The sequence below is a fragment of the Vibrio comitans genome (genome assembly GCA_024346835.1).
Lineage (GTDB): Bacteria > Pseudomonadota > Gammaproteobacteria > Enterobacterales > Vibrionaceae > Vibrio > Vibrio comitans.
In genome coordinates this window covers 2,018,070-2,248,755 of sequence record AP024866.1, presented here as the reverse complement: position 1 = coordinate 2,248,755, position 230,686 = coordinate 2,018,070, and the positions used below count along the sequence as shown (strand labels likewise).

Genomic DNA, 230,686 nt, shown 5'->3' with positions numbered 1-230,686 from the left:
GTATGTCTGATGAGCATGCTGATATATTAAAAGAAGCGGCGCCAATGCATGATATTGGCAAGATAGGCATCCCTGATGGCATCCTACTGAAGCCAGGAAAATTAGATCCAGAAGAGTGGGAGGTGATGCGCACTCATGTGCAAATTGGCGTGGATATACTTGGTGACAGTGAAGACTCTAAGCTAATGGAAATGGCCCGCACAGTTGCCTTAACTCACCATGAGAAATGGGATGGGACTGGTTATCCAAATGGCTTGGAAGGAGAGTATATTCCTTTAGTCGGGCGCATTTGTGCTATTGCCGATGTGTTTGATGCTTTAACTTCTGCTCGCCCTTACAAACAGCCGTGGTCTGTAGAAGAGGCATTACGTTTCTTGGATGAGCAAAAGAATAAACATTTTGATGCAACGCTGGTGGATCTGTTTTTGAGGCAAGAGCCTAAAATACGAGAGATTATGCGCAAATATGCTGAGCCTGATTCGGCCTAATGGTTACTGTTTTTATCTAGCGCATTGATCGTCTCTATTTCTGCTCTACGTAGGCCCTTAAGTTGTCGCTTGAGGGCCTTGTTTTTGTACATATTAATGTCGGCTTCAGACAGCAAGTGATCAAAAGTAATGCTTTTATCATGGTACAGACTATAACCAATACTGACTTTGATATTGACGAAGGCGCCTTGCACCAGATATTGGCCTTGCTCAACTCTAGATTGGATAGACTGTACTAATTGCGCTAACTCTTCTTCATTCTTAATTCGAGAAACAATGATAAGAAATTCGTCACCACCGACTCGTGCAATCGTATCGTTAGCGCGGACACTTTTGCGTAATCGCTTGGCGACTTGCTTTAGTATGAGATCGCCACTGGCATGACCGTAGCTGTCATTGATCTGCTTAAAACCATCTAGATCTATATTTAACACGGAAAATCGTGTGCCTGAATGTTTAGCGTTACCTATGATGTTTTTTAGGGTGTAAATGAAGTAACGACGATTTGGCAGCCCTGTTAATTCATCTTGCATGGAGCGCTGTCTAGCTTGCAGATACAGCGTCGAGATGATGGCAAACATGGCGAGAATAATGCCGAGTATTAAATAACCGTACCACCTGACAGGATTTATGAGGTACCAAAAGGCGGGATTGGCGCCAGGCTTTTCGGCGATAAAAACCTCCCAATCCCCGTAGTTAATCTCTACATCATTCACCAGCAGTGGCTTTTCTAGCGCCTGAAGATCACCAAATACCTGTTCTGGGTTTTCCTTTTGCCTAACTGCAATAGAGTAAACGTTATCCAATAAGTGACTGTCCTCTACGACTTTTTGTATGTTCACTAACAGAAGAATGTGCCCTTGGTAGGTTCGACTGCCGATTTCTCCTGCGTAAATGGGGCTTCGCAATATGTACAATTCGGGTGCATCTTCCACTTTATGCACAGTACCTTGAGCCAAGGTCTGAGGGTTACTTTTTAGCTTTTGTATCTGAATTCTAACCGCAGGGGATTCTGTAGTGTCACGCCCAATTGCTGCAGCGTAAAGTAACTCGGGGTAGACATAGGTGATGATGTCATCGATAGCGACCCCAAGGCCCATTAGTTGACTGTCGTGATTAAGCAAGCTTTGACTGATTTTTTGCAGCTGTTGATTGGTGATATTAGGTTGAGTGCTAATGATGTTCGCTAACGTATAGGCTGAATAGATCTTTTTCTGCAAGGATAAAGATAGCTCTGCGGACACTTCGGCGACTTTATTTTGCGCGTCAGAAAAGCGGATGCTCTTTAACTGGTTTTGTTTAAGGGCGTACTGATTCTCTATGAAATAGGTTCCCGCTATTCCACAAAGCAGTATCGCAGAGGTGATAAGGGCTTTTTCTAGCCTTGACGTTAGTTGCACAAGATCCACCGATTCGCATTGCGAATGTATCAATAGGTATTACTTTTTGACAGAAGTATAAATAGCATAGTGAATTCTCAGCGGTAAGATAGGACAATTCTGTCCTGTAACAATACGACAATCTGTAAAGTAGATGAAACTTGAGCAAGATCTCGTTTTTTGTACTTATAGAGCATTTTTAAATTTAACCGTTGATTTTATCAATCCCGCCCCCATTGTATCTTTCAGTGAGATTTCTAAATTATCTCCCAATCATAATTGAAGAGTGTTTAGGGGCACATCTCGACACAGCTGGTCTATGTCGGTAGAATGTCGCGTCAATTTATTACTCTGAGGTTAATTGGAGATGTCTTGGCTTAAGATATCGCTAATTGATTCGTTGTTGCTTTGATAGCAACGGCACTCTCTTTTGTATTTAGGTGTCTCTTTGAGGCGCACACTAGGATGTTGTCACTCTCTATAAGAGCTGTGACGCCATGCTCAGGAAACTGAGCTTTTGTTGAGGTTTAAAAATAATGCAAGCTACTGTTGAAACTCTAGAAGGTCTTGAGCGCCGTCTAACTATCACTGTTCCTGCTGCTAACATTGAAGATGCAGTAACAGCTGAACTACGTAACATCGCTAAAAACCGTCGTTTTGACGGCTTCCGTAAAGGCAAAGTGCCTATGAAAATGGTAGCGAAAATGTACGGTAAAGCGGTACGTAACGACGTTATGGGTGAAGTGATGCAGCGTCACTACATCGAGGCAATCGTTAAAGAAAAGATCAACCCAGCAGGTGCACCAACTTTCGCACCAGTAGAAACTGCTGAAGGCCAAGATCTTGTATTTACTGCAACTCTAGAAGTTTTCCCAGAGATCGAACTTAAAGGTCTTGAGAACATCACTGTTGAGAAGCCAGTAGTAGAAGTTCAAGACGCTGACGTAGACAACATGATCGAAACTCTACGTAAGCAACAAGCAACTTGGACTGAAGTTGAAGCAGCTGCTGAAGAAGGCATGCGTGCAACTATCGACTTCTCTGGTTCTATCGACGGTGAAGAGTTTGAAGGCGGTAAAGCTGAGAACTTCCCACTAGAAATGGGCCAAGGTCGCATGATTCCTGGTTTTGAAGACGGTATCGCAGGTAAGACTGCTGGTATGGAATTCGAAATCGACGTGGCTTTCCCAGAAGACTACCACGCTGAAAACCTAAAAGGTAAAGACGCGAAGTTCTCTATCAAAGTGAACAAAGTAGAAGCTCGTGAACTTCCTGAGCTAACTGACGAGTTCGTTGCTAAGTTCGGTGTTGTAGAAGGCGGTGTTGACGCACTTAAAGCTGAAGTACGCAAGAACATGGAGCGTGAGCTTAAGCAAGCTGTTAAGACTCGCATCAAAGATCAAGCAATCGACGGTCTTGCTAAAGAAAACGACATCACTGTTCCTTCTGCTCTTATCGAGCAAGAGATCGGTGTTCTTCGCCAGCAAGCTGCACAACGTTTCGGTGGCAACACTGACGCTGCTGACCAGCTTCCTCGTGAACTATTCGAAGAGCAAGCTAAGAAGCGTGTAGTTGTTGGTCTTCTTCTAGGTGAAGTAATCAAAGCTGAAGAGCTAAAAGCAGATGATGAGAAAGTTAAAGCTCTTATCACTGAAATGGCTACAGCTTACGAAGATCCATCTGAAGTTATTGCTTACTACGAAAGCAACGAAGAAATGATGAACAACATGCGCAACGTTGCTCTAGAAGAGCAAGCGATTGACGCTATCATCGCTAAAGCACAAGTGACTGATAAAGAAGAGTCATTTGATGCAATTATGAACCAACAGCCTGCTTAATGGCGTTGAGTTTACGTAGAAGGTTGACTTTTAAATAACACTTCTACTAATAATGGTCCGTATGAGATAATCATTCGGGCCATTTATTTTAGGGATAGGGATATAACACTATGAGCTACCAAGAAAAAAATGTAATGTCGCCGATCGTTGATGCACTCGTACCTATGGTGGTAGAGCAGTCTTCGCGTGGCGAGCGTTCTTACGATATCTATTCTCGCTTGCTTAAAGAGCGAATCATTTTCTTGACTGGACAAGTCGAAGATCACATGGCCAATCTCGTAGTGGCCCAGCTGTTGTTCCTAGAATCAGAAAATCCAGAAAAAGATATTTTCCTATACATCAACTCTCCTGGTGGTAGTGTAACTGCAGGTATGTCTATTTATGACACAATGCAGTACATCAAGCCGAATGTGAGTACTGTATGTATGGGCCAAGCGTGCTCTATGGGCGCATTCCTGCTAGCAGGTGGTGCACCAGGTAAGCGTTTTGCTCTTCCTAACTCTCGTGTGATGATTCACCAACCGTTAGGTGGTTTCCAAGGCCAAGCGTCTGATATTCAAATTCATGCTCAAGAAATTTTGACTATCAAAAAGAAACTAAACACACTTCTTGCTGAACATACTGGTCAGCCAATGGAAGTAATCGAGCGCGATACCGATCGCGACAACTTTATGTCTGCAGACGAGTCAGTTGAATACGGCTTAGTAGACTCAGTGTTGTCTCGAGGCAAATAAGCCCGTCGGTTCAAGTTTTTTGATGTAAACTTTATTAGATTAAAGTTTAAAGCTAAGAGGTTAGCGAATGACAGATAAAAGCAAAGAGAGTGGCAAGCTTTTGTACTGCTCTTTCTGCGGTAAAAGTCAGCATGAAGTTCGCAAGTTGATCGCGGGCCCGTCCGTCTACATCTGTGACGAGTGCGTTGATCTTTGTAACGATATTATTCGTGAAGAGATCAAAGAGGCTCTGCCGAAGAAAGAGTCAGAAGCGTTGCCGACTCCACGAGATATTCGTGAACATCTTGACGATTATGTAATCGGTCAAGAATATGCGAAAAAAGTGCTTTCAGTAGCTGTATACAACCACTACAAGCGCCTACGTAACGGTGATAAAACCGCAGACGGTGTTGAGCTAGGTAAGAGTAACATCTTGCTGATTGGCCCAACGGGTAGTGGTAAGACACTGCTTGCAGAAACGCTAGCTCGTTTCCTAGACGTACCGTTTACTATGGCGGACGCTACAACACTAACTGAAGCCGGTTATGTGGGTGAGGATGTAGAAAACATCATCCAGAAACTGCTTCAAAAATGTGATTATGACGTAGCAAAAGCTGAGCGCGGCATCGTTTACATCGATGAGATTGATAAAATCTCTCGTAAGGCTGAAAACCCATCGATCACCCGTGATGTATCAGGTGAAGGTGTTCAGCAGGCACTACTTAAACTGGTTGAAGGTACAATCGCTTCTGTTCCACCTCAAGGTGGTCGTAAGCACCCTCAACAAGAGTTCTTGCAGGTTGATACCTCAAAGATCCTATTTATCTGTGGCGGTGCATTTGCCGGCCTAGATAAAGTGATTGAGCAACGAGTTGAAACTGGTTCTGGTATTGGCTTTGGCGCGGAAATCCACGCTAAAGACGAGAACAAGAGCATCAGCGACATGTTCAAGCAAGTAGAGCCTGAAGATTTGGTTAAATATGGCCTTATCCCAGAGTTTATCGGTCGTCTTCCGGTAACGACAACTCTTACTGAACTTGACGAAGCTGCCTTGATTCAAATTCTTAGCCAACCTAAGAATGCACTGACCAAGCAGTATGCAGCCTTGTTTGACATTGAAGATGTAGAACTTGAGTTCCGTGAAGATGCACTAAACGCGATTGCGAAGCGTGCAATGGAGCGTAAAACAGGTGCTCGTGGTCTTCGCTCAATTCTTGAGAACGTGCTTCTTGATACCATGTACGAACTGCCTTCAATGACAGACGTAAGCAAAGTGGTTATCGATGAGTCTGTTATCAATGGTGAGTCTGAGCCACTGATGATCTACAACGGCGGTGACAACCAAGCGGCTATTGCAGAATCGTAAGGTTGAGCCTTCGAAATTAAAAAGCGAGCAGTAGCTCGCTTTTTTTGTGCCTGTTGATCGAGTCAGTTCGTAAAAATTGGCATGTATTCCACTGTTTTACATTCAATTTCAGTCAAAACACCGAAAAACGAACACTATTTGAGTAAGTTAGCTGATTCTTATTGTTACAAGTATTGATTCTATTTAAAGTGACCTTATATAAAGACCATAAGCCGAAAACGGAAGAGAGAGAACTATGAACTTGGAGCGTTCCGAGCGTATTGAAATACCCGTTCTACCATTACGAGATGTGGTCGTTTACCCACATATGGTCATTCCTCTGTTTGTTGGTCGCGAAAAGTCGATCAACTGCCTTCAGTCTGCGATGGATAATGACAAGCAAGTATTGCTTGTTGCCCAAAAAGAAGCGGACACTGAAGAGCCGACCAAAGATGACTTATTCCAAGTAGGTACAGTCGCCACTATTCTACAGCTTCTCAAATTGCCAGATGGTACTGTTAAGGTGCTGGTTGAAGGTCAGCAACGTGCGCAAATTCACTCTGTTCGTGAAGACGAGTTCTTTATCGCGGACGCGGAGTTCTTAACCACGCCGGTTATGGACGATAAAGAAGAAGAAGTGGTTGTACGCAGTGCGTTGAACCAGTTCGAAGGCTTTATCAAATTGAATAAGAAGATCCCGCCAGAGGTATTAACCTCCCTGAACGGTATCGATGATGCACCGCGTCTTGCCGATTCAATTGCCGCTCATATGCCTCTTAAACTTGCTGAGAAGCAGCGAGTACTTGAAATCATTGACGTCAACGAGCGTCTTGAGTTCTTGATGGGCAGCATGGAGTCAGAGATTGACATCCTGCAGGTTGAAAAACGCATTCGTGGTCGCGTTAAAAAGCAGATGGAAAAATCCCAGCGCGAGTACTACCTGAATGAGCAAATGAAAGCGATTCAGAAAGAGCTCGGCGACATGGATGATGCGCCAGATGAGTTTGAAACACTGAAGGCGAAGATTGAAGAATCTAAGATGCCTACAGATGCTCGTGAAAAAACTGAGCAAGAGCTGCAAAAATTGAAGATGATGTCACCAATGTCAGCGGAAGCGACAGTGGTGCGTAGCTATATCGACTGGATGGTAGGTGTACCGTGGGCTAAGCGCTCTAAGGTGAAGAAAAACCTAGCGAAAGCCGAAGAAGTACTTAATGCCGATCACTACGGCTTAGAGCGCGTTAAAGAGCGTATCCTAGAGTATTTGGCGGTACAAAACCGTATCAACAAGCTGAAAGGACCAATCCTATGTCTTGTTGGTCCTCCTGGTGTGGGTAAAACCTCTCTAGGTCAATCTATTGCTGCGGCAACGGGTCGTAAATATACGCGTATGGCACTGGGTGGCGTACGTGATGAAGCGGAGATTCGCGGGCATCGTCGTACTTACATTGGCTCTATGCCGGGTAAGCTTATTCAAAAGATGTCGAAAGTTGGAGTAAAGAACCCTCTGTTCTTGCTTGATGAGATCGATAAGATGTCTTCGGATATGCGTGGCGATCCATCATCGGCTCTGTTGGAAGTACTGGATCCTGAGCAAAACAACGCCTTCAACGATCACTACCTAGAGGTTGATTATGACCTGTCTGATGTGATGTTTGTTGCAACGTCTAACTCAATGAATATCCCTGGTCCATTGCTCGATCGTATGGAAGTGATCCGCTTATCGGGTTATACGGAAGATGAGAAGCTGAACATTGCGAAGAACCACTTGCTTGATAAACAGATCAAGCGCAATGGTTTGAAACCGAATGAGATAGAAGTTGAAGACTCTGCCATTATCGGCATTATCCGTTACTACACTCGTGAAGCTGGCGTTCGTAGCCTTGAGCGCGAGATCTCGAAGATTTGCCGTAAAGCAGTGAAGAATATCCTGCTTGATAGCTCGTTGAAGAAAGTAGTAGTGAACCAAGACAACTTGAAAGAGTACTTGGGTGTACAGCGCTTCGACTATGGTAAAGCTGACGACAGCAACCGTATTGGTCAGGTGACGGGTCTTGCATGGACTGAAGTGGGTGGTGATCTACTTACCATCGAAACTGAGTCTATGGTGGGTAAAGGCAAGCTAACACAAACCGGTTCTCTGGGTGATGTTATGCAAGAGTCTATCCAAGCTGCAATGACGGTAGTGAGAAGTCGTGCAGAAAAGCTGGGTATCAACCCAGATTTCTATGAAAAGCGCGATATTCACGTTCATGTTCCTGAAGGTGCTACACCTAAAGATGGTCCAAGTGCTGGTACAGCTATGTGCACGGCGTTGGTTTCCAGTTTAACGGGTAACCCTGTAAGAGCAGACGTTGCCATGACAGGTGAAATCACTTTGCGTGGTGAAGTTCTGCCTATCGGTGGTTTGAAAGAGAAACTGCTAGCTGCGCATCGCGGTGGCATCAAAACGGTTCTAATCCCTAAAGATAACGAGCGTGATCTGGAAGAAATCCCTGAAAACGTTAAGAAAGATTTGGTGGTAAAACCAGTACAATGGATTGACGAAGTACTGACCGTTGCTCTGCAGAATGACCCAAGCGGAGTGTCCGTAGAAGGGTAAAAGAGTGATAAGTCGCAAATAATAGTACGTAAATTAAGCTGATGAGTACAAAAAACTTGTCAGCTTTTTTATTGGGCGCTACTTTAACTAATGAGGCTGTAGCCCTTTTACCATCAGGGTTACAAGCTAGATTCATAAAAACAATGGAATTGACCTACCTAAACTTTCACTCAGGTAGTAATAGGGGAATATATAGTGAATAAAACTCAACTTATCGAAAAAATCGCGGATAACGCAGATCTTTCTAAAGCTTCTGCTGGTCGTGCTCTAGATGCAGTGGTTGAATCAATCAGCGACTCTCTGCAAGGTGGCGATCAAGTGGCTCTAGTAGGCTTTGGTACATTCAGTGTCCGTACTCGTGCTGCTCGCACCGGTCGCAATCCAAAAACTGGTGAAGAAATTCAAATTGCAGAAGCTAAAGTACCTGCATTCAAGCCAGGTAAAGCACTTAAAGACGCAGTTAACTAATAAATTGCTCTCAAGTCACATCAGATAACAAATTATCGTTATCAAACCTTGTATTTATGCGCATCCTACTGGTGCGCATTTCTTTTTCTGATATCATCGAGAGAATGATTTTTAGAGCCTGAGTTCAATACAGGCCGCACTTCGGAGTTTCACACTATTATGATGGAAAGATTACGCGAAGGCGTAAATAGCATCGCAGTTAAGATCATTCTAGGTCTGATCATTCTCTCTTTCGTTTTTACCGGCGTAAGTGGCTATTTGGGTGGTGGTAACAGTACTGCTGCTAAAGTGGGAAATGCTGAAGTTTCTCGCGCCGAATTTGAAATGGCTTACCAGAATGAGCGCAATCGTGCTCAGCAACAAATGGGCGATTATTTTACTAGCCAACTAGGCGACCCTGCGTTTGTGCAGTCGTTCCGTCAGCGTGTGCTGGATCAAATGGTTAACCAGGTATTGCTTGAGCAGTACGCTGAATCAATGGGCCTTCGTATCAGCGACCAGCAGGTTCGTGACGTGCTTCTAAGCATGCCTCAGTTCCAAAGCAATGGTCAGTTTGATCAAGAGATTTACCAGGCATCTCTACGTCGCGGCGGTTACAACGCAGAAAGCTTCGCAGAGTACCTTCGTAGCGACCTTGTTCGTCAGCAAATCCTAGGTGCTATCGAGCAAAGTGAATTTGTGCTTCCACAAGAAGTGGCTCAAGCATCAATGCTACTGACTCAAAAACGCGATATTCGTACCATCACTATTGACCCTAATGAAATGGCGAAGAGTGTTGAACTAACGGATGAGCAGCTTCAAGACTTCTACAACAACAACCCTGAGCGCTTCACTCGCCCGCAGCAGTTTAAGGTTTCATACGTTGAGCTATCTGCTGAGAAAATGAATCAGAGTGATGCGGTGACGGATGAAGAAGCTAAAGATTTCTACGAGCAAAACATCGACCGTTACTCTACTCAAGAGCAACGTAGCCTGAGCCACATTCTAGTTCAAGATGAAGCAAAAGCCGATGAGCTATTGGCTGAACTAAAAGCGGGTGCCGACTTTGCTCAAGTAGCGAAAGACAGCTCTGAAGACTTTGGTTCTGCTGAAGAAGGTGGTGCACTAGGCTGGGTTGAAAAAGGCGTGATGGATCCGGCATTTGAAGACGCAGCATTTGCCCTTCAAAATACTGGCGATTACACCGACGTGGTTAAGTCTGATTTTGGCTACCACATCATCAAGCTAGACGACCTTAAAGCCGCTCAAGCTAAGCCGTTTGCTGAAGTAGCAACAGAAATTAAGACAGAAGTTGCAGAGCAGCAAGCTGTGGACCGTTTCTATGCACTACAAAACACACTAGAAACAGTAGCGTTTGAATACCCAGACTCACTGGATGATGCAGCAGAAGCTGTTGGTCAGAAGGTGATCACTACAGATTTCGTTTCTGTTGCAGATGCGCCAGAGGTGTTGAGATCTCCTGCGGTTATGCAAGAGCTGCAAACGCCTGAAGTTAGCGAAGATGGCCTGAACTCAGCGGTTGTTGAAGTTGACCCTGAGCACATTATTGTTGTTCGTATCGAAGACTCTCGTCCTCAAACGGTACTACCGTACGAAGAAGTAGCAGCTCAAGTTAAAGAGCAGCTTCAACAAGTGGAAGGCCGCAATCAAGCTAACGAACTTGCTACTCAAGTTGTTGATGCACTTGAAGCTGGCGATGATGCTCTGCTTGCAGACAACAACTTGAACTTCAGTGAAGTACAAAGCGTTGACCGTGGCTCAGATCTGTCTCGCACCGTGTTTGCTATGCCTCGCCCTAGCGAAGGTAACCTGCACTACGCGAAATCAATCGACGCTACAGGCAATATCGTTATTATTGAGCTAAACAAAGTTGTTAGTGAGATTGACGATCAGTTCAACGCTCAAATCAGTGAACAGTTGCAAACAGGACATGTACAACAAGATCTTATGGGTCTAGTACAGACGCTGCGTAACACGACTGATATCGAGTACTACATCTCTGGAGATGCGCAGTAATATTACCGCCGCATTTGCAGTATAGAACGGGCCGCTTTTAGCGGCCCGTTCTAGTTTCTGCTGGTGTTCATTTCATCTATAAGGTCTCTTTTCTAGCTTGAGTAGGGCACGTTTGTATCTAACTTACTTAAGGGAAGGAAATAGGAATGGGACTATCAATGATTAAACGTTTATGGCTTATTACGGTTTTAATGCTAGTACCGGTTATGGGGTATGCAGCAGACCAAATGAAGGGCGATAAATACGAAGGTATTGAGATTGAAGTCAATATCAATACTGCCTCTAGCGATGAGCTTGCGACACTGTTGCTTGGGGTAGGAGAAACCAAGGCAAAGCAAATCGTGGCCTATCGCGAGGTTCATGGTGAGTTTAAGCATGCGGATGAACTGCAGCAAGTGAAAGGAATAGGGCAGGCGACGGTAGACAAAAATCGAGCCCGTATCCGATTGTAATAAAAGAGAAAGAGCTAGATAACGATTTAATGCTTCAACAGCTTACGGGCTAGTAGCGCGATTGCTAGCCCGGATAAGGAGCCAATCAGGTGTGATTCGGTAGAGACCCTTGCATTGATAAGCTCAGCGGTAGATAAAGTAATTAATCCGCTATTTTCAGCCAGTAACTTCAACCCTAATCCCGCCAATAAGAACCAACTGCTACGCTTTCCTCTCGAGATCTCTTGATAGGCGTAAAGGGCAAACAGTCCGTGCAGTACTCCCGATAAACCATAATAGATTTGTGTCTGAGTAAACAGCAGTCCAACGCCGATAATAACGGAGATAAGGGCGATATAGACAATCAACTTTTTCCATCGAGCATGAAATAAGTAGCTAATAATCCACAGTCCGGCGAGATTCATCAGTAGGTGATACGCATTAGTATGGGTAAAGTTTCCTGTTAATAGTCGCCACCATTGGTGTGTTGCGATAAGATCGTGCTCCCAACGCAGTGCGATTGATAGCGTTGGAATCATAAACGTCGCTAATAGTAAGCTGAAGGCAATGAGGAATTTGTACACGTAACTATGTCCCGATACTGTGAAAGGTGTGGCCGCGCCAAGAAAGCCTGTTTGTGTCAATGGGTTCAGGCTGTTGAAAGCTCTATTGAGGTGGTTATTCTGCAGCACCCTAGTGAGGTGAATCAAGCGAAAGGTACCGCTAAAATTATAGAGTTGAGTGTTTCACCAAGCCATCTTTTAGTTGGAGAGGACTTTTCGACTCACCCTTTGGTCAATCAATGGTTATCTGAGCCAAATACGCTCAATCTAATTCTATTTCCTACTCAGGAATCTGTGGAATTAGAGTGTGTGTTTTCGACTCTACCTAATTATAGTAACACCCGTTTATTTCTGATTGATGGAACTTGGAAAAAAGCGTTCAAGATGTACCAATTATCAAGCAATCTCCATTCGCTGCAGCAGGTCCATTTACCGACGGAATTAAAAGGGCGCTACACCATACGTAAAGCGCCAAAAGAGAATGCGTTATCTACTGTTGAGGCGGCTTATCATGCCCTTACTTTAATGGATGCCTGTGATGCTAAGCCCTTAATTAATGCCTTCGATAAAATGGTAGAGTTTCAGATCTCTCAATTACCTGAAGGCTCTTATGAGAAATACTTTGGCGGCCGCAATCGTTGATCAACAGCGCTAGCTTGCAAACATCTTGGAGTGCATCTTTTGTGCATAACCGTCGGTCATGGCTGAAATATAGTCACAGATGACCCTAAAGCCTTGGTCTTGTTGATCTCTCGCTAACTTCCATTTGTTTTTGGTTGCCTCTGGAAGCAGTCTTTCTGGATCGCCACTCAGTGCTTCAAACAAGTCGATAACCACTTGCTGCCCCTTGTATTCAATTAGCTGAACCTCAGTGGCTTGAATGACATAGTGACTGACGAACCCTTTAAATACGTCCAATACATCAAGCATCGGAGCGTGAAGGGTAGCGTTTAACTGAATAAGAGGGTGGCTAAATTCACAGTCTGTCACCTCAGTGATTTCAGCGCTGGTCAGTAAGGCATTGACGATACTGCCAATGGCATCTTTGCGCAGGTAATGCTCCCCGGAAAATAACTGCTCGCTCAAACGATTTATCTCAGCCTCCATCCAAGGGTGGCCGCAATCGGCTAGCTTGCTGGCTGCAGATTCAAGCCATTGCTGTTTAGAGACTAAGCCTAAAACAATCGCATCTTCGAGATCATGCACGCCATAAGCAATGTCATCGGCGAGCTCCATGATGGAACAATCTAGGGATTTGAAGCGGGTCTTCTTGGTGGCATATCGATTACCAGTATGTACTTTAAGGCTACAGAATGGTTCGATGTCCTGTGAGGGTAACCCTTGTAGGACCCAGTCAAAATAGGTGTTATCAATATCAAACACCCCCTTCGCAGGTGTCCAGCGACTCGCCTTAAGCTGTCTTGGGTTATCTATACCATCGGGTATCGAATCGCGCTCTACTTTGCTCAGTAGTGATGGGTATTTGAGAAGCCCGAGTAAAGTGCGTCGGCACAGGTTCATGCCATGGTGCTGAGTATAGGGTTCAAGCTGGCTGACGATTCTGAAGGTTTGCGCATTGCCTTCAAATCCGCCGTGTTCACGCATCATATAATTGAGCGCCACTTCACCGCCGTGCCCATACGGGGGATGGCCAATGTCATGGGCAAGGCACAACGTTTCAATCAAGCTGGTAGTGGGAAGTATCGAAAGAAGCTCAGGGTGCTTTGATTGCAATTGAGCCAGAATCCCCGAGCCAATTTGTGCCGCTTCTAGAGAGTGTGTCAGTCGGGTGCGATGAAAGTCATTGCTACCCGTGCCATGGATTTGAGTTTTGGCTTGTAAGCGCCTAAAGGCGGCAGAATGCAGCACTCTTGCCCTGTCTCTTTGAAATGGGTCTCTGTGATCATTGAGCCGTGCTTTATGCTCTTCGTTTATACGCTGTTGCCAGAGGCTTTCTACTTCCATGTGATTCAACTACTTTGTTGGATTAACTGATCTCATCAAGGGTTAGCTCGAAGCTCGCCGAGAAGGTTTTCAAGAAATAACACATTTCCGGAGAATCTCTCTCTTGCAGTGTTTGCTCTAGACGTCGCTTGGCTGCTGCAAATTCATGGTTCCCAGCAGAGAGTTCTTCCAGACACTTTAGATAGGCGCAAATGCAGTCAGCTTGCTTCACCAACGAGTGTTCCTCGTCAGTGGCCTCCCCGCTAATAAGAAACGGCTTAAAGTCTTCCATTAGCTCTTCTGGAACCATAGACAGAAGCTTCTCTTCCGCTGCAGCCTCAATCTTTTTGTACTCTTTAGCGATATAGGGGTTGTAGTATTTCACCGGGGTAGGGAGATCACCTGTGAGAACCTCACTACTGTCGTGATACATACCCAGTACTGCAATACGTTCTGGATTGACATTACCATCGAATTTTTTGTTTTTGATGATGGCAAGTGCATGCGCAACAAATGCGACTTGAAGGCTGTGTTCTGAGATGTTTTCCTTGGAAACAGAACGCATCAATGGCCAGCGCTGAATAAGCTTCATTCTAGCTAAATGGGCAAAAAAGTGGCTTTCTTTGTGCATGCTAATCAACCTTGTAGTAATACCAATCGTAGTAAATAACTGTTCAGCCTAGCTGGCCGTTATACTTGATAACGGCGTTTTCCTTGCGCTATTTCTGACACTTACTTACTGTGATTGGTATAAGACAAAAAAAGAGGCACTAGGCCTCTTTAACGTAAGTTATTGTGTGTACTGAGTGATGAAGCGCTCGAAGCGTCCTATCGCCACTTCGAGGTCTTCGATATGTGGCAAGGTCACAATCCTAAAGTGGTCAGGCTTAGGCCAGTTAAACCCTGATCCCTGAACTAATAGCACTTTCTCTTGTTTCAAAAAGTCTAGCACCATTTTTTGGTCATCATGAATTTTGTAGATCTTAGGATCTAGCTTAGGGAACAGATACAGTGCACCTTTTGGTTTTACACATGACACTCCCGGAATTGAGGTGATCATGTCAAATGCTTTATCTCGTTGCTCCAACAGTCGTCCGCCTGGCAATATCAACTCGTTGATACTTTGGTATCCACCTAAAGCGGTTTGCACTGCATGTTGCATGGGTACGTTGGCACACAGTCGCATGGATGACAGCATATCTAAGCCATCGATATAGCCTTTTGCGAGGTGTTGTGGGCCCGTAATGAACATCCAGCCACTGCGGAAACCACAAATACGGTATGCTTTCGAAAGACCATTGAAGGTGACCATCACTACGTCGTCTGCCAGAGTGGCAATTGAGGTGTGAGTGGCTCCATCGTAAAGAATTTTGTCGTAGATTTCGTCGGCAAAAATAATGAGGTTGTGCTCGCGAGCGACCTCAATGATTTGCAGTAATAGATCGCGACTGTAGACCGCTCCGGTCGGGTTATTAGGATTGATAAGAACCAGTCCGCGCGTTTTCGGGGTGATCTTCGACTTGATATCGGCGATATCAGGGAACCAATCAGATTGCTCATCACATAGGTAATGAACTGGGTTACCACCCGATAATGAAACTGCTGCTGACCACAAAGGATAATCAGGCGCAGGTACCAGTAATTCGTCGCCATTATTTAGCAGGGCTTGCATCGCCATCACGATCAACTCGGAGACGCCATTACCCATGTAAACATCTTCAACGTCTAATGAACGCAACCCTTTTTTCTGATAATACTGAACCACAGCCTTACGAGCAGAGTAAATACCTTTAGAGTCACAGTATCCCTGAGAGGTTGGTAGGTTTCTCAGTACATCGACTAGAATTTCATCAGGGGTATCAAAACCAAATGGGGCAGGGTTGCCGATATTTAGTTTAAGAATTTTATGCCCTTCTTCTTCCATGCGTTTAGCATGTTTGAGTACGGGACCACGAATGTCGTAGCATACATTATCGAGTTTTGATGACATCTCGATATTTTTCATTGTTAACCCTTAGAGTTTATCGATGTTAATAGTGTCAAATTACACCAAATTGGTAATTTTGAGTAGAAAAATCTGTACCCAAACCATTGAGTTACGCCCATTTCAGAGCTTAAATTTATGTTTGCTCTACAATTGTAGTTGTCCTGCTTGATTTGGCTAATCAGTCGCCCTAGAGTATGCGCACGAACAGGGTAAATCTTAAGAGAAAATAGAGAGTTAGAGGTCACATTGTCTCATCTTGCAAATGCTATTAAACAACTCGCCCAACAAGTTGAATCCGCGCCTAGCGATGTCTGCCGTGTAGAGGTGGCCATCGAAGAATTGAGTGCTGATTCTGTCCTGCCATGGATGGGAAACCAATCTTTGTACCCAAAATTTTATTGGCAGTCTCGTGATACCACCGAAGAAGTGGTTGCCTTGGGTCAGGCTAGAACCTTTAACGAGATCAACCCTGCTTATTCGGTACTCAATCAGGGCCAGAGAATTTGGGGCGGGTATGCCTTTCCTTATAAAGAGATGAAAGGACGCTGCCTGAACTCATTCTTCTTTTTACCTCATATTGAGCTAGTCAGAAGAAAGCAGGATTGGTTTTTAGCCGCTAATTTGATGGAAGATAGAGATGCTGTGCGTCGCGCTGTTTATCGCCTCAATGGCGATTTGATGCAGCTTTCTGAACAACTGCCGGCAGTTCGTGATGTTCTGCATACTCCGAATAAAGAGTTATGGAATGACAATGTCGAATTGGCATTAGAGACTATTCATAATAGTGACTTGAAAAAAGTGGTTTTGGCTCGTCAAAGTACCATTAAACTAGACTCTGCACTGCAAGGCATCGAATTATTAGCGTTGAGTCGTAAGCAAAACCGCCACAGCTTTCATTTTTTATTCCAGCTTGAAGAGGGCCATTCGTTTATTGGTTCGACTCCCGAGCGATTATACAGTCGCCGCGGTCAACTGATTGAAACCGAGGCGCTAGCAGGCACCATAGGCCGACACAGTAATCCAGCGCAAGACTTACAATTGGCTAATTGGCTAATCAATGACAAAAAGAATCTGCAAGAGAATCAGTACGTGGTCGATGATATCGTCGAAAGCTTGGCTCCTTTTTGTTCCAATATTGAGGTGGAAAGTGAAGCTCGTTTGGTGCGCCTTCGCCGTGTTCAGCATCTAAAACGTCACATACAGGCTGAGCTAACCAAACATGCAGATAGAGGTCGGCTTCTGCAAGCCCTGCAACCGACTGCGGCAGTCGCAGGACTACCTAGACGTCTTGCTTTAGAGTTTATTGAGCGACATGAGCCGTTTTCACGAGCTTGGTATAGTGGTTCTGTAGGGTATATTAGCGAGCAGAGCGCAGAATTTTGCGTTGCTATCCGAAGCGCGCTAGTTCAAGAAGACAATCTGCATTTGTTTGCAGGGGCAGGCATCGTTCCTGGCTCGCAAGCTGAACATGAATGGCAGGAACTGGATAAGAAAATGTCGACACTATTAAGTCTCATCACAGAGCAAAGTGTATTGGAACAGGCTTCATGAGTAGGCTATCACTTGATAGCTTATCGCAAGCACAAACTAACAGAGTGTGGTCGGCAGTTCTACTTGAGGAAGCGACCCGCTTTGGCGCTAAGCATGTGTGTATTGCTCCGGGCTCTCGCTCGACACCGCTAGCGCTTGAATCCATAGAGCAGAGCCATCTCACTTTGCATACTCATTTTGATGAGCGTGGCTTGGGCTTCTTTGCTTTGGGTTTGGCGAAGGCAACACAAACACCCGTTATTGTTATTGTTACCTCAGGCACAGCAGTCGCTAACTTACTTCCTGCGGTTGTTGAGGCAAATCTTACTGGCGAAAAACTTATTTTTATGACAGCTGACCGGCCAATACAATTAGTTGGTGTTGGCGCGAACCAAGCCATTGTCCAACAAGGCCTATTTTCAAGTCATGTCGTTTCAGAGCTCAACCTTCCAAGCCCAAGTGTCTCTACAAATGTGCGTTGGTTACTCTCACAGTTTGATGAAGCACTGCATGTTCAGCGTGATAATGGCGGCCCAGTGCATATCAACTGCCCGTACCCTGAACCTCTTTATGTAGAAGGTTGTCCTTCGTTACCAGAGCTTGATGCTCTGCCTTTGAATTGGCTCAATTCGCGTGAAACCTTTGTGAAAAAGGAACGATATACTCACTCTGACGCCTTTGCTGAGTTTCTAGATGCTAACAAAGATAGCAAAGGGCTAATTATTGTTGGCCGACTTCCATTTGAGCAGTCAGTGAAGGTCAAGCAATTGGCACAGCAACTAGGCTGGCCAGTATTGTGCGATCCTCAGTCAGGTATAAGCTCTGAATGGCAAGGCTATGACGTATGGCTGCAAAATGACGAAGCTAAGGCTCAGTTGGCGCAATGTGAGGCGGTTATTCAGTTTGGTGCTAGGCTGGTTTCAAAGCGATTGTTGGCGTTTTTGAAGCAGCAGGTCATGGAACAGGACTTTAAGGCGTATGCGTTGCTTAGTGACGAGGCCGGGTCTTTAAATCCAGACTATTTACCAATGCAGCGATTTTCAGCAAAGTGGCATATCGATAGCCCGCTCTCCTCACAAAGTTACGGCTGGGCGAACGGCTTGAAGTCCTACTCTGAACAGGTTACCACTGAGACGCGTAAATTATGTCGTGATGATATTACTGAACTAGAGATCACGCATCGGCTTTGTGAGATCACCGATGGCTATCAGCTGTTCCTTGGCAACAGTCTTGGTGTTCGCTTGGTAGATATGGTGTCTGATAGCTTGAATGTCGAAGCCTATTCAAATAGGGGAGCGTCAGGGATCGATGGCATTATTGCAACTAGTGCAGGAGTGGCCGCAGGCTCAAATAAACCAACCCTAACGTTAATTGGCGATACCTCATTACTGCATGACCTTAACTCTCTCTCATTGATAGCGGATAAGGGCAGTATTGTGTTGGTATTGAACAATGACGGGGGGGCTATCTTTGATCTGCTGCCTGTGGATGAGAACTACAAACAGCGCCTGTACCAGATGCCTCATGGCTATCAATTCAAACACGCTGCGCAGCAATTTGGTATGCGTCATGAACAACCTGCAACTTGGCAACAGTTAAAACAAGTCGTTGCCGATTTTGAGTCATCAGGTTCTCGCTCGCTTTTGATTGAGGTTGTTACTCCACCTAATGAGGCATCCCATCACATAAAAGCGTTAGTTTCTGCTTTCAAAGGGCACTGATTGCCCTTGTCTGTTAGTACTTCATCACCTTTACTCCCTCTTAGAGCTTTAACAAGTGCTCCCACAGCACGTCTGGTCTTTGTGCATGGCTTTTTGGGAAGCCGTGCAGATTGGAAGTCAGTGGTTCAGTATCTTCCTGATAGTGTAGATGCGTATGCCTTAGATCTTCCCGGACACGGCAGCGTTAAGCAATTGCGTCCTAAAAACTTCAAGGGTTTTGTCGAGCACATAAAGGCACAACTGCAATACCTTCCTGACGATGGCACGCCATTGTTCTTGGTGGGGTATTCACTTGGCGCGCGGTTACTGATGCATTTGGCGGTTCAACTTGATGACGATGAACGTTCGATTGCCGGATTTGTGATCGAGGGTGGAAACTTTGGCCTGCAACAAGAGTCAGAGATAGAGTCCCGTTGGGAAAACGATTATCGCTGGATCGCTCGTTTTAGAGAGCACCCCCTAACTGAAGTACTTAATGACTGGTATCAACAGAGCATATTTACTTCACTGACTTCTGTGCAAAGAAAGAGGCTGATTGAAGAGCGAACACGCAACGATGGTGAGGCTTTGGCTGAGGTTATGTCAGTGACTTCATTGGCTAAACAAGACTACTTGTTACCATTGCTGCTAAGCACACAACACAAGATCTACTATATTGCAGGTGAGAATGACGAGAAGTTTTGTCGGTTGTATGAGTCTAGCAAGGTTGATTATGAGGTAGTTTCGGGGGCAGGACATAATGCTCATAAAGATCAACCTAACAAATATGCCAAAAAATTGACTCAACTCTTATCCCTAAGAGACACAGACTCGTTATGATGCCCCCCGATTGGTGCTTCCACCAATGTTGGCTTAGGAAACAATAACTATGAGAAAAGCTAATTTATATCGTTATCAGTTAGAGATGGATAGCGGTGTTATATTGCGTGAACAACGATTAACTCAGCGAGAAGGTTGGGTTGTAGAACTACTTGAAGATGGCCGTGTTGGCCGTGGTGAGGTTGCCCCCCTAGTTGGATTTAGCCATGAAAGCATGGACCAAGCATTTTTTGAGCTGGTCGCTCGACTTGAAAAATGGATTGCAGGTGAGGCTTTAAATAGTAACTGCCACTATCCTTCTGTCGCATTCGGTTTATCTATGGCTGAGTATGAATTGAAAGGCTTACTGAGCGAAGAAGGCAATTATCAAGCGGCACCCTTGTGCAATGGCGATCCTGATGACTTGATTCCGGCACTTGATGCGATGCAAGGTGATAAAGTTGCGAAGATCAAAGTAGGTCTGTATGAGCCTATACGTGATGGAATGCTGGTCAGCTTGTTTTTGGAATCAGTCCCTGATTTACAACTTAGACTTGATGCGAATCGTGCTTGGGATCTGGACAAAGCAAAGCTTTTTGCAAAAAAAATCAAGCCATCACAGCGCTCGCGAATTCAATATATTGAAGAGCCATGTCGTGCTCCTGGAGATAGCCTAACCTTTGCTATCGAAACCGGAATTGCCATCGGTTGGGATGAGACACTACAAAACGGTGTAATGAACCCTGACTTCAATCTAGAGTTTTTGACTGGTGCTAAAGCCATTGTGATCAAGCCGATGCTGATTGGTAATATTGATCGTTGCATTCAGTTAATTGAAAAGGCACAAGCTGCAGGTTTAATGGCAGTGATCAGTTCGAGCATCGAATCAAGTTTAGGCTTAGATCAGTTGGCTCGTTTTGCGCATCAGTTTACGCCAATGACCACTCCAGGTTTAGATACCTTACAGCTGTTTAAAGAACAGCTACACACGCCGTGGCCTGGTAGCGAATTACCAGTGAGAAGCCTTAGCTCTCAAACCCTAGTCTGGCACCAGAGCTCGGAATAGCCTTTGTTAGCGTCCATTTTTGAGCAGTGCTCACCTCTTTCCCATTGGAGTTATTTGCCTCATGGGGAAGGGGTAACAAAATCCATCCATCCAAACCGACCTGCGCTACAAGCTGCCTCTGTTGACTATTCATGGTGTGAGCTGTCTGGCTATGTTGCCAATGTTCAAAAGCAGCTTTTTTCTCAGGGCTTAGAGAGTGGCGATGTGTTGCTGGTGGTCACTGCACACAGTTCCTTTGAGTGCTTAATTGTTTATCTAGCAGCATTGCAAAGCGGCATCATTGTGGCTTTTGTACCTGTGCTTCCCCATGCGGAATTGATCAAGCGAAGTACTATTCTAAGTAGCTCGGCGAGCTTTGTCTGTCCCTCAGTGAAAGACCAATCTATTGAGTTTGCAAACACTCTTGTGATTGATTTCTTGGAAGTTAAAAATGAGAAGCAGCAGCGCTACGGGAAATTTCGTTCATCCAATATAGCGAGCTTGATTTTCACTTCGGGATCGACGGGAGAACCTAAGGCTGTAGCGCATACCGCGGAGAATCACCTTACTTCTGCTGGTGGATTAAAAGGCGAATTTAGTTTTGATCGCAGTAGCACTTGGCTTCTATCTTTGCCCCTGTTCCATGTTTCTGGCCTTGCCATAGTATGGCGCTGGCTACTGAGTGGTTGCTGCCTGCGTTTGAAACAGGGAAAAGGATTGGCGCTTGAAGGGGTGACTCACACCTCAATGGTGCCAACGCAATTGCTGAGAGTATTAGAAGAAAACAAAACGATTGAACTAGAGCGCGTTTTGCTTGGTGGAGCCATCATACCGCACCAGCTAGCCAGTTTGGCTAAAGAGCGTGGTGTCGATACTTGGGCAGGCTATGGCCTTACTGAGATGGCGTCTACGGTAACAGCCAAACGTGTGGATGAGATTGATACGGCAGGTAAGGCACTCCCTCACCGACAAGTTAGAGTGCAGGAGCAACGAATTTTTGTTCGCGGAGATACCTTAGCGGCAGGTTATTGGCGAAGAGGAACGTTACATCCACTGCAGTTGGTCGACGGTTGGTTTGATACTAAAGACCTTGGGCAGTGGTACAACGATGAATTGGTGATCCTTGGGCGAGCGGATAACCAATTTATTTCCGGTGGCGAGAATGTGCATTGTGAAGAGATAGAACGAGTATTACTTAAACACTCGCTTGTTCAGCAAGCGTTTATTGTGCCCGTCGCTGATAGGGTCTTTGGGCATCGACCTGTTGCTGCTCTATCACTAAATGAAACAAAGTTAGACACTGGCTTGGAGTCTGAACTGCAGGTGCTGTGTCAATCCCACTTGCAAGGCTTTAAACACCCCATTGCGTATTACACCATTCCCGAAGAATTACTTGGTCATGGGATTAAGATCTCTAGGGCTCAATTGAACGATTGGGTGTTGAATAAAAGGCAGTAATCACCACTTAAAATCATTTTGTTATGACTTAGAGCGAAAGGTGATTTTTTAATCTGTTCGCATGCAGTCATAATTCTATTCCAGTAAACAAGGAACCGAAGGAAGCATCTTCCTTCGCCAAATGGAATGAATTATGTATGCTCTTTGGGCTCTAGTGGCTTTATCCCTTGCTATCGCACTCTCTGATAATGGTCTGATAGGCTCTATTGCCGAAGCCGTTGGTTTTGTTTTGGTGTTATGCATAGCGATAAAATTTGGTCGCACTAACAGCAAAAAAAGCAGCCATCGTATGCTGTCTCGCGTTAAACCAAGTCACTATGACAAGGTGCTGTAGAGCAAAATCAAATTGCTAGAGTCGATAACCCCTTAGTAAAGCAGCCATACTAGTGTGCCAATAGAAATGGCTAGCCATAATCCGACACCAAATAATAAGGGCTTTAGCCCTGCTTCTTTAACTTGCTCTAATGAGATGGCGGAACCAATCAAGAACAAGCAGGCGACGAGTGTTTGCTTAGCCACAGAGAAGGTCATGTGGTACAGAGTCTCAAATTGAGGTAAAAGGTCACTAACGACTACCGCTGCAATATACAGAAAGATAAAGGTAGGGATCTGTAGCTTCTGTTTTCCTTTTCCAAAGTACCACGCACTACCCAGAGCAACAGGGATGATCCATAGCGCTCTCGCGAGCTTTAGGGTGGTCGCCGTTCTTAGAGCCTCTTCTCCATAGGCGCCTGCAGCACCCACTACCGATGAGGTATCGTGAATAGCAATAGCCGCCCAAACTCCAAAGGTATGCTGATCTAAATTCAGTGCATGGCCTATGACAGGAAATACGAACAGCGCCACAGAATTAAGAACAAAGACAACCGCGAGCGCTAAGCCAGTTTGATTGGCGTTGGCATTGATTGCAGGAGAGACTGCAGCAATGGCGCTACCACCACAAATAGCAGTGCCACTAGAGATCAGGTAGCCGGTCTTTTTATCTAAGCCTATCTTGATAGCGATCCAGGTTCCCAATATCAGCGTAACAAAGATAGTGGTAATGATAAGCCCAATCCCGCTTGAGGTTGCTTTAAATGCCTCAGAAAGGGAAATACCAAAACCCAGTCCAATAATTGAATAGCTCAGCAGTTTTTTGGTCCACTTGGCAAGAGGGACATTGGTTGGTACCCAACCGAGTTGCGAGAGAATTAATCCTAGAATTAGGGCTGAAGGCGATTGCAACCAAGGCGTGAAACAAAGGACTAATACCACGAAAAATGGAATATGGGACTTAGAGAAGTGCTGCATGGGTTCGATGTCTGGAAAATTCAGACCTTTATGATAACGAGCGTCACCACATTTCGCGAATTAATGTGCTTTTTAGCACTCAAAGTTCTATACAAAATAACGTATATTCCATCTGGTGATTAAAAAGAGTGTGATCCAGTGCGATATTGCAATAAACTTTAACAACTCAATGTCGAAACTAAGTTCAAATTCTGAACTCTAATAGGTAGTATTGAGCAGATTCTTAATAAAGAAAGAGAGAATATGAAACGCATTTTTTCGATTATGGCTGTATTGCTAGTAACAGTTTCCATGGTGTACGCACCGGTTTCTGAAGCTAAGCGATTTGGCGGCGGTAAGTCTTTTGGTAAGAGCTTTAAAACAGCACCTGCACCAAGGGCTCAACCTACAAACACGAATTCAGTGAATAACCAGGCCACACAAACTTCTCGTAAGGGCGGTTTAATGGGTGGCTTGATGGGAGGACTCCTAGCCGGTGGTCTTCTAGCTGCGTTCTTTGGTGGAGCATTTGAAGGTATCCAGTTCATGGATATCCTGATCATGGGTTTGATTGCATTCTTTGCATTCAAATTCTTGCGAGGCATGCTGGCGTCAAAAGCCGGTAGCATGAATCAGCAACGTGCGGCTTACTCAAACGGCCCTCAAAGTAACACTCAGTTCCGACAGGAAGCAGAGCCTCAACCTTTCTCGCAGCCTGCTCCTGGTGCTGGGTTTGGTAGCACTGCGCAATCTGACGTGCCACACAACTACCCGCCGGGTTTCGACCACGCAGCGTTTGTGAACGGTTCACGTGAGCACTACCGTATTCTGCAAGGTGCATGGAACCACAATGAGCTAGAGACGATTCGTGAATACGTGTCGGAAAGCTTGTTTGATGACCTGAAATCTGAGCGTGCTTCACTGCAAGGTGAGCAACACACAGACGTGATGTTCGTGGACGCTGAAATCGTTCGTGCAGATTACGATGCAAACAAAGCACAGCTTAGCTTGCAGTTCTCTGGTCGTTACCGTGACACTATTGAAGGTGTGGAAGAAGATATCAATGATATCTGGCACCTTGAGCGTGACCTGACAGTGCAAAACGCACCTTGGTTGATTGTTGGTATTCAAGCTAACTAACTCAACTGACGTTAACGTGTTATCAAAGGCCTGAGCTATGCTCAGGCTTTTTTTGTTTGGGGTGGTAGCAATCAGACCTGTGCGCTCTAAGGTTCCAGCTCAAGGCTGGAATGACGTTGTGTTTAGGTTGGGTTGGGAGCGACTTCAATCCACTTCTAAATCGCACCTATTTTCCATCCTGCCGATCGTCAACTAACCTTACAGTCTGATTACGTTGAGGGGGATGCACGTTATGGGCTTTATTCTGTTCTTGTTGATTGGTGCGTTAGGGGGTTGGCTCGCGGGCAACTTTATGAAGGGTGGCGGCTTTGGCTTGGTCGGCAACATTGTGGTCGGCATTCTTGGCGCAATCTTCGGTGGCTTTATCTTTAAAATCTTGGGGTTGACCGCTGGTGGCCTGGTGGGATCCTTAGTCATGGCAACAGTTGGTGCAGTATTACTACTGTACATCGTCGGATTAGTTAAAAAGGTGTAGGCGGGCACTTGTACTCGCTGCATAGGCAGAACACTTCGATATCACAGCGTAATTGGCGTATGATGCGGCAAGAATTTTAGAAGTAGAGCGCTATGGACACAATCCCTATTAAACAAGAGTCTGACCCAGAAGTAAGCTGCAATACTTGCCGCGCTTGTTGTTGTCGATTAGAGGTGATGATTATCACCGATACAGGCGTCCCCGAAGAGCATATAGCCCGGGATAAGTGGGGAGGGGAGACTATGCTTCGTTTAGATGATGGATGGTGCTCTGCAGTAGATAGAGAAACACTAATGTGTACTATCTATGAAAATCGCCCATGGATTTGCCGCGAATTCGAGATGGGTTCGTACGAGTGTCGCAACGAATGGCAACCTAGAGGTTAGCTTCCAATAAAAAGGGTCGGTATAAACCGACCCTTTTTCATTTCAGCAAACAGTAATAATTACTGAGTTGCTTGAATTGCTGTTAGAGCAACAGTGTAAACGATGTCGTCTACTAGTGCGCCACGAGACAAGTCATTTACTGGCTTACGCATGCCCTGAAGCATTGGACCAATAGAGACTAGGTCTGCTGAACGCTGTACCGCTTTGTAAGTTGTGTTACCAGTATTTAGGTCTGGGAATACAAATACAGTTGCTTTACCTGCTACAGGAGAGTTAGGTGCTTTAGAAGCCGCTACGTTCTCCATGATTGCTGCATCGTACTGTAGAGGACCATCGATCACTAGATCAGGACGCTTCTCTTGAGCAAGTTTAGTTGCTTCACGTACTTTATCTACGTCTGCACCTTTACCTGACTCTCCAGTAGAGTAAGAAATCATTGCAACGCGTGGGTCGATACCGAATGCTGCTGCAGAATCAGCAGATTGGATAGCGATCTCAGCAAGTTGCTCAGCTGTTGGATCTGGGTTGATTGCACAGTCACCGTATACCAATACTTGATCAGGCAGAAGCATGAAGAAGATTGAAGAAACGATAGACGCATCAGGTGCAGTCTTGATGATTTGGAACGGAGGTACGATAGTGTTGGCTGTGGTATGAACCGCACCAGATACTAGACCGTCTACTTCGTTTGCTTCCAGCATCATAGTGCCTAGGAATACTGAATCTTGTAGTTTCTCGCGAGCTACAACTTCAGTCATGCCTTTCTTAGAGCGAAGCTCTACTAGACGAGCAACGTAGTTTTCACGTACAGCATCAGAGTCGATGATCTCAACGCCAGCGCCTAGCTCAACACCTTGTTGTGCTGCAACGCGACGGATTTCGTCAGGGTTACCAAGAAGCACACAAGTTGCGATACCGCGCTCAGCACAGATAGCTGCAGCTTTAACAGTACGTGGCTCATCACCTTCAGGAAGAACGATACGCTTGTTAGCACGACGAGCAAATTCAGTTAGCTGGTAACGGAATGCTGGTGGGCTTAGGCGACGAGATGCAACTACACCTTCAGTTAGCGAGTCAATCCATTGGCCATCGATGTTGCCAGCTACGTGATCGTTGATGAACTCAATACGCTCTTTATCGTCAGCTGGAACTTCTAGGCTAAAGCTTTGTAGGTTAAGAGAAGTCTGCCAAGTGTTGCCCTGTGCCTTGAAGATAGGAAGGCCAGCATCAAATGCAGGTTGGCAAAGACTACGGATTTCTTCAGGGATGTCATAGCCACCCGTTAGAAGTACTGCACCAATATCTACGCCGTTCATAGCAGATAGAGCTGCTGCAACGATTACGTCTGGGCGATCAGCTGAAGTTACCAATAGAGAGCCTGGTTTGAAGTGCTCGATCATGTTTGGTAGAGAGCGTGCACAGAATGTGATGCTCTTAATACGACGCTTATCGATTTCGCCTTCATTGATGATGTCAGCATTAAGGTGCTTAGCCATATCAATTGCACGAGTTGCAATTAGATCAACTTTCCAAGGCACGCAACCTAGAACGCGCACAGGGCTAGAGTTGATGATTTCCATTGCTTTGACGTCAGCTTGTTTTGCAATGTCGCTTTCATCAAAGATCTCAGATAGATCAGGACGTGTGCGGCCAGCTTCGTCAACAGGAGCATTTACTTTGTTTACGATAACACCAGAGATGTTTTTGTTTTTCTTGCCGCCGTAGTTTGAAACTACGAATTCGATACGCTCAGCAAGTTGTGCTGCATTGTACGTGCCAGGGGTAGCAACAAATACGATTTCAGCACCTAGAGTTTTAGCAATCTCTGCGTTGATCTGGTGAGCAAATGTGTGCTTACGAGTAGGAACTAAACCTTCAATTAGAGTAACGTCTGAATCATTAATGCTGTTATAGCGCTCAACGATAGTCTCTAAAAGAATGTCAGTTTGTTCGTTACGGATAAGCGATTGTGTTTCATCCATTGGCATTGGGGTGCCAATCTTGATGTCATTGTTTGACTCAAGGATGGTTGATGTTAAATCAGGTTGGTTTCCGCCAGTACGTGGTTGAGCGATAGGCTTGTAAAACGATACGTTTACGCCTTTACGCTCCATTGCACGAATAATACCCATGCTAACACTAGTAAGACCAACACCAGCGCTAATCGGGACAAGCATAATGGTACGAGACATAGTCTGAAGACCTCGAAATGTAATAAAAAGTCTCAGCTGGGGGACAGCTGAACCGAAACAAAACGGGTGAGGAAGACCTCACCCGTTTTAAATATTAAAGACCAGCTAGACGAGCTGTGTCTTCTGCAATAACTAGCTCTTCGTTAGTAGAGATAACCATTGCTGGGATGCGGCTGTCAGCAGAAGTGATAGTACCTTCGCCACCGAAGCGAGCTTTAAGGTTTGCTTCACCGTCTACTTCAATACCGAATACGCCAAGACGGTTAAGAACCATCTCACGAATTGGAGCAGAGTTTTCACCGATACCACCAGTGAATACGATAGCGTCTAGACGACCTTCTAGAGTTGCAGTGTAGCCAGCAACGTACTTAGCTAGGCGGTGGCAGAATACGTCCATCGCACGAGTTGCTTCTTCTTTCTCACCGTAGTTGTCTTCAACGAAACGACAGTCAGAAGTCACTTCAGTTAGACCTTGTAGGCCAGACTCTTTAGTTAGCATAGTGTTGATTTGATCAACTGTGTAACCTAGAGAATCGTGCAGGTGGAAGATGATAGCTGGGTCGATGTCACCACAACGAGTACCCATCACTAGACCTTCAAGAGGAGTTAGACCCATAGAAGTGTCTACAGACTTACCGTTTTTGATTGCACAAACAGAAGCACCGTTACCTAGGTGACAGTTGATGATGTTTAGCTCATCAGCAGGTTTACCTAGTTGCTCAGCTGTTTCGCGAGCGATGAACAGGTGAGAAGTACCGTGCATACCGTAGCGACGGATACCGTGCTCTTTGTATAGGTTGTATGGAAGAGCGTACAGGTAAGCTTCTTCAGGCATAGTCTGGTGGTAAGCAGTATCGAATACAGCAGACATTGGAAGTGCAGGGAATGCTTTTTGAGCTGCCTTGATACCAACGATAGCTGCTGGGTTGTGTAGAGGTGCAAGAGCTGCACAGTCTTCGATACCCTTAACAACGTCTTCAGTGATAAGCGCTGATTCAGTGAATTTCTCACCACCGTGAACAACGCGGTGGCCGATAGCACCAAGTTGGTCAGAAAGTTCTGGTTTAGAAGCTAGGATAGTGTCTACGATAAAAGTTAGCGCTTCATCGTGTGCCGCACCGTTGCCAAGTGCTGCTTCGTGTTTGCCGTCCAGTTTCCACTTGATACGTGCTTCAGGAAGGTGCAGACACTCTGCAAGACCAGTAAGATGCTCTTCGCCGTTGTCCGCGTCAACGATAGCGAATTTAAGGGAAGAACTACCGCAGTTTAAAACTAAAACTAGCTTTGACATGTTTGTTTACCTGTATTTCATCTGATTATTCAGAAAGAATGAATTTAGTCTTCAAGAGTAGTCGAATTTCGCTGTTGAAATACTACTCTGGTTTTAATTGCAACAATTTCCCTTTGTTGACCGTATATACCTTTCAAGATACGTTTTACAATCCTTGCTAACACGCCTCGCTCTCGCCTAATATGTAGTTAGGCATGGTGCTATGGACGAGACGCTGACAAGGATAGCGATAATAGGCAAATATAACAAAAAAAATTGAAATTTCTTTATCTTTTATCAATTTTTTGTGGTTATTTTTTAAATCTTAAACTTTTTTTTAGCGGTTTTGGGTATGGTTGAGAAAGTAGGAATGCTTCACAGATTGAAAGACGGTCAGATATACATGGACCTTTGGCCCATGCGAAAAGAGCTTTCGCCGTTGTTTCCCGAGCATCGTGTGATTACAGCCACTCGATTTGGTGTAAGAGTTATGCCTGCAGTTGCAGCCATTAGCGTTCTAACACAACTCACCTTCCAGAATGGCGCTGGGCTATCGCAAGCGATTATCGTTGCTTTATTTGCTATCAGTTTGCCAGTTCAAGGTTTCTGGTGGTTAGGCACTCGCTCTAATACGCAATTACCACCTGCACTTGCCAATTGGTATCGAGAGATCCATCAAAAGATTTTGGACTCCGGGGCTGCGCTAGAGCCAGCAAAAGCAAAACCGCGCTACAAAGAATTAGCTCAGCTACTGAACCGAGCGTTCAGACAGCTTGATAAAACTGTTTTAGAGCGTTGGTTCTAACCCTTCTCGAATTTAATCCGCTAACACCTCATTACCTGAGCGCGCTTGTTTGAGTTTGGCGCGCTCACCTAGTTTCATATTCTTTTATTCAAACTGCCTTTTTGTGTGACATTTCCTTAACATTTCCACAAATAAGAGAGCTAAGTCACTTTGTTCGCTTTTGTTTTCTAACTCTTACTGGTAATAATAGATGCCTAGAGTGCTCTAATTTGATTAAAGAAACATCGATAAAAACCAATATTTGATGCTTGTTTGTTCAATGTGACCTCTAAAAGGACATTTAATTCAGCTCTGTTGGCTGATTCAAGGAGTGAAAATGAAGACAAATAAGATGATTGCCACCGCATGTTTAGTCGGTGCTGCCCTTCTATCTAGTACCAGTGTTATGGCAAAAACAGCTAAGGTGGCGGTCTCTCAGATAGTCGAGCACCCAGCATTGGATGCGACGCGACAAGGTTTGCTTGATGGTTTAAAAGCAAAGGGTTACGAAGAAGGTAAGAACCTAGAGTTCGATTATAAAACGGCTCAAGGCAACCCTGCCATTGCGGTGCAGATTGCTCGCCAGTTCGTGGGTGAAAATCCAGATGTATTAGTAGGTATTGCTACACCAACGGCTCAAGCGTTGGCGTCTGCGACTCGCGACATTCCTATTGTGTTTACGGCTGTTACTGATCCAGTAGGCGCTAAACTTGTTCCTCATCTAGATAAACCGGGCAAGAATGTCACAGGTCTATCTGATCTATCTCCAGTAGCTCAGCACGTTCAGTTAATCCAAGAAATACTTCCTGATGTACAAACCATTGGTGTGGTGTACAACCCAGGCGAGGCCAATGCGGTGAGCCTAGTTCAATTACTAAAAGCAGCGGCAAAAGAAAAAGGCCTAACGGTTATCGAATCTACGGCTCTGAAGAGTGCGGATGTATTGTCTGCCACTCAAGCCATTGTTGCAAAAGCTGATGTTATTTACGCCCCAACGGATAACACCGTAGCAAGTGCAATCGAAGGGATGATTGTTGCAGCTAACCAAGCCAACAAGCCTGTCTTTGGCGGAGCCACGTCATACGTTGAGAAGGGAGCAATTGCGAGCTTAGGCTTTGATTACTACCAAGTCGGTGTACAAACCGCAGACTATGTTGCTGCAATCCTAGACGGCAAAGACCCTGGCTCATTAGATGTGAAAATTGCTGAAGGTTCTGATATCGCAATCAGCGAAACAGCAGCTAAAAAGCTAGGCATTAGCATTCCTCAATCTGTTGTAGCGCGAGCTACCCAAGTTAAATAAGTAAGTTAGCCAGCCTAATGGCTGGCTTTTCCACTTTGTGGGGCTTAGAGCAGCGAAGGAGTATGTATGTCTGCTTTTGCATTTTTTGGGGCACTTGAACTTGGGCTGGTCTACGGACTTGTTGCATTAGGTGTTTATCTTACTTTTCGCGTTTTAGATTTTCCGGATCTTAGCGTAGATGGCTCTTTTCCAATGGGGGCTGCTGTTGCTGCCACCGCCATAGTCGCGGGTATTAACCCTTGGCTGGCAACAGGAATGGCCATTGTGGCAGGAGCAATGACCGGATGGGTAACGGCTTTTCTTGCGGTACGCTGCGGCATTTTACATTTGCTCGCGTCGATCCTTACCATGATCGCTGCCTTCTCAATCAACATTCGTATTATGGGCAGACCCAACGTTGCATTGTTGGGTGAAGAAACCATTCTTACTCCCTTTGAGAGTATCGGCGATCCCATGTTAATTCGCCCTTTAGTGGTGGGCATTCTCGTTCTTCTTGCAGCCGTGTTTATTATCCGACTGCTTAATAGTGATTTTGGCCTTGGCCTTAGAGCGACAGGTGTAAACGCGCGCATGGTGCGAGCGCAGGGTGGAAGTACCTCTTTCTATACCTACTTTGGCCTTGCTTTGTCTAATGGTTTTGTTGGCTTTGCGGGAGCACTATTTGCTCAAACTAACAGTTTTGCTGATGTAACATCTGGAGTAGGGACCATAGTTGTGGGCTTAGCTGCCGTGATTTTGGGACAGACTCTTATCCCTGGACGAAAAATCTGGGTAGCCGTAACAGCAGTTATTGTCGGCTCTGTCTTGTATCGTTTGGCGGTAGCCTTTGCGCTCAGTTCAGGTATGTTTGGCCTACAAGCCTCCGATCTTAACTTAGTCACGGCTGTTTTGGTCGCAGTGGCACTGATTGCACCTAAGATGAAAGCCAAATACAAAGCGAAACAGAAACTGCAACAAGCGCGCACTGGTAAGGAGGTGGCATGATTGAGTTAAGTAATATCCAGGTCACCTTTAACCCTGGAACTATTTTGGAAAACAGAGCGTTGCGAGGCGTCGACCTTGTCGTTCCTGAGCATGAGTTTTTAACTGTTATTGGTTCAAACGGTGCTGGGAAATCTACCTTGCTAGGGGCTGTAACTGGCGAAACTCCCATGGTAGGGGGCAGCGTAGTTATCGATGGCATTGATGTCACGCGCCGTACGGTTGATCAAAGAGCGAGTTTATGTGCTCGCGTGTTCCAAGATCCTTTGGCGGGGACGTGTGGCGACCTGACGATTGAAGAAAATATGGCACTTGCCTACCGCCGAGGCCACCGACGTGGTTGGAGCTTGGCATTGTCGAACAAGCGTAGAAAACTATTCCAAGATCGTATCTCTATTTTGGGGTTGGGATTAGAGGATAGGCTTGGCGATAGCATAGGACTTCTTTCTGGTGGTCAACGGCAAGCAGTGAGTTTGATCATGGCGACGCTATCAGACAGTAAGCTTTTATTATTGGATGAACACACAGCAGCACTTGACCCTCGTATGGCGGCATTTGTGATTGATCTTACCAAGAAGGTAGTGAAAGAGTTTGACCTGACTGCGATGATGGTAACGCACTCAATGAAGGACGCTTTGGCCTGTGGTGACCGCACTGTGATGCTGCACCAAGGCGAGATCGTATTGGATGTTGCCGGAGAGCAACGAGCAAATATGGGCGTTCCTGATTTGCTGGAAATGTTCAGCAAAGTTCGCGGTGAAGAACTCACTGATGATGGACTGCTACTTAGTTAATTGTTACTTAGTTAGCCGATAACACTATTTTATTATCTCTACAAAGCGTGATCTCGCCTTGATATGCGGTGGATTGCGCTTTTTTATCCCCTAATAATTCTCTAATTTGTGGGCAAATCGTTCCGTTTCGGAGTTTGTATGCAAAGCCCATTTCTGTTTCATCCTCAATCAAGTGATAGCCTTACCTTTGATGGTACCCATTTAATCGCAACGCTGTTTATTGAGCCAATGGATGATATTCAGCAAGTTGTTATCAGGCATGAGCCGGATAATGAACAGTTTTATATTCCAATGTCTCAGATTAAAGATGCTTCCAAGGGACGACTGCAGGTATGGCAGGCTCGCTTTCCTATTAATGAAGATAGAGATGTCACTCATTATGTGTTTAAGGTTCAGACTAGCACTGCTCAGTATTGGCTAGATGCGCGCGGTACGTCTAATCGTATTCCGCCAAAGGAGTATCACTTTAAATTCAACGCCCAGCACCGCCCAGCGGATTGGGTTCAGAGCCAAGTGTTTTATCAAATATTTCCAGACCGCTTTTGTAATGGTAACCCAGAGATTGGTGTTTCTAGTGGTGAGTACAGCATCAAAGATGGGGCTGTGCCTGCTGTTAAATCCGAATGGGGCTCGCCAATTAACAATGATGAATCAATGTCTGTTCAGTTCTTTAATGGGGATATTGCAGGTGTTTACTCTAAGCTGGATTACCTGCAGGATTTAGGCGTAACCACCTTATACCTCAACCCTGTATTTAGCTCTCTTAGCAACCATAAATACGATACAACAGACTACTTCAATGTGGATCCGCACATTGGTGATAACGAAGAACTTGCTGAGCTATGCCAAGAGGTTCACCGTCGTGGAATGAGAATCGTGTTGGACGCGGTGTTCAATCATACTTCTGCTGAGCACCCTTGGTTTGATAAGAGTGGCAAAGGCACCGGCGGAGCCTACCATAACCTTGATTCCAAATATCGAGACTATTACTTTTTTGATGGTGAGTCGCAAAACTATGAGGGGTGGAACGGCGTTCAAAATCTGCCAGTGCTTAACTTCGAGCACCCTGAAGTGCGCGATTATATTTATGACTCTGACTCGGCTGTTATTAAGCATTGGCTCCGCCCTCCGTATAGTATCGATGGCTGGCGTTTTGATGTTATTCATATGCTAGGCGAGGGCAAAGGTGCCTATAACAATGCACACTATGTGAAGGCATTTCGTGATGCCACCAAACAAGAAAATAGTGAGGCACTCGTTCTTGGTGAGCACTTTTTTGAGGCAACCTCATGGCTTCAAGGTGACCAAGAAGACGGTGCAATGAACTATTACGGGTTTGCTCACCCGGTACGCGCATTTTTTGCCAATCAAGATATCGCCTATGACCCGATTTCTTTGACCAGTCATGAATTCCAGCAATGGCTATTGGAAGCCAAAGCAAAGGTTCCTTGGCACAACCAGTTGGCACAGCTAAACCAATTAGACAGTCATGATACCGCGCGCTTTATTACCTTGTTGAAGGGGGATGAGGACAAAATGCGCCAAGCAGGTTTGTTCTTGATGGCTTACATTGGTGTGCCATGCCTTTACTACGGCACTGAAGTAGGCCTGGAAGGTGAGAACGATCCCGATAACCGCCGTACTTTCCCTTGGGAGCGTATTGAGCATTCTCAATGGGTACCATTCTTCAAGCAAATGTTGGCGTTGAGGCACAAGTATAAGTCGCTGCAAAGCGGGGATTTGCACTTCTTTGAAAGTCAAAATGGGCAACTTGCCTTTGCTCGAACCTATGGTGATGAACAGCTAGTGGCTCTGTTTAATAGCAGTGATAAACCGACTGAGTTTCGTGTGCCAGTGTGGCAATTAGGGTTAGAGGCTAGCTCAGCCGAAAGTGTGCTGTCTCAGGAAAAAGTATCAATTGAAAATGGTGAATTGGTGATGACCCTTAGCAGAAAAGGGTGTGATTTAATCAAGCTATAACCCTTTGACCGCGATAAAGAAAACGACCTTTACGTCACTATATCAATAGTGTTAAAGGTCGTTTAATGAATCTTTGGTCTTAGAATTAAGATATTAAGCGCTGGCTAACAACTCGTGATGATAGCGCTTGATATATTCCACGATAGGCTCTGCTTTGTTGTAAGTGCGAATGCTGTGGAATAACTCTTTCGCCTCAGGGTACTGCTGACGAAGATATGAAAACCACTGTTTTACACGGTTAGGGTAATACAGCCCTTTGTCGCCTTTCATCTCATATTCTGAGTATCTTAGTAACAGGGATACAACTTCACTCCACGGCATAACGGTTTGGTTGTGCTTAACGACATTGCCAAGATTTGGCACATTAAACGCACCGCGGCACACCATTAGAGAATCAATACCCGTTGTTTCAATACAGCGTTGCCCGTCTTGGTAATTCCAGATTTCGCCATTGGCAATGAGTGGCATCTTGGTGTGTTGGCGGATCTTATTGAGGTAATCCCAACGGATCTGATCGGCGCGATAACCGCCTTCTTTGGTTCTTGCGTGTATGGTTAACTCACTGGCACCGGCACTTTCTACTGCATCTACGATCTCGAAGCAATCATCTGGATTTTCCCAGCCAAGACGGATCTTGGCGGTCACAGGGATCTCACTCGGAACGGCCTCACGACACGCATTGATGATTTGATACATGAGCTCAGGCTCTTTTAATAGAACTGCACCACCTTTACTCTTATTAACTAGGCGAGCAGGGCAACCAAAGTTTAGGTCGATTCCCGCAGCCCCAAGATTAAAGGCTTTGTGAGCATTTTCTGCCATCCACTGTGGATGTTGACCAAGAAGCTGCAAGTGTACCGGTGTTCCAGACTTTGTCTTGGAGCCTTGCAAGAGCTCAGGGCAAAGTTTGTAAAATGAACGGTCCGGTAATAATTGGTCGCTGACACGCACAAACTCAGTGACGCATAAGTCAAAATCGTTGATGTCAGTGAGGATTTCTCGCATTAAGTGGTCGAGAACGCCCTCCATAGGGCCAAGTACGAGACGCATTTTATTTACCTTTGTTTGCAGGAGGGCGGATCTTAGTGGGTTTTGAGCAAAATGTCACCGACAAAGTGAACGAGTGGTTGGCACTGTAGCGAACTAGGCTATTTTCACTCATACTAGAGAAAATTTTTATAGAGTAGATTTCATGAGTGATTTGATTAGCTTGCCTGAGAGTGTTGCGGAGAGTTGTTACTTTTGGGAGGGCGCTATTTTAGCGGCTAACTTGACGGTGAAACCGCTAGAGCCAGAAGTGTGGGCGGCTGAGTTGTGTGGTGAAGACTTTGAAGCAGTAAAGCCGGGCATCATCGAGCATATCAATGCCCAATACGGCAAACTAAAAGCCAATCAATACTCTGTGCTTGAGCTAACCAATAATGACTCTGAACACTTGGCTGATTTAGCCGAAGGCTTTTTAGCAATATGGCCGATTGTGGAACAAGAATGGCAATCCACAGAGATTGCTGATGGCACGGCAAGAATGTTATCGGCTTTGCTAACGACATTATCGCTACTGGTTGATGAAGAGCAAACTCATCAACAGATGAAGCAAGTTGGCTATGAAGAGTTACCTCAAATCACCGATCTTCAGCCTCAACTTGATTTGATGATCAACGAGGTAGCACAGGCTGCCGATGAGCTTATGGTGGGAAATAAAAGCCAAACGCTTAACCCATTCAAAGGAGTAGGTCGCAATGACCTATGCCCTTGTGGTAGTGGTAAGAAATTTAAAAAGTGTTGCGGGGCTTAAAATCAGCAGACCCTAGTATCTAGATAAGCATAAAAAACGACTGCCAAAAGGCAGTCGTTTTTTTTAGTCTGTACGTCAAATTAAGCTGACTTTTTCTTTAGGCCAACAAATTGAAGTAGTGTAAATAGGATTGCAACACCTAAGCTCGCTCCAAAAATAACCACCAGCCATTGTGGCATTGAGAGATCTAAGAACTGCCACACAATTTTGCTGCAATCACCTGAAGGCTCGAACATCCAAGGTACCCATTGGTCTAGCGGTGCCCAGCTTGGAAAGTTGACAAAGATATCGCAAGTCTTAAACGGTGATGGATGAAATTGATAGTCAACGTGCTCAAGAGCCAGCATTAATCCTTTGTAGCTAGAGGCAATCCAGCCAACTAAGCCTAAGCCACGAATGATGGAATTTTGTGGTTTGCATAAGCCAACGGCTGCGGCAACTGCAATGCCTAGCATAGCGACTCTTTCATAAATGCACATAACGCAGGGTGCGAGTAACATTACGTGTTGAAAATAAAGAGCACATAGCTCAAAGGCGATCATTGCAAGTAGCAGAAGTAGCCACGACAGGCGTGAGCGAGAGAATTGATACAGGTTCTCGAGCATGAATTGATTTCCTTATACGCACATCTTCCATGCGCAAAAAAGCCGGCGATAACTGTCGATCACGCCGGCTGATAACAGTCTGTTAGTTTTACCCCTTTAAAGCAGGCAAATCAATAGACTACAAGTAATGATATAAGTTTCCTAGTGATGCCCAATAGTGCTAGCAGCTTCGACAGCACTTGATGGCGATATCCAGCCAAAATCATAGAACATTGCTGTCATAGGCTCTAACAAGAACATAATGCCAAACATCCCTACAAGTGCCAGTACAATGGTGTAAGGGAATGCCATGATGACCATACGACCATAAGAAAGACGAATCAGTGGAGCAAGCGTCGATGTTAGTAAGAATAAGAACGCTGCTTGGCCATTTGGTGTCGCTACAGAAGGTAAGTTAGTACCTGTGTTTATCGCTACAGCCAGAAGGTCAAACTGGTCTCGGCTAATCACACCTTGCAGTAGCGCTTCTTTTACTTCGTTGATGTAAACCGTACCTACGAATACATTATCTGAAATCATAGAGAGTAGGCCGTTTGCGATATAGAACAACACAAGCTGCGTACCTTGATCTTCAACAGCGAGAACACCATCAATGATTGGAGCAAATAGGTCTTGCTCGATGATGACAGCAACAATGGCAAAGAAAACAGCAAGTAGTGCGGTGAAAGGCAGTGCTTCCTCAAACGCTTTACCTAATGAGTGCTCCTCGATAATGCCAGTGAATGCGGTCGCTAGGATGATGACCGATAATCCAACTAAGCCTACTGCAGCTACGTGAAACGCTAGACCAAATATTAACCAAACTGCAATAGCACCTTGAACCCATAGCTTAGCTACATCTTGTTTTGTACGACGTTTCTTCTCTTCTGCGTTGTAGTCTTCCAAAATTTGACGCACGTGCGCTGGTAGTTCAGAACCGTAGCCAAAGACTTTAAATTTTTCGACCAAAACGGTAGTGATAAGACCCATCACAAGCACGGGCAAGGTAACCGGTAACATGCGCATGATGAACTCACCAAATAACCAACCTGCTTGATCGGCAATAATAAGGTTTTGAGGTTCACCTACCATGGTCATCACACCACCAAGCGCAGTACCAACACCAGCATGCATTAGTAATGAGCGCAAAAATGCACGGTATTCATCAAGATCGTCGCGGGTGAGTTCTGTTAAATGTCCATCCTGAGTATGGTCATGATTACTTGCATGTCCTTGGCCAGAAACCACTTTGTGGTAAATGGAGTAGAAACCTACAGCAACACTGATAACAACAGCGATAACCGTTAGAGCATCGAGAAATGCAGACAAAAACGCAGATGCAGCACAAAAGGCGAGGGACAGCATCGCTTTGGAGCGAATGCCTAGCAGTATCTTAGTGAAAATATAAAGTAGAAGCTGCTTCATGAAGTAGATACCAGCGACCATAAAGATCAGTAGTAATAATACTTCTATGTTGGCTACCAGCTCATGCTTAACCATTTCGGGGCTAGTCATGCCAATAGCGATAGCTTCAATAGCTAATAGACCGCCAGGTTGTAATGGGTAGCACTTTAGTGCCATAGCTAGAGTAAATATGAACTCAATGACCAGTAACCAACCCGCAGTGAAGGGGTTTATGAAGAAAAATACAAATGGGTTAATGATTAAAAAGGCAACGATAGCCAGCTTGTACCAGTCTGGGGCCTTGCCAAGAAAATTCTTGATGAAGGCGTTTCCTAGGCTTAAAGGCATAACACTTCTCTCTATAGTATTTAAATCTGGTTGAGTCGGTTTTATACGACCTATCCATGCAACAACCTGATTTAGCGATTGGATAAGCTTAGGATATAAGATATTGCGGTGAGATATAGTTCGTATATTTGCTAGTCGAGAGCGCCATTTTTACTGGTAACATCTCGTAACACTCATTTATCGGCGCATCTTTACTCGTATCAGGATATTAGTCAAATTTATAGTGTGATTTAGATCTTGTTTGCAATAAATACAACTCAAAATCTCTGTTTATATAATCTTATTATGCTTTTGGTGAGTACTTGGTTATATAAGGAGGGTCTATTTGTATGAGAAATAGTTTCTGTAATTAAGTGTCTGTTTTATAATAAATATTTTTTTTAATTAGGATAGAAAATTATATTTAAACTTTGCAATATTCTAATTTTCATTTTATCTGGTGTGATTTTCTGGGAGCATTTAACTGAAGATTGATTTTTAGTGTTTTTTTGCTTTTTATGGGATGGCATTTAGTTAAACTTAATGGTGTAAGGTCAAAGTTCACAACTTATTTCCTGCTGATTTTTGTAATTCAGGTTTAGGTGGTATGATGAGTAATATTTGAATGAATTTTGAGTTGGAATTTCCAATCTATGGTTATTAAGGCAAAAAGCCCGGCAGGCTTTGCAGAAAAGTACATTATTGAAAGCATTTGGAACGGGCGTTTTGCACCAGGTTCCATCCTACCCGCTGAGCGTGAGCTATCTGAACTCATTGGTGTAACAAGAACAACACTCAGAGAAGTGTTGCAACGACTTGCTCGTGATGGTTGGTTGACCATTCAGCATGGTAAACCGACTAAGGTGAATCAATTTATGGAAACCTCAGGTTTGCATATTCTTGATACGCTGATGACTCTAGATGCTGATAATGCAACCAGCATCGTTGAAGATTTATTGGCAGCTCGAACCAATATCAGCCCTATCTTTATGCGCTACGCATTTAAGGTAAACAAAGAGCAATCTGAAGAAACCATTAAGCGCGTTATTGAGTCTTGTGAGGCTTTGATGAAGGCAGACTCGTTTGCTAGCTTTATGGAAACCTTTCCTTATGCAGACAAGATTGCGCAGAACGTAAAAGAAGATAACGAGAAAGATGAGCAGAAACGCGACGAGATTTTGATTGCGAAGACGTTCAACTACTACGACTACATGTTGTTCCAGCATTTGGCGTTTCATTCAGGAAACCAGATCTACGGTTTAATTTTCAATGGTCTGAAGAAGCTTTATGATCGTGTTGGCGCTTTCTATTTCTCAAACTCAGTTTCGCGTGAGTTAGCATTGAATTTCTACAAAGACTTGCTATCAATATGCGAAGAGGGAAGACGAGATCGTTTACCAGGCGTTGTCCGTCAATACGGTATCGAAAGTGGTTTGCACTGGAATGAAATGAAGGTGAGTTTGCCGACTAACTTTACTGAAGATGATAGCTAATCTTTAGACTTCAATACTTTCTTTAGCCTCGCAGTTGCGGGGCTTTTTATTGCGTGTCTGTTAGGGCTCTAGTGTGAGCATGATGAAATTGCTGATGCTTTGTGCAGTGGTTCGAAAGGTTTTTTGATAACAAAGTGTCAGTCCGATCTTCTTAACTACATTGACTTTACGGCCTGTGAGTGAGGGTGCAGGAAGCGGCAGTAGTGTTAGTTGTATTCAGATGTTTCTGTCTTGCTTTATCCCGTAATCCATCTCTTTATTATGATTACTAATGATTATTATTATCAGTGTATTTATCACTAAAGTAGTACTAGAATTAAGGGGCGCTCACAGCTTTAACTGAGTTTAAGGAGGGCGTTCAAATGAACCTAAAAACTGGCTTTATTGCAACATGTATATTGGCGTTTTCACCCGCAGTACTTGCACAGCAAGAGGTGTTCAACGGTTTTATTGATGACAGCAACGCAGTTTTGATTGCAGAGAATCGAGGCGGTACCAGTAACGAAATGAGAGGTCCAAAATTTCAGTCTACTACGCTCGAAGATAAAGGCATGATCGATGCCTACGAGAATAAGGAAATGGAGCAAGACATGAAGGAAATGGTGGATGACAGCAATAATTACGACCGTGAGAGAGTTCATCACAAGCGTGCCTAAGTACGTGTAATGAAATTGCTACTACTTGAACCGCTTCGCTAACGAGGCGGTTTTTTTGTTTCTGGATGCCTTTAATTGCACTCTAGTGTTGGCTGAAGATCTTTGAAATACCTACCAGTGTCTTGTATCAAATACTATCTTTCCTACCGTTTTATCGAGTCTTATCTGATGGTGTTTGTGTGATTGCACATCGGCCTTAGATGAGTGCTTAACAGAACTACGTGTTAAATCTTTATTGGGGAATTGAAAGATTTTTCGAAAAGGTAAGGTCTATTGGATTAGCTTCACTTAATGATTTTGTTGTTTGGAGGTGGAGCACTCAGTAAACGTTACTGATCCTTTTTGAGATAGTCACGTAATTACTGTCAGTCCCTGTTGAGTAAATGAAGATAAAAGAGAGAATGATAATCATTAGTCTTTTATTTATCGTTAAGTGGTATCAAGACTAGGGGGCGCTCACTAATTTAACTATGTGTAATCGAGGGCGTTCAACATGAATATTAAAACCAGTTTAATCACAACTTGTATTATTGCGTTTTCACCAGCTGTTTTTGCTCAACAAGATTTTTCATTCGGCTTTGTTGATGAGACTAACTCAATTTTAATTACAGAGAATCGAGGCGGGACAAGTAACGAGATGAGAGGACCTCAATTCCGCTCTCACTCTATGGATGATAAGGGAATGATCGAGGCTTATGAAGACAGCAAGATGGACGAAGAAATGATGAATTCAGTGGATAGCGAAGGTTATGATCGTGACACAATACATAACAAACGCGCTTAGTCTAACTTCAATTAGTATGCTTCTGTAAACCGCTTCATATTTGAAGCGGTTTTTTATTGTTAATTGCAATTAATGAAAATCTCGAGAGTGACTAGATAAGCCAGACAACTCATCGCTAATATCGATTAATTGGCCTGCAATTATGTGAATGACATTCCCTTCTTTTTCTATTATCCCTTTAACTTTTAATATCTTAGCGGTCAGGTAGCTTTGTTTTTGTGCTCTGGCGGTTGCTTGCCACACCACAACATTAATATTGCCAGTGTCGTCTTCTAGGGTAAAAAAAGTCACTCCTCCTGCTGTGCCTGGAGATTGACGACCAGTGACCACTCCTACTACGGTGACCATAGATTGGTGAGGTTGATATGCCAGTTGGTTTTGTCGAGTAAACCGACCTAACTTGTTGGCTTTTTCTAATAAGGTAATAGGGTGCTGAGTGAGGGACACCCCTGTTGCTGAGTAGTCTTCAATTAAGGCCTCATACTCACTGGTATGAAAAGCATAATCTGCAGAGTTGCTCTCTTCAATTTGGCTAAATAAAGGAAGATCGTCGGCTGAGTCCATTAATTGCCAACGCGTCGAGTAGCGATCCCCAGCAAGGCTATATAGCGCATTGGCGGAGGTGATAGCGTGAAGTTGCTGTCGATTCATGCCTATATTTTTTATTTGTTGCAGGTGAGTAAAACCATCAGTTGGTCGTGCTGCCAATAGTTGTTGTCTGCTCGTCTCTGACAATCCTTTTATTAGTTTTAGCCCTAACTGCATCTCATTTTGATTATAGTTTTTCACTATTGTGTGTTCGTCGTTTGAGCGGTTAACGCACACTGGGCGAATGACAACGCCATGTCGCTTAGCATCTTGTAATAGTTGAGATGCGGAGTAGAAACCCATTGGTAAACTATTAAGTAGAGCGGTATAGAACTCGGCAGGATAATAGAATTTAAGCCATGCCGAGCAGTAAGCAAGAACAGCAAAGGAGGCGGAATGACTTTCAGGAAATCCGTACTCGCCAAAGCCACAAATTTGTTCGAATATTTTTTCTGCAAAACTGACTTCGTAACCACGCTGTCGCATGCCGGATATTAATTTGTCTCTAAATTTAAACAGGTCGCCATTTTTCTTCCAAGCAGCCATAGCTCGGCGTAACTTATCGGCTTCACCACCGCTAAATCCAGCCGCGACCATAGCCAGTTTAATTACCTGTTCTTGGAAGATAGGTACACCTAGTGTTCTTGAAAGTACCCCTTCGACCTCTTTAGAAGGGTAGGAGACTGCTTCCTCTCCGTTTCTTCGTTTCAAGTAAGGGTGAACCATGTCTCCTTGTATTGGACCAGGTCTTACAATCGCGATTTGGATAACCAGGTCGTAATAACAAGCGGGTTTCAGTCTAGGCAACATGCTCATTTGAGCTCGAGACTCAATTTGAAATACCCCAACGGTATCGGCTTTTTGTAGCATGCCATAGACATTCGGATCGTCTTGCAATCGAGTAATATCAGCGATGCTAAGGCGTCGATGGTGATGTTTTTCAATCAACTGAAAACAGCGCCGAATAGCACTTAGCATACCCAAGGCGAGGACGTCGACCTTGAGTAGCCCAAGGCTTTCTAAGTCATCTTTATCCCACTGTATAATGGTTCGTTCCGGCATTGCCGCATTTTCAACGGGAACCAATTCATATAAAGGGCCAGAAGAGATAACAAAGCCACCCACATGCTGGGATAAATGACGTGGAAATCCGATGATTTCATCGACCAGTTGTATAAACTGTTTACCTTTTAGGGATTCAGGTTTCAATCCCAACTCAAAGACCTGCGCCTGCCAATTGAGCCCACGATCGCGACGATTAATGTTTTTAATAAAGAAATCGAGCTGAGTTTCATCGATACCAAGGGCTTTACCCACTTCACGGATAGCGCTTTTTAGGCGATAGCTGATGACTGTAGCGGCTAGTGCGGCACGCTCTCGGCCGTATTTTTGATAGATATACTGAATGACCTCTTCACGGCGTTGATGCTCAAAATCAACGTCAATATCAGGCGGCTCATTACGCTCTTTACTAATAAAGCGCTCAAACAGTACTGATATTTGTCTTGGGTCTACCGATGTAATTTCTAAGCAATAACAGACGACAGAGTTAGCGGCAGAGCCTCGTCCTTGATAGAGGATTCCTTTTTGTTTGGCAAACATCACCACATCATGAATGGTTAAGAAAAAGTGCGCGTAATTGAGTTCATCAATTAGGGTTAGCTCTTTATCTATGAGTTGCTCAACGTCCTTAGAAAGTCCATTAGGGAATCGCAGACGCTTTCCTATATTCACCAATTGGCGAAGATATTGAATTGGAGTGAGGGAAGCAGGGACAATCTCTGCAGGGTATTGATACCCAAGGCTTCCTAGATCAAACTCACACAGATTTGCTATCGAGTACGCCTCATGTAGCCAGTCATTCTTGAATAATTTGTGTAGTTTCGCTTTATTGCGTAAAGCGCGCTCTGCATTAGTAAGTAGGTGCTCACTAATATTGTCGATAGTCGAGCCTAGCTTAATGGCGGTCAGTGTGTGCTGCAGGGAAAGGCGAGTAGCATTGTGCATCAATACACCGCCACAAGCCGTAATAGGCAGAGAATAACGGTGTGCTAATTGCTGGCAATGTTTTAGGTACTGTTGGTCATGGTTACTCAGATGCCTTTGAATGCCCAACCACAGTCGCGCACTATGGTGTTTGCTCAACCACTGCGCCCATTCATCGTCGTATTCCCTCATTTGAGGAATCCAAATGATCAAACAGTGCTTGATGGAAAGTAGATCCCACTCTGATAGTGAGTACTGACCTTTTTCACTGCGCCTGCGTGCATTGGTGATGATGCGAGCGAGTTCTGAGTAAGCCTTGTGATTTGGGCATAATAATACGATTTGGCATTCTTGGTTAAACCAGAACATGCTGCCAACGATGAGCTTAATGGTTAGCTTATTCTGTTTGATCGCCGTATGAGCGCGGACAACCCCCGCTAAGGAGCATTCGTCTGTGATGGCGAGTGCAGAATAACCAAGGAAATCCGCCTGCATGATCAATTCTTCAGGATGCGAAGCCCCCGTCAAAAAGGAGAAATTGCTCTGACAAAAGAGCTCTGCATATTTGAGTGTATTAATGTTCATCTTGATAGGAGCTACAGTAGAAGGCTATTCAGTTAACTGAATAAGCCTTGTATGAACCATTCCTTGGTTGGAGTCCGGTATATCCATAACCAGCGCCCGCCTTGCTCGCGTGCGACAAAATAGTCTCGATTGACTGAGTTTCCATCCCACCATCCGCTATGGATACGCTCTGGGCCTTGCACGATTTCCACCTTGCTCTCTAAAGGGCGAGGTGGAGAGTAAATAAAACTAGGGCGTGACAACGCAGTGGGAGTTTGTGTGCTTGCAGGTTTAGAGAATGGCTCGATGCAGCGGGTGCTAAGCTCAGGCCTTGGATCGGGGCTGACTTCAATCCCTTGAATCGCGTCTTTACCTAGCTTAGCTTGCAGTAGAGAGAGAAGCTCTAGTGGCGATATCTCACCGCTATGTTGGTCAAAAAGGTCACTCCTGTTGGCAGGTGTTTCCGCCATTCTTACTACCTGTAAACCAATGGAAATTACGGGGGCATTCAGCCGAATAGATTCCAAGGTGAGCTTGGAGAGTTGCAGCCATGTCTTCACGCTATAGTCACCAATAGCAGAATAAAAGCTAATTTGTTGCTGGGAATTATCTCTTTGATAGAGGGTTAGTTGCACTTCATAAGCGACCTTATCTCTGAGCTTAAGAAAACACTCCATTTGTTCAAGTAAGCGGGTTAAAGGCTTCTGTAACCAGTCGGTATTCTCAATCTCGTACAATAGATTCAGGTGCTGATTGAAATGAGTTGGTGGGTGATAGAAAGCAACGGGATGCTTAAACTGCCCTAATAGGCGACCCACATAATTGACCACTTGGATGTCGAAGCGACGGGCTATCTCCGTCATATTTAGGTCAGTAAGTTGCGTTAGGTTATTGACCCCAATACGAGCTAATTTCTCAATATTGGGCGAGCTGAGCTCAGTGGCAATCAAAGGGCGTGAAAAAATGGCGCTCTCAATCTTTGTAGTGTTATCAGAGACAATATTGTGCTGTGTTTCTGCTAGCAGCTTTGCACCGAGAGGTGAGTAGGCTGTGGCATAGTTATAGTGAAGATTTAACTGATCTAGATGCTGAGAGATCACTCTCCAATAACTGTCTAGGTCGCGATATAGAGTCAGCATATTTGAGACCTTAAGAAGCAGGCCTTGATGGGTGTACAGGGTGATATCTGAGGTATAGACATACAGCCACTGCGCAATTTGCTGAAGTTTATCTTCTTCTATTTTTTGTTGGTATGGGAATACCTGTAAATCTGCACACAGAGATGCCGCACTCCCTAAGCCCATGCCTAAGGCGATACCTTTCTCTAGAGCCGCTTGATTAGCTTGCGTGATTTTATGCTTTTCAACAATACAAATAGCAGGGGTTTCATTGCTCTCTGCGTGACACTTGGTAGGTGTCACCGCCTCTGAAAACAAGGTATCTAATTGTAGTCTTGGAAAGTGAATATACAGCCATAGATTCATGCTTGCTGTCTCTTGCGCGCAGGAAAAGGAATCACTTGATGCTGAGGCTTTTCAGTACAAAGTTGTGGCCAGCGCTGGCTGAGATCGACAGTAAAGGTTTGCTGATGCCAACCACCACGTCGCTTATTCACACTGACCTCAACACCATTCTCAGTAGCATGTAGATTGACACTAAGAGGAATAGGCAGTGAGCACCCATTATGTTGGTCGAGATTGAAATGAATATTGAGTGCTCGGCCTTTCTCTGCGGCTACTTGTAACCGGCGCGCTTGGTGCATTTCAAGTTGTGGATGCCATAAGCAGACACATGCACAACTACCACTCTTTAAACACTGCTCTGCAGCCCAAAGGTTATGCTTGGTATCTTGGATCACCAAAATATTGCTGGTGGGTATCCCCTCTTTCTCAAAGTAATGAGCGCAAGGAGCAGCAGGAGGGTTGATCAGCACTACAGTTCGGTTTTGAGCAACGGTTTGTAGCATAGGTGTCATCAGGCGCAGTTCACCAATACCAGCCTCTGATTGGATCTCCATCAGGCCAGTTTTTGGGAAGCCCTCTAGATGCTGATCCCACTCGCTGAAACAAGAAGCTTGGACTGTTATCGAGCTTTTTTGCTCAGAACCTTGCCAAATCAACTGCTTACGTTGTAATAAATCAATGATGTTTTGCATAATTAATACCTGTATATACATACAGTATATTTAACTTTTCATTAGACGCAAGGGCTAGAGTTAAGGGTTCATAAAGATCGTTATGAAATGATCGTGAAAATTTCCCGTAGGGCTTATACCAATCACAGTTAGTGACCAGAAATAGCGCAGGAGAAACGCTGGATAACAAGGCAGAGCTTTTTGATAAGTAGTTATCTACTACGATTGGTATTAGCTAAACTAACTACAGATGTTGGTATGAGAGGCAATATGGATAGAGCAGTAGTTGCTTGTAATCGATTTGGATTAGGGGCAAAAGAGGGGGAACTAGAGCTAGCCCAAAAGGATCCTGTCAGATGGCTTAAGAGTCAATATCAAGCCGACATTAGCCAAGAGTTTTCGGTCCGTCAGCCAACCGCAAATAAGATTATGGAAAAAACGGCGAGCTATCGAGAGCAGACCCAACAAGCGAAGAAAAACCAGGCATCAGCAGAAGATCTTCAGAAAATCAAAAAGGAGGGCTCTCAGTTTGCCAGGCAAACGTATCGTGATTACAGCGGTGACTCTTTGATGACCTCAATTAACTCTAGCAATAGTGCTAAGCATCGATTGCTGGAATTCTTTTCTAATCATTTCAGTGTTTCAGTGACCAACCCCTTGATGCGTGCCTTAGCACCAACTTTAGAAAGAGAAGCCATACTTCCACATCTTGATGGTTCTTTTGAGCAGATGTTACTTGCGGTTGAGCAGCACCCAGCCATGCTTATTTACCTCAATAATGAACGCTCGTTTGGTCCTAATTCTCGCATTGGACTTAAACGTAAGAAGGGGTTAAATGAGAACCTCGCAAGGGAGATATTGGAGCTTCATACATTAGGTGTGGATGGAGGGTACTCTCAGACTGATGTTACCGAGTTGGCTAAAGGCATCAGTGGTTGGAGCGTATCTGCTAAGAGTGATAACGGTTTTTTGTTTCGTAAGTATGGTCATGAGCCCGGCAAGCGACAGTTACTAGGGAAAACTTATTCTCAGCAAGGTGAAGAGCAGGGAAGACAGATGCTACGATATCTGGCTCATCATCCAAATACCGCTAGGCATTTGAGCTACAAGCTTGCGCGCCATTACATTAAAGACATACCATCCCCAGAGTTAGTGAAGTCTCTTTCAGAGGCTTGGTTAACCAGCGATGGAGATATTCACAAGGTGATGCTTACTTTAGTTTCTCACCCTGAGGCGTGGCAAAGCGCGTCTAAATTTAAGACTCCTCGAGAGTATATTGTCTCTACAGCTCGAGCGGTACCCAATAGCAAATTAACCGAGCGCAGAGCATTAGCAAGCCTGAGTCAGTTAGGTCAGATGCCCTTTACATCAGGCAGCCCAAAGGGTTTTAGTGATCTAGAAATGAATTGGATGGGAGGAAGCAGCTTGCTAACACGAGCTGATTGGGCGAACACCTATGCGAAACAAAGCAAAGCGAATGTCGATCAGGTGATGGTGGTGGCGCTTAACCAACAGCTTACGCCGGATAATAAGCAGCGTATTTTGCGAGCAGAAAGTCGCCAGCAAGCGCTCACCTTGCTATTGATGAGCCCAGAGTTTCAAAGGCGATAAGGGAAATTACATTATGGAATCATCGTCAAGAAGAGCTTTTTTAAAGGGAACGGCAGCCAGTTTATTGCTGTTTCATTCACCTTGGGCTTTGGCAAAAAAATCAACGCACTCCCCTAAGGTTGTTTGGGTCGTGCTACGTGGTGCCTTAGATGGAATGCATACCGTGATTCCAAGCTTTGACCCCATGTTAGCGGCTCACAGACCAAGTCTTTCTAAGGCAGCTAAAAGCTCCACTCTTGAATTAGAACAGGGGTATTTTCTGCACTCTGCATTACCTAATCTGCATCAGTGGTATAAAGATAAACAGCTAACAACTGTGGTTGCTGTTGGTACAGGGTATGGCTCTCGCTCTCATTTCGATGGACAAGATTACCTAGAGTGGGGAGGAGAAAGTAAAGACACAGGCTGGCTTGCTAGGGCCCTTGAAATGCAACATCGTTCAGCTATTGCCGTTTCACAATCCACACCACTTAGCCTTCAAGGCACAGAAAAAGTGACCTCCTGGTATCCATCTCGTCTCAAAGACAGTAGTGAAGATACTTATCGTTCCATTCTTGCTCTATATGATACTGACCCTGCCTTGCAGACAGCATTTAAGCAGGGAGTTGAGTTGAAGATGACCGCTACAATGGAAGGGATGGGTAAGCAAAGTGGCCAGTTTGTCTCTCTTGCTCAAAGTTGTGGTCGTTTATTAAAAGGCAATGAAGGTGCAGATTGTGGAATGTTGGAGCTAGGAGGATGGGATACACACAATAATCAAGAGTCACGCTTGAAGCGGCAGTTTACTCAGTTGGATAAAGGACTTGTTGCATTGCGCAATGAACTGGGTGAGGAGTGGAATGATACGTTAGTGATTATCGCCACAGAGTTTGGCCGCACAGTTAAGCAAAATGGAACCCAAGGCACTGATCATGGCACCGGAAGTGTATTGCTATTTGCTGGAGGAAGACTGCCACAAGGAGGGCAAGTGTTGGGTGAGTGGCCAGGGCTGAAAGAGGACCAACTTTATCAGGGAAGAGACCTAAAGCCGACCTCTAATACCTTTGATTGGATTTCTCAGCACCTAGCCCATCATTGGGATACTAACGCTAGCACGCTCAATCGTGCGATTAGAGGTACTTAACTAGTACGGCTATTTTGCTCTAGCAATAAAGCTTCAAATGCTTCTTTGGTGAGAGGACGACTGTAGTAAAAGCCCTGTGCAAACTCACAAGAGTGTTTTTGCAGATAATCCTTGTCCCACTGGGTTTCAACGCCTTCGGCAACCACTTTAAGCCCAAGTGCTTTGGCCATCGCGATGATCGCATTGACCAGCTCTTGTGAAGAGGGAGTCGTTTCCATTTCTTGCAGGAATGAGCGATCTATCTTGAGCTTGCTGAATGGGAATTTCTGTAAATAACTGAGTGCAGAATAACCGGTACCAAAGTCATCAATGGAGAGTTGAGCACCAAGTTGTTTAATTTCTTCCAGTAAGTGTACGGTTTCATTATTGTGGTTGAATAGCAGGCTCTCAGTGATCTCAATATCCAGTAAGTTTGGTTCCAATCCTGAGTTGCTTAGCGCGGTTAGGATATTCTCCATCAAGGTGTCTCTTTGCCTAAACTGCGCCGCCGAAAAGTTGACGGCAATAGATAACGGCTGAATGCTTTGCCATTGCTGAGCCTGATGACACGCGGTGTGCAGAGCTATCTCGCCAAGCTTATGGATAAGGCCATTTTTCTCAGCGATAGGAATGAATTCATCGGGAGAGACAAACCCAAGCTTGTCATCATTCCAACGCATTAAGGCCTCCGCACCTATGATTTGCTCTGTGCTAAGGTCAATAATAGGTTGGTAGTACATCTTTAATTCATCTTGACTAATTGCTTGGCGCAACCTGGCATCGATATCAAGGTTCCTCTGGACATCGGTGTTCATACTTGAGTCATAGAAGCTGAAGCCATTTCGTCCGTCTTTTTTAACCCTGTACATTGCGGTATCTGCATGAGCCATTAGCTCTTCAGCATTCTCTCCATCTTGAGGGTAGATAGACATGCCTATGCTGGTGGAGACAAAAAATTCGCTTGCCTCTAATTGGAATGGGTCTTCAAAGGTAGCTAATAGTTTTGAGGCTAATAACTGAGCCTGTTTCTCGGAACTTAGGTTTGGAATAACCAGTAGAAATTCATCTCCACCGATACGGGCGACAACATCGGTCTTCCGTACAGATTCGGTTAAACGCTTGGCAGTTTGCATCAAGATCTGATCACCCGCTAGATGGCCTAAGGTGTCATTGATTTGCTTAAAGTTGTCTAGATCGATGAACATAACGAGCACATTCATCTCTTCACGCTTGGCTTGGAGCAGGGCATGCCTAAGCTTCTCATCGCCAGACTTACGATTAGAAAGGCGAGTGAGAGTGTCGTGACTGGCCTGATAAGCTAGCTCTTGCTCGTACATCTTGCGCCGGTCTATTTCTGTCTTTAGGCGCTCGTTTTGCCGAGTTAGAGCGGCTTGCTGATTGTGTGTTTCTTCGATCTTGGTGGTCAAAACTAGATTAGTGTTATTGATACGCAGTGAGTAATAAAGGCCGAGTATTACTGGAACCGCTAAAAAGGAGAGACCGATGGTAAACCAGGTAGAGGTGATGATTTGGCTTTCAGAAACGGGCTCGAACCAAGCATGCAGTCTGATTGGCGTTTGTTTTACCTCTTTATCAAAATAGAGGGTGCTACCTTGTTCTAAAGCAACAGCGTTTCCTTCTGCATTAAAAGTATTCCATATTGGCAACAAGCCTTGTTGTGTTGCGAGAACTAATTTACTGCTGCTATTTTCGTATTCTTGTGTGGTTAGAAGGTGAACAACCACATCTAAATTGACATCACCTACGATCACACCAACGAGCTCGCCATTGAAATAGACGTTCTGGAGCACTCGAATGATTATTTGGTCATTTTTAGCCAGCACATCTATCTTGTGGTCGGTGGTGCGCATTTCGTCAAAAGGGACGCGGCTGACATCAAAGGGGAGTCTGGGATGAGAGTCAGCAATGACATTAGATTTAAAACCCACCAGTAACATGCGTTCAAAGAGGGCGCTGGTGTTGAGTTGGGTGTCGGGTTTCGTGAGACGGACGAGGTTTCGACGTAGTTGCAGCAAGCTTGACCCTAGGCCGTACTCCATAGACATCCCTGAAGCAAGGTTGGCAAAGAAGGTATAGGTGGTTTTGTGCTTAGCTACGCCTTTAACATCTTCGATGGTAGCGTCAAAAAAGTATCCTAGCGATTCAGAATAGCTATTGACCTTGAGGCTTAACTCGTTAAGTTGCGACTCTTTAAGGCGATTCTGTCCTGCATTAGTCACGGTAATCATAAGTAATAAGTAGGCGCCTAAGAGGAACCCACCCATTAGAATTGCATTTCGGCTATTAATTCTAAGCCTCATTTTCATATATTGTTGTTCTCGTAAGACTCAAAGTAATCACTGTAAAAGTAAAATACTGATGGGTAGTACTTTTCGACCAGTTGATTATAAGTGCCATCTCGCCTGATTTTTCTCAAGTAATCATTAAATGCTTTACGTAGATTTGGCGATGTTTTACGAAAGCCCGCAGCCATGAACTGCTCTTCAGAGACTGGACCGATAACCTTAATTTCTCCAGGCCACTTCTCTAGTGCGATTAGTGTATCAGGAACGTCAAGTAAGGTATTCTCAGCATCTTCATTTAAGATAGCAGGTACCATCTCATTTAGCTTACGCGCTTTTTCCGGGAGAATAACATTAGCGCCGGTGTCATAAAGATCGTATAGATTCGGGTCTAGACAGGTTTGTTCCATAGCCAATACATCTTGCCCGCTAAGCAATTGTTTGACCTGAAGTATATCTTTATCGATGGAGCCACTTGGGGTGATAGGTTTTAGCTTTGAATCTGAGCGGGAGATTAGCCAAACCGCTGATGGGAAATAGTCATCGGAAAAGTCGACCAGTTCTTCTCTCCATGGAAGGATGGTCGCTCCATTTGAAATAACATCACCAGTAACGGGAACAGTGTCACCATATTGTATGGTGTTATCTTTAAAGACCGCTTCTCTACCACTGAGCTGACCAAATGCGGTGCTCCAAGTGCTAGGAACAAATTCGTACTCTACGCCAATGTATTCGGCGAAGCCTTGGATGAGTTCAATATCGAGTCCTCGAGCAGAATAAAGCCCATCTCTATTGATATAACTGACGAAGTTAGCGTAAGGGATACCTAAGTGTCTGATGACGCCCGCTTCTTGAACCTCTTTTAAATCATAGGCATGGCTAGATTTGATACTAAAAAGCATAGCCAAGCATAGGCCACTGACGATAGTTAAAAGCCGAGTCTTTCTTATCATTATAGTCATCCTTGGATTAATCATTTAAGGGCTCGCCTAAGCCAAGCGAGCCCTGTTTTCCTTAGGCCATGCGCTTATATAACTGCGCCATAGCTTTTACTAGTCCCTTCACATCTTCTTCATCGTGAAATAGGTGTGTAGAGATACGTAAAGCATAAGTATCAGTAGTATCGCCGAGGTGCAACGGGAAGTTAGTAGTACGAATGATGTACCCGTAGTCTTCGCGAAGGCGATCACGGAACTCTGTTAATCTCTCACCGTTATATAGGTCATCAGCAAATGGGTTGAAAGTAGTCAAGCCACTTGATAAATCGCGTCCAGGCGGGCAGAAGAAAATCCCGTCAGGTAGCTTATTCGCAAGCTTACGCTTACAAAGTTCACTTAAGTCTAGAACACGATCTTCGATACGTTGACGACCAATTCTATCCCAAAGTTTGCAAGAGTCTGTTAGTGCTTGCTTAGCAGGGTAATGGTCATTACCTACATATTGCATAGCCATACTTGATCCATAAAGATGAGCGGACTCAGCAAGAGATGAATTAATATACCATAGTGGTTCACGATGTTTAGGCCAGATTTGCTCTATGCGTGAAGCATTGTCACGAACGTATAAGATACCTGTCGCGCCTGGTCCACATTGCCATTTGTGGCCAGAACCCGCATAAAAATCACAATCTATATCATGGAAATCTAGGTTAAACATACCGACAGTATGAGCACCGTCTATTAGTGTCGCAATATCGTGCTCGATTGCTAGCTTACAGATATCTTTTGCAGGTAGTGTAGTACCCGTTTTATAAGTGATATGAGAGAAGCAAATTAGACGAATTTTATTGCGGTTGTTAGAGTAAATGGCGTCGCGGAACGCGTTCACATAGTCTTCAGGAGTAATCTCTGCTCCGTTTGTGTATACAGGGATATCAACTTCAACGACCTTAACACCGTAGCGCTCTTCTAGAGTATGAAAAGCAGAGGTAGCTGCAATGTGTTCATGGTGAGTAGTAAGGACAATATCGCCTTTTTCAAAGTCTAGGCCGTGTAAAATGGTCATCATACCATCAGTGGTATTTCTATTTAGGATAAGCTCGTTTTCCTCAGCTCCGAACCCTGGAGCAATATCGGCGATCATATCGCTGACATATGGCCAACTACCAAACTTGTTTTGCATGTCCCACGGGTATTTAGCAACAATTTCATTGTTTTCGGTAAAGGTTTCAAGCACGCTCTTTGGCATCGAACCTGTTGTACCGACATTCATGTAAACGCTGTCTTCTGCTAGGATAAATTGCTCTTTTACCGCTTCCCAAAATCTTGAATCAGAAGAGTAATTAGAAGGGTCTGGTGCTGGAATGCTTGAGCTAGATGCCGCCGCACGGGTAGAAAAAAGAGAAGAGCCTAATCCTGCAACTGCAACGCCAGCGCCGCCTTTTAGAAAGTCCCTGCGATTAAACTTCGACTTGGTTTCACTCATTATTTAATTCCTTTAGTAGAGTTAATGAAATATGTAACAAAAAATAAACATCATCTTCATTTAAATAACAGCGCTGGACTTTAATTTATTAATTAACAATAGAACATTAATTAAGCACACTAAAAGAAATTAATGGCAACGGTAACCACTGGGCGTCGCTATATGATTGATATTTAGTGTTTTTATCGTATCCCATGCACTTTAAATGAATTTTTTATAATAGTAAAAAGCAACGAATCATATTATTTGTGCGATTTTTATCCAACGCAGAATGATATTTTCGTTATGTTTGATTCATTCGTCGCAATTATATTTACAAAATGAAACAATTGATATGCCTGAGGTTGCAGCTATTTTGGAAGTGTGATCTGAATGGTATTTAATCTCCCTTAACAAATTGGAGATCAGGTATTACGAAGCAAGAGCCAACTTCACGTCCAACCGATGCTCATTTTAAACAGCTAGGTCACATAGGAGGGGCTTGTTGCAAGGTAAAGCAGAGTAGTTAGAGAGCTTGTAATTGGATTGGCTAGACCTTTTTGAAGATTGACTCGTGGCTAGTCGTGTATAATGGCGCTTTTACTTCGAGAGAAAAATCTTGGCAAAGCGTACTCCCATCATCGAAACGACTTCTTATGGCATCTACTCTCACTGGGATGCGGACTCCAAAGACCTTCCAAAGATCACTCAGTTTACTAATACAGTGACAGCTGAAGAGGGGGTTGAGTTTGGTTTTATCGTCAATATCAAAAAAGCAAAGGGAACTCTGCTCAACTACTGCATCTATCACCCTGGTATCATCAATAAGAAGGGAAAGGTATTAGCGCCTTTTGATGGCGAGATCTATGTGCGTAGTAATGATTGGAATTTTTACCTAGGAGATACAATCCAATTGTTGCACCCTGTTGATGGCCTAGAGAGCAATCTAGGTGAGTGGCGAATGGTGTTAGAGATGCAAGGCAAGGTTATTGCTGAAAAGACGTTTCGTGTAGTGGGACGTGATGAAGCACAGTTTTGGAAGCAGCGCGGTTTTTAATACCAGTCGAAGTAAATAACGGCTCATCCTAGCTTGTGAAACACTCGATAACGGCGTTATTCCTGCGCTATCTCTGATCAATCACTTACTGTAATTGGTATCAGTTTCTGCTTCTGCTTAATGTCTTTTCAGCAGATACAAAAAAGCCTTACTATCGCAAAGCAACAGTAAGGCTCAATTCAAACCGTTAGGTTTATCTTCTAATTACTTCTTTAGGTTAGTGAAGTAGTCGAAGATTACTGGTACGTCGTTGTTACCCATGCCTGCATCAACAGCAGCTTGTAGGCTAGTAGAAGTACCTTGAGCGATTAGAGACTCAGTACCTAGCTCTTCACATAGTGCAAGGAAGTAGCCAAGGTCTTTGTTTGCGTTAGCAACAGAGAAACCTAGTTTTTCTTCGCCGTCTACAGCGTAGAACTTACAGAACTGCATGAACGGAGAGTTAGATGGACCAGCTGACATGATGTCAAATAGTTGCTGACCGTCAACGCCTGCTAGTTTAGCAACTGCGAACGCTTGAGACATAGTAGCAACAGTAGTCATACCCATGAAGTTGTTAACTAGCTTAGTAACGTGACCTGAACCTAGAGCACCTAGGTGGAATACGTTTTCGCCTTGCTCGTCAAGAACTGGCTTAACTTTGTTGAAAGTATCGATGTCGCCAGCAGCCATGATGTTTAGAAGACCATCTTTAGCGTGAGCAGGAGTACGACCTAGAGGAGCGTCGATCATGCCAGCGCCTTTAGCAGCTAGGTCAGCACCAATCTTCTTAGTAGAAGCTGGGATAGAAGTACCGAAGTCGATTAGAGTTTTGCCTTCAGACATACCCGCTAGGATACCAGTTTCGCCGTAAACAACTTTCTCAACAACTTCAGAAGTTGTTAGGCAAAGCATTACGATGTCTGATTTTTCAGCAAGTTCTTTACCAGAAGTTGCTTCAGATGCGTTGCCACGAGCTAGAACAGCTGCAACTGCATCTTTGTTTAGGTCCATTACGTTTACTTCGTAACCGCGGGTTTGTAGGTTTTCAACCATGTTGCCGCCCATAAGGCCAAGGCCGATGAAACCAATTACAGGTTTAGTCATGTCTAACTCCGAAAATATACTATTGTATGATTTATTTGTTGAGGCAAAGGATATACGCCCGTTAAGATTTAATCAATCGTAGATTTAAAAGAAATGTAGACCAAACTCAAACTTTTTGAATGACGAACAAAAACAAGGTAACAAAGTGTGTCTGAGACGTCAGGTTTGCAACAGAAAATGAGCATCAGATCACATATGTAAATGAGTCGGCTTTTTCTTTCGAGTGGTCGCTAAAGGTTAGGTCTTATTAAAACACTAGCTCACTGGTTGAGTACATTTGAAGATAGGATCTTCTGCTCAATGAGTTGTTCTAACAAAAGACGCGTCTCTTTTCTAAAATAATCACGAAGTAAGCGGACAGTAGGAGTGATAGATTGACGACTGGGGCAAACGAGCCATAGCTCGGTCGGTGTAGGCTGGTAATCAGTCATCACATTGACGGCACGCCCGGAGAGTAGGTCGTCTGCCATATCCAAGCAGGATTTAATCGCTAACCCTTGCCCAGAGATACACCAACGCCTCACAAGGTCACCATCATTAGAGGCTCGATTTCCCTTTAATTTAACTTTGAAAGAGTCCTCATCTTTTTTAAAGCGCCATTCATTTTGCACGATATCACCCAATTGATAGAACAAACCATTGTAATCTTTGAGTTCATCGGGATGGCTTGGAGTACCATGCCTCTTTATATAGTTTGGTGAGCCGCAGAGTAGGCGAGGGACATTGCAGATCTTAAAGCCATACATACTCGCGTCAGTTGGTGAGCCGTAGCGAAGTGCCATGTCTACTGAGTCACGATAGAAATCAATATTGCTATCACTGATATTACTGCGTAGCGCCACTTCAGGGTGATCATTGAGAAAGTCGTCAATCCAAGGGGTGATCACGTTGCGGCCAAGGTCCGATGACAGAGCAATTCGAATCTCCCCCCCAAGTACATCAAGGTCTTCTTGCACGTTGGACTGGGCGGCATCAAGCAATTGAAGAGCCTGTTCACATTGGGGCAGATAGCGCTCTCCTGCTGGCGATAAACGCAATTGGCGAGTGGTGCGAATAAATAACTCTACACCTACGGCTTTTTCGACACGCTTGATAGCTGCGCTCGCGGTTGCCATCTGCATATCTAGGCTATTTGCTGCTGCGGTGATGCTTCTAAACTCGGCCACTTTGAGCACGACCTTGAGGTCATTGAGTAACATGATATTCAATCTAAATTTGATAATATATCTATCAATATAGTGTTTTTCGTTGAGGTGGCAAGTCGTAGCATACGGGCTATTCGTAATTGACTGAGACAGTGCCAGCTATGCAACAACTTCATTTTCAGCAAGGGCCTATTCGTCCTCCATCAGAAGCCGATAGTTTATTGATCCGCACAACCCAAGGGTGTCCATGGAATAAATGCAGCTTTTGCACCCTATTTGATGATATGGAGTTCTCTATTCGTCCAGTAGAAGATATCAATCGTGATATCTGGGCAGCAAAAGCATTTTATAAAGATCGTAAGTTCACTCGATGCTTTCTGCAAGATGGTGATTCGTTTGCGATGGAAACTACAGATTTACTTGAGGTGCTACAGACACTTAAGCAAACATTTCCTGAGTTAGAACAAATTAGTTCTTATGGAAGAGCGCAGACCATGACCAAAAAGACGCCACAAGAAATGAAGGCTATCTGTGACGCGGGTTTGAATATGCTGTATTGCGGGATGGAGTCAGGTTCGATTGACGTACTAAAGAAAATGAAGAAGGGCATAACCCCTAAATCAATTCTTAAGTCTGCAGAATATGCAAAGCAAGCAGGTATGAAGATGATGACATTTATCATCATGGGTTTGGGTGGCAAAGAACTTTCTGAGAGTCATGTAACGGGTACGGCTGAGTTACTGAATCAAATCAACCCAGAAGAAATACGTGTACTAACCCTTGCGGTTAAAGCAGGAACAGATCTTGATGACATGGTTCAACAAGGTGCTTTTACGCCACTGACCGAAAAAGAAATGGTGGAGGAACAAAGAAAGCTAATCAGTTTGTTAGACGGCATTAGTAGCCAGTATGGGAATTACCACTCTATTAATCTTTTGATGGAGTTAAGCGGGCGATTGCCTGTAGCGAAGCACAACTTGCTATCTACGCTTGACCGATTTTTGAGCATGGATAGTGATGAGCAGAATAACTTCATACTAGGGCGTCGTATCCACTATTACACTAGGTTGCAAGATATGGAAAACCGCCTCTACTTTGATACAGTCCAGCAGCAACTTAGCAAGATTGGCAATACTAACCCCACAGCAATTGAAGAGGTCTTCTACCATCTTCGCCAAAGAATGATTTAGGAGAGTAACTATGCTTGAGCTACAAAAATGGCAATGTCCAAATCCACATCACAGCCCATGGGTTATTGAAGATAATATCCTAAAGGTTCAAGTAGCAGAGGGGAACATGTGGGGGTTTGGTGGCAGGGCTAGAAATAACCTGTTCTTTAAAGCTACAGATACGACAGAATACGCAGTGCAAGCCAGTATAAACCTTGTGCCAAATCGAGCTTTTGAACAAGCGGGTATAGGTATTTATTGGGATGATGATAATTACATCAAGATCAGTAAAGAGATGTTTGATGGTCGATTATCTCTAGTGTTTGTAACGGAGAGTAATGGTAGGCCTAGAGTTAATGCGTTGTTGGATTACTCTGGTGACGAGGTCACGTTAAGGCTTGAGAAGAGTCAAACTAGTGTTGCTGCGATGTTTTCCATTGATGGCGGTACTCATTGGCAGCTCATAGGGACTACTGAAGTACTGCAAAACAAAGAGCGAGGATTGATGCTTTACACTTTCAGTGGCTCCATGCTAGAGCCAAATACTGCGCATTTCTCGGAATTGCTGGTAGAGTCGCTGTAGAAGCGTGACATTGTTGAAAGAAACATCAGATAGCGGTGAATGGGAGTTGCAAACAGTGGCTGCGCAACAAAGTCTCATTGAAATTAAAGAATGCTTCTCAGCGCTTCGCCTAATTTAAAATAGAGCCTTTGTATCGAGCTTATTATATTGTTCGAATTCAAGCTTATATAGCGGGTTCATACCGATTCACCCAAGTAATATGTTTAACTAGTATATTTACCAACACAGCCTAGTAATTTCATCAGTTATATTAAGTGCTGAAAAAAGTCATTATTACTCCATCGAAACGAAGAGCACTAATAACAAGCAGCTCTAGTTTATTAATAACAGCAACATTTACTTTGGTGGATATTATGAAAAAATTAACAGCTATCTCTTCTCTTATTGTTTCAGCTCTAGTTTCTGCGCCTACTTTCGCATCTGACCTAGACGTAGATTGGTTTGCTGGTGGCGGTGTAGGTTACCAGTTTGATGACACAAGCGGTCCTGGTGCAACGAACGGTGAAGATGTCGCATTTGAGCTACGTGGTGGTGCAATATTGAATGACCATCACCGTGTTATGGGCACAGTCGGTTACATGGACAAGCTTGAGCAGTCTAAGTTTGTCGCTTCATACGATTACTTACTGCCAGTTTACGATAATATCAACCTATTTGCCGGCGCATCAATGGGTGTAGCAGACAGCGAAATGGGCAATGAAAGCTCAACAGAATTTGTTTGGGGTGGTCAGGTAGGTGCAATGTATGAGTTTAACGATTCATGGTCTGCAGAAGTTTCTTACCGCTACCTGGACCAAGACTTTGAAGAAAAAGGTCTTAAGATTGATAACTCTCAACAAGTTATGCTGTCAGTGGATTATCACTTCTAATTCAACGTAACTAATTATTTAAGTGGGCACTACCTAGTGCCCACTTTTTATTTGTTTAGCTTACTTACCTAATTACAATCACATTTCATAATCTATTGAAAATATATTTAGCTTGTTACTAGTTTTGCAAGTATTTAGGCTGGATGATGTTCAATCCAGTGTTTTGCAATATCTTCTCTGGTTGCTATCCATACATTTTCGTATGATTGAACGTAATCTAGGAACCGTTTCAGTGCCATAAAGCGGCTCGGTTTACCTATGATTCTGCAATGTAGTCCAATAGACATCATTTTCGGCTTAGTTTCCCCCTCAGCGTACAAGCAGTCGAAGTGATCCTTCAAATACTGAAAGAACTCATCACCATGACTGAACCCATACGGCGAAGAAAATCGCATATCGTTAGTATCTAGCGTGTAAGGGATAACGAGGTGAGGTCGAGTTGTCTCGGCGCCCTCATAGGCAGGAACTTGCGCCCAAAATGGAAGGTCATCGCCATAATAATCAGAGTCGTAAAGCAGCCCATCTTGCTGTGAAACGAGTTCTCGTGTGTTGGGAGAATCTCGACCTGTATACCAGCCGATAGGACGCTTTCCTGTTAGCTCTTGGATGATATCGAGCGCCTGTTGCATGTGTTGACGCTCTTCTTGTTTCGGCATGTGTTGATAATGAATCCATTTCAGGCCATGACAAACAATCTCGTGCCCATCTTGGATAATCGCTTTGGTGACTTCGGGATTACGTTGGAGTGCAGTTGCCACGCCAAACACGGTAAGAGGAAGTTGGCGCTGTTTAAACTCATTTAATATCCGCCAAACGCCGGTTCTAGAACCATATTCATACATAGACTCCATGCTCATATGTCGGTCGGCATAGGCTTCGGCGCCAGCGATTTCTGATAAAAAGGTCTCTGAGTGTTGGTCACCGTGCAGAACGCAATTCTCGCCACCCTCTTCATAATTGAGGACAAATTGGATGGCTATTTTTGCCTTATTTGGCCAGTTGGCGTGAGGGACATTGTCTCTGCCGTACCCGATGTAATCGCGAGGGTTGAATTCATCCATAATTAAAACCTTGTGCTGTTGTCGCTAATGAGAAAAATTGCCAAAAAAGGGGCTACAAAGAAGTGTTACTGACTCCAATGTTTGAATTGCCCATAAAATGCTTTAGGGAGGGGTTTTGCGTACTGCCCTTGCTTGGATGTGGTGAGCTTTAACTGATGCAGCGATTCTGCAAGTTTTACCGCAGCAACTACACCATCAATGACTGGAACTTCGAGTTGCTTTGAAAGCTCATCCGCTAAATCAGACATTCCGGCACAGCCAAGAACTATGGCTTCTGCGCCATCTTCATTTATGGCTCTTAGACATTCCCCTTTTAACGCTTGATAGGTATCGAGGTCGATGGACTCGAGATCGAGGACAGCGATATCCGTTGCTCGAACTCCGCTACATAAATGTTGGTAACCATAGCGCTGTAACAGGTGCTCACTGGCAGGTAAGGTTCTGGTCATTGTTGTCACCACGCCAAATCGATAGCTCACTAAACTCGCGAGTTGAAAGGCCGCACCAGCGATACCTATGACAGGCTTGGTGGCAATTTCTCTTGCTGCATCAAGGGCAGGATCCCCAAAGCAAGCAATAATATGCGCATCCACCCCTTGCTCTTCGCCTTGCTGAATCAAATCCAATAGAGCCGCCGCAGCGATAGTTTCGTCAAAAGCACTCTCAATACTCTCGGGACCATTGGTAGGTGAAGAAGCCATGATCATAGTATTCGGTAGGGCTACACTGTGTGCACTGATGGCTATTTTGTCTGTCATACCCTGACAAGTATTAGGGTTGATAAGGTTTATTTTCATTCATTAGTCCATATTGGAGAAAAGTTGTTGAAAGTTAATTGGTTGCGACTGGCTCGACTCAAGGTTGAGTGAAGACTTGATCATTTCTAGGTGATGAGTCATCCAATGGATAGCTTGTTCAGCCTGATTGTTATCCAGTAGATCCAGAAACTCAGAATGATCGCCACAATCACAGCTCACGCTGCTGCGCGAGCCATAGGCGGCGATGATGAGAGAAGAGCGATAACAGAGTTGTTCAATGAAATTTGCTAGGACTGAATTACCCGATTGCTTTGCTAGCTCAAAGTGAAAGCGGGCAGTCAGTTGTATAGAAGACGCTAAATCTTTTCGTTGCTCCGCTTTTTTCTCTTCACTGACCATTGCTCTGAAGCGGCACGAACTTTGCTCGTCCCAGTTCGCAAGAATATCGGTAATAAGTAGCGGTTCTAGCATGATCCGGCTACGCAATACGTCTTCAGCTTCTTGCTGGCTCGGGTTATTCACGTGCGCGCCTTTGTTTGGTTGTATAACCACAAAACTTTCTAGGGCAAGGCGTTGTAATACCTTGCGAATACCTGTGCGGCTAATCCCAAAGGCTTCAGAAAGCTTGTCTTCTGGAAGACGTACTCCTGGTTCAAGTTTGTGTTCGACGATTGCTTTTAAAATCTTCTGATAGACTTTTTCATCATTTGCCATTGTCTAGTCTTCCTTATTTGTTCTTTAGTATGGATGCAATATGTATACCATTTTTGCGATTTATCAAATTTATAATTGTATACAATATTTTTACTTATATAGGTAAAGGATAGTAAAGGGTTAGCGCGGTTTGTGCATCAATAGGGGGTGTATAGGCAGATAAATAAATTGGTCCAAATAAGCACCATAAAGGCGCGAAATGTTTAATTTTGGTGCGATAGATCACTAATTTAGATGGTTATTTACAAAAATACTTAGTGTTCATAAGGGATTCAAATGTTGGCACGCAAATTGTATTGAAGATTGTATACAACAATACATGGAGATGTGTCTATGAAAACGGAATTACCTGTTAGTCCAAGATTGAGCAATGAGGATCTAGCCCCAGAAGAAAAGAAAGAATGGGGTTGGTACAGTATCTTTGCTTTTTGGATGTCGGATGTTCACAGCGTTGGTGGTTATGTATTTGCTGCTAGTTTATTTGCCCTTGGTTTAAATGGTATTCAAGTCTTTATCAGCTTACTTGCTGGTATATCTATTGTTTTGCTATTTGCTAACTTAATGGGGAAACCTGGTCAAAAAGCGGGCATCCCTTTTCCGGTAGTAGCTAGGATGTCGTTTGGAGTATTTGGTGCCAACATTCCCGCGGTTATTCGCGGATTGATAGCGGTTGTTTGGTATGGCATTCAAACGTATTTGGCCTCTAGCTCGTTTATCATTTTATTACTCTACTTTTTCCCACAAACGGAAACATTGGCTAACAGTCACTTTTTAGGTCTTTCGTATCTTGGTTGGGTTGGCTTTAGTGCGATGTGGGTGTTGCAGGCGATCGTCTTTATGTTTGGAATGAACATGATTCGTAAGGTTATCGACTGGTCTGGGCCTGCGATCTATTTAGCGATGTTTGCTCTGTGTGGCTATATGATTAATTTGGCTGGGTGGGAAAACATTAGCTTTAACTTAGGCAAAGAGTCTTTAGTTGGAACAGAAGCGATAATGCAGATGATTGTCGCAACTGCGCTTGTTGCGGGTTATTTTGCTGGTCCAACACTTAATTTTAGCGACTTCTCACGTTACTGTGGTTCTTATAAGAAACTTAAAATAGGTAACATTTTGGGTTTGCCAGTGAACTTCATTTTGTTTTCGTTGTTCAGTGTGATTATTGTCTCTGCGTCTATCCCAGTGTTTGGCGAAATGATTGTTGATCCAGTTGAAACGGTGAAGCGTTTAGACTCCGGAATGATTACTGTTTTAGGTGCTTTGACCTTCATTTTTGCAACGGTAGGTATCAATATTGTGGCGAACTTTGTCGCGCCAGCCTTTGACTTCTCAAATGTATCCCCACAAAAAATCAGTTTTAAAACGGGTGGATTTATTGCGGCATTTGGCTCGATATTGCTTACGCCATGGAATCTATTTAATAACCCAGAAGTGATTCACTATACCGTAGACGTGTTGGCAGCAATGATTGGCCCGCTTTATGGCATTATTATCGTGGATTACTTCTTTATTAAGAAAGAGAAGATTGATGTGCCCTCACTGTACACCGAGTCTCCGCAAGGGCTGTATTGGTACAAAGATGGTATCAATATGAATAGTGTATACGCTCTTGTTATAGCAAGTATGGCCGCAATACTTTCGACTTTCTTTATCACTGAACTTGCGAATTACGCGCTGTTTATCGGTGGCTTTTTATCGGCCTTCGTCTATAAGTTTTTAATGCAGAAGCGTTTGTCTTGGGCCGGACAGTCGGCGCTTGCCAAACAATCTTAATGTAACTCATAAGCTAAAAGGGCTATCCATTTTATGGATAGCCCTTTTTAATATGTTCAGTATTGCTAACTAAGAGTCTTTAATTGGCTGGCAACACCACAGCCGAGGCTTCGCCGCTGGAGTCACTATCGATCTTTTTGGATAAGTATTCATAAGCATGAACTACATAGAGCTTATTGGTTTCTCGTTGACACCAACTTTTGGAAAGACCTCTTCGGTTGAATTCAGCACCTATCGCCGCATGCGTCTGATTGGTGCGTCGCCCGTAGTACAAGGTATCGCAAAGTTGCATATTGGACATGTACTGAGGATAGAGGTTAACCGCAGATGTGTTGGCATTTAGGTTTTTAGCTTGATTGTGTGTACACCCAGTTAAAATTAATAAAAACAAAGCGATAAAGCTCTTTTTCATTGTCTATGTGCCATCAATTAATGCGAGAAAGCGACATTATAAGCATTAGCTCAGAGTTTGTTTGTCAATTTTGCAACAGGCAGTAACAGCACTCTGAGTTGCTGTATATTAAGCGTTCTAATTTATGCCTTCTTGGAAATGAATATGCCTTCATCGTTCGACGACTCATGCTTGTCGATCCGCTTGAGTAGGGCAATCGCCAAAAACATCGCAATAAAGAGTGTTGTTCCGCCAAATACGACTGCAGACCACCCGCCATGCTGCCAGCAATAAAGCAGTAAGAACCCACCTAAACTGCCGCCGATGTAGTAATGAACCAGGTATAACGCAGTTGCTGTCGCTTTGGCGTGTATCGCTTTGCGGCCAACCCATCCATAGGCAAGGGTATGAGTGAAAAAAGCCCCAAAGCTAATTAAAAGCAGCCCTATCATCATGGCGCCAAGGTGCTCCAGTAGGGCAATCCACATTCCAAGCATACTGAGTAGCGAACCTAAAAACATGCCTTGAATCGGAGAGAAGTGGCGGGTCCAATGCCCTGCACATTTAGAACTAAAGGTGCCAGCTAGATAGCAGACAAAAATCAGTGAAGCCAAACCAACAGGAACATTGTGCGGAGCGCCGACTAGGCGAAACCCCATTACAGAGTATAGGTTCACAAACAACGAGAAATTGATGCCTCCAATGAGCATAGCAATCCACACTTTCTGGTTCTTGAAGTGGCCGACTATCGCTCTGTGTTGATGATGAAAGCTTGGAGAGGAGGGGGTGAAGCCTTGCTGTTTTGGCAATAAGTATCCTACGAGCAATGCCCCGATTAATGTAAACACTAGAGCGACTTGAATCGCGGTTGCGACGCTGTAGTGATCCGCAATTAATCCACCGCTGATCCGGCCTGCGATTCCACCTAGAGAGTTAGCTGCTATGTAGCTACCAATGGCCATTGAAAAGGCTTTGCTATCAAGTTCTTCTGCCATATACGCCACAGCAACAGCGGCAAAAGCAGCAAGCGCGACGCCAATAATAGCTCGGCAAATCACCAAAAATAAGAACGATTGACCCAATAGCATAAGCCCAGAGACTACTGGGATTGCCAGTAATCCAAACATCATCACTGGTCGTCTTCCAACAGACTCTGAGATCACCGCCATAGGAACCAAGCTGAATGACAGAGCCAATGTTGTTGAAGCAAACAGCCAATTAACTTGGGTTTCAGATACTGCAAACTGCACAGCAAAGGCTGGCAACATAGGTTGAAGTAAATACAGATTGGAAAATACTAAAAACGACCCTAGTGCGAGAGAGAGGGTAATACGTTTGTATTCTGGTGAACCAAAGCTGACCATGTTTACCTCATTTTATGGTGATACGCCAAAAGAATGTACAAAGTGTGATTAGGCTATCACCAGGTCTTTAATATAAGAAATATATTAAAAATATTGTTCCCATATATTTTTGATCTCATGGAATCCAAGCAGCTCAAGCACTTTTTGGCGGTAGCTAAACATGGCAACTTCACCCAAGCAGCCAAAGAAATTCACATAGCACAGCCGGCACTTAGCATATCGATTAAGAAGTTTGAGCAATCGTTAGGAGTGGTGTTATTTCGCCGCGAGGAAAAAAGGGTCAGTTTAACCAAAGAGGGCGAAGTATTACTGGTGCATGCTCAGCGTGTCATCCAGCAACTTCATGATGCCACCTTAGCAATCGATGAGCTGAAAGGTTTACAGAAAGGTGAGGTACGTTTGGGCGCGCCCTCAATGATGGGGAGCTATTTCTTTCCACGTGTGGTGATGGCGTTTAAGAGCCAATACCCCGATTTAAAGCTGACACTGGTTGAAGCGGGTACACGCTCCATTCGTAAAATGTTACTTGAGGGGGACTTGGACCTTGGGGTGATTAATTGTGATGATGTGCCAGATGATTTGCATGTTGACCACTTGTTCACAAGTCAGATGGTGGCGGTTGTGGGTTCTGAGCATGAGCTAGCTAATAAGAAAAATATCGGTTTTGAAGAGTTCTTTGAGTATGAGCTGGTGATGTTCAAACATGGCTACTTTCATCGGGACTTTCTCGATCAGGTGAGTGAAGAAAATGGCTTATCTATGAAATCATCTTTTGAAACCAATTTGCTTCCTATGATTTTAAGTATCGTTAAGCAAGAGTTTGCGATCACCGCCTTGCTTGATTTAGTTACGGAGTATGAAAGTGGGATCGTTGGGATCCCATTTACTCCGCCTGTTACCTTAGACCTCGGTTTAGCTTGGCGCAAACAAGGCTATTTATCCATTGCCGATAGAACCTTTATTGAGTTTGTAAAACGCTATGTGTAGTAACGTTGAATACTCGAACCCCACTATAACGTTAACGACTCGACTTTCTCTTTTATCTGCTTGAGTGAGCTATCAAAAAACATCACTTCACCAATAGACAGTAATTCTGATGAATCAACCTCAGTCATCGCGTGATGGTAATATTCTTCTGCTCCTATGGTGTCACCAGTTGCTTCACTGAGTTTTGCGAAAGTGAGGTAATAGAAAACAGTACGTTGGTTATAGGGTATCTCTTTAAGATATTTTCTCGCGTCCAAAGGTAAGTCTTTAGACAGTGAAAGCATTGCTAACGCCTCTAGAGTTCTAAAAGAGGTCACATCTTGCTCATAAAATTGCGTGAGCATTGTTTCATGATCCTGATTCAACTTGGCCACTTCTTGATCCATCGAGTGCTCATTCAAAAGATAGGTATTGATAAGCTTGAGCATATAGTTAGCGCTGTAGGTATATTGGTTATTAGGCTCAATCTGCAGCGATCTTGATAGATCCATCAAAGCATCATTATTACGAATAATGTCAGGTGAGGCTGAAAATGCGCTTAATGTGTATTGCAACGCGTCAGGGTTATGCGGAAGTTCATTGACTCTATTGGCAATCTCTTGTTTATCTACATCAATACTGAAAGCGTCGAGCATATCATCCAAAGCGACATTAAGAGTACGCTGTAGGCTGTCCGAATCTAAATTATAGTTTCGGCTCAAGTGCTGCGCTCCGCTAATCTTGTTGTTGAATTTGACAGTAAGATAGTCATCGCCATCATGATTGATGATATCGAGAACAATAACATTGGCCGCTTTTTTCGCCGTTTCGTTATTGCTAATGATTCTAAAGTCTTTATAAGTTTTTAGTTGGCGCAGTAGATACATGCTTAACCCTGTTCCCAATCTATGACCCTGTATATTTGATGCGTAGATCAACTGGATGTATCTAGGCTCATAGGAGAGATATGAAGGAGCCGGTAGTTGTTCTTTTGCCTGCGTTATTAGCTGTTCATGGCGATCGTTGAGATATCTTGCCCCTATGCTGATAGAGACAAGCAAGATAAAGGCAAATATTGACCCAAACTGAGAATACTTTTTAGAGATTTTAGGTATCAATATCCTTTTTGCTTTAGATGAAACCTCGGTTTTAGCTGGCTTTTCTTCGATATCACTAGGCAATACTTGCTCAGTAGTACGAGGCATAGCAATAGGCTTAGGATGATTTTCAAGCTCAATAAGCTCGACATCCGAATCCAGTTTGTAACCGCGTTTTGAGACCGTAACAATATAGCCAAATGGATGTTCACCATTTTGCTTTAGTATTTTTCGCAGCTCGAAGATCGCCTGTGTAATCACCTGATCCGTTAAGATCATGCCATGCCACACTTCGTTGATCAGTTCATCACGAGAGAAGATTTGATGAGGGTGCTGACAAAGGAAAACGAATAAGTTCGAAAGACGTTTCTCAATTAAGAAGTCTTTGCCGTCTAAGATGAACTTATCTTCATAAGGAATAAAGAGCCAGTCGCCTACCTTATAATGAACTTTATTCTCTTTCATATGCACTGTTAACCCTACTATTTTTCTTGAAATTATTGCTGAAAATGACGTGATTCAACGACATCAATGGTTAAATGGAAAATATCCACCCAAGTCACCCGTTAAGATGACTTGGGTGTGATTAGGCTTATGCCTCAGTTGCAAGATATTCTTGGTAGTATTCGTCAAACATCTTGTTGATTGCTGTAGAGATAAGTGAGTATTGCTCATCTTCTAAGTTGGCTAGAGAAACCCTTAGCGACCAGTTTGGAGCATCAAAACCAGCACCAGGCATAACCACGATGCCATACTCTGAAGCTAGGCGAACAATGAAGTCCAATGGCTCAAATTCATTTTCCATCCATTCAAAGAATGACGCCTCATAAGTGGTTTCAATGATGTCTTTTACATCAATCTCAGCGTAATAAAACGCTCCATCCATGTTAAATCCACTTACGATTGGATCTTTTTTGCTTTCTTTCATTAGAGCGTTGTAGCGGTTGCGAACGATCTGCTTGGCGTCTTTTTGATATTGCTTACCTTCTTCTAATAGTGAAGCTAGTGAGAACATCGTCATTTGAATTTGCTGTGGAGTAGAAAGACCAGCAGTGTGGTTAAGTGCTACTGCACGGCTATCAGCAACTAGACGGTCAATAAACTTCAAGTTAGCAGGATCCAAGCTAATGCCGCTGTAGCGAGCAGTAAGCTGCGCTCGAACATCCTCAGGAAGATCAGCAATCATGCGATCTAAAATGTTGTCTTCGCTTAAACCAACAACACCTAGACGCCAGCCTGTTGCACCAAAGTATTTTGAGTATGAATACACCAAAATAGTGTTTCGTGGCGCAATCATTGCTAGAGACGTAAAGTCGTCAGCAAACGTACCGTACACATCATCTGTTAAGATGATCAGCTCAGGGCGTTTTTTAGCAATATCGGCAATTTTGTATAGAGTCTCATCACTCAGCTTTACTGAGCCAGGGTTACTTGGGTTCACCAAGAAAAACGCTTTGATTGATGGGTCATTCAGTTTTTCTAGCTCTACATCAGGGATCTGCCATGCAGCTTCTTCAGTTGCCATGATCTCGATTTTATTGAGGTTGTAGTCTTCAAGCTCTGGCATCTCGATGTATGGAGTGAAAATAGGCGCACCAATAGCAATGTTGTCACCAGAATTAAGCAGGCGGTTGCTCTTAAGTGTATTGAAGATGTAAACCATCGCAGCAGTACCACCTTCAACAGCAAAAAGGTCCATTGGTGATTCTGGTAGTGCCGGGCCATGACACATTTCTTGCTCAAGATATTTACGTGCAATTTTTTCTGAGTATTTAAGCATGCGATCAGGAACAGGATAGTTGTCACCTAGGATGCCAGATACCCATTCATAGACAAGTTCATCGCCATTGAAGTCTTGTAGGCAAGTTAGGTAGTTGTAGGCATTAAGCAAGAACGCAACACCCTCAGCTTGTTCATTGTCTTCGCAGTAGCGCAGGAAACGACCTGAGATATTATCTTCTGAACCGATACCACCAAAGCCATCGTATTGTTGAAAAGAGGTGCTCGCTTCTTGAAGCGCAAATAAACCTAGCTGGAAGAATGCACTACGTGGCTCAGTTGCAACCCAGTTTGGGTTACCACGGCCAGCATTGACCATAGATTTTTGACTATGACTTGCTAACTCAATTAACGTATTTTTAATCTCAAATGGGCTTAGAGTTTCAAGTTGTTTTTCTTCATTACGGTTCATAATTTAGTTCTCAGTTTATTTTTTAAAGTATTTGTTTAAATAGATTGTTGCTTTTACTTATCCAGGAATAATGATGTTATTTCTGCGCTGTATAGGGAGCTAACAATATGATCTTTATTGGTTAGCCATATATGTTGATTTTTTATACAAACATATTGATTCTATTTGTTTGTAGTCGATGTTTTATGGTGGTTTCTCGTGTGTTTCTTATGATCATGCTTTTTATCATTATGATGACGATCATGCTGACCATCAGAATGATGATTGATTAAATGTTTATGGCCTTCATTACTACCACCATGTTTATTATGTGGATGAGACTTTTCTTTATCTTCATATTGCATGTGGTCTTTATTGTGCTTGTGTTCTACTTCAGTACCATACTTATGCTTCATTTTCTCTGCAGTCGTATGTGCATTGTGTTGTTGTTTCTCTGACATGTTTATCTCCAGGGTTATTGAATTAACTGGAGCCTATTCTACGGTGTTAGTTAAAAGAAAAAATAAGAATGAAATAACAAATACCTATTTGATTTATTGCTTATTTTTCTTTTAAGCAATTGATTTTTATGTGTTATAAAAATTTTATCTGACATTAGATATACATTATTTGGTTGTGATTAAATTATGTTCATAAAGGGAGAGTATACAGGCAACAACACAACCCATTTAGAAAGTAGAGAGCACCATGTCTAAGAAAGCTATTTTTATTGTAGGCGTATTAATACTGCTTATATTGTCATTTGTTTTTGGATTCAATTTTATCAAAAACAAAATAGTTAGTGAGAAAGTGAAGGAATTTAAACTTCCCCCAGTCTCAGTGACTACTGTAAAACCACAGCAATCGCCGTGGAAGAGTTATTTGAATATTATTGGTGAGGTTGAGTCAGAAGAATCAACAAATATCACCACTCAAATTTCAGGCCAAGTATTGACTGTACATTTTAAATCAGGACAGTTTGTCAATAAAGGTGATGTAGTCGTTACATTAGATGACTCGCTTCTAATGGCTCAATACAAAAGTCAAAAAGCAAAACTTGATCTAGCTAAAATAGAACTATCAAGGAAAAAGAAATTGCTTGTTGGTAATAACGTATCTCAAAATTCTGTGGACCAAGCTCGTACTCAATATAATGCAGAGCGAGCAAGTCTAGCTTATATCGCAACTCAAATTGAACACATGAAAATCCGAGCACCATTTAGCGGTAAAGTCGGTATTCGCACTATTGATGTAGGTGATTATCTAACGCCAGGTTCTTTTATTGTTGAACTAGAGAGCACTGACCATTATTTCGTTGATATGTACATTCCAGAAGAATACAAGGGCAAGGTGAGTGAGGGACAAAATGTCACTTTCACCAGCGGCGCATTTGAAGGAAAAACTTATCACGCAACAGTGACTGCGATTCAGCCTTCGTCTAATTCTCAATCACATAACATTGAGGTTCGTGCACTGATATCGGATGAGGTTAATTCGTTAGTATCTGGAATGTATGTGGATGCTGAGATTGATTTGAACCTTCCTGTAACCGTGATGCCTGTTCCCGATATTGCGGTAAATTACTCTTTGTATGGCGATACCGTTTTTGTAGTAGGTGAACCTACCAAAGCCTCTGAAAAGGGGGCTGCAACTTATAAGGTTGAGCAGCGCTTAATTAAAACGGGTCCTAAACATGATGACTACGTTGGTGTGGTATCGGGACTGAAAAATGGCGATCAAATTGTGACTTCTAATCAGCAACAGTTGAAGAAGGGTTCAATCATATTGATCAACAACTCAAAACCATTTCCTCCTGTAACTAAGTAAGGTCATAAGAATGAAATTTACTGATTTATTTATCAGGCGACCGGTGCTGGCCGTCGTTCTGAGCTTAGTGCTTCTGGTTCTTGGCCTTAAGGCGTTTACTGAGCTTCAAGTTCGCCAATACCCAGAAATTGAAACGGGAGTGATTACCGTTACTACCGTATATCCTGGAGCGAGTGCTCAAAGCGTGCAGGGGTATGTGACTCAGCCGCTTCAAGCGCAGATAGCGCAAGCAGAGGGCATCGACTATATGACCTCAAAGAGTACTCTGGGTCAGTCTTTGATTACTGTAAACCTGAAGTTGGATTTTCCAACAGACCGCGCCTTGACTGAAATATTATCATTGGTGCAGCAGGTGAAATACCGTCTGCCTTCGGGCACTCAGGATCCGAGTATTGTTAAATCGACCTCGCAGTCACCTATCTTATATGTCTCTTTTGAGAGCGATACGTTAAAAGCTGAACAGATCTCTGATTATGTTAGTCGTGTGGTAAAGCCAACGTTCTCGACTGTAGATGGAGTATCTAAGGTTGATATCCTAGGTAAGAGTGACTTTGCAATGCGCATTTGGCTAAAACCAAATCAATTAGCAGTGTATGGCCTGACGGCCTCTGATGTTCAAAATGCGATTAAGACTAGTAACACAGTAAGTGCAGCCGGAAAGGTGAAAAGTAGCTTCATTGAAGTCGACATCAATGCTCATACAGATGCAGCAACTGTTGAAGACTTTAAGAACATTGCGTTAAAAGCTCAAGATGGACAGATAGTTCATATTAAAGACATTGCGACGGTAGAGTTGGGGGCGGCGACCTACAACGAACAAGTTATGTTTAATGGTAATCATGCCATCGTAACCGCTATCAGCAATACATCGACATCTAACCCAATTTCAGTGGTGGAAGATACATACAAATTATTGCCTTCAGTAGAAGACAGCTTGCCTCCGGGCATCAATGCAAACGTTATTTATGACTCTACAAAGTTCATTAACAGCTCTATTGATGAAGTAACAAAGACACTAGCAGAAGCGGCATTGATTGTTGTTATCGTGATCTTTGCGTTCTTAGGTTCAATGCGCGCAATGTTGATCCCGCTGATCACCATACCACTATCATTGATAGGCTCTATGTTCTTTATGATGGCGCTTGGCTTTAGCATTAACTTGTTAACGCTATTGGCTATGGTATTAGCCATATCGCTGGTGGTGGATGATGCTATCGTTGTGGTAGAAAACACCTTTAGGCATTTAGAAACAGGCGCGAGCCCAGTAGAAGCAGCAATTAAGAGTGCACGCGAGATATGTGGCCCTGTTATTGCGATGACCATTACCTTGGCAGCGGTTTATGCTCCGATTGGTTTCATGGGTGGTCTAACGGGTAAACTGTTTACGGAATTTGCGTTTACTTTGGCGGGTTCGGTACTGATTTCAGGTTTCATTGCATTAACGCTGACACCAATGATGACCTCAAAGATGCTTAACAAGCAGATCTTAGAGGGCAAGATGGTTAAGAAGATTGACCATATTATTGAAGCTCTGGTTAATCGTTATATTCGAGTGCTTACCGTTGTGATTAACAACAGAAAGCTAGTTTGGCCTTTGGTGGCGACATTCTTGGTTTCTCTTGTGTTCATGTTCACTCATACATCTAATGAATTGGCGCCTCAAGAAGACCAGGGCGTTGTTATCATGATGGGTAATGGGCCACAGCAAGGCAATACGGATTATCTTGCGCACTTTACTGAGTCACTATCGAATAAAATGATGGACTATCCAGAAACGGATATGACACTAATGGTAAACGGTTATAACAATGATCAAACTTTCTTTGGCCTGGGTGTATTGAAAGATTGGGAAGAGCGTGATGCAACGGCGCAAGATATTATGGGCCGATTCACCAAAGACACAGCCACAGACCCTGGTCTTCAGCTGTTCACAATCTCACCGCCCGATTTACCAGGTACTGCGCAAGGCCTTCCGTTTCAGATGGTGATCAAGACGCCAACTGGATCTTATAAAGATTTGTATCAGTACGCTGAGAAACTGAAAGAGTACGCACTGAGTAGTGGTAAGTTTATCTATGTTCAAAACGATCTTAAGTTTGCGAAGCCGCAGTTAGAGATTTCTATCAACCGAGATAAAGCGGCGCTGATGAATGTGAATGCACAAGATGTAGGTAATGTGCTAACGCGCTATATCAGTGAGGGTTTTATTAACTATTTCGCACTAGATCAGCGCAGCTATCAGGTCATTACCCAGGTATCTCGTGATGATCGAAGTTCAGCGGATGATATTAGCAAGTATTACGTTCGCTCGAATAACGGTGACATGGTTCCACTGTCAGCGCTGGTGGATATTACTGAATCTGTTCAACCATCATCGGTGGATCAGTTCCAGCAGCTAAACAGCGCAACCATTGAAGGTAAGATGATGCCAGGCATCAGTGTTGGTGAAGCCTATGAAGTGATGCTTAAAGGCGCAGATGAAATCTTGCCAAAATCGTATTCAGTAGACTCATCAGGTCAGCTAAGACAGTTCGTTGAAGAGGGAAGCTCGTTGATTGGCACCTTCTTCTTAGCTTTGATTATTATCTACTTGGTATTGGCGGCTCAATTTGAAAGCTTCCGAGATCCACTAATAGTCTTGACCAGTGTGCCTCTTTCTATATTTGGCGCCATGATTCCATTATATCTTGGGTTAGATACCTTGAATATTTACACTGAGGTCGGTCTAGTTACGTTAATTGGTTTGATTAGTAAGCATGGTATTTTAATTGTAGAGTTTGCGAACCAAATTCAAAAAGAGTGCAATGGAGATAGACGCCAAGCCGCTATTAAAGCTGCAAGCGAGCGACTAAGACCAATACTCATGACCACTGCCGCTATGGTTATTGGGGTTGTACCACTACTAACTGCAGCGGGTGCGGGTGCTCAAAGCCGCTTTGCAATTGGTCTTGTGATTACGGTGGGTATGTCGATTGGCACGCTATTCACACTATTTGTTGTGCCAACTATTTACACCTTCTTAGCTGAGGACCATAGCAAAGAAGAGTAATCCAAGCTGATCAGTCTTGAGTAAAACATGTAAAAAGGATGGGCTTACTTGGCCCGTCCTTTTTTTGTTTTCAACGCGGAGTATGGTTCTACACATGTACTTCTTCGTTTGATTCTGTGATGAATCAAAATAGCCTCTCTTTCTTAGTCACACCTATAGTTCGTTGTCGTTTTCTTCCTGCAAAATGTGTCACTGTCATCTGCATTACTTACTATGTTGCCAACCAGTAGTTGCCAGTTTGTCCCTGATAGTATTACATCTTCCAGCATCAGTTTACCTGTGTAATAGATGCGAAAATTCACCGTTTAGTCAGACCACCATCACTGTTTAGCAGCCAAAGAACCTACGCCTGAAGTAACCATAACCAATGAAGGATACGGCTACAGAGCTTGCTTTTTCATCTTGGTAATTAGTTACCTAAACATAAGAACTTCCATTCGACAATTCCCCTTTGAATTTCATTGACCACAATAGCCTAATAGAGATAAACCAAATAAAGAAAAGATTAATCGATACTTTTAAGTCATTGTATTTATTTGATTATTTTAACTTTACAGTAAGCTGATTACTGCGTTATGGATTCATTCCTTTTTCCTCATAAACTCCTTCCCATCAACACAAGGTACCGCTAAAGGAATTTCTCTTTTTCGGCTACCCGATTATGAATGAGTAAGCCTCTTCTCGTAATTCGTGTCAGTGATGAAAGGTACTGCTTTAACGCCAATGAGCGCATGGCATCGACTTTTCAATCGAAACTATTAAATGAAGATATTGGAATTAAAAATGAAAAAATCACTAGGTTTGTCAGCTCTTGTGCTTTCTATCATGAGTGCATCAGCGTTTGCATCAACACAAGCGCAAGGCGATGTAGTTATTCAGGAAAACGTTGATCAAATCACTTGTGGCCAGTTTGTTGAACTGGATGAAGAAATCATGCCGATTACGGTTGGGTATCTGTATGCGGTGAATGCTGACGATACAGAAGTCGATGTTATTGAGGTTCAAGATCTAGTTGATGTTGAAATTGCCTCGATTGTTGAAGAGTGCACTGTGACACCCGAAGTAAAAGCAGTTGAAGTGGTTGATAGCCACGTTGCTGAAAAAGCAAAAATTGCAAATGACGTTGAAGTGGCAATGTAGAGGCTGAATATGAAAAAGAACAAAATTGTCGCGGTAGTCAATACCCACAAGAAGGCAGAAGACGCTGTTTCGACACTCGTTAATCAAGGGTTTGATATTAATCACTTGTCGATTATCGGTAAGGGCTATCAAACAGAGGAACACGCTACTGGCTTTTACAATATTACCGACCGCGTGAAGTCTTGGGGTAAAGCCGGAGCCTTATGGGGTGGTGTATGGGGAGCGCTTTTAGGATCAGGCATGTTCTGGATACCTACCTTTGGTGCGCTATTTGTAGCAGGACCTTTAGTGACGACTCTTGTTGGCGCTATAGAGGGGGCAGCGATCACGGGTGGGGCTGGAGCTCTTGGCGGAGCATTGGCAAGCATTGGCGTGCCAAAAGACAGCATCATTAAGTATGAAACTGCCATTAAAACAGATAACTACCTGATTGTATTAGACCTTGATGAGAAAGAAATTGCTTCAGCGAAAGAGATTCTTGCTCAGCATGACGTGCATGTGCACTAACAAGAGAGTAACCGTATGAAAGTAAAAGTATTGGTGGTTGCGCTATTGGCAAGTGCCACTTTGATGGGCTGTACCAGCACCCAAGAATTTCTTAATGACAACCAAGTTCAAGCAACCGAAGCTGCTTCAAATAGAGGTAAGTTTGAGTTTAGTTGTGATGCCGTATCGACAACTGTACTGAACCGAAAAACGATAGATTTATATCGCGCGCAGGTTCCACAGTATCAAGTAGGTGTTGCAGGTTGTGGCAAGAAAGAAGTGTATATCGTCAATTGCAACGCAGAGAGTGGCTGCATGGTATACGACAGCAAACATGATTTTCTAACTGACGCCAAAGAAAACGGCGACTCAGTGATTTCAAAAATTGAATAGATAGACCGTTTCTATCTATCAATCCATAAAACTTAAAGAGTACAAAAAATGAAACTGATTAAACAAGTTCTACCAATGATCGCAGTATGTTCAACCCTAGCATTTGCTCAAGGTGTTGCTGCTAAAAACATCACACACGAAACCAACTTTGAAAATCAAATGTCTCAGATTGAAGAAATTTCTGATGCAGAATTCTATATTGCTTCTGACTCAGAATTTACTCATTCAAGTGTTGTGTTGGATATTGAAAAAGACATGCGCGACATCTACATCACTAAAGAAGAGGCGAAAAACCTTGGGTTGACTAAAACCCTGTCATTTAATGTGTATAGCATTATCAATCAACAAAAAGTCAGTGACACTATCGCTAAGATGATCCATCGCGATAACCCGACTTATTTCTCTGTAGAGCTTTATGCTAACCAAATGGGCAACTCCGATATGGTTGAATACGTAGCTAAGGTGACAGAGTACGAGTAAACCCATTTCTAACGAGGTTGTTCAATCGACAGTTCAACCTTTAACTCCCAATACCAATTACACTAAGTAAGTGATCAGAAATAGCGTAGGAAAAATGCTCGAGAACAAGGCAGGATTTTTCGATAAGTAGTTATTTTACAGTCAAAAATTCTAACGGAGTTATCGAGCATTTTAACAAGCTAGAATGACCAGTTATTTAGTACGATTGGTATAAGTTAGTATGAACACAATGAAGCCCTAGCGTTATGCGCTAGGGCTTCATTGTTTGTGTATTGAGAAGATACTTATAGTGAAGAAACATTGGGTCAGCGATTCAAAATGTACAGATATGTAACTAAATATTTCAATTGATAGTAAAGGAGTGCGTTCTATCGCATGTAAAGAGGTAAAATTTTATGAGCGCATTCACTTTTTGCACTGTTCTGACTGAATTTTCTGAAATGTTGCTATCTAATACCATATGCAACCCAAATATAATGAAATGCCTCGATATGAGGCTAAAACTCTGGACTGGTTTCTACCAAAAAATATGAAAAGAACACTAAACGGATTGACTCTTACGCTGTTAGCATCCTTATCATTTTCTGTTGTGGCTGCGCCAATTGCGCTGCCAAATCCTCCGTCTCTTTCTGCAAAGGGTTACGTGCTTCTGGATTACCATTCAGGAGAGGTGATTGCTGAACACAATCCACACACTCAGCTTAAACCAGCGAGTTTGACCAAATTAATGACCAGCTATACCGCAGGTCAAGAGCTCAACCGCGGCAACATCTCTAAGACGGATAGCGTTACTATCAGTCGCGAAGCTTGGGCTAGAAATTTCCATGATTCATCAAAGATGTTTATTGAAGTGGGCACTAATGTTCAGTTTAGCGACTTACTCCGTGGTCTAATTGTCCAATCGGGTAACGATGCCTCTGTGGCTATCGCTGAGCACGTTGCCGGCTCTCAAGGCGCATTTGTCGACTTGATGAACAACTGGGCAAGACGCCTTGAATTGAATAACACGTATTTTGCGAATCCGCATGGCTTGGATGATCCAAACCAATCTACAACACCTTATGACATGGCAAAGCTAGGTCAGGCATTGATTCGTGACGTTCCAACGCTATTCCCGCTTTATAGTGAAACATCTTTTACTTACAACAACATCACTCAACACAACCGCAATGCCTTGTTGAGAGATAAAAGCATGAATGTGGACGGTATGAAAACCGGATACACCAAAGGTGCGGGTTATAGCCTAGTAAGTACGGCAACTCAGGGAGATATGCGTTTGATCTCTGTGGTTATGGGAACCTCTAGTGCCAATACTCGAACCTCTGAAAGTAAGAGCCTACTTAACTACGGCTTTAGGTTCTTTGAAACCATCAAGCCGCATGAAGCCAATGCTGAAGTGACCGCGACTCGTATCTGGATGGGACAAGATAATCATCTTAGTGTCGGTGTTGAAGAAGATGTCTTCATGTCAGTACGCCGAGGTGCAGGTAACAATATTCAGGCTGTAGTGGACTTACCTAATGAGCTAAAAGCACCAGTGTATCAAGGTGAAACTATTGGTACTCTGAACTATATGGGCTCCGATAACCAAGTCATTAAGAGTGTGCCACTAGTTGCTTTGCATAATGTAGAGCCAGGCAGTTTCTTCAAGCGATTGTTTGACCGCATTCGTATTTGGTTAGGTTGGGCTTAAACTCAAAAACCGCAACGCTGGTCGCTTGTAAATCAAGCTGATAGCCAAAAGTTAGTGATAGACCACTAGCATCTCTAATATCTTTAATGCAAAATACAATCATTATCATTTACTGGGTGTATTTATGCAAAAGATCGTGATTTGGGGAGCAGCTAGTGGTTTAGGCGCTGCTATGGTGGCTCATTTTGTTGAGCAAGGGTTTGATGTTACTGCAGTAGCGCGAAATCCAAACCGAAACCCTATGTTAGACACGGTATCTACCTTAACGTGTGATGCCACTGATAAAGGGCAAGTGGAAGCGGCAATCGATGGTATTGCTGAAGATACTTGGGTGATTTCCAGTATGGGGAGTTTCCAGTCTGATAATCCCGTTGATTATATTGGTCATCGCTATCTTATTGATGCATTGCAAGCAAAGGGAATTAAGCGTTTCCTTCTAGTGACTTCGCTAGGGTGTGGAGACAGTTGGCAGTACTTGTCGGATAGGGCTAAGCAGGTTTTTGGTAACTCTGTTCGAGAAAAGTCCTTAGCAGAATCTTGGCTGCAAACGAGTATTCTTGATTTCACTATCTTAAGACCTGGCGGTCTAAAAGACGGTGAGGCAACTCAGCGCGGAATGCTTTCACAACAAGGCGAAGTTCATGGCTCTATCAATCGCGGCGAGGTAGCTAGGTTGGTACATGAGCTTTTATTGAGCGAAGGAAGTGTAGGGCAGATCTACCATTGTGTAGAGGCCTGACTATAGATCGCTAAAAGTAAGCCGCTATGCAGACACAATAGAGCATCTTTTTAAAACACCACTCATCTGAGTGGTGTTTTCTTATCTGTACCTACCAACTTCAAATTTCGCAATTCATCACCAACATATGTTCTTACAATGTTCATCGAGTAAGCGAATTAGAAGGAAAATGTGATCTATGTTACTCTGTGTGCGCACAATTTCGTGCACAACTTAAACGGAGGACTGTTCTGTTGTTTTTCTCTATTGATAGAGATCTAGAAACGCAACCTAATATATTTATTTATGGATGATGAAAATAAGAAGTACAGTATAGAAACTACCGACTATGAGGTAGGCCAGGATAATATTCAAAAATGGGGCTTCGATATACATAACCCCGTGTTCGGAACTAGCGCAGTTCTCATCATAGTAACCCTCATAAGCTTGTTATTGGTTGGTCCTACAACCGCTCTCAACTCCCTCAACTCCCTTAAAAATGGCATCATCGAACAGTTTGACTCGTTCTTTATGTGGGCCACTAATTTTTTCCTTTTATTTGCGTTTGCACTGATACTCTCACCTTTGGGTAAGATTCGTATTGGCGGTAAAAGCGCAGAATCAGAACACAGCACCTTATCGTGGATAGCCATGCTATTTGCTGCCGGTATGGGTATCGGCTTATTATTCTGGGGTGTTGCAGAACCCGTTGCATACTTTACTGATTGGTATGGTACACCGCTGAATGTTGAGGCTTATAGTGAAGAAGCCAAAGCAATGGCGCTTGGTGCAACTATCTTTCACTGGGGCCTACACGGTTGGAGCATTTACGCGATAGTCGCGCTGTCATTGGCTTTCTTTGCCTACAACAAAGGCTTACCACTCTCTATCCGCTCTACGTTCTACCCAATATTTGGTGATCGAGCATGGGGATGGTTGGGGCATACCATTGATATTCTTGCTGTGTTGGCGACCTTATTTGGACTCGCAACCTCTCTAGGCCTTGGCGCGCAACAAGCGACCAGTGGTTTCAACCATGTATTTGGCCTTGATGGCGGCATTGGCACGCAATTGGTCATCATTACCTTAGTAACCTTTATTGCGTCACTGTCAGTAATGCGAGGCATCAATGGTGGTGTTAAGATTCTGAGTAATATCAACATGATCGCTGCGTTTGTACTGCTGGTATTTGTTACCATTGTCGGCTGGAATAGCGTATTGCCTTCTTTGTGGGCAACGATCTCAGGCTATGCGGCAAATATCATTGAGCTGAGCAATCCTCACGGTCGTGAAGATAGTGTATGGATGCATGGTTGGACCGTATTCTACTGGGCTTGGTGGATCTCATGGTCACCATTCGTAGGTATGTTTATTGCGCGTATTTCAAAGGGCCGAACGGTTCGCGAATTTTTGATTGCTGTTATCGTAATCCCAACAGCCGTTACCTTGGTTTGGATGTCAGTATTTGGCGGTATTGCCATTGATCAAGTGGCGAACAAAATTGGGCTACTTGGAGCCAATGGGTTAACAGATATCTCGTTAACCTTGTTCCACGTATACGATGCGATGCCACTTAGTTCGATCTTATCCATACTCTCTGTGGTACTGATTCTCGTATTCTTTGTAACTTCGGCTGACTCAGGCTCTCTAGTAATCGACAGCATAACTGCTGGTGGCAAGGTCGATGCACCGGTTCCACAGCGCGTATTTTGGACCTGCATGGGCGGTGCTATTGCTGCGGTAATGCTGTGGATTGGTGGTAAGGATGCGTTGCAAGCTCTGCAGTCAGGAGTGGTAACAACCGCGCTGCCATTTGCACTGGTGCTACTCATGATGTGCATTAGCTTGATAAAAGGCCTCAGAACTGAGGTGCATGAGTACAAATCCAATACGGTGACCGCTGAAGAAATGTAACTGTCTGAAAATACACGTGAAATGAAGAAACTAAGCCTGAGTATGTTTTGACTACTCAGGCTTTTTTATTGTCCAGTTATGCACGTATTGGCCACTAAAGTAGTACTTGAATCTTAAATCAACTAACTGACATGATCATCAGGTACATTTTTGGTGGATAACCTATTGAATTAGCGACTTAAATGACATTCACTGTTGTTAGTTTGATTGAGCGAAAGAAAAGTTACCCCACCTTTGTCTTACTGTTTTTCAGCAATAAAGGCAGGGTTACTAAGGGCATTGCGTTACTTGGTTATTGCATCTTTATAGATAACGCCGTCTTTCATAACCAATGCTAAGTTGGTCTCGGGTAGGGCTAAAATTGAGATGTCTTCAAGTGGATTCCCGTTAACTAGTAAAAGGTCGGCATAGGCGCCTTCTTGAATTACACCCAGTTTCCCCTCTTTATAAGGATGACGCTCTCCAGACAATTCAAATAACTCGGCATTTAACGAAGTCGCTTGCTTTAAAATTTCATAAGGCGTGAAGTACTTGCTACGAGCAACAAACTCTCGGTTCTGCATACGATGCAAAGTGAGTGAGCCTAAAATGTCTGTACCAAAGGTCATCTTTACTCCCATTTTTTTAGCGCGTTCATAACCGTGTTGAGCGCCTTGCTGAGCTTGAAGATACTTAGGCACAGCATCGCCTGTCATGCCTGCTGTTTCTGGCGATACACTAAATGCTAAAAACTGAGTTGAAAACCAAACATCATTTTTTTTCATCATTTTCATGGTTTCTTCTGATGCAAATAAACCATGCTCGATACTTTTTACGCCAGCTTTAATTGCGTTCTGAATACCTTCATCACTGTATGCATGAATAGCGGCATACGTACCCCACTTATCTGCTTCAGTCACAATAGCTTGAAGTTCTTCATAGGTGTACTCGACCACATCTAATGGGTCATGAGCGCCCGTGATACTGCCACTACCGAATATTTTCAGGTGAGTCGCGCCAGAGCGAAGTACATCTCGTGTTGCTTTTTGTACTTCTGGCACGCCGTCAGCAATGATTGCCCATCCTCTTATGTAGGCTTTGTCGATTTGACCAGTAAAGTGCGGAGATAGGTAAAACATGCGCTTGTCATAATCACCGTGTCCGGAAGTTTGAGAAATAAAAGCACCTGCTGGTAAGATTCGAGGGCCTGGAATTATGTTTTCATCGATAGCTTGCTTTAAGCCAAATGCAGGCCCACCGTTATCGCGGATAGTCGTGAAGCCTCGTTGTAGCATTTCGCCCGCGTTAACCGCAGCTAGAGTTCCTGACCAACCTTCTGGAGCGCCATAGATGAGGTGTTCAATGTCATCTGTCCACATAATATGAGTATGTGCATCTGATAGGCCTGGGACCATGGTACGCCCATCACCATTAATAACTTGTGCAGCATCATACGTAATATCTTGAGTTGAAATGGTCTTGATTAGGTTATCAACGATAAGCACATTTGCATTTTGAGTGAGTTCTTCATTAACACCATCAAAAATATTCACATTCTTAATGAGTATGGTGGATTCATCGGCCATGGCGGTAAGTGATATACAAGTGGAGAGTAGGGTGCTGATTATGCTCAATGAACTCAGTTTCATGTTGTGCCTCTTCGTTTTGGACAAAATAAGTGTGTTGATAGTTTGCGAATTAGAATTGAAAGTAGCTTTCACTCGCGGTATTCAGTGGTTTGAAATATTTATTCTTGATAGTCAGTGACGGCTACGGCATTGAGTAAATAACCAGTTTCAGCTAGGTCGGTTGATACTGTCTCTATCTCGATCTCTCCTGTGACATAAACGACATCCCATAGTTTGGTCATGGGAGCACCCGCTGGATATTTCACGTAGATGATTTGATTAGGTGGTGGTGGTGGAACATGGATGCACGCACCAAAGTAAGGAACAAGTAGAAACTCGGTGACGTTCATTTCGGTCCCTTCTAAAGGGATAACAAAACCCGGAATTGTTATCTTCTGACCGTCTAATTCTGTTCTTACTGTACCTACCGTGTTCTGTTCTAACGCTGGCCCAGTATGATCAATATTCATCTGCTGCCCGTCAAAAAAGCGTTGTCTCTCATGAAGAGGAATGAGGTCAATCCATTCAAAATTCTGTTCAGTTGAGGCTGATGCAGAATTAATGAACGCAAAACCAATAATCATGAAAGACAAATAAAAGCTGCGCATAAATGGGGTCCACCGGTAAATAGGTCAATGAGTCGATGGACTAAATAGTATGCGAGTATTAAATAAGTCGATAATTGCTTTTGTTGGACTGAACTGGACAAAGTGGTGTCGGTTGTATCAGCCAGATTAGCGAAATTGTCTTTTTGGGTGATTTTGAGTTGGAAAGGAAATCTATGGGTTCATTCAGTTGTGACGAGATGGGTTGGTACAAGAGAACGAAAATAGGTATGGGAGTCGAATGATTGATTTGCTTTGAGCCAGTCTATCTTTGACTGGCTCATTAAATCGAATTGGAACTATAAAAGTAACTAGGCCTCTAGTCTGCATTAGACTAATGAAAGTCATGTAACGCGACTATTTCGACAATCCATACTAAAACGCAAAACGTGCCTTAAGACCAAACACAACATCTGTTTTATCTTTGATCAATGCATTTATCATATCACCCGATTCAATGGCGTTAACATTGATGGCGGTATGGTTCATGACTTGTACACTTGGAGATAACTGTAACCAAGGAGTGATTTGCGCTCGATAATAAAGCTCTGCAGTATATTGGTCATCAAAATCAACCCCAGCAAATGTACTTGCCATTGGACTTGCCCAGTTCACTGCAAATCCCATCATATCTTGATTACGAAGACTTGGTATGTAACCAAAACCCGCGCTGACCGAGGCGTCGTACAGCGCTCCTGCATCTTTTGCCCAACCACCTCTTAAGAAAGGTAACCACTGGCCATCGATTAAGCCTGATATTGAGGCACTAACACCATAACCTTCTTTATCATCCTCTACCGCATCACGCTGCCACACAGTGACATGGGCATTATTGATAAATAACAACTCTTTTGATGGTGTGTAGCCTATCTCTAGGCTTTTCCAAGTGGCGTTGCTGTCAAATAGGTCTCGCACACCTTGGCCAAGATCTGAAGCATTACCTTTTGCATCCAGAATACTCGCAGATGCGTAAACGCTGTCCGTTATAAAGCCACCTAACATGACACCCAATGCGCCATCTGGAAGTCCACCAATGGTGCCATTGCCGGTAGTAAAGACGCTGTTATTAAAGTCTGTCCATGGATTCGCCAGTGCGTAAAAGTCGGTATAGTCTGTCATATCAAGAAAGCCTGCGTATGCAACCATACGGTCGTCCAACATAGATTGACGCCAGAACAGATGGGTGGTTCTAAAGCCTTGGTCACCATATAAAGAGTGGACAAAACCAATGTAACCCAGATCTTTTATACCAAATTCTTTCGGTGAAGAGTCTGTGTATTTATGGCGATGTTCAAACTTGAATACGATGCCACCAGTGGATCCTGATTGTGTATGAACCATATCCCATTGACCATAGACTCGCAGTGCTCCGGAGGCGGCTGATGATTCTCCAAGAGCATCTGTCGCAGTTAAACCTAGCATGTTGTAGTCCATGCCTAACTGTAATCCATGTTCTTCTTGCCAACGTTGTTTGGTTTCAGTCCAAGATTCAAAATGAGACGGCTCAGCAATGACTTCTCCACGCTCATCATGGTGCTCCATTGCCATGGCTTGACAAGAAAGTGACATCATCATGAAAGTCACAAGAGAAAATTTGGGTAGTATTTTCATGGGGTACTCTGTAAATCTATTCACCGCCACAAGACAGACTCTTAATGGCGGGGAATCAAAATATGCTGGGAAATTATGTCTGGTAAAGGCTTTTAGAAAAATGACTTGAACATAAACCAAGCGACTGTATCGTCAATATCCTGTTTTAGTGAAGCTGATTCCAAATGGCCGTAGGTATTCTCAAGTCTAAATTCACCCCAGTGATTTTTTGCTGAATTCATAGGTGTACCAATACGCAGGGAGGACTTTAGCGAGCTGGTTTCAATATCGCCATCTACGTAAGTGTACTCCGGAGTTAACGTGATATAAGTGCCATCTTTGCCTGTCTTAACGGTAAAGTAAGCTGCTGCCATACCACCTACTGCAGAGTCATCACTGACTCCAAATTGGCGGGTTGCCGCATCACTATATGCACCACCTAAAACAGCACCTCTGAAATACATTGAAAATTGCTCCGTTGGGGTAACGGCAATAACAGGACCTAGCGCCGCTGTTGTTAATGAAGCATTGTCAACCACATCAAGAGAGACGGCGACTTTCGGTACGGTAGGGTTGTCAAAGTTAAAGACATGGAAATATTGCACTCGAGAGTCGTTATATTTTCCTTCTTTATTCATATTCGCCTCTACAGCAACCATGCCTTGCTGGGTATCCGTAACTCCAAAGCCATAGGTTAAGAAGCCCTTAACATCACCTTGGTTTGTCGCCCCAACAGTAAAAGAGGTCGTTGCTCTCGCTACATCGGATGGGTCATGGTCTTCTTCGGCGTAAAGTGACGTGCTGGCTAAAATGAGCGTAGTTAGCGCAGTGAATGAAATAGTGTTCTTGATTGACATTGTCATCTCCAAAATGGCTCTTCGATTTATGGCGCCATGATAGGTTGGAGGTGATTTTTCTCTAACTTACATTTGTATGATCAAACTGGACAAATTCTGTTTTTGTTCTATCATTCTCTTGATTTCGTTTATTAATGCTTAAAGGTGCTTTGTAATGCAACTGCGAGTATCGAGCTAGCGGAGCGATTATAATTAATTGTGGTTATGCACCACTGGTAAGGGAATACATGAACTTTAGCCTAGAACAACTCAACACCTTTGTTGCGGTGTATGAACAGAAATCGTTTAGTAAAGCAGCAGTCAAATTGAATAAACATAGAAGCACGGTGGGGCAGGTTGTGGTTAATTTAGAAGATATTCTAATGGTCACACTGTTCGACCGAATCGGCCGTTCTGTTGAACCAACCACCGAGGCTAACTTACTCTATCGTTACGCCAAGCAGGCTATTGAACAAGTGAGATCCTTTAATAAGCTTGCAATTAGTCTTTCTCAAGGAGAACTAGAAGCGATAAATATTGGGTACTGTAGCTTTCTGCCACAACTAGGTATTGCCGATATTAGAATGCAGTTAGCCAAGGACTTCCCTAATTTATCGGTAAATTTATTTGTAAAAGGGAAAGAGGAGATTAAGAAAGGTATTGAATCCGGTGAACTTCACTTTGGTCTGGTGAATACCTATGACAGTAAAGCGATAAACAGTTTTCACACCACCTACCTAGAAACGTTATCCTTGATCCCATTTGCGTGCAAAGGTGGTGAACTTGCAAATACACCACCAAAGATGATGCTGTCTAAATTAAAAATGTCTAAGCAACTTGTCTTGCAATCACTTATTGACGAAGGGCTAGGAGATAAGGTGATATTATCACCTAACTTTGAAGCCATAGACCAGCTTTCGGTTGTGATTAAACTTGTTCAACTCGGGCACGGTTGGTCGTTATTACCTCGCTCGGTCATTTACTCTGAGTATGTCCAACAAAACTTAGTACCACTCGAGGTTGATGAGGTTAGAAAAAGCTTAGAAATTCCGATTTCTCTTTGGAGCCCTCACTCCAGCCAAGTTGTTCAAATAAGAGGATCTATCATGACGGCATTGGAAAACTATATTCATCATATCTTGGAAGATTTCTCACTCTAGGCTGTTTAGAGTTTATAGAGCAAAGTGAAAAGCCGCCTGTTTCTATTTCGATTAGAGACAGGTGGCTGTGTCTTTAAGGTTTTTAAACAGTAGTGCTTAATGCACTATCGTTATGTTTGTTGACCTCTGCAGTTTCATGAGTTTGGTGCGTTCCCAAAGGCTATTGGCATTCATGACTATCTCGACATCTTGATGTTGATCGCAAAAAGACCATGAAGGTTTATCACCAAAATCTGCAGCAATTTCAACTAGCTGGCTATCTGATAGCCTTGATACATCTAGCCCTACATCGTAAGCAAATTTAGATAATCCATCGGGCTTACTGTCCCTAATTACGGTTGATTTTGCTTTTGCTCCATAAGATGGAAGTGGCGTCACTTCATTTGCTAGCGCTTCAAGCGAAGCTGCATTGGCAGCGCTAGCAAAGATCAACGAACATGTTAGAAAACCCTTGAAGATACGCATATCTGTCTCGCTATTTCTGCTTAAATGTTGGGTTGCCATCAGCTCCAGACTGAGTAGCAGTAAAGGCCGGGACAGTTATGTTCTGTAGGTAACTTGCTTTATCAATGCCTTTAAAACGACCTTTATCTTCAGGGGTATAGCGAATAGGTTGGCCCGCCCAGACCTTTTTAAACTCGCCATTATCGACAACTTTTTGCCCATTTACGATAACGTAAGAGATGCCTGACGTTGGTTTACCTTGTTCACCCGCTTTGTAGATTGCGTTGTCTTTCACGTTCTCAGGATCAAAAATAGTAATATCAGCGACCATACCTTCTTGCATACGACCACGCTCTTGCATAGATTCAAGCCCAGCATCACCCAAATGTTTGGCTGGCCAATAGGCCATTTGTGCAAGTGTGAACATCAGTGGTACTCCTTCCTCGCGTGCCATCGCGAATACTTTACCTCGTGTTCCCGCAGTTCTCGGGTGTCCTTTGTATTCAGATGGGTCAACATCCCAAGAGTCGACACCTAAGCCTGAGTAAATTGAATCTGCCGCCACGGTCATATGTGGAATTTTCAGAAAGTACTTGAGCCAATCTTTACGTGGTGGGCTAAAGATAACAACCAAATGACCAGGATCTTTGGCCGCCATCTCTTGGTATTCTTCTTTGGTTAAGTATTTATCTTGTTGTGGATCGTACATGATGTCTTCGTATTTATAGCCAAACATCCCTTCGACGCTTTCTGGGATTAGGAAAGAAGATCCGATCGCCGTCGAAGCAGCGTCATAAGGGTAGTATTCTGACCACATATTCATGCCTTGCTCACGTGCTTTCTTCAGCTTGTCTTCAACTTCCCACCAACCAAACTCATTGTTGTGGAGCATTAATAGACCAGCGTTAAGAGCTACGGCATTGGCGAATACTTCATCAAAGCCTAACTGGCCCTCTGGATCGACAGGATTACCATGATAACGAGTATGTGATGCTGTAAAGCGTCCCCAGTTTGCAGCAACTTTTTGGGATTCATACATTTCAAACGACGTTAAGCCATTACGCATATAGGCCGTCGTTGATGCAAGATTAATAGCACCCTCTTTGAAGCCTTGATCAAGAATAGATAGGATCTGATTCATTTGTTCAGTGTTGGCTTTTGTGTCTGACCAGCCGCTAACACCATCTTTTGCTGCTTCAGTACGTAGCTTGCTTAAAATATCTGGAGCATCGTAAGCACGGTCTATTTTTACCTCTGGATCCAATACTTCTAAGCGTGCCGCTTCCTGACTGATACCAGTGCCATAGTTTAATGGCCAAGCCCCTGCCTTAGCGTCATACCATTCTGCAACTCGCGTGGCACCGATTTCAAGGTCCATACCCGTTGTAACCCCATCCATGGCTGCAAGCTTGATCGAAAGGCCATCGAGGGAATGAAAGTGAGTATCGATAAAACCAGGTGCAACGACATGATTGCTTGCATCTATGACCTTCTCACCTGTCAATTTGTCTGCGGTAATAATCGCAATACGCCCATCTTTTATACCAACGTTCAAAACTGCATCCAACATGGTCTCAGGGTCCATTACGCGACCGTTTTCAATGATCAGGTCATAATCAGAAGCTAGCACCCCTGCACTGGAGAGACTCAAAGTTACGGCGATCAATGTTCTGATGCTAGGATTTTTAAACGATTTCATTAGGTGTCTCAACGCTTAGTTAAAATAGTAGAAGTCAATATCCAAAGACCTTTGCCAATCAGAGAATCAGTGGCACAACTGCGTCTTTATCTATCAATATGCTTTCATTATAGACACTATATAGCTATACAAAACTTCCTTTCGTATGATTCAATGCGACGAATGGCCCTCGGAAAAATATCATATGCACTGCCTTTCATTTACAAATGATATGATATAACATAGCGCCCGTTTTGCAGTCGTAACATGAAAAAGAAGGAATACTTAGTGTTTGTAAATAAGAAATTGGCCACGTTAGCCATTGGTAGTGTTGTTATTACCCCAGTTTATGCCGATGTGCTTTCAAACCCTCAAATTGGAGTGGTATTGGATGGCTATTATCAAGACGGTCAACGCAACAACTCTGAGCGTGAAGAGGGCTTTGGCCTTGGTCATACTGAGTTGAACATGTCATCTAACATCGATGACAAATTTTACGGTGCTTTAACTGCTGTTCTTGAAAGCCACGGTGATGAAACAGAATTGATGCTAGAGGAAGCGTTTATCGAAACCTTGGCTTTACCTTACGGCTTTAATGTACGTGCAGGTCGATTCTTGTCTGATTTTGGTTACCTGAACAACCAACATATGCATACAGATAGTTTCGTTGAGAGACCTATTGCTTACCGCACTTTCCTAGGTTCCCATTATTACGATGATGGTGTGCGTGCGAACATTGTATTGCCAACAGATCTGTACGTGAAATTTGGTGTTGAGGCGCTTAGTGGCAGCAAAATGTCTTCGGTCGATGATGCCTCGACAGTTGGCGTGTATACCACGACCTTAAAACTTGGCCACGATTTTTCCGAGTCTTCGAGCTGGCAGTTTGGTTTGAGCTACTTACGTAACGAAAATGGCAAGGCGAGTGAGTTTGACGACCATGACCACATACACGCCAATGAGCACGATCATGACCATAGCCACGCAGCTGCGGTGACAGGCTCTAACTTATACGGCGCAGATTTTGTGTGGAAATGGGCGCCAAATGGCAACTACAAATACAGCAATTTAACGCTATCTGCAGAATACATGTTGTTAGATGGTGTCGTGGATAGCAAATACAAAGATGATGCTGACGCTCCAGATAACTTGAGTGCTTACTATGTGTCGGGTGTTTACCGTTGGAGTCCAAGTTGGTCAGCTGGCGTGCGTTACGGTGAGGCCGAAAGTTATGATGGACATGCTCATGGTGATCATATGCACTTCATCGCGCTTAATGATAAAGAGCTAGATGCTATGGTGGCTTGGGATTCATCTCATTTCGGTACAATTCGTGCCCAATACACTCGCGTTGATAACCAAAGCCGAGAAACAGACAACGTATTTACTCTGCAGTATGTTATGACATTTGGAGCACATGGCGCCCATGCGTTCTAAGAAAAATTTAATAAAGTGTCCATTGGTGATGGTGGCGGTGGGGGCCGCTACCATCTCTGCACCGGCTATGGCCCTAGATATTTTTGTTTGTGAACCTGAATGGAAAGCCTTTCTAGAAGCTCATGCTCCCGATGCAACGATCTATTCTGCGACAACTGCCAAGCAGGACCCGCATTATGTGCAGGCTCGCCCATCTTTGATTGCGAAGATGCGTCAAGCGGACCTAGCAATGTGTTCGGGAGCCGAACTAGAAGTAGGCTGGCTACCCATGCTACAGGCTCGAAGTAGTAATGCTGCTGTTCAAAACGGTACGGCAACTATGATTTACGCCGCTGATTTTGTGCGTATGTTAGACACTCATGATCACGTTGACCGCAGTCAAGGCGATATCCATGCTCATGGGAATCCCCATGTGCAATTTGCAGCAAATGACATGATCCCGCTTTCACTTGCGATGACTGAGCGTTTGAAAATGATTGACCCAGATAATGCGCAAAGTTATCAATTTCAAGGTATGAAGTTTCGAGCGCACTGGCGTAATAAACTGAATGAGTGGAATGAAAAAGCGGCACCATTGAAAGGTAAGCAAATAGTCGGTTATCACGAAACTTATCGCTACCTTTACGATTGGTTAGAGATGGAGCAAATTGCTGACTTAGAGCCTAAACCTGGCATATCACCAACAACTTCGCATCTGCAGTCGCTGACAAAACTGAATCCTGATGCCTTTGATGCAATTGTCTACTCGCCTCATCAAGATCAGCGTCCAGCAAATTGGCTTCAACAGCGCACAGGGAAGCCTGTTATTGAGTTACCATTGACGGTGACAGACGATGAAACTCTTGATGTGATGTACGATAAAGTGATTGATGATTTGTTGAGAGCGTTAGCGCCTTCTTCGGAGCAAAGCTAGGTCATGACTGATTATGCGTGGCTGTTGCCGGCAGTGATATGTGGTTTGATTGCTCTAGTTGGCAACATCGTGCTAGGACAGCAGGTGCTAAAGCGTCAGATTATTTTCATCGATTTGGCTGTTGCACAAGTTGCTGCATTAGGCGCAGCATTAAGTCACTATTGGTTGAGTCAATACTCTCTGTTTTCAGGTTCATTTTTTGGTGAGATGGCAGGGCCTTGGATATTGTCATTACTGCTATGTGGCCTGATTGCTTTAATGGAGAAACGCTATCAACAACACCTAGAACCCATGATTGGCAGTCTGTTCGTGGTATCGGCTTCGCTAGCGATATTGTTAGTGAGTAAAGATCCCCATGGCGCAGACTTCATTCAAGGTATTCTTAATGGGCAACTGCTGTGGTCAACCTGGGGTGATGTTTGGCCTTTGGCATTTATCACCGCAGCGATGCTGTTGCTGGTTTGGTATAAACCTCAGTTTATGACGGGGAGTGGCTTCTATCTTATCTTTGCGATCTTGATGCCAATTACGGTGAAGTTAACCGGCATATACCTAGAGTTTGCTTTATTGGTGATCCCTGCATTGTGCGCTGCGACCTTAAAAGGGCCACGATTCTTTATCGCCAGCATCAGTATTGGCATTGTTGGTATATTATCTGGGCTTGCGGTATCGGCCCATTATGATTTACCTAGTGGGGCGAGTATTGTGATCTGCTTGTTTATTACAGGCATGCTATTTAGTTTGCTCTCCTCACCAGTGTTGAATAAATCATGGCCAGCCACAGATTAATTGAATAAAAGTAACAGAATACCTTGGTTGTCGCCTCAATAGATAAAGCCGCATATCCAGCAAAAGAACACTGGCTTTGCGGCTTTTGTCTTGTATACAGTGAATATATTAGGCCTTGCTGGTGGCGTGATAATACCATTACAGAGATTGAAGACCATTCTTTAAAGCTCTGAGTAGATATATTAAAGAGATAGAACTAATTTCTTCAATATAATTAAATATAGAGAAGAACAGACTGGTTATATTTATTGAGCCAATGTGAGTATCAAATCATTGGCTCATAATAATTGTTATTCTACATGCCAATGTAAACTTGTTTCATTGCTTGCACGAGTCTTATTACATCGGACTTAGAATGGAATAAGTGCGTTGAAATTCTTAATGCATGTGATTGCTCAGTATCTGATTGATATAGCCTGAAGCTGGTTGTTCGTATTGTAAATCCAAGTTCATCACGTAATCGATCTCTGAATATAGTTAACAGTTCGATATCGTCAAGATTAAATGGGTTGATAGTTGTGATACCGCTTAATAGGTCTTTGTCATTTGGAGCGAAATAATAAGCATCAGGAAATGCTTCTGTAAGTTGCTCTTTACATAAACTAGAAAGCTCAAGCACTCGGTCTTCTATTTTTTGTCGCCCAATTTCACCCCATAAGAAGCAACTGTCGGTCAGTGCTTGCTTAGCAGGTATATTGTCATTACCTATTCCTTGCAACTGGGACTGTATAGTGGCCGTTGTTGAATTGGCAGATGATGAGTTGACGGGCCAAAACACATGCTCTCTATCGCTCCAATACTCTTTAAGGCGCGACGCATTATCCCTGACATAAAGGATACCCGATGCACCAGGACCACATTGCCATTTGTGACCAGAACCTGCGTAGAAGTCGCAATCAATATCTTTGAAGTTGAGGTTCATCATGCCAATGGTATGCGCGCCATCTATTAACGTAGGCACATTATGCTTTTTCGCCAGGTCACAAAGCTCTTTCGCAGGTAGTGTCACACCGCTGACATAAGGAATATGGGAGAAAACCATCAGCTTAACGTTACTATGACTTTGCAGAGCTTTTCTGAATGCTTTGATAATATCGTTGGCTTTGAGTTTATTTTTGCCGGTGTATACAGGCATATCTACTTCGACTAATTCAGCGCCACATCGTTCTACGGCAACGTGTAATGGAGACAAACCGCCATTGTGCTCTTGGTGAGTCGTGAGGATAACATCACCATGTTTAAAGTTAAGCCCGCTAATAATACTGCACATACCATCCGTGGTATTACGGCTAAGCACTATCTCATCCTCTTCGGCACCAAATCCCGAAGCGATACTTTTAGCCATATTATTTACTGTTGATAAACCACCGTTACCCCAAGGCGTTGTGGCTACTAGTTTATTATTTTGAGAGTATTCCTTCAGTACTGAACGTGGCATAGAACCCGTGGTGCCAATGTTCATATAGACGCTGTCTTTTTCAAGAACAAACATTTTTCTGATTTCTTTCCAGTAATCTTCACCAGAATACCATTGATCTAGATCCGCATAGTTTTCTAGGTATGCATCAGCAACTACGCTCTTAGACACAAATAAACTACTTGTTACTGTGGCAGCAGAAAAACCAATGCCTTTTTTTATAAAGCTGCGTCTATTTGTAGATTCAATGCTTTTATCTTTCATATCATAAACTCCTTTTTATATATCTACATGTATATTTATATGCAAAAACAAATAGATCAATAGGAATAATTCATCTTGATTTTTTTATTACAAAATGTAAATAATTTGATTTAAAATGGTGCACGATATAACCATCGAAATTGTGAATTAATTACAAGATACTTCAATTAGTATTACGTTAATTATTAATTTTCATTTAACGGATATTTATCTTCACCAGTATGGTGATTTGAATGTTAAATTTTTGTTTTATTATGCACCAAAATAAAATTTACGCACTAGTTTAGTAAGAAGAAAAAGTCTATGAAGATAAATAATAACTGTGCTAACAATAAATTAAATTCTTAAGGAGCATTAAAAATGAAAAAGCTAAAGAGTCTAATTGTTACAACTGTATTATCATTATCTAGCCTCAATGTATTGGCTAGCAGTGTGGTACTTCACTCTGATCAGGCGCCTGCAGCGATTGGTCCATATGTGCAGGGCATTGATCTAGGTGGGGTGGTGATTACGTCGGGACAAATCCCTGTAAACCCAGCGACAGGTGAAGTCTCTGATGATATCAAAGAGCAAACAAAGCAGTCTTTAGAGAATGTTAGAGCTGTTATTGAACAGGCGGGGCTAACACCTGAACACATCGTTAAGATGACAGTGTTTGTTAAAGACCTTAATGATTTCGCTAAGGTGAACGAGGTCTATGGCGAATTTTTCGACAGCCACAACGTAAAAAACTATCCGACTCGCTCTACAGTCGAAGTTGCAAGACTACCTAGAGATGTAGGAATTGAAATAGAAGCGATAGCAATTAAAAAGTAGATCAATAGTGCGAGTCTCAGTAAGCGTTTCTAATGACTGAGACTCGTTTCTTCTATCTTACAGCTGAACCAGCGCAACCTCTTTCCCCGCTCGACACTTAAAGTGCAGTTTCGTTGACGTAAAGGTTTTCAATTTAAAAGAAACTAAAGGGGAGGAGCCCCTAGTTTGTTCCACCTAATTGCACCATATACCTATCTATGAATAGGGAAATATCCCTAGCTCGCCATATGAACATTTAAAGTATTGGCTATCGGTTACCACGTTGTCAGAAATACTCAGTTGATTGTAATAGAGGGCCTATTATTGCTCTCAACAATCGTTCGTCGACTGCACGTACCTAAGCAAGAGGTAACTAAACATCTCACCCTTGCTATTTATGTTATGAGCTTTTTTAGTCTGTACTTTATGATCGACTTCATCGCTAAACACCATACCTATTAACTCAGACAGCCAAGTATAGAAATGTCTTTGTCTCGTTATCTATATAGGCAAATTCAAGGCTATATGGACTCACAGCGGTCATGGGGATTGGCGCACTTCGCTTAATGGCAATAGCCGGAGTTTTTGAGTTAAGGCTAAGTTTGAAATCGAACAGGAAGATATGAGGAATAAGGGCAATAAAGGTACAAACCCTGATGAAGCATATTTAGTAACGGCTTTTGAATAGATACATTGACTCACCTGATTGACTCACTAGAGCGTTTTCAGGGATTCAAAAACGAAAAAAGCCCTGATAAATCAGGGCTTTAAATGTGACGGAGAGATAGGGATTTGAAAACTACCTATTTCTGCTCCTTATCTATAACCCCTTGATTAGTTAGGGATTCAAATTTTAGAAGCCTTAGAGTCAACTTCGATTGACTGACATAATTGACATTAGTGACCCTTCAGCCAAATGTCAAAGAAAATCTATTCTGAATTATCTAGATAATTTAGGTTATGAAGCATGTTGATTAAGCAAAGTTACAAAGCGATGTATCCCAATCAATTGCAATATATGCGGGTGAGTAAATATTAAACCTTATATTTCATATGTTACCCAATAGCGCGCATATGTCACAGTATGCGCAACAGAATGTCACGTTTGTGCAAAAAGATTAGGGGTTTACAGTGAATATCAGATGGCTTTTTATACTGACTTTGTCAGTGATTTTGACGGCTTGCGGCGGAGAGAGTTCGACTGGGCCTGAAAAATCTTTCGATAAGTCAGAGTTAGGCGAAGTTACACTAGGAAATACTGAAACGGGTAACCCAGTAAATTCGGAAGAAAAACATGTGCTGTCACCGATTGATACTGCTCAAGAAAACAAGCCGAGTGCCTTTACGGAAGACCATGGCCCATATTCAGATATGTCACCCACAGATGTAGCCCAAGCACTAAAACCGGCAAACTTTGTTGAAGACAATGGTCCTTATGCAGATATGTCACCCACAGACGTAGATGAAGCATTAGACCCTAATCATTGTATGTTTAATGGGACTGAGCTTACTTATGGAGTCGAGAGTAACTACACCGATCCAGCATATTGGGAAGTAGGAAGAAATACATGTAAGGATCTAGCTGTCGGCATAGGTGAAGTTCTAACTAATTATACTAATGGGCAAGGCCAGGAAGTACTCGAATACAAATCAGTTATTAGTGATGTATTGGTATATGTTGGTCCATATAGCCATAGTGTATATACACCAATAGCAAATGCGACTTTACGTTCGAATGCTAGGCAGTATCTAGAGCTAGAAATTGCATTTAACCCTATGCGACCAGGCCTATTAATTTACTATTCAGATCATGTTAGAGGCGAAGGGTTTGATCCTTTCTCTTACACCCGTCTACAGCAATGGATGAACACGCCTTACCACGTAGAGAGATTTGAACCAATAAATCAGTTGATGTTGACTCACTTGAACCATGATACGCAGAGAATGGCTGACAAATTTAAGTCTATTTAATTTCGTGGGGTAAAGGCTAAGATCGGCGCGCGGTGAAATCAATAGATATGAAAGCAATGATCTTTCAGGCTTATAAAAGTCTTGGTAGAAATCTTCACTAGACATACCGGAAAACAAGGCACCTATTTGCCCCCCAAACCATAAAAATTTCACCTAATTGGCAGTGTCACATGAGATTAATAATCCAAGTTTTGGTGACGAGCATGAGGGTAGAACTGTTGATAGTGCAGCAAGATCTTCATAAGCGCCAATCCAGCTGCATTCATCCTTTAATTAGCTTTAGGTAACGACATGAAAGCATACATAATACCAATCTTGACTACTGTCGTCCTAGTCGGGTGTGGCGGCGGCAGTAGTGATTCTTCCACCGTTAAGGACGAACAAATCCTTCAGTCTGTGCCAACGCTTCCCGAAATGCTATCCCCACCATTACGCGAAGAAAAGGTGCCAGAGCCTATTTATGGCAATGCGATACCAAAGATGCAGCAAGTTGAGCCTTCATTAGATTACCCAAAGCCTGCTCTCGCAGTGAACAGGGTTCCTGAGCCTGTGTATGGGAGGGATACTCCTGAGATACTGCAGTTGACGCCCAAGTTGGATTACCCAGAACCTTCTCTGCCTGCTCAAGTCACTCCAGAGCCTAAATATGGATCAGAAACACCAAGAACCATTGAGGAGATCTCACATTGCTCAAATGGCAACCAAGTATATGGCAATAACCCAGTAAGTAACCCTGTATATGGTAATCAACCTTCGGGTATCGAAAACAACTTTATTTATCGAATCAATGCCAAAGGAAGCACAATGTACTCCTCAAATAGCTGTAATGGTCTTACAGACCTGTTATCTGATAGCGAGGTATACAATTTCATGTACGGTGATATGGGGTGGGAATACGATACTCAAGGTACGACTCAGCCTCGTTACAAGTCGTCAGTGAAAATGGTTTTTGATGACAAAGAACTGGTATCTATTAAAGCGTATTATCCTAGTAGCATTCGTTACGGCGAAACTGTAAAAACAGTCGAGTACGTAATTGGCGATGACTACCTTACTTTTCGTACAGAAGGTTGTGAATCTGGCTCTTTCCTCAGTGACACTGGCGGGGGACCGGATGGTGGTTTGTCATGCCGTTCACCATACAGTCTTGCTAAAATTCCTCTTGCTTCACGCTTCGAAGACTACGTTTCTTTGATTGACCTGCCAAAGAATGGCATTCCTTCATGGTGGTTACAATTTAGGCCTTCTGTATCAGTGGTTCAAGTGGTCAATGCTTTGGTGCCGAACACACATATTAACAATCTCATTGAATCTACAAAATATGCGGAGTTCATCAGAAAGCCAGAGAGTTCAGTGATGTTTCTCAGGGATGACTGGAGCGAAATTGAGTTTGATGTTAACGCACTGCTTGGTAATCCTGAACAAGGGTGGTGGAAGAGATTTGGATGGGACGGTCGACAGGGACAACACTGGTAAAGAGGACTTTATAATGAGTAGTGCGTTGCTTAGCATTGGTGAATATAATCTTATTTAGCGACTATTTTTGTCTTTTTACCGGATAGACTTGGGGTGTGTTTGGTATTAAGTGAGAGTATGAAGATGGAACGAATCTATGAGCCTGAAGGATGGTGCATTCTCAAGGTTGAGCCCCCAGGGCAACCACATTTTTATCAGGTTTTTGGCAGTTGGGTGGGTGGTTTTGCTGACCCAGATAAATGGAGACTCAGCTCTGGTGCAGACGACTTAGACTCTACCTTTATGGAAGGTGACATCTGTGTATTTCCACAAAGCAGTGGCAGTATTTACCATCTAGCACTTATAGCTCACAAACAACACAACTTTTATGCTCAAGGTGTGCTGAATCACTTAATTGAACAGCAAACTGATAGCGCTCTGGGTGCACGTGTTTCAATCATTGACCTAGAGACGCAAGATGGTCGAATCAAGGTGCCTTTTAAAGAAGTAGAATCTTGATTTGAGAAAAAACACAGCTCTATGTAGTTGATTGTCAGACCTACTGTTTAATTTGACTGAGTATCGGTCTGGTGATGAATTCCATATAGCCTAAAAAAGCCTACCAGTTTATATCTGGTAGGCTTTTGTTCACTCTCGATGAACGTGAAAGGTGAATGTCGACGTTAAGTCAGCGTTCTAGTTTGAACGTACAATCGATGCTCCCTCTTTCTTATCGTTACTTAAACCATGTTCTTGATAAAACTTTACTCGTAATTCACGCACACGTTCTCTTAGTTCTTCAGTTCCATCCTCAATGAAGCGTATCTCGTTTTCAAGTGCGTCTATGAGGAGGAGCAGTTCGATTTTTGTCATGATATCTACCTTATTTTTTATTCAATCACAGTACGTAGCCCTGAAGTGGGCGACACATGAGGTAAGGCAAATTTGAAGTCATGATTTTAGTGTTGTGCTTCTTTTATGATAAAGGGGTGAATGACGTGGATGTGTGGCCGGCAAAAGGAATGAAGGCTTGCCAGAAGTGTCTCTTCGAGAGTCCTTAAACTGAGAAAGTGTATGGGCATTGCTCCACCCACTGCGTCCAAATAAAAATTCACGCAAAAGCGATGCCTCTGCGTGAATTTTTTTTACCAGTTGCGCATCACTTGGCGCTCAGCTTCAAACATCTTGTTGAAGTACAGAGCCCATCGATATGCTACTCGCCCCTCCTCAACGCTAGATACGTTTTCGATACTGAACTCATACCCCATTCGATGACTGATCAATTGGTACATGATGTCTTTCGTGACGTACCCACTTTGCCAGTTCGGTGCCATTACTTGGTGTAAATGATACTGAACCTTGTTCAGTGTTTCTTGCGTAGTGCCATTATCTGATGTGCTGGCATGCTCAGGCGTGGTTGCCTGTGTATTTTGATTCATTGTGATATCCCTACCTGTGGTTAAACGAAGTGAATGTGCTGCGGTTTGCAGTCATAAGAGGTAGGGAGAGTTGAAGTGAAAGATGAGAGAGTCAGTGTTTAATTGTGTACTCACATAGAGCCGCTTCCTTATTCGTAGATGTTTGAAAAAGAAAAAAGCGTAACGCTATGTTGTGAGGTAATGACTGTGCCTATTTCAGGGAAAGGCGATGCAGAAGTGAAAAGCGAGTGTCACTCACAAGATAGTCCCATCCTTCTGCGTCGCCATTCACCTCTTAAAATAGGCAGTGTTAGTTCTGTCTTGTTATGAGCCACTTCATTTCGAAGTGGCTTTTCTTTTTTCGAATATGACGCAATGGAAAACGTTGTTTTTCTTTTCAAAGACACTCAGCGACTTCAATCATCATCCCGCGCGATAAAACTTCAACACAATCTTCTTGGGCACAGATTTTTCCTACTCTCAGTGATGGTGCAAGAGTGCACATTGAAATGCGAATAACGCACAAGCCAAGTGGCAAAGTAGGGAACTCTGAGCGACAAAATAAAACTAACAGAAAATTTTTGATTGATGTGAGTGGGCGAGTCAGTAATGACGAGCCAGATGTGCAATAGACAGGGAGTCAACACTTCGTCTAATTACTGACAAGAAATTAGACGAAGTGCCATAGCGGGCCTCAGCCCTTATACTGCAAGCACGCACTGACATGACGAGAAAAAGTTTTCGGAAGTGACGGCACGTAAACAGAGACTTGGAGCGATGATAAGCAGCAATAGCTCGGCGTTATTATCGCAATGCCACCAAGAGAGAGTTCGTTAACTTCACAGGACATAGCACATAGACAGAGGATGCAATAAGCCGTTTGTTGATGCCAACAACACTGTCTATCTAACCGAGGCTGCAACACTGCCCACGACCTTAAAGTAGAAGGGAGCGGTTACCCCCATCACTGAATGAGCATGCAATAAGGCCACTGACTCCCAAAGGGAGAAGCATTCAGTTTTAAACAGGCGTAAATCATTTATCGATACAGAAGTGAAACTCTTCTGCGCATCAACCGCTATGTTGAACCTTAAAAAACTGCAAACAGACAACCTACTAGGATTGAGCTGACACTAGTTAAACGAACAGTGAATAGGAGTTTAACTATGCGTAAAACCAAATACAGCGGGCACCGTTTAAGTGGTGTTCGGAACTTTACCAAGCCTAACTTTGGATTGGGTTCGAGACAGATAGACAAATGCTTGATTAACGCCTCACTTGAGCAGCTCGGTGGGGTGAAAAACAATACACACTTAGCAAGGCTCCCTGCCTGCCGCGCGTTCTCAGCTTTTCTAAAAGAAAATACTGACATTAAACGTCTTAAGCAGATTGAGAAAACTCATGTACTGCAATTTGGTGAGCATCTCCGAGAGCGCTTTGAATCCGAATCCACTTTCAGCTCTGCCTCTGCCAGAGATTATCTAAGCCACGTGAATGTTTGCTTAGCTCAGGCAAGGGGCGACGAGGCTGTCAAAGTATTGGCAACCAAAGAGTTGGATTACCCCTCTAAAACGGGCATAGCCACCGTTGACGGTTCTACGAGCTCAGCGGAGCATCACTATATCGTATCCAATGCGAGTGAACCGGTTGCCGTATTGGCCCAACTGCAACGCGCTTTTGGTTTGCGAATGCGAGAAGCGTCCTTATTGGATTGCAATAAGGCTTTAGAGCAGATGCAGGTAAATGCTGAAATAGTGATTGAGCGTGGCACTAAAGGTGGACAACCACGCAATGTGCCTTGTGATACAACCAGCCAACGAAAGGCATTAGAGCGAGGCGCGAAGCTTCAATACCAAACCGGACATGATAATCTCACGCCGACTTCTATGAGCTTCAAAGCGTTTCAAACTGCCGTCTGGCGAGAGCACCAGCGCATTGACTGCGGATATCGTACGCACGGTGAGCGTAAACACTATGCATGTGAGTACTACAAAAGCCACGTTGGAGCATTGCCTCCGGTTCAAGCACAAGTAGAGCATGGCAAGGCTCATCACCAGTATCTCGCCGAGCAGCTTAATATCAGCGTTTCAGAAGCGATAACACGCGATAAGGTGGCGCGACTGGCCCTTTCTAAGCTTCTAGGGCATCACCGCCTGAGCATCAGCAATGCGTATGTAGGGTAAGCGTGTCTGCACAAACAAAAACCGTGACCTTATGCCGGGTGCTTAGCGTTTTATGTACCTCTTTATTTAATCAATGAGGAGTGAAGTATGAACTCAAATACGGTGCGGCAGATACACGCGGTGATGCGTCACTACAAAAAGCCTGGGATTGCTTATCGGCAAAAACAGGTCAAGCGACTGATAGAGATATTCGATGATGTGTTTAAGCATGAGAAGAACCTAGGGGAACAACTAGAGCGAGTTGGGCGCAAGCATTTGATTGGGTATTGGCGTCGAACTGAGCATGAGTCACAGACAGTGCGTAAAGAAAAGTATCGAGTGCTGGTCTATTTTGTAGAGCAGGCCAATTTGTCAATCAAGGTTCCGTTACCAAAACCAACGGGTGGAGTGAGGACAGAAATCGCCTAAACATAGAAAACGAGCTTACACACTTTAAGTATAAGCTCGTTTTTTGTTTGTTCAGCCAAGTTAGCAACCCTGTTAGGTTTTAAGAAGTCTGACTTAACCTCACATAGGAATCATAGGAGCATTGTCGTTCAATATCTCATCCTACTCGAGGTTTTACTTGGCAAAGACCGCTTTGATACGCTGAAATAGACGTTTGTACACTGGCACTGAAGCTACAGATTGAGATTGCATTTGCAGTCGATGGTTCTTATCTAGACGTTGTTCAATCATCTCGGTGGGCTTAATGTCACCATCTTTGGGTATCCACTTAGCATAATGCCTTTCAAGGGTGAGTGTATCAGCATGGCCTAATTTATCCGCTAGCCATTTGATGGGCACACCTGCAGACAAAGCGTGACACGCATAGGTTTTACGGCATTGCGTTACGCCTCGCTCTCTGATACTCCAGTCTTTAAGTAGCGGAGTTAGGTAGGCTTGCAAAAAATCTTTTGGGTTTTTGTAAGGTTGCCCCGTCTTCGCTCGAATGAACATTGGCGTGATGGTGACCTCTTCACGGGTTCGATTATCCCTTCCGACAACAGAGATAGTAATTACCTCTAGGTGTCCGGTGCATTGGTAGTGAGTACGAAGCATTGTCATTGTTGTGCTATCAAGCTCTATTTTTCTATGTCCATTGGTAGTTTTTGCGCAGCGATACTCTGATTTAGGCTTTACGATAGAAACGGTATAGGTCCCTGCATCCCAATCAATGGCCTCCCAGTGGGCGCACACCCCTTCTTCAGGCCTTAAGCCTGAGCGTATCTCCAGCAACGTCATTACTTGACCTGAAGTGCATGGAGTTTGTGCTGACTCGATTTGAGATATTTCAGGAACACTATAAGGGTCGATGTTTTTGCGGGCTTGAGCGTAGGTATTCTCTTTGGTTTGCTTTGGGTTTTGAATCCCTTCCATTGGGTTTATTTCAAATACACCGTCTTGCGTTGCTGTCTTGAATATCTTACGCATGGGCGCGAGATAGTTAGAGATCGTTTTGTTTGATTTACCTTCAACCTGCCAAGTCGTAATGACGCCCTGGATATCGGAATGGCGGATGTCTGGGAAGGAGTATGAAGACAGCGCTTTTGTAATGACATTGAGCATAGAGCGCGAAGCGTCATTGGTGGTTTCTGCATGGTTTTGAATGCCTTGGTTTAAGACAAGAGCAGTGTATTTAGATAGGGTACATGGGGTGTTAGAGTTCATTGAGAGGCTCCTTATTCTTGTTAGCCTCTCTGCTGAACGTCAGCTAAATTCAAAAAAATAACGTGTTGCGCTTTTTTACTGGTCGAACATTTTCCACCTAGGGCCTTACACTAAAAAAGCGCCTAGATAAGGCGCTTTGGCGTTAAACATGTGGCATCAGTACCCAACCTACGACTTGATTGTTTCTTTTGAGCATCATCCTCTCCAATTCCTTTCTTCCTGAGCTCGATGTCACCCGCATCCATTTAGCGTTCAATCGATGAAGGGAATAGCCCCCACCATTGACGATCTTCATCATAGGAAGACTTTGGTCATACAAGTGATTAAGCGATGCTTGCGAAGGGGGTGGATCCAATAGAGGTGCAAGTTCATCGGATAGAAGCGGTACAGTTTTCTTAAGCAATGAAGGAGAAAACCCTTCAGACAAAAGCTCTGACGGTGTGATGCTGGGAAATTCACTAAGTCGACGAAGTAGCAAAACCGTTAATTTTAACTCGTCATATGGCCAACCTTGATTAAGCCAAGGGCTTAAGTCCAAGAACTCATTACAGGTCTCTTCTTGGAGGTAGCCGTGGAGGGCGTTAATGGACTCCGAAGTATGATAGTTCATAGTTGGTTCTCCTCACCTGAAAGAGTAAATTGACTCACAATGTCGAGCATGGCGAATAGATTTAGGCGTTTGCCATAACGGCCATAGGTCATGTTGTGATTGGCATGACCGACAACCTCAGCCACTCTGACTTCCTCCACTCCTTTTTGCTTCAAGGTGTCGATAAAGGTGTGTCTGAAGCCGTAACAGGTAGGCCTTTTATGGGCTTTCATCCCTAATTTGTTTTGTAGGCGTGCAAATTGAGTACGGTAAGCTTTCGACCAATCTTGATTCTCACCTAAGGGTTTGAACTTGAATAACTGATTGCGCTGTTGTGCCGTGACGAAATTGAGAAAGCCCAACTCAATAAGTTGAGGATGGATGGGGACAGTGCGTATGGCGTGCTTATTTTTAACACGCTGACTCGTTCCTTTATCGGTAATAGAAACTGATGGGATAGGAGTGGATATCGAGATGTCGCTAACTCTTAATTGACAGGCCTCTGATGGTCTCAATCCCATATAGAGTTGCAATAGTGAAACCCATTGTACACTCGGGCAGCTCTGTTTGAATTCATGATGATTAAAGAGGTGCTCTAGCTCGTCTTTACTCCATCGTAGTCGTTCCTCTGAAGCATGTTGGTGGGTTCTAAAGGTGGCTGTCATTTGCTTAGCAGGGTTACTGGGGATTTCTTGAACCGCTTCTAGCCACTTAAAAAACTGCTTAATAGCGGCCAGAAATTCCTTGTTGGTCTTTGGGCTTCGTTTTTGACTGTTTAAATGGTCAACATACGCCATTAATAAAGCTGAACTCATTGCTGAGTTTGATTGCTTGTCATAGAAAGCAATGAAATGAGAGATTCGTTGGTTCAATTGATGGACAGTTAGCGCAGTAATATTCTGCTGTTTCTTCGAATGAATAAACTCAGCTAACCAACGGTGTAAGGGCGCTTTCTTTTTCGAAAGTGGCTGAATACCATTTTGCGAAGATTTGTGTGTTCGAGGATTATAGGCGTGGGCAGGATGCCCTGCTTCTATTGAAAGCCAAGTGTCACTGATAGATTGAAGCAACGCGGCTTTGTAATCGTCGATTACATCGGGCGTAAACGCATCAATCTCTGCCCATTTATCTAGGGACTGGATGACAATTGGTGCAACGACCAAGTTTCTTCTGAGTGCGACAGGACGATTTTTAGTGCGAAGACTTATCTTAAAATCGAATGGAAAGCCCAGTTTAACTAGCTTCTTCGGGGTGCAGATTCGGGTGTAGTACACCGAATTGGGATGTTTATAAACATACAATTGACTCACCTCATTGGTTTTGAAGTGACTCCCTAGTTCCTTAAATGCAAAAAGCCCCTGATAAATCAGGGGCTTAGATATGGCGGAGAGATAGGGATTTGAACCCTAGAACCGCTATTAACGGTTGCCGGTTTTCAAGACCGGTGCTTTCGACCACTCAGCCATCTCTCCGTTGCGGGAAGAATAATATAGAGATTAAAAACCTTTGTAAATACTAAATTTAGTAGAAAAGGTCTAAGTGATTGCATTTTGAACAATAAGTTAGGGGGAGATAAGTCACTTAGTTGTTTTGGTTTAAAACGTGTTCAAAAAAGTAAGGGAGCCATAGGCTCCCTTCGGTATTTTGTGGTCGGACTGACAGGATTTGAACCTGCGACCCCCCGCCCCCCAGGCGGATGCGCTACCAAGCTGCGCTACAGTCCGAGTTATTGCTGTTCGTAGAAACGCTTGGTTTCTGACAATCCTTGCATAATAACGGACAGTTTTGGTTTAGCATCGCGCAGTCTACGGTAGTTATGATCAAACACTTTATAGTTGCCGTATCGATCTAAAACGGTGATTTCATTAGGAGAAATCAGAGCAAACTCACGAGCGTCTCCAGCCATTGTCCAGCGACGCTTTTTACTATTGAATAGATTCTGGCCGCTACTGAAGTCTGCAGGATTAGAGGTTACACCAAGCAGGTCTTGCATTAGAGTGACTGACAAATCAAAGTGACTTGATACGTGATCCCACTCTTTTGCTGGCTTGTTCGGCCAATGCACTACCATTGGCACTCGCAATTGGTACTTACTATAGTTGCTGTTCGAGCCCCAACTGTTGGTATTGGTTTCGTTGAATTCCCAACCATGATCTGAAGTAATCACGACAATAGTGTTGTCCAACAATTCTTTGTCTCGCAACGTAGCAAGTGCTTGTTCGATTGATGTATCAATTTTGCTAGCTGTGGTGTTGTAGGCCTGACGAAGAACAGCTCCAGCATCTTTGCCTGATGCCTCTTTGACATGGTCTTCAAATTGCTGCATCTGCGTGAGATGAAGTAGGCTAAACCAGTTCTTATTACCTTCGTTACCAAGCCACTGTTGCCAGTTGGCCACAGCGGCTTTATCTGACTTGCTGATCTGCTCAGTTAGGCTATCGTCTAAGCCACTTAAGATGACATCGTCATAAATGTTCGATGAGAAGTCGTTGCCACTAAAGAAACCCATATCGTAGTTGCGATATTGAAGCTGCTCTACAAATAGAGGCTGAGTCTCGTGGTGTCGAACATTGGCAGCGTACGTCGCAGGGATGCCATAAAACAAGCCAAACGAAGCCGAGTTGTCGTTACCAGAGCTGTAATGGTGACTGAAATTTTGGTTCTGTGCAGCAAATTCACTCAGAGCAGGCATAGTTTCAGGATTCACGCTATCTGCACGTAAATCTTCAACCACAATCATCAATAGGTTGTAGTTCTTACTCTTGCTCTTATTAACCTTCAAGGTTTCTAGAGGGTAAGTCAGTACTTCGGTATTTGCTTCACCGCGTTCAATACGTTCTTGATATTCTTCTCTATCGAACCAACCCTGACGCTCTAAAAAGGTTTTAGCGGTCATAGGGTACGATAACGGGAAATTAGCACGTTGATTCGTAATAGGGTTATAGAAGGTGGCATCAGCCCAGATATAAATTAGGTGGCTGAAAATAAAGCCGACAAAGAATACTACTGCAATTGGGCGCCCGATGCGCTTATGAGACAGTTTTCTTTGCTTGCGCCAAACCCACTCAGCTAGAGCGAGTTGCACAAAGAAAATGATGGGCACAAGAACGAACAGCGTTTGCCATTTTGCATTAATGGCATTCTTATCGTCACTTAACAACAGTTCCCAGACGATAGGGTTAAGGTGCAGGTTAAGCTCTTGATACGCCTGTGTATCAAGTAACAAAACAGTCAGCCCAACCGTACTCGCGAGCACACCGACTATCCTGAACAGTTTAAAGTTCGGGACAATAAAGGTTATAGGGAACAGGCAGAGTACATAGAGTCCAAATACCAAAAAGCCAAAATGGCCTACCCAAGATGAGAATAGGTACAGTTGCCCAAGTAGGGTATCTGGCCAAGGGGATTCAGCTATGTATCGCGTACCAATGAGCATTGCAACGATGACATTGAAAAAGCTAAACCAATGCCCCCAGCTGACAAGTCTCGATACTCGTTCTGCGTAAGAATTACCGCTATCTACCATGAATGTTCGTTCTTGTTATTAGTTATTAGTCTTCAACAGATGCGATTAATGCATCTGAAAAAGTTTTGGCGATGGCCTTCCTTTGTCCTTTAGCCACGTTCTGGTTAAGAACGTTAGTCGCGATATTGCCAACCAACATCAAGCTCAGTTCTGGAGTCGATTGGTGCTTCTCAAGGACTGCAGCAATTTCAGCTAACATGGTTTCGACTTTTTCGTCACTGTATTTCGATGTAATAGGCATAGTTACTCTGCTAATGATAGTGGAAACGGCTTATGATAACCTACTCTGAATAACAACTGAAATCACAAGAGATAGAAATCTCCTATGAGTTTACAATTATCTAATGTCATTTTGCATCAATTAGTTAAAGATTCTGAGCAACAGCTAACGGTTAACTACCGTGAATCTGCCCTAGCTAATGACGCATCTACTGAAAGTTTAGTCGCTGAATTGCACCGAGTGTTCAATGCAAAGGCAGGAAAAGGCTTTGGAACCTTCTCAGATGAGAGCGAGTTCAAGGTTTGGTTAGACGACACGTTATCTGACGGTCTCGACTTTTACACTTTCTCACAAAATAGTGCCAAGCGACTGATCTCTGAGATCAGCAAATATTCTTTTGCTGAGGAAGGGTTTTTAGTTCTAGCTCGTTATCAGTCTTTAGCTACGGATTATCTGTTTATTGCGCTTATTCCATCAAACGAAAGCCTTAAAGTGACAGAAGGGCTAGATATTAGCGCTACGGATTACCTAGATATCTCTAAAATGGATATCGCGGCACGTATTGATCTGTCGACTTATCAAACTGACAGCGACTCAAATCGCTCCCTGACGTTTATCAAGGGGCGAGTAGGGCGTAAGGTTTCTGATTTCTTCTTGGATTTTCTACAAGCAGACACAGGCCTAGACACTAAACAGCAAAACTTGGTGTTGATGCAAGCGGTAGATGACTTTGTTGCTGATGCAAAGTTAGAGAAAGACGATGCTAACTCTTATCGCAAGCAGGTTGCGGATTATTGCAACGAGCAGATCAAAGCCGGTGATGAGGTTGAAGTTCGTGAACTGTCTCAAGAGTTGCCGAAAAGCGATGACGGCACTAGCTTTGCTGATTTTACTCAAGAGCAAGGCTATGAGCTCGAAGAGAGCTTTCCTGGAGATAGAACTGCTGTGCGTAAGCTAACTAAGTTCGTTGGCGCTGGTGGCGGGTTGAATATCAGCTTTGACGCCATGCTAATGGGTGAGCGTGTTTTCTATGATCCAGAGACAGACACTTTAACGATCAAAGGGACGCCACCGAATCTACGTGACCAGCTCACAAGAAAGGGTTAACCCTTAAAAACAAGCAGTTAAGATAACGCAACCCTCGAGGTTGCGTTTTTTTTGCACTTTATGCATAAAAATTCTTGTCATTCGCCTCAACTTTTTTAAATATGAAGGACAACAATGAAACTTGATTAGCACTGGTGATAACTTTCAGTGCATTCCCTGAATTACATGGAGTATAGAGATGATGCGAGTAGGTTTAGTTGGCTGGCGCGGTATGGTTGGCTCAGTTTTAATGCAACGAATGGTAGAAGAGCGCGATTTTGATCTGATTGAGCCAGTTTTCTACAGTACCTCTCAGGTGGGTATCCCAGCTCCTGTCTATGCAGGCAAAGATGCTGGTATGTTGCAGGATGCTTTTGATATTGAAAGCCTAAAGCAATTAGATGCAATCGTGACCTGTCAGGGTGGCAGTTACACAGAGAAAGTTTACCCTGCGCTGAAACAAGCGGGTTGGAAAGGCTACTGGATTGACGCTGCTTCTACACTGCGTATGGACAAAGACTCCATCATTACTCTCGATCCTGTGAACTTGGAACAGATCCAACAAGGCATTCACTCAGGTACCTCTACTTTTGTGGGTGGTAACTGTACTGTAAGTTTGATGCTGATGGCTCTTGGCGGTCTCTATGAGAAAGGTCTTGTTGAGTGGATGAGCGCAATGACGTATCAAGCGGCTTCTGGCGCTGGTGCGAAAAACATGCGTGAGTTGATTTCTCAAATGGGTGTAGTACAGCAATCTGTTGCAACTGAACTTGCAGACCCTGCGACCTCTATTTTGGATATCGATCGTAAAGTTGCTGAAACTATCCGCTCTGATGCTTTCCCTACCGATCAGTTTGGCGCACCTCTAGCAGGCTCTCTTATCCCTTGGATTGATGTTAAGCGCGAAAACGGCCAAAGCAAAGAAGAGTGGAAAGCTGGCGTCGAAGCGAACAAAATTTTGGGTCTAGATGGAAATCCAATTGCTATTGATGGAACTTGTGTTCGTATCGGCGCAATGCGCTGTCACGCACAGGCGCTTACTATCAAGCTTAAGCAAAACGTACCTATGGATGAGATCGAAGAAATCATCGGTACGCATAACGATTGGGTTAAAGTGATTCCAAACGAGCGTGACATTACTGCTCAAGAGCTTACTCCAGCTAAAGTAACAGGTACTATGTCTGTTCCTGTTGGTCGTCTGCGCAAGATGGCTATGGGCGATGACTTTTTGAATGCCTTTACTGTTGGTGATCAGCTACTTTGGGGCGCAGCAGAACCACTGCGTCGTACATTGCGTATCATTCTGGCTGAGAAGTCTTAATAGCTTTAAATGCTTAGTTGATTTGAAAGCGCCCTATGGGCGCTTTTTTTGTTTCTAGAGTGGAGAAGAGTCGATCTTTCTAGGATTCAGGATAGCAACTCTGTTGCTTCCTGAATGACGACATAGTTCAGCGCAGACAAAGAGCGAACGTCCGGTTTTACCTTCATTCCAGCCTTGAGCTGGAATCTTAGGTGGTTCTTGAGCTGAGTAAGTGCGCTCCATTCACCAGTATGACAACTTCTTACTCTGGTCGCACTTGGCTAATCATAATCAGTAGTACTACTGGTGATCTTCACGACGCGCTCTTCATGATCGGGTAGTTCACTACCACAGTGTTTGCAATGAAACGCATCGGGTTCGTGGTCATTCTTCATACAATTTGGGCACATCACCAAATCTCTATGGTCTTTATAGACTTTTTTCTGCTGCTTAACTTCTTGACTCATTTCAGCGGTGATAATGCCTGTGGGTACAGCCAGAATTGAATAACCCAATAGCATGGTCAATGACGCTATTGCTCTGCCTAGTGTGGTGACAGGGGATATGTCACCGTAGCCGACGGTAGTGATGGTAACTATGGCCCAATAAATACTGGTAGGAATGCTAGTAAAGCCGTTCTCTGGTCCTTCAATGATGTACAGCAGGGCACCAAAAATAGTCACTAATATGGCAACCATACTGAAGAAGATAAAAATCTTGCGCCTAGAGTTCCATAGGGAGCGCATGATGACATTGGAATCTTGAATGTATTGAACCAATTTCAGGATTCTGAATATACGCATTACCCTTAGCAGTCTTACAACCCCTAAGAAATGCGCGTTTGGCACCAGTAGCGCTATATAGAAAGGTAGAATGGCCATAAGGTCCACGAAGCCGTAAAAGCTCTTCGCGTAAGCCCAAGGCTTAGGAGAGCAATACAGACGTAATAGATACTCCACGGTAAAGAGGCCAGTGAATATAACTTCAAGATAACCCAGCTGTGTTGCCCATCTTTCATCTACTGATTCTACAGAGCCCATGATTAGAACCAGCAAAGAGCCGATGATGGACGCAATCAAACAGATATCGAACCACCGGCCTAATGGCGTGTCGGTACGAAAAATGATCACATAAAGTCGGTATCTAAGGGTATGTTCTGGATGTGGCATATCAAAATAACTTAAATCAGCAATAACAATAGGATAGCACGTAGTTATCAGGCGGCTTGAAAAAGAAACCGTGAGTAGACATTTGTTGAACCAGAACGAAAAAAGCACCTAAAAGGTGCTTTTTTTTACGAATAAGAATGTATTTCCTGATGCGGCTTAGCTCATCAAGCCAGGAAATAGTGAGCCAATGCCACTTGCTATGAACTCTATGCCTAGCGCTCCTAGTATCAAACCCATAATACGTGTGATGACGTTAATTCCAGTTTGCCCTAAAAAACGTACGATGAAGGGAGCAGAGCGGAACAACACCCAACAACAAAAAGAGAACACGATTACAGTAATAGTTACTGCCACATAATCAATTGGACCTGAGTGATTTGATCCAAATACGATGGTCGAACTGATAGCACCGGGTCCGGCCATAAGTGGCATAGCTAGCGGCACGACACCCACTTGCTCTTTACTAATACTCTCTGCCTTTTCTTGTTTGTTTTGTTTTTGCTCACCCAGTTGGCCGTTCATCATGGAAAAAGCAATGCTGACTAAAAGTAAGCCGCCTGCTATGCGAAATGAGTCAAGAGAGATACTAAACACATCAAGTAGCATCTGACCTGCAAACAAGGACACGATCAAAATTACCGCTACAGCAATGTTTGCTGTTGAGGCCGTTTTAATTCGTTCTTCCGGGGACAGATGATTAGTTAACGATACGAAAATCGGCATGATGCCCACAGGGTTAACAATGGCAAATAAGCCAACAAAAAACTGTAGATATACAGCAACATCCATACCTTGCATTAGCGAGCCTTAATAAGAAAAACAGGGTGTAATAAATTTCCGCGCTACTTTAATCAAGGACGAGAAATTACGCCAGTGAAACTTTCAAGTCTTCGCCTGAAGTTTTCTAAAAGATAGCGCATTTGGCATTACAAAAACTAATGCGAAGTTCTTCAGGGTGGAAGAAGAGAATGCTGAGTGTTTTTTAGGCTCATGCATAAGAGTAGTACGGCCTTATCAAAGAGGGCTAAAAAATAAAAAACCTAGTAAAATTTCTCGTTGTCCTATACCAAACAACGGTTATACTAGGGTCTGGCACGTTTTACATGGCCTACAGGATTTGAAAATTTATGACGTAATGGATTTTTTATTACGTAGTAAAAGAGGTACTTTCACGGATGGGATCAGTATCACAGATTGCGGTATTTGTAATACAATATGGCATTTAGAATAAGCTCAGCTAATAACCATTTGGTGGTAGTTCTTTCAAACAAAGTGATCTGAATCAATTTTATTCGCAGAGTGAAATAATATACTCGTCTGTGAAAGCTATTTACTAAGTTGTGTTGTTTAACTAACAAACCTTACTAAAAAGTTTTTAATTTAAAATATCTAGGAGATAATTATGCCTGTAACTAATATGGCTGAACTGGACGCTCTAGTAGCTCGCGTTAAAGCGGCTCAAGAAGAGTTCGCAACTTTTTCTCAAGAGAAAGTTGATGCGATCTTTCGTGCGGCTTCTCTAGCAGCTAACCACGCTCGTATCCCACTAGCTCAACAAGCAGTTGCGGAATCTGGCATGGGCATTGTTGAAGATAAAGTGATCAAGAACCACTTTGCTTCTGAGTTTATCTACAACAAATACAAAGACGAAAAAACCTGTGGCATCTTGGAAGAAGATGACAACCTAGGCACAATGACTATCGCAGAACCTGTTGGTATCATCTGTGGTATCGTTCCAACAACGAACCCAACATCTACTGCAATCTTCAAATCTCTAATCTCTCTTAAAACACGTAACGGCATCATCTTCTCGCCACACCCACGTGCTAAGAACTCTACTAACGATGCAGCTAAACTAGTTCTAGATGCAGCAGTAGCAGCGGGCGCTCCAAAAGACATCATCGGTTGGATTGACCAGCCTTCAGTAGAGCTATCTAACGGCCTAATGAAGCACGACGGTATCGCACTTATCCTTGCAACTGGCGGTCCAGGCATGGTTAAAGCTGCATACTCTTCTGGTAAGCCAGCAATCGGTGTTGGTGCGGGTAACGTTCCAGTAGTCATCGACGAAACTGCAGACATCAAGCGTGCTGTTGCTTCTATCCTTATGTCTAAGACGTTCGATAACGGCGTAGTATGTGCTTCTGAGCAGGCGGCAATCGTAGTTGACTCTGTATATGACGAAGTTAAAGAGCGTTTCGCTTCTCACAAGGCTTACGTTCTGTCTAAAACTGAAGCGAACAAGGTTCGTAAAGTACTTCTTATCGACGGTAACCTAAACGCTAAGATCGTAGGTCAACCTGCTCCAGCAATCGCTGAAATGGCGGGTGTTAAGGTTCCTGCTGATACTAAGGTTCTTGTTGGTGAAGGTCTTGGTAAAGTGTCTTACGATGACGAATTCGCTCACGAGAAACTATCTCCAACTCTAGGTCTATTCCGTGCTGACAACTTCGAAGATGCTGTTGCTCAAGCGGTAACTATGGTTGAGATTGGCGGTATCGGTCACACATCTGGCCTATACACTAACCAAGATACTAACGCAGACCGTATCCGTTACTTCGGTGACAAGCTTAAAACTGCACGTATTCTAATCAACATCCCGACTACTCACGGTGGTATCGGTGATCTTTACAACTTCAACGTTGCACCTTCTCTAACTCTTGGTTGTGGTTCTTGGGGTGGTAACTCTATCTCTGAGAACGTGGGTCCTAAGCACCTTATCAACAAGAAAACTGTAGCGAAGCGAGCTGAAAATATGTTGTGGCACAAACTACCTAAGTCTATCTACTTCCGTCGTGGCAGCCTTCCAATCGCTCTTGGTGATCTAGAAGGTAAGAAACGCGCATTCCTAGTAACTGACCGTTTCCTATTCAACAACGGCTATGCTGATGATGTAGTTAAGCTTCTTAAAGCTCAAGGTATCGAAGTTCAAGTATTCTTCGATGTAGAAGCGGATCCAACACTATCTGTTGTTGAGAAAGGTGCTGAAGCAATGAAGAGCTTCCAGCCTGACGTTATCCTAGCTCTAGGTGGCGGTTCTCCAATGGATGCGGCTAAGATCATGTGGGTTATGTACGAGCACCCAGAAACTCACTTCGCTGAACTAGCAATGCGTTTCATGGACATTCGTAAGCGTATCTACAAGTTCCCTAAAATGGGTCAAAAAGCTGAGCTTGTATGTATCACTACAACTTCAGGTACGGGTTCAGAGGTTACTCCATTCGCTGTTGTTACTGACGACAAGACTGGTGCTAAGTACCCACTAGCTGACTACGAAATCACGCCAAACATGGCTATCGTTGATGCGAACCTTGTAATGAACATGCCTAAGTCTCTAACAGCGTTTGGTGGTTATGATGCAGTAACTCACGCACTAGAAGCTTACGTTTCTGTTCTTGCGAACGAGTACTCTGATGGTCAAGCTCTACAAGCACTTAAGATGCTTAAAGAGTACCTACCTTCAAGCTACGCGAATGGTGCTAATGACCCTATCGCTCGTGAGAAAGTACACAACGCTGCAACTATCGCTGGTGTTGCATTTGCGAACGCATTCCTAGGTGTGTGTCACTCAATGGCTCACAAAATTGGTGCTGAGTTCCACTTGCCACACGGTCTTGCTAACGCACTACTTATCTCAAACGTTGTACGTTACAACGCGAACGATAACCCAACTAAGCAAACTGCATTCTCTCAGTACGACCGTCCGCAAGCACGTCGTCGTTACGCTGAAGTTGCAGACCACCTAGGCCTAAGCCAAGAAGGTGACCGTACTGCTCAGAAGATCGAACGTCTTCTAACTTGGTTGGACGAGCTTAAGACTGACCTAGACATTCCTAAGTCAATCAAAGAAGCTGGTGTTTCTGAAGCAGACTTCGTTGCTAAGCTTGATGAGCTAGCGGTTGAAGCGTTCGATGACCAATGTACTGGTGCGAACCCACGTTACCCTCTAATCACAGAACTAAAAGAAGTTCTAATGGCTGCTTACCACGGTACAGCATTCGTTGAAGGTGAAACGTTCGAAGGTACTACAGTAATCAAGAAAAAAGCAGACCAAAAGCCTGCTAAAGCGAAGTAATTCGACTCTTGAACGGTGGGCTTGAAAGAGCCCACACTGAATAGACAAATCCCAGCACTGAAAGGTGCTGGGATTTTTTTTGAGCTACCAGGACATCACTCGTCCGTTGAATGAATCGTTTGAGACAATGTATTCGGTATTTCTTATTAATTCTTCTCTGATGTTAGCAAAGCTGTTTTGATAGTCGTCATGTCTTGAATGATGCACGCTAGGCAAGATGCCCCCAACACGAATATCAAAGGGGTTGAGCTCCTTAGCCCAGCTCTTTGTTAAGCCACTGACCATGGAACTGGTGCTTTCGGTGCCAAGGATAGACTCCGACCCTTCATTAGTAAGAATATTAACAATCACACCTTGCTGGTGATTTTTGCGCATTTGCTCTGCACAAGCGTGACCACAACTAAACAGCGATTGAACAAGATGAGAGAACTGTGCGCTAAACTCTTCAGCCGGAGTAGGGCTTACTAGAGTGGGCAATGGGTGGTTTTCCCAGTTATTGATCAGGATATCAACACCACGGTCGTAGAAGTTCTCAATGTAGCTAAACATATCATCGACATTATGCTGGGTATCGTCAGGTAAGGCATAGGTGCACACATTGAAACCAGACTCTATGCATTCTCTGTATGTACCCTTGAGAAGAGCTGCATTTTTGTCCGTTATGACAACCTTTGCTCCAAGAGAGGCAAAGTGAAGGGCGAGAGTCCTCCCTAGTATTGTTCCTGCCGAGGTAATTAATACCACGGAATTGTGAATAACCATTGTTGACCACCTGATTTTTCCAGAGCTTAAATTAAACTACTGATCACCGCAGTGACAAATAGAGGGCTCAACAGCCCTCTAAAATTGAATCCGCTAATTGGATCTAAGAGCCATATCTGACTCATAGTTATACGATCGAATATAGTGAATAAGATGTGAACAAGATGGTGATTTCTTGTGTTTATGATATGCAATTACTTGAACTAAGGAGTAGCTCACAGTTTGAATGATAGAAGCGGTAAGAACTGATGGAAATATGTATGAGTTATCATGTCTAGTCAACAAGATTGCATATTCACCCACACACAACAAAAAAGGCTGCCTAAATAGGCAGCCTTTCCATTATAAATCAGCTAATTACTTAGCTAGGTTCTGTGCAACGAAGTCCCAGTTAACTAGAGCCCAGAAGCCATTCATGTAGTCTGGACGAACGTTACGGTAATCGATGTAGTAAGCGTGTTCCCAAAGGTCAACAGTTAGAAGAGGAGTTACACCTTCTTCCGTTAGAGGAGTCGCTGCGTTTGAAGTGTTAACGATTGCTAGTGAACCGTCTGCATTCTTAACAAGCCAAGTCCAAGAAGAACCGAAGTTGTTGATTGCAGAATCAGTGAATTTAGCTTTGAACTCTTCGAAAGAACCAAATGCAGCATTGATTGCGTCAGCAACAGCGCCAGTTGGTTCGCCACCCGCGTTTGGCGCTAGGCAGTGCCAGTAGAACGTGTGGTTCCAGATTTGAGCTGCGTTGTTGAATACACCACCAGTAGAAGTCTTAACGATCTCTTCTAGTGTTTTGCCTTCAAACTCAGTACCAGGGATCAGGCCATTTAGCTTAACAACGTAAGTGTTGTGGTGTTTACCGTGGTGAAAATCTAGAGTCTCAGCAGAGATATGTGGTTCTAGCGCGTCTTTTGCGTAAGGAAGAGCTGGTAGTTCAAATGCCATTTGCTCGGTTCTCCATTTATGTGGGCTAAGCCCTAAGCTTCCAATGTAGTAACAAATTACACTCAACAAGAGATTTCTTATCAAATGCATGTGACAGGGTCGGTAGTATTACGAACCGCTGTGCAAATTAGTTCTCTAACTTCGTTTGCATTCTATCAATTTTTTATACTAATAAAAGGTTAGGCAACAAATTTATAATATTTGGTAACCAACAGAGTGCGGTTACGCCAACTTTTGTCTATTTTCGCAACAATAACCATATATAGTTTATGGTTTTTATTCTAAGCTAGTAGGGTAAAATAACGGAATACTATATAGAGTAAATGGATCCGAGGAACGCAATGGAAACCCTAGACAAAATCAAACAGCAGATTGAACAAAACACTATCCTTCTTTACATGAAAGGTTCACCTAAGCTTCCTAGCTGTGGATTTTCTTCTCAAGCGTCTCAAGCTTTGATGGCGTGTGGTGAAAAGTTTGCATATGTTGATATCCTGCAAAACCCAGATATCCGTGCTGAGCTACCAGCTTACGCACAATGGCCAACTTTCCCACAATTGTGGATCGAAGGTGAGTTAATCGGTGGTTGTGACATCATCATCGAGATGTTCCAGAAAGGCGAACTTCAGCCTCTTATTAAGCAGGCAGCTCAACGTTCTGCTAGCGAATAAACTCTTTTATAAGAGCGTAGATATTAAAAAGGCTTCCATATGGAAGCCTTTTTCTATTTTGGAACGAGGTTAAAGAACCATAGCTGCTACCCAACCGAAAATGATCAGTGGGATGTTGTAGTGGATGAAGGTTGGAACCACTGTTTGCCAGATGTGCTCGTGCTGCCCATCCGCATTAAGACCAGATGTTGGACCAAGGGTTGAATCTGAAGCTGGAGAACCGGCATCACCTAGAGCTGCAGCAGTACCTACAAGAGCAACGATAGCCATTGGAGAGAAACCAAAAGCAGTTGCAAGTGGTACATAGATAGTTGCGATAATTGGGATGGTAGAGAATGAAGATCCAATACCCATAGTCACCAGTAGACCAACAATCAGCATCAACAGTGCCGCTAGAGGCTTGTTGTCACCAATAGAAGTAGACAGAGCTTCAACAAGAGTCTCTACACCACCTGTTGCTTTCATCACAGCCGCAAAACCTGCTGCAGCAATCATAATGAAGCCAATCATAGCCATCATGTGCACGCCGCGGGTAAATACATCTTGCGTCTCTTTCCATGCGATAACACCGCCAAAGGTAAATACCATGAAGCCAGCGAGACCACCGATGATCATTGAGCCAGTGTACAGCTGTACAGAAAGCGCTGCGACGATAGCGACTACCGCAACAAGAATGTGTTTCTTATTGATGTGGCTTGGCTCTGCGTCTACATGAGTGATATCTGTTTCTTTGTAGGTACGCGGCTTGCGATAGCTAACAAAGATCGCCACAAGAAGACCCGTGATCATGCCTAGTGCAGGTAATAGCATCGCCATTGGCACATCAGAGGCGGTGATGTTTTGAAGGCCGTTGTCGTTAAGGTTCTTCAGCAAGATGTTGTTTAGGAATATGCCACCAAAGCCGATTGGTAGAACCATATACGGGGTAACAAGACCAAAGGTCAGCACACACGCAATCATACGACGGTCAATGTTTAGCTTAGAGAACACTGCAAGTAGAGGTGGAATAAGAATTGGGATAAATGCAATGTGAACAGGGATAACGTTCTGCGATGACATAGTCACTAGGATAAGAGCAACCAATACACCGTACTTAAGACCAGTCGATGCAGCGTCGTTCTCTTGGCCGTTGATGCGTTTAATCACGCTCTGTGCCAATAGATCGGTGATACCTGATTTTGAGATAGCAACCGCAAAGGTACCTAACATAGCGTAGCTAAGAGCGATGGTTGCACCGCCACCTAATCCACCTTCAAAGGCAGCAATGGTGTCGGTAATGTTCATGCCTGCGGAAAGTCCGCCAACAATGGCACTAAAAGTTAACGCAACAACGACGTTAACGCGCATCAATGCCAATAGCAGCATGATACAAACGGAAATGACAACAGGATTCATTATACTTCTCTAATTGTTTAGTTGTGTTTGTGTTTATTCTTCGCCAATCAGTGGCCAGCCACCTAGGGCTTTCCATTTATTGACAATTTTACAAAATAGCTCAGCGGTCTTTTGTGTATCGTAAAGTGCTGAATGTGCCTCTTTATTGTCGAACTCGATCTCAGCTGCTTTACATGCTTTAGCTAAAACGGTTTGGCCATAAGCTAGGCCGCTAAGAGTCGCGGTATCGAACGTGGCAAAGGGATGAAACGGTATGCGTTTCAATTTGGAGCGTTCACTAGCCTGAGAGACAAAGCCATGATCAAAGGCAGCATTGTGTGCCACGATGATCGCACGGCTACAACCGGCTTGCTTTTGTTCTTTACGAACCAGTTTATAGATCTCTTTCAGTGCTTCTGATTCTGGGATAGCTCCGCGCAACGGACTGAAAGGGTCGCGCATTCCAATAAATTCGAGTGCTTCCTTCTCTAAATTCGCTCCTTCAAATGGTTCTACTTGGAAAGTCAGGGTGCTTGCTGGATGCAAGTCGCCGTTTTCATCCATAGCCAGAGTTACTGCGCATATTTCAAGCAACGCGTCGGTGGAGGCATTAAAACCAGCGGTTTCTACGTCGATAACCACAGGGAAATACCCTCTAAATCGTTTTTTTAGCGTCAAAGCTTCATTTTCTACAGTCATAACAAGCAAAGCATATGGATTAAGGCGAGCATTATTACAGATTCATAAGGTTTTCTAAACCCATACATTAATTTTCCTGAGTCTAAATATGACAAAAGGGCTGTAATTGTCTTTCGACAAATACAGCCCTAGTAAACTTACTTACTACTTGGAGAGTGAGTTAGCCGTTCAAACCAGAAGAGGCATTTTCGCGCTGAATCAGTTCTATCTTGTATCCATCAGGATCAGTGACAAAAGCAATATGTGTTGAGCCACCTTTTACTGGACCTGGCTCGCGAGTAACGTTACCGCCGGCAGCCTTGATAGCATCACAAGTGGCATAGATATCCTCATACCCAATTGCGACGTGACCAAAAGCATCACCTAGGTCGTACTCTGTTGTGCCCCAGTTGTAGGTCAACTCAATGACTGCACCTTGTGATTCATCGCCAAAGCCGACAAAGGCAAGAGTGTATTCGTATTCTTTATTTTCGTTCTTACGCAATAGTTCCATACCCATTACCTTGGTATAGAACTCAATAGATTTATCTAAATCACCCACGCGAAGCATGGTGTGTAATACGCGACCTTGAGACATGATTGATCCTTAATGTTTGTGAAATGGAGAGAAGTTTAATCGATAGCCTTATCTTTGAACTCGCATAGGTCTTCTATCATGCAGCTGCCACAACGTGGCTTGCGAGCAATACAAGTGTAACGACCATGCAGAATTAGCCAATGATGTACATCCAACTTGAACTCTTTAGGCACTACTTTTAGCAGCTTTTGCTCAACATCATCTACGGTTTTACCCATTGCAAACTTGGTGCGGTTAGAGACGCGATAGATATGCGTATCAACTGCTATGGTCGGCCAGCCAAACGCCGTATTGAGAACCACATTGGCCGTCTTTCTGCCAACCCCTGGCAGGGCTTCAAGTGCCTCTCTGTTTTCAGGGACTTCACCGCCGTGTTGCTCTAGTAAGATCTTACATGTCTTGATGGTGTTCTCAGCCTTTGAATTGAACAAACCAATAGTCTTGATGTATTCCTTCAAGCCATCAACGCCTAAATCCAGTATACCTTGCGGGGTATTAGCGACGGGATACAGCTTATCGGTAGCTTTATTGACACTGACATCGGTAGCTTGAGCCGATAGTAATACCGCTATCAGTAATTCAAAGGGGGAGCTCCAGTTGAGTTCCGTTTCAGGGTGAGGGTTTTCCTCACGCAATCTTTCAAGTATGAGTCGACGCTTATCTTTATTCATTGAGTCCGTTTTTCAAATAAGATTAGTTGTTAGTGACACGAGCCCGTTCAATCTGTTGTTTCTCTTGCTTAGGTGCTTGCTGTGCTCGGTAGTTATCTATCCAGTTTTTGCCGGCAATTAAGAAACCAACACCGATAAACGCACCTGGTGGTAGCATTGCAAGTAGGAAATTACTATCAACTTGATACACCTGAATGCGCAATACACTTGCCCAGTCACCAAGCAGTAAATCAGCACCATCGAAAAGCGTACCATTGCCGAGAATTTCGCGAACTGCGCCTAACACCACAAGCACAGCTGTCATACCTAGTCCCATCCAAAGGCCGTCAAGTACAGCCAGTGCAGGAGTATTCTTAGAAGCGTAAGCTTCGGCACGTCCGATGATAATGCAGTTGGTTACGATCAATGGAATAAAGATACCTAAAGAAAGGTACAAACCATAGGCGTAAGCGTTCATTAGCAGCTGAACGCAGGTTACCAGAGCGGCAATGATCATCACAAATATTGGCAAGCGAATCTCTTGAGGCACATGATTGCGAATAAGAGATACCGTCAGGTTTGAGCCGACTAACACCAATAAGGTTGCGATGCCAAGGCCTAGTGCATTGGTCACGGTCGCCGATACAGCAAGCAGTGGACAAAGCCCAAGCAGCTGCACAAGGGCAGGGTTGTTATCCCAAAGACCATTCTTTAATAACAGTTTTTTCTCTGACATTATTTCACCTCACATTGTGGTGAGCTACTCAAGATCTGTTGCTGATTTTGCGTAAAGTATAGCCCTGTGTTGTAGATGGCTTTTACCACAGCACGCGGGGTAATGGTCGCGCCAGTAAACTGGTCAAATTGCCCGCCGTCCTTACGCACCTTCCAGCTTTCTTGATTGTCTGCAGTGATCTCTTTGTTAGCAAATGACAAGATCCAATCCGACACTCGTAAATCAATCTTATCGCCAAGTCCTGGAGTTTCTTGATGCGACAATACGCGAGCCCCTAGCACCTTGCCTTGCAGATCGACACCAACTAACACACGAATCGTGCCGTTGTAACCATCGGGTGCGATTGTTTCAATGGCAACTGAAGTTGGCTTACCATCGATGGTGGCGATATAAGCGGGCATGACTTCTTGAGTGCCTAAGGCTTCATTTTGTAAGTCGATACAGTCTGCATAGAGTTCGTTGTCATGCAGGCTGGTTGGAATAACCTGATTAAGCTGTCCTTGCAACTGGGCGATTTGTTGCGCTTTGATCGTATCCTCGGTCAACAGATGGGTAATAGAGACCACACCTGTTGTGATGCAAGCGAACATGGCGAGAACTAAACCGTTTTTACGTATGGTTTTTAACATGATATTACTTGTGACCGTAGGTTCTAGGTTGTGTGTAATAGTCGATAAGCGGTACACACATGTTGGCGATAATAACCGCAAAAGCAACGCCGTCTGGGAAGCCACCAAAGGTGCGAATAATGACGATCAGTGCGCCAATCAATCCACCAAATATCAGGCGTCCCTTAATCGTTGTTGCAGCAGAGACCGGGTCTGTTGCAATAAAGAAAGCGCCAAGCATGGTTGCTCCGGAAAACAACTGGAACAGTGGTGACCCCAATGTACCGGGAGCGATGATGTACAGAATTAAGCTCGTCAGGAATACGCCGCCAAGCACACCTGCAGGGATGTACCACTGGATTACGCGCAGCTTAAGCATGACTAATCCGCCAATCAGGAATAAGACATTAATCCATTCCCAGCCGTAACCAGCGATACCTGAGAATAAAGGGCTATTGCTGATTTCAGAAAGCGTTTGGCCATTACCTAGCCCCGTTTTCACGGTATCCAGTGGCGTTGCCATGGTGATCCCATCAACCCCAGTACGAATCTGCTGTAGTGACATACCGTCAAGATTATAGCCACTAAAAATAAGCGACAGAGCATCGGTCGCTCCTACAGGTGATGATGAGATTTGTGCTGGAGTTAACCAACTGGTCATCTGTACTGGAAACGAGATCAGCAAAACCACGTAAGCAACCATTGCAGGGTTAAATAGGTTTTGACCCACGCCGCCATAGAGATGCTTTGCAACGACAATAGCAAAGAATAAGCCTATTACGGTGATCCACCATGGGGAAAGGGGTGGAATCGCAATAGCTAAAAGTAGTGCGGTAACTAGAGCTGTATTGTCACGAAGCGCTTGTATTGGAGAACGTCCTCTCGCCAACATGATAAGAGACTCAAAGGTCCAAGCCACTAAAATCGCAAACAGTACTTGAATTAAGGTGCCAAAACCAAAGAAGTAGGTTTGTGCCAAAATACCTGGAATCGCACACAATGCTACCAGCAGCATCATTGTCGATAATGAGCGACGCTTTTGAGTATGGGGTGAGCTGGCGATAAAAAATGGCACTAGTTATTCTCCTTAGAGTCACTGCTATCGGCTTGTTGAGCCGCTTTTCTTGCTTTTGCGCGTGCTATAGCTGCAGCAACAGCCGCTTTTTTGGGATCTTCTTGTTGAGGCTGCTCGCTCGCTTCAGGTTCACTATCAACAGTTTGCTGCTCCTGTGCTTTGCGCGCTTTCGCTCTTGCAATCGCAGCGGCGACCGCGGCTTTCTTCGGATCTTCCGGTTCTGCAGGCGCGCTAGTTTGAGGCTCAGCGTCAGCGGTTTGCTGTTGCTGTGCTTTACGTGCTTTAGCTCGTGCAACTGCAGCAGCGACCGCGGCTTTCTTCGGATCTTCTGATTCTGCAGGCTCGCTAGCTTTAGGCTCAGCGTCAGCGGTTTGCTGTTGCTGTGCTTTACGTGCTTTGGCTCTTGCAACTGCAGCAGCGACCGCGGCTTTCTTCGGATCCTCGGGTTCTGCAGATTCGCTAGTTTGAGGCTCAGCGTCAGCAGTTTGCTGTTGCTGTGCTTTACGTGCTTTGGCTCGTGCAACTGCGGCGGCGACTGCAGCTTTCTTCGGATCTTCCGGTTCTGCAGGCTCGCTAGTTTGAGGCTCAGCGTCAGCAGTTTGCTGTTGTTGTGCTTTACGTGCTTTGGCTCGTGCAACCGCAGCAGCGACCGCGACTTTCTTCGGATCTTCCGATTCTGCAGGCTCGCTAACTTTAGGCTCAGCATCAGTGGTTTGCTGTTGCTGTGCTTTGCGCGCTTTGGCTCGCGCAACTGCAGCGGCAACCGCAGATTTCTTAGAATCATCAGACTTAGTGGATTCGTCAGCTTGAGACTCGACATTTGCTTGCGCGGCTTTGCGTGCCTTAGCTCTTTCTATGGCGGCTTTCACTGCATCTTGCTTTTCAGTGTTCACATCAGTCGTTGCCGAGTTTGTTGAAGCAACTTGTTCTTTTTTCGCTTTTGCGCGAGCAATAGCCGCCGCAACCGCATCGCTTTTCGAACCTTCAGCATTTGGCTGTTGCTCCGCTTTTTGTTCGCGACGTTGACGCGCTTCTTCTTTGCGTTGCTCGCGCAGTTTTCGCATCTCAGAATTGTCAGGTTCAGTGACGTTCTCTGATTGTGCCTCCGCTTGCTTCGCTTTAGCTCTAGCAATAGCCGCGGCAACCGCCGGCTTAGGGCCTTCTGTTTTCTTCTGTTTAACTCTTTCTATCGCAGCTGCAATCGCGTCATCACCGCCTTCGGTCTTCATTTGGCTGCGACGCTTCTCGGCGGCTTTCTTGTATTTCTGCTCACGCTCAATTTTATCGCGCTCTAGGCGCTCTTTACGCTGCTCAAAACGAACCTTAGCGCGTTCAGCCGCTTCGGCTTCTGCTGCTTGAATCTTGATTTCTGTCTTCGATTGACGGAAGTAATTCACCAATGGGATGTTACTTGGGCACACATAGGCGCAAGCCCCACATTCGATACAATCCTTGACCTTATATTCTTCACACTTTTCAAGGTCTTTATCTTTCGAGTACCAATACATTTGCTGTGGCAATAGTGAGGCAGGGCATGCCTCTGCGCATTGGCCACAACGAATGCAGGCCATTTCATCGGCAGTGAATTCCAGCTCTTTTTTCGCAGGAGCTAAGATGCAGTTACTGGTTTTGGTGATAGGCACCTCGGTATGAGGCAAGGTAAAGCCCATCATCGGGCCGCCCATGATCACCGACTGTTTCTTCCAAGGCGAAAAGTGCGCTTGTTCAAGCAAAGATTGCACTGGTGTTCCAATCGGCACCCATAGGTTTTGTGCTTGGCTGACACTGCCGCCTGTCATAGTGACGACACGCTCAACCAAAGGCTCGCCATCGATCACTGCACGCTTCACTGCAAAAGCAGAACCGACGTTTTGCACCATGATCCCTATGTCTGCAGGCAGTCCGCTTGAAGGTACTTCTTTATTGGTTAGCACCTTTATCAGTTGGCGCTCACCACCCGATGGATACTTAGTTGGAATGACACGAATGACGATATCATGATTCTCTCCAGCCTTGTTAAGTGCTTGGATTGCTTCAGGTTTGTTATCTTCGATGCCAATAATGCACAGCTTAGGCTTTAAGATGTGGCTGAGTATCTCAATGCCTTGAATAACTTGCTCAGCGTATTCACGCATAAGACTGTCATCAGCAGTAATGTACGGCTCGCACTCAGCTGCATTGATGATCAATATATCGGTACGACCAAAACCTGATTGCAGTTTTCTTGCCGTTGGGAAGCCTGCTCCCCCCATACCAGAAATTCCCGCTTGGCGGATGATATTGACGAGCTCTTCGGCGCTTAGGTCTTGGTAGTGGGTAATGCCAGTGTGTTCAATCCAGGTATCTTTATGATCTGGCTTAATGACGATTGACAGCTCTGACAATCCCGATGGGTGACAACTGGTTCTTGGTTCAATAGCAGTGACGGTGCCAGAAGTGGAGGCGTGCACTGGCAAGCTTAAACTGGTGTGATATTGCGTCAGTGGTTGACCCTTTAATACTAAGTCTCCCACTTTGACCAATAGGTCGCCTTCTTTACCAATGTGTTGCTTGACCGGGATAACTATCTCATTCGCAATATTGGCTCGCCCAATTTTATGGGTGAGAGATTGTGCTTTATGTTCTGGCGGGTGAATGCCTCCAGGAAAGTCCCAGAGATGGCCAGAGCGAATTTGTTCAATAAGTGACAGCATTGGTGGTTATGAGTTCTCAGTCGTTGTGCTTGGCACATTGGTATCTACATTAACTACCGGAATGGTATCGAGTTGCCATTTCCAGGTATCCGGGGTGGCTTTCACCGGAATCATTTCAATACATTCAGTCGGACAGGGTGATACACACAGATCACAGCCAGTACATTGATCAGCAATGATGGTGTGCATGGCCTTTGTTCCGCCAACGATGGCATCAACAGGGCAAGCTTGAATACACTTAGTACAGCCGATACACATGTCTTCATGTATGAACGCGACTTTTTTAACATTGTCGGAAAGATCGTGTGCTGAGTCAGGGACATCAACGCCCATAAGATCTGCCAGTTTCTGTATTGTGGCTTCCCCGCCAGGAGGACATTTGTTGATCTCGTCACCGTTAGCAATAGCTTCTGCGTAGGGACGACAGCCCGGGTAGCCACATTGGCCACACTGTGTTTGTGGCAAGATGGAATCAATTTGTTCAACGATAGGGTCGGCTTCTACTTTGAAGCGAATAGAGGCAAAGCCAAGCAGTCCTCCAAAAAGCGCGGCGAGAGCAACGAGAGCAACAACGGCGATAATAATAGCTTCCATTAGATTTTCACCAATCCAGTAAAGCCCATAAACGCAAGCGCCATTAGGCCCGCTGTGATCATTGCAATAGAGGCGCCTTTAAAAGGCATCGGAACATCGGAGGCTGCAATTCGTTCGCGCATTGACGCGAATAGAATCAACACCATGGAGAAGCCAACGGCTGCCCCAAATCCGTAGATAATGGATTCTACAAAGCTGTGGTTTTCATTTACGTTGAGTAGCGCTACGCCCAGTACAGCACAGTTTGTGGTGATCAATGGGATGAATATGCCGAGCAGGCGATATAAGGTAGGGCTCGTTTTGTGCACCACCATTTCAGTAAACTGAACGACCACCGCAATCACCAGAATGAAACTCATGGTTCTTAGATACTCGATACCAAGCGGCTGCAGTAGGTAGGTTTCTACTAAATACGCACACACTGACGCTAAGGTCAGAACAAAGGTTGTCGCTAGCCCCATACCTATCGCAGTCTCTAATTTTTTAGAGACTCCCATAAACGGACATAAGCCTAAGAATTTAACTAGCACAAAGTTGTTGACTAGCACTGTACCAATCAACAACAAAAGATATTCGGTCATACCAATTTTTTACTCACCCAGATCGAGCTGAACATTATCCTAATTTGTCAGGTATATAACAACACAACATCTATAGGGATTTAGAACATTTGTAGAAAATATAGCCGTTTATACGCAGTTCTTTTCAAATAGAGTGCATAAAAGTGGGGTTTGCACCTCTCTATACGCTTTAGTGGCCGGATTTGAGCTTGAATTGTGGATACTAAGATTTCGATTATTGATAGCAGTCCCAAAACCGTCATTCCAGTGAAGGCTGGAATCTTAGGGAGCACAGGGTTGAGTTTGTGCTCTCTAAGATCCTAGATAAATTGCTTTGCACTTTTCTAGGATGACAAAGAAGTGTACTGCTTTCGAAACAGGAGGACGGCCTTCCGAGTGCGATATTTCCATCGTTCACAAAGTCCAGACGAAAATAAATGCCATAAGATACAGACGAAAAAAAACCGCATCATTTTTATGATACGGTTTTCTTAAGAATTTGGCTTCCCCTGCTGGACTGGAACGGGCCGGCCTTCCGGTTGTGACATATTCACTGTTCACAAAGTTCCGACGAAAAAAAACCGCATTATTTTCATGATACGGTTTTCTTAAGAATTTGGCTTCTCCTGCTGGACTGGAACGGGCCGGCCTTCCGGTTGTGACATATTCATCGTTCACAAAGCGCAGACGAAAAAAAACCGCATTACTTTCGTAATACGGTTTCTTCAAAAATTTGGCTCCCCCTGCAAGACTTGAACTTGCGACATACGGATTAACAGTCCGCCGTTCTACCAACTGAACTAAGGGGGAATTGCTCTAAAGCGAGGCGAATATTACTGACAAGGCTTATCGCTGTCAATAATAAATCTGAAGAATTATAGGAAAAATTATCGGGATAGCGTTGTGGATAATGTTGAGGCCAACCATATTAAGGCTTGATGACAGTTATCCACTGATTTTGTGGATAAGTGTGTTGATGAGATCGGGGCAACTTTATTCTGTTAACATACCGGTAACTTGGTCTAGTGCAGTTGTCTATTGTAAGTGCAGATAATACAAGGTGTTGTACGAGAAGTATGTGCTATAACAAGACTAGTAGGGTGTTTCGAGGTTGTTTAAAAAATAAACTAAAAATTAACGTTTGAGTAAATTCTGGGGAAAAGCTGTGAGTTAATTAGATGTTATGAGAAGGAGGGTTTTCTTGCAGGGGAGAAGAATATAGCAAATGTTAAAATCGAGTGCTAGCACTATTGGTGATAAAATTGATATAAATACCCATAAAGATATTTCAGGTGAAGGTAACTCATTGTGGATGAAGAAAAAAGCACCAAAACGTTTGATTTGGTTTCGAGCTATCAACCTTCAGGTGATCAGCCCACTGCTATCAAACAATTGCTTGATGGACTGGATAATGGTCTAGCCCACCAAACCTTATTGGGTGTGACAGGCTCCGGTAAAACATTTTCGTTGGCCAATGTCATCGCACAAGCGCAGCGACCAGCTATTATTTTGGCACCAAACAAAACCTTGGCTGCTCAACTGTATGGAGAGATGAAAGCATTTTTTCCAAATAATGCCGTTGAGTACTTCGTCTCTTACTACGATTATTATCAACCTGAAGCGTACGTCCCCACTACTGACACCTTTATCGAGAAAGATTCTTCGGTGAACGCTCATATAGAACAAATGAGGTTGTCAGCGACAAAGGCACTACTAGAGAGAAAAGATGCCATCATTGTTGCTTCTGTTTCTGCTATTTACGGCCTAGGTGATCCTGAGTCGTATCTTAAAATGATGTTACACGTTAGGCGTGGCGATGTAATGGATCAAAGAGATATCCTACGTCGACTAGCCGAACTGCAGTATTCAAGAAATGATGTGGCATTTGAACGCGGACAGTTTCGAGTTCGAGGTGAGGTGATTGACATCTATCCTGCTGAATCTGAGCACGATGCTGTGCGTATTGAGATGTTTGATGACGAGATAGATTGCATCAGCATTTTTGATCCACTGACAGGCTCTGTTATTCAACGTGATCTACCTAGATTTACTATCTATCCGAAAACGCATTACGTCACACCGCGTGACCGAATGCTAGAAGCGATTGAGAAGATTAAAGATGAGCTTGTTGATCGCAAGAAGTATTTACTTGATAACAATAAGCTACTTGAAGAACAGCGTATCAGTCAGCGAACTCAATTCGATATCGAAATGATGAACGAACTCGGCTTTTGCTCTGGGGTGGAAAACTATTCACGACATCTTAGTGGCCGTGAAGAGGGTGAGCCGCCTCCAACCTTGTTTGATTATCTTCCCGCAGACGGATTGTTGGTTATCGATGAGTCACACGTGACCGTTCCGCAGATTGGCGCTATGTATAAGGGTGACCGCTCTCGCAAAGAAACGTTAGTTGAGTTTGGCTTTCGTTTGCCGTCAGCCCTTGATAATCGCCCATTGAAATTTGATGAGTTCGAAGCCTTAGCACCTCAAACTATCTTTGTTTCGGCAACGCCAAGTGACTATGAGAAAGAGATGTCTGGCAGCGATATTGCTGAGCAAGTGGTGCGCCCAACAGGTTTACTCGATCCTGAGATTGAGGTGCGCCCTGTAGGTACTCAGGTCGATGACTTACTGTCAGAGATACGTATTCGAAGCGTTAAAGATGAAAGGGTATTGGTAACCACATTAACCAAGCGTATGGCTGAGGACTTAACAGAATACCTGACCGAGCATGATGTGAAGGTGCGTTATTTGCACTCGGACGTAGATACTGTAGAACGCGTCGAAATCATCCGTGACCTACGCTTAGGTGAGTTTGATGTGCTGGTGGGCATTAACTTACTTCGAGAAGGGTTGGATATGCCAGAGGTATCGCTGGTGGCTATTCTCGATGCAGACAAAGAAGGCTTCCTTCGCTCTGAGCGTTCGCTGATTCAGACCATAGGTCGCGCCGCACGAAACCTTGAAGGTAAAGCTATCTTGTATGCCGATCGCATCACCAAATCGATGGCCAAAGCGATAGGCGAAACAGAGCGTCGACGCTTCAAACAGCAACAATACAATGAAGATAATGGAATTGAACCGCAGGCTCTGAAGAAAAGCGTTAAAGATATCATGGAGCTGGGAAGTGTTACCCAAGCGGGTGGCAATAAAAAGTCGAAAGCCGTGCCATTATCTAAGGTGGCGGAAAGTGATGAGCAATATAAGACCTTGTCACCGCAAGAACTGGAGAAGCTTATACTTAAACTGGAAAATGAGATGTACCAGCATGCTCAGAATCTAGAGTTTGAGGAAGCGGCTGCTAAACGAGATCAAATGGAAGAGTACCGAAGGCAATTCATTGCCAATAGCTAGGGGTTAGGTTGTATAGCGAATGTCAAAAAATAAAATAGCAAACAAGCAGTTGAGATTGTTGATGGTAGAGGACACGCTTTCAGTAGCGACCTTATATCAGACTTATCTATCAACATTGAATTTAGATATTCAAATAGTCTCTAGTGGTGAGGCTGCATTAGAGCACCTAGAGCAGCAGCCGATTGATCTTATGTTGCTGGATCTGCGCCTGCCTGATATGACAGGGATGGACGTATTGAAAAAGGTGCGAGCTAGAGCGCCTAAAGTTCCCGTTATCTTTATGACTGCACATGGCTCAATTGAGGTTGCAGTTGAGGCGATGAGAGCCGGTGCTCATGATTTTTTGATTAAGCCATGTGAAGCGGATCAGCTCCGCATCACAGTATCTAAAGCGATACACCAAACTCAAAATGGCAAGCATGATGTTCTAGGAGAGATAAACCAATATCAAGGCTTTATTGGCTCTAGTGCTAGCATGCAAAAGGTTTATAAAACCATAGACTCGGCGGCATCCAGTAAAGCCAGTATCTTTATTACTGGCGAAAGTGGAACGGGCAAAGAGGTCTGTGCTGAGGCTATACATTCTGTCAGTAATCGAAGCACGGAACCCTTTATCGCATTGAACTGTGCGGCTATTCCTAAAGATCTTATTGAAAGTGAATTGTTTGGCCACGTAAAAGGTGCATTTACAGGGGCGGCAACGGATCGAAAAGGGGCTGCAGAGTTAGCTGACGGCGGTACTCTATTTCTAGACGAATTATGCGAAATGGATTTGGACTTACAGACCAAATTACTGCGCTTTATTCAGACCGGTACATACCAAAAGGTAGGCTCATCAAAGCTCAGTGCGGTTGATGTACGCTTTGTCTGTGCGACTAACAAAGATCCATGGCAAGAGGTAAAGAGAGGGCGTTTTCGTGAGGACCTGTATTACCGCCTCTACGTTATCCCGTTGCATCTGCCACCGCTGAGAGATCGAGGTGATGACATTGTTGAAATTGCGTACTCTTTACTCGGTTTTACCTCCCTTGAAGAGAACAAGCAGTTTGGCAAATTTAACGAAGAGGTACTTCGTCACTTCGTTGCTTATCCGTGGCCGGGTAATGTGCGTCAGCTACAAAATGTGATTCGCAATATTGTGGTTCTCAATGAAGGGGAAGAGGTGAAAATGGACATGTTGCCTTCTCCCTTAGACCGATTCAAAGTCGCATCATATTCAGAAGAGGCTATTGATCAGTTTATAGACCCTGAGCAAAGTGACGATAGTAAAAAGATAGTGCCGTTGGCTGTAGTGGAACGAAGAACCATAGAACGAGCCATCGAGCTGTGCGGTGGTAGCATACCTGCAGCCGCCACTGAACTGGATGTCAGTGCATCAACACTCTACAGAAAACTAGAAAAATGGGAGAAAGGGCGTGGATGAACTAAATCTGTTGCAAAGCGATAAAATTACTAGCTTGCGTGCACAGGTGGGTGTGGAGGCTATGCCAGCCTTACTCGATATCTTCAAACAAGAGCTTCAGCAATATATTGGTCAAATTGAAGGAATAGCAGTCAGCGAAGAGAATAGAGAGATGATTGCTCGTACGTGCCATGCGATAAAAGGTAGCGCACCAAGCTTTGGCGCTACCTTACTTGCAGAAAAGGCCACGGAAATGGATGCCTTTTATAAACAACAACTGCTACAAGAGTTTGATAGCCAATGTTTTGAGCTGATCTCACTACTTCGGCGCACTGTGTTTAAGTTGGAGCAACTACAAGCCCAACTTCACTAGGAGCAATTTACAGCTGTTCTAAAACGGCTAGGCGTAGTTTCTCGCGATCGTGTCGCCAACCCCTATTCAATGAGGCAAGATCGCGTGTGACTATGTTCCACTTCCCCTCTAATTCTGGATGAGGAGCACCACCCAACACCACATCGATTTTACGCCCTTGGCAAGCACGCTCTATCCAGTTCAGTTTTTGTCTCAAATCCATTCGCCCAGCAGGACCAAATTCAGGGCTGAGATTTTCGATCAGTATTACTTTTGCATTAGTATTGGCCTTAATCGCCCTACCAATCTCAGGTAATAACAGGGGAGGCATGATACTGGTTAAAAAGCTGCCTGGCCCCAAAATAATGGCGTCTGCCTGCTTAATCGCGTCAACCGATTCGCAAATGGCAGGAACTTCAGGATCTAGGTCCAGTCTCAATAGGTCTTCTTCCATCTCATCAACGCTGGTTTCACCTTTTACCCAGCTACCCTTAGTGGATAACGCTCTTAAATCGGAAGGGTGCTCGGTCATAGGTAAGATGTTTACGTCCACTTTAAGCATCTCACGAACCAAGTTAATGGCTTCAAGCGGTCTAACGGATAAGTTATCCATTGCAGTCAGGATCAAGTTACCTAGGTTGTGGCCATCAAGCTCTCCAGCACCACGGAAACGATATTCAAACATCATCGAGCTAATAGAGGGCTCTGTAATTAACTGATTGATACAGTTGCGGGTATCGCCCCAGGCAATCCCGCCTTGGCAGTAACGAATACGCCCAGTAGAACCGCCGTTATCTGTGGTGGTTACAATTCCCGTTGCATTGCTTCCAAAATCTTTTAAAGCCGCCAAAATACGGCCCAGACCATGTCCGCCACCGATGGCTACCACTTTTTTTGATGAGTAAATTTCCACGCTAATCGCTTATTTTCCTTAGAAATAGTGGGCAAATGTACCCGAATCTTTAGATTAGACCAAATTTAGCGCGAATGAACTTGATTGAACGCGCCTTTTGTAACATTCATCTTGGTAAAAGTTCCTGCATTCCTTTAGGCTTTAGCATTCGCCTACGAAAAATGGTTTATACTGTAGGGGTAAAACTCCGAGTCTCCTTCACTAAGTTTGACGCTGTGTTCCCAAGAGTGAACGTTTGGGCAGAACAATATGTGATTTAGGCCGTGGCATTTCGCCACCAGGGTTGCTCTAGAAATGGAGTAGCCTCCCGTATTTAGGAAAGGTGTTTTGTGACTCAACAATTCGAAGATAGTTTTCATCGCAAGTTTTATTACTTGCGACTTTCAGTTACCGATGTATGTAACTTTAAGTGCAATTATTGCTTGCCAGATGGATATCATCCAGAGGCGAGCAAACGCCCCCCTTTTATCACTCTCCCTGAGATACAGCGTGTCGTGAGAGCGTTTGCCCATTGTGGTACGACCAAGGTTCGTATTACTGGTGGTGAGCCCACTCTGCGTAGAGATTTTACGGATATCGTGCACAGCGTTGCTGAGACTCCGGGCATTGACAAAATCGCCACTACCACCAACGGCTATCGTATGGCTAAGCAAGTTTCTGATTGGAAAGATGCTGGGCTTACTCATATTAATGTCAGTCTAGACAGCCTTGATCCTAAGCAATTCCATCAGATCACGGGACAGAACCGATTTCATGATGTTATGGCGGGTATCGATCGCGCGTTCGAAGTGGGATATGAACAGGTTAAGGTGAATGTAGTTTTACTCAAAGACCTCAACAGCCAACAATTGCCACAATTCCTCAACTGGATCAAAGATAAACCGATCCAACTGCGTTTTATTGAGTTGATGAAGACCGGCGAAATGGATGAGCTGTTTGATAAGCGCCATGTTTCTGGGGTAGCAATACGAAATCAATTGATCGCCAATGGTTGGATATTAAAGCTTCGAGAAGTGAATGATGGACCTGCTCAGGTATTTATCCATCCTGATTATAAGGGGGAGATAGGCCTTATCATGCCATACGAAAAAGGCTTCTGTTCGACTTGTAATCGACTACGTGTATCAGCAATGGGTAAGCTGCATCTTTGCCTGTTTGGTGAAGAGGGCTTAGAGCTTCGCGACCTAATGCAAAAAGATGAGCAAGAAGAAGCATTGATTGCTCGCATATCGCAGGGTCTACAAACTAAAGATATTAGCCACCATCTTGATCAAAATAATCCTGGGGCGACACCGCACCTGGCATCGATCGGCGGTTAATCTTCGTCACACTATTAATTTACATTAAACAGTACATAGGAATTGAGAGAAATGGGACACGCTCATAATGATTTTACGCCGGCTAGCATTGCCGTATTGACTGTATCAGACACTCGCACAGAAGAAACGGATACGAGTGGTGGTTACCTGGCAGATCAGGTAAAAGAAACAGGCCATAAATTAGCGGACAAACAAATCGTTATTGATGATGTTTATAAAATTCGCGCTATCGTCTCTAAGTGGATTGCTGATGAAAATGTAGATGCAATTTTAGTTACTGGTGGCACAGGCTTTACAGCTAGAGACTTTACTCCAGAAGCGCTGGCTCCACTTTTTGACAAGCAAGTTGAAGGGTTTGGTGAGCTATTCCGCGCAGTCTCGTATGAAGAGATCGGCACTTCTACTATTCAATCACGTGCGCTAGGCGGTTTTGCTAATCGTACCGTTATCTTAGCAATGCCGGGTTCAACCGGTGCTTGTAGAACCGCATGGACTCGCATCATCAAAGACCAATTGGATTCTCGCCATAAGCCATGTAACTTCATGCCGCATATTGGGATGTAACAATAGATGAGTGAATTAACCCATATTAACCAGAGTGGCGAAGCGAATATGGTCGATGTGTCTGCTAAAGCAGACACGGTACGTGAGGCGAGGGCAGAAGCTATCGTCACTATGTCAGAGCAGACACTCGCATTGATTTTAAGTGGTGATCACCACAAAGGTGATGTGTTCGCTACCGCTCGTATCGCTGGTATTCAAGCAGCCAAGAAAACCTGGGATCTGATCCCACTTTGTCATCCTCTATTGCTCTCTAAAGTTGAGGTTCAATTAACCCCAATGAAAGAGACTAATCAGGTGCGTATAGAATCAACGTGTAAGCTGGCAGGTAAGACTGGTGTTGAAATGGAAGCCCTAACTGCGGCCTCTGTTGCAGCCTTAACCATCTACGACATGTGTAAAGCCGTGCAAAAAGACATTGTGATTTCTCAGGTTCGATTGCTAGAAAAGACTGGTGGCAAATCAGGTCACTTTGAGGCGACGTTATGATCAAGGTTGTTTTCTTTGCTCAGGTTCGAGAGCTTGTCGGTGAAGATGAAGTTACTATCGAGAGTACAGAGACCTCGGTAGATACTATCAGACAGCAACTTATTGAACGTGGTGATAAATGGGCTCTAGCATTAGAGTCTGGGAAGCTATTAGCTGCAGTCAATCACACTATGGTCCCATTAGATACGACCGTTAAATCGGGAGATGAAGTAGCCTTCTTCCCGCCGGTAACGGGAGGTTAATGTGGATAAAGTACTGGTTCAAGAGCAAGATTTTGACCTAGGCAAAGAGTATGCCTTGTTGTCAGAGTCTTCATCTATCGGCGCTGTAGTTACATTTGTTGGAAAAGTACGAGATTTTAATCTCGGTGATGACGTTATCGGCTTGAACTTACAACATTATCCAGAAATGACGGAAAAGGCCTTGCACGAGATCTGTGCTGAAGCACGTCGTCGTTGGCCGTTAGATAGGGTTACCATCATACATCGCGTTGGAGACCTTGATATCGCCGACCAGATTGTTTTAGTGGGCGTGTCCAGTGCTCACCGAGACGCAGCGTTTGCTGGTTGTGAGTTCATTATGGACTTTCTGAAAACAAAGGCACCATTTTGGAAAAAAGAGCGCCTGAAGGACTCTTCAAGATGGTTAGATGCCAGAGAATCTGATCAAATTTCTATGAAACGTTGGTCATAATCTTGCAAAATTCGCCTGTGTGATAATGGTCACAAAAATAATGAAAGCTAAAGCCCCTTATTACACAGGGGCTTTTTTGATCTAGATCATAAGTATTTAGCTGTTTTTATATCTTTATGATTTTCACCTCTCACGCCAAAAGTGAAAAATTTAAATGTTTAGTTTGCTTTTGGTGTGCTTTAAGTTATTGATTTGTTGCTTGTGGCTGTTGTTTTTGTGCTTCGGATCACTAAATGGTGATAAATCATGTAACAAAGTGTTCTTCATTTAAAAAATGCAGGTTAGATCACTGAACTTTTTCGGTAAATCCAAATTTAGTTCTGGAATATTGACCTAGACAGCAATTTAGCAATTGCGTGAATACATTTTTATGGCAAAAACTTTCAAGGATGGTAACTTTGTTTCCAATCTTTATGGTCTTTTAGCTTTTTAAGTTTCTTTCTGGATACAAAGTGACTTAAAAACAATGGCTTGAAGTCAGAATAAAGAGTTCATGGATGCAACGATAAAAAACTGGAGTTTAATGCATGTATAAAAATAAGATCACCCAAGCTCTAATCCTTGGAGCGGGCCTAGCTGCGGCAACCACCTCTTTCGCTACTCTTGCTGCTAATGTTCCTGCAGGTACTGAGCTTGCTCCCGTACAGGAATTGGTTCGTGGTAACGGTACAGAGGTTGCTTCGATCGACCCGCATAAAACTGAAGGTGTTCCTGAGTCTCACGTTATTCGTGACCTACTTGAAGGCCTAGTAAACCAAGATGCAGACGGCAACACTATCCCTGGTGTAGCTGAGTCTTGGGAAACGACAGACAACAAAACTTTCACTTTCAAACTTCGCAAAGATGCTAAATGGTCAAATGGCGACCCTGTAACAGCTGAAGACTTCGTTTACAGCTTCAAGCGTGCCGTTGATCCAAACACTGCTTCTCCGTACTCTTGGTACCTAGAGATGACCACTATGGTCAATGCAGACGAGATCATTGCTGGTAAGAAAGACAAAGAAACTCTAGGTGTTAAAGCTCTTGATGAGCACACTCTAGAAATTCAACTAGAACAAGCTGTTCCATACTTCGTTAAGATGATGGGTCACACCACTGTTAAGCCAGTTCACCGTGGAACTGTTGAGAAGTTTGGTGACCAATGGACTAAGCCTGAAAACTTCGTTGGTAACGGTGCATTCGTTATGGACAAGTGGGTAGTAAACGAGCGCATCGAGCTAGTTCGTAACGCTAACTACTGGGACAACGAGAACACAGTTCTTAACAAGGTAACTTTCCTACCGGTTGAGAACCAAGTTGCTGAGATGAACCGCTTCCTATCTGGCGAGATTCAAATCACTAACGAACTGCCTATCGAGCACTTCAAGCGCCTTAAGAAAGAACACCCAGAGTCTGTAGATGTTAAGGGCAACCTATGTTCTTACTACTACGGCTTTAACAATGCTAAAGCACCATTCGATGACGTTCGTGTACGTGAAGCTCTGTCTTACACTATCGACCGTGACGTAATCGCGAACCTAATCCTAGGTCAAGGTCAAAAGCCAGCTTACTTCCTAACTCCTGAAATCACTGCGGGCTTCAACCCAGAGCTTCCTGAGTACGGTAAACTTTCTCAGAAAGAACGTGTAGCTAAAGCAAAAGAGCTTCTAGCTGAAGCTGGTTTTGATAAGAGCAACCCTCTAACGTTTACACTTCTTTACAACACATCTGAAAACCACAAGAAGATTGCTACAGCAGTACAATCTATGTGGGCTAAAGATCTTGGCGTAAGAGTAACGCTTGAGAACCAAGAGTGGAAAACTTACCTAGATACACGTCGTCAAGGTAACTTTGATGTGACTCGTGCTGGTTGGTGTGGCGATTACAACGAAGCATCAAGCTTCCTATCGCTAATGCAATCTAACAACAGCTCAAACGATCCTAAGTACCACAGCGAAACTTACGATGCGTTAATGGCGAAAGCTATGGCGGCAACTAGTGATGCTGAGCGTGAAGCAATTTACGTAGAAGCAGAAAAGCAACTAGCTAAAGATATGCCAATCGCGCCTATCTACCAGTACGTTACTTCTCGTCTAGTTTCAGAAAAAGTGGGCGGCTACCCAAGCAACAACGCAGAAGACAAGCTGTTCTCTAAAGATATGTACATCATTAAGTAATTCCTACTTAAAACAATAATAACTATGAAAGACACTGCATGTGGAAACACATGCAGCGTCTAATTTTTTGTCACAGACTGGATGGATGAGTTTATGCTTAAATTCATTATGAAACGGATATTTGAAGCAATACCAACCTTGTTGGTGTTGATTACCGTGTCTTTCTTCCTGATGCGCTTTGCGCCAGGTAACCCTTTTTCTAGTGAGCGCCCACTTCCACCGGAAGTTATGGCGAACATTAATGCTAAATACGGTTTGGATAAGCCTGTATTTGAACAATACACCACTTACCTAACCAATATCCTAACGGGTGATTTTGGCCCGTCATTCAAATACAAAGACTTCACCGTAAATGAACTCGTTGCTAACGCGCTACCTGTATCGGCTAAAGTAGGTTTTCTTGCCTTCATCTTTACCGTGATTATGGGTGTCACCGTGGGCACCATAGCGGCATTACGGCAGAACAGTTGGCTGGATTACGGAATAATGGCCACCGCCATGCTCGGGGTGGTAATGCCATCCTTCGTGTTGGCGCCCGTACTAATTTACCTATTCTCTATCAACCTTGGCTGGCTACCTGCTGGTGGTTGGAATGATGGCTCATTCCAGTATATGGCACTACCGATTATCGGTATGTCGCTGCTATACGTGGCTACCTTTGCACGTATTACTCGTGGCTCAATGATTGAGACGCTAAACAGTAACTTTATCCGTACAGCTCGCGCGAAAGGTCTTAGCTACCGTTACATCATCATTAAGCACGCACTTAAGCCAGCATTGCTACCTGTAGTTTCATACATGGGACCTGCATTCGTAGGTATCATCACAGGCTCGGTTGTTATCGAGACCATCTTTGGTCTGCCGGGTATCGGTAAGCTGTTTGTTAACGCAGCATTTAACCGCGATTACTCTCTAGTAATGGGTATCACCATCCTGATTGGCTTCTTGTTCATTCTGTTTAACGCCGTGGTCGATATCTTGCTTGCAGTTATCGATCCTAAGATTCGCTACTAACAAGGACTAACAACATGTTGATTAAAAAAGAAAACCTTGAAGCGATCGAAAAGATGTCCGAGAACCTTGAGATTGAAGGTCGCTCATTATGGCAAGATGCTCGCGTGCGCTTTATGCGAAATAAAGCAGCGATGGTGAGCCTAGTAATTTTGGTTCTGATTACCTTATCGGTAATTTTCCTGCCAATGATGGCAGAGTTTGCCTATGACGATACCGATTGGTATGCACTGCACTCTGCGCCATCAGCGACTCATATTTTTGGTACTGACAGCCTAGGCCGAGATCTGTACGTTCGTACTCTTATTGGCGGCCGTATCTCTCTAATGGTTGGTGTATTGGGTGCATTGGTGGCCGTACTGATTGGTACCTTATACGGTGCAACATCGGGCTTTATTGGTGGTCGTACAGACCGCATCATGATGCGTATCCTAGAGATCCTATACGCGGTTCCATTTATGTTCCTAGTTATCGTACTAGTGACCTTCTTTGGGCGTAACATCGTGCTTATCTTCGTTGCTATCGGTGCTATTGCCTGGCTTGATATGGCACGTATCGTACGTGGTCAAACATTGAGTCTGCGTAGTAAAGAGTTCATTGAAGCTGCCCACGTAAGTGGTGTAAGCAACTGGAAGATCATTACTCGCCATATCGTACCAAACGTTCTAGGTATCGTAGCGGTTTACTCAACGCTACTAGTACCAAGCATGATCCTTACTGAGTCGTTCCTGTCGTTCCTTGGCCTTGGTGTTCAAGAGCCAATGACAAGCTGGGGTGCACTACTGCAAGAAGGTGCTAACACAATGGAAGTTGCTATTTGGCAATTGATGTTCCCTGCAGCCTTCATGGTAGTTACTCTGTTCTGCTTTAACTACGTTGGCGATGGCCTTCGTGACGCGCTTGATCCTAAAGACAGATAAGAATAATAAGGAATAGGGTAATGACGAATAAATTATTAGACGTAAAAGACCTGAGAGTAGAGTTTACTACTCAAGATGGCATCGTTACTGCGGTTAACGATCTTAACTTCTCATTAGAACCGGGCGAAACGCTAGGTATCGTTGGTGAGTCTGGTTCAGGTAAATCACAAACCGTATTTGCCATCATGGGCCTATTGGCAAAGAATGGCATTATCTCAGGTAGTGCTAAGTTTGAAGGTCGTGAGATCTTAAACCTGCCAGAGAAAGAATTAAACAAGGTTCGCGCTGAACAAATCGCGATGATCTTCCAAGACCCTATGACCTCTCTGAACCCTTACATGAAAGTAAGTGATCAGTTGATGGAAGTGCTTATGCTGCACAAAGGCATGGGCAAAGCAGAGGCGTTTGAAGAGTCAGTACGCATGCTTGAAGCGGTGAAAATACCAGAAGCACGCAAGCGCATTACTATGTACCCGCACGAGTTCTCTGGCGGTATGCGCCAGCGTGTAATGATTGCGATGGCATTGCTGTGTCGTCCAAAGTTGCTGATTGCAGATGAGCCGACAACCGCATTGGACGTAACTGTTCAGGCGCAGATCATGGACCTACTTAACGAGCTGAAGTCTGAGTTTGATACCTCAATCATAATGATTACTCATGATCTTGGCGTTGTAGCGGGTTCTTGTGACAAGGTATTGGTGATGTATGCAGGTCGTACTATGGAATATGGTTCAGTGGATGAAATCTTCTACGAGCCAAGCCATCCGTATGCTGAAGGCCTACTAAAAGCGATTCCGCGCTTAGATACGGAAGGTGAAATCCTACCGACTATCCCAGGAAATCCGCCAAACCTACTTAAACTGCCACCGGGTTGTCCTTACCAAGACCGTTGTCACCGTGTGACGGATCGCTGTATGAGCGAAACGCCTATCCTGACACCATTTGGTACAGACCGCCAACGCGCATGTTTTTCTGATCACGAGGCTTGGACACGATGAACGCACCTTTTATTGAAGATAAAAAACTGATGCTGGATGTGAAAGAGCTAAAGGTTCATTTCCAGATTGCTTCTAAGTCAGCATGGCCTTGGAGCAAACCTACACCACTGAAAGCCGTAGATGGCGTGAATGTTCGCTTATACGAAGGTGAAACACTGGGCGTAGTAGGCGAGTCAGGTTGTGGTAAATCGACCTTTGCACGTGCTGTTATTGGTTTGGTAGAAGCGACTGAAGGCGAAGTAGTTTGGTTGGGTCAAGACCTGACCAAGATGAAAGACGTTCAACGTCGCGACACACGTAAAGACATTCAGATGATCTTCCAGGATCCTCTGGCATCACTGAACCCGCGTATGACAGTGGGTGACATAATTGCTGAGCCTCTGCAAACCTTCTACCCGAAGCTAACTAAGGATGAAGTTAAGCAAGAAGTTAAGAAGATGATGGACAAGGTAGGTCTACTGCCTAACGTTATCAACCGCTATCCGCATGAGTTCTCAGGTGGTCAATGTCAGCGTATTGGTATCGCTCGTGCATTGATTCTTAAGCCTAAGATGATCATCTGTGATGAGCCTGTATCGGCGCTAGATGTATCTATCCAAGCACAGGTAGTAAACCTTCTTAAAGAGCTTCAGAAAGAATTCGGCTTGAGCCTAGTGTTCATCGCACACGATCTTTCTGTTGTTAAGCACATCTCAGACCGCGTTTTGGTCATGTACCTAGGCAACGCAGTGGAATTGGGCGAATCTAAAGAACTGTTTGCACATCCTAAGCACCCGTATACGCGTGCTTTGATGTCTGCGGTACCTATCCCAGATCCTAAGCTAGAGCGTGCTAAGAAGATTGAGATGCTAGAAGGCGACTTACCTTCACCAATGAACCCACCATCAGGTTGTGTGTTCAGAACTCGCTGTCCGGTAGCGACAGAAGAGTGTGCTAAGAACAAACCAGTTCTAGAAGGTGATGATGTGCACGCAGTGTCGTGCTTCCATTCATACTAACCTTTTCCGCCTGTGACAGGCTTGAGCGTGTTGTGTATGCAGCACGCTCTTTTTTTATCTTGATGAAGACAGTTCTTCATCACGTCACTGTTACCAAGCGCCACCAAATTGAATGTAAGTGGTGGTCTCTTCTGGACCGACGGCAACGTCGAGACCCGCCGTTAATCCAAGTTGACGTGCTATTAAGTAGCGAAAGCCAGCGCCTTGTACATTACGCAGCGTAGCGTCAGACACTTTTTGGTCTTCGTTTACAGCAACACCTGAGCCAACAAACCCTAATACAGTCCAACGGCCATCAATGTCGTAGCTAAGCTCCGCTTCAACAAGACCTGTGCTATCACCTTGATAACGCATCATGGCAATACCACGCATATCAATTGATGGAGGAGCATAAAATGGGTAAGGAGTATCTCCGGTTATTGTTTTAGCATCAGCTCGTAGTCCCAATCCCCATTTATTAGATAAACGGGCGTGGTGCATAGCGAAAGCATGCCAGAGTTGATAATCAAACTGCGCCCCAAAAGCTTTATTGTGATTGCTATATTCGATACCCGCTTTTGTTCCTACAGTGGGAGCAAATTGATTGTTTCTATTATCAAACGTTAATTTAAGACCAAAAGCGCCATCTCTAAGCTCTGCTGGGTTAGTAGGCCCAATCTCAGGGATCATTAAATCAAAAGACGTATCTGAATCAGTGTAGGCATAGTTGGCGCCAACAAAAAAATTAGACTGCCCAATACGAAAGTCAATATCTTGAAAGAAATGAATGGCTTTAGATTTAAACTTGATTGCATCGTCTTGATCATAGAACTTCATATTAATTTCAGCGCCAAACAAGCCGCCTAGATAACGTATTCTATCGTTAAACCAATTGCCGGAATGGAAGCCGCCCAGAACTTTTGTTCCATTGCTCGTTGCTACGCCAACGACACCAGAAACGCTGGTAGGAATGTCCGCTACCATTTCTCCGGATAAACGCCTTTGTTTACGATCTTCTGATTCATGAAAAAACAATAAAGCGGCGCCACCTCCAGCGCCAATCGCGGGGTCGTTGACTATAACGGGAACAGGCAGGAACCCGGTTGTATTATCAAGAATATATTGGCTAGCATCTAACTTGCCGTCTTTAGGGTCTGTAAATTGGTCCATGGCACCTGCATGTGTAAGCAATGGTAGTCCACACATAGCGATTATTGGCCACTTCCAGACAGGCCCTTGTTTCAGCAGTAGATTGCGCATTTCTATGTCTCATTGATTTCGTGAATGCGAAATATAGCGAGTGGGAGTAATGGTAACCAATGAGCATCTATTGGCTTTTTAGATAGGTTTAGAGGCCGGAGTGGCACACGACACGGATAAAATGAACAACGCTACCAGGCCAACGTCATACTGGAAAATACACCGTGTATATGCAGTATCTTGGATTTTACGAAAGCCTGCTATCGGCACTTTCTAAGATCCTGAATCAAGTTCAGGATGACCTGTTACGGGTCACCTAACGACAAATTCAACACTCTTCGTCATACTGGAAAACACACAGTGTATATCCAGTATCTTGGAGTTTACGAAAGCCTGCCATCGGCACTCTCTAAGATCCTGAATCAAGTTCAGGATGACCTGTTTCGGGTCGCCCAACGACAAACTCAACATCCTTCGTCATACTGGAGAATACACCGTGTTTATACAGTCTCTTGGACTTTACGAAAGCCTGCCATCGGCACTCTCTAAGATCCTGAATCAAGTTCAGGATGACCCTTCGGGTCACCCAACGACAAACTCAACACCCTTCGTCATACTGGAAAACACGCAGTGTATATCCAGTCTCTTGGAGTTTACGAAAGCCTGCCATCGGCATTCTCTAAGATCCTGAATCAAGTTCAGGATGACTCTTCGGGTCACCCAACGACAAATTCAACACTCTTCGTCATACTGGAAAGCACGCAGTGTTCATCCAGTCTCTTGGAGTTTACGAAAGCCTGCCATCGGCACTCTCTAAGATCCTGAATCAAGTTCAGGATGACCTATTTCGGGCCACCCACGACAAATTCAACACCCTTCGTCATACTGGAAAACACGAAGTGTTTATCCAGTATCTTGGGAAGTGCGAAACCCAGATATATGCTCACTAAGATCCTGCTGGGCTGGCACACCAGTTTTCATCAGGATGACGTTTTTTTAGTTTCACGTTTTGTTGGGTCTATTCAATATTTTTGACCAAGATCCTCAACTTGCTTTCCTGTTCATTGCTTCTTCGCCACTTATACTGATCACAATTCAATAGAAAGGATTTAACCATGGGTAAGTTAGTGGAAGGGGTTTGGCATGATGTGTGGTACGACACTAAATCCAGTAACGGTAAGTTTGTACGTGAAGATGCTGGATTTAGGCATTGGATAGAAAATGATAACAATGCCGAGTTTAAGCCTGAATCTGGTCGTTATCACCTCTATGTATCTTTGGCTTGTCCTTGGGCGCACAGAACTATGATCTTTAGAACAATCAAAGGCTTAGAAGAGCATATTTCGGTGAGTATTGTCAGCCCTGATATGCTTTCCGAAGGGTGGGAGTTTGATACGCCTGAGCCTTTGTACGGGCATACAAAGATGCATCAAATCTATACACAAGCAAAACCGGATTATACCGGTCGAGTTACAGTGCCTGTGCTTTGGGACAAGCAAACGCAGACCATAGTCAGCAACGAGTCATCTGAAATCATCCGTATGTTCAATAGTGAGTTCAATGAGCTCACGGGTAACTATGAGGATTATTACCCATTGGCACTGCGCGGTGATATCGATGAATGGAATGACTATATCTACCCGAATATTAACAATGGAGTCTATCGCTGTGGATTTGCCACAACTCAACAGGCGTATGAAGAGGCATTTGATGCCTTGTTTATGGCTTTAGATAAAGTTGATGAGCATTTAGCAGAGAATCGTTATCTAACGGGCGCTCAATTAACGGAAGCGGATTGGCGTCTATTTACTACCTTGGTGCGCTTTGATGCGGTGTATGTGGGGCACTTTAAATGCAATAAAAAACGCATTAGTGATTACCGAAGAATTCAAGGTTACCTTAAAGAGTTGTATCAGATTTCAGGTGTTGCAGAGACAACCAATATTGAGCAGATCAAACGCCATTATTACTTTAGTCACAAGGGGATTAATCCCACTCAAGTTATTCCTAAAGGGCCAGAGCTGGATCTTGAATCAGAGCACAATCGAGATTTGATTTAGAAATAAAAAGCGCGAGTGGCTTTAGTCTTTGACGCATACAAAAACACCCGCTCACTGAGCGGGTGTTTTTGTTTATATGGTGGTGGGAGATGGATTCGAACCATCGAAGGCAGTGCCGTCAGATTTACAGTCTGATCCCTTTGGCCACTCGGGAACCCCACCAGGGTATTTTTATACTTAACTAAAGGTTTCCCAACCCATTAATCAAGTTTTCTTAACTGATAAATCAATTAAAAGAATGTGGTGGTGGGAGATGGATTCGAACCATCGAAGGCAGTGCCGTCAGATTTACAGTCTGATCCCTTTGGCCACTCGGGAACCCCACCAGGGTATTTTTATACTTAACTAAAGGTTTCCCAACCCGTTAATCAAGTTTTCTTAATTGATAAATCAATTAAAAGAATGTGGTGGTGGGAGATGGATTCGAACCATCGAAGGCAGTGCCGTCAGATTTACAGTCTGATCCCTTTGGCCACTCGGGAACCCCACCAGGGTGTTTTTATACTTAATTAATGGTTTCCCAACCCGTTAATCAAGTTTTCTTAATTGATAAATCAATCAAAAGAATGTGGTGGTGGGAGATGGATTCGAACCATCGAAGGCAGTGCCGTCAGATTTACAGTCTGATCCCTTTGGCCACTCGGGAACCCCACCAGGGTGTTTTTATACTTAAATGATGGTTTCCCAACCCGTCAATCAAGTTGCTCTTAATCGATAAATCAATTAAGAAGAATATGGTGGTGGGAGATGGATTCGAACCATCGAAGGCAGTGCCGTCAGATTTACAGTCTGATCCCTTTGGCCACTCGGGAACCCCACCAGGGTATTTTTATACTTAAGTGCAGATTTCCCAATCCTGTACTCAAGTTCGGAGCGCATAATATCCAGACCTGGATTTTCTGTAAAGTATTTTCTTAAAAAATCAGTCTGTATGCCCGATTTTTGCACGCAATGGCTAAAAACCGTCATTTTCGGTGGTCAATTGTACGAAAAGCTTAGCTTTAAAGCCGATCGTATAAGCATCTCAAAACGTAATAATGCGTCTAAATCGCAATACTTTACATTGATTGACGTTATGAAGCCTCCGAGCTGATAAAATGGCGCCAGAATAGGAAAATCAACTAACCATCATGAAGATAATGACCCAACAAATGGCAAAACCACTTTCTATCGCCTCAGCGCTTGTTCTCGGAACATTACTTAGCACGCCTTTATTCGCAAGAGGGCCTAGCGGGCCAGCTCAAGTTGCCGTCACTACGCAAGAAGTGGGTGTGCATGAGATTTCTCAAAGCTTGGCGTTGGTTGGCAAGCTCAAAGCATCACAATCAGTAATTATTGCTCCTGAAGTCAGTGGCACGATAGAGCGTATTGCTGTAGGAACTAATCAGAACGTTAGAACAGGTCAGGTGCTAATCCGGCTGAGTGATGATAAGGCAAAAGCGGCGGTTGCTGAAGCACAAGCTTATCTAAATGATGAGCAACGTAAGCTTAATGAGTTTGAACGCTTGAGAAAGAGTGCAGCGATAACCCTGACTGAGATTGAAGGGCAAAAGTCGAGCGTTGATATCGCTAAAGCTCGTTTAGATGCTGCAAAAGCTGAGTTGCAAGACAGAACGCTAACGGCTCCTTTTTCTGGGCAGATTGGCTTTGTTGATTTTAGCTTAGGTAAATTAGTGAGTGCGGGCACTGAACTGCTCACACTCGATAACCTGGAAAAGATGGAGTTGGATCTTCAGGTGCCTGAACGATACTTGCCAATGCTATCTACTGGCATGTCTGTTTCTGCTATCTCCAATGCTTGGGGTGACCAAGAATTTGAGGGCACACTGGTAGGCATTGACTCGCGCGTAAACCCTGACACGTTGAATCTTCGTGTGCGTATCGATATTGATAATGACACGGGTAAATTGAAGCCAGGTATGTTGGTTCAAGCCACGATGAAATTCCCACCAATTGAAGCCGCAATTATTCCTGTTCAAGCACTTGAATACATGGGAACAAAACGATTCGTATACGTGGTCGAAGAAGGCAACCAAGCGGTACGTCGTGAGGTCTTTCTTGGCACTCGTGTAGAGAACGAAGTTGTGATTGAAAAAGGTCTAGAAGTCGGTGAAACCATTGTAGTACAGGGTGTGGTGAACATGCGCGGCGGTGCTTTGGTCAAAGTGATTGGCGAAGAAGAAAGCAGTGAGGTTGGTCAGTAATGCTGTTATCTGACATTTCGGTTAAACGACCTGTTGCCGCTATAGTCCTGAGCTTGTTGCTGTGCGTGTTTGGTATCGTCTCGTTCTCAAAGCTTGCTGTACGAGAGATGCCAGATATTGAAAGCTCAGTGGTTTCGATTAACACTCGCTACGACGGTGCCTCGGCAACCATTATTGAAAGCCAGATAACCTCGGTGATTGAGGACCAATTATCCGGTATCAGTGGTATCGATGAGATTACCTCTACTACCCGAAATGGTTTCTCACGCATTACCGTGGTGTTTGATTTAGGGTATGACCTTAACACGGGCGTTAGTGATGTTCGTGATGCTGTCGCAAGAGCCCAGAATCAACTGCCAGATGAGGCTGATACGCCCACTGTTTATAAAAACAATGGCAGTGGCGAAGCTTCTATCTATATCAATTTAAGCTCCAACCTTTTAGATAGAACAGAGCTCACTGACTATATCGATCGCGTGTTGCTGGATCGCTTTAGCCTTATCTCTGGCGTCAGTTCTGTGCAGGTTTCAGGCGGTTTGTATAAGGTGATGTACGTTAAGCTCAAGCCAATCTTAATGGCGGGTAGAGCCGTTACGACAGCGGATATTACCTCAGCATTGCGCTCTGAAAATATTGAAAGTCCGGGCGGGCAAGTTCGAAACGATGCCATTGTTATGTCAGTGCGCACCGATCGTACTTATAACAGTGCCGAAGATTTTGATTATCTTGTAGTAAGAAGAGCCGCTGACGGTACCCCAATCTATTTAAAAGATGTAGCGGACGTTTACCTTGGCGCGAAGAACGAAGATTCCACCTTTAGAAGTGATGGTGTGGTCAACGTGAGTTTGGGGATCGTACCTCAATCGGATGCAAACCCTTTGGATGTGGCAACAGCGGTTCACAAGCAGGTTGATGACATTCAAAAGTTCCTACCTGAGGGGACGCGCTTAGCCGTAGACTACGACTCCACGGTGTTTATCGACCGTTCTATTTCAGAGGTTTACAACACCTTGTTTATCACTGGCGGTCTAGTGGTGTTGGTGCTGTATATCTTCATCGGTCAGGCAAGAGCAACGTTGATCCCCGCAGTAACCGTGCCGGTGTCGTTAATTTCTTCCTTTATTGCTGCGTATTACTTTGGCTTTAGTATCAACCTGATCACTCTAATGGCACTGATCTTGTCCATTGGCTTGGTGGTAGATGATGCCATCGTGGTTGTTGAGAATATCTTCCACCATATTGAGCGCGGTGAAACGCCACTACTTGCTGCCTATAAAGGTACGCGAGAGGTAGGCTTTGCGGTTGTTGCGACGACATTAGTATTGGTGATGGTATTCCTGCCGATTTCCTTTATGGAAGGCATGGTGGGGCTGTTATTTACTGAGTTCTCAGTGCTGTTGGCAATGTCCGTCATCTTCTCATCCTTGATTGCTTTGACGTTAACGCCAGTGCTGGGTAGTAAGATCCTTTCGGCCAATGTGAAACCGAATAAATTCAACCGTGGCGTAGAGTTTTTATTTAAGAAACTTGAGCGCGGCTATCGGCATGTACTTACTATCGCATTGAAGCTTAGATGGGCAGCGCCTGTGGTTATTCTTGCTTGTGTCGGTGGTTCGTATCAATTGATGAATCATGTACCAGCGCAGTTGACCCCACAAGAAGACCGTGGCGTTATCTTCGCCTTTGCTAGGGGTGCAGATGCAACCAGTTATAACCGCATGGCGGCTAATATGGATGTTATCGAAACACGTCTGCTACCGCTCTTGGGGCAAGGGTTACTGAAATCTTTCTCTATTCAATCTCCTGCCTTTGGTGGTAATGCCGGTGACCAAACAGGTTTTGTCATCATGATCTTGGAAGATTGGGAAGAGCGCGATCAATCCGCAAGTGAAGCACTTGGTGTGGTGAGAAGAGCCCTTGGCGATATTGCTGATGTTCGTATTCATCCATTCTTGCCTGGTTTTAGAGGTGGCTCTAGTGAGCCTGTACAGTTTGTTCTTGGTGGCCCTGACTATAGCGAGCTAGAAAAGTGGGCGGAGATCTTAAAGAACGAAGCAGACGACAGCCCGTTTATGGATGGCGCGAGTACCGATTACTCTGAGAAAACACCAGAGCTTGTGGTATCCATAGACAAAGAGCGTGCAGCGGAGCTTGGTATTACTCAAAGCGATATTTCTGACACCTTAGAGATCATGCTAGGGGGTAAAACTGAGACTACGTATGTCGATCGCGGGGAAGAGTATGACGTCTATCTGCGTGGTGATGAGAATAGCTTTAATAACATCACAGACTTAAGTCAGATTTACATGCGAACGGGTAACGGTGATCTAGTGACTTTAGACTCTATTACTAAAGTGGAAGAGATAGCCTCTGCCATTCGTTTGTCGCATTACAACAAGCAAAAGTCCATTACTGTTAAAGCTAACCTAACAGACGGGGCAACCTTAGGAGATGCACTGGACTTTTTAGACCAGAAAGCCATTGAGATTTTGCCAAGTGACATCTCGATTAACTATTCTGGCGAGTCTAAAGACTTCAAAGAGAACCAATCTTCAATCTTGATTGTGTTTGCGTTAGCACTGCTAGTAGCATACTTGGTATTGGCGGCTCAGTTTGAGAGCTTCATTAACCCGCTAGTGGTGATGTTCACTGTGCCTATGGGTATCTTTGGTGGCTTCCTTGGGCTAGTGATCATGTCGCAAGGACTCAATGTGTACAGTCAAATTGGTATGATCATGCTTATTGGTATGGTAACCAAGAACGGTATCTTGATTGTTGAGTTTGCGAACCAACTTCGCGACAAGGGCGTTGAATTTGAGCAAGCGATCATCGATGCTTCAGCGCGCCGTTTAAGGCCAATCATGATGACGGCGTTTACCACTCTTGCAGGTGCAATCCCGTTGATTCTTTCAACAGGTGCGGGTTATGAGAGTCGTATTGCGGTGGGTACGGTTATCTTCTTTGGTATGGCGTTTGCGAGTTTAGTGACCTTGTTTGTTATCCCTGCAATGTACCGACTACTGTCGATTAAGACTCAATCACCAGGTCATGTTGAAGAGATGCTAAATCAAGATCTTGAACATGATACCAAGGGACGTATCAGTCACTAATTGATTGGGTTGTCGTAAATTAACTGAGCCAGACCTTTGAGTCTGGCTCATTGATTCCAAAGATGAAAAGTGGCGTAACTCCCGAAGGGATGTGCTGTACTTTCATTAAGCTTAGTAAAATTGGCGAGTGCCTTTTTCACGACTAAGTCCCCGCTAAGAAAGCAGTCTCGCTCTGATAACCCACGCAACTGAACATATTGTACAGTCCAAGGACCAATGCCTTTGATGGATAACCATTCACTAGGTGATGCACTTGGATGATCAACGACGAACTGAGCAAGGGAACTAAGAGAGTCTTTCCGGCGCTGGGGCATCCTTAGAAAGGATAGATCCTTACTTGCGACTAATTCGGGACTAGGAAAGTGTGCAAAGTCAGTCAGTTGTTCGGTCAGCCTATTTAGATGGGTAATGGCTGCAGTAACGGAGACTTGTTGTCCGAGTACAGCCCTAACCCCTGCCTCCCATGAACTCCAAACCCCAGGGATGCGAATGCCTGTTCTTTTCACAAGATTAGGCTCAACAAGGTTAAGGTGGGCCTCAATAGCATCTATATCCGTATCAAGATCAAACATTCTTCTTAGTTTAGCTACCAAAGGCTGAAGCTGGCTATCGCAAGCAATATTGTATTGTAAGGCAAGGGATTGAGGGTGATTTTGAGTGAGCCGAAACCAAATAGGTTGATCATTTAACAAGGCATGTCGACAATAGTAATTATCTTCAATTACCTCGATATGCTCAATGGCTCTTCTTTGATAAAACGCCAGCATAAAGGACCAGTCTAGTGGCCCTTTGTATTTAAGCTCTATGGTGGGCAGGGATGCAGAGTCTGGCAAAGTGGGGCGTGTCATCGTTCGCTACTTTTAAGGTGCTGTATGGCTAAAAATCGAGGCCAAGGCTGATTTGTAAGCCATCATAGTCTTCATCGTAATTGCCGACACCTGAATTTGCGTAGCCATAGATGTATTCAGCACGTAGCCAGTAATCTACGTTAATATTCCACTGTAAACCCGCACCAACAGTAAATACCCCACCTGTGGTGTCGCCAATATCTTCTCTTGAACCACTGCTCGTATCATGGCCTTGTATATTGGTGGCTATGGCACTGGTACGGCCAAAGATCTCCAATGGGGTATCGCCTAGTTCGCCCGTTGATAGCAGTAAGGATAACCCTAACTCGTAGTAATTAATCTCATAGGTTTTTGCATCGTCAGAGGCTTCAGAATAACGAAAGAAGCCTTCCATACTCAGGTGTTCGTTGAAGGATTGCCCTCCACCGATAATAAAACTTGGGCTAGAGAATGAATCGGTGGAATCGCCATCCGGAGAAAAGCCGACATCTCCGACACCGAGAAAAAATGAATTGTTACCCGCAGCGGCAGCAGAAAGTGAGAGTAGGGTAGCGGGTATTAAGCTAAAGAAGCGTAGCTTGTTCATAGTCATCCTTGATCACGTGTTAGTATTAACATTATCGATACTTAGCTTAGGTAAATAACAAACTCTTCGAAAGTGTATTTACATCATAAGCTTAACAGTTATATTACAACTAGGTTTCTATAAATATCAAAAACGTTATCTAGTGCTGTTTATACCAATCACAGTAAGTAGGTGATTAGAAATAGCGCAGTAAAAACGCCGTTGTCGAGTGTTTTAACACGCTAGGGTGAGCAGTTATTTACTACGATTGGTATTAGTACAAGGAGAAGAACATTGACTCAGGTAAAACATCAACAACTATCTCAAGAAGAGCAGGACAAACTGGATGCGGCAGTATTTCGTCGTTTACTGGCTCACTTAGACAACAATAAGGATGTGCAGAACATCGATCTTATGATTTTGGCTGGATTTTGTCGTAACTGCTTTAGTAAATGGTATGCCGCTGAAGCAAAAGACAATGGTCTAGACCTTGATATCGACGACGCTCGCATGCGTGTATATGGCATGACTTATGATGAGTGGAAACAGAACCATCAACTGCCGGCTACACCAGAGCAACTTGCCGCATTTGAGGCTAAAGACAAGAAGTAGCACTATTCATTAGCTCTCTAAGAAAGCAGTTGTTAGAGAGCTAGTGATTTACGTAACACACCTCAGCCTTGATACCCAATGCTGAAAATTTCTTAAACCAACGAATTTGGTTGTCTTGTAATTTATCGCCGGGCCCTTTTACTTCAATCCAACGATAGTCATTATCTTTAAAAGCTATGAGATCAGGCATGCCGGTTCTAAAGCTTCGAATATCACTCAGTATTACCTCAAATAATCCTAGCAATTCTTCCATACTAAAGCAGCGCTTAGTATGTTGAAGAATATTCAAATCCAACATTGACCAATGAACAAACGGATTAGTGAGCCCTTGCTTGTGTTGATAGACTCTTTCTAGCTCAGCAAAACCTAACCTCTGTAATTCCTCCATTCGATCCTTAATCAGCTGCTGACGTTTTTCAGTAAACTGAGGGGTGTAGAGATCCTTTGGCCTTACTTGATAAGCATTGAGAAAAGCTCCTTCGATTGGAGCGTATATCACATCCCAAAAAGCGAGCCCAAATAAGCCGGTCAAAAAGGTGTTCTCAACAAAGTAGGCTTGCCACCCACTCTGTTCAAGGTGCAGTGCTACAGCAGGCTCGACCTTGCTGGCTGAGAGATCGAGTTCAATATGGTATGAAGTAATCGCAGGTTTAGACGCCCTAGTCGTTTTTATTCCGAGCTTACGATTGAGTTGCTGATGCAATCGCAGTGCGACTTCATATTCGGGCTCGTCTTGGGGAGCTTCTAGTATTTGCTCGACAAGGGGTTTTGCATCACTGAGCATATCACGCTTCATTAGCATTCGCACTCTGCGCTCTCTCGAAGGGGCAAGACTCGTTTGCTCAAATAATCGCATTGCCTTGTCATAGTCTTGCAAGCGCTCAAAATCACGAGCAATGTTGTTGATTAACCACTGGGCTCTTCTCAACACATAAGCGTTCTCTATCCCTGCAGGCATTGTATTCAGCAGTGCTGATAGGTATTCAAGCTTTTGCGCTTTAGAGGCGGACTTATCCATTAGATAATAACGATCGCTAACTTGTGCTAGCGATAGCAGTTGCTCGACCTCTGCTCTGTGGTTAAAAAAGCGTAGCTCTTTGCTTAGGCTGTATTGCTCAAATTGGTGAACCCCAAGGTCGCTAAGAACAAATTGACTTAAATCCTGCCTAGCGTTGGCAAAGAACAGTGTGGTCAATGTGCCAAGAAAGGCGCTGTACTCTAGATGTATCAAGGTAAAGTCGAGCTGGTGGGTGGGAACGTTGGTGCACTCGTCACAGGCCTGCTTTACGAGATTTGATTTGGATAGGGACTTACTTAATTGCGGGAATAGCTTAACGAGTTCTGGCTTGGTGAGTACAGAATGACAAAGGATTTCGGTTTCTACCTCATCAGGTATTGAGATAAAGCTAAGGAGGGCAAGCTGCTCAAATGCAGGTTTCAAGTTGGGGATCTCAGCGTAGTTTAATTTGTCACTACGAAACCACTCCCCCTTTCTTGAGAACAAACGGACCAGTAATCGCTGTGCTTCTAAATCGAGAGAGTAATAGTCCTTTATCCACTGAAGTTCTTCAGGGTGCAACAAATCAGAGTAGTGATGCTTGGCATGCTCAATTAGGGTATTGAAATTGCTGTGGTAATAGCCTTCAGGAAGCTCGATCTGCTGCATTCTATCCTTGATAACGTCATGTGTTTGAACCATGGCTTAAGGATATAACAAAAGGATAGGCGCTTAACTATTTCTAGTTAAAATCCTATCCTTTCTAGGCATGTAAAGTGTGAAATCAGCGGCTAATGCAAACCGGTGAGATTACGCCAGCAGTGTTAGCAGATGATCGCGGCTAACGCTGATATCGCCAATGGTCTCTTCAACCCACTGCGGATTGTAGTAGGTATCAAGATAGCGCTCTCCACTGTCACATAATAGAGTGACAATAGACCCCACTTCACCATTATCTCGCATCTTTCTTGCGAGTTGGAAAACACCGTACAAGTTAGTGCCGGTAGATGGTCCAACTTTACGTCCAAGCTTTTGTTCTAGCCATTGCATGGTCACGATGGAGTGCGCATCAGGCACCTTAAGCATCTCGTCAACTACGCCAGGAATGAAGCTTGGTTCAACACGAGGGCGACCAATGCCTTCAATGTTACTGCCGCGATCTAGGGTGATTTTAGCATCACGTGATTGGTAGTAGTCGTAGAAAACAGAGTGCTCAGGGTCTACAACACAAAGCTGTGTTTCACATTGCTGGTAGCGAATGAAGCGACCAATGGTTGCAGAGGTACCGCCTGTGCCTGGACTCATTACAATCCATTTTGGAATTGGGTGCTGTTCCATCTTCATTTGACCAAAAATAGAGTTAGCGATGTTGTTGTTACCACGCCAGTCAGTGGCACGCTCTGCGTAGGTAAATTGATCCATATAGTGACCGCCTAGTTCATCGGCCAAACGATGTGATTCTGCATAGATCTCATCAGAGCGTTCAACAAGGTGTGCTTTACCACCGTAGAATTCAATTTGCTCAATCTTTTTCTTTGCGGTGCCTTTTGGCATAACCGCAATAAAAGGCAAGCCTAGCAAGCGTGCAAAGTAAGCCTCTGAAACCGCAGTGCTCCCTGAAGATGATTCAATGATTGGGGTTTTAGGGCCAATCCAACCGTTACATAGCGCATACAAGAATAGTGAACGGGCAAGACGGTGCTTAAGCGAACCGGTTGGATGAGTGCTCTCATCCTTTAGGTAGATATCAATACCAGGAAACTCATCTACATCCAGTTTTATAAGGTGAGTGTCCGCAGAGCGTTGATAGTCAGATTCAATAATTTGAATAGCGCGATTGATCCAACTGTGAGTGCAAGTAGATTCAGTGTTCATGATGTGATTCCAGAAGTCTTTGACCGAATACAGATAATTTACCTCGTACTAATGAGAAAAACTTACCCATAAATGCAGTGTTTGACCTAAAATGTAGAAAAATTTTCTCTTTATATGGGTTTTAATGAAATGAATCTGGATAGAACCGATAAAACGTTACTCGCTATGCTGCAAAAAGATGCCACGGTATCTCTCGCTGATCTTGCAGAAGCGGTGAACCTGACGACAACGCCGTGTTGGAAACGACTCAAGCGACTGGAAGAAGATGGCGTTATTCAGAACAGAGTGGCATTGTTAGACCCTGAAAAACTGGGACTTTCTTTTACCGCCTTTGTGTTGATTAAAACCAGCGATCACTCTCATGAGTGGTATCAGCAGTTCGTGGAGACGGTTTCTGAGTTTGAGCAGGTGATGGAGTTCTATCGAATGGCCGGGGACTATGACTATATGCTCAAGGTGCTGGCTAAGGATATGCAGAGCTTTGACAATTTCTACAAGACCTTAGTGAACTCGGTCTCTGGAATATCCAATGTGACCTCTACCTTTGCGATGGAATCGATTAAATACACTACCGAATTACCGCTAGGTAAGCTGTAAAAAGGTCAGTTATAAAAAAGGCGAGGTATAAACCTCGCCTAATCCTAGTGCTTGCCAATCAAGATCAGAAGTTGAACTTGTTCAGTGTTTCTTGAGATGGTGCAGGGGTCATCTTGCTCACTACAACAATAGCAACAAACGAAAGAATGAATGCTGGCAGTAGTTCGTAGAAGTATTCACCTTCAATAGAGATGTAGTTCTTCACAACAAAGATGGTTAGTGCACCGATAATCATGCCTGCTAGAGCACCTGCTTTGGTGGTGCCTTTCCAGCAAAGCGCCAGAATCATTAACGGACCAAATGCAGCGCCAAAGCCACCCCACGCGTAGCCAACCATCGCCAGAATAGAGCCATCATCATTTGCTGCAATAATCAGCGCTAGCACGGCAAAGCCAACAACACCCATACGGCTGATCCACGCTTTCTTTTTCTCATCGTACTTACTGAAGAAAGGAACATCTTCGGTTAGAGAAGAGGTCAACACGAGTAGTTGTGAATCGGCTGTAGACATTACGGCTGCAAGAACGGCCGCCAAGATAAAGCCAGCAAATACTGGGTGGAATAGGGCATTGGTCAGCGCAAGGAAAATACGCTCAGAGTTACCGCCTTCGCCAGATACTGATGCCAATGGATGGATAGCATCGTAGCCGATACCGATTAGCGCGATAGACACTGAAATGACCAGTGTCAGAATCATCCAGCTAATACCAACGCGGCGAGCTTTTGCAATGTGCTCTACTTTATCGATACCGATAAAGCGCGCTAGGATGTGAGGCTGACCAAAGTAACCAAAACCCCAAGCCATAAGCGAAGCACCAGTGATAAAGCTGGTAGAGAACTTAAAGGCGTCAGGTTTAACTTCACTGATCACGACTGGTGAATCTGCAATGGCCATATAACCCAGAAGCATACAGAAGAATAGCGCAGCCAGCATCAAGATGCCTTGTACTAAATCCGTCCAACATACCGCCATGTAGCCGCCAAGGAAGGTATACGAAATCACCACAAATGCCGTTACGTAAAGAGCGACCTCTTCAGTTGCGCCAAAGCTATGAGCGAATAAAAGTGTGCCACCTTTTAGACCTGATGCAACATACAAAGTGAAGAAGAAAAGGATCACCAGGGTAGAAACGGTTTTGATAAGACCTGAGTTATCTTCAAAGCGTTTAGCCAAGAAACTCGGAATGGTCACGGTATCGGTAACTTCTGTCGCAACGCGAAGACGTGGTGCAACAATCAGCCAGTTTAGGTAAGCACCTAGTACTAGACCTACAGAGATCCAAACACCTTCAACCAAGCCGCTAGCGAATACTGCACCAGGTAAGCCCAATAGTAGCCAGCCACTCATATCTGATGCGCCCGCACTAACTGCGGAAGTTACAGGCCCTAGTGAACGACCACCAATAATGAAGTCTTGGTTATCGTGCGTTTTTCTCATTGAGTAATAGCCAATCCCTAGCATAAGAACTAGGTAGAGGCCGAATTGTAAATAGATCATGTTCTGCCTTTACATCTGAGGGAGAAAAGAAATGGAGGATTCGCAATATTAATTGCTAAAGGGATGTTAACAGTGGTGTTGTGAATGTTAATCCAAACAGCCGTTTATAGTCGGTCAGCTCACAAAATAAGCAAGTAATTCCGATGTTTAGCGTATTTTACGGATAGTTATGCGGATAACAAACGGGTTGGATCAACATTTGTGTAGAAACTAAAAAGCACACCCTAATATGAGTGTGCTTTACTTTGCGTTGGCGTTCGTTTACTTAAAGCGCATCACACCTTCTTGAACAGCACTGGCTACCATATTGCCAGAGCGATCAAAGATTTCACCACGCACTAAGCCTCTAGAGTTGGCCGCAGTAGGACTTTCAATCGCATACAACAGCCAATCATCCATCTTAAATGGACGGTGGAACCACATAGAGTGGTCGATGGTGGCTACTTGAAACTTAGGAGTGAATAGGCTCACTTCATGTGGATGAAGTGCCGTCACCAAGAAGCCCCAGTCTGATGCATAAGCTAAAATATACTGATGGATCAATTGGCTCTCAGGAAGCTCACCATTGGCTTTTATCCAAAGATATTGCTTAGGCTCTTCTTTGTGAGGTTTGAGCGGATTAACTACCGTAACAGGGCGAACCTCAATCGCTTTCTCACCACAGAAGGTTTGGCGAATTGGCTCCGGTAAAAACTCGGCTATCTTGGATGCAAGTTCGCCTTCTGACGCAAAGTTCTCTGGTCCAGGGATGTCTGGCATTGAATTTTGATGTTCAAATCCAGGCTGCTCACCATGGTAAGAGGCTGTGAGATAGAAAATTGGGCGGCCGTTCTGAATTGCTTTTACACGTCGAGTGCTAAAGCTTCTTCCGTCCCTAAGGTTCTCAACATCATAGATGATGCTTTTGTTAGGATCGCCAGGGTGCAAGAAGTAGCTGTGAAAAGAGTGAACGCTACGATCACTCGGAACGGTGTAGCGAGATGCAGAGAGTGCTTGTCCTAGCACCTGACCACCATACACTTGAGGCAACCCAAGGTGTTCACTGTCACCACGGAACAAACCGAGTTCTAGTTGCTCTAACTGTAAAAGTGTTAATAGTTCATTTAGTGGCTTGCTCATCCGACCTCCGATTCAGTTGCAATCCGAAAATACCTGCTAACGACCTATTAGACAAGTGCTATTTGTGACAGAACGCGCGTTTTATATTGAGCAACATCAGTAACTAAGCGTAGGATGTAATTAGCAAAGCAAGCAGAATCTACTCAACAATAAGAGGGAATCAATGACCATGAATTTACGAAATTGGATGTTGGCAACAGCTATGGGCGTGTTACTAGCAGGGTGCGCGCAAACTGAGAGTGACGCAGTGAAAGCAAACATGGCAGAAAATACAGAAATGGTAGAGGTGACAGGAACTCTCGCCTACAGAGAAAGAATCGCTCTTCCTGAAAATGCTGAGGTAACGGTGACTCTGGAAGATACTTCTCTTGCCGACGCGAAAGCGGTAGTTCTTGATACTCAAACCTTTATGACAGAAGGAAAGCAAGTGCCGTTTAGCTTCAGCCTAAACTATGACAGCGCTGATATCGATCCTCGCCATACCTACAATGTTCGAGCTCAAATTCGTGTGAATGGCAAGCTTAGGTTCACAACAGATACTGCGGTCAGAGTGATTACTGATATCGAACAAACTCACGATGTGGCTATTCAATTAGTCGGTGTTCGTTAAATTTTTACATTTAACCAACATCTTAAGAAAAGTGGCAATCCTGAGCTTTTGGCTTAGGGTTGCCAGCGAAACTGCCTTAACTTCACTTTTCCTGCGGCACTAAACACAATTCCCTCTTCAACTAGCCGTGATTTCTGGCGTTGTAAATCTTCACCTTTGAGCGAAATCTCACCTTTACTGTTGATTACTCTATGCCATGGAAGGGCTGAGCCTTCGGGTAAATTACTTAAAATGGCGCCTACCTGCCTTGCGTAACCCGGATAGCCTGAAAATTTAGCAATATCTCCGTAGGTACTGACCATTCCTAGTGGAATTTGGTGAACTAACGCAAAGACTTTGTATTTTAATTGGTGCATAATGTTATCGACTGTTAAATAAATTGAGGAATAAAAACAGTAATCGCAAGGAGGCGAGTATGGTGTTTTCTACAGTTCAGTTCTTTATTACCACGTTGTTGGCCATTATATGTGCTCAGTCCATCGATGTCAGTCAGGGAAATGTCCCTGTTTTGGCTCTGGCTATTCCAGCACTGTGGATTATCTCTCGCTCTCGCGCATCAGGTATTTTCCTACTTGTCGGCCTTTGCCTATACGGTTTTACGCTCTCATATCAACCAACCGCACTTTCAGTATCCATGTGGATCTTGTTCCCTTTGTTGATGGTGGCGTTTTCTAAGCGCTGCAACATTGGTGCTCGTATTGGTGTGTTCTCATTTTTCTTGTTCATGCAATCAGGCATTATCTACTCGCAAGTGATCGGTGCATTAAGTGGTGAAGCCATTTACACACTACTGCAAATGGTCAGTGTGGCGATGATCTGGCTAGCTGCGGTATCTTGGAAAACGTCGTCAAAGCACGGCTGGTGGGCACTATTTCTAGTGCTACCTTTGCTGGTGGCTGATATGACTCATGCGGCCCTGATCTCACTTACTATTGTTGGCATCATGTTCTCCATGGAGAGTATGGTGAAGAGCAAATCTAAGCTTCTAAAATTGCAATGCTGGACACTGCCAACTGCAGCGTTTGCCTCATTGGTTGCAATGCCAAGTGGAAATGTACAAGGAATCGTACTCTTAGTTTGGTTACTTATTTTGGGTGCAATCTGGATGACAGATTACATCTTGCGTATAAATGAAGAGATTGGCGATTAAACTTTCAACGGTTAACGCTAAAGCCACAAAAACCGCTTGTATAAACGCAGGGGATGTTGAATAATCCCCACACTTCTTTAGCAAAGCTATTTGTTGAAGATGCTCTATGGAGGCCTGGTCCTCCCGCAACAATAGTTCGTGAACTCGGTCAGGTCCGGAAGGAAGCAGCCGCAGCGAATGACTTGTGTGCCGGGATGTGGCTGGGTCTCCACCCAACCTTTCTTCAAATACTCCTAAGTTATTCAAAAGTAAAGCATTACTCCCAATTATTTTTGAGAGTCTTCACGCATTCTAGACTGGTACTACACATGGGTACTAAACGATGCGATATCTTTCTCTTAGCTCGAACGGCATCTGGCAATTTCGCTATCAGATCCCCCAGCTAGCAAGGCCTTTATTTGGATTTCGACGTGAGTGGAAAACCTCACTGGGTTCCATTTCTAAACAGGCTGCTCGAATCAAAGCTCTGCAATTAGAAGTTGAGATAAGAACAAAGATGAACTCATCACCCTTGTACGATGTCCCTAGCTCAGAGATGACAATGGACAAAATGCGCCAAATCCTCCACGCCTTGATGATGGAAAGCGTCGACGCGATCTCCGCGGCGTTGGATTTACTTGAACAGTCCGCCTCACATCAACAGACGTTACAAGAGCTCAATCACGTGCAACGTCGAGAGGGGCACCCCGCCAATGCGAGATATCGTATTGATTTGCGTTATGTGCACTCACTGAGCGCAGTCCATGGGGTTTATACAACCTCTTTGTCTCCGTCCCAGTGTGCCCGAAACGTAATGCGCCAAGTGAGATTTGTCGGAGAGAGGCCATCAGATACGGTGCTCGATGGATTGTTGATGAAAATGACCCGCTTGTGTACGTTGCGATTAGATGCGCGCCGTGCTTTGGAGTCGTTGGAATTCTCTAGGGTAAAAGAGATCCTGTCTGAGCTTCCTTTGGCGGTGCAGGATGAGGAGTACACTGACAATACGCTTTATGATTATAAGTATGTGCTAGCAAGCAATGCTTCACGGGGGAGCGTGTTACCGGTTAGCGCCTCACTGAAAGCGCCTGCATCATTAGATGGAAGCGCAGAACTCACCCACCAGAAGAATAAGCCAACCTCTCAGAGCAAAGACAACCAGACTAAGCGAGAGCCTCAACCGGTTGTAAATAATGTCCCGGATAAGTGGCATATTGAAACCGTGTTCAAAGCGTACAAGCATGAAAAACTAACACTCAATAGTCTTAATTCTGATAAAGCGCTCCTATTAGCGGAAATTGACAGTGCATTACAACGCTGTCGAGTCCTTCATGAACTCATTGGGATTGACGATGTGCGGTTGGCGACTCGTGAGCGGGCCATTGAAGCTGCATTCCTTCTCAAATCGCTGCCTACCGATCCGCTCAAAACTAAGCATAAAGCGTTATTTGAAGGAAAGGGCAGGCAAAAATGGGCGAGTATTAATGAGACTCTAGAGGAGCCATTACCGACACTGGCTCAGAGGACGGCAAATGGCTACACAGGGGCTGCGTCCTCGATTTATCAATGGGCCGAAAAGCATTATGACAAGAGTATTGGCAACCCATGGTCGGGGCTCATTAAAAAGCGCAAGAAAGGCCAAAAAAAAGAGGAGCAGCGCTTACCAATGACTGAAAGTGATTTGGCGAGTGTGTTTAGCCATAAAGTGTTCTCACAAGCGAAAGTCGGGGTCAACACCCGATCGAAGGTGCCGTGCCCCTATCAATATTGGTTGCCACTGTTGACGCTGTATTGCGCTTTGAGGGGAAATGAGGGCGCGCAATTGTACCGTGACGATATTAAAGAAGAGTTTGGGGTGCCTTATATTGAGGTTCATGCTGAAAGGGATGATCAGTTTGTGAAAAACGACCCTTCGATACGAAAAGTGCCGATACACTCTCGGCTCATTGAGTTGGGTTTCTTAGATTATGTGGCTTTGTTTGAGCCCGACGAACGCTTATTCCCTGAATTGCCCTTACATCAGAAGGATCACTACTTTAGAAATGCCGGAGATTGGTTTACCCGGACATTTAAGGCGACATATGAAGAGCACGCCGAAAAGAAATGTTTTTATAGTCTGCGTCACAATGCCGTTGGTTACTTTAAAGAGCAGATAGGAGAGAACCACCCAATTATTAAAGCCTTGGTTGGGCACACTAATGGATCGGTGACATTTGATACGTATGGTAAGCGTGTAGCGCTCCAAAAGCTGAAAGAGCAGGTAGAGCAGCTCCATTTCCCGGGTGTTCCTGACAATATTACTCCTTTCTTTGAAGGCAACTATTTGCAATATCAAAAAGTTCATCGCCAGAAATATCAGGCTATGAAGTTAAGAGAGTAATTGTCACAACCTTGTGCACTCGAAGCCAGTTTATGGGGTAGATGTACGCAAGTTCAGTGCCTTGTTTGCAGCATAAATAGGATATAAAGGCCAATTTTCGAGTACCATTTGGCCTTTATTTCCTATGTGGCAATCAGTGCAGTCAAAATTTTTAAGGGAACAAATAGAGGGTCGGTTATTGGGTGGTAGTTGGCTCATATGGTTATTTAATGGATCTGAAGATCAACAAAATTGAGCCAGTTTCTTTAATTAAAAGCGGAATTTACACATGGGATGTGAACCACCGTTTTCTCTTATATCAAGAACGATGGCTAGGGATATCGTCATCTTTAGTCTCTTTTAATGTGGGAAAGAATCAACCTTCCAAGGTCGATAACGCGTATGTTATGGCTGAAGAACACATTAGTGAAGGGGGCATATAATGATTGACTTTATAGACGTCTAGCGCGGTAAAATCTCCTCCTTTCTGTTGAACAAGCGCCTCAATTGCTTGGCTTTGTGACGATGAATGATACTTGAGTCTTTAATGAGATACTGGGATTAAAAGTCATCTCCGTCATGCCCTAATTCGGCACTGAAATCACTTAGGTTGCTGTCCATCATAGTATTGTGCTCAGAATAGCTTTCTGATTGATCTACAAAATCATACTCATCTTTATCTGCATAAGAAGGAGATCGGTTTTGTTGTGGTTTGTATGTTTGGCTAGAGTCCAATGTTTTGATGGCCTCAGCATTTGAAGTTTTTTCGCTTAAGGTCAATTCAATCAAGCATCTAATTTGATTGGAGCTTGTGCTAGTCATACTAAATATCGTTGCTGAAACACATTCCAATCGATTGTAATAGAATTGATCTGCTAGTTCTCTTGGTATAAAACCAATACAGCCTAATCGTGACATGACTTTTAGCGCTTTGTCATGTTTGAGATTATGCCTATCTTCTATTACCTTCACTACTTCGTTGCAACTTAAGTGCTTAAGGAGTTCTTGTCGCTCAGTTCCATCATTGTTGCGATGTTCGGTGTCGTTGATTTTGACAGTAATTTTTTTTGATAATGGGGACTGAGTCGAATAGCTCGATTGCTCCGTATTTTGCCATAATAGATATTTCTGAATGGCTTGTTGAGCCACTTCATCAGTACTTTGGATAAGGTATGGTAGCTCAGAAGTAACATACTCTTTAAGTTTTGAGGTGATTGAACAAAAAAGCACTACATGAGATAGAGCTCTTTTTTCTATTTTTGGATAGCTTTGATTGAGCTTAGGATCAAAGACCCAACGATTAGTGGTGTGAAACTTTGACTTTTCGCGCATATACACAATTGGTAGGTGCAAGGACTTTTTCTCTTTCAGTAAATTTAAATAGAATGTAATCGTAATACTTACAATGTTGTAGTGATCAAGGAGGTTCAGTTACGTTTCTTTATGCATCCCAGTATCGAGCATAGCTTGAAGTGAGGTAGGCCAAAGCCAAGAGGCGATACCAGCGAAGGCTGCCACCTTGAGAATATCAACAAGCATCATTTAGACCCCATCACATTGCCGTAAGCAGTAGAACAAATGTGACTGTAAGCGACTGGCGTATTCTTGTGGCTTTCTGTTAGCATCTTCCATGCTTCTTCGTGTGCATCACCGATAGCGTCACCATAGAGAATATCCTCATGGACCTCAGCCTCTAATTGTTCTACAAAGCCCTCAGCAAATCCCATCGTAAAGTGTTGCTTGTTCATGGCACAGTGCTCAATGGTTGCTATACCATAACCAATATCGCGGAGCTCTTGAGATGTCGCAGCAAGCGCCACATTGGATGTCATAATTAACGAGACGATTAGTGATTTTTTCATTTGTTAAATGCTCTTATAGGCCCCTCACCCGTTTGAGTGAGGGCTGATAGATAGGACCCAAGCCCAACGAAATAACGCCGACGCACTAACTTAATCGTAAGAGAGCACCATCAACTATGGGATCAAGTGACCGCTCTCAGCCTAGTATATGCACTATTGATCTTAGCCATCATAACATCGCATCCCCCTTTGTCTGGGTGATATATAGTTGTTAATCTCTTGTATTTAACCTTGAGATCTGACAAAGTCGGATTGTGCTTAAACCCTAACAACTGCAAGTCGGACAAGCTCGCCGATCCTGAACGTAACTTCAATTTCAATAAATTGATTTCATTTTCCTTCATTACGATTGTTGCTTTTAGGTTTCCCATTTCAGATTCCAACTTACGCTTTGCTTCCAACGCATAAGTTAACCTTTCCTCTGTGATTGCTTTAGTGTTCCGAAGCCTGTTCAATTTTTCGTCTTGAAGTTGACTTTCCAGTTTTAAATCACTAATTCTCTGGTTTGCCTTGCGGATAGTTAAATTCGCCTCTTCGATCGGGCTTAACTTGATGGATTCTTTATATTCAACAATCGCATTGTTTCGACTGATTGCAACTATCTGCATAACAACAGTAAAGCCTACGCTCTTTAAATCGGTTATCACTTCCTCCGCTACGGAGAGATCTGAGCAATTCACCGCCTTAATATCTTCGCCTCTAGTCAGAATAGTATAATCATTATTCAACCTATGTTTTGTATTTGCCTTGATTGAAGCATGTGATAACTGTACTTTCTTATCGATCTTCATATTGGTCTTGTAAACTCTATATAAGATATAACCGATGACAGAAACGAATAACCAACTTCCCATTCAAACACCCACACGTAATTTTTTGCGTTATGTTAGGTCAAATAGAAACAGTTGGCGGAATATCTAAAATTCCCGAACGTGATTACACGCTCAGTTTTTAAAGGACTATGTGTGAGGCAATAAGGTCAGATCTTGCGTTTACCACGCGTTACTTTTTGTATTTTAAAGTTAGCAGACTATCTGATATGTATTTGAAGGCGTAACAAACTTTGGGGCAGAACCTTCTTAGTCGATCTACTGAATCAACTCACTTTTGGACAATCGTGAATTACGACTTTTGGACAATCGTGAATTACGACTTTGGGGGGAGTTGCGGATCTTAGGATAACCTGAAGTAAAGGGAAACAAGCTACACAGGCGATAGTCAGTTGGGCACCATCGCACAATTTCCATAGATATGTGGTTTCTAAGCTTGAGGATTAAGCGCAGGCTGCCGCTGCGTTTAATCCTTACTTATTATGTACCATTACTCGCTGTAATCAGGCTCTAAAAAGCCAAAATCTACTGATGACACTGAATTTACAATTTCAACGTGCTCAATGCAAAGTTCCTCAATTCCAGCATTTAAATCACCGTCTACAGTAACCAATAATTTGCTTTCAAAAGTATGCTCTGCGACAGAAATCACGCCACCAACATGGACATGATCACCGTCAATAGTATCGTATGCATAAAGTGAGAACTCACCCTCTACTTCAATATCTATTGATGCAGATAATTCAAAAATTGCGGAGTTTTCCTCAACATCAATTACAGTGATTTTGTTTGATGTTAATGAGAATTCTGTCATCCAACCATTACAACCGCCTGCTTCCCAATACAGAAAAGAATCAGCCATTTGGTCTGGTGCAACCCCTTCGAGCTGCATAGATAGGTGAGTTTCAATCTCACTCAGAAAGTCATCTGCTTGGTTTTCTTCTAGAGCTTCAAATAAAGACTTAAAGTATGGATATTGAGCATTGTTTTGTTTAAGGAGTTGAAACACCTCTGGTAGTTCTTCGCTGTAATCGATGTTTTCAGAAGTTTCACAAAAGTTTTTCCAATCCCCATCTTTTGCTATAGCTATGACTTGCTTGTCATTTTCTTTAGCCCATGCTTCAGTCGCCATTAGGATAATCGCATCAGGGAACTCATTTTTCTTTTTGCCTTTTCCAAAAGGCGGTTTTTTTGCAAAATATTGCTTCAATACACTCGAAATACTCACATGATCATCACAATCAATGCGTGTTGCACCTACAAGGTCACAATATGTATCGAACTGACTTGTAGCTATATCTATTGGGCTTTTTTTCTTGGCAAAGAGTACTCCAATTTGTTGACAGCTATCTTGGTCTAAACACTTGTGTACTTCTGAGTCTTTTAGTGCTTTTTCCAAAGAATTTTGGGTTGTCTTTACCTTTTCCTCTATGTGAGAAGTTACTTCACTAGCAATTACATCTGGAATCAAATAAACAATGGGTGTGTTTTTAAACTGCTTAAGACTTGCAAAATACCCTTGTTCCAACTTCAAGCCGAAATTATCGTAAATAGATGTATCAACCAGTATGGCGCTATATTCTTTCATTGCATTTCTCTATTTTTATGTTCAACCTAACTACGCAGGCTTGTTTCCCTAAAAATGTCCAACCAACTAAAATCATTGTAAGCATTTAAATATTCACAGAAAATCCAAAATCCAAACTCCAATCACTCAAAACTTTGTCAACTTTGTTGTTAAATTAAGACATAGCGGATTAGCTGAGGTACGGGCAAGTAACGCTAATAACAGCGGCTTGCTAAACTGGTGATTGTTAGTATGTTTGGATTAAAATCCTGAACTTATTGAGTAGCCACATGCTTTCAATTCTTTAGCTACATCATTTTTCCAAGCGCCGAACTCATCGAGCTGAACATAAACGACACCACTGATATCATTTGGAGTTTCAATTTGTCCTTTCACCAATGAGCAAACATTCTCCCTACCAAGTTTTGCCATCAAATAGCCATGTTCAAAAACAACATTCTGTCTTGCTCTATCCCTTGCTGGAATCTTAGTTTCATGTGCACCACGCCCTTTATCGCAAGCTGTATATAACACCAATGCAAAGTCGGCATCATTTGAATAATGTTCAATTTTTTCTATGATTGTCATTCCTGAACTTGCTTGCTCATGTAAAACAATGGCTTGCAAACCTAAACTCTCTATAAATCTACTTGCTTCTTGTTTGGCTTCATTATCCCTCCCATGAACTATGAATACCTTTCGTTTGTTTCGAGCTACTGGACTTTGTTGCGAAAGAAGATTAGTTTGAAATGAAGCTGTAGGTACAGATAGCGTTGTCGTAGCGGCAGGAACTTGAGATGATGCTGATGGTATTGGTGCACCAAACTCAAGAGCATCAAGCAATTGAGTAAATTGTTCGGATAAATAAGTTCTACGCTCAGCGTAGGTGGGGAACTTTGGCTGAATGAACCCCCAAAAAGAATCTAAATTTCTATGGAGCTTCACCAGTGATGGTAAATGTGGTTCAATTGCTGGGTTACTTAACAAATCTATTCGCAAAGCTTCATATTCACTAGTGTCAGAAGCCATACCTGTTGCTCTAGCTGTCAGAAGGTTCACGAGATAACTGACTTTATCAAAATCAGTTTGTAAAAACTCAATACTCAATTGTTAAACTTCCTACATTAGTTAACGATATTCATTGGAAATCCGTTTTAAATGCTTTGTTATAAAGCAGTTTCAACTATTGGCTCTAGTACAGAAAATACTAATGCTATCGTGGCAAAAACAAATGACCACTGAGACAAACTGTTAAAACGGCGTAGAAACCAGTATTTGGACAGAAGGTTACCTATTATTTCCTTTTTACTCTCTTCTTCAAACACATAATAAGACACTGCCCAAACAGAGTTTAAGAGCAGTGCTACTGCATAGAGCATCGTGGCTGTTACAAGAGTTTGATTAGATGAGATTAGCTCTACCTTATCAATTGCAGCTAAGAAATAAGCAAAACTGGCTCCTGTAAATACCGTATGAATCCATTTACCATATTCAGATTTTTCCACGATACCTCCTCTGCTTTATAACATTTCAATATAGTGAAAGCACGAATTCATCCATTTATAATATCTACAAAATGGTTTACAACCAACTGATTTAATAGAACTAAATGTGATTATTTGCTGAATTCCTAACGAGGATGGGTGCTAGCGAATATATGACTATGTAGAGCGATTCGCCACTCCGCTTTTATAACCACATTACAAGCATCAATAAATCTAAGTCAAAACTTGTTTTTATAAACGAACTGTCGGACTCCTGAAGCTCATTTATTGGCAGATTCGAGTTTATACCCCTCCTCATTTCGCACAAGCAGTTTACTACAAACAGTTTTTATGCAATAAGATCTATAACTCAATTACTTACATACATTTTTCGAGGTTTGTAGTGGCTTATTACTGGGTCAATCTTGGGGTTTCATACAAAGAGGTGCGAGACTTCAAGTTTCTTTGGGCGCCTTCTCATACTTATACAGCTTCTGGAGAAAAGACGGTTAAGGCTGGTTGGGGTCACGTACCTAACATCAAGAAAGACGATGTCATTATTTGTCATGAAAACAAGCGAATCATATACGTTGCCCAGGCATTAGACGACGCTTATCCAGCTCCTAGGCCAGAAAGCAGAACGTACGATGAGTGGAAGAAAAGCGGCAACAAGGTCGACGTCAACCTTATTGTATTGGAGCGCCCCGTTTCAACCGATGAGTTTAAACATCACATCATCGAACGTTTTAACGATCAATGTGAACCAAAGCTTTTCACGGTGGATGGAAATGCGACACAGAATTATATGGTTACTATACCTGAGAGTGTCGCGAGCATTGTACTGTCGAGCATCGACAGTGCTAACTTGGATCTACTCAAGCAACCCTCTAAGTCTTCAAGCGGCACAAAACGCAGAAAGAAGCGCAAAGCAATCAAAGGCGGTATTCGTAGCGCTCGCTCCAACGCGCGTATTGGGCAAGGAGCATTTAGAGATGAAGTGCTCGATATCTGGAACAATACTTGCCCCGTTACGAAAGTTGCACTCCCTGAGCTGCTGATAGCTTCTCATATCGTTTCTTGGGTACTAAGCGATGATGATGAAAAGGTCGATGGCTACAACGGTTTCCCTTTCGTACCCAACGTCGACAAATTGTTTGATAAAGGGCTCATTTCCTTTGCAGATGACGGTTTACTTTTAATAAGCCCACACCTATCAGTTGCAACCCTCAATGCCCTAGGTATTCACGAAGATACGAAGATTGCAGGGCTTACTGAAGAACACGCCTTCTACCTAGCAAAACACAGAAATACATACGGTTTTTAGGAAAAAACCCATACTGTTGGCGCTTTTTTCCTAGTTACTACAATGGTTTGCATCTGTAGTGGATTAACAAATTTGGTCACATAGTTAGAGTCCTAAGCATGACGAAAAGTAAGTCAAATCATGTTTTGCTGAAAGAGCTTTTAATCGCTCGAAGCACACTATGGGGCAAAAATGAGTCAGCGATGATCGTGCTAGCACACTTATGGACAAAGACGTGTCAGTGATTCTTCTAATTTAGCTATCATCGAATAACTTTTGGTATCACAAAACGCAGAACGGCACCGCTATCCCAGGTGTCACCCGTAAAAGGTTCTGGACATAAACGTTCATCCTCGATCTGTAGTATCAAATTCATTTTATTCGGGATTCATCACAAAAGTATGCGATATCTTATTCATCCCCGAATTACTTTTGTTCCTAAGTTTCTTCGGGGAAAAACTCTCATTGATTGCTTCACATGACCTTTGCCCTACTATGACTATCACCAATTAGCTTGGTAGTCTGTCACGAACTATTTTTGCCGTCTTTCTCTCGGTAAGCTGTTATTTATAACTAATTTTTATTTTGTTAACCCAATTTTAATCTGTTTTTTAACTGGTATATCTTACACATATTAAAATTTGGCCTAGCTAGACAAAATATAATATCAAGGCGTAAATTTAGGTACGTTGATAGCAGGAGTGTTCTATGTTTCATTTACACCCAAAACACTGGTTGTTGATTTTGTTTTCGACACTATTGCTAGGCTGTTCAGACATCGAGACGAAACTAAATACCATGCTTCCTCCGATAGAAGTCACTCAACAACAGGCCGAAGGACTCCTTCACGCTCAGGCGACTCTTGAGAGCATCGATGAGGTGGACGCACTACTATCCATTGAAAGCAAAGTATTGATTGCAGAAGCGACTAAGATGCTTGAAGAAAAATACCCGGAGCTGCTAGAGCCAAAACTTTATTTCCGCGATCAAGCTGCATTCATTAGCACAAAGTTTGAGATAGCAGTCAACGATACCTTGTTAGAAGGTGAGATGGTTGGTGGTGCAAGTGTTAAGTTCGACAATAAAAAAATGTCCATACTGCCAGCATTCGAATTCATTCATGTCGACCAGGTGAGAAATGGTCCATGGTATACGAACTCAGCATTTCTCAACTTAGCAAATGAAGCGTTGCGAAACTATCTAGATAATGCGAATAGTCTCCTAACTAAGCACCCTGATCTTCATATTCCAGTAGATTTAAACATCTATCAAACACTTAATCTTGATACCATGCTTAAAGACAATCCATCCTTTAAAGAGATGAAAGGTCACGCCATATCTCCTAGAGGCCAAGCAAATGTCGAGATCCACATCTCAAGTTTGGTGCCATACATACAGAAAGATGAAATACGCCTAGCACTTGATATCGGAACAGGTAAGCAAGTGAAAACGAAAAAGTCAGAACTGAATACAACGACCTCCACAAGGCTTGATAATGCTGGAATAGAAAGACTCGTTTCGGAATTTGAGAGAGCATTTTCAAAGAAAGCGGGACACCTTCTAAGATCTGAGCCAAGTAAGATCTCTCTTGGCTTTTCAAACAGTTTTATCTCCAAATTGGTTAGTGAAGTATTTTCAAGTGTGGAACTGTGTCTAACAGATGAGATTAATCAGGCACCATCTATCATAAAACCCACTGATATCAAACCTTTCAAAAACATACCTGTGTTAGATTGCACCCCTACGCGTGATTGTACCTTTTCAGACAGTCATTGCAGCTACACACGAGACCGGCGTGATTGTAATAAGTGCCTATCATATCGTCCTTGGGGAGGCTGTTGGCTTCGAGGTAATGACCCTGTATGCGAAGCTGCCAAGGTGGCAGTAAATACCGCTATGGAGATTGAAGCTACTGCTTGTAGACTGGAAGTCGGTAAGAGAAAACTGGGTTGTGAGACAATAAAGTCTCTTGACAAAATAGGATGTGAAGCGAACAAAGAATGGCTAAATGCGGTTCGTAGAATAGGGAAAGTTGGAGATATAAAAGGGGATCTCAAGTACTCTGGAGCTAGCAGTGTTTGCGTAAATAAAATTGATCTTAACCAAAGCCTAGACAAGGCGATAGTAGATATCAGAGTGAGCAGTAATCTGAAAACTAATGGAAACTTGACATTTCGCCCTCACGACGTTGGGTATGTTATTGCTTGTATCACCCCATGGACAAGAAAGTTCAGAACTTCAGTCGTTATCCCTAACCAATCTATAAGCATTCCGGGTGAGGTTAGCTACAGTGAACATGAAAATGTTCTTAATTTGACAATAGAAACATCACCCACAAAAATGGACTTTGTCATTGTTCCGTCACCGGTTAGAACCATATTCGACCAGAACCCTGATTTAAATGTACTCTGTCCTGCATTGGGTGTCGCTAACATCGTTGAAAATCTTCTATCAAAATTGGGGCACGGCTCAGAGGACCCAGCGTTTACTGGTGAGTTTGAAGAAGAAATTCCAGCAGATACTAAGATCGTCACCTTCAACCCGCAACGAATGAAAATCGGTAATACGGAAATGACCGGAAGAGTCGTTAAAGAGAAGAACGGCTTATTTATAATCGTGAATGATTGATAAAGTGGCCCGAGCTTTGTGTAGACGCCTAGACTAAGCGTAATTAACACTTTTGATTTAGGGACGGATAGGCGTTGCCATATCTGAGGTATAATCTAATAACAACCACATTTAGTTTACTAGGAACTCGAAATGAGAATCAGGTTCTATTCTAAATTTTCTGCAACAATGTTGTTGGTATGCGTTTTGGTGGGTGGGGTGGTTGTTGCCGGTGGAGAAGATATGCCATCCCCTCATTTAGCTGAAAGTTGCCTCCCACATACTACATCAGGCATTAGAAAGTCTTTACATCCTGACAAGCCAACTTCCTGTTATCTAGTTGTGATGACATGTAATTACTGTACGTACGATGAAAATGGATACTTTACAGGTGTAGAGTGGGAAGTTTGTGGCATTTGCGTTGGATTAAGCTTTTAAATATGCGATTGCGTCCTAGTTTTCTTGACACATAATTGTTACTAGATTGTTTCCGCGCAAAAATTACCCCGCAATATTTTAAGTTCGCAATATCGCTGACTAGGTTCCGTCTTGAACCGAGCTATTCTTTAAGGTTCTCTGAATAATTATGCGAATGTAAACTACGACTCTGCCCCCAATTTTCACAAACCAGGGTTTACGTACATCACTTCTAAGCGAATTGACATTAGAAAATGTACATCGAAATTCAGAGCTAAGCTACATACTGAATATTTACGTTAACTCGGAAAGGGGCACAAACGTGCTGGCACGCCTCTATACATTTCTGAGTTTGTCTAAAGCCCGCAGTAACGAAAACGCAGCTTTGTCCAAAAACTGCCTGTCACTTGTTAAATGAGTAAAAGACAAATTAGCTCGCAAGCCACCAATTCACTATCTACATGTCAAATAAGCAAAGTCAGCGACAATTTGGTGTATATCAGTGGGTATCACTTCAACTAAAAGGTGAACACATTGCATCAACACGGTCATGTTTAGCCGAACTGATATGCATTACATTCACTGCAACAGATAATTATAGTTATAAATACGAAAATCGCTCTCAGAACACTCGAAACAAGAGCAAGCAGAGTACTGCACAAAATAGAGCTTTGAGCTTCACAAATTACACCTTCGATGGCGCTTGATTGACGAAAACGGCCGCTATTACGTTGGAGCAACTCAGTGGAACAAAGCGCTAAGGTGCAGTCAATATGTCAACTAAGAATTCAACCACTGCATGAACACTTAGGTTACCAATCAAATCCACAGGGACTTCAAAAAATGAAGAGCATTAAAAATGTAATTCTAGCTATTATAATAGCTAGTTCGCTATCAGCATGTGCCATGAAAGACGAGCAATTAGTAAACGACCTACACGTGGTAAAGGTTGGAGCGGAAGCGTCGCAGGATGAGGTATATAGCGCAGTGGTTCAGTGTGTACTCGATAATGTGAATCCACCAATGTCAGGACAATTATTCACGTACGAAAGCGAGAAAAACCATGCTTTAGCTTTCGTATACAGCTTTAAGTCAGACACTTGGAACTCACCACTAATTGGTCCTATCGCTTGGGATAGCCGCGCAACGATTCGTTTAAATAAAGAAGAACTACAAGCGCAAGGCGTACAGGTTTGGGTTAAGCCTTCGCAATACGACTCTGGGGGTTGGAGGGAAGGAAATAACCGAATTAAGAACCGCCAATACAGTAAAGTAAATAGCATGCTAGAGACTATCGGCAACTGCGTACCTACATACCTGTAAGCATGTTTCTACCAAACACACTGAGTACAAAAAATACAAACACTAATGGAATCGTTTTGGCAAAGGCGAGTTAGTGCTAGTCTAGCCAACACCCTCTGGATATTTCCGTGTTACGATTTCTGGTGAATGTCGGACTTTCAGATTAACTTTGCTAGGGCAAAAAGAAAGAGCTGATCCCGAACATTTTCTTTGTTGAAAAGTGTTCTTTGAAATGGTCAATGTGCATGATTCTCTCCTTGAAAAAGGAGTACAAGGTCACAGCTAAGTGTGATCGTCAAATCGATCGTAATGTTGATTGAAAAACGTTCACGATCTCCCCCTGGTAATTCGTGTAAATGTACTTCTGACCGACCTCTATCATCTGACTTCGCCAAGCCATCAAATGATAGATAATTATCAAAGGTCGTCAGTTGATGGCTCTGACAGACTTCTCATTTTTATCGGGAATACTGGTTATTCCAATCTCCATTCGTTCACATTATATACTGCCGTACCACCTTTAATCATCGAGAAACCTGTGAGCACAAAAAAAATTATACAAATTAATGACTTAACAAAAAACATTGAGAAGCTTGAGAAAGCAAACAACAAGCACGGTACTATTTCTACTGTCGCGTTTATTGCAGGGATTATTCTCGCTATTAAAGGCATGTGGTTATTTGCAGGGATAGCTGGTTTCGTCTTCTTACTTTATGTGTTCTGCTCAGTAATGCTTCAAAACGCTATAGATAGAGATAGAGATAGAAAATATCAGTTGCTCAATGAACTCGATGATTGAATTAGAACAAGAACAAACGGGGTCAGGTCTTGCTTTTTGCATAGGAGAGATCTTAAAAAGCAAAATGAAAGACCTGACCCTGTAATTTTTGGTTTTCCAGATGTTCTAATTTAATAACAACCGCTTGGGGGGTAAAAGCAACTACAGGTTCTCCTTTAGCTTTTACAAAAGAATAAATGCTTTTATTTTAGCTACCTACGTGGGTGCTTGACTAGCTGATTGGATGATATGGACACCTACGATATATTAGTGAAGTTTAGGGAAACCGCTCCTAAGTATTTTGATCGACTAAACTCCCCAAACTCATTTCGGGGCAGGACTTTGTTAGCCGACCCTTTGGCTTAGCGCACTTTTTGGTGGAGGTATCTTACATTGTCCTGAATTACACTGTGAGTGAGCATCCGAAATCAGGTTCAGGTACAAACATAACTAAGCTCAAGCCCTTGGTTTAGCTTAGTTATGTTTCATGGGTTAGGGCTTTCGCTGGCATTTTTCAATGATACCGTTATCGGGTGCTTAAAAGTGAGTACGGACAGTTCACTCAGAGGAGGCTTTATGCCTACATTAAATAAGTTAACCCTAACCCTGCTCGTAGAGACTGACTTTAGTCAGTTGAACGATGCTCCCCTTCGACTAGTGCCGATTGAGGCACCTGTTTACGACATTCCGTCACCCGATCTGCTACTGACTCTTTGCGCTAAAGGTATGACTGATGTGGCAATGAATCGAATGCATAAGTATTTCGACACTAGCAATATGCGCATAGTCGTCGACAACAATGGCATTGTCGAACATTGGCAGTTGATTGCGCTTTGCAGTAACAATGTCGGACACACTGGTATTTTGCTAAAGCTCATTGGTACTGAGCGAGCACAAAAACGCTCTGCTCGATAGTAAGGTAGTTAGGCGCCAGTTGAGTGGTCGGCGCTTTAACGATTTTCGTTTCCGCCCTTGTGGTTCAAGGCTAATAACAAATAACGTTATCCGTTAGATAACGAAAAACGTTATTTAGGATGAGGCACTCTCCCCGGTAAGTTGGCTTTGCTGTAGAACGTGCACAACACCGAGTATTTCTCTTTTCTTACCGTCTGCGTTTCTTGTTTAGTTCTCTCCCAATAACCAATGAATTGTCGTCGACCGACACGAGATATCTCCTGATTGAGGTTGGGTTCGTGGGCGAAGATGTCTTCATAGATAGCAACCAGTCGATTGACCTGTTTACGACGAAATGGAATGCCCTTTTTAAGGTAAGGGGCCATGATAGTGATTATCTGCCTGTATGTGTTTTGCTTCATCATCAGTTCTCCGATTGTTATGAGAACTATGGCCTTCTAATTGTGGAGCTTAATGATGTTCCTCCTAGTCACTGGAGGAACATACGGTCTTGACGTGGAATTAGCCTAAGTAGGCATTGGTGATATCAACGCGATGATGCCCTAAACGCTCAGAGAGCTCTAAACGAACCGCTTTATCCAGTGCCTTGGCGTCTACTAGTGATAGAGAAAGGGTTTGAGCAATGTAATGGTGATGGGCTTGGCCGTGTTTAATCCCTGCAACCACGGGAGGCGCAACCCCTGCTTTTCGAGTGTAATAGTCACACGCAAAAAATTTACGTTCACCATGGGAGCGGTAGGCCTCATCAATGGCTTTCACTTCTCGCCATGCACGAGTTTGAAAGGCTTTCAGCTTCTCTGCTTCAGGCGTGGCATTGTCATGACCCGTTTGAGTTTGAAGTGCTTGACCTAGTTCTAGCGCAGCAACTTGAGCTTGATTATCAATCGTGAAGGTTCGATCTTGCCCGCCCTTTGTTCCTCGGGATACCGTGACCTTTCCAGTCTCTTGGTATTCCAGCAATGCTTTCTTGCAATCAAGTAGTGCTGCTTCTCGAAAGCGTAGTCCTAATTGGCGTTGAAGTGTTGCAACGACGGCGACCTCCTGACTGACTTGGGAGACAATGGCATCATGCTGCTCTTGTAAAATGGAGTGGTTTACAGTGGCAATGCCTGATTTAGGCGGAAACTGTAGGTCGTTCGCCGCGCTGACTTTCAGCTTGTCGTCACCTCTGGCCTGGGCCAAGCACACATTGACGTGCGATATATAATCTTTCGCCGAAGAGGCCGTAAAAGCAGCATCGGATTCAAAACGCTCTCTTAAATACCCTCCATAAAGCTCAACATGCACCTTCTCGACCTTGTTGAGTCGCTTGACTTCCGTATGCTCTTTTATGAACGCTACAAAGTCGCGCAGTGCAGGCAACCTTGCTTGATGAGTGTTGTTCTTCACACCATCAAGCTGTTCAAGAGAAGCATTAATCAATGCTTTATCCATTTGTCTAGCACCCAATCCAAAGTTGGGCTTAGTAAAGTCTCGCAATCCTTTCGGAAGATGTCCATTATACAATGTTTTCATAACCTGTCCCTTGTTGTTGATAACATAGCTTTTGAATGCGCAGAAGAGTTTCACTTCTGTATCGATAAATGAAATCGCCTTTTTGGGGTTGATGTGCTTCTTCACTTTGGAGTCGGTGGGCTTATTGCATCCTCACATCTAAAATGACAGCTCCCTTCTACTTTAAGGGCGGAGGGCGTGTTGCATCCTCTGTCGATAGGTACGCTGTTGGCATCAGCAAGCGGTATGTTGCAACCTTACCTATGTTCGCTATGTAAATAATGTTGTTCCGATTTCGTCTTTGCCCATACTCACTTGGAGGCAGTGGAGATAGAACGCCAAGCTTGTGCTACTTCTATCCGTACCAAGTAATTGCGGTAACGGCATCACCGAAATCGGGGTATTTCTCTGTTTCGGAGTTCACGTTACGTGAAAACTTCCGATAACTTTTTAACTTTGAAAACCGGAGTTCCCGTAATTGCAGGGCTCCGAATCAATTCTGCTCTCCGTCTAATTTCACTTTCGTAAATTAGACGGAGTGATTGAGTACGTGCGTACTGTATTGAGTTATAGGTATCGCTCGCACTGAGGTGCTCGCTGTCAATATCCTGCTCAGTCTCTTTCGAGATGAGCCTCTATTGATGCGTCGTATAGATGGATGAGTCCTTACTTGTCGTTAGACGCGGGCCTTTTTAGGCGAGTGGTAACCCCTTGGGGTTGTGCTTACTGTAGGGTAGGTATTCGCGTATAAATACGGAGTGCGGCTTTATTTTTGTTGAAATAATCCCTCTAACTGTAGCGAAAATACTTAGCCTAGAAGAGCACTTTGTTCTCTATCAGGAGCATGACAAAAGCATTGATATAACGTGAGGCGTTTTCCAGAAGATGGCTATGCAGCAACAGTGCCCCCAAAGAGCTGTGCATACTGTTCTTATTAAAGGAGGGCGAGTTATGTATATAAGACTTCGTTGTCAAGTCTGCGGCAACCGAGAGGAATGGTTTATCGGAGAAAGTATTTGTATTTGCATCTGTGGCAATATTATCTTTTTTGCCTAAGATTTTATGCTCTACTGAGCTAAGGTACAGTAGACATCAAATCACCTTGATATGTAGGGCATATCTGCCACATCTTTTAACCAAAATGACCGCATATCAGCTATACAATGAAAAGGACGTCCTTCTATGAGACTGTACTCAGCTCTAATCATTTCCATGTTAGTAGTTCTGCCTAGCTATGCAGCCAATCATACGAATGATTCCTTTAGCAAAGCGAAAAAGATGTTAGAGCGAGACGTGTACAACACTCATAGAGTTACACTGTATTGCGGCGCTACCTTCGATAGTAAGAAAAACATCACACCTCCAGAGGGCTTTGAAACCACAAAATACGTTAAACGAGCCAAGAAAGTGGAGTGGGAGCACGTTGTGCCGGCAGAGAACTTTGGCCGGGCATTCAGTGAATGGCGCGAAGGCCATAAAGAGTGTGTAAACAGTAAGGGAAAAAGCTTTAAGGGACGACGGTGTGCTGAAAAGATGAATACCGAGTATCGCTATATGCAATCTGATATGTTCAATCTGTATCCAGCAATTGGTGCTGTAAATGCCCTACGGCAGAACTATAACTTCACTATGCTGCCTGATGTTAAAAGTGATTTTGGAAGTTGCGAAATGAAAATAGATAGCCAAAAAGCGGAGCCACCTAAAGAGGCAAGAGGCCGCATCGCTCGCACTTATCTTTATATGGAGTCGAACTATCCAAAGTACAGCATGAGCGGTCAACAACGACAGTTGATGTCCGCATGGGATAAGCAATACCCAGTGAACTCATGGGAGTGCCAGCGCGCAACGTTGATTGCTGAATTACAAGGAAATGAAAATGAAATTGTAAAGATTCGATGTGAAGCATCAGGCTATGACTGAGCTCTGTCCCAGAAGTCCACACCGGTCAATGAGTTGTTTCGATAGCCTACTCTAGGAGAAGCAGCAAACATCATACTCAATCTAGAGTGAAGATGGCCTATCGCACAAACATAAAGGAATCACGCAAAACTTCAATATAAGAGCTTAAGCCTTTTTGCCACATCTTAGGTGTTTTCTTCTCGTGGTAAGAGACAATTAACTTTTTGGTGGGACGACTAAGAGCGACATAGAGTAATCTTTGGCTTTCTCTATAGCGAGCATCCCTCTCTTCGTTACTTGTATCATCTGGTACCCATGGAGGGAATCTGTCATTTGTAACTTGTGGCAAGATGACAGTTTCAAACTCCAAGCCTTTTGCGCGGTGTATTGTACTAACAATCAATTTATGTTTTGTCTTATCAATTAAGTCTGCTTCCTTTAAGGTAAACAACCGCTCAACTGACGCTTTTCTTTCATTGGTTAAGTCATTCAATAACCCATGATAGTTGTTCTTATCTAGCCAAGGTATGAGTTTTTCTGTAGCTTCATCGATGATTTCCATCGTAACAGAATAGTCATACCAATCTGCCTTTTTGCTAATATACCCAAGCCATGTTTCTAATGCATCAGAAAGGGACAACTCCCCTTTAATAGTCTCGCTATCCATCAAGTTTTCTATTTCAGACCATGTACTTCGCAATGCATTTGTTAAAGCCTGATCAGAATCTATAATTTCGTCTAAAGACTCTAGCTTTGGTGTGATGACACCGATTAAGAAAGTTAATAGCTCGGCGGTAGCTTTAACATCATCTAATGCGTTGTGGCTATTTACTCCTTTCAGACTAAATTCATTGAGAAGATCTGCCAATTTATAGCTTTTCAATTTAGGAAAGTGCTGGCGTGTGAGTAAAAGCGTGTCTAGTTGTGTATTTTGTCTAAACTGGGCATATGCGTTCAGTAGATGGAAATTACTACTTTCACTGTTGATATTCATTTTTAACATTGTTTCATCAAATGTTAAATTATGTGCTACGACTGCACAATCGCCTACAAAACTGAAGAAATCCGCGAGAACTTCATTTAAAGATTGTCCCTTTAGAACCTGTTCTTTCTTTATCTTGTGAATATCTTGGCTTTCTTCGAACTGTTTTCTTAGAGTGTCATCAGACTCAATATCTATTGATACATAGCGGTCAAATACATCCACCACCACGCCGTTTATTACTTTGACAGCAGCAATTTGTACGATCTTAGATTCAAGAAAGTTTAATCCGGTGGTTTCAGTATCGTAGACGACAACACCTTCTCCATGAAACTTCGTCACGAGATCTTTGACGTTGTATTGAAACACGTTGGATAATTTAGAGGATGCACATTCTTCTTTAAGGTTAGCCGTTTGAAGTATGTCCTTCACCGAAAAACCTTTTACTTGAAGTTTGTTGACCAGTTTTATGCAGTCATGCTTTGTTGAGTTTTTCAATACTGGTTTACTTCGAGCAAACCGGTAAATGAGACGCCACCAGTCTCGATTTGTTGCGACGCCTTGATAAGCCTTCAAGACACTAAGCCAATCTTGGATTTGCTTTCTTTGCATTAGATCATACTGACTAACCCTAAAAAACTTCATGTTTTTTTGTGTTAAGAATTGGCAGTAAGATTCTGTTGCATTATTCGTCGAAAAGAGCAATCCGACTTCATTTCTTGATGCGTCTTGTAAAATTCGGTCAACAATATGCACGATGTCGTGGGCTTCTGCGACATCATCAGGAAAACTTAAAAGCAGGGTGGATTGAGAATCAGAAAGTTCACTGTTACTTGAGAACCCGGGTAGATTCCAGTTTTTTTGTCTATAAGCACTTAATACATCAACAATGTGTTTATCTGAGCGAAAATTAGATTTCATTTCGTGTGTGGTGAAAGCGTGTGTACGAGAACGAAGGTGTTCTAAATCAGCCCCTAAGAACCCATAGATGGATTGGAATGAGTCGCCTACACAGAAAACGTGACTAGATTCGTCACTTATAGCATCTAAAATCTCCCATTGTATAGGGGATAGATCTTGAACCTCATCTATTTGTATATAGCTTTTTTTTGTCTTATTTTTTATTATTTGCTGTAACCCAAGGCACAAGATATCGTCATAGTCCCAACTTCCGCTGTTTACTTTAAGTTCATTAAAACGTAAAAAAATACGCAATAAATAATCCATTATATCTGCATTGGATGTAGGCGTATTATTCATTAAGCAGGGTGTGTTGCTTACTAGTGATGTGATACTTTCTAAGCAACGCTTATAAAATTCATCGCCAATTTTAGAGTCTTCAAAACTCGTAAGAACAGATATATCCAAGTAAGAGTCGAAGAATAATTTATTGAAATTATACTTACCTGAAGATTTATTGGAAATGTTAATGTTAGATGCCAAATTGGTAATGTATTTGTTGAGCTTTATTGGAGTGTTTAACTCTATACTTTCTATAGCTGCATCCAATAGCACCGTTCTATATTCATCATCCAATATTCCAAATCTTTTTTCTTTAAAGGATAGATAGCGACTACTTCTTATTTGTTGAAGACAGAAAGAATGAAAGTTGCCAATGAAAGGTTTCCGGTCGCCCAATAAACTACTTGCTCGATTCTGCATTTCTTCAGCTGCTCGAGTAGTAAAAGTAAGGCAAACAATGTCTGAGTCATCTTGATGTCGGGTGAGAGCATGACGCAAACGTTGAGTTAATATCGTTGTTTTTCCTGAACCTGGGGGAGCCTCCAGAAAGTGACGCCCAGAGTCTATTGAGATAAGACTTTCTTGTTCTTGACTTAGTCTAGGGAGATTATTTTTATTCTCCTTTGAAGTAAATTCACTTATCGCATCGGTGAGTTCATCGGTGATTTTTTTGTTATCGAGTGACACCTTATCTTTTTCAATCTTGAGTGTATTTAACTTATCTTCAAAAAACCGTATATCATTTATTATAGATTTTTTCATAGAAGATAATCTATGTATTTCACTTTTCTTAATACTTAATGATGATTCTGTATTATTTATGTTCTCTATTTTTTCTTGTAACTGCTTTTCTTTTTCCTTAATGCGTGATAACTCTTGTATCTTTACTCTTAAATCATTTTCATAGATGGAAAAACGTCTTTTTAATAATCTGTTCTCATCCTTAAGTTTTGATATTTTTATCGAAAGTGCATTGTTAACATTAACTTGGTCTGCCAAAGAGTCTATTTTTTCTTCATCACTAGTTCGAAAATTTCCCTGATCTGCACTACCTATGAGATCCGTTGAAAATGCTTCAACAATTATGTCTTTTTTATAAAACTTGGATAACAAATAGTCATGTAGGAGCTTTGCTTCTTTAAACAGCGTTCGAATATCGCCATCCGACCAATGACTTGGTTCGTAGTGACTTCCCCGATTCCCTAACTTTCTAATTCTTTCAGCTGCATTTACGACGTGCGGTGCTCGATTTGTTGACTGAAACTCCCATATCATTTGGGCCAACTCAGTTTTTTTGGGGCCATTCAAACTGTTGTTGCTTGTCAATATTGACATCACACCTTCGCAATAAATTCGAATTGCGGTGGGTACAAATTCATAGTGGCCTTCAGCATACAATCGTTCAGCTCTAGTAATGGCGTGATAGAGCTTATCGGGCGCGACGCTTTGAAGTTGATGAAAATTAGACTTCATTATGTTCTCAGAAAGGGTAGACAATATAAAAGGAATCTTCACATGAATATAGAAGAGCTGAATGCATATCGTTCGATGCATCAGGGAATTCATTGATATAACCAGTCAAATTAGTACTAGGAGTAGGGTGCTGCGATTGTTGCAACTCCCGTATTGCTTCTTCTTCTGTAAGTGGACCGACGAAAAAAGGAGAACCGATAAGGTCGATGTAGTGTTGGCGCAATTCTTCACCACTATTAAACTCGAATGATGCAATAGCTTTTAAATTCTTTGTGTGAGTCACTAGATACCTCGGAGAGATGTTGAATAGACCCTTGCAATAACGGGTATCACTTTCTATGTGTATACCTTAGCTAAGTCAGGTGGTTAGATAAAGCGTAGATTGATAATTTACCACTACAGTCAAACTTTGTTGAAGATCAGTAGTGGCAAACTAGAATACAACACGCGTCTTATGAGTGGATCTATCTGCGAATGACGCGTCGTGTTGCTGCAACAAGCTTTGCTTTTTCGTCAGTTTTTTTAGCTGATTTGCTCTCGTTCATAATGAATTGGGTGTCGGCTTTTTCCTCAAAAGAAGCTTGCAACTCTCGTAGTGCGGTGCAAGTGCTCAGCAACAATTCTTCTTTTTCTGATTGAAACAGTGCTCTTTTATAATGCTCTAGAAATCCCGCGAGTTTGCCTGCCGATATTATCAATTCGTTGCCACTAATGTTGGCTAGTTTATGATGACCAGTTATTTTATTAACTCCACTCGATAGCAACATCCCACCCCCCATTGTAAAAACGTAACCGCCAGCCATACCAAAACCACCTGTGGCAAGTGAGCCTCCGCCTAACATCGCGAGCCCGGCACTGGTAGCCGCTGCACCAGATAGACCCATCAAACCGCCTATTCCGGCAGCCAAATAAGGGGCGACGAGTAGAGAAACAGCGGCCGCTGCACTCAAAATTAGAAGAGTGTTATTGCTTGAGGTTTCCTTATGGATAGCTTTTATTGTTTTCGTATACGATTTGCTGATTTGATACAACTCGTCAACATTGGTTTCAAGTAGTTCGGCGGCGTTAGAGAGAAGTGTTTCAGGGTTGAACTTGATTGAGGAGAACTTATTACTTTGTTTTTCATCACTAAGAGAGAAATAGGGTACAAAGGTAGCCACCTCAACAATGAATGCTGATTTTTTTGCGTTGCTCCAATGGTTAAATGCGGTTTGAATATCACTCTTCAAATCCGTTCTATTTCGGTTTACGCCAAGTAAAGACTCCGTAGCCTGGGACCACTCACTTAACCATTGCTTTTTTAGTAAAAGATTTTGATTTTCAAACGAGTTTTGCGATTGTTTAGAGGTCAACAACGAGCGAAGTTTGGATGTCGAGGGACCTGAAACCTGCTCTTTAGCAACAGCCGTATACTGAATGCGATACAAAAGCTCCAGTTCTTCAGTTTTAAATCTAAAGTGGTCGCCATTCATCATTCTTGTTTAACCTTTGTAAGAGCAAAGTCGCTAGTTCGCAGTAGGTGGAATTTAGCACTGGAAGGAATGAATTGGTAGGAATTTGACATATTCGTACTGGTGCTTCAACGGTATTGCAATCATGGGGATCCTTTGTCCGCTTTTAGGCTTGAGATCAAGGTTGGGGAGAACGTTCCTACCTACTGCTCTAAGGTGTTGGAACACTCTATGTAAGCCTTGTGCCTAAATAACGTTTTTCCTGTTTAAGTGGAGGAAAAGCCTGCACAGATAGTCTATGATTTTGAAGGTACCGGGGTTTGGTACTGTCTTCTTTAAATTGGTGATCACTGGTTTCGAGTGTGTTGGCTAAGGTTTTGATATTTAAGAGATTTTAAGGTTGTTGCCGGGATGTGGCTGGGTCTCCACCCAAATTTCTCCGAAACACCCTAAGCCCCTGAAAATTAAAGCCCTACACTCTTTTTTTTAAGAGTTATTACGCGTTTTCAATTAGAGCTAACCATAGTAATAAATTCAGAAAATCCTTCTTTTTCGTTTTATCTTAAGCTACCTCATTCAACATTTGTTTCCTGTTTTGCGACCCAATCTCGCCTAATATTTAAGTGATTGATTTCCATTTATAAACATTCCTAAAGTTGTTCTAAGCTTGTTAGGGCTATGATTTCTATTTCGAGCTAAGTTCTAATAGTGGTCGCCATAGCTTGGCTCATAGCGCGTGATCGCGAAATAAGAGGATATAAGCAGGAAGCTTAGGAAATAGTTGTATGGATATATCGAAAAAGCACCCACTCTGGCGCAAACCCAAGCATCACCTTGATGCAGAGGCTAGTAATGAGCACGTTCATTGGATTGAGCTGTTTTACGATTTGGCTCATGTTGTTTCGATATTTGTGCTGGGCAATTATCTTAGCCATCATCTTGGGCTATCAGGGTTTGCGGTATTTGCGGCCTTGTTTATCATCATCTGGTTTGCGTGGTTCGACCTAAGCCTTTTCAATTCAATTTATATCAGCACCGATGTGCAGCATCGCTACATCATGGCAGTCCAGATTGTGACTATCATGATCATGTCATCATCGATTGTGCATATTGATGGGGCTGGTTGGAAATACTTCGCTATTGGCTATGCAATAAATCGGGCAATTATGTCGTTACTCTACTTCAGAGTGAAGACCCTAGAAGAAGTCGAGGTGTGCTTGCCTACACGCATGTCTCGAAATTTTGCACTAGGGTCTGTGATGTTTATGGTGAGTGCGTTCCTTCCTGCTCCATACAACTATTTTATGTTTGCAGCAGGAATGATGGTTGTCGCCGGGCTTTATATTGCACCGAAGTTTGGAGTGCTTTATAGCGGCCGCTTTCTGCCTCGCTTTGGCCATATGGCGGAGCGATTTGCTTTGCTTTTGCTCATTGTTGCAGGGGAGGGTTTCTTTAAGCTAGTCATCACTCTTGCTGAAAAGGGCATTGATAATGTAGTTGGCGATGTGTTCGTTAATTATGCCTTTGGCGGTTTATCTATCTTCTTGTTGTGTTGGATCTATTTTGATTTCGTTGGCAATGGCAAGCCTCGAGACAGTCAGCCCAAAACCTTAGTCAAATGGACGCTAGCACATTTAGTGTTGATGCTGTCTTCTGTGACCATAGGGGTGGCGTTGTCTGCTGAGGTTAAGGTTGCATTTGTGGACCAATATCCAAGCAAGTATGCGGTTATAGGCTGCTTGGGTCTTGCTAGCTATCTTTATTGCTTGTTGAAAATTCAGGATGTGATTGAAATTCGTACTGCTCATCGTTTTGCAACGGCTAAGGTTCGCTATGTTGGTATCGCACTGTGTTTTGTTACTTTAGCCATTGTTAACTTTGTTCCCTCCATCATCTCCAATGGAATGTGGGGATTGGCATTGTTCTCTCAGATCTTTATTCCGGTTAGAACTGCTTTTAGAACGCTTACTGAAGAAGCGAAAAAAGAAAGTCATGATGAGTAAACTAAGTACTTTGCCTCTTTGACAGAAAACTCTTTATATAGGCTGTTTGAGCTAAATATGATGGGGATTTTTGTTTGCACACGATTTTGTTGGATATTTTTTTTGAGTGAAAACGAAAGCTTAGAATTAAGTTGGCGTATTCCACGATCTAATATTTAAATTTGATAAAAAACAACCACATGAAAGATTATCTGTGGATACTTTTTTTACTTATTTTGTTGAATTTTCCTCACCTTAGAAATCATCACTTTTCTGCTGCTAAGTGAGCGATTTGTTACGAACGCCTAATAAATACCCCTTTTGTGTTATCATGCCGCGGTAGGGGATAAGGCTAGAGCTTAAAGTCGCGGGCAATCTACAACTATTTTTAATGCTACCAACGCGCTTATTTGACTCTGCTTATCAAACTTTAACTAACATGGAGTTAGTCGTTTTTTATCGTGCTTGCGGTAATTAAACCTCATTATTTATGAGTTCAAATTCAAAAAAATATAGTATTGAATCCACCGACTATCAGGTCGGTCAAGATAACGTAACGAAATGGGGCATGGATATCCATAATACCGTTTTTATGGGCTCACTTGCGTTATCACTTCTTTTCATTGTTACACTGCTAGTTCTTTCACCTGCCGAGGCTAAAGCCGCGATTGATTCGGTGAAAGGGGCTGTCCTTTCATACTTTGACTTCCTATTTATGTGGGGAGCAAACCTCTTCTTAATCTTTGCCGTTGTTATCGCTTTTTCCCCTTTGGGTAAAATTCGTTTAGGCGGCGATGGCGCGACTACTGACTACTCAACGTTTTCTTGGATAACGATGCTGTTTGCAGCGGGTATGGGTATTGGCTTAATTTTTTGGGGTGTTGCAGAGCCGACAGCCTTCTATACAGGTTGGTATGGCACGCCATTAAACGTTGAATCACATACGATGGAAGCTCGTGAGCTAGCATTGGGTGCAGCGACATTCCACTGGGGTCTGCACGCATGGGCTATCTATGGTGTGACAGCACTTTGTCTGGCTTATTTTGTGTACAACAAAGGCTTACCACTTGCTATGCGCTCTGTGTTCTACCCGTTATTGGGGGATAGAGTCTGGGGCAAAACCGGTGATGTGATTGATATCCTGACGGTTCTGGTGACGCTATTTGGCTTGGCAACGTCTCTTGGTTTGGGTGGTACTCAGGCTGCGAGTGGTATTAGCCACGTGTTTGGCCTAGAAAATAGCTTACTTCTTCAACAATCTATCATCGTACTGATCATGGGCCTTGCAATCATCTCTGTACTGCGCGGTATGGATGGTGGTGTGAAGCTACTCAGTAACATGAACATGGCAATTGCCATCCTATTTTTAGGATTGATGGCAGTGCTAAACTTCACCACTGTATTTGATTCGTTTACAACCGCCGTGGTTGGTTACGTTAAAAATGCCTATGCATTGAGCCAAACATCAGGGCGTGAAGATACAACCTTCTTACATGGCTGGACAGTATTCTACTGGGCTTGGTGGGTTGCCTATGCACCATTCTTCGGTATGTTTGTAGCGCGTATCTCTAAAGGACGTACGGTTCGTCAGTTCCTTGTTTATGTATTGATTATTCCGACACTTGTGACCACAGCATGGATGTCTACGTTTGGTGGTATTGCCATCCAGCAGATGATTGATAATGTAGGTCTATTGGGGGCTAAGCAAGCGCTTAGTGATGTGTCTTTGAGCCTGTTCTACATGCTTGAGGCTTATCCGATTGGTGACATACTGTCAGTGGTAGCTGTGGTACTTATCGTCGTGTTCTTTGTAACGACTTTGGATTCTGGCTCGATTGTTATTGATAGCATGACTTCTGGCGGAAAATTAGATGTACCAATGAAGCAGAAAATCATTTGGGCACTGATCTCTGGCATCATAGCTATGGTGATGTTGTGGATTGGCGGTACCGAGTCGATTCAGGCGCTACAGTCGATTACGATTATTGCCGCGATGCCATTCACCATCATTCTACTGATAGGTTGCTTTAGCTTGATGAAAGGTCTGTTGACTGAGATGGGCTCTTCAAAAGCAGATGCTAATTATTCTGAAGCTGATGTGAAGTAAGAAAATAATCTATATTCAATAAAGTGAAAATGTTGAAGCCTCGGCGCGTAATGTGCCGAGGCTTCTTTGTTTTTAATTCGGGGTAGAGAAAATTTACAGGCTGGAGACTGACACTAATAGTTAAAAGTCTACTATCCAGTGCTCTCATTGCTCCAAGGAATACAGCGAGGCTTTGAAGTTGGTTTGGCTAGCCATAATAAAAATAACACATGCATAAATGCGCATCTATGAATTTAATAAGAAATTAGGTAGAGTGACTACTAACAGACTTATTGAGAGGAATAGATATGAAGACAGCACTAAAAAATGCAACCCAATGGTGCGCTTACAGCCACATGTTTAAGGTGCTTTATGCATTGGTTAAAGGGGGCGATATTTCAGAACAGACGCGTACAGGAAGAACCATTGCGCTGCTCGGCTTATTCTGTCCACTTTTTTGGTATGCCTTGTTTACTGGAGCAAGTAAAGCGGAGCTCACTTTTCACGCAATGCATTCGGGCATAGTGTTTTTAATTGGTATCGTGATAATGTTCGTCAGCTTAAGACAAAAACAAGGGCAATAGATGGATATCCAATACCTAGACGCGCTAAAAGCCTTAGCAGAGCCGCATCGCCTAAAGCTTTTTTGGCTGCTTATCCATGTCGATCAAAAAGTGACTGTCGCTGAGGCGATGGATGTGACAGGAGAGAGCCAATACAACGTATCTCGAAATCTAAAGATGTTATTCAAGGCGAAGCTACTGACTCAAGAGAAGCGAGGAAAGTGGGTTTACTACACCTTAGCTGAGCAAGAGCTAGGCTACTGGCAATCGCTTATTGAATCAGTAAGACAATTACCAAAAGAGTCATTCATTGATGTGACCGTCCGATGTCGAGTGCGACTTGAGATGCGAGTAGATGGTGAGTGTGTGGTTGGCCCAAATAGCGATCAATGGCTTGAATTTAAAGAGAAGCTTATTAGTCATAGTGTCGACTAATCGAATGCAATGTGCTTTCGTAAATCACCATGAATACTGAATAACTTTTAGTCCACTCGGGTAATAAAGGTTTGCTCGTCATCCACAAAAGCCACAAAGCCTCCATGATAGATAAATACTCGACCACGCCCTTCAACTAGGCAGGCAAGCTGTGGGTTCAAATCTTCTTCGTTGCCCTGGCTTTGAAAAGTGCCGGTATCGGTGATTACGCCACTGAGTGCAGGCAAATATCCATAAGTTCGCTTGGCTTGATCAATCAGGCTCAATTCGCTGGTGGTAGAGAAGCAAAAGGGGATGTCACCGGCATCTTCGATAAACATTGTCTTCAGTTCTTCAAAAGCTGTAATCACCAGCCAGTCGATGTCATTAACGCGATGGATAAACATAGAGTCTCTCACTAATTCTGATTCGGAGATTTTATCATTATCAGGGAAGAAGATAGTAGAGGTTTAGCTGTTTAAGGCGAAAATCTCTAGGACTCACCTTCCTTTGTCATGCTTGGATTGCAAACTCGTCTTTACAGGGATGAACCCAATATTTAACGAATGAAAGTACCTATCTAGAGACTGTAGACAGTGTGTTGATGTTTTAGATAGATCTCAACAAGTTGTCACAATTTTAAATTCTATCAGGTCATTGATTGATGGGATGATATAACATAGCATTGGCGGCTTATTTGTTTCTATATTGGTATTATTATGCTTAACCCTGTAGTCGTCGCACAATCGCTTTGTGTGAAATTTGGGAATAATAACGTGCTTGACGATGTCAGCTTCACCGTGAATCAGGGTGAAGTATTTGCCCTTTTAGGTGGCAACGGCGCAGGTAAATCAACCACACTAAAAACGTTTCTTGGTACGGTAGCGCCTTCGGCTGGCAGTGCGTCTGTTATGGGGCACGTTGTCGGTGAAAACAACGACGCTATTCGTAACAAAATTGCTTACCTTCCTGAATCAGTCATGCTCTATGGGCACATGACGGGTTTAGAGAATGTTGAATATTTCCTATCTCTATCCGGTTTAGAACGATCTCGCACCAATGTTGAAGATGCACTCAACCGAGTGGCATTACAGCCTGACGCATGGCATAAAAAACTGTCTGAGTACTCAAAAGGTATGCGTCAGAAGACCGCAATCGCGCTTGCATTATTGCGTGAAGCGCCGGTTTTATTCCTAGACGAACCAACTTCTGGTCTAGATCCAAGTGCAATCGATGAATTCAACCAACTGGTTACCGCGCTGGCCAACAGTGGCTCAACCATCTTCATGGTAACGCACGATGTTTACGGTGCTTGTCAGGTTGCCCACCGAATCGGTTTGTTAGATAACGGTAAGGTTGTTGGCGTGTTTGAGCGCAATGGCGGTGAGCTTATCGATACTGAAGAAGTACACACTGCTTTTGCTAAGAGAAACGCGTAATGAACATCATAAAATTAGTCATGCGCGATGAGTGGCGATATTGGCGACGTACTCGTGTAGCAACAACCGTTGTTCTTATTGGTCTTGTTTTGTCGTTGGCCTCGGTAGTGATTAATGCCGTTGAAATGCGCCAGGCGTCGGCAGAAAGAGCTGAGCTACAGAAAGTTTCAGAAGCTAATTTTTTAGATCAACCAGACAGGCACCCACACCGAATGGTCCACTATGGGCACTATGTTTTCAGGGCGCCTTCGCCGTTGAGTATCATAGATCCAGGTGTTGATGCGTATACGGGGACGGCGATCTTCTTAGAAGGGCACCAACAGAATAGCGCCATGTTTGCTGACCAGCGCCAGTCTAGTGGCATGACTCGTTTTAGCAGTCTGTCGCCAGCATTCATGCTGCAGGTTATTGTCCCATTGCTGTTGATTCTCGTTGGCTATTCTTGCATCACGCGCGAGAAAGAAGCGGGTACTCTGCACGTTTTGATTACTCAAGGTGTAAAAGCTAGGCATATTTTGGGGGGCAAGTTCTTATCACTTTTTGGTAGCGGGCTTTTGATGCTTGCTCCGCTCATTCTTGCCAGTTTGTGGGCTGTTTTGAATGGTGAGTCGTTCTTAATCTCTGCGAGTTTTATATTGGGTTATACCATCTATATTTTGATCTGGAGCGCAATTGTCCTTTGGGTATCAACCATCAGTTCTCGCAGTAATGCAAGCTTCGCAATCTTGATTGGATTATGGGTAATTCTCTGCATTCTGGTTCCACGAATAGGCAGCTCTACTGCTGCGACTTTTGTTTCATCACCGAGCAAACTTGAAACCGACTTTGCTGTACGTGAAGAATTGCGTGCGCTGGGTGATGGACATAACGCATCGGATCCTGCGTTTGAGAAGCTAAAACAAGACTTACTTGATCAATATGGAGTGGACGATATTTCGGAGCTGCCACTTAACTTTCGTGGTGTCGTTGCAACGTATTCAGAGAAGAAACTGACCGACGTGCTGAATAAATACGCCGATAATCGCATGGATGAAGAGCTGGCTCAGGCAAAAATCGCGCGTGAGTTTGGCTGGCTATCACCAATGGTATCCATTCGTACTTTCTCCATGATGATCTCAGGAACAAACCTAGAAACGCATCACCGTTTTTTACGTGAAGCAGAAAATCTTAGATTTGATTTTGTTCAGGCATTGAACCACGTACATGCCCATGACCTTGATTATGACGCTGACGTAAATCGCTACAAAAATGATGAGACTGCGATAGCCGCCCGCGTCGATGCAAGTCACTGGGACGTACTGTCTGATTTCTCATTTGAACCTGAATCTAGTGGCTTCCGTCTGGACCACAGCCTGCATTATTCCCTTCAATTACTGTTCTGGTTTGGGTTGATGTTGTTACTAATTAAGAAAGCAAGCAGAAGAATTTTGTAATGGTATTATTTTCCGATTTATACAGGGAAATGCGATTTCTTGCTAAGCAGCGTTATATTGTATTTTTCCTTTTAGCCGTCTTTTTGCTCTCTGTTTTTTCAGTTTGGAGCGGAGTCGTTGAAACTCATCAACAGCAAAGCACCATCGAACGTCTAATAGAAAAAGACACGGTTGACCGAGAGAGTGTATTAGCCTCTCAAGTCGATTTTGGTGATGCAGCCTACTACAGTTTTCATGTTACGTACGATGAACCTTCGTCTTTGGCCTTTGCCGCGATGGGCCAGCGTGATGTTTACCCATGGAAGCACCGTATTCGTATGCTTGCGCTGGAAGGGCAAATACATGAAACAGACGCCGAGAACCCAGAGTTATCGCTATTAGGGCGTTTTGACTTTGCGTTCATAGTCTCGGTTCTGCTTCCTATTTTTGTCATCCTTCTATTGCATGACCTGCGTTCAGGTGAGCGTGAAGCGGGGCGTTATGATCTGCTTATCGTGACGGCTAAGAACCAGCGCAAGTTATGGTTTGCACGAGCATTCGTGCTGTCCGCATCGCTTGCTATGGTCATGTTGGTCCCCTTCATTGTGGGCGCCGTTCTTATGCAAGCCCCAATATTGAAGACAGGGCTTATGGTGCTAGTCATGCTTGGACACCTGCTGTTTTGGGTCGTGGTGACTATGGTTGTCGGGCGCATAATGCTAGCGCGCGGTCAAAGCTCACCTCGTATAGCTTCAGTCCTCCTAGCTGGGTGGTTAGTTCTTACGGTGATCTTGCCTGTCGTTGGTGAAACCGTAATTAACCAATCAATTGAGAGCCCGAATGGTGGTGAGATCGTTTTGCTGCAACGTGAAGCAGTGAATGGCGCGTGGGATAAACCTTATTCCGCGACATGGGAGCAGTTCTTGGTAACACATCCAGAGTGGGAACAATACACAACAATGGAGTCATCGTTTCATTGGAAATGGTATTACGCCTTCCAGCAAGTTGGTGATCAGCAAGCCGCTGAGTTGTCGCAAGCTTATAGGGATTCCATCGTTAAAAAAGATGATGCGTCAGGAATACTTTCACTCATTTCACCACCGATGCTGACACAAAGACTGATGCTGTCATTGGCAGATACTGACGTTGAAGCTTCGCTGGCTTATGAGCAAAGTGTGCGTGATTTTCATGGTTCTTTGCGTGAGTTTTTCTATCCATTGTTGTTCAAAAAAGATGATTTTAACTCACAGGAACTTGTTAATATTCCTACCTATAGTCCAAATAGAACTCACTAAACAGTGTTCTTCATAGGTAATTATCAGCCTCTTTATTGAGGCTGATTCAAACACTTCACTGCTCACTCTAGTGCTGATTATTGACCATTCACTACACAAAAGTAATGTCGATAGTCGATGGACGGACATATACTTCGAGGGTAAAATGCGCTCACGCGGCTGCACATGAATTTCAGTCAACTTTAGAGAAAATCCAATGATTGTAGAAAATGTGCTTCCTAATAATTACGCAGAAATGCTTAGTGTTTGGGAAAATTCAGTCCGAGCAACTCATGACTTCATTACAGAAGAAGATATTGAGTTTTTTAAACCAATTATCATTGAGCAGGCTTTTCCTGCTGTCACGTTAAGATGTGTGAAGAATGAAAGTGGTTCAATTCTAGGCTTCGTGGGTATCCACGATTCAAAGGTTGAAATGCTTTTCATCTTAAACGAGGCAAGAGGGCAAGGCGTTGGTAAGGTGCTACTGCAATACGCAATAGAGCAGTTAGGCGCAACCAAAGTCGATGTAAACGAACAAAATCCACAGGCAGTAGGCTTCTATGAGCATATGGGTTTCAAAGTCGTTTCGCGTTCGCCACTTGATGATATGGGAAAACCTTTTCCAATTCTGCATATGACACTTTAAAGCTCGGTTTGTCGTAACCTAGTTTGTTAGAAGAAACGCCCAAAGCTAATAACTTTGGGCGTTTCAGTATATGCCAGCGTTGCCAAGACTTGACTAACTTTTGCCTCGAAGTTAACTAGAATGAAATTCAACCTGATTTCAAATCCCTAACTTTGGATTAGCTTTCTGAACTTTCTTTATGGCGAAGCTTTAATATTGTGCTTTCCCCTTCAGTAACCTATTGATAAATCGGTAATGAAATAGGAAAGTGCAAGTTGATACTGTGCTGTGACCAGTTAGTTATATATGCCAGTAAAAATTCTCGCTGGCACGATATTAAAATGTCATGGTTGAAATATTTGCTACCCATCTAGATGCAGTCGCAATAGTGTGTTTTGTTTCAAAGTGTTGTTCTTAACTATCTGATAGTGTTGCATTTCAATGTGTATCGAGGGTTTATAATGGGAACGATAATAGGTTTAATTATTCTGGCTGCTTTAGATTGGTATCTTGTTCGTAATACAGGACTGCATATCCATCAATTAATTTCTAAAAAGTATGCAGAGTATTTGTCTGATAAGAAAAGCAATAAATAATATTTTCTTAAGTCGTTGGTATAACAAGCAACTTAAGTCGGAAGAGGCTGTGTATTAGACAGCTAATTCACTAACTCTAATATTAATCTGAGGTCATTGGAGCCAATACAGCACTCCAAAGTTTCTCGCCTGCACCGCCTAGTTCATGTTGGCTTTTCAAAAAATCGGAGTGTGTAGGCGTTGGGACAATCGTCAAATCAGCATTGGAGTTAGCTGCGTAAATTTTCTTAGCCATCCAAACAGGAAAGCGACCGTCTGTTTCGCTATGCACAATGTGGATTGGAAGTTGTAGTGATTTGACCATGGTGACATTGTCATAGGCATTGGGAACTACGAATGAGAATAATCGTGGCACAGAGCCACTCTGAACCGCGACATCCCTTATAGACGAGAAAGGACTAACTAGAATTACGCCATTGGCGGGCATATTATTGTGACTCAAGGCATCTATTAGAATCCCTGCCCCTAAAGAATACCCAAGAAAATATGAAGGAAGATGACCTACTCGTTTCCTAAACTCACCGTAAGCTGCCGACGCGTCTTCTCGTAGCGCTGCGACCGATGGTTCCCCCTGACTTTCACCAAAACCACTGTAGTCGAACACAAATACCGACAAGCCTTGTTGGTTTAAATGCTCTATAGCTGATATCCAATCAGATAAAGATTCATTCTGACCATGGAAGACCATTACCGAACCGGATTCGTGGCTTGCAGGGATATACCAAGCCTTTAGCACACGTGAACCCACAGCAATGTCGATATTTTCATAGTTCAGCCCAACATCAGTGGGGCTAGCGCTACCTAACGATTTAGTTACAAATGTACTCTGTTGAAACTGTTTTCGACCAATGTTCAGCGACACAATTACACTAATGAAGATGGTCACTACCATTGATACAGCTAAGAAGATGGTTAATTTTTTCGACATACGCTCAAATTACGTTATTGAGGGGGTAGAAACCCGAGTGAAATTTCTACCTTAGGTTAACCGTTACTCAACTTCAAAACATGAACACTTTTAGCTGGGGTCTTCTGCTTTAATATAGCTTGGTTAACGAAGGTCAAAACAGATAATAATCAAGGTAGCCATTGAGTTGATGCAATTAAATCCTGAAACGCCGAGGCTGTAATTTAATTTGTGCATCTCATCGAAAATCGAAATTTCGATTATTCCAACAAAAACACATCCAATCTCTATAGTGCACAACTTCGTCGGGTTCTTCGTTTCCAAGGACAATAATGAATAAACGCATATTACTTTCCATTTTGGCAATGCTATCGCTCCCTGCTTCTGCAGAAAATCAAATCAACATATCATGTGTAGAAAATGGCTCTGATCCATATCAGCTTTCCGTTCAAATACGTGGGAATAAATACAGTTACGTTGAGACGCACAGGGGGAGAACTGTTCAAGGAACTTACCAGGTAGTAAGCGTAGATACTAGCTTTGAGTACCTAAAAATAGTAGTGAAAGATCCTGGAATGTTTCACGAACAAACCATTATCTATGAACTGAGTGATGGTGTGCTTACAATGCTGACTGTTACCACCGATAATTCCAATGTCGAAGTTATCGATATGAATAAGGGTGCGATGTCAAACCAATGCGTTACCTACTAGCGTCTACTTTCTAAACCCATTAGGCGAAAATAGAAGTTTATCATTCGTATAAATCTACTGTTTAAATGCATGCCGGGTACGATTTAATTTGTTAGTTGCATGATACCTCAAGGTGTAGTGGTCAAGTTAAATTGGCCACAGTTTTATAAGTTTGCCAGTAGAGCCGTTCCGATTCATTTGGTGTGAGACCGCCGTTGTACTGATGTGGCCTAATTTGGCTGTAATATCTAATGATGTAACCAACAATGCTGTTCCAGGCCTCTGTTAAATTACGGTAGCCACAGACTGGCACCCATTCTGTTTTTAAGCTTCTGAAAAAGCGTTCCATGGGGCTGTTGTCCCAGCAGTTTCCTCTGTGCGACAAGTTTTGTTTTATCTGATAACGCTATAAGGTCTGACGGAACTTTCGGCTTGTATAGTGCGTTCCCTGATCGCTATGGAACATCATTCCTGTAGGCTTGCCACGGCTTTCATAAGCCATTTTTAAGGCTTTGCTTGTCAACTGGCTATCGGGCGAAAAAGACATAGCCCAACCAATTGGTTTACGAGCAAACAAGTCCAACACAACAGCTAGGTAAGCCCAGCGGTTTCCGGTCCAGACATAAGTCACGTCACCTACCCACACTTGATTTGGAGCCGTAACAGCGAACTGTCGCTCAAGGTGTAATTTTTTGAGTAAAACTAGCCGTAGGTTTATATGGCAACACCAAAGTTTTGCAATAGCATAGATGATTCGAAATCTTATTATTTGCTTCAATTCGCAACGCATTTTTGTCCAAAAGTGAGTTACAAACCACGTTACTTCGCTGTGATCACCAAGCGACTTTGTCTTTAATTTTGCCAGCAGTGTGTGCATAAGGTCTAACTAGTCTTTTCTTTAAAGGACCGTAACGCAGCCCCGTTTTCCTGATACCTCTTACTTAGGTATATTCCCATCACTTGTATAGCCTTTCCTTATATGGCTTTTAGATGAATATTTTATTGTGTTTTCATGACGGAAAATGGAGCTGGATCTAATCTTAATTAGATTATATCTAGTTATATGTAATATAGATTCAATATTTCTATTTCAAGATAGCCAGCATCAAACAACAACATGAAGTTCAAGAGTTACGATGTGGCGTTTCCAGAATCCCGTTGAGATCATTAGTGGTCACGGGGCATTAAACACTTTGCAAGAGTTGGTCAAAGGTCGAGCCTATTCGATTGTGACTTACTCGAATGATATTTTCTCCCAGTATAGCGCTGAGGTCATCGATGCTTTGGGTCATTCTCCAGTTAGTATTATCGACGGTGTCGTAGAGAATCCTCATTTCGAGAACTTGACCGAACTTTGCTATGAGTTAGGTCAACAAACGCAAGCAACAGAGGTTTTTATCGCTTTGGGCGGTGGTTCTGTGATGGACACCACGAAAGTGCTTGCTGCGAGCTGTGGTGATTTTGCTCTAGTAGAAAAGTTTTTGAAGAGTCAAATTGAGCCTGAGCAACTGTCTTTTAAAGAGATAATTGCTATCCCAACAACAGCGGGTACCGGAAGTGAAGTGACGCATTGGGGCACCGTATGGGACCCGAAAAATGATGCGAAGTACTCATTATCGGATGAAAGGTTATATCCTCGTGCAGCCATTGTACATGCTCCATTTACTGCCAAGTTACCGTTACCAATTACGGTCAGCACAGGGCTAGATGCTTTATCACATGCACTAGAAAGTTTGTGGAACAAAAACCGTAATCCGGTGAGTGCCATGTTTGCTGTCAACGCTAGTAAAGCCATCATCGAAATACTACCGCAACTAGTACAAGAACCAACCAATCTTGCGCTTCGCACCAAAATGCAAGAAGCCGCGCTTATGGCAGGACTGGCATTTTCAAATACCAAGACCTCGATTGCGCATAACATGTCCTATGCAGTCACTCTGGAAAAAGGTATCGCTCACGGAATAGCGTGTAGCTTTACTCTTCCTGCGATTATTCGTGCTGTTGATCATGACGATGTCGAGTTAATTGAATACATCAAAGATATCTTCGGTTCCAGTATCGAGCTAGCTGGGCAAAAGATGGAGCAATTCCTTATGTCTTTGGATGTTGCGATCAGCCCACGAGACTACGGTTATTCAGATGAAAAATGGCAAGAGCTTGTTAGCAAAGCAGCTTTAGGTCAGCGTGGTCAAAACTTTTCAGGCTGTGTCGAAACATTACTTTCCAAATTTTAATTAGCGAAAAATAAACAGGTTTAATTATGAACAAAGTACAAGCAGTTATCTTTGACTGGGCAGGCACAACGGTCGATTTTGGTTCTTTTGCACCCACCACGATCTTTGTTGAGGCATTCAAACAAGCTTTTGATTTTGAGATCTCCCTTAATGAAGCTCGAGGCCCAATGGGGATGGGGAAGTGGGATCATATTCGCACATTAGGCAATGATCCTGTGATTTCTGAGCGTTGGACAGAGCGATTTGGAATGCCAATGACTGATGCGCAAGTAACTGAAATTTACAATACTTTTATGCCCCTACAGATCGAGAAAGTGAAACAGCCTGAACACGCATCCCTAATCCCAGGTGCGAAACACACACTTGAGTTCTTGCGTGAGAATGAGATTAAAGTCGGCTCATGCTCTGGTTATCCTCGTCCCGTTATGGATGCCTTGGTTGTGGCAGCGAACCAAATGGGCTACCAGCCAGACTGTGTTGTAGCCAGTGATGATCTTGAGGCAGGGAGTCGCCCTGGCCCATGGATGGCATTACAGAATGTCATTGAGCTTGGCATCAACAATGTTGCTCACTGTGTAAAAGTAGATGATGCGATTCCAGGGATTGATGAGGGTCTGAATGCCGGTATGTGGACAGTTGGACTCGCGTTATCAGGCAATGAAGCAGGCTTTACTCTGGATGAATTTTTACAAGCTTCCGAAGATGAAATATCTCAGGCAAGAGAGCGTGCAGGTAATAAAATGCGTGCTGCTAATGCTCACTATGTCATCGATACCATTGCTGATCTTCCTTCGGTCATTACCGACATCAACCGCCGTATTGCAGACGGCGAACGTCCATAACCAAAATAAAGACATAACATCATGGCAGATATTCATCTTTCGAACATTAAAAAATCATTTGGTCAAACTGAGATCCTTAAAGGCATTAACCTTGAGATCAAAGACGGCGAGTTTATGACCTTAGTTGGCGCTTCAGGAAGCGGTAAATCAACCTTATTACGCATCATTTCTGGATTAGAAGAACAATCATCAGGCTCTATTCGTATTGGTGGCACTGATATTTCAGACAAAAGACCAAAAGAGCGTGATCTTGCCATGGTGTTTCAGTCTTATGCGCTCTATCCCCACCTTACGGTTAGAGACAATATGCGTGTTCCTTTGCGCATGCGTACACCCTTTTGGCACCGTCTTCCATTAGCGACACTGTTGTCACAAGACAGTAAAGCGACGTTAAGAGAAGTCGATGCTCGAGTACAAGAGGTGGCTGCACAATTGCATATTGAACACTTGCTTGATAGGAAACCCAATGAGCTCTCAGGTGGACAGTGTCAACGAGTTGCACTAGGGCGCGCAATGGTGCGTGAGCCATCAGCATTCCTAATGGATGAACCACTGTCAAATCTAGACGCTAAACTACGTGTTCATATGCGAGGCGAGCTAACACAGCTTCACCGCGAACTTGGCACAACCTTTGTCTATGTCACTCATGACCAAGTCGAGGCTATGACGATGTCAGATCGTATTGCACTTTTGGTCGAAGGTGAATTAATTCAGGTTGATACGCCAAACAATATGTATAACAACCCAAACCACCTCAAAGTGGCAGAGTTTATTGGAAGCCCGAAGATTAATACGATTCCAGCTTTGGTGGATGATGAAGGCAGTATTATTTTTGATGGCCAAGAGCTTTCGGGTATCAAATTGAATGCAACCAGTTGTGATGCGCCAATTACTATCGCAGTGCGTTCAGAAGACCTAAAAATAGTCGAAGCGAGCAATTTGTCAGCGGTAATTACTCATATTGAAAATATGGGTGGAGAAAAAATTATATTTGCGAGTGCACCTTGGGCAAAGGGAAGCCTAGCGATTAAGTTGACCGCTGATGAATCTGAAGGTTTAGTTCCAGGTGGCAACATTCATCTGCAAATCAATGTCAGAAAAATTATGTTCTTTAATCGCCATGGTCATCGAATTCAAAAAATCGACGTTATGATGGAGGCTGCCTGATATGTCGCAAGATATTGCAGCAACATTGCCGAAAAACATCAAAGTAAAAAAAACACTTGGGCAAATCAGAGAGCAGAATACCGCTTGGTTATTAACACTTCCTGCAATCTCATTAATGGTTCTGTTTCTGATTGGGCCCATTATTGCGATCATTGCTCTTTCATTTACTGATTGGCAGTTGGGGATGACCACCTTTTCATGGGTTGGGATTGATAACTATGTAGAGTTAAAAAATGACGGTGCATTTTGGCAAGCGCTAAAAAATACACTGTTGTACGTTTCGATCGTATTGCCCTTTTCAGTCGTCGGCGGTTTAGCAATAGCGATCCTCATTGAGTCGAGGCCGAGTGGTAAAGGTATATATCGTACGGCATTTTTTCTGCCAGTAATGGGTACCCTCATCGCAATGTCAATTGTGTGGGAATATATTTTGCAGCCAGATTTTGGCTTACTAAATATGATTCTAGCCAAAATTGGTGTTGATGGTAAAAATTGGTTAAATGACCCTGAAACCGTGGTCTATGTCCTAGCTGGAATCGGTATTTGGCATCAACTTGGCTACAACATGGTGCTATTTATGTCTGGTTTAATGGCGATTCCAAAACACCTTTATGAGGCAGCAGAAATGGATGGGGTGCCAAATGGTTGGTCGCGCTTTAGCCTGATTACTTGGCCAATGTTAGGGCCGGTCACACTATTTGTTCTTGTGATTTCAGCCATCAAGGCATTCCAGGTATTCGATACCGTTGAGGTGTTAACTCAAGGTGGGCCAGGTAAGAGCTCTGAGGTTCTTTTACACCTGATGTACGTTGAAGGTTTCCAATTCTTTAGAACCAGTTATGCAGCCGCAATTACAGTTATTTTCTTGTTTATTGTGTTGCTTATTACGGTAATCAAAATGCGCTTTATGGAAAAGAAGGTTCATTACTAATGAAGAAAATAGATTTTTTTGGGATTTTCCGTCATATAACACTGATTCTATTAGCATTGATGTTTCTTCTTCCGTTTATTTGGATGATGCTGACATCATTTAAACCAGAAGATGAAATTTTCATTAATGAAATACGGCTAGTGCCCGAAAGGTTTGCAGCCTATGAGAATTATTCTACCGCATTCTCAGAAACGCCTTTATTAAGGTTTATGATGAACGGGGTAATCGTGACGGTTGCAATTTTCTTGAGCCAAATTGCGATTGCAGTACCAGCCTCATATGCATTGGCAAAACTGGAGTTTAAAGGTAAGCAAGTTGTGTTTATTGCTATTCTTGCCTGTTTAATGATTCCACCACAGGCGGTATCGATTCCATGGTACTTATTAATGTATAAGTTTGGTTGGCTGAATAGTTATGAAGGACTGATTGCTCCATTTTCAATATCTGTGTTTGGTATATTCCTGATGAGACAGTTCTTTAACTCGGTCCCAGATGATTTAATCTCTGCGGCACGATTAGATGGGTTAAGCGAATTTAGCATTATCTGGCGCATTATGGTTCCTACCGCGATTCCAGCCCTTATTGCCTTTGGTATATTCTCAATTGTTGCGCACTGGAATGACTATTTCTGGCCTCTTATTGTCGCCAATAGCCAAGATATTTATACCCCACCACTTGGCGTGGTTGCTTTTAAGAGTGATGAAGCAGGTGATAGCTATGGGCCACTCATGGCCGCAGCAACAGTTATTGTTGCACCATTAATAATTGCTTATTTATGTGCCCAGAAGCGATTTATTGAAGGTATTACAATGTCTGGAATGAAATAAGTAATAATTTTTGAATTTGCAATAAATAAGCCTTATTCCCCCTAAATTTAAATACGCATTAATATATAACGGAGTTTAGAATGCGCCTTAAAATAACAACTTTAGCAGCGATGCTACTATCTACATCGGCTCTTGCCCAAACTACTTTAGTGGTTCAATACCCTTATGGTGAGTTGTTCGATGGTTTGCAAAAACAACTTGCAGAAGACTTTGAAAAAGCTAACCCTGATATTAAGATTCAGTTCCGTTCAAACTATGAAAACTACGAAGATGCTACACAAAAAGTGATGCGTGAAGCGATTACCAATCAGCTTCCAGATGTTAGCTTTCAAGGATTAAACCGCGTGCTACCACTTTACGAGCGCAATATCGCGGTACCACTAGACCAATTCTTAACAGAAGAAGATCGCTTAGAGAATGGTTTTGATGACTCGATGATGTCGCCAAGTCGTTTTGATGGGCAAACTTATGGTCTACCGTTCGCAGTATCTATGCCGATAGTATACTTCAATGCTGATCTTGTAGAGCAAGCAACTGGTACTACAACTCTGCCTGATTCATGGGAAGATATTTATTCTGTCGCGAGTAAGATCAATGATCTTGATGGCAATGCGCAAGGTTTTTACTACGACTGGAACATTACTGGTAACTGGCTGTGGTTGTCTCTTGTAATGTCACAAGGTGGTGAGATTCTGCAAGACGGTAAAGTCGCTTTTGATGGTGAAGAGGGTCAATGGTCCATCAATAAGCTAGCACAGATGCACACCCTAGCGGATATGCCGGACTACCAACGCAGAAGTGCAGAACGCTCTTTTGGTGCGGGTAACATTGGTATCTACGTGACGTCTACGTCTAACCTAGGGATGTTTGAGCGTTCAATCGGTGATCGTTTTGAACTGAAAACGACTCAGTTCCCTGAAATGGCAGAAAACGGTAGTTTACCAGTTGGTGGCAATGCGGTAGTTATGCTTGCAAAAGACGAAAAGCAGCAAAAAGCGGCATGGAAATACATTAAATATATCACTGGTCCTGTCGGCAATCAGCAAATCCCACACTTCACGGGTTACATGCCACCAAACCAAGTTGCCAATGCCCAACTTGAAGAGTTTTACGAGACGCGTCCTAACCATAAGACTGCAGTGACTTCACTTCCTTGGATGGATACATGGGTTTCATTCCCTGGTGCCAATGGTTTGAAGATCACCGATGTGATTTCTGATGAGCTTCATTCCGTCGTTTCTGGCCGACGAGCGCAAGGCGATGAGCCAAATAAAGTCTTGGTTGAAATGAGCGAGAAAGTAAACAACTACTTGTAGAAGTAGCATGTCAGCTCCCTATTGGTGAAATAGGGAGTTTTTAATCTTATGTAAGTGGAAAATTATGGTTATCTTTGATTTTGACGGCGTGATTTGCGATAGCTTGGGATTGTGTCGTGATGCTTGTCAATCTGCAGTCAGCCAACAAGATGCATCGGTGATTCTTGAATCTAATCCGTTTAGATATTTAGACCCCGTGACCTTCGAAGCAGTGGCGATTGAACTCGGTTTGGATGCTGAAGTCTTTTCTGAGAGTGTTGCTAGCTACCTTTACCAAAATGGCGAGCAAGCACAGTTTTTCTACGGTATAGACAGTGCAATTCAAGACTTAGCGGCTGAGCATAAACTGTTTATCATTAGTGCAAGTCACAGTGATGTTATCAACAAGCAACTCACACGATATGATTTAAAAAGCTATTTTCATACGGTCCTTGGCGGTGATGTTAAGGGGTCAAAGCAAGAAAAAATAATTAAGTTGAAAGAAGCCTATCAAGAGCAGGCCATTATGATTGGGGATAGTGTGAGTGATATTAAAGCCGCTCATGAAAGTGATGCTTTGTCCATTGCCGTAACGTGGGGATGGCAACCTCAAGGTTATTTGGAAAAGCAAAACCCAACGATAATTGCGCACCAAGCCAATGAATTGATATCCGCTATTTCATCTTTTAAAACAGAAATTGAAACAAAGTAAAGACAGCTATGAAAATAATCCACCTTACTGATACTCACTTTGGCTATACGGGTCAAAAAATCTATCAACGCTCGCCGAAAAATGCGTTAGAGAAAGCGGTTGAAAGCATCAACTTAGAGCATGGCGACGCAGACATGCTTATTATTACGGGAGATCTTGCTCATGCTGGTCACCCAGAAGCTTATGCAAACTTGCAAAGTACCTTATCTCAGCTAAGTATTCCTTACCATCTTGTGATTGGCAATCATGATGACAGACCTACTTTATCAAAGACTTTTAGTACCTTTGAGTTTGATGAAAATGGCTTTGCACAAAAATGCATTCAAACTGAACAGGGCTTGTTTATCTTGCTTGATACAGTAAAAGAGGGAACCCATGCTGGTTATTACTGCGAGAAGCGCTTCGATTGGCTGAAGACGCAACTAGAAGCAAATGCAGGCCAGTCAGTGTATCTCTTCATGCACCATGCGCCGTTTGATACTGGTATACCAGCTATGGACGCAATAAGTCTTGATAAAACACATAGCCTGCAATTGGGAGAGTTGTTAGATCATTACTCCAATGTGAAGCATATTTTCTTTGGTCACTACCATAGACCAATCGCAGGACAGTGGCGTGGAATAGCGTTCTCAACGTTGCGAGGTATGAATCACCAGGTGAGACTTGATTTGCATGACAAGCATATGATCCAGGGGAATTTTGAAGAACCCCAATACTGTGTCGTATTGCTTGAGAACGACCGAACACTGGTTCACTACCATGATTATATGTATGAAACAGAAGAGTTTGAAATAGGTAACCCTCTAGAAGCACATATATAGATATTTGCTGAATGCGCTAGTCCAATATTGAGTTTCTAGCGCAGTTAGTTTATTGATGTAGCGGTTGTTTTAGATCTTTTTCAGCGCATTGAAGAAAAGCACGGATCAGTCGACTACCAAGCCTTTCATTGGAAACTACGAAGCTATATTTCATGGATAAGTCGATATTTTTAAATTTCGTCGCGACGATCTTGTCATCGGGGTTGTGCTCGTGCTCAGTGACTACACCAATACCTAAACCTTGGATAACACCTTCACGAATGGCTTCACGACTGCCTATTTCGATTCTAGCGGCTGGTTCAATGCTTCTCTCACTGATTTCATGATCAAATATATCTTGGGTTATCGACCCCTTTTCTCGTGATAGTAGAATTTCTCCTTTTATGTCCTCAACATCAAGACCATCTTTCTCTGACAGTCTATTGCTAGCTGGAATAATAGCGATGATTTGGTCTTCTTTACATAAAAAGCTTCTAAAGCCAGGAATGACGTCATTGTGTACAAAGAGACCAATGTCTACCTCACCAATTTGCAGAAGCTCGAGTACTTTTTTATTCGAACCATAGACGACTTTGATCTTGATTTTTGGGTACTTGCTGACAAATATTTTGAGCGCTTGAGTCACGTAATAGGGACTCACTGCAGCAATTGTTAGTGTTCCATGAATCAGCTTGCCGTGAGACTGCATAAACTCATCGATTTCTCTGACACCATTTATCACTGAGCGGCAGAGGGGCATCATCTGCACACCTAAATCCGTAAGACGGTTGTTACCCCTTCCTCGGGTAAACAACTTAGCACTGTACATTTGTTCAAGTTCACCAACTTGTTTAATGACGGTGGGTTGAGATAACTCTAGGTTATCGGCTGCTTGCTTGAAGCTTCGACATCGGCCCACCTCGTAAAAGGCTTTAAGTAAGGAGAGAGTCGGTAATGGTTTTTTCTGCGTTGTCATGAGAAAGGTATATATTTGTGCCAGAAAATAATCAGGCGGTAAGTTTTATGTATTTTCACGTGTTAATTGAATTAGTCAACATGATTACTGTTACTAGTTAATAGCCTACTTTTGTTCCAATAAACAAACTTTGTCTTTAAGGCATACACAAACGAACAAAACATGTATTGCGGAGTGGATATCCACAACTGTCGTTTTTGTTCAATCATTCAAATCGCTTGTCACTTATTCTTTTGGGCATGGAGAGCAGCATGTCAATTCTGATGCCGTTCTTTCTTTTGTAATAACGCCACATCAATAGTCGAGTAAAAAGACAATGCTAGAAATCAAACAAATTAAATCATTACAAGAAGTTAACGAACTGAAGAAGCAGTATTTTGAACAATCGACAGCCCCACTTGATGGTATGTGGCACTTTGGTTTTGTTCCTATGTCTTCTCATTTCGGCTTCTATGAAGACAATGCTTTAGTAGGGTATTGCTGCGTAAACGGTGACGGCTATGTGTTGCAATTCTACTTGTCACCAACTGCCCAGACTCAGGCACGGGAGTTGTTCACTTTGCTTGCAGAGCAAAACAGCTCAGTAGTTGGTTCCATTAACGGTGCATTTGTGAGTACGGCCGAACCTCACTATCTATCGCTTTGTTTAGATAATTCGTCTTCATTTAAAGTGAATGCGTTGATGTATCAGCAAGTTACTTCGTTTATCTCGCAAGGCACTGCAGGGTTAGAGCTAACTATTGCAACTCAGGAACAACTATCTGAATTTATAGAGTTTGCAGTGAATAATATTGGCGCTCCAGAGCAATGGTTATCGCAGTACTTCGGTAATCTAATCAGCCGCCAAGAACTTTTCGGGTATTGGAAGGATGATCGATTACTAGCAACAGGTGAGTGTCGTCTATTTGATGAATACCAGACGCAATATGCAGACTTAGGAATGATTGTTGCCGAGTCAGAACGAGGGCAGGGGATTGCTACTGGTGTGCTAAACAGTTTAGTTAGCCTAGGGAATGAACGTGGTTTAATTCCTATCTGCTCTACTGAAAGTGGCAATCTGGGCGCACAAAAGGCGATACAGCGTGCGGGGCTAGAACCTTTAAACCGCATAATTCAGATAGAATTTGACCACAAATAGTCAGTAAGCAGATAAGCCTTTGCCCATTCTGGGCAGGGTTTATTTGTTAAAAATCTAACCTGACATATAGTGGTAGTAAGTGCCTATAACCAATTGAGAGCATTATGGTCCGCTGGCTGAAGCCTTCAAAGATACCTGAAGTTGCCAAATACATTGAGTGTTATTGGCTAATTGAAAAAACCTCGGATGCTACTAGTTTCGATTATCCGAAGTTAAATCCTGATCCTTCCGCTCACTTGATCATTTCGCCTAAACAACAAACCTATCATTACGATATGAGCTCAGGGATAGCTAATGGTGAAGGGAGTCATTGGTTGTTTCCTCATCATCAAACATTGCAGCTCGATCATTCAAAGCCTTTTGTCCATCTTGGGGTTAAGTTTCATATTGGAGCCCTTTATTCATTGAAACTATTTCCAGATCAGCAACCAATACTTGATGACGTGAAAGAGGTGCAATTGAGTACTTTGTTTAATGAGTCATATCAAGGTGAGATAGGGCTAATTGAACTTGCTCGAAGTAACGCTGATTTGTGCTGTGAAAAGCTAGATAGCCTGTTATTGCCCTTGGCTTTGGATAGCCATGAGGATCAACATAGCCAGATCACACGAAAAGCGCTTCAGGCATTGGACGAAGCCACAATTTCTGCACTAGGTAGTCAGTTATACTGCTCGCAGCGTACATTAGAAAGGAGCTTCAACAGGGTGACAGGTCTAACACTGAAACAGTGTCAGTCAATGAAGAAGCTTGAGGCTATGCTGGAGTATCTTTATCAACGCGACTCAAGTGATATCGATTGGGTCGAGATTGCATTTCAGTTCGGTTTTAGCGATCAACCTCATCTCATTCGTTATCTAAAGAAACAAATTGGATTAACACCTAAGACGTACGAGAAAGAGCGAGGATTAACTATTGATGTTTATGGTGGTGTTGGCTCAGTGTAATCCGTCGGAAATGTTCAATCACACAAGAATTGATTCAATTATTATGCGCTAAACAACATTTGGTAACGAGAAAAATATGATTCGAACACTGCGCCCTGAAGACCTAGATGATGCTGTATCTATTTGGTTTTCAGCATCCATAAAAGCTCACGATTTTATCCCTGAAGAGTTCTGGTTTTCGCAAAAGCAGAACATGCGCGATATGTATCTTCCCAACTGTGAATCATGGGTATATGAGTCAGCAGGAAAAGTTCTTGGTTTCGTTTCTTATTACGAAGGGAGCATACCTGCGATATTCGTTGATCCAAAATCACAATCTCGTGGTGTTGGAACACAGTTGCTCAATCATCTGAAGGGTAAGTACAACAAGCTTACATTGACGGTCTATACCGAGAATGTAACCACGCATCAGTTTTATCTTCATCATGGGTTTATTGATGTTGGTACATGTATTTGTGAGCATACTGCAAAAGAGCAGATAGAAATGTGCTGGACAAAAAGTGGCTATGTACAGGCATAGCCATTAAAAACAGGCTTGTGACTTATGTGAGTGCTGACTTAATGAGTGACAAGTTCAGTTTTGGGATAATAGACCACCATTTGTTAATGGTGGTCTTTGACGTTTTAGGCCTTAAATAACATACTTTCTAGGGCCGCCTATCGTGACGTATTGCAGATCCTGTGATCTGTAACCCGACTTAACTTAGCTGAATAAGTGCAATCATAACTATACTTCCAAAAATATCAGATTATTTAATTGAACATCTTGATTAATAAAGTATTTGGAGGCTCGGATAGTAAGCTTCTGCTATATCCGATGAGAAAAATATGATTAAGAATACAGCTACAACTTATGGCAGTGTTGCTAAGTGGTTTCACTGGCTGATTGCTCTTTGTTTTCTTGCTGCCTATGTGGCCATTTATTACAAAATTTGGTTTTTGGATAAGGACGATGCACTGTTTCGCCCGAGCCTGAATATTCATGCTGCAATAGGGCTTAGCGTAATTTTATGGGCTAGTTTGCGAGTGTGGTGGAGGTTTTTCAACGTTCAACCTCAGATGCCACCTATGCCAAAATGGCAACAAATAAGTGCGCATGGGATGCATTGGCTACTGTACTTCTTCATGTTCGCAATGCCAATTTCGGGTTGGTTTGGTTTTGGTGGTTCTATTGACTACGGAGTGTTCCAGGTCACTACATTTCGAGAGACTTCGTTAGGTATGTGGATTTTGGACTTGTTCAATACCGACTGGGATACCTGGGAACAGAAATGGGACTTTTTCCATAAAGACGTCAGTGGCCCTTGGGTGCTGTGGATGCTCATAGCAGCTCATGCTGGTGCGGCGCTATACCATCACTATGTGCAAAAAGATGACACGCTTACGCGCATGTTGCCAAACAAAAAGGCTGAGTAGGGCACTACTGCAGCAGTCAAACGCAACGTTGTGCAATAGAGAGTTATGAAGTATTTAGAGTCAGATTTTAAACTGCCTCAGTGGCTATGATCCTGAAATATCTGATTTGTAAGAACTAATCTTCATTCCCGCCTTTTAACAGATCTTCATATATTTCAATTACTTATTAAGCCTCGGTTATCGCCATTCGATATTTATGGAGTTTGATCTTAAAAAAACCGCTAGACCGACCGGTTTGTTTTGTGTAATCTGTTCGTATTCTAACCAAGAGGTGAAATCAGTGAATAGCATTACAACATTAGAAAAGATGCAGTCGCATCATAAGACGATGAAGAAGGCATATAGCTTGCAACCAATGCCATCTATGGACTCTCGTATTGATAAGCTTTCTCGCCTGAGACAAGCTTTGATTGATTACAGTGACAGTATCTGTGTATCTATGAACCTTGACTATGGTCAGCGTAGCATTCAAGACACCTTGATTGCAGACGTACTGCCGTGCATCGCCAATATTGATTACAGCATTGAGAATATTGCTCAGTGGATGGCGCCATCAGTTCGTAGCTCAGGCGCACTGCTTTCTATGTCTAATGTTGAGGTGGTTTATCAGCCAAAAGGCGTAGTGGGGATAGTGACTCCTTGGAACTTCCCAATCATGCTCTCTGTTGGGCCACTGATCTCCGCAATCACTGCGGGCAACCGAGCCATGATCAAGATGAGTGAATTCACTCCAAACACCAACAAAGTGCTGAGCGAGATGCTTGCACAGGTGTTTGAGCAAGATGAAGTTGCTGTTGTAGAAGGTGAGTCTGAGCTTTCTGCAGAATTTACCGCGCTTGCGTTCGATCACCTTCTGTTTACCGGGTCAACAGCGGTAGGTCGCCTAGTAATGAAGGCTGCTGCTAAAAACTTAACGCCATTAACTCTTGAGTTAGGTGGTAAGTCACCAGTGATAGTGGCTGATGATGTTTCTATGGAACTTGCCGTTGAGCGTATTATCTATGGTAAAAGCTTGAACAATGGTCAGGTTTGCGTGGCACCAGACTATGTACTTGTACCTAAGGATAAAAAAGATGCCTTCATTACTGAGTATAAGCGTCAGTATAAAGCGTTGTTTCCACAAGGCGTAGAGTCTGAAAACCTAACTTCTGTTGCAAATGAACGCCAGTACAACAGGGTGAGCTCACTACTAAACAAAGAGATCACAATTGGCACTCGTATTGAATCATGTCATGAGAAAGCCATTGATGAGACGAAGCACCGTCTTGTGACACACCTAGTTGTCGAGCCAAGCTTCGATTCAGACATTATGAATGAAGAGATCTTCGGACCACTGTTGCCCGTCATAGGCTATGAAGATATTGATGGTGCGATTGAATTGGTAAATAGCAAGCCACGTCCACTGGCCCTGTACTTGATGTCGTTTGATGAAGAATTGCAAATGAGAATAAAGAACTCAATTCATTCTGGCGGCATGTGCATCAATGATTGTGTGTTCCACTTAGCGGTAGATGATGCCCCATTCGGCGGTATCGGTGAATCGGGTAATGGTAATTATCACGGCAAAGAGGGTTTCATTACCTTCTCACACGCTAAAACCGTAATGACCAGTGGTGAAGAGCACCAGATCAAACATTTGTTCTCAGCGGAAGATAACGAATTCAAAGCAGCAGTGCTTGCGATGCTAGGAAAGTAATCGGTAGTTATTAACCAAGAGACAAAGACTATGTTAGAACGTTTTTTTGAAAAGACCGTACGTGGCTACCTGCTTTTGACGGGCTTCCTGACTGCCACCGCATTTGCCACCTTCATTGCGCCAGAGTGGAGTATGGTTAACCTATTCTCATACAGTGAAGAGATGATGGTAAATAAAGAGTATCTGCAAGGCACGTATCAACACTGGGGAGTGATGGTAGGCTGTATTGGTGTGCTACTTATGGTTTCGGCTTACGTGAAACCACTGCGTACATCCACCATGATCTACAGTGGCTTTGAAAAGGCGATGTTCGTAGGCCTTTTTATCTACAACGTGTGTGTAAATGAGTATTCCTGGTTCTGGGGATGGAGTGGAGTATTAGCCCTCGATGGCTTCGTTACCCTCTATTCACTGCTGTATCTCTATTATTATGTGACGCGAGATAAGACAAAAGTACCAGCACATCTTCGTTAATTAACCTTATTTAATTCAATAATTTAACTTTCAAAACTTAAGCAGTTACATGTCGCTTTGCGGATCCATGTACTAGTAAACTTGAAATTACCACTAGACCGACTGGTCTGTCGGTGGTATTGTAACTGCAACCAATCAAGAGGTGACCATAATGGCAACAACAAACTTTAGCTTTAATCTTAAAACTATCATTCATGCTCATGAAAATGGAATTCAAGATATCCCTGCTTTGTTTGAGCGCATCGGCGCAAAGAAAGTAGTGCTATTTACAGATAAAGGATTAGAGTCGTTGGGTTTTGTTGAGAAGTTTGGTGAGGTATTCGCAGCTCAATCTCAAGTAGAGATAGCTGGCGTTTACACTGATATCGAAGCAGATGCTTCATGTGACAACATCAATGCAGCAATCGAATTTACCCGCAAGATAGGTGCAGACGGCATTCTATCTATCGGTGGTGGTAGCGTAATCGATGCTTCTAAAGGCGTGAAGTACGCAATGCACAAGGGCATTAATGACATCCGTGAAGTGATTGCTGGTGGCGGTCATATGGAAGTTTGGCCAAACAACCAAGACATTAAGGTTCCTCATATTGCTGTGCCAACCACTGCAGGTACAGGTGCTGAAGCATCGCCAATTGCTGTGTTCTTTAACGAGAAAGAGAACATCAAAGCAAGCCTAGTGGTTTCAGGCCTAGAGTCGGATATCGCAGTGCTTGATCCTGCGCTAACCACTAAGTTGCCAGCAAGCCTTACTCGTTCGACGGGTATGGATGCGCTGACACACGCGGTAGAAGCATTGGTTTCTCCAATGAGCAACGCATTTACTGATGCCTACGCAATGCAGGCAACTAAGCTAATCATGACTAACCTGCCTATTGCGATTAACGATCCTGCGAACATTGAAGCACGTGCAAACCTTCTTCAGGCAAGCACCATGGCTATCTCCGCGTTCTATTCATCGCTAGGTGGTATTCCAATCCATAACGTTGCCCACGCGTTTGGCGCCATCAGTCATATACCTCACGGTGATGCGAACACGGTTCTAATGCCAGTGGTTATTGAAGCGCTACCTGAGTTTTATATCACCAAGGCAGATAAACTGGCTGAGGCTATGTCGGTTGAGCGCTCTGGTACTGATGAGATGATTTACGCACGCATTGTAAACAAGCTGAAAGAATTCCAGATTGAGACAGGTGCTATCACTAACTTCAAGCAGTGGCAGATCGAGTCAGAGCAGAAGGTGCGAATTGTTGAAGCTATCAAAAAAGACATCTGCTTCCAGTTCTACCCAATCGCGGATAACCACATCGATAGCATCATCGAAGCGGTAATCTAACCCCTTTCGTTTCCATTGTTTAGGGAAGAGCTTTTTGTCAAAGGACTGACACTTTTTTTAGTGAAGTTAAATGTCTTGAAAGAGCATTTAACGGTTAAAAGAGTTCTTATCATGAAGAAACAAAATCTATTTCTATTGATGGCAGCTATCGGGATCTTCCCAGTGGCACTGTCATACGGTTTTCTACCAAGCTTCCTGTTTGGCGTAGAGATGAACAGCGTTGAGATGATCAACATCTTCCGCGCCATTATGGGCTTATACACCGCAATGGGCATCTTTTGGCTAATGGCTGCCTTTAATTCAAAGCTTACTCAAGCTGGTCTTTATAGCCTAGTGGCTTTCATGGGGGGATTGTCTATAGCTCGAATCTTGAGTATCAATTTTGATGGTATGCCAAATGCTATCCTGCTTGGCTATACCGCTACAGAACTGCTCCTTGCGTCTGTTGCTTACTGGTTTATCAAACAAGAGAACGACCAGAAACAACGACAAGAAATGATTGCGGGAGAAGCGTAATGAAAAATAAAATCGTAATTAGCCTTGGCCTAGTTGTTCCTTTTATTGCTTATCCAGCTATTGGGGCAGCGTCTGCAGAGGCTACGACTGAGCAAAAGCAACCAAACATCCTGCTTATCGTGGGTGATGACATAGGTATGGGTGACTTGCAGCCATTTGGCTCAGAGATCAACACCCCAACGCTAAACTCATTGGCACAAGAGGGGATTCGCTTTAATAACTTCCATGCTTCTCCTGTATCTTCAGTAACACGCGGTCAATTGTTTACCGGTGCAAACAGTATTGAGGTTGGTCTAGGCTCGTTTGACTATTCCATCTATCCGCCATCAAAGGGTAAGAAAGGCTACGAGGGTTACCTAACCCGAAATGCGGTAACCATTACCGAGCTTCTGCGTGATAGCGGCTATAACACCTACCACGCCGGTAAATGGCATCTAGGTTCTGGTGGTGGTCATGGTCACCCACCACAAGATTGGGGTTTTGAGCAAACCTTCGGTGTCTACTCGGGTGGTTCTGCGCACTGGGATGACACCGATATGTATCCATCGGTGAAAGTGGCACAAAAAGCACTGGCAGAGGGCAAGCAACCACCATTGACCAAGCAAAAATTCTTCGAGAACGGAGAGCAAGTTGAGCGTGTGAAAGGCATTTACTCTGATGATCTCTATACAGGAAAGATGATTGAGTATATCGAGCAAGGTCGAGAATCTGGCAAGCCATTCTTTGGTTATCTGGCATTAACGACGGCACACTTCCCATTGCAGGCTCCATCAGCGCTTATCGATAAATACACTGAAATGTATGAAGAGCTTGGCTATGACGGGCTTAAAAAACAGCGCTATGAGCAGATGATAGAGGCAGGCGTTTATAAAGAGAATACGCCTTTCCCTGATGCAAATCCTATTGTGAAGAAATGGGATGACCTAACGGATGCAGAGAAGAAAACCCAGGCGCGTTTGATGGCGACCTATGCTGCCATGATTGAAGCTCAGGATTTCTACATTGGTCGCCTACTTGATTACCTGCGTGAGACAGGTGAGTTAGACAATACTTTGGTTATTTATATGCCAGACAATGGCCCAGAGGGTGCAGACGCGATGGGACCTTTGGCGAACGATCTTTGGAAAGATTGGACTGAAGATCACTTCGACATGTCTGATGAGGCGATCGGCACTTCAAGCTCGAGCCGACAGCTCGGTATCGAGTGGGCAAATGCGACAACAGGCCCACTACAGTGGTGGAAATGGTTTGTCTCTGAAGGTGGCGTTCGTGTTCCTTTGATTATGTCACCGCCAAGTGACACTGGCTTTGATAAGCAGGGCGAGATGTCTAACACAACCTTGAGTGTGAAAGACTTGCCTATGACTATCTTAGATTATGCTGGCGTGGCTCATCCGGGTGAAACCTATCAAAACCGTAAGGTTGCTTTGCCATCGGGTGTGTCGATGACGCCATTTCTATCAGGCAAAGCTGATACGGTGCGCAGTGACAGCGATTGGTTTGCGTTTGAATTGTTTGGCAATGGCTTTGTGATTCAAGGTGATTACAAGCTGATGAAGCTAAGAACTGGTATGTACGGTGACGGCGAATGGCATTTGTATAACATCAAGCAGGATCCAGCAGAGTCTGTTCCTCTAGAGGATAAGCACCCTGAGATCTTCAACTCTATGATGTCACTTTATAAGCAGTACAAAGCCGAGCATGGAATTGTAGATGTAGCAGAAGATTGGAATCCGTGGCTAGGTGCGGCTGGCCACACCATGTCGCACTAATTAGCACCCCTTAAACCCTCTGGTTTCTGACTAGAGGGTTTTCTTTATACAATTACTAGACCAACCGGTCTGTTTGTTGTATTCTGTTGTTATCAGCTAAGGCAATGGATGGATTGAGAGGGAAGCTCCAAACTCGGAGACAACGATGACCAACTTAATTGCACCTCAGTTTAACGGCAGGGCCCATACCAAGATGCAAGCATTGGCAAAGCCAATCGGTGCGGTATGTAATATCGACTGCAGTTACTGCTACTACTTGGGTAAGAAAGAGCTGCTTAACTACTCAAAGACTGACTCTGAGATCATGTCTGGCGATCGTCTTGAAGCGTATGTGAAGCAGTATATTGAGGCTCAGAATACGCCAGAGATCATCTTTTCTTGGCATGGCGGTGAACCGACTCTGCTCGGTGTTGATTACTTTGAGAGAGTCGTTGAGTTACAGAAAAAATACTGTCCAGAATATTCCACTATTACCAATGATATTCAAACTAACGCAACGCTTTTAAATGATGATTGGTGTCAGTTTTTTAAACGAAATGAGTTTGTAGTTGGCGTCAGTATCGACGGCCCTGAGCATATCCATAATCGCTACCGAACCAATAGAGCAGGGCGTGGCACCTTTAAGCAGACATGGCGCGGGATCCAGCTGCTAAAGAAACACAAGGTTAAATTTGCCACCCTTACTTGTGTTAACGACTTGGTAAGCACGCACCCTATAGAGGTGTATCGTTTTCTTCGTGATGAGGTTTCGCCTTCACAGATGCAGTTTATTCCAGTGGTGGACAAACTTGATGCGCCTATCAAGGGTAAGTGGCACAGCTATGGGGCTATGTCGATTATCCCAGTGAGCACCCAAATCGTGACCCCGTGGAGCCTTGCTGCTGAGCAATGGGGAGAGTTCTTAATTGCTGTTTTTAACGAATGGCTGGCTAAGGATTTCGGCAAGGTTTTTATTCCTTATTTTGATAACTTTTTCGCAGTGTGGGCGGGGCAACAGAGCAGTATGTGCACCCTAAGCGAGATCTGCGGGAAAGGCTTAGCCGTAGAACCCAACGGTGATGTGTACTCGTGTGATCACTATGTGTTTGAGCAGTTCAAATTGGGCAACTTTGAGCAAAACGAGCTTAAAAAATTGGCTTTTTCCCAGCGCCAGCAGGACTTTGGCTTCGCTAAACAAAAGTCGCTGCCCAAGCAATGCATGGCTTGTGGATACAAGTTTGCTTGTCATGGGGAGTGCCCTAAAAATCGCATCATTAAGAGTATGGATGGTGAAGAGGGTCTAAACTATTTATGTGCCGGTTGGCTTAAATTTTTTAAACATATCGACCCTATTGTTAGCCAAATTCTGACTCGCAATAACATCTCACTTGGAGAACGATAATGTCGACTATTGTGGAAACCTACCTCATCGTCGCCCTGACCATGGTGCTTTTGAGTCTGTGGAAAACCTATTCTGGCCCAGCTATTGCGGCTGTAATGTCTTACTCCTATCCTGAGATGCTGTTGTTTAACATGCTACCTGCACTTATTGCAGCTTATGTGGGTTGGAGGCTTGGACCACTCAATCTAGCATTACTCAAGCGCAACAAGCCGGTTGTTTTCCGACCTAAACTCAAGCGCTTTATGCAGCGCTGGAACCGATATGGTCAGGTGGTGGCGGCTATACTAGCTCCGGTGCTGGTGGGTATACCTAGCTATACCTTTGTTTCAAAGAGGTTGCATCAAAGCGCAGTCAAAACCTTTGGCTTACTGATCGTATCGATATTGTTTTGGAGCGGTGCGGCTTACTTTATTTTTTCACTGATGGATGTTGGGCAATATATCCCAGTTGATACAGTGATACCTCAATCTATCTTAGATAGAATGGAATAATCAAAAAGGCTCATCCATGTGGATGAGCCTTTTTACTATTGGGTGATCTTGATGGTTTCTTTCATCGCGTTATCTAACAAGGTGCGGTCTTGCTGCATAGCGGCCAGCAAGGTACTTCCAAGCCACAACCCGTAGATGGTTCGAGCAGTCTCATAGCCATCTTGCATATGAAAGTGACCCTCTTTGATGCCGTGATTGAAGAACTGGCTCATTCTTAATATTACCTTCTCAGCGCCGTCATTCATCGCTTTTTGCATCTGGTTTGAAGTGCCAGATACCTCACCGGAAAGTTTGGTTACCAGGCATTTTATCTGATAATCGTGAGTAAGCTTCTCACTGCACCAGTAGTCGAAGTATGCCTTGATGCGTTCTTGTGGCGTTTTATCGGTATCGATCAAGTAGCTTTCTAAGGTCTCTAGATGATCCTCGAAGTAATCGGTTAACAGGGTAGTCCCGAAATCTTCTTTGGATTTGAAATGGTGATAGAAAGAACCCTTGGTAGCGTTTGCTTCATTTAAGATCTTGGTTAGGCCTATGCCTGCAAAACCTTGTTCGCTAATCAGATCGAAACCTACGTCTAATAGTTTCTGTCTTAAGTCTTTCATATCATCACCTTTACTTGTTCTAGGCGCCTATTGTAAAAGGCAATTATACCGACCGTCCAGTTTGTTAATAAAAAAGTGTGATAAACATCTAGACCGGTCGGTTTGTTTGGGTTATATTTAATGCGTCCCATAAATCCAAGCGAGCCAAAACTCGCTGCTGAATGTGAGAACCCATGACAATGAACACTTCTATCGTGATTGCCGGAGCAACAGGTCTAGTAGGCCGAGAAACCCTTGAGTCTCTATTGCGAGACGTAAGAGTCGCGCAGGTTATTAGTCTTTCACGTCGAAAGATAGAAATGGAACATTCTAGATTACAACAATGGATTACTGCTGATTTGAGTATGCCTGAGAGCCCCCAAATGAATGTGCAACCGTCAGTTGGCATCATTACGTTGGGTACTACTCTGAAGAAAGCTGGCAGTAAAGAAAACCTAAGGGCTATCGATGTTGATCTGGTGGTAAACATCGCTACCAAAATGAAGAAAATGGGTGTTGAGCGACTGTATGTAGTTTCTTGTTTGGGCGCGAACACTAAGGCCATGTCCCATTACTTGCGATGTAAGGGAGATATGGAAGCGCAGATTGAGGCCCTTGGATTTACTGGGACCACCTTTTTACAACCAGGACCACTGGCCGGTGATAGAGACGAAAAGCGTAGTGACGAGAAATTGCTGCAAGGTGTAATGAAACTAGTTAACCCATTGATGGTGGGTAAGCTGAAAAACTATATGCCAATTGAGGCCAATGTCGTTGCCACAGCGATTAACAAATTAGTGTTTATGAGTGAAGAATCTCGAGTCTCGCGAATCACATCACAGAAGATGCGATGGTTGGTAGCCTAGCGCTTAGGCTTATTCAGTTGTATTTTTTCTCAAAATAAAAAACAGACTGGTCGGTACGAATGAAATTCAAATTATTTTTAACCTTATCTTTAACAGTTATCTCCTTTGGCGCTTTTTCTGGAGAGTCCGTATTTAGCGATACTGAACAATCCAAATGGAGTCACAGCAACTATGAAACCGTGGCTGAGGGCACCAGAACAACCTGGTTTGTGGACTACTACGACCTTGAGCATAAGCGTGACCAACAAGGGAATAACGCTCTAGTAATGACATTTTTGCCGGAGCAACTCTCTAAACAAAAGGTAGGCACTGCTTTTATTGAAGCACTAGAGGGTTCGAATCCTGCTTTGGATACCAATGATTTTATTATTCGAGGGCTTATTGAGAACCTTTCGATTCCTCTGTCAGAAGACGACACGGTGATCATAGTTGAGCGCAACAACACTATCCAAATTCAACACAACGACAAGGTCATCTATCAGTTCGCAGATAGCGGCGGTCAGAAGCAAGCGTTATTGAATATCTGGTTAGGTGAGAAGCCTGTCGATGATTTTCTTACCCAGGTTTAGGTCAAGACCCTATGTCTTGATGCTCGTAGCCATGTTAATTGTGCCGGTTAGTGCTAACAGTGAGGAAAACAGTGTGCAGCAGTTAGAAAGAAAGACTCACAAACAGTTTGTTGATGGCCTTAAGTATGAACTGATGTTTCGTAAGCTAAGTCGTCAGGTCTTTGCTGAACTTGAACATAACCCAAAAGGTGAGATGCGAAGTGACAGCATTGCACTTTTGAATCGGATTGAAACCCATAACTCACGCGTAATGGCGCCGGTGCGAGAGGCTTTTGATGTAGATACCGAGATTGGCATCGGTGACAAGGTATTGGCTAGCACAGTAACTGCGACCTTAAAGATCATGCCTTCGATGAGCTTTAAATACCTTGAGGGGAGTGCTCGTCGATTCGTATCTCAGTTAGAAGATATCGCTAAGCTGAGCCCAAAAAGATACCACGCCCAGATGGAGTACATGGTTGAGCATGAGCGTGCCCTATACCGATATTTGGTTCACTTTAACCAAGGTCGCTATGAAGCCGCAGATTCTATTTTCGAGCAATTCATTGAGCAGTATCAGGTTCACTAATTCAAGTTGGAAAAGGATTTCTCTAAATCATTTAAATTTTTGAGAGATGTTAAACATGAAAAAAATCCCACTTATTGCCCTTTTGACGATCCCATTGTTTGGTTGTGGTACTTCACCCGATCAAGAGGTGCAGCAGACTCAATTGCTTAAGGTAGACAGCAATGCGGCTCTTGTTGCAAAAAACGCAGATGCGCATCAGTTACCGCACGTCTTGACCATAGACCATGCACGACTAGCCGCTAAAGAGGGTGAATACCTAGATGCTAGCCGTGTGGATTTCTATGTAGACAACGAAGTTAACACTAAGCTGCTTCAAGAGAATATCTTGGCAGGTCTAGACCTTCCTCATCGCGTGCTGAACTACGCAGAGCAGGGCGAGATCAAAACCATGTACACAGATGCTGAGTTTCTCGCTAAGCGACATGGTCTAACAAATGGTAAGGCGCTAGCTGAATATCAACAGCAGGTCCAAACAATTGTCGAAGATGCACCTGAAGCCAAGCCTGCGCCAACCGCACAATTGGCCGAGGATTACGGTATTAATACTGTTACTTCCGATTATGATTTTGATACCACCATTGCCAATATTGAACGTGATGTTCTCGCTGAGGGTGACACGGTTTGGTTCATGAACTGGGACTATCAAAAACAGGCAGAGAAATTAGGAGAAGAGCTTCCTAAAGCCACACTTCTGGTGTTTGGTGGACCAGCGCCTGGCGCGAAAGCGATGAGTGACTTCTCAAGTATCGGCTTGGATGCTTTCGGTCAAAAGGTATTGGTATTTGAGCAAGATGGTGTAGTGCAGATTGCTTATAATGATATCGTCGATTTTGCTGAGCTTCATTATCAAGATGCGGCTATTTCTCACCGCGTAATCAATTACCGTCTTGGAAGTACCCTAAAGGGCGCAATCATAGACAATTAACAGAATTTGAACCTATCCGTTCTGGATAGGTTCTTCCCAACAGTCGAGATAATTACTGCCAAATATGGGTAGGGGTTAATTGCGTCTGTTGGATTCCAATAAGTACATGGAGTACGAGTTTTATATATGGAATTTGAACTAAACAGGCCTGAAAAATTTGGGCCTTAACTTCGGATAGAACATGAAAACTAAAATTGTTTCACTCTCTTCGCTACTGCTTCTTTCTGTGTCAGCAAATGCCGCTGAGCAAGAGAAAAACGATGTGAATGTCGACACTCAAACCAACACCTATCACGCACAGGATGTACGTAACGTGCAGACTAAGTTAGAAGCGGATTACTTTACTCATGACAGTTTTGATGGTTATGCAGTAGGTGGTGAGTTCGGTATAGGCGATAAGGCTAGTGTGGGCGTTACTTACACGGCTCTAGAATACACCTGGAATGATTGGCGTGGTAATGAAAATAGTACTGATAGCGACGCTATAGCCGTTACAGGTCAGTACAATATTAATGAAAATATCGTGATTGACGCCCTTTGGAATGTATCTGGTGACTATGACCAACTTACGTTCGGTGCTAATTACGTCGCTGATGCTTCTTTTGGTGTTTGGAATCTTGGCGCCAACTATTCCATGGGTGATTTGAATGACAGCGCCGATTTTGAGGCAGGAGTTTTGATCCCGTTCGGAGACTTCTACTATCGAGGTGATTTCACCTACTTCCTAGACTCCGGCTACGACACTGAGTTCGAAAACAAACTGGGCTGGACCAACGGTACTGTAGACATCAATGCCTCTTATAACATGTACGAGTTTGATGATTCGTATGTAGGCATCCACCTTGGTTTCCTGTTCTAATCCATTCCTGAGTATTAACCATGAAAAAGTTAAAAAAAACACTGCTGGTGGCGGCAGTCGCTCTCAGCGCGCCTGTTCTGTCTGGCTGCGTAGGCAGTAACTTTGTTACCAAGAAACTAATGGAATTCAACATCAAGGTAGTGGACAACCGTTATGCTCGTGGTGGCGTGAACTTCCTACTGGCACCTGTTTATGGCTTCACTACTCTAGCAGACTACTTTGTAGTGAATTCTATTGAGTTTTGGACGGGCAAAAACCCGTTTGATGGCACGCCACACATCTTTGATAGCAAGGTAGAGACCTATATCGATGTTAACGGCGACCTTGATCCATCTTTGACGGATGCGCCAATCGACCCTATCAGCTACAAGCAGATAGAAGAGAGTCAGCTTCGCTCAATCGATGAGAATACGATTGAAATGGAAGTGACCTTTGTGGATGGTACTCACTCAACTTTATTAGGTGTTAAACAAGGCTCAGACATCACCTTCAGCATAGACGGCGAGGTGGTATCGACGACGAGCATCGAAGCGCTAGAATCAGCGTTTGCTCAGCAGTCATAAAGCAGAAGGGCTTCTCAACACTGAGAAGCCCTTTGACTAAAAGTAAGGGTAAATTAGTTAGCCGCAGCTGCCCACGGATTCCAATCTTCAGCTACCTCTACAATGTTGTGATCTTTCGCATACTGCTGATAGGTCTTCATCATAGATTCAAATTTCTCTGGATACTTGTCTTCCAAAGGAACCGTTTCAGCTGGGTTGTCTTTGATGTTGTACAAGTGCCACTTACCATCGCCGTACATACCGGTTCTTAGCTTCATTAGCTTGAAGTCACCTTGAATCACAAAGCCATTGCCAAATAGCTCAAACGCAAACCAGTCTTTGTCGGTGCGAACGGTTTTAGATTCACCCTCCAAGAACGGTTTCATCGATACACCTGATGGTACTGGGATCTTGCGGTCTTTATAGGTATTGCCCGGATGCTTCACCTCTGCATAATCCAACATTGTCATTGGCAGATCTTTCACGCTCAGGGTAGTGCTAGACATTACACCTTGTTGGTCGAAGCCACTATCTTGCGGCGGTTTCACAATAAGCGGTACGCGAATACCACCTTCAGCGATAAACCATTTCCACCACTGAAGTGGACCAGTAGTTGCATTCGCCCATTCAAGACCAATTTGGCGACTTGAATTAGCACGACCAATTGCTTCATCACTCATATCAAAGTGATCTTCTGTCCAGTTTTTCCATAGGCTGTTTGCCAAAGGACCAAAGGCATCTGAGCCTTCAGGGCCGTTATCCGGCAGATACACGATCAGGGTGTTTTCTAACTGGCCACTCTCACGCAGGTAATCTAGTACGCGGCCAATATAAAAGTCATGAGACTCAACCATTGCCGCATAGGTTGCCATTAGGCGCGCTTGAGTTTTCTTCTCTGCGTCGGTTAGGTCATCCCATTTCTTCGTTAGTGGGTTACCCTCAGGGAATGGCGTATCTTCTGGATAGATACCGGCCTTAATCATGGATTCGTAACGTTGCTTCTTGAGTCCTTCCCAACCAAGTTTTTCATACATAGGAACGTATTTATCTATCAGTGCGGATGGAGCCTGCAGCGGGAAGTGACCAGTAGTTAGGGCTAGATAACCAAAGAATGGTTTACCTGATTCACGACCTTCTTCAATGTATTCGATCATCTTCCCTGTGTAGAGATCATCAGAAAAGATGCCTCGCACACGGTCAATCTCTTTTCCATTCTCGTAAAACTGCTGATAGGTAACCGGTGGCTTCTTACCTTCTTTTAAGGCTTTATTGGCCACCTTGGTAGACGGATACATATCGGTATTATCCCAGTGCGCAGAGCCACCGGAGTATACGCCAAAGGTCTGTTCAAAACCCCAATCTTGCGGTGGGTTGCCGTGTCCGTGACCAGAGCCAAGGTGCCACTTGCCTGAGTGGAAGGTATTGTATCCGCTGTCACGCAGAAGCTCAGCTATAGTGACCGTATTACGCGTCATATAACCTTCGTAACCTGGCTTGCCTTTGGCTGGAGGATAAAAGGAGTAGTCGAACGAGCCTAGACCAATTTCAATACTGTTGGCACCGGTTAGCATTTGTCCTCGAGTCACTGAGGATACTGGCGACGCGTGGAAGTTGTTGAAGCGGATGCTCTCTTCGGCTAGATTAGTCAGGGTTGGGGTGTTGATCTCCGAGCCGAACGGAGCCAAATCACCAAGCCCGATATCGTCGCTCACAATAAGCAGAATATTGGGCCGATTATCGTCTGCCGCTAGAACCAGGTTTGGCACAACCAAACCAAAACAGATGGTTATTTGTATCTTCATTAATAAATCTTCCTTAATTTAAATCTGCTTTAACTATTCAGTTTTTTCTTTCAAAAGCAGCAAGCCAACAACGCCAAATCCGAATTCAAGGATCAGATAAAGCCACAACACACCATTTGGATTTCCATCGATAGCGATACTTAGGATTCGTCCAAAAGCGAGACCAAACATAAAAATAACGAGGTTGATGATGGCGCCCTTGGTATGTTTTGAATTAAAGGCACCGACTAACCAGTAAAGAGCGGTCGCAAGATATAAGCCCATCACTGCGCGGAATATGTGGGTCACCTCTACGCTGTTCACTTCAATATCAAAAAGAAAAGCAAGTGACGCTTTAGGTGAGAAGCCATACGAGAGAGCAATTGGTATGAGCCCAGCAGTGGCGAGCAGTAAAAAAATCTTGTGTTTGTTCATAATGCTTCCTTGTTTTATGTCCAACGATGCAGTTCAGCATCTTGATACTTTCCATGAACTACTTTCTTACGGTTTATCTTTAATAGCTGACTAATTCTTGGATCTGCGTGTTTGAAGAAATCGAGCCAACCACTACACAAGTAGTTAAGTCCAGGTTCTCCGTCTTCTGTAGTGAGAAAGCGGTTCTTTGGACACTCTCCGTGGCAAGCGAAGCGATAGTCACATTCTCGACACTTTTTAGGCAGTGATTTGTATTTGGCTAAACCAAAATCGGCCTGTTTTCGAGATAAGGCAATCTGGCCAAGCTTGGTTTGTGTGATATCCCCAATCTCAAACTCTGGATAGACATAGTGATCGCACGAGTACACCTTGCCATTTGGTTCTACGGCTAGACCTTTGCCACAGATCTCTGAAAGGGTGCACATGGTGCTTTGCTCACCCATCCAGATACCGATAAAGTTTTCAAAGTAAGGAATGAATACTTTGCCAAAGTCCTTTTGCATCCACTCATCGAAGACGGTTTTTAGAAATACGCCCCATTGCTTAGTTGAGACTGACCAAGGCTCCATAGTCTGCGTAACAGGAATAATGGCGTTGGATCCATTGCTGGTCCACTGACTGTTTAGTGCCGAGTTGCTTTTATCAACTACAGGGATAAATTGGATCTGATTAGGTTGTATCTCATCGCGAAGGAAGCGATAGACCTTGAGCGGATGCATCGAAGTGACATCGTTGACACAGGTGAGAGTGGCGAACGTCACTTCGTGTTTCTTTAGAAGCTTTGCTCCGCGATAAGTTTTCTCAAACGTGCCTCTACCAGCATGATTCTTGCGATAGTGGTTATGCAGTTCCTCAGGCCCATCAATACTGAGCCCAACAAAGAAGTTATGCTTTTTGAAAAACTGACACCACTTGTCATTAAGTAGTGTGCCATTGGTTTGCAGGTCATTGACTATAGTGGAGTGCTTCGGGCTGTATTTTGCTTGAAGTTCAACCACCTTTTCAAAATATTCAAGTCCAAGAATAGTGGGTTCGCCACCATGCCAAGTGAATACAATTTCAGGTGTGTTTTGTCCCTCTATATACTGCTTTATATACTCTTCGAGCAGTTCAAAAGACATCTTTTTTTCTTCACGCTTGTCGTAATCAAGCAGCTGTTGTTTCCCTAAGTAATAGCAGTAGGAACAATCAATGTTGCACACCGCGCCTATAGGCTTTGCTAGTGCTTGAAACTTGGAGTGGGCTTTGCCCTTATACTGTGGTACCTGTAATTCCATTTACTAATCACTTATACATCGAGTGAAACAAAAAGTTAGAAGTGAGCGGCCCAGCCAATCAAGAAGCCTTGCGATGCCGTGTTGTAGGCAAAGGAGTCACCGTTGTCGTAATCAACCCATGTGGACTTGTAGGCTAGGTTGAGATCAGACCAAGAATTGATGTGATAACGTACGCCGGTTTGCACAGAGCTAGTGAAATCCGTATCACCACTGAGTCCAATATCACCATTGAGGTAGAAGTCCCAGTTCTCGCTGAGAGGAGAGGTTAAACGTGCTCCGATGAGGTAGTCGACCCAGTCTTCTTCCACATCTGGGTTTCGATCTAAGTTGCCATTTGGGCCGCGAATAGACCAATCTATATCGTTGTCCCACCACCTTATTCCAGCCATGTAATCGACAGACCCAAAATCGTAGCTATAACGTTTGAATACTTTTGCCTCTAAAACGCCCTGCCTAATCTTTATCTCGTTGTTCGTATTGCTAGGGCCATCACCAGACAGTTTCATATAGCTATAGTCGAGATAAAAGCCCCATGTGTTGCGATATAGTGTTTCCCAATGCAACATCGCACCAATATCGATATTGTTTATGATGAACTCAGGATCGACATCGACGTCGGCTGAGACCCCGCCAATCCTGCTATCACCACGAATATTAAGCGCTAGCGCGTAAATCTCGATAGAGTGCTTCCAAGCAGATTCTTGCTCAGTTGATTGCGCTGCAAGAGCAGAGGGAGAGGCCAATACTGCTAGAGGCAGGGTGGCATAGATTCCTTTTAACAGATTTTTCATAATCTCACTAATCCATGTGTATGAAATGTTTGTAAGGTATTGATTTATATATTAGCCTTGTTTACAACTTCGCAACAAGTATTTATTTGTCCAGATAACATAATTACAAACTCTGTGCCTAGCTATTGGGCTGAAATCATCACAAAGGATGGATATATGAGAAACATAATTGCTGTACTTCTTAGCTCAGTTGTTATTACTGCGTGTAGTAGCGTGCCACAGCAAACGCAGCAAGATCTGGAATTAGTCGATAGCAGGGTAGGACTGATCGCAGCGAATGCAAATAAATTGAATTTAGAGCCCGTGCTTTCAATCGATCACTCGCGTTTAGCAAGCGAAGCCGAGCAAGACCTTTCAGCAAGCCGAGTTGAACTGTTTTCTGATGATAAGCTCAACACGGAGCTTTTAAAGCAAAACATAGAAGTTGGTTTAGACTTGCCATTTCGGGTATTGAGCTATTCAGAAGATGGGGAGATTAAAACACGATATACCAACGCACAGTTCTTGCAGATCCGTTATGGCTTAAATAACACTCAAGCCTTAGCCCAATTTGAAGGTAACGTAGAACAGTTGGTCAGTGTTGTGCCAGATGCAATGCCAGCTAGTACACAAGGGCTGGAAAAAGGTTATGGTATAACGCGAATTGATTCAGAGATGGATTTTAATAGCACTATCGAGAGTATCAAAAGCAATGTACTTGCCCAAGATGGAACCGAGTGGTTTCTGACGCTTGATTACAGCAAGCAGGCTAAAGCTATTGGGGTAACACTACCAAATGCTACATTGCTAGTCTTTGGTGCTCCAGGGCCTGGCGCCAAAGCAATGAAAGACTTCATGAGCATAGGTCTGGATACGTTTGGGCAAAAAGTATTGGTTTATCAACAAGGTGATAAGGTAGTTGTAGCCTATAACGACATCGTTGATATGGCCCGTCTTCATTATCAAGATTCAGCACTACCACATAGGGTTGTAAATACCATGTTGGGGAAAACAATCTCAAAGGCAGTAGAAAAATAGAACAAGGCAATTCGTAACGTAAGCAGGTCTAGCTAATCTATCTGAATGGACAAATTGACGGAGTAATATTTTTAATACCCGAGCCATTGGTGCAATGGCTCGGATAGACCATCAAGAATGCGTCGGTTTAGACCATCTGAGACATCAACAAGAAGCCGCCAAATACCAGCCCAAACAGCATCATACTATTGCCACCTTCCGCGGAATAACGATCGCTTAGGGTATCGGCCCAACGCAATTTGTACACCATGGCTAATGGAACAAATACAGCAAGGAACACTAAGATTATTCCAGCGTAAGCCAGTACCGATAAGAATTGATCTGCCGCTAAAATTGCGCCAACTAGTGGGAATACGAAGGTCAGAACATAGGTGACTAACCGATTTTGTTTAAAAGTGTCACTATTTTGATGAAATAGCGACATGGCTACACCGAAGAAAGAGGTAAGTAGCGCAAGACCGGTAAAGAGTGACAGAACAGTGCCAATCCAAGGAGCTTCGTGTTCAAATCCTGCCATCAACTCGGAAACACTCGAGAACTGTTTTAGTTGCTCCGGTGGCAAGTTACCGACAACTGCAAAGAGCCAACATAAGTAGCAGAACAGTGGGATCAGAGAGCCGATAATCACCATATTACGCAGTTGTTTGTCTGTCGCATCATTGTTGTAACTGACCAAGCTGGGGATCACCACCATAAAACCAAAACTTGTGAAGAGTACTGCGCTGGTCTTGATAAGCTCGAAATGATCATTATTGCTCACTTGGGCTAGGTTTTGCGCTGAAAACTCTGGAAGCAGTGCAAATAGGGTTAAAAGCAGACTCGCAATCATGATTAAGAAGAGTGCGCGGTTGAGCTTATCAATCACACCCGTACCGCAGGCTACGATAGCTCCAGCGACCAAGGTGAATAGAATCTGGCTTTGAGTGAAACTTAAAGAAAGCCCTAAAGCGGCTGCGCCCTGTGAGAGAAGATCTGCAGCGCCCAAGATGTATGCCATTAATAAGCAGATAAGCAGTGCGTAAAGTAGACCATTAGTTACGAGTTGTCCGCCCTTGCCTAGGGATGCTCGAGCGATTGAATTAAGGCCTAAACCGCCGCCAGACTTGATAGTTGCCTCTAGAAGAAGCAGTGCAGAGTAGGTAGTACCAAACCAAATAAAAGCCATCAAAAGTGTGCCTAATACTAGGCCAAACTGAGCCAATACCATTGGAATTGCAAGCATGCCAGCACCAAGCGCGGTGCCAGAGATAATAAGGGCGCTACCCAGAAGTTTTGTATTCATTTTCTATAAAACCGTAAATATTAATTAAATTTTGAATTCATGCGCGTGCGCGCAGGCGTAGTG

205 protein-coding genes, 8 tRNA genes, 1 other RNA gene, 1 pseudogene and 1 riboswitch (1 of these 216 running past the window's edge) are annotated in these 230,686 nt (G+C 43.5%); of the genes and pseudogenes, 122 read left to right on the top strand and 93 right to left on the bottom strand.

All coding sequences use genetic code 11. The features are described from left to right. Positions 1 to 488, top strand: the 3' end of a protein-coding gene (locus OCU46_RS10290; protein WP_141272488.1) for an HD-GYP domain-containing protein. 577 nt of this gene lie to the left of the window's left edge; 488 of the gene's 1,065 nt are visible here — the last part of the coding sequence; the start codon falls outside the window, past its left edge; it ends in the stop codon at positions 486 to 488. On the opposite strand, the gene OCU46_RS10285 is transcribed toward OCU46_RS10290, so the two are convergent. Continuing rightward, on the bottom strand, positions 485 to 1,888 hold the full coding sequence (locus tag OCU46_RS10285; protein ID WP_141272490.1) for a sensor domain-containing diguanylate cyclase: 1,404 nt from the start codon (positions 1,886 to 1,888) through the stop codon (positions 485 to 487). The genes OCU46_RS10290 and OCU46_RS10285 overlap by 4 nt on opposite strands. A gap of 515 nt (positions 1,889 to 2,403) precedes the next feature. Between OCU46_RS10285 and tig the strand changes: the two genes are divergently transcribed. From tig to OCU46_RS10250, 7 genes are all read left to right on the top strand, one after another. Continuing rightward, positions 2,404 to 3,705: a trigger factor gene (tig, locus tag OCU46_RS10280; protein ID WP_141272492.1), complete on the top strand. Its 1,302-nt coding sequence runs from the start codon at positions 2,404 to 2,406 to the stop codon at positions 3,703 to 3,705. A gap of 110 nt (positions 3,706 to 3,815) precedes the next feature. Beyond that, positions 3,816 to 4,439, top strand: coding sequence for an ATP-dependent Clp endopeptidase proteolytic subunit ClpP (gene clpP, locus OCU46_RS10275; RefSeq protein WP_017027461.1), 624 nt, complete (start codon positions 3,816 to 3,818; stop codon positions 4,437 to 4,439). Positions 4,440 to 4,506: 67 nt separating this feature from the next. Continuing rightward, positions 4,507 to 5,784: an ATP-dependent protease ATP-binding subunit ClpX gene (gene clpX / locus OCU46_RS10270; protein ID WP_141272494.1), complete on the top strand. Its 1,278-nt coding sequence runs from the start codon at positions 4,507 to 4,509 to the stop codon at positions 5,782 to 5,784. 235 nt (positions 5,785 to 6,019) lie between these two features. Beyond that, positions 6,020 to 8,365: an endopeptidase La gene (gene lon / locus OCU46_RS10265; protein ID WP_141272496.1), complete on the top strand. Its 2,346-nt coding sequence runs from the start codon at positions 6,020 to 6,022 to the stop codon at positions 8,363 to 8,365. A 195-nt stretch (positions 8,366 to 8,560) separates the two neighbouring features. Further along, positions 8,561 to 8,833 (top strand): HU family DNA-binding protein, encoded by a 273-nt coding sequence (locus OCU46_RS10260; RefSeq protein ID WP_017027464.1) that lies wholly within the window; start codon positions 8,561 to 8,563, stop codon positions 8,831 to 8,833. A 159-nt stretch (positions 8,834 to 8,992) separates the two neighbouring features. Continuing rightward, on the top strand, positions 8,993 to 10,849 hold the full coding sequence (gene ppiD, locus OCU46_RS10255; protein ID WP_141272498.1) for a peptidylprolyl isomerase: 1,857 nt from the start codon (positions 8,993 to 8,995) through the stop codon (positions 10,847 to 10,849). Positions 10,850 to 10,995: 146 nt separating this feature from the next. Then, the gene (locus OCU46_RS10250; protein WP_141272500.1) at positions 10,996 to 11,301 is read left to right on the top strand and encodes a ComEA family DNA-binding protein; all 306 of its coding nucleotides are present in this window, start codon (positions 10,996 to 10,998) and stop codon (positions 11,299 to 11,301) included. 26 nt (positions 11,302 to 11,327) lie between these two features. Here the strand turns inward: OCU46_RS10250 and rrtA are convergent, their stop codons facing one another. Next, entirely contained in the window at positions 11,328 to 11,864 is a 537-nt protein-coding gene (gene rrtA / locus OCU46_RS10245) for a rhombosortase (RefSeq protein ID WP_244311444.1), read from the bottom strand. A 6-nt stretch (positions 11,865 to 11,870) separates the two neighbouring features. On the opposite strand from rrtA, the gene OCU46_RS10240 reads away from it, so the two are divergent. Continuing rightward, complete coding sequence (locus OCU46_RS10240; protein WP_141272502.1) at positions 11,871 to 12,485, top strand: tRNA-uridine aminocarboxypropyltransferase; 615 nt, start codon at positions 11,871 to 11,873, stop codon at positions 12,483 to 12,485. A 9-nt stretch (positions 12,486 to 12,494) separates the two neighbouring features. Here the strand turns inward: OCU46_RS10240 and OCU46_RS10235 are convergent, their stop codons facing one another. The 3 genes from OCU46_RS10235 to OCU46_RS10225 form a co-directional block, all read right to left on the bottom strand. Further along, positions 12,495 to 13,808: an anti-phage deoxyguanosine triphosphatase gene (locus tag OCU46_RS10235; protein ID WP_141272504.1), complete on the bottom strand. Its 1,314-nt coding sequence runs from the start codon at positions 13,806 to 13,808 to the stop codon at positions 12,495 to 12,497. Between the two features lie 22 nt (positions 13,809 to 13,830). After that, positions 13,831 to 14,418 (bottom strand): 5'-deoxynucleotidase, encoded by a 588-nt coding sequence (yfbR, locus tag OCU46_RS10230; RefSeq protein ID WP_141272506.1) that lies wholly within the window; start codon positions 14,416 to 14,418, stop codon positions 13,831 to 13,833. Positions 14,419 to 14,577: 159 nt separating this feature from the next. After that, a complete protein-coding gene (locus OCU46_RS10225; RefSeq protein WP_141272508.1) occupies positions 14,578 to 15,792 on the bottom strand; it encodes a pyridoxal phosphate-dependent aminotransferase in 1,215 nt (404 codons plus the stop codon). Between the two features lie 228 nt (positions 15,793 to 16,020). On the opposite strand from OCU46_RS10225, the gene OCU46_RS10220 reads away from it, so the two are divergent. The 6 genes from OCU46_RS10220 to OCU46_RS10195 all read left to right on the top strand — a co-directional run bounded on the left by OCU46_RS10220 (position 16,021) and on the right by OCU46_RS10195 (position 22,660). After that, complete coding sequence (locus OCU46_RS10220) at positions 16,021 to 17,325, top strand: isochorismate synthase (protein WP_141272510.1); 1,305 nt, start codon at positions 16,021 to 16,023, stop codon at positions 17,323 to 17,325. Continuing rightward, positions 17,322 to 19,025, top strand: a complete 1,704-nt coding sequence (gene menD, locus OCU46_RS10215) for a 2-succinyl-5-enolpyruvyl-6-hydroxy-3-cyclohexene-1-carboxylic-acid synthase (RefSeq protein WP_141272512.1) — start codon at positions 17,322 to 17,324, stop codon at positions 19,023 to 19,025. Before OCU46_RS10220 ends, menD begins: the two co-directional genes overlap by 4 nt. A gap of 6 nt (positions 19,026 to 19,031) precedes the next feature. After that, positions 19,032 to 19,844: a 2-succinyl-6-hydroxy-2,4-cyclohexadiene-1-carboxylate synthase gene (gene menH, locus OCU46_RS10210; RefSeq protein ID WP_244311445.1), complete on the top strand. Its 813-nt coding sequence runs from the start codon at positions 19,032 to 19,034 to the stop codon at positions 19,842 to 19,844. Positions 19,845 to 19,893: 49 nt separating this feature from the next. Continuing rightward, positions 19,894 to 20,889 (top strand): o-succinylbenzoate synthase, encoded by a 996-nt coding sequence (gene menC, locus OCU46_RS10205; RefSeq protein WP_141272516.1) that lies wholly within the window; start codon positions 19,894 to 19,896, stop codon positions 20,887 to 20,889. A gap of 3 nt (positions 20,890 to 20,892) precedes the next feature. Next, positions 20,893 to 22,326: an o-succinylbenzoate--CoA ligase gene (menE, locus tag OCU46_RS10200; RefSeq protein ID WP_141272518.1), complete on the top strand. Its 1,434-nt coding sequence runs from the start codon at positions 20,893 to 20,895 to the stop codon at positions 22,324 to 22,326. Positions 22,327 to 22,459: 133 nt separating this feature from the next. Beyond that, positions 22,460 to 22,660, top strand: a complete 201-nt coding sequence (locus OCU46_RS10195) for a hypothetical protein (RefSeq protein WP_141272520.1) — start codon at positions 22,460 to 22,462, stop codon at positions 22,658 to 22,660. Positions 22,661 to 22,692: 32 nt separating this feature from the next. On the opposite strand, the gene OCU46_RS10190 is transcribed toward OCU46_RS10195, so the two are convergent. After that, positions 22,693 to 23,616, bottom strand: a complete 924-nt coding sequence (locus tag OCU46_RS10190; RefSeq protein ID WP_141272522.1) for a YeiH family protein — start codon at positions 23,614 to 23,616, stop codon at positions 22,693 to 22,695. Positions 23,617 to 23,859: 243 nt separating this feature from the next. Here OCU46_RS10190 and OCU46_RS10185 point away from each other — a divergent pair, with 243 nt between their 5' ends. The 4 genes from OCU46_RS10185 (at position 23,860) to OCU46_RS10170 (ending at position 25,596) form a co-directional block, all read left to right on the top strand. Next, on the top strand, positions 23,860 to 24,735 hold the full coding sequence (locus tag OCU46_RS10185; RefSeq protein WP_141272524.1) for a Tim44 domain-containing protein: 876 nt from the start codon (positions 23,860 to 23,862) through the stop codon (positions 24,733 to 24,735). A 37-nt stretch (positions 24,736 to 24,772) separates the two neighbouring features. Next, entirely contained in the window at positions 24,773 to 24,931 is a 159-nt protein-coding gene (locus OCU46_RS10180) for a hypothetical protein (protein ID WP_167495424.1), read from the top strand. A gap of 36 nt (positions 24,932 to 24,967) precedes the next feature. Then, positions 24,968 to 25,210 (top strand): GlsB/YeaQ/YmgE family stress response membrane protein, encoded by a 243-nt coding sequence (locus OCU46_RS10175; RefSeq protein ID WP_141272526.1) that lies wholly within the window; start codon positions 24,968 to 24,970, stop codon positions 25,208 to 25,210. 92 nt (positions 25,211 to 25,302) lie between these two features. Next, positions 25,303 to 25,596, top strand: a complete 294-nt coding sequence (locus OCU46_RS10170; RefSeq protein ID WP_141272528.1) for a YkgJ family cysteine cluster protein — start codon at positions 25,303 to 25,305, stop codon at positions 25,594 to 25,596. A 59-nt stretch (positions 25,597 to 25,655) separates the two neighbouring features. On the opposite strand, the gene pta is transcribed toward OCU46_RS10170, so the two are convergent. Both pta and OCU46_RS10160 read right to left on the bottom strand, forming a co-directional pair. Then, entirely contained in the window at positions 25,656 to 27,788 is a 2,133-nt protein-coding gene (pta, locus tag OCU46_RS10165) for a phosphate acetyltransferase (protein WP_141272530.1), read from the bottom strand. 94 nt (positions 27,789 to 27,882) lie between these two features. Beyond that, the gene (locus OCU46_RS10160; RefSeq protein ID WP_141272532.1) at positions 27,883 to 29,079 is read right to left on the bottom strand and encodes an acetate kinase; all 1,197 of its coding nucleotides are present in this window, start codon (positions 29,077 to 29,079) and stop codon (positions 27,883 to 27,885) included. 331 nt (positions 29,080 to 29,410) lie between these two features. Here OCU46_RS10160 and yfbV point away from each other — a divergent pair, with 331 nt between their 5' ends. From yfbV to malZ, 5 genes are all read left to right on the top strand, one after another. Continuing rightward, positions 29,411 to 29,863 carry a terminus macrodomain insulation protein YfbV gene (gene yfbV / locus OCU46_RS10155; protein ID WP_141272534.1) on the top strand — a complete coding sequence of 151 codons (453 nt, stop codon included), beginning with the start codon at positions 29,411 to 29,413 and terminating at the stop codon, positions 29,861 to 29,863. A 316-nt stretch (positions 29,864 to 30,179) separates the two neighbouring features. Further along, positions 30,180 to 31,145 carry an ABC transporter substrate-binding protein gene (locus tag OCU46_RS10150; RefSeq protein ID WP_141272536.1) on the top strand — a complete coding sequence of 322 codons (966 nt, stop codon included), beginning with the start codon at positions 30,180 to 30,182 and terminating at the stop codon, positions 31,143 to 31,145. Positions 31,146 to 31,211: 66 nt separating this feature from the next. Next, positions 31,212 to 32,129 carry an ABC transporter permease gene (locus OCU46_RS10145; RefSeq protein ID WP_141272538.1) on the top strand — a complete coding sequence of 306 codons (918 nt, stop codon included), beginning with the start codon at positions 31,212 to 31,214 and terminating at the stop codon, positions 32,127 to 32,129. After that, positions 32,126 to 32,920: an ABC transporter ATP-binding protein gene (locus tag OCU46_RS10140; protein WP_141272540.1), complete on the top strand. Its 795-nt coding sequence runs from the start codon at positions 32,126 to 32,128 to the stop codon at positions 32,918 to 32,920. Before OCU46_RS10145 ends, OCU46_RS10140 begins: the two co-directional genes overlap by 4 nt. Positions 32,921 to 33,058: 138 nt before the next feature. Continuing rightward, positions 33,059 to 34,900 carry a maltodextrin glucosidase gene (gene malZ / locus OCU46_RS10135; protein ID WP_141272542.1) on the top strand — a complete coding sequence of 614 codons (1,842 nt, stop codon included), beginning with the start codon at positions 33,059 to 33,061 and terminating at the stop codon, positions 34,898 to 34,900. A gap of 93 nt (positions 34,901 to 34,993) precedes the next feature. Here malZ and dusC read toward each other — a convergent pair whose 3' ends face one another. Further along, positions 34,994 to 35,950 (bottom strand): tRNA dihydrouridine(16) synthase DusC, encoded by a 957-nt coding sequence (gene dusC / locus OCU46_RS10130; protein ID WP_141272544.1) that lies wholly within the window; start codon positions 35,948 to 35,950, stop codon positions 34,994 to 34,996. Positions 35,951 to 36,092: 142 nt separating this feature from the next. On the opposite strand from dusC, the gene OCU46_RS10125 reads away from it, so the two are divergent. Next, positions 36,093 to 36,695 carry a YecA family protein gene (locus OCU46_RS10125; RefSeq protein WP_141272546.1) on the top strand — a complete coding sequence of 201 codons (603 nt, stop codon included), beginning with the start codon at positions 36,093 to 36,095 and terminating at the stop codon, positions 36,693 to 36,695. 80 nt (positions 36,696 to 36,775) lie between these two features. Here OCU46_RS10125 and dsbB read toward each other — a convergent pair whose 3' ends face one another. After that, positions 36,776 to 37,300: a disulfide bond formation protein DsbB gene (dsbB, locus tag OCU46_RS10120; protein WP_141272548.1), complete on the bottom strand. Its 525-nt coding sequence runs from the start codon at positions 37,298 to 37,300 to the stop codon at positions 36,776 to 36,778. 141 nt (positions 37,301 to 37,441) lie between these two features. Next, on the bottom strand, positions 37,442 to 39,031 hold the full coding sequence (gene nhaB, locus OCU46_RS10115; RefSeq protein WP_141272550.1) for a Na(+)/H(+) antiporter NhaB: 1,590 nt from the start codon (positions 39,029 to 39,031) through the stop codon (positions 37,442 to 37,444). A 632-nt stretch (positions 39,032 to 39,663) separates the two neighbouring features. On the opposite strand from nhaB, the gene fadR reads away from it, so the two are divergent. From fadR to OCU46_RS10100, 3 genes are all read left to right on the top strand, one after another. Further along, complete coding sequence (fadR, locus tag OCU46_RS10110) at positions 39,664 to 40,503, top strand: fatty acid metabolism transcriptional regulator FadR (protein WP_141272650.1); 840 nt, start codon at positions 39,664 to 39,666, stop codon at positions 40,501 to 40,503. Positions 40,504 to 40,865: 362 nt separating this feature from the next. Beyond that, positions 40,866 to 41,159, top strand: coding sequence for a hypothetical protein (locus OCU46_RS10105; RefSeq protein ID WP_141272552.1), 294 nt, complete (start codon positions 40,866 to 40,868; stop codon positions 41,157 to 41,159). Between the two features lie 493 nt (positions 41,160 to 41,652). Then, on the top strand, positions 41,653 to 41,943 hold the full coding sequence (locus OCU46_RS10100) for a hypothetical protein (RefSeq protein ID WP_141272554.1): 291 nt from the start codon (positions 41,653 to 41,655) through the stop codon (positions 41,941 to 41,943). Positions 41,944 to 42,012: 69 nt separating this feature from the next. On the opposite strand, the gene OCU46_RS10095 is transcribed toward OCU46_RS10100, so the two are convergent. The 3 genes from OCU46_RS10095 to imuA are packed head-to-tail and all read right to left on the bottom strand — an operon-like array spanning position 42,013 to position 47,236. Continuing rightward, on the bottom strand, positions 42,013 to 45,102 hold the full coding sequence (locus tag OCU46_RS10095; protein WP_141272556.1) for an error-prone DNA polymerase: 3,090 nt from the start codon (positions 45,100 to 45,102) through the stop codon (positions 42,013 to 42,015). A 32-nt stretch (positions 45,103 to 45,134) separates the two neighbouring features. Beyond that, positions 45,135 to 46,565, bottom strand: coding sequence for a Y-family DNA polymerase (locus tag OCU46_RS10090; protein WP_141272558.1), 1,431 nt, complete (start codon positions 46,563 to 46,565; stop codon positions 45,135 to 45,137). Beyond that, positions 46,562 to 47,236, bottom strand: coding sequence for a translesion DNA synthesis-associated protein ImuA (imuA, locus tag OCU46_RS10085; protein ID WP_141272560.1), 675 nt, complete (start codon positions 47,234 to 47,236; stop codon positions 46,562 to 46,564). Before imuA ends, OCU46_RS10090 begins: the two co-directional genes overlap by 4 nt. A 249-nt stretch (positions 47,237 to 47,485) precedes the next feature. On the opposite strand from imuA, the gene OCU46_RS10080 reads away from it, so the two are divergent. Then, complete coding sequence (locus OCU46_RS10080; protein WP_141272562.1) at positions 47,486 to 48,826, top strand: DUF1800 domain-containing protein; 1,341 nt, start codon at positions 47,486 to 47,488, stop codon at positions 48,824 to 48,826. A 13-nt stretch (positions 48,827 to 48,839) separates the two neighbouring features. After that, complete coding sequence (locus OCU46_RS10075) at positions 48,840 to 49,949, top strand: DUF1501 domain-containing protein (RefSeq protein ID WP_141272564.1); 1,110 nt, start codon at positions 48,840 to 48,842, stop codon at positions 49,947 to 49,949. Here OCU46_RS10075 and OCU46_RS10070 read toward each other — a convergent pair. The 3 genes from OCU46_RS10070 to OCU46_RS10060 form a co-directional block, all read right to left on the bottom strand. Then, positions 49,946 to 52,213, bottom strand: a complete 2,268-nt coding sequence (locus tag OCU46_RS10070) for a putative bifunctional diguanylate cyclase/phosphodiesterase (protein WP_167495425.1) — start codon at positions 52,211 to 52,213, stop codon at positions 49,946 to 49,948. The two genes, OCU46_RS10075 and OCU46_RS10070, sit on opposite strands and share 4 nt — an antisense overlap. Positions 52,214 to 52,251: 38 nt before the next feature. After that, complete coding sequence (locus OCU46_RS10065; protein WP_141272568.1) at positions 52,252 to 53,184, bottom strand: transporter substrate-binding domain-containing protein; 933 nt, start codon at positions 53,182 to 53,184, stop codon at positions 52,252 to 52,254. Between the two features lie 61 nt (positions 53,185 to 53,245). Then, entirely contained in the window at positions 53,246 to 54,655 is a 1,410-nt protein-coding gene (locus OCU46_RS10060) for an aminotransferase class V-fold PLP-dependent enzyme (RefSeq protein ID WP_141272570.1), read from the bottom strand. A gap of 598 nt (positions 54,656 to 55,253) precedes the next feature. On the opposite strand from OCU46_RS10060, the gene OCU46_RS10055 reads away from it, so the two are divergent. Continuing rightward, entirely contained in the window at positions 55,254 to 55,691 is a 438-nt protein-coding gene (locus tag OCU46_RS10055) for a DUF3859 domain-containing protein (protein ID WP_141272572.1), read from the top strand. 204 nt (positions 55,692 to 55,895) lie between these two features. On the opposite strand, the gene OCU46_RS10050 is transcribed toward OCU46_RS10055, so the two are convergent. Further along, positions 55,896 to 56,777: an NAD(P)-dependent oxidoreductase gene (locus OCU46_RS10050; protein WP_141272574.1), complete on the bottom strand. Its 882-nt coding sequence runs from the start codon at positions 56,775 to 56,777 to the stop codon at positions 55,896 to 55,898. A gap of 260 nt (positions 56,778 to 57,037) precedes the next feature. Beyond that, entirely contained in the window at positions 57,038 to 57,976 is a 939-nt protein-coding gene (locus OCU46_RS10045; RefSeq protein WP_141272576.1) for a LysR family transcriptional regulator, read from the bottom strand. A gap of 107 nt (positions 57,977 to 58,083) precedes the next feature. Here OCU46_RS10045 and OCU46_RS10040 point away from each other — a divergent pair, with 107 nt between their 5' ends. From OCU46_RS10040 to OCU46_RS10030, 3 genes are all read left to right on the top strand, one after another. After that, on the top strand, positions 58,084 to 59,112 hold the full coding sequence (locus OCU46_RS10040) for a radical SAM protein (RefSeq protein ID WP_141272578.1): 1,029 nt from the start codon (positions 58,084 to 58,086) through the stop codon (positions 59,110 to 59,112). 10 nt (positions 59,113 to 59,122) lie between these two features. Then, positions 59,123 to 59,674 carry a DUF1349 domain-containing protein gene (locus OCU46_RS10035; RefSeq protein WP_167495426.1) on the top strand — a complete coding sequence of 184 codons (552 nt, stop codon included), beginning with the start codon at positions 59,123 to 59,125 and terminating at the stop codon, positions 59,672 to 59,674. Between the two features lie 353 nt (positions 59,675 to 60,027). Next, positions 60,028 to 60,543 (top strand): porin family protein, encoded by a 516-nt coding sequence (locus OCU46_RS10030; protein ID WP_141272580.1) that lies wholly within the window; start codon positions 60,028 to 60,030, stop codon positions 60,541 to 60,543. Positions 60,544 to 60,677: 134 nt separating this feature from the next. On the opposite strand, the gene puuE is transcribed toward OCU46_RS10030, so the two are convergent. The 3 genes from puuE to OCU46_RS10015 all read right to left on the bottom strand — a co-directional run bounded on the left by puuE (position 60,678) and on the right by OCU46_RS10015 (position 63,076). Next, the gene (gene puuE / locus OCU46_RS10025; protein WP_141272582.1) at positions 60,678 to 61,604 is read right to left on the bottom strand and encodes an allantoinase PuuE; all 927 of its coding nucleotides are present in this window, start codon (positions 61,602 to 61,604) and stop codon (positions 60,678 to 60,680) included. A gap of 65 nt (positions 61,605 to 61,669) precedes the next feature. After that, on the bottom strand, positions 61,670 to 62,401 hold the full coding sequence (locus tag OCU46_RS10020) for an aspartate/glutamate racemase family protein (RefSeq protein WP_141272584.1): 732 nt from the start codon (positions 62,399 to 62,401) through the stop codon (positions 61,670 to 61,672). 3 nt (positions 62,402 to 62,404) lie between these two features. Continuing rightward, a complete protein-coding gene (locus OCU46_RS10015; protein ID WP_141272586.1) occupies positions 62,405 to 63,076 on the bottom strand; it encodes a GntR family transcriptional regulator in 672 nt (223 codons plus the stop codon). Positions 63,077 to 63,409: 333 nt separating this feature from the next. On the opposite strand from OCU46_RS10015, the gene OCU46_RS10010 reads away from it, so the two are divergent. Continuing rightward, positions 63,410 to 64,849 (top strand): NCS1 family nucleobase:cation symporter-1, encoded by a 1,440-nt coding sequence (locus OCU46_RS10010; RefSeq protein WP_141272587.1) that lies wholly within the window; start codon positions 63,410 to 63,412, stop codon positions 64,847 to 64,849. Between the two features lie 79 nt (positions 64,850 to 64,928). Here OCU46_RS10010 and OCU46_RS10005 read toward each other — a convergent pair whose 3' ends face one another. Next, positions 64,929 to 65,261 (bottom strand): hypothetical protein, encoded by a 333-nt coding sequence (locus tag OCU46_RS10005; RefSeq protein ID WP_141272589.1) that lies wholly within the window; start codon positions 65,259 to 65,261, stop codon positions 64,929 to 64,931. Positions 65,262 to 65,383: 122 nt separating this feature from the next. After that, entirely contained in the window at positions 65,384 to 66,604 is a 1,221-nt protein-coding gene (locus OCU46_RS10000) for an MFS transporter (protein WP_141272591.1), read from the bottom strand. A gap of 117 nt (positions 66,605 to 66,721) precedes the next feature. On the opposite strand from OCU46_RS10000, the gene OCU46_RS09995 reads away from it, so the two are divergent. Continuing rightward, positions 66,722 to 67,591 carry a LysR family transcriptional regulator gene (locus OCU46_RS09995; RefSeq protein WP_141272593.1) on the top strand — a complete coding sequence of 290 codons (870 nt, stop codon included), beginning with the start codon at positions 66,722 to 66,724 and terminating at the stop codon, positions 67,589 to 67,591. A 23-nt stretch (positions 67,592 to 67,614) separates the two neighbouring features. On the opposite strand, the gene OCU46_RS09990 is transcribed toward OCU46_RS09995, so the two are convergent. From OCU46_RS09990 to OCU46_RS09980, 3 genes are all read right to left on the bottom strand, one after another. Next, entirely contained in the window at positions 67,615 to 69,132 is a 1,518-nt protein-coding gene (locus OCU46_RS09990) for a winged helix-turn-helix domain-containing protein (RefSeq protein WP_141272595.1), read from the bottom strand. A 127-nt stretch (positions 69,133 to 69,259) separates the two neighbouring features. After that, the gene (locus OCU46_RS09985; protein WP_141272597.1) at positions 69,260 to 70,858 is read right to left on the bottom strand and encodes a bifunctional aspartate transaminase/aspartate 4-decarboxylase; all 1,599 of its coding nucleotides are present in this window, start codon (positions 70,856 to 70,858) and stop codon (positions 69,260 to 69,262) included. Between the two features lie 161 nt (positions 70,859 to 71,019). Next, positions 71,020 to 71,298 (bottom strand): hypothetical protein, encoded by a 279-nt coding sequence (locus OCU46_RS09980; RefSeq protein WP_141272599.1) that lies wholly within the window; start codon positions 71,296 to 71,298, stop codon positions 71,020 to 71,022. Positions 71,299 to 71,647: 349 nt separating this feature from the next. Between OCU46_RS09980 and OCU46_RS09975 the strand changes: the two genes are divergently transcribed. From OCU46_RS09975 to OCU46_RS09935, 9 genes are all read left to right on the top strand, one after another. Beyond that, positions 71,648 to 72,664, top strand: coding sequence for an efflux RND transporter periplasmic adaptor subunit (locus tag OCU46_RS09975; protein WP_244311446.1), 1,017 nt, complete (start codon positions 71,648 to 71,650; stop codon positions 72,662 to 72,664). Positions 72,665 to 72,674: 10 nt separating this feature from the next. After that, the gene (locus tag OCU46_RS09970; protein ID WP_141272603.1) at positions 72,675 to 75,713 is read left to right on the top strand and encodes an efflux RND transporter permease subunit; all 3,039 of its coding nucleotides are present in this window, start codon (positions 72,675 to 72,677) and stop codon (positions 75,711 to 75,713) included. Between the two features lie 783 nt (positions 75,714 to 76,496). After that, positions 76,497 to 76,853 carry an HdeA/HdeB family chaperone gene (locus tag OCU46_RS09965; protein ID WP_167495427.1) on the top strand — a complete coding sequence of 119 codons (357 nt, stop codon included), beginning with the start codon at positions 76,497 to 76,499 and terminating at the stop codon, positions 76,851 to 76,853. 9 nt (positions 76,854 to 76,862) lie between these two features. Further along, complete coding sequence (locus OCU46_RS09960) at positions 76,863 to 77,360, top strand: general stress protein (RefSeq protein ID WP_141272606.1); 498 nt, start codon at positions 76,863 to 76,865, stop codon at positions 77,358 to 77,360. Between the two features lie 15 nt (positions 77,361 to 77,375). Next, positions 77,376 to 77,732, top strand: coding sequence for a hypothetical protein (locus tag OCU46_RS09955; RefSeq protein ID WP_141272608.1), 357 nt, complete (start codon positions 77,376 to 77,378; stop codon positions 77,730 to 77,732). A 48-nt stretch (positions 77,733 to 77,780) separates the two neighbouring features. Further along, positions 77,781 to 78,212 carry a hypothetical protein gene (locus OCU46_RS09950; protein ID WP_141272610.1) on the top strand — a complete coding sequence of 144 codons (432 nt, stop codon included), beginning with the start codon at positions 77,781 to 77,783 and terminating at the stop codon, positions 78,210 to 78,212. Positions 78,213 to 78,741: 529 nt separating this feature from the next. Next, positions 78,742 to 79,905 carry a D-alanyl-D-alanine carboxypeptidase family protein gene (locus OCU46_RS09945; protein ID WP_167495428.1) on the top strand — a complete coding sequence of 388 codons (1,164 nt, stop codon included), beginning with the start codon at positions 78,742 to 78,744 and terminating at the stop codon, positions 79,903 to 79,905. 124 nt (positions 79,906 to 80,029) lie between these two features. Continuing rightward, a complete protein-coding gene (locus OCU46_RS09940; protein WP_141272613.1) occupies positions 80,030 to 80,644 on the top strand; it encodes an SDR family NAD(P)-dependent oxidoreductase in 615 nt (204 codons plus the stop codon). Between the two features lie 285 nt (positions 80,645 to 80,929). Beyond that, complete coding sequence (locus tag OCU46_RS09935; protein WP_141272615.1) at positions 80,930 to 82,537, top strand: BCCT family transporter; 1,608 nt, start codon at positions 80,930 to 80,932, stop codon at positions 82,535 to 82,537. Between the two features lie 284 nt (positions 82,538 to 82,821). Here OCU46_RS09935 and OCU46_RS09930 read toward each other — a convergent pair whose 3' ends face one another. The 4 genes from OCU46_RS09930 to OCU46_RS09915 form a co-directional block, all read right to left on the bottom strand. Further along, positions 82,822 to 84,165: a metal-dependent hydrolase family protein gene (locus OCU46_RS09930; RefSeq protein WP_141272616.1), complete on the bottom strand. Its 1,344-nt coding sequence runs from the start codon at positions 84,163 to 84,165 to the stop codon at positions 82,822 to 82,824. Positions 84,166 to 84,263: 98 nt separating this feature from the next. Then, entirely contained in the window at positions 84,264 to 84,752 is a 489-nt protein-coding gene (locus OCU46_RS09925; RefSeq protein WP_141272618.1) for a DUF3299 domain-containing protein, read from the bottom strand. Between the two features lie 372 nt (positions 84,753 to 85,124). Beyond that, complete coding sequence (locus OCU46_RS09920) at positions 85,125 to 86,360, bottom strand: carbohydrate porin (protein ID WP_141272620.1); 1,236 nt, start codon at positions 86,358 to 86,360, stop codon at positions 85,125 to 85,127. Positions 86,361 to 86,452: 92 nt separating this feature from the next. Beyond that, a complete protein-coding gene (locus tag OCU46_RS09915) occupies positions 86,453 to 87,196 on the bottom strand; it encodes a hypothetical protein (protein ID WP_141272622.1) in 744 nt (247 codons plus the stop codon). 227 nt (positions 87,197 to 87,423) lie between these two features. Here OCU46_RS09915 and OCU46_RS09910 point away from each other — a divergent pair, with 227 nt between their 5' ends. Further along, positions 87,424 to 88,335, top strand: a complete 912-nt coding sequence (locus OCU46_RS09910; RefSeq protein ID WP_141272624.1) for a LysR family transcriptional regulator — start codon at positions 87,424 to 87,426, stop codon at positions 88,333 to 88,335. Between the two features lie 96 nt (positions 88,336 to 88,431). Here OCU46_RS09910 and OCU46_RS09905 read toward each other — a convergent pair whose 3' ends face one another. Together OCU46_RS09905 and OCU46_RS09900 are read right to left on the bottom strand one after the other, a co-directional pair. After that, positions 88,432 to 88,800, bottom strand: a complete 369-nt coding sequence (locus tag OCU46_RS09905; RefSeq protein WP_167495429.1) for a hypothetical protein — start codon at positions 88,798 to 88,800, stop codon at positions 88,432 to 88,434. Positions 88,801 to 88,810: 10 nt separating this feature from the next. Then, complete coding sequence (locus tag OCU46_RS09900; RefSeq protein ID WP_141272628.1) at positions 88,811 to 90,478, bottom strand: amidohydrolase family protein; 1,668 nt, start codon at positions 90,476 to 90,478, stop codon at positions 88,811 to 88,813. Between the two features lie 267 nt (positions 90,479 to 90,745). Here OCU46_RS09900 and OCU46_RS09895 point away from each other — a divergent pair, with 267 nt between their 5' ends. Genes OCU46_RS09895 through OCU46_RS09885 form a run of 3 tightly spaced genes read left to right on the top strand, consistent with a single transcriptional unit; the run spans position 90,746 to position 93,596 of the window. Continuing rightward, positions 90,746 to 91,894, top strand: coding sequence for a hypothetical protein (locus OCU46_RS09895; RefSeq protein WP_244311448.1), 1,149 nt, complete (start codon positions 90,746 to 90,748; stop codon positions 91,892 to 91,894). Continuing rightward, a complete protein-coding gene (locus OCU46_RS09890; RefSeq protein ID WP_141272632.1) occupies positions 91,884 to 92,807 on the top strand; it encodes a metal ABC transporter solute-binding protein, Zn/Mn family in 924 nt (307 codons plus the stop codon). The genes OCU46_RS09895 and OCU46_RS09890 overlap by 11 nt, the downstream gene beginning before the upstream one ends. 3 nt (positions 92,808 to 92,810) lie before the next feature. Further along, positions 92,811 to 93,596: a metal ABC transporter permease gene (locus OCU46_RS09885; RefSeq protein ID WP_141272634.1), complete on the top strand. Its 786-nt coding sequence runs from the start codon at positions 92,811 to 92,813 to the stop codon at positions 93,594 to 93,596. Between the two features lie 295 nt (positions 93,597 to 93,891). Here the strand turns inward: OCU46_RS09885 and OCU46_RS09880 are convergent, their stop codons facing one another. Further along, complete coding sequence (locus OCU46_RS09880; RefSeq protein WP_141272636.1) at positions 93,892 to 95,277, bottom strand: aminotransferase class V-fold PLP-dependent enzyme; 1,386 nt, start codon at positions 95,275 to 95,277, stop codon at positions 93,892 to 93,894. Positions 95,278 to 95,637: 360 nt separating this feature from the next. Between OCU46_RS09880 and OCU46_RS09875 the strand changes: the two genes are divergently transcribed. The 4 genes from OCU46_RS09875 to OCU46_RS09860 all read left to right on the top strand — a co-directional run bounded on the left by OCU46_RS09875 (position 95,638) and on the right by OCU46_RS09860 (position 100,017). Then, positions 95,638 to 96,093: a RidA family protein gene (locus OCU46_RS09875; RefSeq protein ID WP_141272638.1), complete on the top strand. Its 456-nt coding sequence runs from the start codon at positions 95,638 to 95,640 to the stop codon at positions 96,091 to 96,093. Positions 96,094 to 97,203: 1,110 nt separating this feature from the next. Then, positions 97,204 to 98,043 (top strand): hypothetical protein, encoded by an 840-nt coding sequence (locus OCU46_RS09870; protein WP_141272640.1) that lies wholly within the window; start codon positions 97,204 to 97,206, stop codon positions 98,041 to 98,043. Positions 98,044 to 98,334: 291 nt separating this feature from the next. Continuing rightward, a complete protein-coding gene (locus OCU46_RS09865; RefSeq protein WP_141272642.1) occupies positions 98,335 to 99,519 on the top strand; it encodes a hypothetical protein in 1,185 nt (394 codons plus the stop codon). 117 nt (positions 99,520 to 99,636) lie between these two features. Beyond that, complete coding sequence (locus tag OCU46_RS09860) at positions 99,637 to 100,017, top strand: hypothetical protein (RefSeq protein ID WP_337972443.1); 381 nt, start codon at positions 99,637 to 99,639, stop codon at positions 100,015 to 100,017. Between the two features lie 177 nt (positions 100,018 to 100,194). On the opposite strand, the gene OCU46_RS09855 is transcribed toward OCU46_RS09860, so the two are convergent. Together OCU46_RS09855 and OCU46_RS09850 are read right to left on the bottom strand one after the other, a co-directional pair. Then, positions 100,195 to 100,371 (bottom strand): hypothetical protein, encoded by a 177-nt coding sequence (locus tag OCU46_RS09855; RefSeq protein WP_167495430.1) that lies wholly within the window; start codon positions 100,369 to 100,371, stop codon positions 100,195 to 100,197. A gap of 272 nt (positions 100,372 to 100,643) precedes the next feature. Continuing rightward, a complete protein-coding gene (locus OCU46_RS09850; RefSeq protein ID WP_141272646.1) occupies positions 100,644 to 100,937 on the bottom strand; it encodes a hypothetical protein in 294 nt (97 codons plus the stop codon). Between the two features lie 1,145 nt (positions 100,938 to 102,082). Between OCU46_RS09850 and OCU46_RS09845 the strand changes: the two genes are divergently transcribed. Together OCU46_RS09845 and OCU46_RS09840 are read left to right on the top strand one after the other, a co-directional pair. Beyond that, a complete protein-coding gene (locus OCU46_RS09845) occupies positions 102,083 to 103,099 on the top strand; it encodes an integrase domain-containing protein (protein WP_337972442.1) in 1,017 nt (338 codons plus the stop codon). Positions 103,100 to 103,186: 87 nt separating this feature from the next. Continuing rightward, complete coding sequence (locus OCU46_RS09840) at positions 103,187 to 103,507, top strand: hypothetical protein (RefSeq protein ID WP_141273404.1); 321 nt, start codon at positions 103,187 to 103,189, stop codon at positions 103,505 to 103,507. A 153-nt stretch (positions 103,508 to 103,660) separates the two neighbouring features. Here the strand turns inward: OCU46_RS09840 and OCU46_RS09835 are convergent, their stop codons facing one another. The 7 genes from OCU46_RS09835 to OCU46_RS09805 all read right to left on the bottom strand — a co-directional run bounded on the left by OCU46_RS09835 (position 103,661) and on the right by OCU46_RS09805 (position 109,105). Further along, on the bottom strand, positions 103,661 to 104,749 hold the full coding sequence (locus tag OCU46_RS09835) for a tyrosine-type recombinase/integrase (RefSeq protein ID WP_141273406.1): 1,089 nt from the start codon (positions 104,747 to 104,749) through the stop codon (positions 103,661 to 103,663). Positions 104,750 to 104,891: 142 nt separating this feature from the next. Continuing rightward, entirely contained in the window at positions 104,892 to 105,359 is a 468-nt protein-coding gene (locus tag OCU46_RS09830) for a hypothetical protein (RefSeq protein ID WP_141273407.1), read from the bottom strand. After that, positions 105,356 to 106,639, bottom strand: a complete 1,284-nt coding sequence (locus OCU46_RS09825; protein WP_141273409.1) for a tyrosine-type recombinase/integrase — start codon at positions 106,637 to 106,639, stop codon at positions 105,356 to 105,358. Before OCU46_RS09825 ends, OCU46_RS09830 begins: the two co-directional genes overlap by 4 nt. 80 nt (positions 106,640 to 106,719) lie before the next feature. Continuing rightward, positions 106,720 to 106,810: transfer RNA gene (locus OCU46_RS09820), tRNA-Ser, on the bottom strand. A gap of 175 nt (positions 106,811 to 106,985) precedes the next feature. Then, positions 106,986 to 107,062, bottom strand: a tRNA-Pro gene (locus OCU46_RS09815). Between the two features lie 2 nt (positions 107,063 to 107,064). Further along, positions 107,065 to 108,864, bottom strand: coding sequence for a DUF3413 domain-containing protein (locus OCU46_RS09810; RefSeq protein WP_141273411.1), 1,800 nt, complete (start codon positions 108,862 to 108,864; stop codon positions 107,065 to 107,067). Positions 108,865 to 108,889: 25 nt separating this feature from the next. Then, entirely contained in the window at positions 108,890 to 109,105 is a 216-nt protein-coding gene (locus OCU46_RS09805) for a YejL family protein (RefSeq protein WP_017028634.1), read from the bottom strand. 84 nt (positions 109,106 to 109,189) lie between these two features. On the opposite strand from OCU46_RS09805, the gene yejK reads away from it, so the two are divergent. Together yejK and asd are read left to right on the top strand one after the other, a co-directional pair. Continuing rightward, complete coding sequence (gene yejK / locus OCU46_RS09800) at positions 109,190 to 110,191, top strand: nucleoid-associated protein YejK (RefSeq protein ID WP_141273413.1); 1,002 nt, start codon at positions 109,190 to 109,192, stop codon at positions 110,189 to 110,191. Positions 110,192 to 110,372: 181 nt separating this feature from the next. Next, positions 110,373 to 111,491 carry an aspartate-semialdehyde dehydrogenase gene (gene asd / locus OCU46_RS09795; protein WP_141273469.1) on the top strand — a complete coding sequence of 373 codons (1,119 nt, stop codon included), beginning with the start codon at positions 110,373 to 110,375 and terminating at the stop codon, positions 111,489 to 111,491. 260 nt (positions 111,492 to 111,751) lie between these two features. Here asd and OCU46_RS09790 read toward each other — a convergent pair whose 3' ends face one another. Further along, positions 111,752 to 112,639, bottom strand: coding sequence for an ion transporter (locus tag OCU46_RS09790; protein WP_208733579.1), 888 nt, complete (start codon positions 112,637 to 112,639; stop codon positions 111,752 to 111,754). A 156-nt stretch (positions 112,640 to 112,795) separates the two neighbouring features. After that, positions 112,796 to 113,437: a YchE family NAAT transporter gene (locus OCU46_RS09785; protein WP_141273415.1), complete on the bottom strand. Its 642-nt coding sequence runs from the start codon at positions 113,435 to 113,437 to the stop codon at positions 112,796 to 112,798. A gap of 604 nt (positions 113,438 to 114,041) precedes the next feature. On the opposite strand from OCU46_RS09785, the gene adhE reads away from it, so the two are divergent. Next, positions 114,042 to 116,714, top strand: a complete 2,673-nt coding sequence (adhE, locus tag OCU46_RS09780; RefSeq protein ID WP_141273417.1) for a bifunctional acetaldehyde-CoA/alcohol dehydrogenase — start codon at positions 114,042 to 114,044, stop codon at positions 116,712 to 116,714. 84 nt (positions 116,715 to 116,798) lie between these two features. Here the strand turns inward: adhE and OCU46_RS09775 are convergent, their stop codons facing one another. Beyond that, entirely contained in the window at positions 116,799 to 117,476 is a 678-nt protein-coding gene (locus OCU46_RS09775; protein WP_141273419.1) for an SDR family oxidoreductase, read from the bottom strand. A gap of 357 nt (positions 117,477 to 117,833) precedes the next feature. Further along, positions 117,834 to 118,418, bottom strand: a complete 585-nt coding sequence (gene sodB, locus OCU46_RS09770; RefSeq protein WP_141273421.1) for a superoxide dismutase [Fe] — start codon at positions 118,416 to 118,418, stop codon at positions 117,834 to 117,836. Between the two features lie 341 nt (positions 118,419 to 118,759). Here sodB and grxD point away from each other — a divergent pair, with 341 nt between their 5' ends. Further along, complete coding sequence (gene grxD, locus OCU46_RS09765; protein ID WP_017027025.1) at positions 118,760 to 119,089, top strand: Grx4 family monothiol glutaredoxin; 330 nt, start codon at positions 118,760 to 118,762, stop codon at positions 119,087 to 119,089. A 69-nt stretch (positions 119,090 to 119,158) separates the two neighbouring features. On the opposite strand, the gene OCU46_RS09760 is transcribed toward grxD, so the two are convergent. The 12 genes from OCU46_RS09760 to OCU46_RS09705 form a co-directional block, all read right to left on the bottom strand. Next, entirely contained in the window at positions 119,159 to 120,484 is a 1,326-nt protein-coding gene (locus tag OCU46_RS09760; protein WP_141273423.1) for a Na+/H+ antiporter family protein, read from the bottom strand. 33 nt (positions 120,485 to 120,517) lie between these two features. Further along, a complete protein-coding gene (gene rnt, locus OCU46_RS09755) occupies positions 120,518 to 121,162 on the bottom strand; it encodes a ribonuclease T (protein ID WP_141273425.1) in 645 nt (214 codons plus the stop codon). 160 nt (positions 121,163 to 121,322) lie between these two features. Further along, positions 121,323 to 121,739 carry a lactoylglutathione lyase gene (gloA, locus tag OCU46_RS09750; protein WP_141273427.1) on the bottom strand — a complete coding sequence of 139 codons (417 nt, stop codon included), beginning with the start codon at positions 121,737 to 121,739 and terminating at the stop codon, positions 121,323 to 121,325. Between the two features lie 35 nt (positions 121,740 to 121,774). Next, positions 121,775 to 122,410, bottom strand: coding sequence for an endonuclease III (gene nth / locus OCU46_RS09745; protein ID WP_141273429.1), 636 nt, complete (start codon positions 122,408 to 122,410; stop codon positions 121,775 to 121,777). Positions 122,411 to 122,432: 22 nt separating this feature from the next. Next, complete coding sequence (locus OCU46_RS09740; RefSeq protein ID WP_141273431.1) at positions 122,433 to 123,125, bottom strand: electron transport complex subunit E; 693 nt, start codon at positions 123,123 to 123,125, stop codon at positions 122,433 to 122,435. Beyond that, entirely contained in the window at positions 123,125 to 123,754 is a 630-nt protein-coding gene (rsxG, locus tag OCU46_RS09735; RefSeq protein ID WP_141273433.1) for an electron transport complex subunit RsxG, read from the bottom strand. The genes OCU46_RS09740 and rsxG overlap by 1 nt, the downstream gene beginning before the upstream one ends. Before the next feature lie 4 nt (positions 123,755 to 123,758). Next, positions 123,759 to 124,808 carry an electron transport complex subunit RsxD gene (rsxD, locus tag OCU46_RS09730; RefSeq protein WP_141273435.1) on the bottom strand — a complete coding sequence of 350 codons (1,050 nt, stop codon included), beginning with the start codon at positions 124,806 to 124,808 and terminating at the stop codon, positions 123,759 to 123,761. Beyond that, positions 124,808 to 127,501, bottom strand: a complete 2,694-nt coding sequence (rsxC, locus tag OCU46_RS09725; RefSeq protein WP_141273437.1) for an electron transport complex subunit RsxC — start codon at positions 127,499 to 127,501, stop codon at positions 124,808 to 124,810. Before rsxC ends, rsxD begins: the two co-directional genes overlap by 1 nt. Before the next feature lie 6 nt (positions 127,502 to 127,507). Beyond that, positions 127,508 to 128,095 (bottom strand): electron transport complex subunit RsxB, encoded by a 588-nt coding sequence (gene rsxB / locus OCU46_RS09720; protein ID WP_141273439.1) that lies wholly within the window; start codon positions 128,093 to 128,095, stop codon positions 127,508 to 127,510. Then, a complete protein-coding gene (rsxA, locus tag OCU46_RS09715; RefSeq protein ID WP_141273441.1) occupies positions 128,095 to 128,676 on the bottom strand; it encodes an electron transport complex subunit RsxA in 582 nt (193 codons plus the stop codon). The genes rsxB and rsxA overlap by 1 nt, the downstream gene beginning before the upstream one ends. Positions 128,677 to 129,069: 393 nt before the next feature. Beyond that, positions 129,070 to 129,384, bottom strand: a complete 315-nt coding sequence (locus tag OCU46_RS09710; RefSeq protein ID WP_141273443.1) for a hypothetical protein — start codon at positions 129,382 to 129,384, stop codon at positions 129,070 to 129,072. Positions 129,385 to 129,389: 5 nt separating this feature from the next. After that, a tRNA-Asn gene (locus tag OCU46_RS09705) sits at positions 129,390 to 129,465 on the bottom strand. Positions 129,466 to 129,963: 498 nt separating this feature from the next. On the opposite strand from OCU46_RS09705, the gene uvrB reads away from it, so the two are divergent. Genes uvrB through OCU46_RS09690 form a run of 3 tightly spaced genes read left to right on the top strand, consistent with a single transcriptional unit; the run spans position 129,964 to position 133,784 of the window. Further along, positions 129,964 to 132,009, top strand: coding sequence for an excinuclease ABC subunit UvrB (uvrB, locus tag OCU46_RS09700; protein ID WP_141273445.1), 2,046 nt, complete (start codon positions 129,964 to 129,966; stop codon positions 132,007 to 132,009). Positions 132,010 to 132,028: 19 nt separating this feature from the next. After that, positions 132,029 to 133,432, top strand: a complete 1,404-nt coding sequence (gene luxO / locus OCU46_RS09695) for a quorum-sensing sigma-54 dependent transcriptional regulator LuxO (protein ID WP_141273447.1) — start codon at positions 132,029 to 132,031, stop codon at positions 133,430 to 133,432. Then, positions 133,425 to 133,784 carry an Hpt domain-containing protein gene (locus OCU46_RS09690; RefSeq protein ID WP_141273449.1) on the top strand — a complete coding sequence of 120 codons (360 nt, stop codon included), beginning with the start codon at positions 133,425 to 133,427 and terminating at the stop codon, positions 133,782 to 133,784. Before luxO ends, OCU46_RS09690 begins: the two co-directional genes overlap by 8 nt. A 7-nt stretch (positions 133,785 to 133,791) precedes the next feature. Here the strand turns inward: OCU46_RS09690 and yvcK are convergent, their stop codons facing one another. Continuing rightward, entirely contained in the window at positions 133,792 to 134,676 is an 885-nt protein-coding gene (gene yvcK / locus OCU46_RS09685) for a uridine diphosphate-N-acetylglucosamine-binding protein YvcK (protein WP_141273451.1), read from the bottom strand. Between the two features lie 173 nt (positions 134,677 to 134,849). After that, positions 134,850 to 135,017, top strand: a riboswitch (molybdenum cofactor riboswitch). Between yvcK and moaA the strand changes: the two genes are divergently transcribed. The 10 genes from moaA (at position 135,006) to oppF (ending at position 143,821) form a co-directional block, all read left to right on the top strand. Next, positions 135,006 to 135,995 (top strand): GTP 3',8-cyclase MoaA, encoded by a 990-nt coding sequence (moaA, locus tag OCU46_RS09680; protein WP_141273453.1) that lies wholly within the window; start codon positions 135,006 to 135,008, stop codon positions 135,993 to 135,995. Its footprint overlaps the riboswitch before it by 12 nt. A 51-nt stretch (positions 135,996 to 136,046) precedes the next feature. Beyond that, positions 136,047 to 136,559 (top strand): molybdenum cofactor biosynthesis protein B, encoded by a 513-nt coding sequence (gene moaB, locus OCU46_RS09675; protein WP_119010034.1) that lies wholly within the window; start codon positions 136,047 to 136,049, stop codon positions 136,557 to 136,559. Positions 136,560 to 136,565: 6 nt separating this feature from the next. After that, the gene (gene moaC, locus OCU46_RS09670) at positions 136,566 to 137,045 is read left to right on the top strand and encodes a cyclic pyranopterin monophosphate synthase MoaC (RefSeq protein WP_141273455.1); all 480 of its coding nucleotides are present in this window, start codon (positions 136,566 to 136,568) and stop codon (positions 137,043 to 137,045) included. Further along, on the top strand, positions 137,042 to 137,287 hold the full coding sequence (moaD, locus tag OCU46_RS09665) for a molybdopterin synthase sulfur carrier subunit (protein ID WP_141273457.1): 246 nt from the start codon (positions 137,042 to 137,044) through the stop codon (positions 137,285 to 137,287). Before moaC ends, moaD begins: the two co-directional genes overlap by 4 nt. 1 nt (position 137,288) lies before the next feature. Continuing rightward, positions 137,289 to 137,738: a molybdopterin synthase catalytic subunit MoaE gene (gene moaE / locus OCU46_RS09660; protein ID WP_141273459.1), complete on the top strand. Its 450-nt coding sequence runs from the start codon at positions 137,289 to 137,291 to the stop codon at positions 137,736 to 137,738. A 527-nt stretch (positions 137,739 to 138,265) separates the two neighbouring features. Then, positions 138,266 to 139,894: an ABC transporter substrate-binding protein gene (locus OCU46_RS09655; RefSeq protein ID WP_141273461.1), complete on the top strand. Its 1,629-nt coding sequence runs from the start codon at positions 138,266 to 138,268 to the stop codon at positions 139,892 to 139,894. A 93-nt stretch (positions 139,895 to 139,987) separates the two neighbouring features. Further along, positions 139,988 to 140,908: an oligopeptide ABC transporter permease OppB gene (gene oppB / locus OCU46_RS09650; protein ID WP_141273463.1), complete on the top strand. Its 921-nt coding sequence runs from the start codon at positions 139,988 to 139,990 to the stop codon at positions 140,906 to 140,908. A 14-nt stretch (positions 140,909 to 140,922) separates the two neighbouring features. After that, the gene (oppC, locus tag OCU46_RS09645) at positions 140,923 to 141,825 is read left to right on the top strand and encodes an oligopeptide ABC transporter permease OppC (RefSeq protein ID WP_017029743.1); all 903 of its coding nucleotides are present in this window, start codon (positions 140,923 to 140,925) and stop codon (positions 141,823 to 141,825) included. Between the two features lie 20 nt (positions 141,826 to 141,845). Beyond that, a complete protein-coding gene (gene oppD / locus OCU46_RS09640) occupies positions 141,846 to 142,823 on the top strand; it encodes an ABC transporter ATP-binding protein (protein ID WP_017029742.1) in 978 nt (325 codons plus the stop codon). Further along, positions 142,820 to 143,821 (top strand): murein tripeptide/oligopeptide ABC transporter ATP binding protein OppF, encoded by a 1,002-nt coding sequence (oppF, locus tag OCU46_RS09635; protein WP_141273465.1) that lies wholly within the window; start codon positions 142,820 to 142,822, stop codon positions 143,819 to 143,821. The genes oppD and oppF overlap by 4 nt, the downstream gene beginning before the upstream one ends. A gap of 90 nt (positions 143,822 to 143,911) precedes the next feature. Here oppF and OCU46_RS09630 read toward each other — a convergent pair whose 3' ends face one another. After that, positions 143,912 to 145,060 (bottom strand): BamA/TamA family outer membrane protein, encoded by a 1,149-nt coding sequence (locus OCU46_RS09630; protein ID WP_244311467.1) that lies wholly within the window; start codon positions 145,058 to 145,060, stop codon positions 143,912 to 143,914. A 1,055-nt stretch (positions 145,061 to 146,115) separates the two neighbouring features. On the opposite strand from OCU46_RS09630, the gene OCU46_RS09625 reads away from it, so the two are divergent. Next, positions 146,116 to 147,060 carry a glutathione S-transferase family protein gene (locus tag OCU46_RS09625; protein ID WP_141273467.1) on the top strand — a complete coding sequence of 315 codons (945 nt, stop codon included), beginning with the start codon at positions 146,116 to 146,118 and terminating at the stop codon, positions 147,058 to 147,060. A 77-nt stretch (positions 147,061 to 147,137) separates the two neighbouring features. Here the strand turns inward: OCU46_RS09625 and OCU46_RS09620 are convergent. From OCU46_RS09620 to OCU46_RS09600, 5 genes are all read right to left on the bottom strand, one after another. Then, positions 147,138 to 147,222, bottom strand: a tRNA-Tyr gene (locus tag OCU46_RS09620). 79 nt (positions 147,223 to 147,301) lie between these two features. Further along, positions 147,302 to 147,386, bottom strand: a tRNA-Tyr gene (locus tag OCU46_RS09615). A gap of 79 nt (positions 147,387 to 147,465) precedes the next feature. Beyond that, positions 147,466 to 147,550, bottom strand: a tRNA-Tyr gene (locus OCU46_RS09610). Positions 147,551 to 147,629: 79 nt separating this feature from the next. After that, a tRNA-Tyr gene (locus OCU46_RS09605) sits at positions 147,630 to 147,714 on the bottom strand. Positions 147,715 to 147,795: 81 nt separating this feature from the next. Beyond that, a tRNA-Tyr gene (locus tag OCU46_RS09600) sits at positions 147,796 to 147,880 on the bottom strand. Positions 147,881 to 148,211: 331 nt separating this feature from the next. Between OCU46_RS09600 and OCU46_RS09595 the strand changes: the two genes are divergently transcribed. Then, complete coding sequence (locus OCU46_RS09595) at positions 148,212 to 149,264, top strand: efflux RND transporter periplasmic adaptor subunit (RefSeq protein WP_208733512.1); 1,053 nt, start codon at positions 148,212 to 148,214, stop codon at positions 149,262 to 149,264. Then, positions 149,264 to 152,374, top strand: coding sequence for a multidrug efflux RND transporter permease subunit (locus OCU46_RS09590; protein WP_141268774.1), 3,111 nt, complete (start codon positions 149,264 to 149,266; stop codon positions 152,372 to 152,374). The genes OCU46_RS09595 and OCU46_RS09590 overlap by 1 nt, the downstream gene beginning before the upstream one ends. A 47-nt stretch (positions 152,375 to 152,421) precedes the next feature. On the opposite strand, the gene OCU46_RS09585 is transcribed toward OCU46_RS09590, so the two are convergent. Further along, positions 152,422 to 153,222, bottom strand: a complete 801-nt coding sequence (locus OCU46_RS09585; protein ID WP_141268772.1) for a DNA-3-methyladenine glycosylase family protein — start codon at positions 153,220 to 153,222, stop codon at positions 152,422 to 152,424. Between the two features lie 28 nt (positions 153,223 to 153,250). Beyond that, positions 153,251 to 153,808, bottom strand: a complete 558-nt coding sequence (locus tag OCU46_RS09580; protein ID WP_141268770.1) for an outer membrane beta-barrel protein — start codon at positions 153,806 to 153,808, stop codon at positions 153,251 to 153,253. Between the two features lie 273 nt (positions 153,809 to 154,081). On the opposite strand from OCU46_RS09580, the gene OCU46_RS09575 reads away from it, so the two are divergent. Then, entirely contained in the window at positions 154,082 to 154,399 is a 318-nt protein-coding gene (locus OCU46_RS09575) for a DUF1244 domain-containing protein (protein ID WP_065209637.1), read from the top strand. A 40-nt stretch (positions 154,400 to 154,439) separates the two neighbouring features. Here OCU46_RS09575 and OCU46_RS09570 read toward each other — a convergent pair whose 3' ends face one another. Both OCU46_RS09570 and OCU46_RS09565 read right to left on the bottom strand, forming a co-directional pair. Next, on the bottom strand, positions 154,440 to 156,065 hold the full coding sequence (locus tag OCU46_RS09570; RefSeq protein WP_141268768.1) for a VRR-NUC domain-containing protein: 1,626 nt from the start codon (positions 156,063 to 156,065) through the stop codon (positions 154,440 to 154,442). A 141-nt stretch (positions 156,066 to 156,206) separates the two neighbouring features. Beyond that, positions 156,207 to 157,271, bottom strand: coding sequence for a PLP-dependent cysteine synthase family protein (locus tag OCU46_RS09565; protein ID WP_141268766.1), 1,065 nt, complete (start codon positions 157,269 to 157,271; stop codon positions 156,207 to 156,209). 129 nt (positions 157,272 to 157,400) lie between these two features. Between OCU46_RS09565 and OCU46_RS09560 the strand changes: the two genes are divergently transcribed. Beyond that, positions 157,401 to 157,868, top strand: coding sequence for an Lrp/AsnC family transcriptional regulator (locus tag OCU46_RS09560; protein WP_167495323.1), 468 nt, complete (start codon positions 157,401 to 157,403; stop codon positions 157,866 to 157,868). Between the two features lie 64 nt (positions 157,869 to 157,932). Here the strand turns inward: OCU46_RS09560 and putP are convergent, their stop codons facing one another. Both putP and tesB read right to left on the bottom strand, forming a co-directional pair. Next, positions 157,933 to 159,366, bottom strand: coding sequence for a sodium/proline symporter PutP (putP, locus tag OCU46_RS09555; RefSeq protein ID WP_141268762.1), 1,434 nt, complete (start codon positions 159,364 to 159,366; stop codon positions 157,933 to 157,935). A gap of 261 nt (positions 159,367 to 159,627) precedes the next feature. Further along, positions 159,628 to 160,485 carry an acyl-CoA thioesterase II gene (gene tesB / locus OCU46_RS09550; protein ID WP_141268760.1) on the bottom strand — a complete coding sequence of 286 codons (858 nt, stop codon included), beginning with the start codon at positions 160,483 to 160,485 and terminating at the stop codon, positions 159,628 to 159,630. Positions 160,486 to 160,648: 163 nt separating this feature from the next. Here tesB and OCU46_RS09545 point away from each other — a divergent pair, with 163 nt between their 5' ends. Continuing rightward, complete coding sequence (locus OCU46_RS09545; protein ID WP_141268758.1) at positions 160,649 to 161,095, top strand: YbaY family lipoprotein; 447 nt, start codon at positions 160,649 to 160,651, stop codon at positions 161,093 to 161,095. A gap of 53 nt (positions 161,096 to 161,148) precedes the next feature. Here the strand turns inward: OCU46_RS09545 and OCU46_RS09540 are convergent, their stop codons facing one another. Further along, entirely contained in the window at positions 161,149 to 161,451 is a 303-nt protein-coding gene (locus OCU46_RS09540; protein WP_141268756.1) for an MGMT family protein, read from the bottom strand. Positions 161,452 to 161,510: 59 nt separating this feature from the next. Here OCU46_RS09540 and OCU46_RS09535 point away from each other — a divergent pair, with 59 nt between their 5' ends. The 3 genes from OCU46_RS09535 (at position 161,511) to OCU46_RS09525 (ending at position 164,604) form a co-directional block, all read left to right on the top strand. Next, a complete protein-coding gene (locus tag OCU46_RS09535) occupies positions 161,511 to 162,245 on the top strand; it encodes a VP0952 family biofilm-associated protein (protein WP_141268754.1) in 735 nt (244 codons plus the stop codon). Between the two features lie 112 nt (positions 162,246 to 162,357). After that, an RNA gene (gene ffs / locus OCU46_RS09530) (signal recognition particle sRNA small type) lies at positions 162,358 to 162,454 on the top strand. Between the two features lie 113 nt (positions 162,455 to 162,567). After that, positions 162,568 to 164,604 (top strand): site-specific integrase, encoded by a 2,037-nt coding sequence (locus OCU46_RS09525; RefSeq protein WP_141268752.1) that lies wholly within the window; start codon positions 162,568 to 162,570, stop codon positions 164,602 to 164,604. 540 nt (positions 164,605 to 165,144) lie between these two features. Here OCU46_RS09525 and OCU46_RS09520 read toward each other — a convergent pair. The 6 genes from OCU46_RS09520 to OCU46_RS09495 all read right to left on the bottom strand — a co-directional run bounded on the left by OCU46_RS09520 (position 165,145) and on the right by OCU46_RS09495 (position 170,347). Beyond that, positions 165,145 to 165,915, bottom strand: coding sequence for a hypothetical protein (locus tag OCU46_RS09520; protein ID WP_141268750.1), 771 nt, complete (start codon positions 165,913 to 165,915; stop codon positions 165,145 to 165,147). Positions 165,916 to 166,121: 206 nt separating this feature from the next. Then, the gene (locus OCU46_RS09515; RefSeq protein WP_141268748.1) at positions 166,122 to 166,445 is read right to left on the bottom strand and encodes a hypothetical protein; all 324 of its coding nucleotides are present in this window, start codon (positions 166,443 to 166,445) and stop codon (positions 166,122 to 166,124) included. Between the two features lie 122 nt (positions 166,446 to 166,567). Next, entirely contained in the window at positions 166,568 to 167,299 is a 732-nt protein-coding gene (locus tag OCU46_RS09510) for a hypothetical protein (protein WP_141268746.1), read from the bottom strand. Positions 167,300 to 167,765: 466 nt separating this feature from the next. Then, entirely contained in the window at positions 167,766 to 168,863 is a 1,098-nt protein-coding gene (locus OCU46_RS09505) for a PIN domain-containing protein (protein WP_141268744.1), read from the bottom strand. Between the two features lie 240 nt (positions 168,864 to 169,103). Further along, positions 169,104 to 169,949 (bottom strand): TIR domain-containing protein, encoded by an 846-nt coding sequence (locus tag OCU46_RS09500; RefSeq protein ID WP_141268742.1) that lies wholly within the window; start codon positions 169,947 to 169,949, stop codon positions 169,104 to 169,106. A 59-nt stretch (positions 169,950 to 170,008) separates the two neighbouring features. Beyond that, positions 170,009 to 170,347 carry an MFS transporter permease gene (locus tag OCU46_RS09495; RefSeq protein ID WP_141268740.1) on the bottom strand — a complete coding sequence of 113 codons (339 nt, stop codon included), beginning with the start codon at positions 170,345 to 170,347 and terminating at the stop codon, positions 170,009 to 170,011. 382 nt (positions 170,348 to 170,729) lie between these two features. On the opposite strand from OCU46_RS09495, the gene OCU46_RS09490 reads away from it, so the two are divergent. From OCU46_RS09490 to OCU46_RS09470, 5 genes are all read left to right on the top strand, one after another. Further along, on the top strand, positions 170,730 to 171,650 hold the full coding sequence (locus tag OCU46_RS09490) for an HNH endonuclease (RefSeq protein ID WP_141268738.1): 921 nt from the start codon (positions 170,730 to 170,732) through the stop codon (positions 171,648 to 171,650). 687 nt (positions 171,651 to 172,337) lie between these two features. After that, positions 172,338 to 174,257 (top strand): hypothetical protein, encoded by a 1,920-nt coding sequence (locus OCU46_RS09485; protein ID WP_141268736.1) that lies wholly within the window; start codon positions 172,338 to 172,340, stop codon positions 174,255 to 174,257. Between the two features lie 1,239 nt (positions 174,258 to 175,496). Then, complete coding sequence (locus OCU46_RS09480) at positions 175,497 to 175,976, top strand: hypothetical protein (RefSeq protein WP_141268734.1); 480 nt, start codon at positions 175,497 to 175,499, stop codon at positions 175,974 to 175,976. Positions 175,977 to 176,493: 517 nt separating this feature from the next. Beyond that, positions 176,494 to 176,754 (top strand): hypothetical protein, encoded by a 261-nt coding sequence (locus OCU46_RS09475; RefSeq protein ID WP_141268732.1) that lies wholly within the window; start codon positions 176,494 to 176,496, stop codon positions 176,752 to 176,754. 555 nt (positions 176,755 to 177,309) lie between these two features. Continuing rightward, a complete protein-coding gene (locus OCU46_RS09470; protein WP_141268730.1) occupies positions 177,310 to 177,648 on the top strand; it encodes a hypothetical protein in 339 nt (112 codons plus the stop codon). A gap of 110 nt (positions 177,649 to 177,758) precedes the next feature. On the opposite strand, the gene OCU46_RS09465 is transcribed toward OCU46_RS09470, so the two are convergent. Next, on the bottom strand, positions 177,759 to 178,052 hold the full coding sequence (locus tag OCU46_RS09465; RefSeq protein ID WP_307722291.1) for a hypothetical protein: 294 nt from the start codon (positions 178,050 to 178,052) through the stop codon (positions 177,759 to 177,761). Positions 178,053 to 178,149: 97 nt separating this feature from the next. Beyond that, a complete protein-coding gene (locus OCU46_RS09460; RefSeq protein WP_141268728.1) occupies positions 178,150 to 179,163 on the bottom strand; it encodes an integrase domain-containing protein in 1,014 nt (337 codons plus the stop codon). A gap of 1,161 nt (positions 179,164 to 180,324) precedes the next feature. Here OCU46_RS09460 and OCU46_RS09455 point away from each other — a divergent pair. After that, positions 180,325 to 181,062 (top strand): endonuclease, encoded by a 738-nt coding sequence (locus OCU46_RS09455; RefSeq protein ID WP_141268726.1) that lies wholly within the window; start codon positions 180,325 to 180,327, stop codon positions 181,060 to 181,062. A 97-nt stretch (positions 181,063 to 181,159) separates the two neighbouring features. On the opposite strand, the gene OCU46_RS09450 is transcribed toward OCU46_RS09455, so the two are convergent. Continuing rightward, complete coding sequence (locus tag OCU46_RS09450) at positions 181,160 to 184,738, bottom strand: UvrD-helicase domain-containing protein (protein WP_167495322.1); 3,579 nt, start codon at positions 184,736 to 184,738, stop codon at positions 181,160 to 181,162. A gap of 464 nt (positions 184,739 to 185,202) precedes the next feature. Further along, positions 185,203 to 186,213, bottom strand: a complete 1,011-nt coding sequence (locus OCU46_RS09445; protein WP_141268722.1) for a hypothetical protein — start codon at positions 186,211 to 186,213, stop codon at positions 185,203 to 185,205. A 761-nt stretch (positions 186,214 to 186,974) separates the two neighbouring features. Between OCU46_RS09445 and OCU46_RS09440 the strand changes: the two genes are divergently transcribed. From OCU46_RS09440 to OCU46_RS09425, 4 genes are all read left to right on the top strand, one after another. Beyond that, positions 186,975 to 188,192, top strand: a complete 1,218-nt coding sequence (locus tag OCU46_RS09440; protein ID WP_141268720.1) for a low temperature requirement protein A — start codon at positions 186,975 to 186,977, stop codon at positions 188,190 to 188,192. Between the two features lie 469 nt (positions 188,193 to 188,661). Further along, the gene (locus tag OCU46_RS09435; RefSeq protein WP_208733511.1) at positions 188,662 to 190,278 is read left to right on the top strand and encodes a BCCT family transporter; all 1,617 of its coding nucleotides are present in this window, start codon (positions 188,662 to 188,664) and stop codon (positions 190,276 to 190,278) included. A gap of 287 nt (positions 190,279 to 190,565) precedes the next feature. Continuing rightward, positions 190,566 to 190,841, top strand: coding sequence for a hypothetical protein (locus OCU46_RS09430; protein WP_141268716.1), 276 nt, complete (start codon positions 190,566 to 190,568; stop codon positions 190,839 to 190,841). Further along, complete coding sequence (locus tag OCU46_RS09425) at positions 190,842 to 191,255, top strand: ArsR/SmtB family transcription factor (protein ID WP_141268714.1); 414 nt, start codon at positions 190,842 to 190,844, stop codon at positions 191,253 to 191,255. 47 nt (positions 191,256 to 191,302) lie between these two features. Here OCU46_RS09425 and OCU46_RS09420 read toward each other — a convergent pair whose 3' ends face one another. Then, complete coding sequence (locus tag OCU46_RS09420) at positions 191,303 to 191,641, bottom strand: cytosolic protein (RefSeq protein ID WP_141268712.1); 339 nt, start codon at positions 191,639 to 191,641, stop codon at positions 191,303 to 191,305. Between the two features lie 312 nt (positions 191,642 to 191,953). On the opposite strand from OCU46_RS09420, the gene OCU46_RS09415 reads away from it, so the two are divergent. The 4 genes from OCU46_RS09415 to OCU46_RS09400 all read left to right on the top strand — a co-directional run bounded on the left by OCU46_RS09415 (position 191,954) and on the right by OCU46_RS09400 (position 196,008). Beyond that, positions 191,954 to 192,673 carry an ABC transporter ATP-binding protein gene (locus OCU46_RS09415; RefSeq protein WP_141268710.1) on the top strand — a complete coding sequence of 240 codons (720 nt, stop codon included), beginning with the start codon at positions 191,954 to 191,956 and terminating at the stop codon, positions 192,671 to 192,673. After that, positions 192,673 to 194,106, top strand: coding sequence for an ABC transporter permease (locus OCU46_RS09410; protein WP_141268708.1), 1,434 nt, complete (start codon positions 192,673 to 192,675; stop codon positions 194,104 to 194,106). The genes OCU46_RS09415 and OCU46_RS09410 overlap by 1 nt, the downstream gene beginning before the upstream one ends. Then, on the top strand, positions 194,106 to 195,380 hold the full coding sequence (locus OCU46_RS09405) for a DUF3526 domain-containing protein (protein ID WP_141268706.1): 1,275 nt from the start codon (positions 194,106 to 194,108) through the stop codon (positions 195,378 to 195,380). Before OCU46_RS09410 ends, OCU46_RS09405 begins: the two co-directional genes overlap by 1 nt. Before the next feature lie 196 nt (positions 195,381 to 195,576). Then, positions 195,577 to 196,008: a GNAT family N-acetyltransferase gene (locus OCU46_RS09400; protein WP_141268704.1), complete on the top strand. Its 432-nt coding sequence runs from the start codon at positions 195,577 to 195,579 to the stop codon at positions 196,006 to 196,008. Between the two features lie 657 nt (positions 196,009 to 196,665). On the opposite strand, the gene OCU46_RS09395 is transcribed toward OCU46_RS09400, so the two are convergent. Further along, positions 196,666 to 197,511 (bottom strand): alpha/beta hydrolase, encoded by an 846-nt coding sequence (locus tag OCU46_RS09395; protein WP_141268702.1) that lies wholly within the window; start codon positions 197,509 to 197,511, stop codon positions 196,666 to 196,668. A gap of 554 nt (positions 197,512 to 198,065) precedes the next feature. Here OCU46_RS09395 and OCU46_RS09390 point away from each other — a divergent pair. Continuing rightward, positions 198,066 to 198,203, top strand: a complete 138-nt coding sequence (locus tag OCU46_RS09390) for a hypothetical protein (RefSeq protein ID WP_337972441.1) — start codon at positions 198,066 to 198,068, stop codon at positions 198,201 to 198,203. Between the two features lie 121 nt (positions 198,204 to 198,324). On the opposite strand, the pseudogene OCU46_RS09385 reads toward OCU46_RS09390, so the two are convergent. Next, a pseudogene (locus OCU46_RS09385) lies at positions 198,325 to 198,867 on the bottom strand (IS3 family transposase); the annotation flags it as partial. A 451-nt stretch (positions 198,868 to 199,318) separates the two neighbouring features. On the opposite strand from OCU46_RS09385, the gene OCU46_RS09380 reads away from it, so the two are divergent. From OCU46_RS09380 to OCU46_RS09345, 8 genes are all read left to right on the top strand, one after another. Beyond that, a complete protein-coding gene (locus OCU46_RS09380; RefSeq protein WP_141268698.1) occupies positions 199,319 to 200,416 on the top strand; it encodes a phosphonoacetaldehyde reductase in 1,098 nt (365 codons plus the stop codon). A 26-nt stretch (positions 200,417 to 200,442) separates the two neighbouring features. Beyond that, positions 200,443 to 201,258, top strand: coding sequence for a phosphonoacetaldehyde hydrolase (phnX, locus tag OCU46_RS09375; protein WP_141268696.1), 816 nt, complete (start codon positions 200,443 to 200,445; stop codon positions 201,256 to 201,258). 21 nt (positions 201,259 to 201,279) lie between these two features. Beyond that, on the top strand, positions 201,280 to 202,425 hold the full coding sequence (locus OCU46_RS09370) for an ABC transporter ATP-binding protein (RefSeq protein WP_141268694.1): 1,146 nt from the start codon (positions 201,280 to 201,282) through the stop codon (positions 202,423 to 202,425). A 1-nt stretch (position 202,426) separates the two neighbouring features. Next, a complete protein-coding gene (locus tag OCU46_RS09365) occupies positions 202,427 to 203,356 on the top strand; it encodes a carbohydrate ABC transporter permease (RefSeq protein WP_141268692.1) in 930 nt (309 codons plus the stop codon). Further along, on the top strand, positions 203,356 to 204,183 hold the full coding sequence (locus OCU46_RS09360) for a carbohydrate ABC transporter permease (protein ID WP_141268690.1): 828 nt from the start codon (positions 203,356 to 203,358) through the stop codon (positions 204,181 to 204,183). The genes OCU46_RS09365 and OCU46_RS09360 overlap by 1 nt, the downstream gene beginning before the upstream one ends. Before the next feature lie 80 nt (positions 204,184 to 204,263). Continuing rightward, complete coding sequence (locus OCU46_RS09355) at positions 204,264 to 205,499, top strand: extracellular solute-binding protein (protein ID WP_141268688.1); 1,236 nt, start codon at positions 204,264 to 204,266, stop codon at positions 205,497 to 205,499. A 64-nt stretch (positions 205,500 to 205,563) separates the two neighbouring features. Further along, positions 205,564 to 206,190: an HAD family hydrolase gene (locus tag OCU46_RS09350; protein WP_141268686.1), complete on the top strand. Its 627-nt coding sequence runs from the start codon at positions 205,564 to 205,566 to the stop codon at positions 206,188 to 206,190. Positions 206,191 to 206,198: 8 nt separating this feature from the next. Then, on the top strand, positions 206,199 to 207,011 hold the full coding sequence (locus OCU46_RS09345) for a phosphodiesterase (RefSeq protein WP_141268684.1): 813 nt from the start codon (positions 206,199 to 206,201) through the stop codon (positions 207,009 to 207,011). Positions 207,012 to 207,060: 49 nt separating this feature from the next. Here the strand turns inward: OCU46_RS09345 and OCU46_RS09340 are convergent, their stop codons facing one another. Beyond that, positions 207,061 to 207,966, bottom strand: coding sequence for a LysR substrate-binding domain-containing protein (locus OCU46_RS09340; RefSeq protein ID WP_141268682.1), 906 nt, complete (start codon positions 207,964 to 207,966; stop codon positions 207,061 to 207,063). A 316-nt stretch (positions 207,967 to 208,282) separates the two neighbouring features. Here OCU46_RS09340 and OCU46_RS09335 point away from each other — a divergent pair, with 316 nt between their 5' ends. From OCU46_RS09335 to OCU46_RS09285, 11 genes are all read left to right on the top strand, one after another. After that, positions 208,283 to 209,104, top strand: coding sequence for a GNAT family N-acetyltransferase (locus OCU46_RS09335; RefSeq protein WP_141268680.1), 822 nt, complete (start codon positions 208,283 to 208,285; stop codon positions 209,102 to 209,104). 104 nt (positions 209,105 to 209,208) lie between these two features. Continuing rightward, a complete protein-coding gene (locus OCU46_RS09330) occupies positions 209,209 to 210,048 on the top strand; it encodes a helix-turn-helix domain-containing protein (protein WP_141268678.1) in 840 nt (279 codons plus the stop codon). Positions 210,049 to 210,124: 76 nt separating this feature from the next. After that, positions 210,125 to 210,568: a GNAT family N-acetyltransferase gene (locus OCU46_RS09325; protein ID WP_141268676.1), complete on the top strand. Its 444-nt coding sequence runs from the start codon at positions 210,125 to 210,127 to the stop codon at positions 210,566 to 210,568. A gap of 308 nt (positions 210,569 to 210,876) precedes the next feature. Beyond that, positions 210,877 to 211,464, top strand: a complete 588-nt coding sequence (locus OCU46_RS09320) for a cytochrome b (protein ID WP_141268674.1) — start codon at positions 210,877 to 210,879, stop codon at positions 211,462 to 211,464. Positions 211,465 to 211,660: 196 nt separating this feature from the next. After that, positions 211,661 to 213,160, top strand: coding sequence for a coniferyl aldehyde dehydrogenase (locus tag OCU46_RS09315; protein ID WP_141268672.1), 1,500 nt, complete (start codon positions 211,661 to 211,663; stop codon positions 213,158 to 213,160). 30 nt (positions 213,161 to 213,190) lie between these two features. After that, a complete protein-coding gene (locus OCU46_RS09310; RefSeq protein ID WP_141268670.1) occupies positions 213,191 to 213,634 on the top strand; it encodes a hypothetical protein in 444 nt (147 codons plus the stop codon). A 151-nt stretch (positions 213,635 to 213,785) separates the two neighbouring features. Further along, positions 213,786 to 214,967, top strand: coding sequence for an iron-containing alcohol dehydrogenase (locus OCU46_RS09305; RefSeq protein WP_141268669.1), 1,182 nt, complete (start codon positions 213,786 to 213,788; stop codon positions 214,965 to 214,967). Between the two features lie 111 nt (positions 214,968 to 215,078). Continuing rightward, positions 215,079 to 215,483, top strand: coding sequence for a DUF4345 domain-containing protein (locus OCU46_RS09300; RefSeq protein WP_141268667.1), 405 nt, complete (start codon positions 215,079 to 215,081; stop codon positions 215,481 to 215,483). Further along, positions 215,483 to 217,255: an arylsulfatase gene (locus OCU46_RS09295; RefSeq protein WP_141268665.1), complete on the top strand. Its 1,773-nt coding sequence runs from the start codon at positions 215,483 to 215,485 to the stop codon at positions 217,253 to 217,255. Before OCU46_RS09300 ends, OCU46_RS09295 begins: the two co-directional genes overlap by 1 nt. A 145-nt stretch (positions 217,256 to 217,400) precedes the next feature. Next, positions 217,401 to 218,636 carry an anaerobic sulfatase maturase gene (locus OCU46_RS09290; RefSeq protein WP_141268663.1) on the top strand — a complete coding sequence of 412 codons (1,236 nt, stop codon included), beginning with the start codon at positions 217,401 to 217,403 and terminating at the stop codon, positions 218,634 to 218,636. Then, positions 218,636 to 219,127 carry a hypothetical protein gene (locus OCU46_RS09285; protein ID WP_141268661.1) on the top strand — a complete coding sequence of 164 codons (492 nt, stop codon included), beginning with the start codon at positions 218,636 to 218,638 and terminating at the stop codon, positions 219,125 to 219,127. Before OCU46_RS09290 ends, OCU46_RS09285 begins: the two co-directional genes overlap by 1 nt. 35 nt (positions 219,128 to 219,162) lie before the next feature. Here the strand turns inward: OCU46_RS09285 and OCU46_RS09280 are convergent, their stop codons facing one another. Continuing rightward, entirely contained in the window at positions 219,163 to 219,732 is a 570-nt protein-coding gene (locus tag OCU46_RS09280) for a TetR/AcrR family transcriptional regulator (RefSeq protein WP_141268659.1), read from the bottom strand. Between the two features lie 173 nt (positions 219,733 to 219,905). Here OCU46_RS09280 and OCU46_RS09275 point away from each other — a divergent pair, with 173 nt between their 5' ends. From OCU46_RS09275 to OCU46_RS09250, 6 genes are all read left to right on the top strand, one after another. Further along, on the top strand, positions 219,906 to 220,577 hold the full coding sequence (locus OCU46_RS09275; RefSeq protein ID WP_244311332.1) for an NAD(P)H-binding protein: 672 nt from the start codon (positions 219,906 to 219,908) through the stop codon (positions 220,575 to 220,577). Between the two features lie 59 nt (positions 220,578 to 220,636). After that, positions 220,637 to 221,146 carry a chalcone isomerase family protein gene (locus tag OCU46_RS09270; protein ID WP_141268657.1) on the top strand — a complete coding sequence of 170 codons (510 nt, stop codon included), beginning with the start codon at positions 220,637 to 220,639 and terminating at the stop codon, positions 221,144 to 221,146. Positions 221,147 to 221,219: 73 nt separating this feature from the next. Then, complete coding sequence (locus OCU46_RS09265) at positions 221,220 to 221,714, top strand: hypothetical protein (RefSeq protein WP_141268655.1); 495 nt, start codon at positions 221,220 to 221,222, stop codon at positions 221,712 to 221,714. A gap of 55 nt (positions 221,715 to 221,769) precedes the next feature. After that, positions 221,770 to 222,639: a DUF302 domain-containing protein gene (locus OCU46_RS09260; RefSeq protein WP_141268653.1), complete on the top strand. Its 870-nt coding sequence runs from the start codon at positions 221,770 to 221,772 to the stop codon at positions 222,637 to 222,639. A gap of 181 nt (positions 222,640 to 222,820) precedes the next feature. Further along, positions 222,821 to 223,498 carry a hypothetical protein gene (locus OCU46_RS09255; RefSeq protein ID WP_141268651.1) on the top strand — a complete coding sequence of 226 codons (678 nt, stop codon included), beginning with the start codon at positions 222,821 to 222,823 and terminating at the stop codon, positions 223,496 to 223,498. 20 nt (positions 223,499 to 223,518) lie between these two features. Next, the gene (locus OCU46_RS09250; protein WP_141268649.1) at positions 223,519 to 224,061 is read left to right on the top strand and encodes a DUF3332 family protein; all 543 of its coding nucleotides are present in this window, start codon (positions 223,519 to 223,521) and stop codon (positions 224,059 to 224,061) included. 53 nt (positions 224,062 to 224,114) lie between these two features. On the opposite strand, the gene OCU46_RS09245 is transcribed toward OCU46_RS09250, so the two are convergent. From OCU46_RS09245 to OCU46_RS09230, 4 genes are read right to left on the bottom strand one after another with little or no spacing between them, the layout of a single operon-like run. Next, positions 224,115 to 225,842, bottom strand: coding sequence for an arylsulfatase (locus OCU46_RS09245; RefSeq protein WP_141268647.1), 1,728 nt, complete (start codon positions 225,840 to 225,842; stop codon positions 224,115 to 224,117). Positions 225,843 to 225,875: 33 nt separating this feature from the next. Beyond that, positions 225,876 to 226,256, bottom strand: coding sequence for a DUF4345 domain-containing protein (locus OCU46_RS09240; RefSeq protein WP_141268645.1), 381 nt, complete (start codon positions 226,254 to 226,256; stop codon positions 225,876 to 225,878). Positions 226,257 to 226,270: 14 nt separating this feature from the next. After that, a complete protein-coding gene (locus OCU46_RS09235) occupies positions 226,271 to 227,533 on the bottom strand; it encodes an anaerobic sulfatase maturase (protein WP_141268643.1) in 1,263 nt (420 codons plus the stop codon). A 35-nt stretch (positions 227,534 to 227,568) separates the two neighbouring features. After that, positions 227,569 to 228,324 (bottom strand): DUF481 domain-containing protein, encoded by a 756-nt coding sequence (locus tag OCU46_RS09230; protein WP_141268641.1) that lies wholly within the window; start codon positions 228,322 to 228,324, stop codon positions 227,569 to 227,571. A 156-nt stretch (positions 228,325 to 228,480) separates the two neighbouring features. Here OCU46_RS09230 and OCU46_RS09225 point away from each other — a divergent pair, with 156 nt between their 5' ends. Continuing rightward, entirely contained in the window at positions 228,481 to 229,341 is an 861-nt protein-coding gene (locus OCU46_RS09225) for a DUF302 domain-containing protein (RefSeq protein WP_141268639.1), read from the top strand. 127 nt (positions 229,342 to 229,468) lie between these two features. Here OCU46_RS09225 and OCU46_RS09220 read toward each other — a convergent pair whose 3' ends face one another. Next, on the bottom strand, positions 229,469 to 230,623 hold the full coding sequence (locus OCU46_RS09220; protein ID WP_141268637.1) for an amino acid permease: 1,155 nt from the start codon (positions 230,621 to 230,623) through the stop codon (positions 229,469 to 229,471). Positions 230,624 to 230,686 lie beyond the last annotated feature (63 nt).

Bases quoted from the DNA above. Each gene is read 5' to 3' on its own strand.
- tig (WP_141272492.1), top strand. From the start codon at position 2,404: ATGCAAGCTACTGTTGAAACTCTAGAAGGTCTTGAGCGCCGTCTAACT.
- clpP (WP_017027461.1), top strand. From the start codon at position 3,816: ATGAGCTACCAAGAAAAAAATGTAATGTCGCCGATCGTTGATGCACTC.
- clpX (WP_141272494.1), top strand. From the start codon at position 4,507: ATGACAGATAAAAGCAAAGAGAGTGGCAAGCTTTTGTACTGCTCTTTC.
- lon (WP_141272496.1), top strand. From the start codon at position 6,020: ATGAACTTGGAGCGTTCCGAGCGTATTGAAATACCCGTTCTACCATTA.
- ppiD (WP_141272498.1), top strand. From the start codon at position 8,993: ATGATGGAAAGATTACGCGAAGGCGTAAATAGCATCGCAGTTAAGATC.
- OCU46_RS10250 (WP_141272500.1), top strand. From the start codon at position 10,996: ATGGGACTATCAATGATTAAACGTTTATGGCTTATTACGGTTTTAATG.
- OCU46_RS10240 (WP_141272502.1), top strand. From the start codon at position 11,871: ATGTCCCGATACTGTGAAAGGTGTGGCCGCGCCAAGAAAGCCTGTTTG.
- OCU46_RS10235 (WP_141272504.1), bottom strand. From the start codon at position 13,808: ATGGAAGTAGAAAGCCTCTGGCAACAGCGTATAAACGAAGAGCATAAA.
- yfbR (WP_141272506.1), bottom strand. From the start codon at position 14,418: ATGCACAAAGAAAGCCACTTTTTTGCCCATTTAGCTAGAATGAAGCTT.
- OCU46_RS10225 (WP_141272508.1), bottom strand. From the start codon at position 15,792: ATGAAAAATATCGAGATGTCATCAAAACTCGATAATGTATGCTACGAC.
- menD (WP_141272512.1), top strand. From the start codon at position 17,322: ATGAGTAGGCTATCACTTGATAGCTTATCGCAAGCACAAACTAACAGA.
- menC (WP_141272516.1), top strand. From the start codon at position 19,894: ATGAGAAAAGCTAATTTATATCGTTATCAGTTAGAGATGGATAGCGGT.
- OCU46_RS10195 (WP_141272520.1), top strand. From the start codon at position 22,460: ATGTATGCTCTTTGGGCTCTAGTGGCTTTATCCCTTGCTATCGCACTC.
- OCU46_RS10190 (WP_141272522.1), bottom strand. From the start codon at position 23,616: ATGCAGCACTTCTCTAAGTCCCATATTCCATTTTTCGTGGTATTAGTC.
- OCU46_RS10185 (WP_141272524.1), top strand. From the start codon at position 23,860: ATGAAACGCATTTTTTCGATTATGGCTGTATTGCTAGTAACAGTTTCC.
- OCU46_RS10180 (WP_167495424.1), top strand. From the start codon at position 24,773: ATGCTCAGGCTTTTTTTGTTTGGGGTGGTAGCAATCAGACCTGTGCGC.
- OCU46_RS10175 (WP_141272526.1), top strand. From the start codon at position 24,968: ATGGGCTTTATTCTGTTCTTGTTGATTGGTGCGTTAGGGGGTTGGCTC.
- OCU46_RS10170 (WP_141272528.1), top strand. From the start codon at position 25,303: ATGGACACAATCCCTATTAAACAAGAGTCTGACCCAGAAGTAAGCTGC.
- pta (WP_141272530.1), bottom strand. From the start codon at position 27,788: ATGTCTCGTACCATTATGCTTGTCCCGATTAGCGCTGGTGTTGGTCTT.
- OCU46_RS10160 (WP_141272532.1), bottom strand. From the start codon at position 29,079: ATGTCAAAGCTAGTTTTAGTTTTAAACTGCGGTAGTTCTTCCCTTAAA.
- yfbV (WP_141272534.1), top strand. From the start codon at position 29,411: ATGGTTGAGAAAGTAGGAATGCTTCACAGATTGAAAGACGGTCAGATA.
- OCU46_RS10150 (WP_141272536.1), top strand. From the start codon at position 30,180: ATGAAGACAAATAAGATGATTGCCACCGCATGTTTAGTCGGTGCTGCC.
- OCU46_RS10145 (WP_141272538.1), top strand. From the start codon at position 31,212: ATGTCTGCTTTTGCATTTTTTGGGGCACTTGAACTTGGGCTGGTCTAC.
- OCU46_RS10140 (WP_141272540.1), top strand. From the start codon at position 32,126: ATGATTGAGTTAAGTAATATCCAGGTCACCTTTAACCCTGGAACTATT.
- malZ (WP_141272542.1), top strand. From the start codon at position 33,059: ATGCAAAGCCCATTTCTGTTTCATCCTCAATCAAGTGATAGCCTTACC.
- dusC (WP_141272544.1), bottom strand. From the start codon at position 35,950: ATGCGTCTCGTACTTGGCCCTATGGAGGGCGTTCTCGACCACTTAATG.
- OCU46_RS10125 (WP_141272546.1), top strand. From the start codon at position 36,093: ATGAGTGATTTGATTAGCTTGCCTGAGAGTGTTGCGGAGAGTTGTTAC.
- dsbB (WP_141272548.1), bottom strand. From the start codon at position 37,300: ATGCTCGAGAACCTGTATCAATTCTCTCGCTCACGCCTGTCGTGGCTA.
- nhaB (WP_141272550.1), bottom strand. From the start codon at position 39,031: ATGCCTTTAAGCCTAGGAAACGCCTTCATCAAGAATTTTCTTGGCAAG.
- fadR (WP_141272650.1), top strand. From the start codon at position 39,664: ATGGTTATTAAGGCAAAAAGCCCGGCAGGCTTTGCAGAAAAGTACATT.
- OCU46_RS10105 (WP_141272552.1), top strand. From the start codon at position 40,866: ATGAACCTAAAAACTGGCTTTATTGCAACATGTATATTGGCGTTTTCA.
- OCU46_RS10100 (WP_141272554.1), top strand. From the start codon at position 41,653: ATGAATATTAAAACCAGTTTAATCACAACTTGTATTATTGCGTTTTCA.
- OCU46_RS10095 (WP_141272556.1), bottom strand. From the start codon at position 45,102: ATGAACATTAATACACTCAAATATGCAGAGCTCTTTTGTCAGAGCAAT.
- OCU46_RS10090 (WP_141272558.1), bottom strand. From the start codon at position 46,565: ATGAATCTATGGCTGTATATTCACTTTCCAAGACTACAATTAGATACC.
- imuA (WP_141272560.1), bottom strand. From the start codon at position 47,236: ATGCAAAACATCATTGATTTATTACAACGTAAGCAGTTGATTTGGCAA.
- OCU46_RS10080 (WP_141272562.1), top strand. From the start codon at position 47,486: ATGGATAGAGCAGTAGTTGCTTGTAATCGATTTGGATTAGGGGCAAAA.
- OCU46_RS10075 (WP_141272564.1), top strand. From the start codon at position 48,840: ATGGAATCATCGTCAAGAAGAGCTTTTTTAAAGGGAACGGCAGCCAGT.
- OCU46_RS10070 (WP_167495425.1), bottom strand. From the start codon at position 52,213: ATGGGTGGGTTCCTCTTAGGCGCCTACTTATTACTTATGATTACCGTG.
- OCU46_RS10065 (WP_141272568.1), bottom strand. From the start codon at position 53,184: ATGATAAGAAAGACTCGGCTTTTAACTATCGTCAGTGGCCTATGCTTG.
- OCU46_RS10060 (WP_141272570.1), bottom strand. From the start codon at position 54,655: ATGAGTGAAACCAAGTCGAAGTTTAATCGCAGGGACTTTCTAAAAGGC.
- OCU46_RS10050 (WP_141272574.1), bottom strand. From the start codon at position 56,777: ATGACTAAACCTGTAATTGGTTTCATCGGCCTTGGCCTTATGGGCGGC.
- OCU46_RS10045 (WP_141272576.1), bottom strand. From the start codon at position 57,976: ATGTTACTCAATGACCTCAAGGTCGTGCTCAAAGTGGCCGAGTTTAGA.
- OCU46_RS10040 (WP_141272578.1), top strand. From the start codon at position 58,084: ATGCAACAACTTCATTTTCAGCAAGGGCCTATTCGTCCTCCATCAGAA.
- OCU46_RS10035 (WP_167495426.1), top strand. From the start codon at position 59,123: ATGCTTGAGCTACAAAAATGGCAATGTCCAAATCCACATCACAGCCCA.
- OCU46_RS10030 (WP_141272580.1), top strand. From the start codon at position 60,028: ATGAAAAAATTAACAGCTATCTCTTCTCTTATTGTTTCAGCTCTAGTT.
- puuE (WP_141272582.1), bottom strand. From the start codon at position 61,604: ATGGATGAATTCAACCCTCGCGATTACATCGGGTACGGCAGAGACAAT.
- OCU46_RS10020 (WP_141272584.1), bottom strand. From the start codon at position 62,401: ATGAAAATAAACCTTATCAACCCTAATACTTGTCAGGGTATGACAGAC.
- OCU46_RS10015 (WP_141272586.1), bottom strand. From the start codon at position 63,076: ATGGCAAATGATGAAAAAGTCTATCAGAAGATTTTAAAAGCAATCGTC.
- OCU46_RS10010 (WP_141272587.1), top strand. From the start codon at position 63,410: ATGAAAACGGAATTACCTGTTAGTCCAAGATTGAGCAATGAGGATCTA.
- OCU46_RS10005 (WP_141272589.1), bottom strand. From the start codon at position 65,261: ATGAAAAAGAGCTTTATCGCTTTGTTTTTATTAATTTTAACTGGGTGT.
- OCU46_RS10000 (WP_141272591.1), bottom strand. From the start codon at position 66,604: ATGGTCAGCTTTGGTTCACCAGAATACAAACGTATTACCCTCTCTCTC.
- OCU46_RS09995 (WP_141272593.1), top strand. From the start codon at position 66,722: ATGGAATCCAAGCAGCTCAAGCACTTTTTGGCGGTAGCTAAACATGGC.
- OCU46_RS09990 (WP_141272595.1), bottom strand. From the start codon at position 69,132: ATGAAAGAGAATAAAGTTCATTATAAGGTAGGCGACTGGCTCTTTATT.
- OCU46_RS09985 (WP_141272597.1), bottom strand. From the start codon at position 70,858: ATGAACCGTAATGAAGAAAAACAACTTGAAACTCTAAGCCCATTTGAG.
- OCU46_RS09980 (WP_141272599.1), bottom strand. From the start codon at position 71,298: ATGTCAGAGAAACAACAACACAATGCACATACGACTGCAGAGAAAATG.
- OCU46_RS09970 (WP_141272603.1), top strand. From the start codon at position 72,675: ATGAAATTTACTGATTTATTTATCAGGCGACCGGTGCTGGCCGTCGTT.
- OCU46_RS09965 (WP_167495427.1), top strand. From the start codon at position 76,497: ATGAAAAAATCACTAGGTTTGTCAGCTCTTGTGCTTTCTATCATGAGT.
- OCU46_RS09960 (WP_141272606.1), top strand. From the start codon at position 76,863: ATGAAAAAGAACAAAATTGTCGCGGTAGTCAATACCCACAAGAAGGCA.
- OCU46_RS09955 (WP_141272608.1), top strand. From the start codon at position 77,376: ATGAAAGTAAAAGTATTGGTGGTTGCGCTATTGGCAAGTGCCACTTTG.
- OCU46_RS09950 (WP_141272610.1), top strand. From the start codon at position 77,781: ATGAAACTGATTAAACAAGTTCTACCAATGATCGCAGTATGTTCAACC.
- OCU46_RS09945 (WP_167495428.1), top strand. From the start codon at position 78,742: ATGAAAAGAACACTAAACGGATTGACTCTTACGCTGTTAGCATCCTTA.
- OCU46_RS09940 (WP_141272613.1), top strand. From the start codon at position 80,030: ATGCAAAAGATCGTGATTTGGGGAGCAGCTAGTGGTTTAGGCGCTGCT.
- OCU46_RS09935 (WP_141272615.1), top strand. From the start codon at position 80,930: ATGGATGATGAAAATAAGAAGTACAGTATAGAAACTACCGACTATGAG.
- OCU46_RS09930 (WP_141272616.1), bottom strand. From the start codon at position 84,165: ATGAAACTGAGTTCATTGAGCATAATCAGCACCCTACTCTCCACTTGT.
- OCU46_RS09925 (WP_141272618.1), bottom strand. From the start codon at position 84,752: ATGCGCAGCTTTTATTTGTCTTTCATGATTATTGGTTTTGCGTTCATT.
- OCU46_RS09920 (WP_141272620.1), bottom strand. From the start codon at position 86,360: ATGAAAATACTACCCAAATTTTCTCTTGTGACTTTCATGATGATGTCA.
- OCU46_RS09915 (WP_141272622.1), bottom strand. From the start codon at position 87,196: ATGTCAATCAAGAACACTATTTCATTCACTGCGCTAACTACGCTCATT.
- OCU46_RS09910 (WP_141272624.1), top strand. From the start codon at position 87,424: ATGAACTTTAGCCTAGAACAACTCAACACCTTTGTTGCGGTGTATGAA.
- OCU46_RS09905 (WP_167495429.1), bottom strand. From the start codon at position 88,800: ATGCGTATCTTCAAGGGTTTTCTAACATGTTCGTTGATCTTTGCTAGC.
- OCU46_RS09900 (WP_141272628.1), bottom strand. From the start codon at position 90,478: ATGAAATCGTTTAAAAATCCTAGCATCAGAACATTGATCGCCGTAACT.
- OCU46_RS09890 (WP_141272632.1), top strand. From the start codon at position 91,884: ATGCGTTCTAAGAAAAATTTAATAAAGTGTCCATTGGTGATGGTGGCG.
- OCU46_RS09885 (WP_141272634.1), top strand. From the start codon at position 92,811: ATGACTGATTATGCGTGGCTGTTGCCGGCAGTGATATGTGGTTTGATT.
- OCU46_RS09880 (WP_141272636.1), bottom strand. From the start codon at position 95,277: ATGAAAGATAAAAGCATTGAATCTACAAATAGACGCAGCTTTATAAAA.
- OCU46_RS09875 (WP_141272638.1), top strand. From the start codon at position 95,638: ATGAAAAAGCTAAAGAGTCTAATTGTTACAACTGTATTATCATTATCT.
- OCU46_RS09865 (WP_141272642.1), top strand. From the start codon at position 98,335: ATGAAAGCATACATAATACCAATCTTGACTACTGTCGTCCTAGTCGGG.
- OCU46_RS09860 (WP_337972443.1), top strand. From the start codon at position 99,637: ATGAAGATGGAACGAATCTATGAGCCTGAAGGATGGTGCATTCTCAAG.
- OCU46_RS09855 (WP_167495430.1), bottom strand. From the start codon at position 100,371: ATGACAAAAATCGAACTGCTCCTCCTCATAGACGCACTTGAAAACGAG.
- OCU46_RS09850 (WP_141272646.1), bottom strand. From the start codon at position 100,937: ATGAATCAAAATACACAGGCAACCACGCCTGAGCATGCCAGCACATCA.
- OCU46_RS09845 (WP_337972442.1), top strand. From the start codon at position 102,083: ATGCGTAAAACCAAATACAGCGGGCACCGTTTAAGTGGTGTTCGGAAC.
- OCU46_RS09840 (WP_141273404.1), top strand. From the start codon at position 103,187: ATGAACTCAAATACGGTGCGGCAGATACACGCGGTGATGCGTCACTAC.
- OCU46_RS09835 (WP_141273406.1), bottom strand. From the start codon at position 104,749: ATGAACTCTAACACCCCATGTACCCTATCTAAATACACTGCTCTTGTC.
- OCU46_RS09830 (WP_141273407.1), bottom strand. From the start codon at position 105,359: ATGAACTATCATACTTCGGAGTCCATTAACGCCCTCCACGGCTACCTC.
- OCU46_RS09810 (WP_141273411.1), bottom strand. From the start codon at position 108,864: ATGGTAGATAGCGGTAATTCTTACGCAGAACGAGTATCGAGACTTGTC.
- OCU46_RS09805 (WP_017028634.1), bottom strand. From the start codon at position 109,105: ATGCCTATTACATCGAAATACAGTGACGAAAAAGTCGAAACCATGTTA.
- yejK (WP_141273413.1), top strand. From the start codon at position 109,190: ATGAGTTTACAATTATCTAATGTCATTTTGCATCAATTAGTTAAAGAT.
- asd (WP_141273469.1), top strand. From the start codon at position 110,373: ATGCGAGTAGGTTTAGTTGGCTGGCGCGGTATGGTTGGCTCAGTTTTA.
- OCU46_RS09790 (WP_208733579.1), bottom strand. From the start codon at position 112,639: ATGCCACATCCAGAACATACCCTTAGATACCGACTTTATGTGATCATT.
- OCU46_RS09785 (WP_141273415.1), bottom strand. From the start codon at position 113,437: ATGCAAGGTATGGATGTTGCTGTATATCTACAGTTTTTTGTTGGCTTA.
- adhE (WP_141273417.1), top strand. From the start codon at position 114,042: ATGCCTGTAACTAATATGGCTGAACTGGACGCTCTAGTAGCTCGCGTT.
- OCU46_RS09775 (WP_141273419.1), bottom strand. From the start codon at position 117,476: ATGGTTATTCACAATTCCGTGGTATTAATTACCTCGGCAGGAACAATA.
- sodB (WP_141273421.1), bottom strand. From the start codon at position 118,418: ATGGCATTTGAACTACCAGCTCTTCCTTACGCAAAAGACGCGCTAGAA.
- grxD (WP_017027025.1), top strand. From the start codon at position 118,760: ATGGAAACCCTAGACAAAATCAAACAGCAGATTGAACAAAACACTATC.
- OCU46_RS09760 (WP_141273423.1), bottom strand. From the start codon at position 120,484: ATGAATCCTGTTGTCATTTCCGTTTGTATCATGCTGCTATTGGCATTG.
- rnt (WP_141273425.1), bottom strand. From the start codon at position 121,162: ATGACTGTAGAAAATGAAGCTTTGACGCTAAAAAAACGATTTAGAGGG.
- gloA (WP_141273427.1), bottom strand. From the start codon at position 121,739: ATGTCTCAAGGTCGCGTATTACACACCATGCTTCGCGTGGGTGATTTA.
- nth (WP_141273429.1), bottom strand. From the start codon at position 122,410: ATGAATAAAGATAAGCGTCGACTCATACTTGAAAGATTGCGTGAGGAA.
- OCU46_RS09740 (WP_141273431.1), bottom strand. From the start codon at position 123,125: ATGTCAGAGAAAAAACTGTTATTAAAGAATGGTCTTTGGGATAACAAC.
- rsxG (WP_141273433.1), bottom strand. From the start codon at position 123,754: ATGTTAAAAACCATACGTAAAAACGGTTTAGTTCTCGCCATGTTCGCT.
- rsxC (WP_141273437.1), bottom strand. From the start codon at position 127,501: ATGCTGTCACTTATTGAACAAATTCGCTCTGGCCATCTCTGGGACTTT.
- rsxB (WP_141273439.1), bottom strand. From the start codon at position 128,095: ATGGAAGCTATTATTATCGCCGTTGTTGCTCTCGTTGCTCTCGCCGCG.
- rsxA (WP_141273441.1), bottom strand. From the start codon at position 128,676: ATGACCGAATATCTTTTGTTGTTGATTGGTACAGTGCTAGTCAACAAC.
- luxO (WP_141273447.1), top strand. From the start codon at position 132,029: ATGTCAAAAAATAAAATAGCAAACAAGCAGTTGAGATTGTTGATGGTA.
- moaB (WP_119010034.1), top strand. From the start codon at position 136,047: ATGGGACACGCTCATAATGATTTTACGCCGGCTAGCATTGCCGTATTG.
- moaC (WP_141273455.1), top strand. From the start codon at position 136,566: ATGAGTGAATTAACCCATATTAACCAGAGTGGCGAAGCGAATATGGTC.
- moaD (WP_141273457.1), top strand. From the start codon at position 137,042: ATGATCAAGGTTGTTTTCTTTGCTCAGGTTCGAGAGCTTGTCGGTGAA.
- OCU46_RS09655 (WP_141273461.1), top strand. From the start codon at position 138,266: ATGTATAAAAATAAGATCACCCAAGCTCTAATCCTTGGAGCGGGCCTA.
- oppB (WP_141273463.1), top strand. From the start codon at position 139,988: ATGCTTAAATTCATTATGAAACGGATATTTGAAGCAATACCAACCTTG.
- oppC (WP_017029743.1), top strand. From the start codon at position 140,923: ATGTTGATTAAAAAAGAAAACCTTGAAGCGATCGAAAAGATGTCCGAG.
- oppD (WP_017029742.1), top strand. From the start codon at position 141,846: ATGACGAATAAATTATTAGACGTAAAAGACCTGAGAGTAGAGTTTACT.
- oppF (WP_141273465.1), top strand. From the start codon at position 142,820: ATGAACGCACCTTTTATTGAAGATAAAAAACTGATGCTGGATGTGAAA.
- OCU46_RS09630 (WP_244311467.1), bottom strand. From the start codon at position 145,060: ATGCGCAATCTACTGCTGAAACAAGGGCCTGTCTGGAAGTGGCCAATA.
- OCU46_RS09625 (WP_141273467.1), top strand. From the start codon at position 146,116: ATGGGTAAGTTAGTGGAAGGGGTTTGGCATGATGTGTGGTACGACACT.
- OCU46_RS09595 (WP_208733512.1), top strand. From the start codon at position 148,212: ATGGCAAAACCACTTTCTATCGCCTCAGCGCTTGTTCTCGGAACATTA.
- OCU46_RS09590 (WP_141268774.1), top strand. From the start codon at position 149,264: ATGCTGTTATCTGACATTTCGGTTAAACGACCTGTTGCCGCTATAGTC.
- OCU46_RS09585 (WP_141268772.1), bottom strand. From the start codon at position 153,222: ATGACACGCCCCACTTTGCCAGACTCTGCATCCCTGCCCACCATAGAG.
- OCU46_RS09580 (WP_141268770.1), bottom strand. From the start codon at position 153,808: ATGAACAAGCTACGCTTCTTTAGCTTAATACCCGCTACCCTACTCTCA.
- OCU46_RS09570 (WP_141268768.1), bottom strand. From the start codon at position 156,065: ATGCAGCAGATCGAGCTTCCTGAAGGCTATTACCACAGCAATTTCAAT.
- OCU46_RS09565 (WP_141268766.1), bottom strand. From the start codon at position 157,271: ATGAACACTGAATCTACTTGCACTCACAGTTGGATCAATCGCGCTATT.
- OCU46_RS09560 (WP_167495323.1), top strand. From the start codon at position 157,401: ATGAATCTGGATAGAACCGATAAAACGTTACTCGCTATGCTGCAAAAA.
- putP (WP_141268762.1), bottom strand. From the start codon at position 159,366: ATGATCTATTTACAATTCGGCCTCTACCTAGTTCTTATGCTAGGGATT.
- tesB (WP_141268760.1), bottom strand. From the start codon at position 160,485: ATGAGCAAGCCACTAAATGAACTATTAACACTTTTACAGTTAGAGCAA.
- OCU46_RS09545 (WP_141268758.1), top strand. From the start codon at position 160,649: ATGACCATGAATTTACGAAATTGGATGTTGGCAACAGCTATGGGCGTG.
- OCU46_RS09540 (WP_141268756.1), bottom strand. From the start codon at position 161,451: ATGCACCAATTAAAATACAAAGTCTTTGCGTTAGTTCACCAAATTCCA.
- OCU46_RS09535 (WP_141268754.1), top strand. From the start codon at position 161,511: ATGGTGTTTTCTACAGTTCAGTTCTTTATTACCACGTTGTTGGCCATT.
- OCU46_RS09525 (WP_141268752.1), top strand. From the start codon at position 162,568: ATGCGATATCTTTCTCTTAGCTCGAACGGCATCTGGCAATTTCGCTAT.
- OCU46_RS09520 (WP_141268750.1), bottom strand. From the start codon at position 165,915: ATGCGCGAAAAGTCAAAGTTTCACACCACTAATCGTTGGGTCTTTGAT.
- OCU46_RS09515 (WP_141268748.1), bottom strand. From the start codon at position 166,445: ATGAAAAAATCACTAATCGTCTCGTTAATTATGACATCCAATGTGGCG.
- OCU46_RS09510 (WP_141268746.1), bottom strand. From the start codon at position 167,299: ATGGGAAGTTGGTTATTCGTTTCTGTCATCGGTTATATCTTATATAGA.
- OCU46_RS09505 (WP_141268744.1), bottom strand. From the start codon at position 168,863: ATGAAAGAATATAGCGCCATACTGGTTGATACATCTATTTACGATAAT.
- OCU46_RS09485 (WP_141268736.1), top strand. From the start codon at position 172,338: ATGTTTCATTTACACCCAAAACACTGGTTGTTGATTTTGTTTTCGACA.
- OCU46_RS09480 (WP_141268734.1), top strand. From the start codon at position 175,497: ATGAAGAGCATTAAAAATGTAATTCTAGCTATTATAATAGCTAGTTCG.
- OCU46_RS09470 (WP_141268730.1), top strand. From the start codon at position 177,310: ATGCCTACATTAAATAAGTTAACCCTAACCCTGCTCGTAGAGACTGAC.
- OCU46_RS09465 (WP_307722291.1), bottom strand. From the start codon at position 178,052: ATGATGAAGCAAAACACATACAGGCAGATAATCACTATCATGGCCCCT.
- OCU46_RS09460 (WP_141268728.1), bottom strand. From the start codon at position 179,163: ATGAAAACATTGTATAATGGACATCTTCCGAAAGGATTGCGAGACTTT.
- OCU46_RS09455 (WP_141268726.1), top strand. From the start codon at position 180,325: ATGAGACTGTACTCAGCTCTAATCATTTCCATGTTAGTAGTTCTGCCT.
- OCU46_RS09450 (WP_167495322.1), bottom strand. From the start codon at position 184,738: ATGAAGTCTAATTTTCATCAACTTCAAAGCGTCGCGCCCGATAAGCTC.
- OCU46_RS09445 (WP_141268722.1), bottom strand. From the start codon at position 186,213: ATGATGAATGGCGACCACTTTAGATTTAAAACTGAAGAACTGGAGCTT.
- OCU46_RS09440 (WP_141268720.1), top strand. From the start codon at position 186,975: ATGGATATATCGAAAAAGCACCCACTCTGGCGCAAACCCAAGCATCAC.
- OCU46_RS09435 (WP_208733511.1), top strand. From the start codon at position 188,662: ATGAGTTCAAATTCAAAAAAATATAGTATTGAATCCACCGACTATCAG.
- OCU46_RS09430 (WP_141268716.1), top strand. From the start codon at position 190,566: ATGAAGACAGCACTAAAAAATGCAACCCAATGGTGCGCTTACAGCCAC.
- OCU46_RS09425 (WP_141268714.1), top strand. From the start codon at position 190,842: ATGGATATCCAATACCTAGACGCGCTAAAAGCCTTAGCAGAGCCGCAT.
- OCU46_RS09420 (WP_141268712.1), bottom strand. From the start codon at position 191,641: ATGTTTATCCATCGCGTTAATGACATCGACTGGCTGGTGATTACAGCT.
- OCU46_RS09415 (WP_141268710.1), top strand. From the start codon at position 191,954: ATGCTTAACCCTGTAGTCGTCGCACAATCGCTTTGTGTGAAATTTGGG.
- OCU46_RS09410 (WP_141268708.1), top strand. From the start codon at position 192,673: ATGAACATCATAAAATTAGTCATGCGCGATGAGTGGCGATATTGGCGA.
- OCU46_RS09405 (WP_141268706.1), top strand. From the start codon at position 194,106: ATGGTATTATTTTCCGATTTATACAGGGAAATGCGATTTCTTGCTAAG.
- OCU46_RS09400 (WP_141268704.1), top strand. From the start codon at position 195,577: ATGATTGTAGAAAATGTGCTTCCTAATAATTACGCAGAAATGCTTAGT.
- OCU46_RS09395 (WP_141268702.1), bottom strand. From the start codon at position 197,511: ATGTCGAAAAAATTAACCATCTTCTTAGCTGTATCAATGGTAGTGACC.
- OCU46_RS09390 (WP_337972441.1), top strand. From the start codon at position 198,066: ATGTTTCACGAACAAACCATTATCTATGAACTGAGTGATGGTGTGCTT.
- OCU46_RS09380 (WP_141268698.1), top strand. From the start codon at position 199,319: ATGTGGCGTTTCCAGAATCCCGTTGAGATCATTAGTGGTCACGGGGCA.
- phnX (WP_141268696.1), top strand. From the start codon at position 200,443: ATGAACAAAGTACAAGCAGTTATCTTTGACTGGGCAGGCACAACGGTC.
- OCU46_RS09370 (WP_141268694.1), top strand. From the start codon at position 201,280: ATGGCAGATATTCATCTTTCGAACATTAAAAAATCATTTGGTCAAACT.
- OCU46_RS09365 (WP_141268692.1), top strand. From the start codon at position 202,427: ATGTCGCAAGATATTGCAGCAACATTGCCGAAAAACATCAAAGTAAAA.
- OCU46_RS09360 (WP_141268690.1), top strand. From the start codon at position 203,356: ATGAAGAAAATAGATTTTTTTGGGATTTTCCGTCATATAACACTGATT.
- OCU46_RS09355 (WP_141268688.1), top strand. From the start codon at position 204,264: ATGCGCCTTAAAATAACAACTTTAGCAGCGATGCTACTATCTACATCG.
- OCU46_RS09350 (WP_141268686.1), top strand. From the start codon at position 205,564: ATGGTTATCTTTGATTTTGACGGCGTGATTTGCGATAGCTTGGGATTG.
- OCU46_RS09345 (WP_141268684.1), top strand. From the start codon at position 206,199: ATGAAAATAATCCACCTTACTGATACTCACTTTGGCTATACGGGTCAA.
- OCU46_RS09340 (WP_141268682.1), bottom strand. From the start codon at position 207,966: ATGACAACGCAGAAAAAACCATTACCGACTCTCTCCTTACTTAAAGCC.
- OCU46_RS09335 (WP_141268680.1), top strand. From the start codon at position 208,283: ATGCTAGAAATCAAACAAATTAAATCATTACAAGAAGTTAACGAACTG.
- OCU46_RS09330 (WP_141268678.1), top strand. From the start codon at position 209,209: ATGGTCCGCTGGCTGAAGCCTTCAAAGATACCTGAAGTTGCCAAATAC.
- OCU46_RS09325 (WP_141268676.1), top strand. From the start codon at position 210,125: ATGATTCGAACACTGCGCCCTGAAGACCTAGATGATGCTGTATCTATT.
- OCU46_RS09320 (WP_141268674.1), top strand. From the start codon at position 210,877: ATGATTAAGAATACAGCTACAACTTATGGCAGTGTTGCTAAGTGGTTT.
- OCU46_RS09315 (WP_141268672.1), top strand. From the start codon at position 211,661: ATGGAGTTTGATCTTAAAAAAACCGCTAGACCGACCGGTTTGTTTTGT.
- OCU46_RS09310 (WP_141268670.1), top strand. From the start codon at position 213,191: ATGTTAGAACGTTTTTTTGAAAAGACCGTACGTGGCTACCTGCTTTTG.
- OCU46_RS09305 (WP_141268669.1), top strand. From the start codon at position 213,786: ATGGCAACAACAAACTTTAGCTTTAATCTTAAAACTATCATTCATGCT.
- OCU46_RS09300 (WP_141268667.1), top strand. From the start codon at position 215,079: ATGAAGAAACAAAATCTATTTCTATTGATGGCAGCTATCGGGATCTTC.
- OCU46_RS09295 (WP_141268665.1), top strand. From the start codon at position 215,483: ATGAAAAATAAAATCGTAATTAGCCTTGGCCTAGTTGTTCCTTTTATT.
- OCU46_RS09290 (WP_141268663.1), top strand. From the start codon at position 217,401: ATGACCAACTTAATTGCACCTCAGTTTAACGGCAGGGCCCATACCAAG.
- OCU46_RS09285 (WP_141268661.1), top strand. From the start codon at position 218,636: ATGTCGACTATTGTGGAAACCTACCTCATCGTCGCCCTGACCATGGTG.
- OCU46_RS09280 (WP_141268659.1), bottom strand. From the start codon at position 219,732: ATGAAAGACTTAAGACAGAAACTATTAGACGTAGGTTTCGATCTGATT.
- OCU46_RS09275 (WP_244311332.1), top strand. From the start codon at position 219,906: ATGACAATGAACACTTCTATCGTGATTGCCGGAGCAACAGGTCTAGTA.
- OCU46_RS09270 (WP_141268657.1), top strand. From the start codon at position 220,637: ATGAAATTCAAATTATTTTTAACCTTATCTTTAACAGTTATCTCCTTT.
- OCU46_RS09260 (WP_141268653.1), top strand. From the start codon at position 221,770: ATGAAAAAAATCCCACTTATTGCCCTTTTGACGATCCCATTGTTTGGT.
- OCU46_RS09255 (WP_141268651.1), top strand. From the start codon at position 222,821: ATGAAAACTAAAATTGTTTCACTCTCTTCGCTACTGCTTCTTTCTGTG.
- OCU46_RS09250 (WP_141268649.1), top strand. From the start codon at position 223,519: ATGAAAAAGTTAAAAAAAACACTGCTGGTGGCGGCAGTCGCTCTCAGC.
- OCU46_RS09245 (WP_141268647.1), bottom strand. From the start codon at position 225,842: ATGAAGATACAAATAACCATCTGTTTTGGTTTGGTTGTGCCAAACCTG.
- OCU46_RS09240 (WP_141268645.1), bottom strand. From the start codon at position 226,256: ATGAACAAACACAAGATTTTTTTACTGCTCGCCACTGCTGGGCTCATA.
- OCU46_RS09235 (WP_141268643.1), bottom strand. From the start codon at position 227,533: ATGGAATTACAGGTACCACAGTATAAGGGCAAAGCCCACTCCAAGTTT.
- OCU46_RS09230 (WP_141268641.1), bottom strand. From the start codon at position 228,324: ATGAAAAATCTGTTAAAAGGAATCTATGCCACCCTGCCTCTAGCAGTA.
- OCU46_RS09225 (WP_141268639.1), top strand. From the start codon at position 228,481: ATGAGAAACATAATTGCTGTACTTCTTAGCTCAGTTGTTATTACTGCG.
- OCU46_RS09220 (WP_141268637.1), bottom strand. From the start codon at position 230,623: ATGAATACAAAACTTCTGGGTAGCGCCCTTATTATCTCTGGCACCGCG.